Annotated in this window: 106 protein-coding genes and 1 pseudogene (1 of these 107 only partly in view); 51 read left to right on the forward strand and 56 right to left on the reverse strand. The window is 72.2% G+C overall.

Translation table 11 applies throughout. The features are described 5' to 3' along the window. From ACH01S_RS45935 to ACH01S_RS14140, 12 genes are all read right to left on the reverse strand, one after another. Window positions 1–9,297 carry the beginning of a type I polyketide synthase gene (locus tag ACH01S_RS45935; protein ID WP_067890617.1) on the reverse strand. It extends 10,590 nt beyond the left edge of the window, so 9,297 of the gene's 19,887 nt are visible here — the first part of the coding sequence; its start codon is at window positions 9,295–9,297; its stop codon lies beyond the left edge, outside the window. Between the two features lie 84 nt (window positions 9,298–9,381). Next, window positions 9,382–19,875, reverse strand: coding sequence for a type I polyketide synthase (locus tag ACH01S_RS45005; RefSeq protein ID WP_067890620.1), 10,494 nt, complete (start codon window positions 19,873–19,875; stop codon window positions 9,382–9,384). A 2-nt stretch (window positions 19,876–19,877) separates the two neighbouring features. Further along, window positions 19,878–20,783: a proline iminopeptidase-family hydrolase gene (locus ACH01S_RS14095; RefSeq protein WP_067890623.1), complete on the reverse strand. Its 906-nt coding sequence runs from the start codon at window positions 20,781–20,783 to the stop codon at window positions 19,878–19,880. A gap of 161 nt (window positions 20,784–20,944) precedes the next feature. Further along, window positions 20,945–37,219 carry a type I polyketide synthase gene (locus tag ACH01S_RS45940; RefSeq protein WP_067890626.1) on the reverse strand — a complete coding sequence of 5,425 codons (16,275 nt, stop codon included), beginning with the start codon at window positions 37,217–37,219 and terminating at the stop codon, window positions 20,945–20,947. A 6-nt stretch (window positions 37,220–37,225) separates the two neighbouring features. Further along, window positions 37,226–52,696, reverse strand: a complete 15,471-nt coding sequence (locus tag ACH01S_RS45945) for a type I polyketide synthase (protein WP_083980686.1) — start codon at window positions 52,694–52,696, stop codon at window positions 37,226–37,228. Between the two features lie 171 nt (window positions 52,697–52,867). Next, entirely contained in the window at window positions 52,868–53,497 is a 630-nt protein-coding gene (locus tag ACH01S_RS14110; protein WP_246236781.1) for a 4'-phosphopantetheinyl transferase family protein, read from the reverse strand. Next, entirely contained in the window at window positions 53,497–54,330 is an 834-nt protein-coding gene (locus ACH01S_RS14115; protein WP_067890890.1) for a metallophosphoesterase family protein, read from the reverse strand. The genes ACH01S_RS14110 and ACH01S_RS14115 overlap by 1 nt, the downstream gene beginning before the upstream one ends. A 90-nt stretch (window positions 54,331–54,420) precedes the next feature. Further along, window positions 54,421–55,065 carry an NUDIX hydrolase gene (locus ACH01S_RS14120; protein ID WP_218010252.1) on the reverse strand — a complete coding sequence of 215 codons (645 nt, stop codon included), beginning with the start codon at window positions 55,063–55,065 and terminating at the stop codon, window positions 54,421–54,423. After that, complete coding sequence (locus tag ACH01S_RS14125; protein WP_067890634.1) at window positions 55,052–56,569, reverse strand: hypothetical protein; 1,518 nt, start codon at window positions 56,567–56,569, stop codon at window positions 55,052–55,054. The genes ACH01S_RS14120 and ACH01S_RS14125 overlap by 14 nt, the downstream gene beginning before the upstream one ends. A 256-nt stretch (window positions 56,570–56,825) precedes the next feature. Further along, a complete protein-coding gene (locus ACH01S_RS14130; RefSeq protein ID WP_067890637.1) occupies window positions 56,826–57,524 on the reverse strand; it encodes a hypothetical protein in 699 nt (232 codons plus the stop codon). Continuing rightward, window positions 57,521–58,120, reverse strand: coding sequence for an ABC transporter ATP-binding protein (locus tag ACH01S_RS14135; protein WP_083980668.1), 600 nt, complete (start codon window positions 58,118–58,120; stop codon window positions 57,521–57,523). The genes ACH01S_RS14130 and ACH01S_RS14135 overlap by 4 nt, the downstream gene beginning before the upstream one ends. Continuing rightward, entirely contained in the window at window positions 58,117–58,467 is a 351-nt protein-coding gene (locus tag ACH01S_RS14140; protein ID WP_067890639.1) for a hypothetical protein, read from the reverse strand. Before ACH01S_RS14140 ends, ACH01S_RS14135 begins: the two co-directional genes overlap by 4 nt. Window positions 58,468–58,597: 130 nt before the next feature. On the opposite strand from ACH01S_RS14140, the gene ACH01S_RS14145 reads away from it, so the two are divergent. Further along, window positions 58,598–61,252, forward strand: a complete 2,655-nt coding sequence (locus ACH01S_RS14145) for an ATP-binding protein (RefSeq protein WP_067890641.1) — start codon at window positions 58,598–58,600, stop codon at window positions 61,250–61,252. On the opposite strand, the gene ACH01S_RS14150 is transcribed toward ACH01S_RS14145, so the two are convergent. Then, entirely contained in the window at window positions 61,249–62,022 is a 774-nt protein-coding gene (locus ACH01S_RS14150) for a YggS family pyridoxal phosphate-dependent enzyme (protein WP_148344454.1), read from the reverse strand. The genes ACH01S_RS14145 and ACH01S_RS14150 overlap by 4 nt on opposite strands. 22 nt (window positions 62,023–62,044) lie before the next feature. Between ACH01S_RS14150 and ACH01S_RS14155 the strand changes: the two genes are divergently transcribed. Then, the gene (locus ACH01S_RS14155; protein WP_067890647.1) at window positions 62,045–63,382 is read left to right on the forward strand and encodes an aminotransferase class I/II-fold pyridoxal phosphate-dependent enzyme; all 1,338 of its coding nucleotides are present in this window, start codon (window positions 62,045–62,047) and stop codon (window positions 63,380–63,382) included. 22 nt (window positions 63,383–63,404) lie between these two features. On the opposite strand, the gene ACH01S_RS14160 is transcribed toward ACH01S_RS14155, so the two are convergent. Next, on the reverse strand, window positions 63,405–64,067 hold the full coding sequence (locus ACH01S_RS14160) for a response regulator transcription factor (RefSeq protein ID WP_067890650.1): 663 nt from the start codon (window positions 64,065–64,067) through the stop codon (window positions 63,405–63,407). Then, complete coding sequence (locus ACH01S_RS14165) at window positions 64,064–66,049, reverse strand: sensor histidine kinase (RefSeq protein WP_083980670.1); 1,986 nt, start codon at window positions 66,047–66,049, stop codon at window positions 64,064–64,066. Before ACH01S_RS14165 ends, ACH01S_RS14160 begins: the two co-directional genes overlap by 4 nt. A gap of 468 nt (window positions 66,050–66,517) precedes the next feature. Between ACH01S_RS14165 and kdpF the strand changes: the two genes are divergently transcribed. The 4 genes from kdpF to ACH01S_RS14185 are packed head-to-tail and all read left to right on the forward strand — an operon-like array spanning window position 66,518 to window position 71,346. Further along, entirely contained in the window at window positions 66,518–66,607 is a 90-nt protein-coding gene (gene kdpF, locus ACH01S_RS45950; protein WP_067890658.1) for a K(+)-transporting ATPase subunit F, read from the forward strand. Next, a complete protein-coding gene (gene kdpA / locus ACH01S_RS14175) occupies window positions 66,607–68,271 on the forward strand; it encodes a potassium-transporting ATPase subunit KdpA (protein WP_067890663.1) in 1,665 nt (554 codons plus the stop codon). Before kdpF ends, kdpA begins: the two co-directional genes overlap by 1 nt. Further along, window positions 68,268–70,427, forward strand: a complete 2,160-nt coding sequence (kdpB, locus tag ACH01S_RS14180) for a potassium-transporting ATPase subunit KdpB (RefSeq protein WP_067890665.1) — start codon at window positions 68,268–68,270, stop codon at window positions 70,425–70,427. The genes kdpA and kdpB overlap by 4 nt, the downstream gene beginning before the upstream one ends. Window position 70,428: 1 nt before the next feature. Continuing rightward, the gene (locus ACH01S_RS14185) at window positions 70,429–71,346 is read left to right on the forward strand and encodes a potassium-transporting ATPase subunit C (RefSeq protein ID WP_067890669.1); all 918 of its coding nucleotides are present in this window, start codon (window positions 70,429–70,431) and stop codon (window positions 71,344–71,346) included. A gap of 18 nt (window positions 71,347–71,364) precedes the next feature. Here ACH01S_RS14185 and ACH01S_RS14190 read toward each other — a convergent pair whose 3' ends face one another. Beyond that, on the reverse strand, window positions 71,365–72,222 hold the full coding sequence (locus tag ACH01S_RS14190) for a universal stress protein (protein WP_067890672.1): 858 nt from the start codon (window positions 72,220–72,222) through the stop codon (window positions 71,365–71,367). Between the two features lie 160 nt (window positions 72,223–72,382). Between ACH01S_RS14190 and ACH01S_RS14195 the strand changes: the two genes are divergently transcribed. Then, on the forward strand, window positions 72,383–72,811 hold the full coding sequence (locus ACH01S_RS14195) for a pyridoxamine 5'-phosphate oxidase family protein (protein WP_067890676.1): 429 nt from the start codon (window positions 72,383–72,385) through the stop codon (window positions 72,809–72,811). Here the strand turns inward: ACH01S_RS14195 and ACH01S_RS14200 are convergent. The 4 genes from ACH01S_RS14200 to ACH01S_RS14215 form a co-directional block, all read right to left on the reverse strand. Further along, a complete protein-coding gene (locus ACH01S_RS14200; RefSeq protein WP_067890679.1) occupies window positions 72,808–73,284 on the reverse strand; it encodes a cyclic nucleotide-binding domain-containing protein in 477 nt (158 codons plus the stop codon). The two genes, ACH01S_RS14195 and ACH01S_RS14200, sit on opposite strands and share 4 nt — an antisense overlap. 76 nt (window positions 73,285–73,360) lie before the next feature. Then, window positions 73,361–73,924 carry a DoxX family membrane protein gene (locus ACH01S_RS14205; protein ID WP_067890682.1) on the reverse strand — a complete coding sequence of 188 codons (564 nt, stop codon included), beginning with the start codon at window positions 73,922–73,924 and terminating at the stop codon, window positions 73,361–73,363. A 156-nt stretch (window positions 73,925–74,080) separates the two neighbouring features. Beyond that, window positions 74,081–75,799, reverse strand: coding sequence for a GAF domain-containing sensor histidine kinase (locus ACH01S_RS14210; protein ID WP_067890685.1), 1,719 nt, complete (start codon window positions 75,797–75,799; stop codon window positions 74,081–74,083). Window positions 75,800–75,848: 49 nt separating this feature from the next. Beyond that, entirely contained in the window at window positions 75,849–76,859 is a 1,011-nt protein-coding gene (locus ACH01S_RS14215) for an Acg family FMN-binding oxidoreductase (protein ID WP_067890688.1), read from the reverse strand. 237 nt (window positions 76,860–77,096) lie between these two features. On the opposite strand from ACH01S_RS14215, the gene ACH01S_RS14220 reads away from it, so the two are divergent. Continuing rightward, on the forward strand, window positions 77,097–77,726 hold the full coding sequence (locus tag ACH01S_RS14220) for a response regulator transcription factor (RefSeq protein ID WP_370671568.1): 630 nt from the start codon (window positions 77,097–77,099) through the stop codon (window positions 77,724–77,726). A 5-nt stretch (window positions 77,727–77,731) separates the two neighbouring features. Further along, on the forward strand, window positions 77,732–80,350 hold the full coding sequence (locus ACH01S_RS14225; RefSeq protein WP_067890696.1) for a cation-translocating P-type ATPase: 2,619 nt from the start codon (window positions 77,732–77,734) through the stop codon (window positions 80,348–80,350). A gap of 27 nt (window positions 80,351–80,377) precedes the next feature. On the opposite strand, the gene ACH01S_RS14230 is transcribed toward ACH01S_RS14225, so the two are convergent. Continuing rightward, window positions 80,378–81,229 carry an SAM-dependent methyltransferase gene (locus ACH01S_RS14230; protein WP_083980672.1) on the reverse strand — a complete coding sequence of 284 codons (852 nt, stop codon included), beginning with the start codon at window positions 81,227–81,229 and terminating at the stop codon, window positions 80,378–80,380. Window positions 81,230–81,628: 399 nt separating this feature from the next. On the opposite strand from ACH01S_RS14230, the gene lanKC reads away from it, so the two are divergent. The 4 genes and pseudogenes from lanKC to ACH01S_RS45955 form a co-directional block, all read left to right on the forward strand. After that, a complete protein-coding gene (lanKC, locus tag ACH01S_RS14235; RefSeq protein WP_067890699.1) occupies window positions 81,629–84,262 on the forward strand; it encodes a class III lanthionine synthetase LanKC in 2,634 nt (877 codons plus the stop codon). 10 nt (window positions 84,263–84,272) lie between these two features. After that, the gene (locus tag ACH01S_RS46765; RefSeq protein ID WP_370671569.1) at window positions 84,273–84,377 is read left to right on the forward strand and encodes a SapB/AmfS family lanthipeptide; all 105 of its coding nucleotides are present in this window, start codon (window positions 84,273–84,275) and stop codon (window positions 84,375–84,377) included. 74 nt (window positions 84,378–84,451) lie between these two features. Then, on the forward strand, window positions 84,452–86,191 hold the full coding sequence (locus ACH01S_RS14240; RefSeq protein WP_083980673.1) for an ABC transporter ATP-binding protein: 1,740 nt from the start codon (window positions 84,452–84,454) through the stop codon (window positions 86,189–86,191). A gap of 905 nt (window positions 86,192–87,096) precedes the next feature. Further along, a pseudogene (locus ACH01S_RS45955) lies at window positions 87,097–87,687 on the forward strand (ATP-binding cassette domain-containing protein); the annotation flags it as partial. A gap of 273 nt (window positions 87,688–87,960) precedes the next feature. On the opposite strand, the gene ACH01S_RS44410 reads toward ACH01S_RS45955, so the two are convergent. After that, complete coding sequence (locus ACH01S_RS44410) at window positions 87,961–88,536, reverse strand: response regulator transcription factor (RefSeq protein WP_306303245.1); 576 nt, start codon at window positions 88,534–88,536, stop codon at window positions 87,961–87,963. A 544-nt stretch (window positions 88,537–89,080) separates the two neighbouring features. Here ACH01S_RS44410 and ACH01S_RS14250 point away from each other — a divergent pair. Together ACH01S_RS14250 and ACH01S_RS14255 are read left to right on the forward strand one after the other, a co-directional pair. Further along, entirely contained in the window at window positions 89,081–90,094 is a 1,014-nt protein-coding gene (locus tag ACH01S_RS14250; RefSeq protein WP_067890704.1) for a methyltransferase, read from the forward strand. 16 nt (window positions 90,095–90,110) lie between these two features. Then, window positions 90,111–91,037, forward strand: a complete 927-nt coding sequence (locus tag ACH01S_RS14255; RefSeq protein WP_067890707.1) for a LysR family transcriptional regulator — start codon at window positions 90,111–90,113, stop codon at window positions 91,035–91,037. 25 nt (window positions 91,038–91,062) lie between these two features. On the opposite strand, the gene ACH01S_RS45340 is transcribed toward ACH01S_RS14255, so the two are convergent. Further along, window positions 91,063–92,013 (reverse strand): LysR family transcriptional regulator, encoded by a 951-nt coding sequence (locus ACH01S_RS45340; RefSeq protein WP_083980674.1) that lies wholly within the window; start codon window positions 92,011–92,013, stop codon window positions 91,063–91,065. Between the two features lie 187 nt (window positions 92,014–92,200). Here ACH01S_RS45340 and ACH01S_RS14265 point away from each other — a divergent pair, with 187 nt between their 5' ends. The 3 genes from ACH01S_RS14265 (at window position 92,201) to ACH01S_RS14275 (ending at window position 94,800) form a co-directional block, all read left to right on the forward strand. Further along, window positions 92,201–92,779 (forward strand): snapalysin family zinc-dependent metalloprotease, encoded by a 579-nt coding sequence (locus ACH01S_RS14265; RefSeq protein ID WP_169809261.1) that lies wholly within the window; start codon window positions 92,201–92,203, stop codon window positions 92,777–92,779. Window positions 92,780–92,944: 165 nt separating this feature from the next. Next, a complete protein-coding gene (locus ACH01S_RS14270) occupies window positions 92,945–93,874 on the forward strand; it encodes an HTD2 family dehydratase (RefSeq protein WP_218010253.1) in 930 nt (309 codons plus the stop codon). Between the two features lie 131 nt (window positions 93,875–94,005). Then, window positions 94,006–94,800, forward strand: coding sequence for an MBL fold metallo-hydrolase (locus ACH01S_RS14275; RefSeq protein WP_067890716.1), 795 nt, complete (start codon window positions 94,006–94,008; stop codon window positions 94,798–94,800). 123 nt (window positions 94,801–94,923) lie between these two features. On the opposite strand, the gene ACH01S_RS14280 is transcribed toward ACH01S_RS14275, so the two are convergent. Beyond that, window positions 94,924–96,096, reverse strand: coding sequence for a S1 family peptidase (locus ACH01S_RS14280; protein ID WP_067890717.1), 1,173 nt, complete (start codon window positions 96,094–96,096; stop codon window positions 94,924–94,926). Window positions 96,097–96,200: 104 nt separating this feature from the next. On the opposite strand from ACH01S_RS14280, the gene ACH01S_RS14285 reads away from it, so the two are divergent. Next, window positions 96,201–97,052, forward strand: coding sequence for a DUF72 domain-containing protein (locus tag ACH01S_RS14285; protein ID WP_083980676.1), 852 nt, complete (start codon window positions 96,201–96,203; stop codon window positions 97,050–97,052). Between the two features lie 235 nt (window positions 97,053–97,287). Continuing rightward, complete coding sequence (locus tag ACH01S_RS14290; RefSeq protein ID WP_067890722.1) at window positions 97,288–97,884, forward strand: CBS domain-containing protein; 597 nt, start codon at window positions 97,288–97,290, stop codon at window positions 97,882–97,884. Window positions 97,885–97,899: 15 nt separating this feature from the next. Here ACH01S_RS14290 and ACH01S_RS14295 read toward each other — a convergent pair whose 3' ends face one another. Further along, window positions 97,900–98,475 (reverse strand): HU family DNA-binding protein, encoded by a 576-nt coding sequence (locus ACH01S_RS14295; protein WP_067890725.1) that lies wholly within the window; start codon window positions 98,473–98,475, stop codon window positions 97,900–97,902. A gap of 81 nt (window positions 98,476–98,556) precedes the next feature. After that, the gene (locus ACH01S_RS14300; RefSeq protein ID WP_067890728.1) at window positions 98,557–99,360 is read right to left on the reverse strand and encodes an SAM-dependent methyltransferase; all 804 of its coding nucleotides are present in this window, start codon (window positions 99,358–99,360) and stop codon (window positions 98,557–98,559) included. A gap of 1,320 nt (window positions 99,361–100,680) precedes the next feature. On the opposite strand from ACH01S_RS14300, the gene ACH01S_RS14305 reads away from it, so the two are divergent. Next, a complete protein-coding gene (locus tag ACH01S_RS14305; RefSeq protein ID WP_067890731.1) occupies window positions 100,681–101,028 on the forward strand; it encodes an MmcQ/YjbR family DNA-binding protein in 348 nt (115 codons plus the stop codon). Window positions 101,029–101,233: 205 nt separating this feature from the next. Here ACH01S_RS14305 and ACH01S_RS14310 read toward each other — a convergent pair whose 3' ends face one another. The 4 genes from ACH01S_RS14310 to ACH01S_RS42220 form a co-directional block, all read right to left on the reverse strand. Further along, window positions 101,234–102,142 carry a type IV toxin-antitoxin system AbiEi family antitoxin gene (locus tag ACH01S_RS14310; protein WP_067890734.1) on the reverse strand — a complete coding sequence of 303 codons (909 nt, stop codon included), beginning with the start codon at window positions 102,140–102,142 and terminating at the stop codon, window positions 101,234–101,236. Between the two features lie 382 nt (window positions 102,143–102,524). Continuing rightward, a complete protein-coding gene (locus ACH01S_RS14315; protein ID WP_067890738.1) occupies window positions 102,525–105,164 on the reverse strand; it encodes a M14 family zinc carboxypeptidase in 2,640 nt (879 codons plus the stop codon). Window positions 105,165–105,829: 665 nt separating this feature from the next. Beyond that, window positions 105,830–106,534 (reverse strand): HAD domain-containing protein, encoded by a 705-nt coding sequence (locus ACH01S_RS42215; protein WP_169809263.1) that lies wholly within the window; start codon window positions 106,532–106,534, stop codon window positions 105,830–105,832. Between the two features lie 199 nt (window positions 106,535–106,733). Further along, window positions 106,734–107,267, reverse strand: coding sequence for an RBBP9/YdeN family alpha/beta hydrolase (locus ACH01S_RS42220; protein ID WP_083980678.1), 534 nt, complete (start codon window positions 107,265–107,267; stop codon window positions 106,734–106,736). A 198-nt stretch (window positions 107,268–107,465) separates the two neighbouring features. On the opposite strand from ACH01S_RS42220, the gene ACH01S_RS14320 reads away from it, so the two are divergent. Continuing rightward, entirely contained in the window at window positions 107,466–107,864 is a 399-nt protein-coding gene (locus tag ACH01S_RS14320) for a hypothetical protein (RefSeq protein WP_148344452.1), read from the forward strand. 714 nt (window positions 107,865–108,578) lie between these two features. Here the strand turns inward: ACH01S_RS14320 and ACH01S_RS14325 are convergent. After that, on the reverse strand, window positions 108,579–108,956 hold the full coding sequence (locus tag ACH01S_RS14325) for a VOC family protein (protein ID WP_067890744.1): 378 nt from the start codon (window positions 108,954–108,956) through the stop codon (window positions 108,579–108,581). Then, complete coding sequence (locus ACH01S_RS14330; RefSeq protein ID WP_246236779.1) at window positions 108,953–109,591, reverse strand: TetR/AcrR family transcriptional regulator; 639 nt, start codon at window positions 109,589–109,591, stop codon at window positions 108,953–108,955. The genes ACH01S_RS14325 and ACH01S_RS14330 overlap by 4 nt, the downstream gene beginning before the upstream one ends. A 296-nt stretch (window positions 109,592–109,887) precedes the next feature. Here ACH01S_RS14330 and ACH01S_RS14335 point away from each other — a divergent pair, with 296 nt between their 5' ends. From ACH01S_RS14335 to ACH01S_RS14350, 4 genes are all read left to right on the forward strand, one after another. Beyond that, window positions 109,888–110,817, forward strand: a complete 930-nt coding sequence (locus ACH01S_RS14335; RefSeq protein ID WP_067890750.1) for an ABC transporter substrate-binding protein — start codon at window positions 109,888–109,890, stop codon at window positions 110,815–110,817. 480 nt (window positions 110,818–111,297) lie between these two features. Next, complete coding sequence (locus ACH01S_RS14340) at window positions 111,298–112,296, forward strand: FecCD family ABC transporter permease (protein ID WP_306303244.1); 999 nt, start codon at window positions 111,298–111,300, stop codon at window positions 112,294–112,296. Between the two features lie 43 nt (window positions 112,297–112,339). Further along, on the forward strand, window positions 112,340–113,110 hold the full coding sequence (locus ACH01S_RS14345) for an ABC transporter ATP-binding protein (protein ID WP_067890753.1): 771 nt from the start codon (window positions 112,340–112,342) through the stop codon (window positions 113,108–113,110). A 2-nt stretch (window positions 113,111–113,112) separates the two neighbouring features. After that, window positions 113,113–113,793 (forward strand): adenosylcobinamide amidohydrolase, encoded by a 681-nt coding sequence (locus ACH01S_RS14350; RefSeq protein ID WP_246236809.1) that lies wholly within the window; start codon window positions 113,113–113,115, stop codon window positions 113,791–113,793. 132 nt (window positions 113,794–113,925) lie between these two features. Here the strand turns inward: ACH01S_RS14350 and ACH01S_RS14355 are convergent, their stop codons facing one another. From ACH01S_RS14355 to ACH01S_RS14365, 3 genes are all read right to left on the reverse strand, one after another. Next, window positions 113,926–115,236 carry a coiled-coil domain-containing protein gene (locus ACH01S_RS14355; RefSeq protein WP_067890759.1) on the reverse strand — a complete coding sequence of 437 codons (1,311 nt, stop codon included), beginning with the start codon at window positions 115,234–115,236 and terminating at the stop codon, window positions 113,926–113,928. A gap of 101 nt (window positions 115,237–115,337) precedes the next feature. Continuing rightward, entirely contained in the window at window positions 115,338–116,888 is a 1,551-nt protein-coding gene (locus tag ACH01S_RS14360) for an AMP-binding protein (protein ID WP_067890763.1), read from the reverse strand. 164 nt (window positions 116,889–117,052) lie between these two features. Beyond that, on the reverse strand, window positions 117,053–117,703 hold the full coding sequence (locus tag ACH01S_RS14365; protein WP_083980679.1) for an SACE_7040 family transcriptional regulator: 651 nt from the start codon (window positions 117,701–117,703) through the stop codon (window positions 117,053–117,055). 79 nt (window positions 117,704–117,782) lie between these two features. On the opposite strand from ACH01S_RS14365, the gene ACH01S_RS14370 reads away from it, so the two are divergent. The 4 genes from ACH01S_RS14370 (at window position 117,783) to ACH01S_RS14385 (ending at window position 123,499) form a co-directional block, all read left to right on the forward strand. Beyond that, window positions 117,783–119,396: a carboxyl transferase domain-containing protein gene (locus ACH01S_RS14370; RefSeq protein WP_067890766.1), complete on the forward strand. Its 1,614-nt coding sequence runs from the start codon at window positions 117,783–117,785 to the stop codon at window positions 119,394–119,396. Window positions 119,397–119,404: 8 nt separating this feature from the next. Further along, a complete protein-coding gene (locus ACH01S_RS14375) occupies window positions 119,405–121,348 on the forward strand; it encodes an acetyl/propionyl/methylcrotonyl-CoA carboxylase subunit alpha (RefSeq protein WP_067890911.1) in 1,944 nt (647 codons plus the stop codon). A 76-nt stretch (window positions 121,349–121,424) separates the two neighbouring features. Beyond that, window positions 121,425–122,351, forward strand: coding sequence for a hydroxymethylglutaryl-CoA lyase (locus ACH01S_RS14380; RefSeq protein ID WP_067890913.1), 927 nt, complete (start codon window positions 121,425–121,427; stop codon window positions 122,349–122,351). Then, window positions 122,351–123,499, forward strand: coding sequence for an acyl-CoA dehydrogenase family protein (locus ACH01S_RS14385; RefSeq protein WP_067890769.1), 1,149 nt, complete (start codon window positions 122,351–122,353; stop codon window positions 123,497–123,499). The genes ACH01S_RS14380 and ACH01S_RS14385 overlap by 1 nt, the downstream gene beginning before the upstream one ends. A 182-nt stretch (window positions 123,500–123,681) precedes the next feature. On the opposite strand, the gene ACH01S_RS14390 is transcribed toward ACH01S_RS14385, so the two are convergent. Both ACH01S_RS14390 and ACH01S_RS43505 read right to left on the reverse strand, forming a co-directional pair. Next, on the reverse strand, window positions 123,682–124,047 hold the full coding sequence (locus tag ACH01S_RS14390; RefSeq protein WP_148344451.1) for a hypothetical protein: 366 nt from the start codon (window positions 124,045–124,047) through the stop codon (window positions 123,682–123,684). Between the two features lie 42 nt (window positions 124,048–124,089). Then, window positions 124,090–124,725: a hypothetical protein gene (locus ACH01S_RS43505; protein WP_148344450.1), complete on the reverse strand. Its 636-nt coding sequence runs from the start codon at window positions 124,723–124,725 to the stop codon at window positions 124,090–124,092. 913 nt (window positions 124,726–125,638) lie between these two features. Here ACH01S_RS43505 and ACH01S_RS14395 point away from each other — a divergent pair. From ACH01S_RS14395 to ACH01S_RS14405, 3 genes are all read left to right on the forward strand, one after another. Then, window positions 125,639–126,466: a DUF4394 domain-containing protein gene (locus ACH01S_RS14395; RefSeq protein ID WP_067890776.1), complete on the forward strand. Its 828-nt coding sequence runs from the start codon at window positions 125,639–125,641 to the stop codon at window positions 126,464–126,466. A 386-nt stretch (window positions 126,467–126,852) separates the two neighbouring features. After that, window positions 126,853–127,671 carry an SAM-dependent methyltransferase gene (locus ACH01S_RS14400; protein WP_067890779.1) on the forward strand — a complete coding sequence of 273 codons (819 nt, stop codon included), beginning with the start codon at window positions 126,853–126,855 and terminating at the stop codon, window positions 127,669–127,671. A 40-nt stretch (window positions 127,672–127,711) separates the two neighbouring features. Beyond that, complete coding sequence (locus ACH01S_RS14405; protein ID WP_067890782.1) at window positions 127,712–128,464, forward strand: FkbM family methyltransferase; 753 nt, start codon at window positions 127,712–127,714, stop codon at window positions 128,462–128,464. Between the two features lie 7 nt (window positions 128,465–128,471). Here the strand turns inward: ACH01S_RS14405 and ACH01S_RS14410 are convergent, their stop codons facing one another. From ACH01S_RS14410 to ACH01S_RS14425, 4 genes are all read right to left on the reverse strand, one after another. Further along, window positions 128,472–129,536, reverse strand: coding sequence for a hypothetical protein (locus tag ACH01S_RS14410; RefSeq protein WP_067890786.1), 1,065 nt, complete (start codon window positions 129,534–129,536; stop codon window positions 128,472–128,474). A 9-nt stretch (window positions 129,537–129,545) separates the two neighbouring features. Beyond that, window positions 129,546–130,475 carry an LLM class flavin-dependent oxidoreductase gene (locus ACH01S_RS14415; RefSeq protein WP_067890789.1) on the reverse strand — a complete coding sequence of 310 codons (930 nt, stop codon included), beginning with the start codon at window positions 130,473–130,475 and terminating at the stop codon, window positions 129,546–129,548. 15 nt (window positions 130,476–130,490) lie between these two features. Further along, on the reverse strand, window positions 130,491–131,582 hold the full coding sequence (locus ACH01S_RS14420) for an NAD(P)/FAD-dependent oxidoreductase (RefSeq protein ID WP_067890916.1): 1,092 nt from the start codon (window positions 131,580–131,582) through the stop codon (window positions 130,491–130,493). Between the two features lie 99 nt (window positions 131,583–131,681). Continuing rightward, window positions 131,682–132,128: a MarR family winged helix-turn-helix transcriptional regulator gene (locus ACH01S_RS14425; protein ID WP_067890792.1), complete on the reverse strand. Its 447-nt coding sequence runs from the start codon at window positions 132,126–132,128 to the stop codon at window positions 131,682–131,684. Between the two features lie 54 nt (window positions 132,129–132,182). On the opposite strand from ACH01S_RS14425, the gene ACH01S_RS14430 reads away from it, so the two are divergent. Then, the gene (locus ACH01S_RS14430; RefSeq protein ID WP_067890796.1) at window positions 132,183–132,641 is read left to right on the forward strand and encodes a GNAT family N-acetyltransferase; all 459 of its coding nucleotides are present in this window, start codon (window positions 132,183–132,185) and stop codon (window positions 132,639–132,641) included. 75 nt (window positions 132,642–132,716) lie between these two features. Then, window positions 132,717–133,655 carry an NAD-dependent epimerase/dehydratase family protein gene (locus ACH01S_RS14435; RefSeq protein WP_067890799.1) on the forward strand — a complete coding sequence of 313 codons (939 nt, stop codon included), beginning with the start codon at window positions 132,717–132,719 and terminating at the stop codon, window positions 133,653–133,655. Between the two features lie 21 nt (window positions 133,656–133,676). On the opposite strand, the gene ACH01S_RS14440 is transcribed toward ACH01S_RS14435, so the two are convergent. Beyond that, the gene (locus ACH01S_RS14440; protein WP_067890802.1) at window positions 133,677–134,501 is read right to left on the reverse strand and encodes a tetratricopeptide repeat protein; all 825 of its coding nucleotides are present in this window, start codon (window positions 134,499–134,501) and stop codon (window positions 133,677–133,679) included. Between the two features lie 313 nt (window positions 134,502–134,814). Between ACH01S_RS14440 and ACH01S_RS14445 the strand changes: the two genes are divergently transcribed. From ACH01S_RS14445 to ACH01S_RS14455, 3 genes are read left to right on the forward strand one after another with little or no spacing between them, the layout of a single operon-like run. Then, a complete protein-coding gene (locus ACH01S_RS14445) occupies window positions 134,815–136,023 on the forward strand; it encodes an MFS transporter (RefSeq protein WP_067890805.1) in 1,209 nt (402 codons plus the stop codon). Between the two features lie 35 nt (window positions 136,024–136,058). Beyond that, window positions 136,059–136,955 (forward strand): phosphotransferase, encoded by an 897-nt coding sequence (locus ACH01S_RS14450; RefSeq protein WP_067890808.1) that lies wholly within the window; start codon window positions 136,059–136,061, stop codon window positions 136,953–136,955. 55 nt (window positions 136,956–137,010) lie between these two features. Then, complete coding sequence (locus tag ACH01S_RS14455; RefSeq protein WP_067890812.1) at window positions 137,011–137,493, forward strand: hypothetical protein; 483 nt, start codon at window positions 137,011–137,013, stop codon at window positions 137,491–137,493. A gap of 53 nt (window positions 137,494–137,546) precedes the next feature. Here the strand turns inward: ACH01S_RS14455 and ACH01S_RS14460 are convergent, their stop codons facing one another. Further along, window positions 137,547–137,762, reverse strand: a complete 216-nt coding sequence (locus tag ACH01S_RS14460) for a DUF397 domain-containing protein (RefSeq protein ID WP_067890815.1) — start codon at window positions 137,760–137,762, stop codon at window positions 137,547–137,549. After that, complete coding sequence (locus ACH01S_RS14465) at window positions 137,759–138,607, reverse strand: helix-turn-helix domain-containing protein (protein WP_067890818.1); 849 nt, start codon at window positions 138,605–138,607, stop codon at window positions 137,759–137,761. Before ACH01S_RS14465 ends, ACH01S_RS14460 begins: the two co-directional genes overlap by 4 nt. A 188-nt stretch (window positions 138,608–138,795) precedes the next feature. On the opposite strand from ACH01S_RS14465, the gene ACH01S_RS14470 reads away from it, so the two are divergent. After that, window positions 138,796–139,191, forward strand: coding sequence for an ATP-binding protein (locus ACH01S_RS14470; protein ID WP_083980681.1), 396 nt, complete (start codon window positions 138,796–138,798; stop codon window positions 139,189–139,191). Between the two features lie 5 nt (window positions 139,192–139,196). Here ACH01S_RS14470 and ACH01S_RS14475 read toward each other — a convergent pair whose 3' ends face one another. Continuing rightward, the gene (locus tag ACH01S_RS14475) at window positions 139,197–139,997 is read right to left on the reverse strand and encodes an MBL fold metallo-hydrolase (protein WP_067890821.1); all 801 of its coding nucleotides are present in this window, start codon (window positions 139,995–139,997) and stop codon (window positions 139,197–139,199) included. A 186-nt stretch (window positions 139,998–140,183) separates the two neighbouring features. Here ACH01S_RS14475 and ACH01S_RS14480 point away from each other — a divergent pair, with 186 nt between their 5' ends. From ACH01S_RS14480 to ACH01S_RS14490, 3 genes are all read left to right on the forward strand, one after another. Then, window positions 140,184–140,531 carry a VOC family protein gene (locus ACH01S_RS14480; protein ID WP_067890824.1) on the forward strand — a complete coding sequence of 116 codons (348 nt, stop codon included), beginning with the start codon at window positions 140,184–140,186 and terminating at the stop codon, window positions 140,529–140,531. A 125-nt stretch (window positions 140,532–140,656) separates the two neighbouring features. Continuing rightward, on the forward strand, window positions 140,657–143,911 hold the full coding sequence (locus ACH01S_RS14485) for an NACHT domain-containing protein (protein ID WP_169809264.1): 3,255 nt from the start codon (window positions 140,657–140,659) through the stop codon (window positions 143,909–143,911). 539 nt (window positions 143,912–144,450) lie between these two features. Beyond that, window positions 144,451–145,914, forward strand: a complete 1,464-nt coding sequence (locus tag ACH01S_RS14490) for a DHA2 family efflux MFS transporter permease subunit (RefSeq protein ID WP_067890830.1) — start codon at window positions 144,451–144,453, stop codon at window positions 145,912–145,914. Window positions 145,915–146,293: 379 nt separating this feature from the next. Here the strand turns inward: ACH01S_RS14490 and ACH01S_RS14495 are convergent, their stop codons facing one another. Next, on the reverse strand, window positions 146,294–147,817 hold the full coding sequence (locus ACH01S_RS14495; protein WP_067890831.1) for an AMP-binding protein: 1,524 nt from the start codon (window positions 147,815–147,817) through the stop codon (window positions 146,294–146,296). A 69-nt stretch (window positions 147,818–147,886) separates the two neighbouring features. After that, the gene (locus tag ACH01S_RS14500) at window positions 147,887–148,117 is read right to left on the reverse strand and encodes a DUF397 domain-containing protein (protein WP_067890834.1); all 231 of its coding nucleotides are present in this window, start codon (window positions 148,115–148,117) and stop codon (window positions 147,887–147,889) included. Between the two features lie 201 nt (window positions 148,118–148,318). Between ACH01S_RS14500 and ACH01S_RS14505 the strand changes: the two genes are divergently transcribed. After that, window positions 148,319–148,999, forward strand: a complete 681-nt coding sequence (locus ACH01S_RS14505; RefSeq protein WP_083980689.1) for an ATP-binding protein — start codon at window positions 148,319–148,321, stop codon at window positions 148,997–148,999. Here ACH01S_RS14505 and ACH01S_RS14510 read toward each other — a convergent pair. Together ACH01S_RS14510 and ACH01S_RS14515 are read right to left on the reverse strand one after the other, a co-directional pair. Beyond that, window positions 148,929–150,365 (reverse strand): alpha,alpha-trehalose-phosphate synthase (UDP-forming), encoded by a 1,437-nt coding sequence (locus ACH01S_RS14510; protein WP_067890841.1) that lies wholly within the window; start codon window positions 150,363–150,365, stop codon window positions 148,929–148,931. The two genes, ACH01S_RS14505 and ACH01S_RS14510, sit on opposite strands and share 71 nt — an antisense overlap. A 373-nt stretch (window positions 150,366–150,738) precedes the next feature. Next, window positions 150,739–151,200, reverse strand: coding sequence for a DoxX family protein (locus ACH01S_RS14515; RefSeq protein ID WP_067890843.1), 462 nt, complete (start codon window positions 151,198–151,200; stop codon window positions 150,739–150,741). Window positions 151,201–151,317: 117 nt separating this feature from the next. Between ACH01S_RS14515 and ACH01S_RS14520 the strand changes: the two genes are divergently transcribed. After that, window positions 151,318–151,839, forward strand: a complete 522-nt coding sequence (locus tag ACH01S_RS14520) for a MarR family winged helix-turn-helix transcriptional regulator (protein ID WP_083980684.1) — start codon at window positions 151,318–151,320, stop codon at window positions 151,837–151,839. Between the two features lie 91 nt (window positions 151,840–151,930). Then, window positions 151,931–153,040 carry an FAD-binding protein gene (locus ACH01S_RS14525; RefSeq protein WP_067890846.1) on the forward strand — a complete coding sequence of 370 codons (1,110 nt, stop codon included), beginning with the start codon at window positions 151,931–151,933 and terminating at the stop codon, window positions 153,038–153,040. Window positions 153,041–153,073: 33 nt separating this feature from the next. Here ACH01S_RS14525 and ACH01S_RS14530 read toward each other — a convergent pair whose 3' ends face one another. Beyond that, window positions 153,074–153,592 carry a YbaK/EbsC family protein gene (locus ACH01S_RS14530; protein ID WP_067890849.1) on the reverse strand — a complete coding sequence of 173 codons (519 nt, stop codon included), beginning with the start codon at window positions 153,590–153,592 and terminating at the stop codon, window positions 153,074–153,076. Between the two features lie 96 nt (window positions 153,593–153,688). Here ACH01S_RS14530 and ACH01S_RS14535 point away from each other — a divergent pair, with 96 nt between their 5' ends. Continuing rightward, window positions 153,689–154,432 carry a FadR/GntR family transcriptional regulator gene (locus ACH01S_RS14535; RefSeq protein ID WP_067890924.1) on the forward strand — a complete coding sequence of 248 codons (744 nt, stop codon included), beginning with the start codon at window positions 153,689–153,691 and terminating at the stop codon, window positions 154,430–154,432. A 54-nt stretch (window positions 154,433–154,486) separates the two neighbouring features. Here ACH01S_RS14535 and fdhA read toward each other — a convergent pair whose 3' ends face one another. Genes fdhA through ACH01S_RS14555 form a run of 4 tightly spaced genes read right to left on the reverse strand, consistent with a single transcriptional unit; the run spans window position 154,487 to window position 158,302 of the window. Then, the gene (gene fdhA, locus ACH01S_RS14540) at window positions 154,487–155,701 is read right to left on the reverse strand and encodes a formaldehyde dehydrogenase, glutathione-independent (protein ID WP_218010255.1); all 1,215 of its coding nucleotides are present in this window, start codon (window positions 155,699–155,701) and stop codon (window positions 154,487–154,489) included. Window positions 155,702–155,756: 55 nt separating this feature from the next. Further along, window positions 155,757–156,428 (reverse strand): response regulator, encoded by a 672-nt coding sequence (locus tag ACH01S_RS14545; protein ID WP_067890852.1) that lies wholly within the window; start codon window positions 156,426–156,428, stop codon window positions 155,757–155,759. Window positions 156,429–156,435: 7 nt separating this feature from the next. Further along, window positions 156,436–157,623 (reverse strand): sensor histidine kinase, encoded by a 1,188-nt coding sequence (locus tag ACH01S_RS14550; RefSeq protein WP_246236775.1) that lies wholly within the window; start codon window positions 157,621–157,623, stop codon window positions 156,436–156,438. Next, window positions 157,607–158,302 carry a DedA family protein gene (locus ACH01S_RS14555; protein ID WP_067890856.1) on the reverse strand — a complete coding sequence of 232 codons (696 nt, stop codon included), beginning with the start codon at window positions 158,300–158,302 and terminating at the stop codon, window positions 157,607–157,609. The genes ACH01S_RS14550 and ACH01S_RS14555 overlap by 17 nt, the downstream gene beginning before the upstream one ends. 457 nt (window positions 158,303–158,759) lie before the next feature. Here ACH01S_RS14555 and ACH01S_RS44880 point away from each other — a divergent pair, with 457 nt between their 5' ends. From ACH01S_RS44880 to ACH01S_RS14570, 3 genes are all read left to right on the forward strand, one after another. Continuing rightward, window positions 158,760–159,257, forward strand: a complete 498-nt coding sequence (locus ACH01S_RS44880; RefSeq protein WP_067890859.1) for a hypothetical protein — start codon at window positions 158,760–158,762, stop codon at window positions 159,255–159,257. Between the two features lie 159 nt (window positions 159,258–159,416). Continuing rightward, on the forward strand, window positions 159,417–159,605 hold the full coding sequence (locus ACH01S_RS14565; RefSeq protein ID WP_067890934.1) for a DUF5999 family protein: 189 nt from the start codon (window positions 159,417–159,419) through the stop codon (window positions 159,603–159,605). Between the two features lie 341 nt (window positions 159,606–159,946). Continuing rightward, window positions 159,947–160,222 carry a hypothetical protein gene (locus ACH01S_RS14570; RefSeq protein WP_067890862.1) on the forward strand — a complete coding sequence of 92 codons (276 nt, stop codon included), beginning with the start codon at window positions 159,947–159,949 and terminating at the stop codon, window positions 160,220–160,222. 189 nt (window positions 160,223–160,411) lie between these two features. On the opposite strand, the gene ACH01S_RS14575 is transcribed toward ACH01S_RS14570, so the two are convergent. Next, entirely contained in the window at window positions 160,412–161,206 is a 795-nt protein-coding gene (locus ACH01S_RS14575) for an ArsR/SmtB family transcription factor (protein WP_067890864.1), read from the reverse strand. Window positions 161,207–161,292: 86 nt separating this feature from the next. Further along, window positions 161,293–161,976, reverse strand: a complete 684-nt coding sequence (locus ACH01S_RS14580; RefSeq protein WP_067890867.1) for a PepSY domain-containing protein — start codon at window positions 161,974–161,976, stop codon at window positions 161,293–161,295. A gap of 126 nt (window positions 161,977–162,102) precedes the next feature. On the opposite strand from ACH01S_RS14580, the gene ACH01S_RS14585 reads away from it, so the two are divergent. Together ACH01S_RS14585 and ACH01S_RS14590 are read left to right on the forward strand one after the other, a co-directional pair. Continuing rightward, window positions 162,103–162,783 carry a response regulator transcription factor gene (locus ACH01S_RS14585; RefSeq protein WP_067890870.1) on the forward strand — a complete coding sequence of 227 codons (681 nt, stop codon included), beginning with the start codon at window positions 162,103–162,105 and terminating at the stop codon, window positions 162,781–162,783. Between the two features lies 1 nt (window position 162,784). After that, a partial coding sequence (locus ACH01S_RS14590) for a sensor histidine kinase (RefSeq protein WP_067890874.1) occupies window positions 162,785–164,216 on the forward strand: 1,432 nt, incomplete at its 3' end.

Consider the following 164,216-nt stretch of genomic DNA (forward strand, 5'->3'; position numbering starts at 1 on the left):
GTGCACGACGGCCGCTATTTCCCGGCCTGCCATCAGCCGCGCGGCGGCGTCGCGGTCGGACACATCGCAGGCGGCGAGCTCGACCTCGGCGCCCAGGCCCGCCAGTTCGTCGCGCAGGTCGGCGGCGCCCGGCGCGTCCGCGCCCCGGCGGCTCACCAGCAGGAGGCTGCGCACGCCGTGCTCGGTCACCAGATGACGCGCCACCAGCGCGCCCAGGCCGCCGGTACCGCCGGTGATGAGCACCGTCCCGTCGCCGGGGAAGGTCTCCTCGGCGGGAGGGGGGACGGGCACGCGCGCCAAACGCATCACGAACGCCCCGCCGTCGCGGAACGCCACCTGCGGTTCCCCGCACGCGACCGCCGGAAGCGCGTCGGCCGCGCCCATGCCGGTGTCGAGGTCGGCCAGGACGATCCGCCCCGGGTTCTCCGACTGCGCCGACCGGATCAGCCCCGAGAGCGCCGCGCCGCCGAGATCGGTGACGTCCTCGCCGTCGACGGAGACCGCGCCGGACGTCACGACCAGCAGGGTGGACGACGCGAACCGCTCCTCCGCCTGCCACGCCTGCGCGACCGCGAGCGCCTGATGGACACTCGCGTGGACCCCGCCGCCCGTGTCCGGTTCGAGGACGACCACCTCGGGGACGGCCGCGCTCCCGTCGAGTTCCTCCCACCGCGCCCAGGACGGCTTCGAGCCGCTTTCGATCCCGATCGGCGTCCATTCCACGTGGTAGAGCGAGTCGCCGGAAGGGTCGCGGGCCTCGGCTCCGGAGAACCGGTCGGCGGGGACCTCCCGGAGGACCAGCGAGCCGATCGCCGCGACGGGACGCCCGGACCCGTCCGCCACCTGCAAGGACACCGCGTCGCCCGGCATCGCCTCGGACACCCGCACTCGGAGCGTCCTCGCGCCCGTGGCGAACAGTTCCACGCCCGACCACGCGAACGGCAGCAGCACGCCGTCACCGGACGCGGCATCGGTCAGCGCGATCGCGTGCAGGGCGGCGTCCAGCAGCGCCGGGTGGAGGCCGAAGCGGTCCTCGGCGACCTGGTCGGGGAGCGCGATCTCGGCGAACACCTCGTCGCCGCGCCGCCAGGCGGCCCGCAGTCCTTGGAAGGCCGGGCCGTAGTCCAGGACGTCGTACAGCCCGTCGGTGTCCGCCTCGGCCGCACCGGCCGGAGGCCACTGCTCCAAGTCGAAACCGGCGGCGGAGTCGGTGGCTGTGTCGGTGTCGGAGAGGAGGCCGACCGCGTGGCAGGTCCAGGGCGCGTCGTCGGCTTGGCGGGAGTGGATGCTCACCGTCCGCCGGGCGTCCTCGCGTGGCGCGCCGACGACGATCTGGACCGACATGCCGCCGTCCGCGGGCAGGACGAGTGGCTGTTCGAGGGTGAGTTCGTCGATCCGGCCGCAGCCGACCTGGTCTCCCGCGCGGACGGCCAATTCCACGAATCCAGTGCCCGGGAAGACCACCACGCCGCCGAACGCATGGTCGGCGAGCCAGGGTTGGGCGTGCACGGAAAGGCGACCCGACAGCACCACGCCGTCGGACTCCGGCGAGGAGACCACCGCGCTCAGGAGCGGATGGTCCGCCGATCCCAGGCCCATCGACTCGGCGTCGCCACCGGTCTGCGGAACCGTCCGCCAGAAATGCTCGCGCTGGAAGGCGTAGGTCGGCAATTCGACGCGGCGGGCCCCGCGTCCCGCCAATACCGAGCGCCAGTCAACGGACGCACCGGACGCGTGCAGCCCGCCGAGGGCGGTGAACAGGGTCTTGGTCTCGTCATGCTCCCTGCGCATCGCCGGAACGACGACCACGGCACCGTCTGAATCGCTCTGGACGATCGCGGTCAGCACACCGTCCGGGCCGACCTCCAAGAACCGGGCGACACCCTGATCGCGCAGCTCAGTGACGGTCTCGTGGAACCGGACGGCTTCGCGGACGTGCCGCACCCAGTATTCGGCGTCCGGCTGCGCACCCACGATGGGAATGGCGGGTTCGTTGAAGGTGATGGTTTCGGCGACCTGACGGAAGTCGTCCAGCATCGGATCCATCAGCGGGGAATGGAACGCGTGCGAGACCCGCAACCGGGTCGTCTTGTGCCCCAGCCCCGTGAAGTGATCCACGATCCGGGCGACTTCGTCTTCGGCTCCGGAGACCACGACCGACTCAGGCCCGTTCACCGCCGCGACGCCGACCCGCTCGTTCAGCAGGGGAAGGATCTCGTCTTCGGTCGCCTGGATCGCTGCCATCGCCCCACCAGGCGGCAGCGCCTGCATCAACCGACCCCGAGCCGCCACCAGCTTCGCGGCGTCTTCCAACGAGAACATCCCAGCCACATGCGCGGCCGCCAGTTCACCGATCGAATGACCCGCCAAGAAGTCAGGGCGGACACCCCACGACTCCAGAAGACAGAAGAGCGCCACCTCGACCGCGAACAAACCCGTCTGAGTGAAGACGGTCTGATTCAGCAACTCAGGCTCAGACCAAACGACCTCCCTCAGCGGCCGATCCAGATGCTTATCCAACTCCCCGCACACCGCATCGAACGACTCAGCGAACAGCGGGAACGCGACATACAACTCCCGCCCCATCCCCACACGCTGCGAACCCTGACCCGAGAAAAGGAGGGCCGTCCCGCCCTCCTTGCGGTCGGGGCGACGCGATTCTCCCGCTGCCAGCCGATCCAGCCCGGCCAGCAATTCGTCACGGTCCTGTCCGACCACGACGGCACGGTGATCGAACATTCCGCGTGTCGTGACCAGCGAGAAGCCCACGTCCAGTGGTGAAACCCGCTCGTCCTCGCGGACGAACTCGGCGAGCCGAGCGGCCTGTCCCCGAAGTCCGGCCTCACTCCGTGCCGACACCACCCAAGGAACCACCGGCAATTCCGCGGCAGACGGCGATTTCTCCTCAACCGCCGGAGGCTGCTCGACGATGACGTGCGCGTTCGTCCCGCTGATCCCGAAGGACGAAATCCCGGCTCGACGCGGACGACCGTTCTGCGGCCATTCCCGCTCCTCCGCCAGCAGTTCGACGCGCCCCGCCGACCAGTCCACGTGCGGGGTCGGTGCGTCCACATGGAGCGTCTTGGGCAGCACCCCGTGACGCATCGCCTGGACCATCTTGATGATCCCCGCGACACCCGCAGCCGCCTGCGTGTGACCGATGTTCGACTTGATCGACCCCAGCCACAACGGCTGATCCTCCGCACGACCCTGGCCATAGGTCGCCAGCAACGCCTGCGCCTCGATCGGGTCACCCAACGTCGTCCCGGTGCCATGCGCCTCGACCGCGTCCACATCACCGACGCCCAACCCCGCATTGGCCAACGCCTGCCGGATCACCCGACGCTGCGACGGACCATTCGGCGCCGTCAACCCATTCGACGCACCATCCTGATTCACCGCCGAACCACGCACCACCGCCAACACCGGATGCCCAAACCGCCGAGCATCAGAAAGACGCTCGACCAACAACATCCCCGCACCCTCACCCCACGACGTCCCATCCGCCGACGCGGCGAACGACTTCGCACGCCCATCCGCGGCAAGACCGCCCTGGCGGCTGAATTCCACGAACGTCCATGGGGTCGCCATGACCGCGACGCCACCGGCCAAAGCCAGCGAGCATTCCCCCGACCGCAATGCCTGCGCCGCCCAATGCAAGGCAACCAACGACGACGAACACGCCGTGTCCACCGTCACGGCCGGGCCCTCGAACCCGAACGTGTAAGAGATCCGACCGGAGACCACTGACCCGGAACTACTGCTGTCCGCGTAGTCGTGGTACATGACCCCGGCGAACACGCCAGTGGAACTCCCCCGCAGCGAAGAAGGATCGATCCCCGCCCGCTCCAGCGCCTCCCACGACACCTCCAGCAGCAACCGCTGCTGCGGGTCCATTTCGGCCGCCTCGTTCGGGCTGATACCGAAGAATCCCGGATCGAATTCCGCCGCTTCATGGAGGAAGCCGCCGGTGTTCACATAACTGGTGTCGGGCCTTTCCCCGGCCGGGTCGAAGAGGCCGGACGTGTCCCATCCCCGGTCGGACGGGAACGGCGACACCGCGTCCACGCCGCCCGCGACGAGCCGCCACAGGTCCTCCGGCGAGGCGACGCCGCCCGGATAGCGGCACGCCATTCCGACGATCGCGATCGGCTCGTCGTCCGGCCCGGCGGACGACGCCGTCACCAGGCGGGCCTCCCCCGCCCCGGACACCTCGTTCAGCAGATGCCGGGCCAGGACGTCCGGGCTCGGGTAGTCGAACACCAGCGTCGCGGGCAGCCGGAGCCCGGTCGCCTCCGCGAGCGCGTTGCGGAACTCGACCGCCGACAGCGAGTCGAAGCCCAGGTCGCGGAACGCCCGCTCAGGCTCGACGGCCTCCGGCCCCGAGTGCCCGAGGACGATCGCCGCCTGCGTGCGCACCAGCACCGACAGCGCGTCGTACCACTCCGCTTCGGGCAGGGACGCGAGCCGCCGCCGCAGCGCGCCCGTGTCCGTCTGGACGCTCGCGGCGGTCCGCCGCACCCGTGGGACGAGCCCGTGGAACAGGCGCGGGACCTCGCCCCCACCGGCGCCCAGCGCCTTCACGTCGAGCCGGATCGGGACGAGCGACGCGTCGCCGAGCGCGCAGGCGGTGTCCAGCAGGGCGAGCCCCTCGTCGCCGGACAGCCCCTCCACCCCGGTGCGGGCCATGCGCTGGACTTCGCCGTCGTCGAGATCGGCGAGCATCCCGCTCCCGGCCGTCCACGGCCCCCAGGCCAGCGATTGGACGGGCAGGCCGAGCGACGCGCGATGCGCCGCGAGCCCGTCCAGGAAGGCGTTGGCCGCCGCGTAGTTGCCCTGGCCGGGCGTCCCCAGCACACCCGCGGCCGACGAGAACAGGACGAACGCCGACAGGTCCGGCATGTCGCGGGTCAGTTCGTGCAGGTTCCACGCCGCGTCCACCTTGGGACGCATGACCGTGTCGACCCGCTCGGGCGTCAGCGACGAGATTACCCCGTCGTCCAGGACACCCGCCGCTTGGACGACGGCCGAGATGTCACGCCCCGCCAGCAGCCCGGCGAGCGCGTCGCGGTCAGCGACATCGCAGGCCGCCACCTCGACCTCGGCACCCAGGCCCGCCAACTCGTCCCGCAACTCGACGGCGCCCGGCGCACCCTCGCCCCGGCGGCTCACCAGCAGCAGGCCGCGCACACCGTGCTCAGTCACCAGGTGACGCGCCACCAGTGCGCCCAGCCCACCGGTACCACCCGTGATCAGGACCGTCCCGTCCGTGCGGAACACCGACGCCGACGGCGTGTCCGGCGCGGCGACGGACACGCGCGCCAACCTCGGCGCCCGCACGACACCGTCGCGGACGGCCACCTGCGGTTCACCGGAACCGACCAGCCGCGCCGCGTCGGCGGGCCCGCCACCGGGGAGGAGGTCGGCCAGGACGATCCGCCCGGGGTTCTCCGACTGCGCCGTCCGGACGAGCCCCCACACCGCCGCGCCCGCCAGGTCGGTGACGTCCTCGCCACCGGCCGACGACACCGCGCCCGCCGTCGCGACGACCAGCGTCGAATCGGTGAACCGCTCTTCGGCGAGCCAGGCCCGCACCGCCTCCAGTGCCCGCACCACCGCCGGACGAACCGACGCCGCGTCCGCGCCACCCGCCACCGGCAGGACCACGACCTCGGGGACGTCGTCGTCGGGGCCGAGGTCGTCCCAGCCGATCCAGGCGGGCGTGTCGGACGGCGAGTCCGGGACGGGCGCCCATCCCACGCGGTAGAGGGACTCGTGGAACACCGAGCGGGCCGCCGAGAGCTGGTCGGCGGTGATCCGCCGGAGCGCCAGCGAGCCGACCGCCGCGACCGCCCGTCCGGTGCCGTCCGCCACCTGGAGGGACACCGTGTCGCCGGCCGTCGGGGACACCCGCACCCGCAGCGCCCTGGCCCCCGACGCGTACAGTTCCACGCCCGACCACGCGAACGGCAGCGCCGTGCCGTCGCCGCCCGGCTCGTGGAGGGTGATCGCGTGGAGGCCCGCGTCGAGCAGCGCTGGGTGGAGCCCGTAGCCGTCGTCCGCGACCTGGTCGGGGAGGACGACCTCGGCGTAGAGGTCGTCGCCGTCCCGCCACACCGCCCGCAAGCCCTGGAACGTCGGCCCGTACTCCAGGCCGGACGCCGCGAGCCCCTCGTAGAAGCGGTCCAGCTCGACGGGGGCGGCGCCCGGGGGCGGCCACTGCGTCAGGTCGGCGCCGTCGTGGCGGGCGGCGGGGGTGAGCGTCCCGGCCGCGTGCTGCGTCCACACGGGGACGCCCTCGGCGCGGGAGTGGACGCTGACGCGGCGCGCGCCCGCCGCGTCCGGCACGCCCACGACGACCTGCACCTGCACCCCGCCGCCCTGAGCCGGGAGGACGAGCGGCGCCTGGAGGGTCAGTTCCTCGATCCGGGCGCAGCCCACCTCGTCCCCGGCGCGGACGGCGAGTTCGACGAAGCCGGTGCCGGGGAACAGCACGACGCCGCCGACGACGTGGTCGGCGAGCCACGGCTGCGTCCCGGCGGACAACCGGCCCGTCAGGACCACCTCGTCCGACTCGGCCAGGACCACGCTCGCGGCGAGCAGCGGATGCCCGGTCCTGCCCAGCCCGGCGGACGCGACGTCCGCGGCGCCGCTCGACGCCTCCACCCAGTAGCGGCGGTGCTGGAACGCGTGCGTCGGCAGGTCCACGCGGCCCGCGTCGCGTCCGTCGAACACGGCGTGCCAGTCGGGTGCGACGCCGTTCACGTGGAGGTGCGCGACGGCCGTGAGGAGGGACGTCCCTTCGGCGTGGCCCTTGCGCAGGACGGGCACGGCGACCGCGCCGTCCACGCCGCCCCGCACCATCGCGGTGAGGACGCCGTCGGGCCCGACCTCCAGGAACCGGACGACGCCCTGGTCGCGGAGACCCGTCACGGCGTCGTGGAACCGGACGGCTTCGCGGACGTGCCGTACCCAGTATTCGGGTTCCGCCTCCACGCCGACGATAGGGATTTCGGGGGTCGTGTAGGTGATGGATTCGGCGACCCGGCGGAAGTCGTCGAGCATCGGGTCCATCAGCGGGGAATGGAAGGCGTGCGAGACCCGGAGCCGGGTCGTCTTGCGTCCGAGGTCGGTGAAGTGGTCGAGAACGCGGGTGACGTCGGCTTCGGCGCCGGAGACGACAATGGCCTTCGGGCCGTTCACCGCGGCGATTCCGACCTGGTCGTTCAGGAGCGGGACGACCTCGTCCTCGGTCGCCTGGACGGCCGCCATCGCGCCACCCGATGGCAACGCCTGCATCAACCGACCCCGAGCCGCGACCAGTTTCGCGGCGTCCTCCAACGAGAACATCCCGGCCACATGCGCGGCCGCCAACTCACCGATCGAATGACCCGCAAGGAAATCGGGCCGGACACCCCACGACTCCAGCAACCGGTAAAGCGCGACCTCGACCGCGAACAAACCCGTCTGAGTGAAAACGGTCTGGTCGAGCAATTCGGGCTCGGACCAGATGACGTCGCGGAGAGACCGTTCGAGGTGGTTGTCCAGTTCCGCGCACACCGCGTCGAAAGCCTCGGCGAACACGGGGAACGTCTCGTGCAGTTCCCGGCCCATTCCGGGGCGCTGCGAGCCCTGGCCCGAGAACAGGAAGGCCGTTCCGCCTTCGAGGCGTGCCGAGCCGCGCACCACCCGCGGGTCGGGCTCGTCGGCGGCGAGCGCGGCGAGGCCGTCGAGGAGCGCGGCGCGGTCCGGGGCGACGACGGCGGCGCGGTGCTCCAGCGCGGCGCGCGTCGTGGCCAGCGAGAATCCGACGTCCACCGGGTCGAGGTCCGGGTGCCGCGCGAGGAGGTCGCGCAGGCGGGCGGCCTGCGCGGGCACCGCGTCCCGGTTCCGCGCAGAGAGCGTCCACGGCACCGGCCCCGGAACGGGTGAACGCTGCTCCGTCTCGGCCGGCGCGGGGGCCTGCTCGATGATGACGTGCGCGTTGGTGCCGCTGATCCCGAACGAGGAGATCCCGGCCCGGCGCGGACGCTCCTCCTCCGGCCAGTCGCGCGCCTCGGTGAGCAGCTCGACGCGTCCGGCCGTCCAGTCGACGTTCGGGGTCGGCGCGTCCACGTGCAGGGTCTTCGGCAAGACCCCGTGCCGCATCGCCTCGACCATCTTGATGATCCCGGCGACCCCGGCGGCGGCCTGCGCGTGCCCGATGTTCGACTTGATCGACCCCAGCCACAGCGGACGCCCCTCCGGACGGTCCTGGCCATAGGTCGCGAGGAGCGCCTGCGCCTCGATCGGGTCGCCGAGGGTCGTCCCGGTGCCGTGCGCCTCCACCGCGTCGACCTGCGCGGCGGACACCTGCGCGCTCGCGAGCGCCTGCGCGATCACCCGCTGCTGCGACGGCCCGTTCGGCGCGGTCAGCCCGTTGGACGCGCCGTCCTGGTTGACCGCGCTGCCCCGCACCACGGCCAGCACGGGGTGGCCGTTGCGGCGGGCGTCCGAGAGGCGCTCCACGAGGAGCATCCCGGCGCCCTCGCCCCAGCCGGTGCCGTCGGCGGACGCCGCGAACGCCTTGCACCGCCCGTCCGGCGACAGCCCGCGCTGCTGGCTGAAGTCGATGAACGTCTCCGGGGTCGCCATGACGGACACGCCCCCGGCCAGCGCCAGGGAGCATTCGCCCGACCGCAGCGCCTGCACCGCGAGGTGCAGCGCCACGAGCGACGACGAGCACGCCGTGTCGACCGTCACGGCCGGGCCTTCGAGCCCGAGCGTGTAGGAGACGCGGCCGGACGCGATGGCGCCGGTGTTGCTGTTGGCGAAATAGTCGTGGTAGACGAGGCCCGCGAAGACTCCGGTCGGGGTTCCCGCCAAGGAGGACGGGTCGATCCCGGCCCGCTCCAGCGCCTCCCAGGAGATCTCCAGAAGGAGCCGCTGCTGCGGGTCCATCAGCAGAGCCTCGTTCGGGCTGATGCCGAAGAACTCGGCGTCGAACGACGCGGCGCCGTCCAGGAACCCGCCGGTGTTCACGTAGCTGGTGTTCGGCCGCTCACCGGTCGGGTCGAACAGTTCGGCGACGTCCCAGCCGCGGTCGGACGGGAACGGCGACACCGCGTCCACGCCGTCCGCGACCAGCCGCCACAGCTCCTCCGGCGAGGACACGCCGCCGGGGAAGCGGCACGCCATCCCGACGATCGCGATGGGTTCGCGGTCGCGGGCCTCCAGGTCGCGGAGGCGCCGCCGGGTCTGCTGGAGCTCGCTCGTGGCGAGCCTGAGGTAGTCGCGGAGCTTCTCGTCGTTCGACATCGGGTGAACCAATCTCCGGCGAATCGCAGATCAGAGTCGAGGAGTGGACAGTGCGGGGAGGTCTGTGCGGGGGGGAGGGCGAGGTCAGGAGATTCCGAGTTCCTCGTCCAGGACGGCGAACAGTTCGCTGTCGCTGGCCGAGTCGAGATCGCGCGCGCGGCCCGCGTCGTCCGGCGCGGCGGCGCCGTCGTGCCGCTCGTGCCGGTCCTGCCAGGCGCGCAGCAGGGCCTCAAGGCGGGCGGTGATGCGCGCGTGTGCGCCGTCCGGCAGGTCGGCGGCGGTCAGGCCGGGCGCGGACAGCGCCGTCTCCAGCCGGTCCGCCTCGGCCAGGACGAGCCGGGACGGGTCCTCCTCGCGGGGGCCGATCGACGTCCCGATCTCCTGCGCGACGGCGCGGGCGGTCGGATGGTCGAACAGCAGCGTCGCGGGGAGCCGCAGCCCGGTCGCCGCGCTGAGCGCGTTCCGCAGTTCCAGCGCGGTGAGCGAGTCGAAGCCGAGTTCCCGGAACGCGCGGTCCGGCTCCACCTCGCCCGCCGACCCGCGCCGCAGCACCACCGCCACCCGCTCGCGGACCAGGCCGAGGAGTTCCCTCTCCCGTTCCGGGCCGGGCAGCCCGGCGAGCCGGCGGGTGAGGTCGGCGGCGGCGTCCCGGCCCGCCCGGACGGTCCGGCGCGCCGTCCCGCGGAACAGGGTGCGGAGCTTCCACGGCAGCACGGCCGGGTCGGCCTGCGCGGCGACCCGCTCGTCCAGCCGGACGGGGATCAGCACGGGTTCGTCCGCGCCCGCCGCCGCGTCGAGCAGGCCCATGGCCTCGGCCCCGGTCATGGGGATCATCCCGGCCTCGGCCATCCGCCGCCGGTCGACCTCGCCGAGCCCGGACGTCATCTCGCTGGCGTCCGCCCACAGCCCCCACGCGAGCGACTGCCCGGCGAGCCCGTTCGCCCGGCGGTGGGCCGCGAGGGCGTCCAGGAACGTGTTGGCCGCCGCGTAGTTGCCCTGGCCGCCGTTGCCGAAGACACCGGAGTTGGACGAGAACAGCACGAACGCGTCGAGGTCCAGGCCCAGGTCGCGGGTCAGCTCGTGCAGGTTCCAGGCCGCGTCGACCTTCGGGCGGAACACCGCGTCCAGCCGGTCGGGGGTCAGCGAGCCGAGCGCGCCGTCGTCGACGACGCCCGCCGCGTGCACGATCCCGGACAGCGGGTGCGCGGGGTCGATCCCGGCGAGCAGCTCGGCGGCGGAGTCGCGGTCGGCGACGTCGCAGGCGGCGACGGCGACGGACGCGCCGAGCGCGGCCAACTCGTCGCGGAACTCGGCGGCGCCCTCGGCGGCCAGCCCGCGCCGTCCGGCGAGCAGCAGGTGCCGGACACCGTGCTCGGCCACCAGGTGCCGCGCGACGAGCCGTCCCGCCATGCCCGTCCCGCCCGTGATCAGCACGGTTCCGCCGGTGGCGAGGGTCGGGGTGGCCGGGTCGCTTGGCGTGGCGCGTCGCGGGACGCGGGCCAGGCGCGTCCCGTAGGCGACGTCGCCGCGGACGACCAGTTCCGGTTCGCGCGCGGCCATGAGCGCGGAGACGGTCGCGTCGGTCGTGTCGGTCGCGGCGGCGTCCAGGTCGGCGAGGACGATCGTGCCCGGGTGTTCGAGCTGGGCCGTCCTTACCAGGCCCCATATCGCGGCGGCCGCGAGGTTCGTCACGTCCTCGCCGCGCACGGATACCGCGCCCCGGGTGAGGACCAGGAGGTCGCTTTCGAGGAAGCGCTCGTCGGCCATCCAGGTCTGGAGTGCTTCGAGCGTTCGGTGCGCGGTCGCGTGGACGGCGTCCGCGCCTTCGCCGGTCTCCGGTTCCAGGACGACGACGTCGGGGATTTCGTCGCCCAGCTCCTCCCAGCGGGCCCAGGACATCTCCCCCGGCGCCGTCGCCGGAGTGATCGGGGACCATTCGATGCGGAACAGCGAGTCCAGGTACTCGGCGCGGGCCGCGCCGAGCTGGTCGAGGCGAATGGGGCTCGACGCCACGGAGCGGGCCGACAGGACCGGGCTTCCGGTGCCATCGGTGGCCAGCAGGCTCATGCCGTCCTGCTCTTCTCCGGTTGGGGAGAGGCGGACGCGCAGGGCCTTGGCGCCGGTGGCGTGAAGGGTGAATCGCGTCCAGGCGGACGGCATCCGCGGTCCGTCGTCGTGGGTGAGCGACTGGAGCTGCGTGGCGGCGTCGAGCAGTGCCGGGTGAATGCCGAAGCGGTCGGTCTCTGTCCCCGGCTCGGACTCCGCCGGGAGGGCCACTTCGGCGAACAGGTCGTCGTCTCGGCGCCATGCGGCACGCAGTCCTTGGAAGAAGGGCCCGTAGGCGTGGCCGCGGCCGAACAGCCGCTCGTAGACGTCGTCGAGGTCGAGTTCGGTCGCCCCGGCGGGTGGCCAGGCGGCCACCGGGTCGGTCGCGGGCGTCTCGGCGTCGGACGTCAGCGTGCCCGAGGCGTTGCGGGTCCAGGGGCCGCCGTCCCAGCGGGAGTGGATCGACACCGTGCGCCTCCCGGAGTCGTCGGGCGCGCCGACCACGACCTGGACGTCGATCCCGCCGTCCGTTGGGAGTGACAGGGGCGCGTCGATCGTCAGAGTGTCGACGACGTCGCAGCCGACCTCGTCCCCGGCCCGGACGGCCAACTCCATGAAGCCGGACGCGGGGAAGACCACCGCGCCGAACATCTCGTGGTCTGCCAGCCACGGCCGGGTCGCCGGGGACAGCCGTCCCGTCAGCACCACGCCGTCAGAGTCGGGCGACGCGACCACGGCCGCGAGCAGCGGATGCTCGGCGGACGCCTGCCCGAGGCTGGAGGCGTCCCCGGCGATGGTGGGCGCGTGTGTCCAGTAGCGGGTGCGTTGGAATGCGTAAGTGGGGAGTTCGACGCGGTGTGCGCCGCGGTGGGTGAAGAGTGCGGGCCAGTCGATGGTGGTCCCGGTGACGTGCAGGTGGGCGAGTGCGGTGAGGAGGGTGGCGGTTTCGGGGCGGTCGCGGCGAAGCGCGGCGACGCTGACGCTCTCCTCGGCGGACGCCATCGCGGTGAGGACGCCGTCGGGCCCGATTTCCAGGAATCGGGTGACGCCGTTGTCGTGGAGGCGGGTGAGGGTGTCATGGAACCGGACGGCCTCGCGGACGTGCCGCACCCAGTACTCGGCGTCGGGTTGGGCACCCAGGATCGGGATCGCGGGCGGCTGGTAGGTGATGGATTGGGCGATCTGGCGGAAGTCGTCCAGCATCGGATCCATCAGCGGGGAATGGAAGGCGTGCGACACGCGGAGCCGGGTCGTCTTGCGGCCAAGTTCGGTGAAGTGGTCGATCATTTGGGTGACGGCTTCTTCGGTGCCGGATACCACGGCCGAATCCGGGCCGTTCACCGCTGCGACGCCGACCACCGCCGGATCCAGAAGTGGGACGATCTCGCCTTCGGTGGCCTGGATGGCGGCCATCGCTCCACCGGACGGGAGCGCCTGCATCAACCGTCCTCGGGCAGCGACGAGTTTCGCCGCGTCCTCCAGTGAGAACATTCCGGCGACGTGCGCGGCGGCCAGTTCACCGATCGAATGACCCGCCAAGAAGTCAGGGCGAACGCCCCACGATTCCAGGAGACGGAACAGGGCGACTTCGACGGCGAATAGGCCGGTCTGGGTGAAAGCGGTCTGGTCCAGCAGTTCAGGGTCAGACCAGATGACGTCCTTCAACGACCGGTCTAGATGCTTGTCCAGTTCAGCGCATACCGTGTCGAGAGCGTCGGCGAACACGGGGAAGGTTTCGTACAGCTCTCGTCCCATGCCCAGGCGTTGGGCGCCTTGGCCCGAGAACAGCAGCGCGGTCGAACCCGGAGCCGCGGGGACGGTGCCGACAACCACGTCCGGATGCGGTTTCCCCGCCGCCAACGCGGCCAACGCGTCCAGGGCCGATTCACCATCGCCCGCCAGGACCACTGCACGCCGCTCCAGCAACGCGCGGTCACTCGCCAGCGAGAAACCTACGTCGATGGGATTGAGTTCGGGGTGGCTCAGCAGGTGGGACCGCAATTTCTGCGCCTGATCACACAAGCCGTCCACGGACTTGCCGGAGACCGTCCACGGCACGATGCCCGGACTGGACGGCGACTCCGAGGGCGCGGCTTCGGCTTCCTCGGCCTGCTCAATGATCACGTGAACGTTGGTGCCGCTAATGCCGAAGGACGAGACTCCGGCTCGGCGGGGGTGACCGTTCTGCGGCCATTCGCGGGCTTCGGTCAGCAGTTCGACGGCTCCGGCCGACCAGTCGACGTGCGGGGACGGCTCGTCCACGTGCAACGTCTTGGGCAGCTTCCCGTGCCGCATCGCCTGGACCATCTTGATGATCCCCGCGATCCCGGCAGCGGCCTGCGCATGACCCATGTTGGATTTGATCGACCCCAACCACAGCGGCCGATCCGCAGGACGATCCTGACCATAGGTCGCGATTACGGCCTGCGCCTCGATCGGGTCACCGAGCACCGTGCCGGTACCGTGCGCCTCCACCGCATCGACGTCGGCGACGCCCAGACCCGCATTGGCGAGTGCCTGGCGAATTACGCGCTGCTGGGACGGGCCATTCGGAGCCGTCAAGCCATTGGACGCGCCGTCCTGATTGACCGCACTCCCCCGCACAATCGCCAGCACCGGGTGACCATTACGGCGGGCATCCGACAGACGCTCCACCACCAGAACGCCCACGCCCTCAGCCCAGCCCGCACCATCAGCCGACGCCGAAAACGACTTGCACCGCCCATCAGCCGCCAAACCACGCTGACGACTGAACTCCACAAACATCCCCGGCGTGGACATCACTGTCACACCACCAGCCAACGCAAGCGAACACTCACCCGAACGCAACGCCTGCGCGGCCCAATGCAAGGCGACCAAGGACGAGGAGCACGCCGTGTCCACGGTGACCGCCGGGCCCTCAAGTCCAAGCGTGTAGGCGACACGGCCGGAGACCAGGCTGCCGCCACTTGTGCTTGCGCTGTCCAGGTCACCGAGGGCGTAGTCGTGGTACATCAGACCGGCGAAAACACCGGTCGCGCTCCCCCGCAGCGACGACGGGTCAATACCCGCCCGCTCGAACGCCTCCCACGACGCCTCCAACAACAACCGCTGCTGCGGATCGGTATCCGCCGCCTCACGCGGCGACACACCAAAGAAATCAGCATCGAAATCCGCCGCGTCGTAAAGGAACCCACCCTCACGGGCCACGCTCTTGCCAGCACGGCCAGGAACCGGATCGAACAAGCCCTCCACATCCCAGCCACGATCAACCGGGAAACCCGACACCGCATCCACGCCACCCTCGACCAACCGCCACAAATCCTCAGGCGAAGCCACACCACCCGGATACCGGCACGCCATCCCAACGATCACGATCGGATCGTCGTCGACCTTCGCAGAGTTGGAGGTGACGATCGGCCCGCTCGTCGTCCCGGAAAGTTCGTCCTCCAGGTATTCGGCGACGGCCTGTGCGGTCGGGTAATCGAAGACCAGCGTCGCGGGCAGACGCAGACCCGTCTCGGCGCGCAGCGCGTTCCGCAACTCCACCGCTGAAAGGGAATCGAAGCCCAGGTCACGGAAAGCACGGCTTGGCTCCACCGCGTCCGCAGACGCGTGTCCGAGGACGGCCGCCACCTGGGCACGCACCAAATCCAAGAGGACGGCCACGCGTTCGGCCGAGTCCATGTCCGCCAGGCGGTCCTGCATAGACGAGTCGGCGCGTGCTCGGACAACCCGGGTCGGGCCGCCGCCGGACAGGTCCCGTAGCAGGGCCGGGACGTCGTCGCCCCGTGTCCGCAGCACCGCGCGGTCGAGGCGCAACGGGACGACCACCGGGTGGTCCGCTCCGAGCGAGGCGTCGAACAGCGCCAACGCCTCGTCCGTGGACAGCGGCGGCAGCCCCAGGCGGCGCATACGTTCGGCGTCCACGCCGTCCGGATCCGCGAAATCGCCGGTGTCCCAGAGCCCGAACGCCATGGACGTTGCGACAAGCCCGAGCGAACGGCGGTGCTCAGCCAACGCATCCAGGAACACATTCGCCGCCGCGTAATTGCCCTGCCCCGCCGCCAGAACCATCCCACCAGCAGACGAGAACAACACAAACGCCGACAGATCCAGGCCACGGGTCAACTCATGCAGATGCCACGCCCCGTCCACCTTGGGACCGAACACCGCATCAACGCGCTCAGGCGACAACGAACCGATCAAGCCGTTATCGACCACCCCGGCGGCGTGCACCACACCGGTCAGCGGATGCTCCACCGCGATTCCATCGAGCAGATCCGACACGGCCTGACGATCCGAGACGTCACACGCCACCACCGACACCTCAGCGCCCAGCCCCGCCAGCTCAGCGCGAAGCTCCGCAGCACCTGGGGCGTCAAGACCACGGCGACTGGTCAGCACCAAACGCCGCACACCATGAACCGACACCAGATGACGCGCCACCAACGCACCCAGACCACCCGTCCCACCGGTCACCAGGACCGTCCCGGACGTGTCCCACCGGAAGGGTTCGCTCGGACGAGTCCGTACCAGGCGGGAAACACCTACCTGGCCGCCGCGGATGGCTACCTCGGGCTCGTCACCGGACACCGCCACATGGGCAAGCGCGTTAGCCGACTCGGGCGCGTCATCCAGATCCACCAGGACGACGCGGCCCGGATTCTCCGCCTGCGCCGCCCGCACCAAACCCCGTACCGGAGCCAGAGCCAGACCGGCATCCCGAAGGACGACCACCAACCGGGACGCGGCGAACCGCTCATCGCCCAGCCATTCCTGCACCACACCCAACGCCGAAAAGGCCGCCGCACGCACATCCGCCAGAACGCCATCGCCAGCGGCAGAAGGCGACCACACCACCACATCCGGCACACCACCGGCCGCCACACCAGCCAGATCCGCGAACACCGGAACATCCACGGAAAGGCCACAACGGTCCGAACCCAGCACCGCCAGGCTCGTTTCGCCCTGGGGCTCGTCTATCGGCCTGGGCGACCATTCCACTTTGAGAAGGGAATCGCTCGTCCCGCCGGCCGCCGTGAGTTGTTCGGGCGACACCGTCCGGGAGGCCAGGGATTCCACGCTGAGCACCGCGCGGCCGTTCTCGTCCGCCACGGTCATGGCGGTGGGGCCGCCGTCCCGTCCCAGCCGGGTGTGGACGCGCAGCGCCGCCGCGCCGGACGCGTGCAGTTTCACCCCGCTCCATTCGAACGGGAGCTGGGTCGCGCCGTCCGGACGTTCGACGTCGAGCAGTTCGGCGTGCATGCTCGCGTCGAGCAGGGCCGGGTGAAGTCCGAACCGTTCCGCGTCGGCCCGGGCCTGTTCGGGGAGGGCGGCCTCGGTGTAAAGGTCGTCGCCGCGCCGCCAGGCCGCCCGCAATCCCTGGAAGGCGGGACCGTACGCGTACCCGCCGTCGTGCAGGCGTTGATAAGCGTCGTCCAGATTTACCGGGGCAGCGCCCGGCGGAGGCCATTCGGAGAGCTCGACGGGCGCGATATCGGCGCCGTTTCCCAGCACCCCGGTGGCGTGCCTTTTCCATTCCTGGTCGGACGGGTCGTTCTCGGGCCGGGAGTAGATGCTCACCGGACGGTCGCCGGACGCGTCCGCCTCGCCGACCACGATCTGGACGGCGACCCCGCCGCGCTCCGGCAGCACCAGCGGCGCACCGAGCGCCAGCTCCCGCAGCGCGTCGCATCCGACCTCGTCACCTGCGCGAATCGCCAGTTCAACGAACGCGGCGCCCGGCAACAGGACGGTCCCCAGCACCTCATGGTCGGTCAGCCACGGCTGCGATTCGGCGGACAGGCGTCCGGTCAGCACGGCGCCCCCGGAGTCCGGCGCGACGACGACGGCGCCGAGCAGCGGGTGGTCGACGGCCTCCAGACCGGCCGAAGTGACGTCCCCGTCCCGGGTGGAGGAGTCGAGCCAGTAGCGCTGGCGCTGGAACGCGTAGGTCGGCAGCTCGACCACGCGGGCCGCACGTCCGGCGAACACCGCACGCCAGTCGACGTCCAGGCCGTGCGCATGGACCTGCCCGAGAGCCGTCAGCAATTCCCTGGCCTCGGGACGCTCCCGGCGCAGGACGGGCACGACGACCTCGGCGTCCGAGTCGCCCCGCACCATCGCCGTCAGCACGCCATCGGGCCCGATCTCCAAGAACCGCGTCACACCCTGATCGCGCAGATCAGTGACCGCGTCGTGGAACCGGACGGCCTCACGAACGTGCCGCACCCAATACCCGGCCTCAGCCTGCACGCCCAGAACCGGCATGGAGGGCGCCTTGAAGGTGATGGATTCCGCGACCTGACGGAAACCGTCCAGCATCGGATCCATCAGCGGCGAATGGAACGCGTGCGAGACCCGCAACCGGGTCGTCTTGCGCCCCAGCCCAGCAAAATGCTCAACGAGTTTGGTGACCGCGTCCTCGGCCCCCGAAACCACAACTGACTCAGGCCCGTTCACCGCCGCGACACCGACCGCCGCCGAGTCCAGCAGCGGAACGACCTCATCCTCGGTCGCCTGCACGGCCGCCATCGCCCCACCAGACGGCAGCGCCTGCATCAACCGACCCCGAGCAGCCACCAACTTCGCGGCATCCTCCAACGAGAACATCCCCGCCACATACGCGGCCGCCAACTCACCGATCGAATGACCCGCCAAGAAATCGGGCCGAACACCCCACGACTCCAGAAGACGGAAAAGCGCAACCTCGACCGCGAACAAACCCGTCTGAGTGAACACCGTCTGATTCAGCAACTCAGACTCAGACCAGACCACATCCTTCAGCGGCCGATCCAGATGCTTGTCCAGTTCCCCGCACACCGCGTCGAACGACTCGGCGAACACCGGGAACGCGGCATACAACTCACGCCCCATCCCCACCCGCTGCGAACCCTGACCCGAGAAAAGAAACGCCGTCTTGCCGTCCGAGCGGACAGGGGGACGCGACTCTCCAGACGCCAATCGTCGGAGCCCGGCGAGCAGTTCCTCGTGGTTCCCGCCCACCACGACCGCGCGGTGCTCGAACCCCGTCCGTGCCGTGACCAGCGAGAACCCGACGTCCCCCGGCAGTGGCTCCGGCCGCTCTCCGAGGAAGTCGAGCAGCCGCGCGGCCTGGGCGGGCACCGCGTCCCGGTTCCGCGCCGAGATCACCCACGGGACCACACCCGCCTCGGGCGAATCCGAACGCGGCTCCTCCTCCGCCAATGGGGCCTGCTCGACGATCACATGCGCGTTCGTCCCGCTGATCCCGAACGACGAGATCCCGGCTCGCCGCGGGCGTTCCCCGTCCGGCCATTCGCGCGCCTCGGTGAGCAGTTCGACGCGTCCCGCCGACCAATCCACGTGCGGGGTCGGTTCATCCACATGCAGGGTCTTGGGCAGCACCCCATGCCGCATCGCCTGAACCATCTTGATGATTCCCGCGACACCCGCAGCCGCCTGCGTATGGCCGATGTTCGACTTGATCGACCCCAGCCACAACGGACGCCCCTCCGGACGCCCCTGGCCATAAGTCGCGAGCAATGCCTGCGCCTCGATCGGGTCGCCGAGGTTCGTTCCCGTGCCGTGCGCTTCGACCGCGTCGACCTCGCCGGTTCCGAGCCCGGCGCTCGCCAACGCCTGGCCGATCACCCGCTGCTGCGACGGCCCGTTCGGCGCCGTCAGGCCATTCGAGGCCCCATCCTGATTAACCGCCGAACCACGTACCACCGCCAAAACCGGATGCCCAAGACGCCGAGCGTCGGAAAGACGCTCGACCAACAACATCCCCGCACCCTCACCCCACGACGTCCCATCCGCCGACGCGGCGAACGACTTCGCGCGGCCGTCCTGGGCGAGGCCCCGCTCCAGGCTGAATTCGATGAACGTCCTCGGCGTGGCCATGACGGTCACGCCCCCGGCGAGCGCCAGCGAGCATTCCCCGGAGCGCAGCGCCTGCACCGCCAGGTGCAGCGCCACCAGCGACGACGAACACGCCGTGTCCACCGTGACGGCGGGGCCTTCGAGTCCCAGCGTGTAGGCGACCCGGCCGGAGACGATGCTGCCGTTGCTGGAGCTGTCCCCGTAGTCGTGGTACATCACCCCGGCGAACACGCCGGTCCGCTCGCCGTGCAGGGACGACGGGTCGATCCCCGCCCGCTCAAGCGCCTCCCACGACACCTCCAGCAGGAGCCGCTGCTGCGGGTCCATCGCCAGCGCCTCGCGTGGGCTGATCTTGAAGAAGGCCGGGTCGAACTCCGCCGCGTCGTGCAGGAACCCGCCGGTCCGGACGTAGCTCTTGCCGGGCGTGCCGGGCTCGGGGTCGTAGACGCGCGCGGTGTCCCAGCCCCGGTCGGCGGGGAACTCCGACACCGCGTCCACGCCGCCCGCGACGAGCCGCCACAGGTCCTCGGGCGAGGCGACGCCGCCCGGATACCGGCAGGCCATGCCGACGATCGCGACGGGTTCGGTGGCGGCGGCCTCAAGCGCGGCGCTGTGCCGCCGCAGCCGCTCGTTCTCCACCAGCGAGTCGCGGAGCGCTTCGATGATCTCTTCGACGGACGCGTCCACGGTCAGCCTCCGACCTCGTCCAGGAACTCCGCCAGCACGTCGGTGAAGCGCGCGGGCTCCTCCAGGTGCGGCACGTGGCTCGACTCCTCGAAGATCACCCACCGCCGGACGTCCGGGATCAGTTCCGCGTAGGGGCGCACGGTGGCGGGCGTCGCCTCGTCGTGCCGCCCCGAGAGCAGCATCGTGGGGACCGCGACGCGCGGCAGGCGGTCCTCCACCGTCCAGTCCCGCAGGGTTCCGATCACGTGGAACTCCGACGGGCCGTTCATCGTGCCGTAGACCGTGGAGTCGTTCTGGATTTCCATGAGCGACGCGACGAGATCGCGCGGCCACGGCCGCGTCCGGCACAAATGTTTCTCATAGAAGATCTGCATGGCCTGCATGTATTCCGGGCTGTCGGTCGTTCCGGCGGCCTCGTGTTCGGCGAGGGTGTCGTTTACCCCGGGCGGGAGCGCCTCCCGCAGCGCCTTCATTTCCCGCCGCCACAGCGGATAGGAAGCGGGCGAATTCGCGATGACGAGTGCGCGCAGCCCGGCGGGCCGGGTCGCGGCGTGTTCGGCCGCCAGCAATCCGCCCCACGACTGCCCGTAGAGGATGTAGTCGTCGGCGATTCCGAGCGCGTTCAGCAGGTTGTCGAGCTCGTCGAGGAACAGCCGCACGGTCCAGAATTCCGGGCCCCGGTCGGGCAGCCGCGTGGACCCGCCGTTGCCGAGCTGGTCGTAGTGCACTACGGGCCGTCCGCGCTCGCTGAGCGAGGCGAGGTTCAGCAGGTAGTCGTGGGTGCTGCCGGGCCCGCCGTGGACGACCACGAGCGGCGGGCGGCCGGCCCCGAGGTCCCCCGTGACGCGGTACCAGGTCCCGTGTTCGCCGAAGGGCGCTATTCCCTTGGCACTGGGCGCCAATGACACCTGGTCCCCCCAATTCGGCTCGTGCGGGCCGGTGAATTCCCCGCCGCGGGACGGTCCCCTGACCGGCGGCAGTCCACCTCGACACTAGTGGCGGACGGCTCGGGGAAAGCCCCCTGAGCCACCCCCTCCACCCCCCTATTCGCCGCGCGCCGGGACGGGGTTCACCGCAATCCGCGGATCCACTCGTCGACGATCGCGGCGGTGCTCCGCGCTTCGTCCTGCACCATCGAGAAGTGATTTCCGGGCGCCGTTTCGAGGACGTGCGCGGAATCCCACGGCATCGCGAGCCGGTCCTCTCCGCCGTCCCCGGGGATGAACGACTCGGCGGCCTGGACGAACAGCACCGGCGCCCGCAGCGCTTTCGGCGTGAACTGGATGAGCAGCTTCGTGTAATGGCCCATCGCGGACAGCCGGGCGCTGTCGAACCGTCCGAACGCCGGTTCCATTTCCAGCATCGCCATCGCGAGCGGCTCGCGTCCGGCCGTCATGGCCTTGTCCCGGGGCTGGAAGGTGTCGAGCAGGACGACACCGTCCGGCGCGACGTCCTTGACCGTCTCCAGGCGGTGCGCGACGGCGTGCGCGACGAGCCCGCCCGACGAGTAGCCGAGCAGGACGAACGGCTCCCCGTCCGCGGCGCGCAGCACGCTCTCCGCGACCACCTCGGTCAGGGCCGCCAGCGACTTCGCCAGGCTCTCGCCCGGCGCGAAGCCGGGCAGCGGCAGCGCCGACACGTGCCGGTTCCCGCCGAGGTGCGAGACCAGCCGGGCGTGCTGGTGGACGCCGCCCACCACCATCGGCGTGGACACGCAGATCAGGCGCGGGCGCTCGGGCCCGTCCGCGAGGACGACCGGCGCGGGAACCTCCGGCAGGTCGGCGATCCCGCCGAACCTCGGACGGATGTCCGCGACCGCGCTCAGCAGGACGAACCCCTGCATCGAGTTCCCCGACAGGACCGCCGAGCGGAACAGGTCGCTGAGCGTGTCCCCGCCGGTCTCGGCGGCGGGCGTCCCGCCGGTCTCCGCGGCGCCGTCGAGGTGTGCGGCGAGTTGGGAGTGGACGTAGCGGGCCAGTTCGCCCGGGTTCTTGGAGTCGAACACGGCCATCGCGGGGAGCCGCAGTCCGGTGGCGGTGTTGAGCCCGTTCCGCAGCTCCATCGCGGTGAGCGAGTCGAAGCCCGCTTCGAGGAAGTCGCGGTCGGGGTCGACGGCGTCCGGGCCCGCGTGGCCGAGGATCCCGGCGGCGTGGGTCAGCACCAGCGTCCGCAGTTCGCTCTCGCGCTCGTCCTCCGGGAGGGCGGCGAGGCGGCGGCGGAGCGCGTCGGCGTCGGCCCGGCCGCCCGCCGCCGCCGCGCTGCGGCGCGTCCGCGGCACCAGCCCGCGCAGGATCGGGGGCGTCTCGTCGCCGGTCGCGGCGGCGAGGGCCCGCGGGTCCAGCCGGATCGGGACGAGCGCGGCGGCGTCCAGCGCGCCCGCCGTGTCGAACAGGGCGAGGCCCTCCTCGGTGGGGAGCGCCTCGACGCCCGACCGGTTGACGCGCTGCATGCCGCCCTCGTCGAGGCGTCCGGCCATGCCGCTGTCGTTCGTCCCCCACAGGCCCCAGGCCAGGGACTGCGCGGGCAGGCCGTTCGCCCGGCGGTGCGCGGCCAGCGCGTCAAGGTAGGCGTTCGCGGCGGCGTAGTTGCCCTGGCCCGGCGTGCCGAGCACACCGGCCGCGGAGGAGAACAGGACGAACGCCGCCAGGTCCATGTCGCGGGTCAGCTCGTGGAGGTTCCACGCGGCGTCGACCTTGGGACGCAGCACCGTGTCCACGCGCTCGGGCGTGAGCGAGGTGATCACACCGTCGTCCAGGACACCGGCCACGTGGACGACACCCGACAGGGACCGTCCCTCCAGCAGGGCGGCGACGGCGTCGCGGTCGGCCATGTCGCAGGCCGCCAGCTCCACCTCCGCGCCCGCCTCGGACAGCTCGGCCTGGAGCTCCGCCGCACCCGGCGCGTCCGCGCCGCGGCGGCTGGTCAGCAGCAGGCTCCGCACGCCGCGCTCGACCACCAGATGCCGCGCCACGACCGCACCCAACGCGCCCAGCGCGCCCGTCACCAGGACCGTCCCGGAGAACTCTCCCGCTCCCGGCTCAGACGGCTCGGAGGGGTCGGCGGGGACCTTGGCGAGGCGGGCCGCGCGGACCGCGCCGTCGCGCACCGCGACCTGCGGCTCCCATCCCGCCGCCGCGAGCGCGGGCAGCACCGCCTCGACGTCGCCGGGGTCGGGGACGTCGGCGAGGACGATCCGTCCCGGGTCCTCCGACTGCGCCGACCTGACCAGTCCCCACACGGCCGCGCCCGCGAGGTCGGTCACGTCCTCGCCGTCCACGGACACCGCGCCGGACGTGGCGACCACGAGCCGCGAGCCGAGGAACCGGTCGTCGTCGAACCACGACCGGGCCGCGGCAAGGACGCCGTTCACGGCCGTCCGCACCGAGCCGGGGTCCATGCCGCCGGTCACGGGCAGGACGACCACGCCGGGGACGTCGCCTTCGGGGTCGAGCGCGTCCCAGTCCGTCCATTCCACGGCGGGGACGGGCGGCGCCGCGGGCACCGGGCTCCATTCCAACCGGAACAGCGACTCGTGGAACGGCGATCCCGCCGCCGCGGAGAGCTGCCCGGCGGTGATCTCCCGGAGGGCCAGGGACGCGACCGACGCGACCGGCTCCCCCGTCCCGTCGGCCACCGTCAGCGCGACCACGCCCGGCCCGGACGGCGTGACCCGCACGCGGAGCTTCGCGGCGCCCGAGGCGAACAGGTCGACGCCCGTCCACGAGAAGGGCAGCAGCACCCCGTCTCCGCCGGTCACGGCGTCGCTGAGGGCGACCGCGTGCAGGGCGGCGTCCAGCAGCGCGGGGTGGAGGCCGTAGTCGTCCGCCGCCGTCTCCTCGGGGAGCGCGACCTCGGCGAACACCTCGCCGTCGAGCCGCCACGCCGCCGTCAGGCCCTGGAACACGGGGCCGTACTCCAGCCCCGCCAGCGCCAGCCCCTCATACAGGTCCGTGACGTCGACCTCGGACGCGCCCGGCGGCGGCCACTGCTCCAGCCCCGGTCCCGGCGGCGTCGCGACGGCCGCCAGGGTGCCGGTCGCGTGCCGGACCCAGGGCGCGTCAGTGCCCGCGCGCGAGTAGATCTCCAAGGTCCGGGCGCCGCCCGGCTCCTCGGCCGCGCCGACCACGACCTGGACGGACGCCCCGCCGTCCGCCGGCAGGACGAGCGGCGCCTCCAGGGTCAGTTCCTCGACGTGCCCGCAGCCGACATGGTCTCCGGCGCGGACCGCCAGTTCCACGAACCCGGTGCCGGGGAAGAGCACCACCCCGGACACGGCGTGGTCGGCGAGCCACGGCTGCGCGCTCACCGACAGGCGGCCGGTGAGCGTCACGCCGTCCGATCCGGGGGCGGGGACGACCGCGCCGAGCAGCGGGTGTCCGGGCAGGTCCAGGCCGAGGGACGTGGCGTCGCCCGCCGCCGCCGTCGCGCCCGCCCAGTACCGGGCGCGCTGGAAGGCGTAGGTCGGCAGGTCGACGTGCCGTGGACGGCGCCCGGCGAAGGCGGCGGACCAGTCGACGTCCGCGCCGCCCGCGAACACCTCGGCGACGGACGCCGTGAAGCGGCCGAGGCCGCCCTCGCCGCGCCGCAGCGACCCGGCCGTCACGCCGGTCACGCCCGCCGACTGGAGCGTCTCCTCCAGCCCGACCAGCAGGCCGGGGTGGGGGCTGCACTCGACGAACGTGGTGAAGCCGTCGTCGAGCAGCGCGCGGGTCGCCTCCTCGAACCGGACGGTCCGGCGCAGGTTCGTGTACCAGTACTCGGCGTCGAGGACGGCGGTGTCGGCGAACCCGCCGGTCACCGTCGAGCAGAACGCGATCCGGGACGTCCGGGGCGACAGGCCGTCCAGTTCCGCGAGGATCCTGTCGCGGACGCCTTCGACGAACATCGAGTGGGACGCGTAGTCGACCGGGATGAGGCGGACGCGGACGCCGTCCTCCTCCAGCGTCCCCTTGAACTCGGCGAGCGCGTCGACCTCTCCGGCGACGACGACGGAGGTGGGGCCGTTGACGACGGCGAGTTCGAGGCGTCCGTCCCCTCCGGCGAGGCGTTCCGCGGCCCGCTCGGCGGAGAGCGCGACCGACAGCATCCCGCCCTGACCGGCCAGGCCCTCGCCGATGATCCGGCTGCGGACGGCGACGACGCGCGCCGCGTCGTCCAGGGACAGCGCGCCCGCCACGCAGGCCGCCGCGATCTCGCCCTGCGAGTGGCCGACCACGGCGCCCGGCTCGACGCCGAACGCGCGCCACGTCTCCGCGAGCGCCACCATCACGGCCCACAGGACGGGCTGGACGACGTCGACGCGTTCGAGGGCCGTGCCGTCACCGCGCAGCACGTCGAACAGGTCGAAGTCGACGAAGGGCTCCAGGGCGCGGGCGCATTCGCCGAGCCGGTCGGCGAACGCGGGCGAGGAGTCGAGGAGTTCGACCGCCATGCCCGTCCACTGCGAGCCCTGGCCGGGGAAGACCAGGACGGGCCGGGCGCCGCCGCCGCGTCCGCCGCCGGTGACGACGGCCGCGTCGGCGGTGCCCGCGGCGATCGCGTCGAGGCCGCGCAGCCCGGACTCCGTGCCGTCCGCCAGGACGACGGCGCGGTGCTCGAACACCGTCCGGGACGTCGCCAGCGAGTGCCCGACGTCGGCGGCGTTCAGGTTCCCGCCGGAGCGGACGGCTTCGGCGACGCGTCCGGCCTGGGCGCGCAGCGCCTCCGGGGTGCGGGCCGTCACCACCCACGGGACGACGCCCGGCTCGATGCCTTCGGGCTCGATGTCTTCGGATTCGGTGTGGTCGGGCTGTTCGAGGATGATGTGCGCGTTCGTGCCGCTGATCCCGAACGACGAGATCCCGGCGCGGCGCGGGCGGCCGTTCCGCTCCCACTCCCGCGCCTCGGTCAGGAGCTCGACGCGTCCGGCCGTCCAGTCGACGTGCGGGGTCGGCTCGTCCACGTGCAGGGTCTTCGGCATCAGGCCGTGCCGCATCGCCTGGACCATCTTGATGATCCCGGCCACTCCGGCGGCGGCCTGCGTGTGCCCGATGTTCGACTTGATCGATCCGAGCCACAGCGGCCGGTCGTCCGGACGGTTCTGCCCGTAGGTCGCGAGGAGCGCCTGCGCCTCGATCGGGTCGCCGAGCCGGGTGCCCGTGCCGTGCGCCTCGACGACGTCGACGTCCGCCGTGGTCAGGCCCGCGTTGGCGAGCGCCTGCCCGATCACGCGGCGCTGCGACGGCCCGTTCGGCGCGGTCAGCCCGTTGGACGCGCCGTCCTGGTTGGTCGCGGTGCCGCGCACCACGGCTAGCACCGGGTGGCCGTTGCGGCGGGCGTCCGACAGCCGCTCCAGCAGGATCATGCCCGCGCCCTCGCCCCAGCCGGTCCCGTCGGCGGCAGCGGCGAACGACTTGCTGCGCCCGTCCGCGGCGAGGCCCCGCTGCCTGCTGAACTCGACGAACGTGACCGGCGTGGACATCACGGTGACGCCCCCGGCGAGCGCCAGCGAGCACTCCCCCGACCGCAGCGCCTGCACCGCGAGGTGCAGCGCCACCAGCGAGGACGAGCACGCCGTGTCGACACTGACCGCCGGTCCCTCCAGGCCGAGCGTGTAGGAGACGCGGCCCGAGGCGATGCTGCCGCCGCTGCCGCCGCCCGCGTAGTCGTTGTACATCACCCCCGCGTACACGCCGGTGGCCGTGCGGCGGAGCGACACCGGGTCGATGCCCGCGCTCTCCACCGCCTCCCACGCCGTCTCCAGCAGCAGCCGGTGCTGCGGGTCGGTCTCGAGGGCCTCGCGCGGCGAGATCCCGAAGAAGTCGGCGTCGAAGTCGCCCGCGTCGTAGAGGAACCCGCCCTCGCGGGTGATGGAGCGGCCCGGCTTCCCCGGCTCCGGGTCGTACAGGCCGTCCACGTCCCAGCCGCGGTCGCGGGGGAACTCCGCGACGGCGTCGACGCCGCCCGCGACCATCCGCCACAGGTCGTCCGGGGAGGCGACGCCGCCGGGATACCGGCAGCCCATCCCGACGATCACGATCGGGTCGTCGTCGGACGGCGCCGCCGTCCGCCCGGCCGGGACGGCGGTGTCGTCGGCCGCGCCGAGCAGCTCGTCGAGGACGTGCAGCGTGACGGCCCGCGCGTTGGGGTGGTCGAACACGAGCGTGGCGGGCAGCCGGAGGCCGGTCGCGGCGGTGAGGAGGTTCCGCAGCTCCACCGCCGTCAGCGAGCTGAACCCGAGTTCGCTGAACGCCTTTTCCGGGTCGACCGAGCGGGCGTCCTCGTGGCCGAGGACGGCGGCGACGTGCGTGCGGACGAGGTCCAGGACGGCCCGCTCCCGCTCCGCCTCCGGCAGCCCGGCGAGACGGCGGCGCAGCGACGCCGCGCCCCCGGACCGCGCGGCCTGCCGCGCGGGCGCCCCGGTCAGGCCGTGCAGGATCGCCGGAACGCCGCCCGAACTCGCGAACGAGCGCAGGAGCGGGATGTCGAGGCGGACGGGCGCCAGCACCGCGTCACCGGCCGCTAGCGCCTTGTCGAGCAGCGCCAGACCTTCGTCGGCCGACAGGGGCGGCATCCCGGAGCGGCGCAGGCGCTCCGCTCCGGCGTCGTCGAGACCGTCCGCCATGCCGCCGGCCTCGGCCCACGGCCCCCACGCCAGCGACACGGCCGGGAGGCCGAGGGCGCGGCGATGCTCGGCGAGGACGTCCTGGAACGCGTTCGCCAGCGCGTAGTTGCCCTGCCCCGCGCCGCCGAGGACGCCCGCGACGGACGAGAACAGGACGAACGCGTCCAGTTCCCGGTCCAGGCCGAGGTCGCGGATCAGCTCGTGCAGGTGCCAGGAGCCGTCGGACTTCGGCGCGAGGACGGTGTCCATCCGCTCCGGGGTCAGCGCGGAGACCACGCCGTCGTCCAGGACGCCCGCCGTGTGGATCACAGCGGTCAGCGGTCGCCGCACGGTGGCGAGGAGGGCGGCGACCGCGTCCCGGTCCGCGACGTCGCAGGCCGCGACCTCGACGTCCGCGCCGAGGCCCGCCAGCTCGGCGCGCAACTCCGGCGCGCCGGGGGCGTCCAGGCCGCGGCGGCTGGTCAGCAGCAGCCGCCGGACGCCGTGCGCGGACACCAGGTGCCGCGCCACCAGCGAGCCGAGCCCGCCCACCCCGCCGGTGATCAGGACGGTTCCGTCCGGGTTCCATGTGCGCTCTGGTGCGGTCGCGCTCTGTTTCCTGGCCAGGCGCGGCACGCGGATCTCCGTGCCGCGCACCGCCAGTTCCGGTTCGCCGGAACGGGCCAGGGCCGACAGCGTTGCCGGGGTCGGCGCGCTTTCCGCGTGCTGTTCCGCGTCCAGGTCGATGAGGACGAACCGGTCGGGGTTCTCGTTCTGGGCCGTGCGGACGAGGCCGCGGAGCGCCGCCCCGGCCAGGTCGGTCGGACGCTCGCCGTCCGCGGTGACGGCCGCGTTCCGGGTCACCACCAGCAGGCGGGACGCCTCAAGGCGCTCCTCGCCGAGCCATTCCCGGACGATCCGCAGCCCCTCGTGGGCGGTCGCGCGGACGCTGCCGGGCACGTCGTCCGTCATGGCCGGGGACGCCCAGACGACGGTCTCCGGGACCGTCTCCCCGGCGGCCAGCGTCGCCACGTCCGCGAAGGCCGGGACGTCGGCGGGGAGCCCGAGCCGGTCGGTTCCGAGGACCGCCACGCGCCCGCCGGGCGGCGTCTCGCCGATCGGCTTCGCGCTCCAGGCGATGGTGAACAGCGCGTCGTTCCCGTCTTCGGGGACGTGCAGTTGCGACGGGGACACCCGCCGCGACAGCAACGACCCCACGGAGAGGACGGGCTGACCCGTTTCGTCGGTGACCAGCAGGCTTACCACGTCCGGGCCCGCCGGGGCGATCCGCACCCTGATCGCGGACGCTCCGGCGGCGTGGAGGCGCACCCCGCTCCACTCGAACGGCAGCGGCGCTCCCCCGGCGTCGTCACCGTCCCCGTCGTTGCCGGACAGGAGGAGCGCGTGCATCGCGGCGTCCAGGAGGGCGGGGTGAATGCCGTAGGACGCGGCCTCCGCCTGGTCGTGTTCGGGGAGCGCGACCTCGGCGAACAGTTCGTCGCCGCGCCGCCAGGCCGCCCTCAGCCCCTGGAACGCCCGGCCGTAGCCGAAGCCTCGATCGGCCAGGACCTCGTAGGCGTCATCGGTGTCCAGGGCGGTCGCGTTCTCCGGCGGCCAGACCGCCGTCGTGTCGGGCGCGGGCGCCGCGCCTCCGGCGCCCAGGAGGCCGCTCGCGTTCCTGGTCCACGGGACGTCGACCGGCGCGTCGTCGCGGTGGGAGTAGACGTCGACCTGGCGGGCGCCGTTCTCGTCCGCCGCGCCGACGACGACCTGGACGTCGACACCGCCCTTCTCGGGCAGGACGAGCGGCGACTCCAAGGTGAGCTGCTCGAGGACGTCGCAGCCGACCTGGTCGCCCGCGCGGATCGCCAGTTCGACGAGCGCGGTGCCGGGCAGCAGGACGGCGCCGAACACCTCGTGGTCGGCCAGCCACGCCCGGGACCCGAGTGCAAGCCGTCCCGTCAAGACCACGCCGTCCGCGTCCGGGGACATCACGGCCGCGCCCAGCAGCGGATGCTCGGTCGGAAGCTGCCCGAGCCCGGACGCCCCTCCGGACGTCACCGGGCCCTCAAGCCAATAGTCCTGGCGCTGGAAGGCGTAGGTCGGGAGTTCGACCACGCGGGCGGCACGGCCCGCGAAGACCGCGTGCCAGTCGACGTCCATGCCGTGCGCGTGGAATTGCCCGATGGCCGCCAGCATTTGCTTGGTCTCGGGACGGTCCCGACGCAGGACGGCCGCGACGGCGGCATCCTCCACACTGCTCTGCGCCATTGCGGTGAGGACGCCGTCGGGTCCGATTTCCAGGAATCGGGTGACGCCGTTGTCGTGGAGGTGGGTGAGGGTGTCGTGGAACCGGACGGCGTCACGGACGTGCCGCACCCAGTACTCGGAATCGGGTTGGGCACCGACGATCGGGATCGCGGGCGGCTGGTAGGCAATGGATTGGGCGATCTGGCGGAAGTCGTCCAGCATCGGATCCATCAGCGGGGAATGGAAGGCGTGCGACACGCGTAGGCGGGTCGTCTTGCGTCCTAGCTCGGTGAAGTGGTCGATGATTCGGACGACGTCGTTCTCCGCGCCGGAGACGACAGTGGCCTGCGGGCCGTTGACGGCAGCGATCCCGACCTCATCGCCCAGCAGCGGGGCGATTTCCTCTTCGGTGGCCTGGATCGCGGCCATCGCTCCACCGGGCGGGAGCGCCTGCATCAACCGTCCTCGGGCAGCGACCAACTTCGCCGCGTCCTCCAACGAGAACATTCCAGCGACGTGCGCGGCCGCCAGTTCACCGATCGAATGACCCGCCAAGAAGTCAGGGCGAACGCCCCACGACACCAGAAGACGGAACAAGGCGACTTCGACAGCGAACAGGCCGGTCTGAGTGAAGGCGGTCTGGTCCAGCAGTTCAGGGTCAGACCAGATGACGTCCTTCAACGACCCGTCTAGATGCTTGTCCAGTTCGGCGCAGACGGTGTCGAATGCGTCGGCGAACACTGGGAAGGTTTCGTAAAGCTCCCGGCCCATGCCTGGGCGCTGTGAGCCCTGGCCCGAGAACAGGAAAGCCGTGCCGCCCGAGGTGGTCACGCCGCGTAGTACGTCGGGATGCGGCTGGTCTGCGGCGAGCGCGGTCAGGCCGTCCAGGCCGGAGTTCCGGTCAGTGGCGATGACGACGGCGCGGTGGTCCCATCTCGCGCGCGCGGTCGCCAGTGACAGGCCGATATCGGCGTGGTCGAGTTCCGGACGGTCTTCGAGGTAGGCGTGCAGCTTTTCCGCTTGTGCCTTCAGTGCGTCGGCCGTCCTGCCGGACACGATCCACGCCGAAGGCCCGGTGGCGTCGGCTTCGGTGTCCGGAGTCTCGTCGGCCGGGGGCTGTTCGAGGATGACGTGCGCGTTGGTGCCGCTGATTCCGAACGAGGAGATTCCGGCGCGGCGCGGGTGGCCGTTCCGCGGCCATTCCCGCGCCTCGGTCAGCAGCTCCACATTTCCCGAGGCCCAGTCGACATGCGGGGTCGGCTCGTCCACGTGCAACGTCTTCGGCAGGACACCATGCCGCATCGCCTGAACCATCTTGATGATCCCGGCGACCCCGGCGGCGGCCTGCGTGTGACCGATGTTGGATTTGATCGACCCCAGCCACAAAGGACGTCCCTCCGGACGATCCTGGCCATAGGTCGCCAGCAATGCCTGCGCCTCGATCGGGTCGCCCAGCGTCGTTCCCGTGCCGTGCGCCTCGACCGCGTCCACATCGGCGGTGTCCAATCCGGCGTTGGCCAATGCCTGCCGGATCACCCTCCGCTGCGACGGGCCGTTCGGCGCCGTCAGGCCATTGGACGCGCCGTCCTGGTTGGTCGCCGTTCCACGCACGATGGCGAGCACCGGGTGTCCGTTGCGGCGGGCGTCGGAGAGGCGCTCGACGAGGAGCATCCCCGCGCCCTCACTCCAGGACGTCCCGTCCGCCGAGGCCGCGAACGACTTCGCCTTTCCGTCCGGTGCGAGGCCGCGCTGGCGGCTGAATTCGACGAACGCCTCCGGCGTCGCCATGACGGCCACGCCACCGGCAAGCGCCAGCGAGCATTCACCCGAACGCAGCGCCTGCGCCGCCCAGTGCAAGGCGACCAGCGACGACGAGCACGCCGTGTCAACCGTGACGGCCGGGCCTTCCAGTCCCAGCGTGTAGGAGATGCGGCCGGACGCGACCGAGCCCGTACTGCTGTTGTGCGCGTAATCGTGGTACATGACCCCCGCGAATACGCCGGTCGCGCTCCCCCGCAGGGACGACGGGTCGATTCCGGCGCGTTCGAGCGCCTCCCACGACACTTCCAGCAGCAGCCGCTGCTGCGGGTCCATCACCCACGCCTCGTTCGGGCTGATCCCGAAGAATTCCGCGTCGAACCCGGCCGCCGAGTAAAGGAAGCCGCCCTTGTCCACGTAGGTCTTGCCGGGACGCCCCGGCTCGGGGTCGAACAGTTCTTGGAGGTCCCAGCCACGGTCGACCGGGAGGCCGGAGATGCCGTCGCGGCCTTCGGCGACCAGGTTCCAGAGGGCGTCCGGCGTGGTGGCGTCTCCCGGATAGCGGCAGGCCATTCCGATGATGGCGATCGGCTCGTCGTCCGCCGGAGCGCGTACCGCGACCGCCCCACCGGCCGACGACGCCGCGCCCATCACCTCGTCGGCCAAGTAGTCGGCCAGCACGATCGGCGTCGGGTAGTCGAACACGAGCGTCGCGGGCAACCGCAGTCCGGTCACCTGGTTCAGGCGGTTGCGCAGTTCCACCGCCGACAGCGAGTCGAATCCCAGGTCGCGGAAAGCGCGGGTGGTGTCGATGTCGTCCGGCCGGTCGAATCCGAGGACCAGTGCCGTCCGGCCGCGCACGATGTCCAGCAGGACCCCTGGACGTTCCGCTTCGGGCAATGCGGCCAGCCGGTGGCGCAGCGCGTCCGCTTCACCGCCGCCCGGCGCGGCCGTCCGGCGGGTGCGTGGGCCGACTAGACCCCGGAGAATGTGCGGCAGTTCGTCCCCGGCGCCAGCCAGTTCCTTCGTGTCGAGCCCGATCGGGACCAGGAATGGTTCGCCCAAAGGGGTCGCCACGTCGAGGAGAGTCAAGCCCTGCTCGGTGGTCAGGGCCCGCACACCGGACTTGGCCATTCTGCGGACGTCTTCGTCGTCCAGGCGTCCGACCATTGAGTCGCCGTCCGCCGTCCACAGGCCCCAGGCCAGCGATTGCACGGGCAGGCCCAGCGACGCGCGATGCGCGGCGAGCCCGTCCAGGAAGGCGTTGGCCGCCGCGTAATTGCCCTGACCGGGCGAACCCAGAACGCCCGCGGCCGACGAGAACAGCACGAACGCCGACAGGTTCAGGTCACGGGTCAGTTCGTGCAGATTCCAGGCCGCGTTCGCCTTGGGGCGCAATACCGCGTCCATTCGGTCGGGTGTCAGCGACGAGATCACCCCGTCGTCCAGGACGCCCGCCGCGTGGACGACGGCCGAGATGTCGCGGCCCGCGAGCAGGTCGGCGAGCGCGTCGCGGTCAGCGACATCGCAGGCCGCCACCTCGACCTCGGCGCCCAGGCCCGCCAACTCGTCCCGCAACTCGACCGCGCCCGGCGCACCCTCGCCCCGGCGGCTCACCAGCAGCAGACCGCGCACGCCGTGCTCGGTCACCAGATGACGCGCCACCAGCGCGCCCAGGCCGCCGGTCCCGCCGGTGATCAGCACCGTCCCGTCGGTGCGGAACACCGGTTCCGCGTCCGGGCGGGTCGGGACCTTGCCCAGCCTCGGGACGTATGCGGCACCGCCGCGAACGGCGAGTTGCGGCTCGCCGGACCGGGCGGCCGCCACCGCTGCCGGAAGGTCCGCGGGGTCGTCGGTGTCGACCAGCACGATCCGTCCCGGGTCCTCCGACTGGGCGGACCGGATCAGGCCCCACACCGCCGCGCCGGGCAGGTCGCGGACGTCCTCGCCGTCCACGGCGACCGCGCCGCTGGTCGCCACCACCAGGCGGGACGCGGCGAACCGCTCCTCGGCGAGGAACGCCTGCGCGGCCGCGAGCACGCCGTGCAGGGTGGACGCGGTGTCCTCGGCCCGGCCACCGGCGACCGGCAGGGCCACGACCTCGGGGACCTCGGCGTCGGCGCCCAGCTCGTCCCAGCGCGCCCAAGACGACGGCTCGGCGGCGGCCGGACGCGATTCCGCCGGAGCCCACTGGAGCCGATAAAGCGAATCGTGGAACGCGGACACGGAAAGCCGATCCGCCGCGACCGGACGGGAAACCAGGGAATCGGCGGCGAGCACGGGACGCCCCGTCCCGTCCGCCAAGAGCAATTCCATTCCGCCCTGGCCGGTCGGCGCGAGACGCGCCCGGACGGACGACGCGCCCGAGGCGTAAAGGCGGACGCCGTTCCAGGCGAAAGGCAGCACCAGTTCGTCGTCGGCCTGCTCGCCCCGGGTGACGAGAGCGGTGTGCAGAACCGCGTCGAGCAGAGCGGGGTGCAGGCCGAACGCGGCGGCGTCGTGGCGGGAGTAGTCGTCCTCGTCCGGCAGGGCGACTTCGGCGAACAATTCCGCGCCGCGACGCCACACAGCGCGCAGCCCTTGGAAAAGGGGCCCGTAGTCGTAACCGGCCGCGGCGAGTTCCTCGTAGGCCCCGTCCAGCGGCACGGGCTCGGCGCCCTCCGGCGGCCACGCGGCGAGGTCGGAGCCGGGTTCGCCGCCGTCCCCGGCGAGCACGCCCGTGGCGTGCCGGACCCACACCTGGTCGGACGCGTCCGGCTGCGAGTAGACGCCGACGACGCGCCGTCCTGACTCGTCGCCCGGCTCCACCACCACCCGCACGGCGACGCCGCCCTGCTCGGGCAGGGCCAGCGGTGCCTGCAGCGTCAGCTCCTCGACCACCGGGCAGCCGACATGATCGCCCGCGTGGATCGCCAGCTCCAGCAGCGCCGTGCCCGGCACCACCACGCCGCCGAACATGCGGTGATCGGCGAGCCAGGGCTGCGCGTCGGAGGACAGGCGTCCGGTCAGTACCAGTCCGCCCGATTCGGGCAGTGCCATCACCGCGCCGAGCATCGGGTGCTCGGCGCGCCCGAGGCCGAGGGACACGGCGTCCTCGGCGCCCGCCGCGCCGTGCAGCCAGAAACGGTCGCGCTGGAACGCGTAGGTGGGCAGATCGACCCTTCGGGCGCCTCGGCCGTCGAAGAACGCGTCCCATCCGATCCGGACGCCGTTCACGTGAAGCGCGGCGAGTGCGGTGATGAGCGTGGCGGGTTCGGGACGCTTGGCGCTCAGCGCCGGTACGGCGACGATCTGGTCGGACGGGTCGAGAACGGCCTGCGTCAACGCCGCCAGGACGCCATCGGGGCCGATCTCCAAGAACTGCGTGACTCCGTTCTCCTGAAGGCCGGTGAGCGTGTCGTGGAACCGGACGGCGTCGCGGACGTGCCGCACCCAGTACCCGGCCTCAGCCTTCGCGCCCGGGACGGGAATCGCGGGGGCCGTGTAGGTGATGGATTCGGCGACTCGGCGGAAGTCGTCGAGCATCGGGTCCATCAGCGGGGAATGGAAGGCGTGGGAGACCCGCAGCCGGGTGGTCTTGCGTTCGAGCTTCTTGAAATGCTCGACGACGCGGGTGACTTCGTCCTCGGCGCCGGAGACGACAACGGCTCGGGGGCCGTTCACTGCGGCGATTCCGACCTGGTCGTTCAGGAACGGGACGACCTCGTCCTCGGTCGCCTGGACGGCCGCCATCGCTCCGCCGGACGGCAACGCCTGCATCAACCGACCCCGAGCCGCGACCAGTTTCGCGGCGTCCTCCAGCGAGAACATTCCAGCCACATGCGCGGCCGCCAGTTCGCCGATCGAGTGACCCGCCAGGAAATCGGGCCGGACGCCCCACGACTCCAGCAACCGGTAAAGCGCCACCTCGACCGCGAACAATCCGGTTTGGGTGAAGACGGTCTGGTCGAGCAATTCAGGCTCGGACCAGATCACGTCTTTCAGGGGGCGGTCCAGATGCCGGTCGAGTTCGGCGCAGGCGGCGTCGAAGGCGTCGGCGAACGCCGGGAACGCCTCGTACAACTCGCGTCCCATTCCAGGACGCTGTGAACCTTGGCCAGAGAACAGGAACGCGGTCGGCTTCGGCGCGGCGACGCCCCTGACGACGGCACGACCGGATTCGCCCCGAGCGAGTTCCTCCAGTCCTGACAGCAACTCGTCGCGGTCCTGGCCGACCACCACGGCGCGATGCTCGAACACGCCGCGCGTCGTGGCCAGGGAGAAGCCGATGTCCAGCGGCGATGGCCGTTCGTCCGCGCGGGCGAACGCGGCCAGGCGGGCGGCCTGGGCACGCAGCGCGGCCTCGCTCCGCGCCGACACGGCCCACGGGACGACCGGCGAACCCGCCTCGGGCGGCTCCGCTTCCTCCACGGCCGGGGCCTGCTCGACGATCACATGCGCGTTCGTCCCGCTGATTCCGAACGAGGAGATTCCGGCGCGGCGCGGGTGGTCATTCCGCGGCCATTCCCGTGCCTCGGTCAGCAGCTCCACATTTCCCGACGCCCAGTCGACATGCGGCGTCGGCTCGTCCACGTGCAACGTCTTAGGCAGGACACCATGCCGCATCGCCTGAACCATTTTTATGATCCCGGCGACCCCGGCGGCGGCCTGCGTGTGACCGATGTTGGATTTGATCGACCCCAGCCACAGCGGCCGATCCTCCGGACGATCCTGACCATACGTCGCAAGCAAAGCCTGCGCCTCGATCGGGTCGCCGAGCGTCGTTCCCGTGCCGTGCGCCTCGACGGTGTCGACCTGGTCGGCCGACAGTCTCGCGCTGGCGAGCGCCTGCCGGATCACCCTCCGCTGCGACGGGCCGTTCGGCGCCGTCAGGCCATTGGACGCCCCGTCCTGGTTGACCGCGGAGCCGCGCACGACGGCGAGCACCGGGTGGCCGTTGGCCCGGGCGTCCGAAAGGCGCTCGACCAAGAGCATTCCGGCGCCCTCGCCCCACGATGTGCCGTCCGCCGCCGCGGCGAACGATTTGGCTCGGCCGTCGGCCGCCAGGCCGCGCTGGCGGCTGAATTCGACGAACGCTTCCGGCGTCGCCATGACGGCCACGCCACCGGCCAATGCCAGCGAGCATTCACCCGACCGGAGTGCCTGCACCGCGAGATGCAGAGCGACCAAAGACGACGAGCAGGCCGTGTCAACCGTCACCGCCGGGCCCTCGAAGCCCAGCGTGTAGGAAATGCGTCCGGACGCGACCGAGCCCGTACTGCTGTTGTGCGCGTAATCGTGGTACATCATCCCCGCGAAAACGCCGGTGGAACTGCCCCGCAGGGACGCCGGGTCGATTCCGGCGCGTTCGAGCGCCTCCCACGACACTTCCAGCAGCAGCCGCTGCTGCGGGTCCATCACCCACGCCTCGTTCGGGCTGATCCCGAAGAACCCCGGGTCGAATTCCGCCGCGTCGTGCAGGAAGCCGCCGGTCCGGACATAGCTCTTTCCGGGCGTGCCGGGCTCGGGGTCGTAAAGGCCCGTGTCCCAGCCCCGGTCGGCGGGGAAGTCCGAGAGCCCTTCCGCGCCGTCCGCGACGAGCGTCCACAGGTCTTCGGGGGACGCGACGCCGCCCGGATACCGGCACGCCATGCCGACGATCGCGATCGGCTCATGGCGATCGGCGGTGAGCTTGCGCTGCTGGGCGCGCAACCGCTCGGTCTCCTTGAGCGATGCCCGCAGTGCGGTGAGGAGTTTTTCGTCGTTTTCGGGCATCGTCGTTCACTCTTCCCGCGTCGTGTCGTCGAGGGTCGCGCCGTCGAGCGCCATGCTGATCAGGCTTTCGGCGTCCATCGCATCGATCGAGTCCCGCTCCGCGCCGCCGTCCGCGGCCTCGCCGCGGCCGGTCGCGCCGGCGAGTTCGAGGAGGCTGTCCAGCAGGCCCGCGTCCCGCAGGCGGCTCAGCGGAACGGCCCGCAGCAGGCCGCGGACCGCCTCCTCGTCGGAATCGCCGCCGTCCTTTTCCGGAACCATTTCGGCGGCGATGTGGGCGGCGAGGACGCGGGCGTTCGGATAGTCGAACACCAGCGTCGCCGGGAGGCGCAGCCCGGTTACCGCATTCAGGCTGTTGCGGAGTTCGACGGCGCTGAGGGAGTCGAATCCGAGCTCCTTGAAGGCTCGTTCCGGTTCGATCGCGCCCTGCCCGCCGTGCCCGAGGACGGCCGCCGCGTGCCCGCGGACGACCTCCAGCAGCGCGTCCTCCCGCTCCGCCGGGGCGAACCCGGCGAGGCGCCGCGCCAGCGCCTCGGCCGCGCCCGCGTCGGCGTCGACGACCCGCCGGGCCGTCCTGCCGATCAGTCCCCTGAACAGGTGGTGCGGCTCGCCGTCCGCCGCGGCGAGCGCCTTGAGGTCGAGGTGGATCGGCACGAGGACGGGGGCGCCGAGCGCGGTCGCCGTGTCGAGCAGCGCCAGCCCTTCCTCGACGTCCATTCCGTCCACGCCGGATCGGGCCGTGCGCTGGGCGCCGGAACCGTCCGCGCCGTCCGCCATCCCGGCGCCGCCCGTGATCCAGGGGCCCCAGGCGAGCGACTGGGCGGGCAGGCCGTTCGCCCGGCGGTGGACGGCGAGTGCGTCCAGGAAGGTGTTCGCGGCGGCGTAGTTGCCCTGGCCGGGAGTGCCGAGCACACCGGCGGCGGAGGAGAAGAGCACGAACGCCGCCAGGTCCATGTCGCGGGTCAGCTCGTGCAGGTTCCAGGCGGCGTCCACCTTGGGGCGGAGGACGCCGTCGAGCCGTTCGGGCGTCAGCGAGGCGATCACGCCGTCGTCCAGGACTCCCGCCACGTGGACGACGCCCGACAGGGAGCGCCCCTCCAGCAGGGCGGCCACCGCGTCGCGGTCGGCCATGTCGCACGCCGCCAGCTCAACGCTCGCGCCCAGCTCGGACAACTCGTCGCGCAACTCCGCCGCCCCCGGCGCGTCCGCGCCACGGCGACTGGTCAGCAGCAGACTCCGCACACCGCGCTCGGCCACCAGATGCCGCGCCACCACCGCGCCCAACGCACCCAGCGCACCGGTCACCAGGACCGTCCCGTCGGCGGGGAGGGGCCTCGGCTCCGCTGGTTGGGCGGACACGCGCGCGAGCCGCATGGCGAACGCCGTGTCCCCGCGGATCGCCACCTGCGGCTCCTTGGCGCCCATCGCGGCGGTCATGTTGTGCGGGTCGTCGAGGTCGGCCAGGACGATCCGTCCCGGGTCCTCCGACTGCGCCGACCTGACCAGGCCCCACACGGCCGCGCCCGCGAGGTCGGTCACGTCCTCGCCGTCCACGGACACCGCGCCGGACGTCGCGACCATCAGGGTGGACGCGGCGAACCGGCCCTCGCCCAGCCACGCTTGGAGCGCGGCCAGCACTTCCCGCGCGGAGCGGTGGACGGCGGCGGCGTCCGTCCCACTCGGCACGGTGAGGACGACGACGTCCGGAACCGGATCGGCGTCGCCCAACTCGTCCCACCGCGCCCAGGTCGGATCGCTGGAGGAGGCGAGCGGGATCGGCGACCATTCCGGCTGGAACAGCGATTCGTGGAAGCCTGGACCGCTCGCGGCCGACAACTGCTCCGCCGAGACCTCCCGCAGCGCGAGCGATCCGACGGCCGCGACGGGACGTCCGGCCACGTCGGCGACCTGCAAGGACACGGCCCCGCCCGGTGTCTGGACGATCCGCACCCGCAAGGAGGTCGCCCCCGTCGCGAACAGTTCCACGCCCGACCACGCGAAGGGCAGGGACGGGCCGTCACCGGCCGTTCCGCCCAGCGCGATCGCGTGCAGGCCCGCGTCCAGGAGGGCCGGGTGCAGCGCGAATCCGTCCGCGGTCTCCGTTCCGGGCAGGGCGACTTCGGCGAACAGTTCGTCGCCGCGCCGCCATGCCGCGGTGAGGCCCTGGAACACCGGTCCGTATTCCAGTCCCGCCATGGCCATGTCGGCGTAGAGGCCATCGGGTTCGAGGGGGACGGCGTCCACGGGCGGCCATTGCCGCAACTCGAATTCGGGCTCGGTTTCGGCGGCGGACATCTGCCCCGCCGCGTGACGCGTCCACGGCATTTCCGTGCCGGTGCGGGAATAGACGGTGACCGTGCGCCGGTCTTCCTGGTCCGCCGCACCGACGACGACCTGCACGAGCGTGTGACCGTCTGGGGGCAGGACGAGTGGCTGTTCGAGGGTGAGTTCGTCGATCCGGCCGCAGCCGACCTGGTCGCCCGCGCGGACGGCCAATTCCACGAATCCGGTGCCGGGGAAGAGCACCACCCCGCCAACGGCATGGTCGGCCAGCCAAGGTTGCGTGTGCACCGACAGGCGACCCGACAGCACCACTCCGTCGGACTCGGGCGAGGTCACCACCGCGCTGAGCAAGGGGTGATCCGCCGATCCCAGGCCCATCGACTCGGCGTCCCCACCGGCCTGCGGAGCCACCAGCCAGAACCGCTCGCGCTGGAACGCGTAGGTGGGGAGTTCGACCAGGCGGGCGGTGTGGTCGGCGAACATCGCGGGCCAGTCGACGTCCGTGCCGTACGCGTGGATTCGGCCCAGGGCCGTCAACAACTGCTTGGCTTCTGGACGATCCCGGCGGAGGACGGGCGCGACGACCGCATCCTCCACGCCGCCGCGCACCATCGCCGTCAGAACACCGTCCGGGCCGATCTCCAAGAACTGGGTCACACCCTGGTCGTGGAGATCGATAACGGCGTCATGGAATCGGACGGCTTCGCGGACGTGCCGCACCCAGTATTCGGCGTCCGGCTGCGCACCCAGGACGGGAATGGTGGGTTCGTTGAAGGTGATGGATTCGGCGACCTGACGGAAGTCGTCCAGCATCGGATCTATCAGCGGCGAATGGAACGCATGCGAGACCCGCAGCCGGGTCGTCTTGCGTCCCAGACCGGTGAAATGGTCGAGGACCCGGGTGACTTCATCTTCGGCACCGGAGACCACGACCGACTCAGGCCCGTTCACCGCCGCGACGCCGACCCGCTCGTTCAGCAGGGGAAGGATCTCGTCCTCGGTCGCCTGGATCGCTGCCATCGCCCCACCAGGCGGCAGCGCCTGCATCAACCGACCCCGAGCCGCCACCAGCTTCGCGGCATCCTGCAACGAGAACATCCCAGCCACATGCGCAGCCGCCAACTCACCAATCGAATGACCCGCCAAGAAATCGGGCCGAACACCCCACGACTCCAGAAGACGGAAGAGCGCCACCTCGACCGCGAACAAGCCCGTCTGAGTGAAGACGGTCTGGTTCAACAATTCAGGCTCGGACCAGACGACCTCCCTCAGCGCCCGATCCAGGAGATTGTCCAGTTCCCCGCACACCGCGTCGAACGACTCGGCGAACGCAGGGAACGCGGCATACAACTCACGCCCCATCCCCACACGCTGCGAACCCTGACCCGAGAAAAGGAACGCCGTCCCGCCCAAAGCGGTCGCGCCGTACTCCACGTCAGGATGCGGTTCTCCCGCCGCGAGGGCCGCCAGCCCTTCCAGGGCGGAATCCCGGTCACCGGCCACGACAACGGCGCGGCGGTCCAAGACGGCACGCGAAGTCGCCAGGGAGAAGGCCACGTCCACTGCGCGCAGTTCCGGCCGAGCGGCCAAGTGCGTGCGCAGTTTTTCTGCCTGGGCCCGAAGGCCCGGTTCGTCGCGTGCGGAGATCACCCAGGGGACGGTCGTCGGCTCGTCCGCCGCCGGGGCATCTGCTTCAGCCTCGACGGCCGTAGGCTCTTCGAGAATGACGTGCGCGTTCGTCCCGCTGATTCCGAACGACGAAATCCCGGCTCGGCGCGGATGACCGTTCTTCGCCCATTCCCGCGTCTCGGTCAGCAGCCGCACGTCTCCCGTCGACCAATCGACGTGCGGGGTCGGCTCGTCCACATGCAGCGTCTTGGGCAGCACCCCGTGCCGCATCGCCTGGACCATCTTGATGATCCCCGCGACACCCGCAGCAGCCTGCGTGTGCCCGATGTTCGACTTGATCGCCCCCAGCCACAACGGCTGGTCCTCCGGACGGTCCTGGCCATAGGTCGCCAGCAACGCCTGCGCCTCGATCGGGTCGCCCAGCGTCGTCCCGGTGCCATGCGCCTCGACCGCGTCCACATCACCGACGCCCAACCCCGCATTGGCCAACGCCTGCCGGATCACCCTCCGCTGCGACGGACCATTCGGCGCCGTCAACCCATTCGACGCACCATCCTGATTCACCGCCGAACCACGCACCACCGCCAACACCGGATGCCCAAGACGCCGAGCATCAGAAAGACGCTCGACCAACAACATCCCCGCACCCTCACCCCACGACGTCCCATCCGCCGACGCGGCGAACGACTTCGCACGGCCGTCGGGAGCCAGTCCGCGCTGCCGACTGAATTCGACGAAGGCCTCCGGCGACGCCATGACCGCGACGCCACCGGCCAAAGCCAGCGAGCATTCCCCCGACCGCAACGCCTGCGCCGCCCAATGCAAGGCAACCAACGACGACGAACACGCCGTGTCCACCGTCACGGCCGGGCCCTCGAACCCGAACGTGTAGGAGATCCGGCCCGAGGCGACGGCTCCGGAATTGCTGTTGTGCGCGTAGTCGTGGTACATGACCCCGGCGAATACACCGGTGGAACTCCCCCGCAGTGAAGAAGGGTCGATCCCCGCCCGCTCAAGCGCCTCCCACGACACCTCCAGCAGCAACCGCTGCTGCGGGTCCATGATCCACGCCTCGTTCGGGCTGATGCCGAAGAATCCCGGATCGAATTCCGCCGCGTCGTAGAGGAAGCCCCCCGCGTTCACATAGCTCGTATGCGGACGTCCCCCTTCGGGGTCGTAAAGGCGATCGACATTCCACCCGCGATCGGACGGGAAGGCCGAGATCCCGTCACGGCCGTCCAGGACCAGCTTCCACAGGCCGTCCGGTGTGGTGACGTCGCCGGGATACCGGCACGCCATTCCGATGATGGCGATCGGTTCGTCGTCCACCGGAGCGCGCGCCGCGACGACCGCACCCGCCGACGCCGACGACGAAGCGCCCATCACCTCATCGACCAGGTACCGGGCCAGCACGACCGGCGTCGGATAGTCGAACACCAATGTCGCGGGCAGTCGCAGCCCGGTCACCTGGTTCAGCCGGTTGCGCTGCTCCACCGCCGACAGCGAGTCGAAGCCCAGGTCGCGGAACGCGCGCTCGGGCTCGACCGTGCGCGGGTCGTCGTGTCCGAGCACCGACGCCGCGTGGGCGCGCACGATCTCCAGCATCGCCTGGAGCCGCTCCGCCTCCGGCAACGCGCCGAGCCGGGCCCGCAGCGCGCCCGCCGTGCCCGTGCCGCCCGTGCCCGCCTTCGCGGCCTGGCGCGGACGCCCGGCGAGGCCGCGCAGCATCGGCGGCAGCGCGTCACCGGCCGCGGCCAGCGCCGCCGGTTCCAACCCGATCGGGACGACCAGGGCGTCGTCGGCGCCCAGTGCCGCGTCGAACAGCGCGAGCCCCCGCTCCACGCTCAGCGGGCGCACCCCGGACCGGGCCATCCGCCTGATCTCGCCCTCCTCGAGCCGTCCGGACATCCCGGTGCCGGACGCCCACAGGCCCCACGCCAGCGACCGTCCGGGCAGCCCGTGCGCCCGGCGGTGCTGGACGAGCCCGTCCACGAACGCGTTCGCGGCGGCGTAGTTGCCCTGCCCGGGCGCGCCCATCACCCCGCCCGCCGAGGAGAACACGACGAACTCCGCGAGGTCCATGTCGCGGGTCAGTTCGTGGAGGTGCCGGGCGCCGAGGGCCTTGGGCGCGAGGACGGCGCGCAGCCGCTCCGGGGTCAGGGACGAGATCACGCCGTCGTCGAGGAGCCCCGCCGCGTGGATCACCGCGCCGAGGTCGCGGCCGTCCAGCAGGGCGGCGACGGCGTCCCGGTCGGCGACGTCGCAGGCCGCGACCTCGACCTCCGCGCCCAGCTCCGCGAGCGCGGCCGACAGTTCCGCCGCGCCCGGCGCGGACGCGCCCCGCCGGCTCGTCAGCAGCAGGCTCCGGACGCCGTGCTCGGCCACCAGGTGGCGTGCCACGAGCGCGCCGAGCCCGCCCGTCCCGCCGGTGATCAGCACGGGTCCGCGCAGCTCCGGCGCCCGCTCGGGCGCACGGCCGCCGCGCAGGAGGCGCGGCGCATGCCCGGTCCCGGAGCGGATCACGAGCTGCGGCTCCCCGGCCCCGGCGGCGGACACGGCCGCCGCCACCACGCCGCCCAGGTCGGAGAGGTCGTCCGCGTCCGCGAGCAGGACGCGGTCCGGGTGCTCCGACTGTGCCGACCGGACCAGCCCCCACACCGCCGCGCCCGCCAGGTCGGTGACGTCCTCCCCGGCCACGGACATGGCGCCGGAGGTGACGACCAGCAGCCGCGACTCCGCGAACCGCTCGTCGGCCAGCCACGCCTGGACGTCGGCGAGCGCGCGGCCGACCGCGTCGACCGGGTCACCGCCCCCGGCACGAAGGACGACGAGTTCCGGCGCCTCGCCCGTTTCCGCGTCCCAGAGCGCCCATTTCGGAGCCGACTCGGAAGAAGAAACGACCGGGCGCCATTCCAGCCGATAAAGCGAATCAGGCGCGCCCGCTCCGGCGGCCGTCCCGGCGAGGCTCTCCGAAGGCACCGGCCGCGACCGCAAGGACTCGACGGACATCACCGGCCGCCCGTCCCCGTCGGCCAGGCGCAGAGCGACCGCGTCCGCCCCGGCCGGGGCCAGCCGGGCCCGGACGGACCGCGCGCCCGACGCGGCCAGCCGCACCCCGCTCCACGCGAACGGCAGCACGGTCCCGCGCGGGTCGCCCTCGGGCGCGGCGACCAGACCGGTGTGCAGGACGGCGTCCAGCAGCGCGGGGTGCAGCCCGAACCCGGTGGCCTCGCCCCAGGCGTCCTCGGGCAGCGTCGCCTCGGCGAACAGTTCGTCCCCGCGCCGCCACGCGGCGCGCAGCCCCTGGAAGACCGGGCCGTATTCGTAGCCCGCGTCGGCCAGCGACTCGTACGCGCCGTCCAGCGGGAGGGGCTCGGCGCCCTCGGGCGGCCATACGGCGAGGTCGAACGCGGGCGCCGGGTCGTCGGGGGCGAGTACACCGGTGGCGTGCCGGGTCCACGGCCGGTCGTCCGGGCCCTCGGCCGGGCGCGAGTGGACGCCGACCGCGCGGCGGCCCGTCTCGTCGGCGTCCTCCACCACGACCTGGACGGTGACGCCGCCGTGCGCGGGCAGCGGCAGCGGGGCGTGCAGGGTCAGCTCCTCCAGCGTGCCGCAGCCGAGCTGGTCCCCGGCCCGGATCGCCAGCTCCACCAGGCCCGCGCCCGGGAACAGCACGTGTCCGAGCACCCTGTGGTCGGCGAGCCACGGCCGCGTGCCGACCGACAGCCGCCCGGTCAGGACGGCGCCGCCCGAGTCCGGCAGCGTGACCACGGCGCCGAGGAGGGGGTGGTCGGCGGGCGCGAGGCCCGTCCCGGACAGGTCCGCGCCGTCGCCCTGGCCCTCCACCCAGTACCGCCGCCGCTGGAACGCGTACGTCGGCAGCTCCGCCGGGACGGCGGCGGGGCGGTCGCCGAAGAGCGCCCGCCATCCGACGTGGACGCCGTGCGCGTGCAGGCGTCCGGCCGCGGCGACGGCGGTGACGGGTTCGGGACGGTCGGCGCGCAGGACGGGCGTGACGACGGCGCCGCCGGACGCGTCGTCCAGCGCCGCTCGGACCAATCCCGCCAGCACGCCGTCCGGGCCCAGTTCCACGAACCGGTTCACGCCCGCGTCGCGCAGCGTCCGGACGCCGTCGTGGAAGCGGACGGTGTCGCGGACGTGCCGCACCCAGTACTCGGCCGTCCCGAGGTTCGCCGCCTCCGCGCCGAGGACGTTCGGGACCACCGGAATGGCGGGCGCGCCATAGCGGACGCTTTCGGCGACCTCCCGGAACTCGTCGAGCATCGGGTCCATCAGCGGAGAATGGAACGCGTGCGAGACGCGCAGCCGCGTCGTCCTGCGTCCCAGTTCCGTGAAGTGCTCGACAATTCGGGCGACGTCGCGTTCGGCTCCGGATACGACGATGGCCTGGGGGCCGTTCACCGCCGCGATTCCGACGTCCCGGCCGTCGACCAGCGGGACGACCTCGTCCTCGGCCGCCTGCACGGCCGCCATCGCGCCCCCGGCCGGAAGCGCCTGCATCAGCCTGCCGCGCGCCGCGACCAGCCGCGCCGCGTCCTCCAGGGAGAGCACGCCCGCCACGTGCGCGGCCGCCAGTTCGCCGATCGAGTGACCGGCGAGGAAGTCCGGCCGCACGCCCCACGATTCCAGCAACCGGAAAAGCGCGACCTCGACGGCGAAAAGGCCCGGCTGGGCGAACTCCGTCCGGTCGAGAAGGGCCGCGTCCGACCAGAGGACGTCGCGCAGCGGACGGTCGAGATGCCGGTCGAATTCGGCGCAGGCCGCGTCGAAGGCTTCGGCGAACACCGGGAACGCCTCATGCGACTCCCGTCCCATTCCGGCGCGCTGCGAGCCCTGCCCCGAGAAGAGGAACGCCGTCGCTCCGGACGCCGCGACACCGCGCGCGGCGTCCGGGCCCGGCTCGCCGCCGATCAGCGTGTCCAGCGCCGCGAGCAGTTCGGCGCGGTCGCGGCCGACCGCGACGGCGCGGTGCTCCAGCAGGGCCCGCGACGCGACGAGCGCGTGGCCGATCTCGGCGGGGTCGGCGTCCGGGCGCGCCAGGACGTGGTCGTGGAGCCGCTCGCACTGGGCGCGGAGGCCGCCCTCGTCGCGCCCGCTGACGACCCACGGGACGACCGGCGGCGCCTCCATCACCGGGGGCGCGTCCTCGCCGCCCGCGGGGGGCGCCTCGATGACCACGTGCGCGTTGGTGCCGCTGATCCCGAACGACGAGATCCCCGCCCGGCGCGGGTGACCGTTCCGCGGCCATTCCCGCGCCTCGGTCAGCAGTTCGACGCGCCCCGCCGACCAGTCGACGTGCGGGGTCGGCTCGTCCACGTGCAGCGTCTTCGGCAGCACGCCGTGCCGCATCGCCTCGATCATCTTGATGATCCCCGCCACTCCGGCGGCGGCCTGCGTGTGCCCGATGTTCGACTTGATCGACCCGAGCCACAGCGGCCGGTCGTCCGGACGGCCCTGCCCGTAGGTCGCGAGCAGCGCCTGCGCCTCGATGGGGTCGCCCAGCGTCGTGCCGGTGCCATGCGCCTCGACCGCGTCCACGTCGCCGACGCCCAACCCGGCATTGGCGAGCGCCTGCAGGATCACCCGTTGCTGCGACGGGCCGTTCGGCGCCGTCAGGCCGTTCGAGGCGCCGTCCTGGTTGACGGCCGAACCGCGCACGACGGCCAATACCGGATGGCCGTTGGAGCGGGCGTCGGAAAGGCGCTCCACCAGGAGCATTCCCGCGCCCTCGCCCCAGGCGGTCCCGTCCGCGGCGGCGGCGAACGACTTCGCGCGGCCGTCCCGCGCCAGCCCGCGCTGCTCGCTGAACTCGACGAACACGTCCGGCGCGGCCATCACCGCGACGCCCCCGGCCAGCGCGAGCGAGCACTCCCCCGACCGCAGCGCCTGCACCGCCAGGTGGAGGGCGACCAGCGAGGACGAGCACGCCGTGTCGACGGTCACCGCCGGGCCCTCAAGCCCGAACGTGTAGGAGATGCGCCCGGACGCCACCGAACCCGAATTGCTGTTGTGCGCGTAATCGTGGTACATCATCCCGGCGAAAACACCGGTCCGGGTTCCGCGCAGCGACGAAGGGTCGATTCCCGCGCGCTCAAGCGCCTCCCAGGAGACCTCCAGCAGCAGGCGCTGCTGCGGGTCCATGACGCGGGCCTCGTTCGGTCCGATGCCGAAGAAGCCCGGGTCGAAGCCCGCCGCGTCGTGCAGGAAACCGCCGGAGTCGACATAGCTGGTGCCGGGGCGCAGGCCCTCGGGGTCGTGGATGCGGTCGATGTTCCAGCCCCGGTCGGCGGGGAACCGCGTGATGCCGTCCGCGCCCGCCGCGACCAGCTCCCACAGCGCCTCGGGCGTGCCGACGCCGCCGGGGTAGCGGCACGCCATCCCGACGATCGCGATCGGGTCGTCGTCCACCGCCGGGCGGACGGCGGACGCCGCGACCGGCACGGCCCGCCGCGCGCCGGAGATCTCGTCCGCGAGGTGGCGGGCCAGCACGACCGGCGTCGGGTAGTCGAACACGAGCGTCGCGGGCAGCCGCAGGCCGGTCACCCGGCTCACCCTGCTCCGCAGCTCCACCGCGGACAGCGAGTCGAAGCCGAGGTCGCGGAACGCGCGCTCCGCGCCCACCGCGTCCGGGCCGTCGAACCCGAGCACGGACGCGGCCTGCGCGCGGACGATCTCCAGCACCGCCGCGCTCCGCTCGTCCTCCGGGAGGACCGCGAGGCGTTCGCGCAGCACCCCGGCCGCGCCCGCCCCGCCGCCCGAGGTCCGGCGGCGGCGGCGCGCGAGGCCGCCGAGCAGCGGCGGGAGCTCGTCGGGGTCCCCGGCGAGGACGGCCGGGTCCAGCGCGATCGGCACGAGCAGCGGCTCGCGCCGTCCGGCGGCGGCGTCGAAGAGCGCGAGGCCCTGCTCGACCGTCAGCGGGCGGACGCCGAACCGCGCGATGCGGCGGACGTCGTCCGCGTCCAGCGCGCCGCCCATCCCCGCCGCCGAGTTCCACAGCCCCCACGCCAGCGACAGGCCCGGCAGGCCGAGCGCGCGCCGATGCTGGACGAGCCCGTCCAGGAACGCGTTCGCGGTCGCGTAGTTGCCCTGCCCGGCCGAGCCGAGGATGCCCGCGGCGGAGGAGAACACGACGAACGCCGACAGGTCCATGTCGCGGGTCAGCTCGTGCAGGTGCCACGCGCCGAGGGCCTTCGGGGCGAGCACCGCGTCCAGCCGCTCCGGGGTCAGCGACGCGAGGACGCCGTCGTCCAGCACGCCCGCCGCGTGCACGACCGCCGACAGCCGGCGGCCGTCGAGCATCGCGGCGAGGGCCGCCCGGTCGCCGACGTCGCAGGCCACGGCCTCGGCCTCGGCGCCCAGTCCGGCGAGGTCGGCGAGCAGCCCGGCGGCGCCCGGCGCGTCCGCGCCGCGCCGGCTCGCGAGCAGCAGCCGCCGCACGCCGTGCACGGCGGCGAGGTGGCGGGCGACGAGCGCGCCGAGGCCGCCCGTCCCGCCGGTGACCAGCACGGTGCCCGTGCCGAACGGCTCGTCGGCGCCGGTCTCGGGGGCGGCGGACGTCCGGGTGAGGCGGGGGACGTACGCCGTCCCGCCCCGCACCGCGACCTGCGGCTCGCCGGACGCGTGCGCGACGGCGGCGGCGACGTCGTCCGGGTCGTCGGTGTCGACCAGCACGACGCGGCCCGGGTCCTCGGACTGGGCCGTGCGGACGAGGCCCCACACCGCCGCCGCGCCGAGATCGGTGACGTCCTCGCCGGCCACGGACACCGCGCCCGACGTGACGACGACCAGCGACGACGCCGCGAACCGCTCGTCCGTCAGCCACGACCGCACGGCCGTCAGCGCGCGCTGCGCCGCGTCGCGCGGCTCGGCCGCCGCGACCGACAGGACGACGGTCTCGGGAACCGCGTCGCGGGCGTCGTCCCAGAGCGCCCAGGAGTCAGCGGCGGGCGTCCCGGTCGATGGCGCGGTGATCCATTCCAGGGCGAACAGGGAGTCGGACGCCGCGTCCGCTCCGGTGGCGGCGAGACGCCCGGCCGGGACGGGGCGCGAGATCAGGGAGTCCACCGCCGCCACGGGGCGGCCGGAGTCGTCGGCGAGCCGCAGCGCGACGCCGTCGTCCCCGGCGGGCGACAGCCGCGCGCGCAGCGCCGGCACGCCCGACGCGTAGAGGCGGACGCCGGTCCACGCGAACGGCAGGACGAGGTCGCCGTCGCCGTCGCGGGACACCGCGCCCGCGTGCAGGACGGCGTCCAGCACGGCCGGGTGCAGGCCGAAGCGGGCGGCGTCGTCCCAGGCGTCCTCGGGCAGCGCGACCTCGGCGAACAGCTCGCCGCCGCGCCGCCACACGGCCCGCAGGCCCTGGAACACGGGGCCGTAGTCGTAGCCGGCTTCCGCGAGGCGCTCGTAGGCGTCGTCCACCGGGACGGGGACCGCCCCCTGTGGCGGCCACGCGGCGAGGTCGAAGTCCGGTTCCGCCGCGCCCGGCGCGAGGAGGCCGTCCGCGTGCCGCTCCCAGATCTCGTCCTCGCCCGCCCGCGAGTAGACGCCGACCCGGCGGCGGCCCGCGTCATCGGGGCCGTCCACCACCACCTGGACGGCCACGCCGCCCCGCGCGGGCAGGACGAGCGGCGCCTGGAGCGTCAGCTCCTCCACCGTGTCGCAGCCGACGTGGTCACCGGCCTGGACGGCGAGCTCCACGAACGCGGTCCCGGGCAGCAGCACCGCGCCGCCGACCACGTGGTCCGCGAGCCACGGCCGGGTCGCCGGGGACAGCCGCCCGGTCAGCACGGCCCCGCCCGTCTCCGGCAGGGTCAGCCGCGCGCCGAGCAGCGGATGGTCGGCGGGGCGGAGCCCGGCCGCCGCGACGTCGCCGGGCCCGCCCGTGCCCTCCAGCCAGTAGCGGCGGCGCTGGAACGCGTAGGTGGGCAGCTCCACGTGCGAGCCGCCGCGCAGCAGCGGCTCCCAGTCGACGGCGGCGCCGCGCGCCTGGAGGCGGCCGAGCGCGGCGACCAGCTCGGCGGCCTCCGGCCGGTCGCGGCGCAGGACGGGCACGACGAGCGCGCCGTCGCCGGGGTCGTCGAGGCAGGTCTCGGCCATGGCGGCGAGGACGCCGTCCGGCCCCACCTCCACGAACCGGGTCGCGCCGGCCTCGCGGAGCGTCCGGACGCAGTCCCGGAAGCGGACGGCCTCGCGGATGTGGCGCGTCCAGTGCCGGGCGGTCCCGATCTCGTCGGCCTGCCGACCCGTCAGGTTCGAGATGACGGGAATGGCGGGAGCGCCGTAGGAGATGCCCTCGGCCACCTCTTCGAATTCGGCGAGGATCGGGTCCATCAGCGGGGAGTGGAAGGCGTGCGAGACGCGCAGCCGGGCCGTCCGGCGGCCGAGCGCGGCGAAATGCCCGACGATTCCGGCCACGGCCTTCTCCGCGCCCGACACGACCACCGAGTCCGGGCCGTTGATCGCGGCGATGGCGGCGAGCGCCGGGTCCAGCAGCGGGACGACGTCGTCCTCGGCGGCCTGGATCGCGGCCATCGCCCCGCCCGGCGGGAGCGCCTGCATCAGCCGTCCCCGCGCCGCGACCAGCCTGGCCGCGTCCTCCAGGGAGAACACGCCCGCCACGTGCGCGGCGGCCAATTCACCGATCGAATGCCCGGCGAGCAGGTCGGGCCGGACGCCCCACGATTCCAGCAGCCGGAAAAGCGCGACCTCGACCGCGAAAAGGCCCGGCTGGGTGAACGCCGTCTGGTCGAGCGATTCGGGGTCGGACCAGACGACGTCCTTCAGCGGACGGTCGAGATGCCCGTCCAGCTCGGCGCAGACCGCGTCGAACGCCTCGGCGAACGCCGGGAAGGCGGCGTGCAGTTCCCGGCCCATTCCGGGACGCTGCGATCCCTGGCCGGAGAACAGGAACGCGGTCAGGCCCGTCCCGGCGACGCCCCGCGCGCTCCCCTCCGAGGCGCCTTCGGCGAGCGCGTCCAGTTCCGCCAGCAGTTCGTCGCGGTCGCGGCCCACCACGACCGCGCGGTGCTCCAGCAGCGCGCGGCCCTTCGCCAGCGAGTACCCCACGTCGAGCGCTTCCAGGTCGGGACGCGCCCGGACGTGCCCGCGAAGCCTGTCGATCTGGTCTTGGAGCGCGGGCTCGTCGCGCGCGGACAGCACCCACGGGATGACCGGCGGGGCCTCCGCCGGGCGCTCGGCGGGGTCGGGGGCGGGCGCCTGCTCGATGATGACGTGCGCGTTCGTCCCGCTGATCCCGAAGGACGACACGGCGGCGCGGCGCGGCCGCCCGTCCGCCGGCCACTCGCGCGCCTCGGTGAGCAGTTCGACCCGTCCCGCCGACCAGTCGACGTGCGGGGTCGGCGCGTCCACGTGCAGCGTCTTCGGCAGGACCCCGTGCCGCATCGCCTGGACGATCTTGATGATGCCCGCCACCCCGGCGGCGGCCTGCGTGTGCCCGATGTTCGACTTGACCGATCCCAGCCACAGGGGCCGGTCGTCGGGGCGGTGCCTGCCGTACGTGGCGAGGAGGGCCTGCGCCTCGATCGGGTCGCCGAGCGTCGTGCCCGTGCCGTGCGCCTCCACCGCGTCGATCTCGTCGGCGGTCAGGCGCGCGTTGTCGAGGGCCTGCCGGATCACGCGGCGCTGCGCCGGACCGTTCGGCGCGGTCAGGCCGTTGGACGCGCCGTCCTGGTTGACCGCGCTGCCGCGCACGATCGCCAGCACCGGATGCCCGTTCGCGCGGGCGTCGGACAGCCGCTCGACCAGCAGCATCCCCGCGCCCTCGCCCCAGGCCGTGCCGTCGGCGGCGGCGGCGAACGCCTTCACCCGCCCGTCGGCGGCGAGCCCGCGCTGCCTGCTGAACTCGACGAACGTGTCCGGCGTCGCCATCACCGTGACGCCGCCCGCCAGCGCCAGCGAGCACTCCCCCGACCGCAGCGACTGGACGGCCCAGTGCAGCGCCACCAGCGCGGACGAGCACGCCGTGTCCACCGTCACCGCCGGGCCCTCGAAACCGAGCGTGTAGGAGATGCGGCCAGACGCGATGGCGCCCGTGCTGCTGTTGAACGCGTAGTCGTGGTAGTTCACGCCCGCGAACACGCCGGTGGGGCTGCCGCGTAGGGACGACGGGTCGATGCCCGCCCGCTCCAGCGCCTCCCACGACACCTCCAGCAGCAGGCGCTGCTGCGGGTCCATCGTGAGCGCCTCGTTGGGGCCGACGCCGAAGAACGCCGGATCGAACTCGCCCGCGCCGTGCAGGAAACCGCCCCGGTCGACATAGCTCTTGCCGGGACGCCCCGGCGTGGCGTCGAAAAGCCCGGCGTCCCAGCCGCGGTCGCCCGGGAAACGGGACACGCCGTCCCGCCCGGCCGCGACGAGTTCCCACAGTTCCGCGGGCGAGGCCACCTCGCCCGGAAAGCGGCACGCCATTCCGACGATCGCGACCGGCTCCCGGTCGCGCGCTTCGAGTTCGGTGACGCGGCGGCGCGCCTCACGCAGATCTTTGGTCGTGCGCTTGAGATAGTCGAGAAGTCTTTCCTCATCGCTCATCTCGGCCACCTCACTCAGTATTGGAAAGGCGCGAACGTTCGCCATAAAGCCACTATTGGGCAATCAAAACGCACGTTACCGAACGGCGGTGAGGGGTCTCTACCCTTACCCACCCCTACCCCTGCTCGCGGTACCGGGGCCCGCGGATTGGGCGGGATCAGGGCGCGGCGATCACATCACGACAATGGCGGTCATCAGCAGGCCGGAGGCGGTCGTCCAGCGTCCGGCGAAGCCGTCCGGCGGGATGCCCTCGCCGGGTCGCGTCGCGGCCAGGATGCGCGCGGTAAAAGTCCCGTCGGGACGAAGCACGATGTCGGCCTCGTCGAAATCGAGCCAGCGCCGGGTCAGCGGAAACCACGCTTTGTAGACGCTCTCCTTCGCGCTGAAAAGCAGCCTGTCCGCGTGGACGCCGGGAACGGCGCGCAGTCGCTCTTCCGGCAGCGCGATCGCCTCGAATACGCCGCCGGGCAACGGCGCGTCCGGTTCGGCGTCGATGCCGATGCTCCGCACCTCGCCCGCCCGCGCCACGGCGGCCGCCCGGTAGCCGTCGCAATGGGTCATGCTGCCGACGACGCCGTCCGGCCACCGCGGCGCGCCGCGCTCGCCCGGCAGGATCGGCGCCGGCGGGACGCCGAGTTCGGCCATGGCCCGGCGGGCGCACCACCGGGCGGTTCCGAACTCCCTGCGCCGCTTGTCCACGGCCTGGCTGACCACGGCCTCCTCGGCGGGCAGCAGGCGCGCCTCGGGCGGGTCCCCGAACGCCTCCACGACCTTCACGGCCGGAGGCAGGATCTTCTCCATCAGGTCCGCGCGCCCGGGAAGACCCGCTTCAGCCCCACCGGGCCGCCGCGCGGCCGCCATTCACGCGGATAACCCACGGATACCTCCTCGAAACGCACGCCGTCCTGCCACAGGGTGCGCGGGATGTGCAGATGTCCGTACACCACGGCGGCGGCGTCGTATTTCTTGTGCCAGTCGGCCGTGCGGTCGGTTCCGCACCACAGCGCGAACTCCGGATGGCGCAGGATCCTGGTCGGCTCGCGGACGAGCGGGAAATGGTTGACCAGGACCGTGGGAAAAGCGGTGTCCCGGACGGCGAGCCGCCTTTCGGTCAGCTCGATCCGGGCCGCGCACCAGTCGTCGACGTTCCGATAGGGCTCGGGGTGCAGAAGTATTTCATCGGTGCACAGAACACCCGCGTCGTTCGCGATCGCCAGGGCCTGGGCTTTCGACGCGGCGCCGGGCGGGCGAAAGCTGTAGTCATAAAGCAGGAACAGCGGGACAATGGTCACCGGCCCGCCCGCTCCGCGCCAGACGAGATATGGGTCTTCGGGGGTCGTCACGCCCAGCCGCCGGCAGATGTCCACCAGATGCCGGTAGCGCCGCTCGCCGCGGAGTTGTACCGGGTCGTCGCGCGGAGTCCAGAGCTCGTGGTTGCCCGGCGTCCAGATCACCGTGTCGAAACGTTCGCTCAGGACCCCGAGCGCCCATTCCACGTCGGCGGCGTATTCTCCGACGTCCCCGGCCACCAGCAGCCAATCGTCCGGCGACTCCGGCCGCAGCCGCTCGACAAGATCCCGGTTCTCCTCGAACGCCACGTGGAGATCGCTGACGGCCCACAGCGATCCGCTCATGCGCAGCACGCTACGCGCCGGGAATTCTCCCGCAAACCCCAGAAAAGGGGCGGCGACCCCTACCCGGGTCTGACCCGCCCCCTAGCCCGGCTACGGGAGCAGGCCGAGCCTGCGGGCGTGCAGGACGGCCGCCATCGTGAACGAGTCGGTGAGCTCGCCGTCCGCCAGCATTGCGTCGATCTCGCCCGCCGTGAACCGGCCGCGTTCGGTGATGGCCTCGTCCCGCGTGTCGTGCGGCGCGAGGCCCGCGAGCGTCGTGGCGTACAGGGTCGTCCCCATCGCGCTGATCCCGGTGTCGACATGGATCACGCCGAGGCGCCTCAGCCCCTGCGGCTCGACGCCGAGCTCCTCGACCAGCTCGCGGTGGGCCGTCTGCTCCGGCATCTCCCCCGGGTCGGAGAACCCGCGCGGGATCTCCCAGTGCCAGTCGCGCGTGGCGTGGCGGAAGTGGCGGATCAGGACGGCCCGCTCCCCGATGAGGGGAAGGACCGCCGCGCCGCCGTTCTCCGCCCTTTCGAGCAGCCGGATGTAGCCGCCGGTCCCGCCGTTCGGGAACCGCACCGGGTCGCGGACGAGCGTGACGAACGAATCCTGGTACTGCACTCCGTACGGTCCGCGCTCGGGCGCGGCGTCCGCCGCCGGCAGGATCTCGTAGCCCGCCCCGGGCGGGTTGGCGAACAGGGCCGGCCGCTCCCGGCGGAGCCGCTCGTACGGGTCGTCGTCACTCGTCGGCACCGCTGAGGTCCCTGCCATTGCGGGGCGAACTCCATTCGGGGTGGTTCGCGAGGTTCTTGATCAGTTCCAGGGCGGCGTTGTGCGGGTTGGCGAGACGCAGTTCGAGGATCTTGACGCTGTTGTCGACCCGCTCCCGGGAGCGGGACTCGGCGAGCCGGCCGACGCCGATCCGCACCGCCACGTTGACGATACCGCGCCCGATGAGCGCGCCCAGGTCGCCGACCACGTCATAGACGATCGAGCTGTTCGGCAGGAACACGACGTTCACCGTGAGCGCGCCGATGTCGAAGGCGAGCTGCACGATTCCCTGGACGCGGTTCTGCCGCGCCTCCTTCCGGCGGGCGAGCGAGATGCGCTCCGCCTCCCGGATCATCCGCTGGTAGGCGCCGACCACGGCGGGCGCGCCGCGCTCCTCGTCGACGAACGTCTCCAGCGACGGGCGTTCCAGCAGCGCCGCCATGCTCGCCCGGTATTTGTTCCACGCGCCGGTGCGGCGGACCCTCCACACGTCGTCGAGGGAAAGCTCGTCGATGACGGGAACGGCCTGCAGCAGGTCGTTCACCGATTCGAAGGTCAGGTTCCGCACGAGCTGAATCAATTCGGCGGCGTCGACCTCCTGGACGCCCTCTCTGACCAGCCGGACGTCCTCCTGGAGCGCGGACCGGCGCAGCGAGTCGCTCGGGGTCAGCGAATAGACCTGGAGGGCGTCTCCGAGATTGGTGTTGTACTTGAGGTCAACGATCTGCTTGGTGGCGAGGGCGAGCGGGTCGTCCCACCGGTACAGCCTTTTGCTGACGTCCGTTCCCTCTTGGGCGACGGCCTGCTGGTAAAGGAACTCGCGGGTCACCCGCTCGCGCTGGTTGCCTTTTTCGAAGACCAGGTTCCCGACCTGGGTGAGCCGGTCGGAGAGGGCGCGCGCGCCGTCGTCGTCCAGGCCGAAGTCGCGTTTGAGGCCGGCGGGCTCCATCTGGTTGAGGTTCTGGAAGTACTCGTGGAATTTCCGGAACATCCGCTGCACGGCCAGCTCGTTGTTCCGCGTGTCCCAGGACAGGCGCAGGCAGCCCAGCTCGACGTCGGAGGCGACGCGCAGCCACGCCTCCCAGCCGCGCCGGTGGCGGGCGAACCCGGGCGGGACGACCGGCGAGTCCTCGAAGAGGAGGAACGGAATGATCGTCCTTTCCTCCACCATTCCCCGGAAGGCCTCGTAGTCCCGGCTGTCCGGGTCGAGGAAATCCCGGAACACCTCGGGATTGTTGTAGAAGTAGGCGCGGTTGACGATGGCCTTTTCGGCGTTGAGGAGCGTGCGCAGGTACTCGGTCCTGACCTGGCGGGCGTTCTCCGCTTCGATGGCCTTCGTGATGCGCCCGCGCTCGCTCGCCGCGGCGAGGAGCGACTGGCTGAGCCACTGGTTGTCGAGCGACTGGCTGATCGCCGTGATGTGCCTGACAACGGCGGACGGCTCCAGCCGCTCGAAAGACGCGGCGCCGTCGTGCGAAATGGTCATGGGTGCCCCCGGACACGGACTGGCCTGCGGATTCACGGCGTCCGACGGTCCTGTGGCACGGGCCGCGCGTCACCCTGCCGACATCGGACTCGCGGAGACCGAACCTACCATCCTGACCAGGCCCGAGAACCGCGCCCGCGACCTCGAATTCCCCGCTTACCCCGGCCGCGTCACGGCCCCATTCCGAGCCTTTCGTTTTGGTCCTCTCCGGCCCGCGATACCGCCCGCCGATAGGGCACCGTCCATGCGCGTCCGCTCACCGGACGGGCCGGGCGCCGGGGTGTCCGGCCGGGGGGACGAGGCGCACCCGGCGATGCCAGACCAGCAGGGCGACGGCGGCCAGGCCGCAGGCGTAGGCGACCCCGTGGACCACCAGCGGCAGCACGGCGGGCGGCGGCACGGTCACGTCGGTGAGGCGCAGCAGCGCGTGGAACGGCAGCCAGGCGCCGACCGCGCCGGGGGCGGTCGGCGAGATCCCGGCGACGCCGATCAGGACGAGGGTGGCTTCGAGCTCGTGCGGCAGCAGCGCGGCGAGCGCCCAGCCGAGCGCGACCGCGACGAGCCCGCCGAGCGCGAGCCCGAGGAACAGGCGGCCCGGCCGGTCCGGGCGCGAGCAGCCGACGATGAGCGCGCCGAACGCGGTCGCGATCGCCAGGGTCAGGCCGAGCATGACCGCGAACCGGCCCGCGACGATGTCGACCGCCCGGTATCCGGCCTGGACGAGCCGCGGGTCGACGCGGCGGCCGCCGAGGACGGCGAACAGCGCGGCGGCGCCGCTCGTCCAGCCCATGGCGAGGGCGCCCGCGCCGACCGCCCACGGCGCGCCCGCCGCCCGCTCCGCGAGGTACCAGGTGGCGGGCAGGCCGAACAGCAGGCCGAGCGTGACCCAGCGGCGCGCGAGGTCGCGGGCCTGCGTCTCGGCGATCGCGAGCCAGCGCGGGCGCCCGCGGCTCATGCGGGCAGCTCGATCGCCCGGTCGACCCGCCACAGCTCGGCGAGCAGGTGGGTGACGACGACCACGGCGCGGCGCTCGTCCCGCCACGCGTTCACCGCCTCCCAGAAGTCGACGTAGGCGCCGTGGTCGAAGCCCTGGTAGGGCTCGTCCAGGAGGAGGACGGCGGGGTCGCCGAGCAGGGCCAGCGCCAGGTTCAGCTTCTGCCGGCCCCCGCCCGACAGACGCCGCACCTGGACCCGTTCCCGCTCGGTGAGCCCGAAGTCCGCGAGGATCCGGGCGCCGTCCTCGACCGCGCGGGCGGCGTCCCAGCCCGCCGCCCGGCCGAACAGGACGAGGTGGTCGCGGACGGTGAGCCGCTCCATGAGCTGGGGCTCCTGCGGGCAGTAGCCGACCCGCCCGTGCCGCGTCACCCGCCCCGAGTCGGGGCGGAGCAGGCCCGCGCAGATGCGCAGCAGGGTGGTCTTGCCCGTCCCGTTCTCGCCGACGACCGCGACCACCTCGCCGGGACGCACGCTCAGCGCGGCCCGCTCCAGGACGACGCGGCGGCGGAACCGCTTGCCGATGCCGGCGGCGGTCAGCGCGGGCCCGCTCCTCATGCCCGCGCCGCCCGGCGCAGCGACGTCAGCGTGAGGCCGAGGCCCGCGGCGGTCAGCGTGATCCCGGCGCCGACCGCGGCGTAGACCCAGCCGGGCGCGCCGATGAAGTACGCGGGGACGCCGAACACCAGCGCCGAGGTGAGCCTGCTCGCGACGACGAGCACGACGCCGCCTCGGCGTCCGCGCCACGCCGCCACCGCGCCCACGCAGGTGAGGAGGCCGGTGGTGGCCGTCCCGATCGCGACGCCGACCGGGGGCGGGTCGCTCTGGCCGAGCGCGACGACGCCGTCGAGGTCGAGGACGGCGGACAGGACGCAGAGCAGGAGGCCGAGGTGATAGCGGTTCATGGGGTCGTCCCTTCGATGTGGAGCGGAGCCCGGCCGACTGCGGACGGTCACCCGCCTTTCCATGGCGACGACGCTAGGAATCCGGCACGCTACGCACATCTGGGAAACCACTCAGCGAGGTACTCAACCGATGTTCGTGGGGCGCGACCGGGAGCTCGCCTTCCTGCGGGAACGCCTCGCCGAGGCGCTGGCCGGGGAGGGCGGCGTCGTCCTCGTCGAGGGCGAGGCCGGGGCGGGGAAGACGGCGCTGGCGCACGCGCTCGGCCGGGAGGCGCGCGCGGACGGCGTCCGCACGGCGTGGGGCGGCTGCCTGGAGGGCGACGGCGCGTCGCCCTACCGGCCGTGGGCGCAGCTCTCCCGCGCGCTCCGGCTCCCCGACCTGGACCTGTCCGGCGCGAGCCGTCCGCGCCTGTTCGACCACGTCGTCCAGGTGCTGCGGGACGCCGCGCCGCCCGGGCTGCTGCTGGTGATCGACGACCTGCACTGGGCCGACCCGTCCTCGCTGGCGCTGCTGCGGGTGGTGGCGGCGGAGGTCGCGGACGTCCCGCTGCTGCTCGTCGGCCCGTACCGGGGGCCGGGCGCGCCGCCCGCGCTGCGTCCGGTGCTGCGGGAGCGGGCCTGCTCGCACATCGCGCTCGGCGGGCTCAGCCCCGGCGAGGTCGGCCGACTCGCGGCGGGCACCCTCGGCCACGACCTCGGCGGCGCGGAGGTCGCCGGGCTGCGCCGCAGGTCGGGCGGCAACCCGCTGTTCGTCCTCGAACTGCTGCGGCTGATGCGCGTCACCGGGTCCGCGGCGGGGCTGCCGCGCGGCGTGCGCGAGGTGATCGACCAGCGCGTCGACCGGCTGGACGGCGCGGACGCGCTGCGCGCGGCCGCCGTCCTCGGCCAGGAGTTCCCGCTCGCCGTGTTCACCGCCGTGACCGGCTCGCCGCCCGAGGCCCTGGACGAGGCCGTCGCGGCGGGCCTCGTCGAGCTCGACGGCGGGACGGCGCGGTTCTTCCACTCGCTCGTCCAGGAAACGCTCTACGCGCGGCTGGACGGCGCGGACCGGCGGCGGCTGCACGCCCGCGCCGCCGAGGCGCTCCGGCCGGGCGGCATGGTCGAGGCGGTCGCGCACCACCTCCGCCAGGCCGGCGACCTGGACCGGGCCCTCGACGCCACGCTCGCCGCGGCCCGGCAGGCCGAGGCCCGCTCCGCCTACGAGTCGGCGGCGGCGCAGTACCGGGCCGCGCTCGCGCTCCCCTCGGCGGGGCCGCGCCGGGCCGAGCTGCTCATCGCGCTCGCGCGCTGCGAGTTCCGGTCCGGGGACGTGGAGGAGGCGTGGGGGCACTGCGCCGAGGCGGCCGACCTCGGCCGCGCGTCCGGCGACGCCCGGATCATCGCCGACGCGGCGACCGCGCCGCGCGCCGACTACTTCTCGGGGCTGACCGGGCAGGTCCACGCGCTGTGCGAGGAGGCGCTCCCGCTGCTCGCGGGCACGGACCCCGTCCGCGAGACGCGGCTGCTCGCCCAGCTCGCGATCACCGCGGACCCGTGGGCGGCGGACGCGGCGGCCGGTCTCGGCGAGCGCGCGCTCGCCGCCGCCGAGGCCACCGGCGACCCGGACGCGCTGCTGCTGGCGCTGAGGGCCCGGCACACCGAGCTGGTCCACCCCCGGCACGTCGAGCGGAGGCTCGCGCTGTGCGAGCAGGCCGTCCGGCAGGGCGGAGAATGCGCGCTGTGGGGGCGTTTCTGGCGCCTGTCGGCCTACGCCGAGCTCGGACGCCGGGTGGAGTTCGACACCGAGCTGGCGGCGCTCGGCAGGCTCGTCGCCCGGTCCGGCGAGCCGCTGTGGCGCTGGCGGCACGCCCTCGCCACGGCCTCGCTGGCGTTCCTTGAGGGCCGCTTCGCCGACGGCCGCGCCCGGGTCGCGGAGGCGCGCACGATCGGCCGCCGCTGCGGCCACGAGGGCGCCGACTTCCTGGACCTGATCTTCACCGCGCACGACGCCGTCCTCACCGGTACCGGGCTCGCGGAGGTCGAGCCGCGGGTCCGGCGCTTCACCGAGCAGGGGCCGTTCTTCGCCCGCGCCTGGCACGCCCTCCTGCTCGCCTGCCTCGGGCGGGTGGACGACGCGGCACGGATCTGGCGGGGGATCGTCCCGCATCTGGGCCAGGTGCCCGAGCGGAGCCCGGAATGGCTCGTCATCGCCGTCGGCGGCGCCGACCTGCTGAGCCTGCTCGGCGAGACGGCCGGGGCCCGGGAGCTGTACGAGTCGCTGCTCCCCTACGCGGACGTCCAGTCCGGCGGCGCCGCCGCCCACACCCCGTGGGGCACGCCCGTCGCCCTCCAGCTCGGCCGGCTCGCGCTCCTGCGCGCCGACTGGACGGCCGCCGAAACCCATCTGACCAGCGCGCTCGCCCAGAGCCAGGCGATCGGCTCAGCGCCCTACCAGGCCCTCGCGCACCTGGAGCTGGCGCGGCTGTGCCTCGCCCGCGGGGCGCCCGGCGACCCGCGGTCGGCCGCCGCGCACCGCGAGCTGTGCCACCGCGAGGCGGTGCGGCTCGGCATGCGCCCGCTCGCCGACCGCGCGGCGGCGCTCCGCGGAAAGGACGGGGACACGCCGCTGTCGAAACGGGAGCGGCAGATCGCGGCGCTCGTCGCCGACGGCCTCACCAACCGGCAGATAGCCGCGCGCCTCCACCTCTCGGAACGGACGGTGGAGAACCACGTCTCGCATATCCTCACGAAACTCGGCGTGCACAACCGCGCGCATATCGCCACCTGGCACGCCACCAACGCTTAGCTTTTCTGAACGTCGGCGGCGCCGGGCCAGTAGCGGCCGTCCGGGACGGGACGCGCGCCGAAGATCGCCTGGCCGACGCGGACGACCGTGGAGCCCTCCTCGATGGCCGTCTCGTAGTCGCCGGACATGCCCATCGACAGCTCCCCCGGGCCGACCAGGTCGAGGTCGCGGGCCTGGTCGCGGAGGGTGCGGAGGAGGCGGAAGCAGGCGCGCACCCGCTCGGTGTCCGCGGTGAAGACGGCGAGGGTCATCAGGCCCCGGACGTTCAGCGCCGAATAGTTCGGCAGCTTCTTCAGGAATGCGCTGAGCTCGTCCGGCGGCAGGCCGTATTTCGATTCCTCGGCGGACGTGTTCACCTGGACGAACACGTCCAGGCTCCGGCCCTCCGCCTGGAGCCGCCGGTCCAGCGCCTCGGCGGCCCGCAGGTTGTCGAGCGCCTGGAATTCGGCGGCGAACGCGGCGACGTCCTTGGCCTTGTTGGTCTGCAAATGGCCGATCACCGACCAGGAGACGTCGAGGTCGGCCAGGTTCCGCCATTTCCGCTTGGCCTCCTGGACCTTGTTCTCGCCGAGCGTCCGGCAGCCCGCCTCGACCGCGAGCCGGATCCGCTCCTCCGGGACGGTCTTGCTGACCGGCAGCAGCCGCACCTCCGCGCCCGAACGCCCGGCCCGCTCGGCGGCGGCGTCGATGCGCGCGCGGACCTCGGCGAGGTTGCGGGCGAAGTCGGCGACGCTCTCGGCCTTCGGATACCGCTGCGAACCATCTGGCATAGGACAAAAGCTAACATGTCCCATGCCAGGTCCAGGAAGCGGCAGGGAGCTCGGCGGCATGGAGATCACCGGACGCACGGCGGGCGAGATCGCGGCGAGCGTGCGCGCCCTCGCGGACGCGGGAGAGCTCGTCCCCGGCACGCCGCTGCCGCCGGTGCGGCGGCTCGCCGACCGGCTCGGCGTGAACCGCAACACGGTCATGGCCGCCTACCAGCGGCTCGTCCAGGCGGGCGTGGCCGACACCCGGCGGCGCGCGGGAACGGTGATCGCCGACCCGTCCGCCGCCGTCGAGCAGGACGGCTTCGCCGCCGGCAGCCCGCTGCGCGACGTGGGCAGCGGCAACCCCGACCCGGCCCTGCTCCCCGACCCGCTCGGCGTGCGTCCGGCGCGCGGCGGAGCCGTGCTGTACGGGGAACGCACGACCGACCCGGCGCTGGGACGGTGGGCGCACCGGTGGCTTGAAGCCGACCAGCCCCGCGAAATGCGCGTCACGGTGACGGCCGGCGCCGTCGACGCCGTCGAGCGGCTCCTCGCCCAAGCCCTGGCGCACGGCGATTCCGTCGCGCTGGAGGACCCTTGCTTCCTGGCGAGCATCAACACCGTCCGGCTGGCGGGATACCGTCCGGTGCCCGTCCCGGTGGATGCGGACGGGATGACGGCCGACGGGCTCCGCGACGCGCTCCAGCGGGGAGTGCGCGCGGTGGTGTGCACGCCGCGTGCGCACAATCCGACCGGGGTGAGCCTTTCCGCCGCGCGCGCCGAGGAACTGCGCGCCGTCCTTTCCGGGCATCCCCACGTCCTGGTCATCGAGGACGACCATTTCTCCATGCTGTCCACCGCGCGATACCGCAGCATCATCGGCTCCGGGCACATGCGCTGGGCCCTGGTCCGGTCGGTGTCGAAATTCCTCGGGCCCGACCTACGCCTCGCCCTCGTCGCCAGCGACCCGCACACGGCCGACCGCCTCGCGACCCGCATCGGCCCCGGACGGACCTGGACGAGCCACCTCCTGCAACGCCTGGCCGCCGGGCTACTCACCGACCCGTCCGCGCTGGCTCTCATCGACCGGGCCCGCGCGCACTACGCCGACCGCAACGCCCGGTTCGCCGGACTGCTCCGGGCCCGCGGCGTCGGCGTCCGGCCCGGCGACGGCCTCAACCTCTGGGTGCCGGTCGGCGCGGACGCCGCCGGGACGGTGTCCGAGCGGCTGCTGCGCCGGGGCTGGCTCGCCCGGACCGGCGACCGCTTCGCGCTCCGCGGCCCGGCCGCCGCCGGGCACCTGCGGCTCACCGTGCACCACCTGGGCGACGAGCACGCCGCGCTGCTGGCCGACGACCTCGCCGAGGCCGTCGCCGGGTAGGCGCGCTCCCGCGCGGCGCGGGTCAGCGGCCGAGTCCCGCCTCGCGGGCCCGCAGGACGGCCTGCGTCCGGTCCGCGACCTGGAGCTTCGCGAGGACGGCGGAGACGTTGTTGCGGATCGTCTTCGGCGACAGCGAGAGCCGCTCCGCGATCTGCCGGTTCGTCAGCCCGCCCGCGATGAGCGTGAGCACCTCGCGCTCGCGGCCGGTGAGCTGCGGGAACGGGTCCGGTTCCGCGGTGGTCGCGGCGGCGAGCCGGGCGAAGTACGCGGTGATCCGCGCGGCCAGCGCCGGTCCGAAGATGATCTCGCCGTGCGCGACCGCGGTGATCGCGCGCAGGATCTCCGCCTGGTCGGCGCCCTTGATCAGGTAGCCGCGGGCGCCCGCGAGCATCGCGGCGAGGACGCTCTCGTCGTCCTCGTGCATGGTCAGCGCCAGCACCGCGACGTCCGGGTGCCGTCCCGTGATGCGCCGGGTCGCCTCGATGCCGTCGAGCCTCGGCATCTCCAGGTCCATGACGACGACGTCGGGCAGCAGGCGGCGCGCCATGTCGACGGCGTCGATCCCGTCGGCGGCGGTGCCGATCACCTCGACGGCCCCGGTGGAGGTCAGCATCAGCGACAGGCCGCCGCGGTAGACCGGGTGGTCGTCCGCCAGCAGGACGCGCGGCCGCGCCTCGGTGGTCATCGCGCTCCTCCCAGCTCGGCCGCGCGCGGCGGCGCCGCGCGGTACGGGATGACGGCGTGCACCCGCGTCCCGCCGTCCGGCGGGGACGTCACCGCGCAGTGCCCGCCCAGTTCCTCGGCCCGCTCGCGCATGCCCAGCAGGCCGACCCCGGCGACGGCGCCGGACGTGATGCCGCGGCCGTCGTCGACGACCTCCACCTCCAGCGCGCCGGCCGCCGCCGCCAGGCGGACGGCGCAGCGCTCGGCGGCGGCGTGCCGGGTGACGTTCGCCAGCGCCTCGCAGACGATGCGGTACGCGGCGACCTCCACCGCGGCGGGCAGCGCGGGCAGCGCCGCGCCGTCCCCGGCGACGTCGAGGGTGACGGCCGGGCGCGCGCCGTCCAGGCGCCCGATCCGCCGCCGGACGGCCCCCGCCAGCCCGAGGTGGTCGAGCGCGGGCGGCCGCAGCCCGCGCACCAGCCGCCGGACGTCGGCGAGCAGCGCCGACAGGTCGCACCGCGCGTCGGCGAGGGCGCGGTCGGCCCCGGCCGGGTCGCCGGCCGCCAGGTTCCGCGCGGCCTCGACCTTCAGCGCGGCGGCGGCGAGCGCGGGGCCGAGCCCGTCGTGCAGGTCGCGGCGCAGCCGGCGCCGCTCCTCGGCCACGCTCGCGACCAGGCGCGCGCGGCTGCGCCGCAGGTCCTCGGCCGGCGCGGCGGCGCGGGCGGCGGCCGCCCGCCGGACGACGTCGGCCAGCAGCCGCTGGTCGGCGTCGGGGAGGCGCGGGCCGGTGCGGGGCACGAGCGCGAGGCGTCCGATCGGCACGCCGCGGCGCGCGACCGGCGGGATCACCGTGCCCGCGCGCCCGGCGCCGAGTTCGGCGACCATCGTGCGCCCGTCGGCGCGGTCCGTCTCCACCCGCACGTAGGGCGAGCGGAACGCGGCGCGCACCGTCCGCGCGACGTCGGCGAGCAGCTCGCCGGAGCCGCCGGAGCCCGCCAGGCGGCGCGCGAGGGCGGACACGACGTCGTGCGGGTCGCCGCGTCCGGCCGCCGGCCGGTCGACCGAGCGCCGCAGGCGGGCGCGCAGCGGCGGATACAGGACGGCCACGGCGCCCGCGCCGAGGATCGCCGCCAGCGGCTCGTTCATCAGCGTGGTCGCGGTGAGGAACACGGCGAGCTCGATGCCGACCACGGCGCCGGCCAGCCCTCCGTAGAGCAGGGCGCGGCCGAGCACCACCCGGTGTCCGGCGACCGCGATGAGGACGGCGGCCGCCAGCGCCACCGGCCCGGTCCCGAACGCGGCGTCGTCCGCCCACGCCCATGGCGCGACCGGCGGGACGGCCGTCAGCGCGGCGTTCAGCGACACGGCCGCCAGCATCCAGCGGAGCTGCGCGCGCCGCTCGGGAGTGGCCCCGCCGAACCGCCGGGCGAACGCCGCGAGCGGTATCACCAGGCTCCCCGCGACGAGCGCCGCGCCGAGCGCGTCCGGACCCGACGCCCACGAAGGTGCGAACAGCACGGCCGTGCCCGTGCAGGCCAGCGAGGCGAGCGCGGGCCGTCGCCAGCGCGGCGAGGGCAGCCGACCGTCTGGAAAGAACAGCAGGAGCAGCGGCGGGAGGAGGGCGAGCGACGCGCCCGTCCGGCCACCTGCGTGGGCGGCGAGGGACGTCAGCGGCAGGCCGCCGCCGTGCTCCAGCAGCGACAGCGACGCGTACGCCCCGGCGGCGCCCCCGCCGCAGGCGAGGACGCCCGACGCGGCGAGCAGCCAGGTCAACGCGTGCCTCGGCGGCCGGACCGCGAGGACCGCGCCCGCGAGCGCCAGCGCGAGGCCCGGCACCGTGAAGCTCCAGGACGCCCCGTCCGGCGCCACCGGACGGGGCCCGCCGCCGATCAGCGCGTCGCACCGCAGCCCGGCGACGGTCGCCGCCGCCGCGCAGCCCGCCGCCACGGCCGCGAGCCACCGACCCGACCGGCGGGGACGGAGGGTCGGGGACGTTCTTCCCATCCCACCGAGGATGGCACGGCCGCCGTCCCGGGTTCCGGGACGAACGGCCCGGATCGTCCGGGACGGTATCCCGATTCCCTCGGGCGGATCCGGGACAACCGCGCCCCCGCCGCGCGCCCGCCGGTTCTGGGACCGCCGCCGGTGTCATCCCGCCACGCTGTCACGGCCCACCGACGGACCGGCCCGCCCGAAATCGCGGGACGCGGCGCGGGGCACGTCGGCGGCGCGTCAAGATCCGCGGGCTCGGCGTCAGGAACGCGTCAAGATCGCTGTTTCGCCGCAGAACAGCGAATTTACTCCCTATGAGTCCGAAATAGCCGGGCTTGTTCGGGACGGCGCGGAGCGGCCGTCCCAGCGCCGGAGTTCGACAGAGGTGGGCGATCCCGAAATGAGCGACCTGGCCTTCGTCCTGCTGACCGTGGCGGTCTTCGTCGCGCTCGGCCTGCTGGTGAAGGGCGTGGAGAGACTGTGACCGCGGAGAACGCGACCGGGCTGGTGCTGGCGGTGCTGCTGATCGGCTTCCTGGTGGCCGCGCTGCTGTTCCCGGAGCGGTTCTGATGAGCCCGACACTGGCGGGGATCCTGTTCCTCGGGTCCCTGATACTCGCCGTGGTCGTGGTGCACCGGCCGCTGGGCGACTACATGTTCCGCGTGTACACCGGACGGTCGCACAACCGGGTGGAGCGCGGCGTCTACCGACTGATAGGCACCGACCCGGACGCCGAGCAAACCTGGGGAGCCTACGCGCGCAGCGTGCTGGCGTTCTCCGTTGCCGGAATCCTGTTCCTCTATCTGCTCCAGAGGGTGCAGCAGCACCTTCTGCTGAGCCTCGGAATGGATCCGGTGAAGCCGGACCAGGCGTGGAACACGGCGGTCAGCTTCGTCACCAACACCAACTGGCAGTCGTACTCGGGCGAGTCGACGATGGGCCACCTGGTGCAGATGGCGGGACTCGCGGTGCAGAACTTCGTGTCCGCGGCCGTGGGAATGGCCGTCGCCATCGCGCTGGTGCGCGGATTCGCGCGCAGGAAGAGCCGGAACCTCGGCAATTTCTGGGTGGACCTGACGCGCGGCTCGCTGCGCGTCCTCCTGCCGATCGCGTTCGTCGGCGCGGTGGCGCTGATCGCGGGCGGGCTCGTCCAGAACTTCCACGACGGGACGCCGATCAGCACGCTGACCGGCGGCTCGCAGACCATCACCGGCGGCCCCGTCGCGAGCCAGGAGGTCATCAAGGAGCTCGGGACGAACGGCGGCGGCTTCTACAACGCCAATTCCGCCCACCCCTTCGAGAACGGCACGGCCTGGACGAACTGGCTGGAGATCTTCCTCATCCTGCTGATCCCGTTCGCGCTGCCGCGCACGTTCGGCCGGATGGTCGGGCAGAAGCGGCAGGGCTACGCGATCGCCGCGGCGATGGGCGTCATCGCGGTCGCGAGCGTCGTCCTCACGATGGTGTTCCAGGGCGTCCACCACGGAACGGTCCCGACCGCGGCGGGCGGTGCGACCGAGGGGACCGAGACCCGGTTCGGCGTCCTGAACTCGGCGGTGTTCGCCACCGCGACAACGCTGACCTCGACGGGCGCCGTGGACTCCTTCCACGACTCGTACACGAGCCTCGGCGGCATGATGACGATGTTCAACATGATGCTGGGCGAGGTCGCGCCCGGCGGGGTCGGGTCCGGCCTGTACGGGATGCTGGTCCTCGCCGTCATCACGGTCTTCGTCGCGGGGCTGATGGTCGGCCGGACCCCGGAGTACCTGGGCAAGAAGATCGGCTCCCGCGAGATCAAGTTCGCCGCGCTGTACTTCCTCATCACGCCGATCCTGGTGCTGACCGGGACGGCGGTGGCGATGGCGACGCGCGACGGCCGGGACGGCATGCTCAACACCGGCCCGCACGGGCTGTCCGAAGTGCTCTACGCCTTCACGTCGGCGTCCAACAACAACGGCTCGGCGTTCGCGGGGCTGACGGTCAACACCGTCTTCTACGACACGGCGCTCGGCCTGTGCATGGCGCTCGGCCGCTTCGCGCCCATCGTGTTCGTCCTCGCGCTGGCCGGCTCGCTCGCCGGGCAGGGCCGCGTCCCGGCGTCGAAGGGGACGCTGCCGACGCACCGCCCGCAGTTCGTCGGCATGGTCGCCGGCGTGACCGTCGTCCTCGTCGCCCTCACGTTCCTGCCCGCGCTCGCGCTCGGGCCGCTCGCCGAAGGAATCCACCGATGACCGCGCAGACCATGCGGAAGGCGGGGGCCTCCGGGTCGCCCGCGCCGAAGCCCGACCGGCGCCGCGTGCGCGGCGGGCTGCTCGACCCGAGGCTGCTGGTCGCGTCGCTGCCGGACGCGTTCCGCAAGCTCGACCCGCGCACCCTGTGGCGCACCCCCGTGATGCTGATCGTCGAGGTGGGCGCGGTGTGGACGACCGTCCTCGCCGTGCTGGACCCGACCGTGTTCGGCTGGCTGATCGTGCTGTGGCTGTGGCTGACCGTCCTGTTCGCGAACCTCGCGGAGGCGGTCGCGGAGGGCCGCGGCAAGGCGCAGGCCGAGGCGCTGCGCCGGACGAAGGCCGACGTGACGGCCCGCCGCCTCACCGGCCCCGACCGGCGGGAGGAGCGGGTCGGGGCGTCCGAGCTGCGGCCGGGCGACCTCGCGGTGGTCGAGGCGGGCGAGATCGTCCCCGGCGACGGGGACGTGGTCGAGGGCATCGCCAGCGTGGACGAGTCCGCGATCACCGGGGAGTCCGCGCCGGTGATCCGGGAGTCGGGCGGCGACCGGTCCGCGGTGACCGGCGGCACGAAGGTGCTGTCCGACCGGATCGTCGTCAAGATCACCCAGAAGCCGGGCGAGTCGTTCATCGACCGGATGATCGCGCTGGTGGAGGGCGCGAACCGGCAGCGGACGCCGAACGAGATCGCGCTGAACATCCTGCTGGCGGCGCTCACGGTGATCTTCCTGCTGGCGGTGGCGACGCTGCAGCCGCTCGCGATCTACTCCAAGTCCGGGAACCCCGGCATCGGGGACACGGCGGCGCTGGACGGCCACGGGGTAACCGGGATCGTGCTGGTGTCGCTGGTGGTCTGCCTGATCCCGACGACGATCGGCGCGCTGCTCTCGGCGATCGGCATCGCGGGGATGGACCGGCTCGTCCAGCGCAACGTCCTCGCCATGTCCGGGCGCGCCGTCGAGGCGGCGGGCGACGTCAACACCCTCCTGCTCGACAAGACCGGCACGATCACGCTGGGCAACCGGCAGGCGGCCGAGCTCGTCCCCGTGAACGGCGTGCCGGGCGCGCGGCTCGCGGACGCCGCGCAGCTCTCCAGCCTCGCCGACGAGACGCCGGAGGGCCGGTCGGTGGTCGTGTTCGCGAAGGAGCGGTACGGCCTGCGCGAGCGGACGCCGGGCGAGCTCGGCCACGCCACCTGGGTCCCGTTCAGCGCGCAGACGCGGATGTCGGGAGTGGACCTGGAGGCGTCCGGGGACGCCCCGGCGCGGATGCTCCGCAAGGGCGCCGCGGCGGCCGTCGCGGACTGGGTCGGCGGGCACGGCGGGACGGTCCCGTCCGAGCTCGGCGCGATCGTCGAGGGGATCTCGGCGTCCGGCGGGACGCCGCTGGTCGTCGCCGAGCACGCGCAGGGGAGCGCCCGCGTACTCGGGGTGATCCACCTCAAGGACATGGTGAAGGAGGGCATGCGGGAGCGGTTCGACGAGATGCGCCGGATGGGCATCCGCACCGTGATGATCACCGGCGACAACCCGCTCACCGCGCGGGCCATCGCCGACGAGGCCGGGGTCGACGACTTCCTCGCCGAGGCCAAGCCGGAGGACAAGCTCGCCCTGATCAAGCGCGAGCAGGAGGGCGGGCGGCTCGTGGCGATGACCGGCGACGGCACCAACGACGCGCCCGCCTTGGCCCAGGCCGACGTCGGCGTCGCGATGAACACCGGGACCTCCGCCGCCAAGGAGGCCGGGAACATGGTCGACCTGGACTCCGACCCGACCAAGCTCATCGAGATCGTCGAGATCGGCAAGCAGCTGCTCATCACGCGCGGCGCGCTGACGACGTTCTCCATCGCCAACGACATCGCCAAGTACTTCGCCATCATCCCGGCGATGTTCATGGCGCTGTTCCCGGGCCTGGACGCGCTGAACGTGATGCGCCTGCACAGCCCGCAGTCGGCGATCCTGTCCGCGGTCGTGTTCAACGCGCTGGTCATCGTCGCGCTGATCCCGCTCGCGCTGCGCGGCGTCCGGTACTCGCCGGGCAGCGCGTCCACGCTGCTGTCGCGCAACCTCTGCCTGTACGGGATCGGCGGGATCGTCACCCCGTTCATCGGCATCACGCTCATCGACCTGTTCGTTCGGTACCTTCCGGGGATGTCCTGACATGTTCGATCTCTCGTGGGTCCGGCGGCACCTCGCGGCCGTCCGCGCCCTCCTCGTGTTCACCGTCGTGCTCGGCGTCGCGTACCCGCTCGCCGTGTTCGCCGTCGCGCAACTGCCGGGCCTGGACGGCAAGGCGGAGGGGTCGCTCGTCACCTCCGGCGGCCGGACGGTCGGCAGCGCGCTCATCGGGCAGTCGTTCACCGACAAGGACGGCAACCCGCTCAAGCAGTACTTCCAGAGCCGTCCGTCCAACGCCGGGGACGGCTACGACCCGACCGCCACCTCCGCGAGCAACCTCGGCCCCGAGGACATCGTCGACACCCTGCCCGACCCGAAGCTCGTCGCGGCGGGCAAGGAGGACGAGAACGCCAAGCAGAGCCTTCTCACCCAGGTCTGCGAACGCAGCAAGGCCGTCGGCGAACTCGACGGCGTGAGCGGCGCGCGCCCGTTCTGCGCGCCGAGCGGCGTCGGCGCCGTCCTCGCGGTGTTCGGCGGGCGGACCGCGGACGGGGACGTCCCGCACCCGACCCGGGTCGTCAGCCTGAACGAGCAGGAGGGCGTCGTCAAAGCGCCGTTCGTCGCCGCGTACAAGGGCGTCCGCGTCGAGCTGGCCCGGTACGGCGAGGACTACGCGACCGGCCTCGTCGTGCCCGTCCGGGGGGACGCGCCCGCCGATCCGGCCGTCCCGCCGGACGCCGTGACGGCGAGCGGCAGCGGCCTCGACCCGCACATCTCCGCCGCCTACGCGCGGCTCCAGACCGCCCGCGTCGCCGAGGCGCGCGGCGTCCCGCCCGCCCGGGTCGCGGAGCTGGTCAGGCGGCACACCGGCGGGCGGGCGCTCGGCTTCATGGGCGAACCGGCGGTCAACGTCCTGCAACTCAACATCGCGCTGGACCGGCGGTTCCCGTTCCGCGGCTGACCGCTCCCGCGGCCACGGCTAGGCGTCCTGGTCCGGGCGGGGTTCGTGGACGACCGCCACCGGGCACGACGCGTGCTCGACCAGCGCCTGGCTCACCGAGCCGAGCAGCAGCCCGCGGAAGCCGCCGAGGCCCCGCGACCCGACGACGAGCAGCCGCGCGTCCGCCGAGGCGGCGAGCAGCACCTCGCGCGGCGAGCCCGTCAGGACCTCGGTCCGCACGTCCACGCCGGGGTGGCGCTCGCGCATCGGGATCATCAGCCGGGCCTGCCGCGCCTCCGCCGCCGCGCGCATGCCGTCCTCGTCCGCGAGCGGCGGGAGGCCCTTCACCGGGACCGACTCCCACGCGGTCACGGCGTGGACGGAGTGCCCGCCCGCGTCCGCCTCGGCGAAGGCCAGCTCCAGCGCGGACCGGGACGCGGCCGAGCCGTCCACGCCGACCACGACGCGTCCCGGCCCGGTGTCGAGGTCGCCCCGGACGATCACGACCGGGCACGCGGCGTGCGCGGCGACCTGCGCGCTGACCGAGCCGAGCACGAGCCCGGCGAACCCGCCGAGGCCGCGCGGCCCGAGCACGATGAGGTCGGCGCTCCGGCCCGCCTCGATCAGCTCGGCGGCGGCCGGGCCGCGCGCGAGGACGCCCCGCACCGACAGCTCGGGCGCGGCCTTGCGGACGTGCTCGACGCCCTCGTCCAGCGTCTCCTGCCCGAGCGCCTGCAGATCGACGACGGGCACGGCGACCGGGCCGCCGACGTAGACGTTCCACGCGTGCAGCACGGTCAGCGGCACGCCCCGCGTCCGGGCCTCCTCGACGGCCCAGTCGAGGGCCTGGACGCCCTTCTTCGAGCCGTCGTAACCGACCACGACACCGTTGATCATCAGCCCCGCACCTCCCGATATCCGACCTTTGCGATCACTTTCAGCCTGCCCGGGGCGCCGCCCCTCGAAGAGAGGCATCGGTCCAGATCAGCGGGGACCTTCGGCCCTTCCGGGACCTTGGTCCCTAACACGCCGCCGGGCGGGGCGGCACGCTGGACGCATGAAGCTCGACCAGAGCGGCCTGGAGATCCTCGACCGGGACGAGTGCCGCGCACTCCTCAGCCGCGCCGCGATCGGCCGGATCGTGTTCACCCACCAGGCGCTGCCCGCCGTCCAGCCGGTCAACTTCATCCTCAGCCGGGGCGACATCGTGCTCAGGACGTCGGGGACGTCGCGGCTCGCCACGGCCGCCGCCGACACGATCGTCGCCTTCGAGATCGACGACTTCGACACCGCCGCCCGGACGGGCTGGTCGGTGGTCGTCGTCGGCCGCGCCCGCCGCGCCACCGACCCCCGGGAGATCGCCGCGCTGGACGCCCTGCCGCTGGAGAGCTGGGCGCCGGGCGCCCGCGACACCTTCATCCGGATCCATCCCGAGCTGATCACCGGGCGCCGGATCGGCGACGGCGCCGCCCCGGCCGCGTCCTAGGACGTCGCCCGGGCCCCGGACGCGGACAGCTCCAGCAGCCTCGCCTGCGTCGCCTCAAGCCTTCGCACGACCAGCTCGGCGAAGCGGCGCGTCAGCTCGTACCCCATGGACGGGTCGACCGCGCAGAGCGTCCGGACGAGCCGCCCGTCGAACTCGATCGCCCGGACCGGCGTCCCGGCGACCCCGCCGAACCGCCATTCGTGCGGGCGGAACAGCCACGACCAGCCCAGCACGGATCCGGGGCCGTAGGTCTCGATGACGACGGGGCCGCGTCCCGGCGTGTCCAGGTCGACGGAGACGGTCCCGTCCTGGACGAGCCAGAACCGCTCCGCGGGGTCGGACTCGCCGAACACGCGCCGGCCCTCCGGGATCGCGACGTGCCGGGCGGCCTTCGCCAGCTTGGCGAGGTCGGTTCTCCGCATGCCGCGCAGGAACGGCTCGCGCGCGAGGTCCGTACCGGTGACGATGCTCATCGGTCCCCCTTTCAATGGCCTTGGATGGCCGGAAAGGCGCCCGCCGGACGGCGGGCGCCTTTCCCGTCGAGATCGCCTACTTCAGGATGGGGAGGCGCTGGACGAGGCGGGTGCCGCTCCACCAGCGTCCAAGGCCCAGGGTGTCGCCCGCGCTGACCAGGGCCAGGCCGACCAGCAGGAGGGCGTAGACCAGGTGGTCGTCCATGAACGGGTTGTTGGCCGGGGGCAGCACCGCCGACCACATCATGACCAGCAGCGCCGCGCCCGCCACGGCCGCGATCCGCATCCCGACCCCCAGGACCAGCGCCGCGCCGACCGCGCCCAGCCCGATCATGAACAGCCAGTCGGCCCAGGCCGCGCCCGCGATGTCGTGGTAGAACCCGGCCAGCGGCCCCGCGGGGCTGTGCTTGAGGAACCCCTCGGTCGGGCTGCCGCCGTCGATCCACGCCTTCCCGGCGGGGGTCTCGTGCCCGAGCCCGAACATCTTGTCCAGGAACGCCCAGGCGAACACCCAGCCGAGCGCCAGCCGGGCCAGCGCCCAGACGTAGCGAGCGGCGGGCGACTCGGTCAGCGGCCGCGGCCGCACGACCCGGATCAGGGTTTCCCGTCCCACATGGGTCTTGTGCTCGGAGAGCGCCATCGCCTCTCACCTTCCATCACATCGCTGTTTTCCCTCGCCTCCGACTCAACCGTGCGGCGAGGGCGCGCTGTAGGACCGTTCGGCGCACGATCGGCGGGACCAACGTCCTCGGGAACGCGATGTCGAAGGGCCGATCGGCCCTGCCGGGCCCGACCCTCAGGCGTCCTTGAGCGGGACGCGCCAGACGATCAGCGTCCCGCCGCCCGGGCCCGGCCCGGCCGCGCACGAGCCGCCGAGCCCCTCGGCCCGCTCCGCCATGTTGCGCAGTCCGCTGCGGCGTCCGCCGGCGCCGATGCCGACCCCGTTGTCCCGGACGCGGACGGTGACCTCGTCGCCGACGTCGACGCTGACCGTCGCCTCGCTCGCCCGCGCGTGCCGGGCGACGTTGGAGAGGGCCTCCTGCACCACGGCCAGCAGATGTTCCCCGGTCTCGTCGTCGACGGCCGTGTCCAGCAGGCCGTCCAGCCGGACCGAGGGGGCGAACCCGAGCTGCTCGGTCGCGGCGTCCACCAGCGCGTGCACGCGGCTGCGCAGCGACTCCTCCACTTCGGGGCCCTGCAAGGCGAAGATCGTGGAGCGGATCTGGCGGATGGTGTCGTCCAGGTCGTCCACGGCGCGCTGGACGCGTACCGCGACCTCCCTGTGCTGGACGAGCTTCATCGCCGCCATCAGCCCCATCGCGGTCGCGAACAACCGCTGGATCACGGTGTCGTGCAGGTCCTTGGCGATGCGGTCGCGGTCCTCCAGCAGGGTCAGCCGCTCGGCGTCGCGGCGCCGCTCGGCGAGTTCCAGCGCGACGGCCGCCTGCCCGGCGAACGCCTCCAGCAGCCGCTGCGTCCCCTCGGAGAACACCGCGCCGCCCGGCCGGTTGATCACCGACAGGACGCCGCGCGCCGCCGAGCCCAGCCCGAGCGGCACGACCAGCATCGGCCCGACCGGCACCTCGGACGGGACGTTCGCCTCGCGCGCGGCCGGGTCCCCGTCGGCGAGCCGCACCGCCGTGCCGTCCGCGAACACCGGGCCCGCGACCGAATGGTCCAGCGGGACCCGCAGCCCTTCGAGCCCCTCGGCGCCCTCGCCGTGCGCGGCCTCGACGACGAACCGCCCGGCGCCGTCCTCGGCCAGCGCCACCGTCGCGAGGTCGGCGTCGGCGATCTGCCGGGCGCGCTGGGCGACCAGCGCGGTCACCTCGTGCGGATCGGTCCCCGACAGCAGCGCCGTGGAGATCTCGCCCGAGGCCTCAAGCCACCGCTCCCGCCGACGCGTCTCCTCATACAGCCGCGCGTTCTCGATCGCGACCCCCGCCGCGGTCGCCAGCGCGGTCACCACGACCTCGTCCTCCTGGTCGAACTCGCCGCCGCCCGCCTTCTCGGTCAGGTAGAGGTTGCCGAACACCTCGTCCCGGACCCGGATCGGGACGCCCAGGAAGGAGCGCATCGGCGGATGGTTCGCGGGGAAGCCGTAGGAGTCGGGGTGCTCGCCGAGGTCGGCCAGGCGCAGCGGGTGCGGCTCGCGGATCAGCAGCCCGAGGATGCCGTGGCCGTGCGGCCAGTGCCCGATGGCCTCGATCTCGTCCTCACCGACACCGACCGTGACGAACTGGACGAGCCGCTCGCCCTCCTCACCGATCACGCCGAGCGCGCCGTAGCGGGCGTCCACCAGCGTGATCGCGGCCTCGGTGATCCGCCGCAGCACCGACTCCAAGTCGAGCTCGCTGCCGACCGAGACGACGGCCTCCAGCAGCGCATGGACGCGGTCGCGCGTCGACCGCGCCGCCTCCAACCGCGCCTGCAACTCGGTCAGCAGATCGTCCAGTTGCAGTTGCGGCAGGATCAGGCGCGCCCTGTCCCGGCCGTTGTCAGGTCCCTCAACCACACCGCCAGTATCGCCGAGTGATCCCGGAACGCCCCACCAGGGAGCGGGTTCACGGCTCCTCGGTCAGCACCTCCTCCACGGGACGCCGGACGGTCGCCAGCTCCTCGCCCTCCGGCACGCCGAGCCGCAGCAGCATCTGCGGGTGGGCGTCGCCGCAGAACCGCGCCCGGATGAACTCGCGCAGCTCCGGGACCTGCAGCGCCTGCGTGTGGTAGGCGGCGGACAGGCCGTGCTCGGCCGCCCGCAGCAGGACCCGCTGGAGGGCCTGGCCCGCGTCCAGCCACGCGGCGGGCGTGTCGTCCCCGGTGACGAGCAGGACGACGAGGCCGGTCCCGGCCGTCCCGCCCTCGTCGGGCGCGGACGGCCGCACGCCCCAGCCCTGCCCGCGCGCGAAGTCGCGGGCCGCGAAGTTCGGCTCGGTGCGCGCCGGCCGGCTGGGGTAGGCGGCGTGCTGGACGCCGTCCCGCCGGGCCGTGGTCGGGGCGGGCGCCCAGCGGGCGATCTCCGCCGCGTACGCGGGCGTCCGCCGCTGGACGTGCTCGGCCGCCTCGGTCAGCGCCGCCAGCGCGCCCCGCACGTTCGGGTCCACGGCCTGGACGAGCCGCGCCCCCTCGCGCTCGGCCGCGTGCCGCAGCGCCGCCAGCACGCCCGCGCTCACCTGCTCGTCCCGGAACCCGCCCCGGTGGCTGTGGCGGAGGCGGATCTGGGCGTGCTCGCGCTCGACGTCCTCGTCGGGCGGGTCCGCGCCGGGCTCGGCGTGGACGTCGGCGAGCAGGTGCGGGCGGTCCGGGTCCGGCAGCGTCCGGACGACCGGCTCGAAGCCCTGCGCGCGCAGCGACAACCGCAGGTTGTACAGGGCGGCGCCGCAGCTGATCAGCATCTCGCGGCCGGCCGGGTCGGCGACGCCGAGCCGCCGGTCGGGGTCGGCGCGCAGCGTGAGCCGCGCCCCGCGCACGCCGAACCGCCACGGCTGGGTGTTGTGCACGGACGGGGCCTGTACCGCGTCCTCGACCGCCCGCCGGACGGCCTCGCCGGTCTCCACGTTGTTCTTGGTCTGCATTTTCGCTCCTTCCCCCTGCCTCCAGACCACCAGCGGGAGGGGCGCGGCGGCAGGGGCCAAGGTCCTTCATCCGGGCCGGGGACCGGATCGGGACGTTGGTCCCGGGGCGGGAGGACGTCCGGCAGCCTGAGGAACAGGCCGAATGCGGGGTAGCGTCCATGTCGCGACCACTGAGCGAGGGAATCGAACGCCATGACGGGCCAAACGCCTAACGCAACACCGATCCGAGTGTTCTTGATGGACGACCACGAGGTCGTCCGCCGCGGCGTGGCCGCGCTGCTGTCCGCCGAGGACGACATCGACATCGTCGGCGAAGCCGGCACCGCCGCCGAGGCCATCGCCCGCATCCCCGCCGCCCGCCCCGACGTCGCCGTCCTGGACGTCCGTCTCCCCGACGGCGACGGCGTCACCGTCTGCCGCGAGGTCCGCTCCCAAATGCCCGACCTCGCCTGCCTCATGCTCACCTCCTTCGACGACGAAGACGCCCTCTTCGAAGCCGTCATGGCAGGCGCCGCCGGCTACGTCCTCAAACAGATCCACGGCTCCGACCTCGTCGGCGCCGTCCGCACCGTCGCCACCGGCCAATCCCTGCTCGACCCGCGCAGCACCGCCCGCATGCTCGAACGCATCCGCACCCGCCAAGACAAGAACGACCCCCTGAAGGGCCTCACCGAGCAGGAACGCCACATCCTCGAACTCATCGGCGAAGGACTCACCAACCGCCAGATCGGCGAACGCCTCTTCCTCGCCGAGAAGACCGTCAAGAACTACATCTCCAACATCTTCGCCAAGCTCGGCATGAGCCGCCGCACCCAGGCCGCCGCCCTCGCCGCCCAGCTCAAGGCCGACTCGAACAAGCGCGACTGACCGCGATGGCCACGGACCTCGCGCCCTACCGCAGGCCCGCCGAGGACGTCGTCCGCGACCTCGGCGGCGACGCCGGGCGCGGGCTGACCGCCGCCGAGGCGGCGGCCCGGCTCGCCGCGGACGGCCCGAACGCGCTGCCCGCCGCGCGCGGCCGCGGCCCGCTGACCCGGTTCCTGCTCCAGTTCAACAGCCCGCTGATCTACGTGCTGCTGGCGTCGGCGGCGGTGACCGCCCTGATCGGCGAGCACGTGGACGCCCTCGTGATCCTCGGCGTGGTGGTCGTGAACGCGGTGGTCGGGTTCGTCCAGGAGTCGCGGGCGGAGAAGGCGCTCACCGCCCTCGCCGCGATGGCGCGGACGACGGCGACGGTCGTCAGGGACGGCGCGTCGGCCGAGGTCCCGGCCGCCGACCTCGTCCGCGGCGACCTGGTCGAGCTGGACGCGGGCGACAAGGTCCCCGCCGACCTGCGGCTGCTGCGCACCGACGAGCTGGCCGTGGACGAGTCCGCGCTGACCGGCGAGTCCGCGCCGGTCGCCAAGGACCCGGCGGCGCTGCCCGAGGTCGCCCTCGCCGACCGCGCCGCGATGGCCTTCTCCGGGACGCTCGTCACCGCCGGGCGCGCCGCCGGGCTCGTCGTCGCGACCGGCGCGGACACCGAGCTCGGCGGCATCGACCGGCTCGTCCAGACCACCGCCGCCGTGCGGACGCCGCTCACCCGCAAGATCACCGAGTTCAGCAAGGTCGTCACGGTGGCGATCCTGGTGCTCGCCGCGCTGACCTTCGCGATCGGCGTGCTGCGCGGCCGGGGCGCGGCCGAGATGCTGACCGCCGCGGTCGCGCTCGCGGTCGGCGCGATCCCCGAGGGGCTGCCCGCCATCGTCACGATCACGCTGGCGCTCGGCGTCGCGCGGATGGTGCGGCGCGGCGCGATCGTCCGGCACCTGCCCGCCGTCGAGACGCTCGGCAGCACCACCGTGATCTGCACCGACAAGACCGGCACGCTCACCCAGAACCAGATGACCGTCACCGCCGCCACCGCGGGCGGGCGCGACTACACCCTCACCGGCACCGGCTACGCGCCCACCGGCGAGATCCAGCGGGACGGGCGGCCGGTCGGCCTCGCCGGGGAGCCCGTCCTGCGGGACGTCCTGCTCGCGGGCCTGGGCTGCAACGACGCGCGACTCGTCCGCGACGGCGACGGGTGGACGATCACCGGCGACCCGACCGAGGGCGCGCTCGTCACCAGCGCCGCCAAGGCGGGGCTCGACCGCGTCCCGGCCCGCGTCGCCGTCCTGCCGTTCAGCTCCGAGCGGCGGTTCATGGCCACGCTGCACGAGGACGGGACCGTCTACGTCAAGGGCCCGGTCGAGCGGATCCTGGAACTCTGCGCCGACGCGGCCGGACCGGACGGCGAGCCCGTCCCGCTCGACGCGGACGCCGTCCAGGCCCGCGCCGAGGACTACGGCGGCCAGGCGCTCCGCGTGCTGGCCTTCGCCCGCGGCCGGACCGGGGCCCGCGACCTGGACGAGCTGCCCCCGCTGACGTTCCTCGGCCTCCAGGCCATGCTGGACCCGCCGCGCGACGAGGCCGCCGCCGCCGTCCGGACCTGCCACGCCGCGGGCGTCGAGGTCAAGATGATCACCGGTGACCACGCGGCGACCGCCCGCGCGATCGGCGAGCGGGTCGGGCTGCGCGGCGACGTCATGACCGGCGCGGAGCTCACCGCGGACGTGCCGCCCGAGCGGGTCCGGTCCACCGCCGTGTTCGCCCGCGTGTCGCCCGAGCAGAAGCTCCGCCTCGTCCGCACGCTCCAGGAGGCCGGCCACGTCATCGCGATGACCGGCGACGGCGTCAACGACGCCCCGGCCCTCAAGCAGGCCGACATCGGCGTCGCGATGGGGCGCACCGGCACCGACGCGGCCAAGGAGTCGGCCGACATGGTCCTGACCGGGGACGACTTCGCCTCCATCGAGAAGGCCGTCGAGGAGGGGCGCGGCGTCTTCGACAACCTGGTCAAGTTCATCGTGTGGGCGCTGCCGTCCAACGTCGGGCTCGGCCTGGTGCTGGTCGCCGCGATCGTCGCCGGGACGGAGCTGCCGATCCTGCCGCTCCAGGTGCTGTGGCTGAACATGACGGCGGTGCTCGTCCTCGGGCTGCCGTTCGCGGTCGAGCCGAAGGACGAGCGCATCATGACCCGGCCGCCGCGCGACCCGGCGCTGCCGCTGATCTCGCGGGCGATGACCGTCCGGATCCTGCTCGTGTCGGCGATCCTGCTCGCGGGCGCGTTCGGGCTCCAGCACTGGGAGCGGGCGCACGGCGCGTCCCCCGAGGCGGCGCAGACGATCGTCGTGAACGTGTTCGCGCTGACGCTGCTGACGTACCTGTTCAACTGCCTGTCGCTGGACCGCCCGCTGCTCTGGACGGGCGTCCGCCGCAACCCGTGGGTGGCCGTCAGCGCGCTCGCCCTCGCCGGGCTCCAGGCCCTCTACACCTACGCGCCCGGCATGAACGACGTGTTCCACTCCGCTCCGCTGGGCGGCGCTGCGTGGGCGCGCATCGTCGTCATCGCCGCCGTCTCCTACGTGGCGGTCGAACTGCTCAAGCTGGTCCAGCGGCAGCGCTGACCCCGGCGGCCCTCCGGGCAGGCCGGGTCAGGGCTTGCGGGCGACCGCGCCGTAGCTGTGGACGTGCTCCGGCTCAAGGTCGCCGATCAGGTCGGGCCGCCAGCGCGAGATGGTGACAAGGCCGGGCTCGACCATCTCCAGGCCCTCGAAGAGGCGCCCGATCTGCTCGACGCTGCGCAGGTTGTAGGGCAGCGCGCCCGACTCGGCGTACTTCTCGGTGCTGCGCCTGGCCTCCTCGGACGTGTCGGTGCAGTCCCACACGACGAGGAAGCTGCCCGACGGGACGCCCGCCATGGTCTCGGCCACGACCCGCCGGGTGGCCTCGTAGTCCGGGGAGAACCCGAGGACGCCCATGAACATCACCGCGATGGGGCGGCTGAAGTTCAGCACGTTCGCCGCCTCGGCGAGAATCTGCGCGGGATTGTGGAAGTCCGCATCGAGATACCCGGTGACGCCCTCGGGGGTCGTCCCGCGCATCAGGGCCCGCGCGTGCGCCAGGACCATTGGGTCATTGTCGACATATACGACACGGGACTCGGGCGCGACGAGCTGCGCGACCTGGTGGGTGTTGGACTCGGTCGGCAGCCCCGCGCCGATGTCGAGGAAGTTGCGGATCTTCTCCTCGGTCGCCAGGTAGCGCACGACGCGGTTCAGGAACCGGCGGCCCTGCCGCGCCTGCCGGATCAGCTCGGGGTTCAGCGCGGCGGTCGCGTCCCCGACCTCGCGGTCGACCTCGTAGTTGTCCTTGCCGCCCAGCCAGTAGTTCCACGTCCGCGCCGGGGAGGGGATGTCGGTCCGGAACCGCGCCTGGACGTCCTCGGGCAGACCGGGAGACGGGCTCGCGGAAGGGCCACCGGGGGCGGCGCCGGACGGGGGCATCGTCGACTCCTCGTCTCGTCGGTCGGGATCCCGCGCCCCACCGCGCTCCGCCGGCGGCCGGGGAAATCCAACCCGTCGATCGTATACGACTTTTAGACACCGTCCCATTTCGCATGGAGTCGGCGGCAAAAGGCGAGGTTACAGGGCCGGAGCCGGGAATGGAGCGTTCCGGTGCCGACTCGTGGAGATCTGTGCGGGCGAACGGCCCGCCGCACCGCCGCGCCGACCGGAGCGCGGCCCCGCGCGGACGCCTCCGCCGACGTCAGGGCAGCCGTTCACGGACGTTCATTCACGGCCCGCGCGACACGTTTTAACGGCGCACAAGTGACGTCCATTACTTGTTCCGCATGCCATTCAACTGGAATCTTTTTTTCGAACGCGAACGAGAGGAAGCGGGTCATGCGGAAGCAGTACGAGCTTTACTGCCTCACCGACCGGTACTTTTACGACGCCCCGCCCGTCACCCGCGACACCGATTACGAAATCTCGCATGACGCCCTTCCCGAAGGCTGGGAGCAAGTGTTCGGCGACGAATGGACGGTCTACGTCCCGCCGAACGACCGGACACCGGCGCAAGGCTGGAAAGTCCATGTGACCGGGTGCGCCGCCAGCGCCGCCGAGGTGCTCCGGCAGACCTGGGGATTCTGCGTCCCGCGCGGCATCCAGTTCAAGCACCTGCGCGGCCCCGGCACGCTCCGGATGCGCAACGCCAAATACGCGCCGCGCGGTTCCAGCGGCAAACTCGTCACCATTTACCCGGCCGACGAAGATCAGCTCGAATGCGTTCTCGACGGCCTGGGCCCGCTCGTCGCCGGCCTTCCCGGCCCCTATATCCTCAGCGATCTGCGCATCGGGGACGGCCCGCTGCACGTCCGCTACGGCGGCTTCGCCGAGCGCCGCTGCCTGGACGAGCGCGGCGAGCTCGTCGCGGCGATGGAGGACGGCGACGGCGAGCTGGTCCCCGACCGGCGCGGGCCCGTGTTCACCGTCCCGTCCTGGACGACGCTCCCCCGCTGCCTCGAACCGCACCTCGCCGCGAGGACCGCCACCACCACCCGCGACCTCCCGTACCGGATCGAGAGGGCGCTGCACTTCTCCAACGGCGGCGGGGTGTACGAGGCGGTCGACACGCGGACGGGGGGCAAGGTCGTCCTCAAGGAGGCCCGGCCGCACGCGGGACTCGCCGCCGACGACGCCGACGCGGTCACCCGGCTGGGACGCGAGCGCGACATCCTCACGAGGCTCGCGGGCGTCGAGGGCGTGCCGGCGGTCCACGACTACTTCACGCTCGGCGACCACCACTTCCTCGTCCAGGAGTTCATCGAGGGCCGGGCGCTGAACACCTTCTTCGCCGAAAGGCACCCGCTGCTGGACCCCGACCCGCCGCACGACAAGATCCCCGAGTACACCGAGTGGGCGCTGAAGATCCACGCGGGCGTCGAGCGCGTGGTCGGCGAGCTGCACCGCCGCGGCGTCGTCTTCAACGACCTGCACATGTTCAACGTGATGGTCCGCCCGGACGACACCGTCGCGCTGATCGACTTCGAGACCGCCGCGCCGGCCGGGGACAACGGGCGGCAGACCCTCGCCAGCCCGGCGTTCCTCGCGCCGCCCGACCGGCGCGGCGCCGAGGTCGACGTCTACAGCCTCGCCTGCCTGCGGCTCGCCCTGTTCCTGCCGATGACGACGCTGTTCGTGCTGCACCGCGGCAAGGCCCGGCAGCTCGCCGACGTGATCGCGGAGTGGTTCCCGGTCTCCCCCGCCTTCCTGGACGAGGCCGTCGCCGAGATCACCCGCACGGCGCCGCGGACCGCCGCCGTGCCCCGCCCGCGCCCGCCCGGCGACGGCGCCGCGGCCGGGGGCGCGGCGCCGGTGTTCTCCCCGGACCCGGAGGGCTGGACACGGGTCCGGGGAGCGCTCGGCCGGGCCGTCCTCGCCTCGGCCACCCCGGAGCGCGCCGACCGGCTCTTCCCCGGCGACGTCGAGCAGTTCTTCGGCTCGACCCTCGGCCTCGCGCACGGCGCGGCCGGGGTGCTGTACGCGCTGGACGCGACCGGCGTCGGCCGCCGCCCGGACCACGAGGAGTGGCTCGCCCGGCGGGCCTGCGACCCGCCGCGCGGCACGGGCCTCGGCCTCTACGACGGCCTGCAGGGCGCCGCGTACGTGCTCGCCGGGTTCGGGCACGTCGAGGCCGCGCTCGACGTCGCCGACATCTGCCTCGGCGAGCGGTGGGAGAAGCTCGGCAACGACCTGTACGGCGGGCTGCCCGGATACGCCCTCGTCCTGCACCACCTCGCGGACTTCACCGGGGAGTCCACGCTGCGCGCGGCGGCCTGGCGGGCGGCGGACATCGTCGCCGACCGCCGGGCGCCGGGCGCGGGGCCGCCGCCCCGGCCCGGGCTGATGCACGGGGCCTCGGGCGCGGCGCTGATGTTCGTCCGGCTGTACGAGCGCGGCGGCGACCCCGCGCTCCTCGACCGCGCCGCCGAGGCCCTGCGCGAGGACCTCGCGGGCTGCGTCGAGGACGAGTCCGGAACGCAGGTCAAGGACGGCCACCGCGTCCTCCCCTACGTCGACCACGGCAGCGTCGGCATCGCGATGGTGCTCGACGACTACCTCGAACACCGGTCGGACGAGGAGTTCGCCGCGGCGCGCGCGGCGATCCGCCCGGCGGCGACGTCCCACTACTACGCGCAGGCAGGCCTGTTCGCGGGCCGCGCCGGAATGATCCTGCACCTCGCCCGGCACGACCGGGCGGAACCCTGGGTCGCGCGCCATGTCCGCGACCTGGCCTGGCACGCGCTCCCCTACGCCGGCGGCCTCGCGACGCCCGGCGACCACCTGTACCGGCTCTCCATGGACCTGGCGACCGGCACGGCCGGAGTGCTGCTCGCCGTCGGCTCGGCCCTGCACGACCGGCCGGTGGGGCTTCCCTTCCTCCACCGCGCGCCGTCGTACCGGCCGACCGGAGCCACCGTGGAGTCTTCCGCGGTGGCCCCTCCCCGCAACCCCGCCTGGAAAGGAGGTGAATGACATGGCGCTCATGGACCTTCAGGGACTGACGGTCGAGAACAGCGATCACCCTGGCCGCAGCAGCCTCTCCGTGCACTGCGGCAGCCGGGCCAGTGTCACGATCTGCGATAGCTGACGCCCCGCTCACGGCGGCCATGGCCCGGGACCGGGCCATGGCCGCCCCCGTTTTCCCAGCCCGTTGGAGCATCCATGGCATCGACGGCCGCCCGCCCCTCCACCGCTTCGCACCGGCGCCCCCGTCCGCGTCCGCGTCCGCGCCTGCGGGACGCGGACCGGCTGCTGCTGCGCACCGCCCGGCGCGGCGCCTGGTGGAACGTCCTGCTGGGCGCGGCGGCGCTGACCGACGCGCTCGCCGCCACGTTCCTGCCGATCGCGATGGCCGGGGCGGTGGACGCCGCGCTCGGCGGCGGGGGCGCGTCCCGCGCGATCCCGCTGTGCGGTGCGCTGATCGTCGCGTCCGCCGCCGCGGAGGTGCTCAGCGAGCTCGCGACCGGCTGCGGGCAGGCGCGCGCGACCGCCTGGCTGCGGCGCCTGCTCGTCGGGCGGGTGCTGGCCGCCGGGCCCGCGTCGCCCGTCCGTCCGGGGGACCTCACCAGCCGCGTGGTGACGGGCGCCGCCGAGGCCGGGGTCGCGCCGGTCGCGGCGACGCGGGCGGTCGTCGCGGCGGTCACGCCCGCCGGGGCGCTCGCCGTGCTCGGCGTCCTCGACTGGCGGCTCGCGCTGACCGTCGCCGTCGCGCTGCCGCTGGTCGGGCTGCTGCTGCGGGTGTTCGTCCGCGACATCACCCGGACGGTGCACCGCTACCTCGCCCTCCAGGGCACGATCGCCGCGCGCCTCGCCGAGGCGATGGGCGGCGCCCGGACGATCGCCGCCGCGCGGACGTCGGAGCGGGAGCTCGCCCGCGTCCTCGCGCCGCTGCCCGACCTGCGGGCCGAGGGCCACGCGACCTGGGACGCCCAGGGCCGCGTCGCCGCGCGCAGCCTGCTCACCCTGCTCCTGCTCCAGGTCGCGGTGCTGGCCGTGGCGGGCGCCGAGCTCACGGCGGGACGGATCAGCCCCGGCGAGCTCGTCGCCGCCGTCCAGTACACCGGGCTCGCGGCCGGGTTCGGGCCGGTGCTGTCGAACCTCGTGCGGCTGGGCCGGGCCCGCGCCGGGGCCGCCCGCGCGGCGGAGGTCCTCGCCGAGCCCGTCCGCGCTTACGGCACGCGGGAGCCGCCTCCCGGGCGCGGCCTGCTGGAGTTCCGCGGCGTGTCCAAGGGCGGCGTCCTGCACGACCTGGACCTCGTGGTCCCGAGCGGGGCGGCGGTCGCGGTCGTCGGCCGCTCCGGCGCCGGGAAGTCGCTGCTGGCCGCGCTCGCCGGACGCCTCACCGACCCCGACCGGGGCGAGGTGCGGCTCGACGGGACGGCCCTGCCCCGGCTCGGCCGCACGGCGCTGCGCCGGGCGGTCGGCTACGCGTTCGACCGCCCGTTCCTGTTCGGCGAGACCGTCCTCGACGCGCTCGCGTTCGGGCCGGACCGCCCGCCCGACCGGGACCTGCGGGCCGCCGCCGAGGCCGCGTGCGCGGACGGCTTCATCCGGCGGCTGCCGCTGGAGTACGGCACGCCGCTCGCCGCCGCGCCGCTGTCCGGCGGGGAGCGGCAGCGGCTCGGCCTGGCCCGCGCGTTCGCGCACGCCGGCCGCGTCCTCGTGCTGGACGACGCCACGTCCAGCCTGGACACCGCGACCGAGCTGCGGATCACCGACGCGCTGCTCGGCGGCCCGCTCGGCGGCCGCACCCGGCTGATCATCGCGCACCGGGCGGGCACGGCCGCCCGCGCCGACCTCGTGGTCTGGCTCGACGGCGGGCGGGTCCGCGCGCAAGGCCCCCACCACGTCCTGTGGCGGTGCCCCGACTACCGCGCCGTGTTCGGGGTGGACGGGGAATGACCGTCGCGACGGCGTCCCGGCGGAGCACCGCGCGGCTGCTGGTCCGGCTCCTCGCCGGGACGGTGCGGGCCCGGCCGCGCCCGGTGGCGCGGCTCGCCGCCTGGTCGCTCGCCGAGGCGGTGCCGACGATCGTGTTCGGGCAGGCCGTCGCGCGGGCGGTGGACGCCTTCCGCGGCGGCCGCCCGGCGGTCGCGGCGTGCTGGCTCGCCGTCCTGGCCGTGTCCGCGGCGACCGGCGCCGCGGGGGCGCGCCGGCTCTACCGGCCCCTCGCCGACGTCGTCGAGCCGTTCCGGGACGAGCTGGTCCGCGCCGTCGCGGGCGGCGCGCTGCGGCGGTCGGCGGACGGCGGGCCCGACACGGGCGCGGTGGCCCGGCTCACCCACCAGGTGGAGATCGTCCGCGACACGTTCGGCGGGATCCTGATCGTGCTGCGCGGGTTCCTGTTCGCCACGGCGGGCGCGCTCGCCGGGATGGCGACGCTGATGCCGGAGGTGGCGCTGCTCGTCGTGCCGCCGCTCGCGGCCGGGCTCGGGCTGTTCGGCGCGGTGTTCGGCGCGGCGGCCGTCCGGCAGCGGCGGCTGATCGTCGGCGAGGAGCGGATCGCGGAGCGGACCACGGCCCTCGCCGAGGGACTGCGCGACGTCGTGGCCTGCGGCGGAGAGGACGGCCTGCGCGCCGTCCTCGGCCGGGACGTCGACGCGCAGGCCGCCGCCGCGCGGTCGGTGGCGCGGATGGCGGCGGTCCGGGCGCTGGCCCTCGCGATCGGCGGCTGGGGCCCGGCGCTGCTGATCCTCGGCGCGGCGCCCTGGCTCGTCGGCCGGGGCGCGACGGCGGGGACGCTCGTCGGGGCGCTCGCCTACGTCCTGCACGGGCTGCATCCGGCGCTGGAGAGCCTGGTCGGCGGCATGGGCGGCAGCGGGCTGCGCCTCGCCGTCACGCTCGGCCGCATCCTGGAGACCAGCGCCCCTGTGAAAGAGGAGGACGACTTCGTCCCGCCCTTGGGCACGTTTCCGTCCGGCGGCACCGTCCGGGAACCGGCGGTGGAGCTGCGTGGGGTGACGTTCGCCTACGGCCCGGCGGCGGAGCCGGTCATCCGCGACCTGGACCTGGTCGTCCCGCCCGGGGAGCACCTCGCGGTCGTCGGCCCGAGCGGCATCGGCAAGTCGACGCTCGCCGCGCTCATCGCCGGGACGCTGCGCCCGCGCGCCGGACTCGTCCGGGTGGACGGCTCGCCCGCGGGCGACCCGAGCAGCCGGGTGCTCATCCCGCAGGAGGCGTACGTCTTCGACGGCACCCTGCGCGACAACCTCGTCTACCTGGCCCCGGCCGCCCCGCCCGCCGCGATCGCGCGGACCGTCATCGCGGTCGGGCTGGAGGAGCTGACCCGGCGCGTCGGCGGCCTCGACACGCCGCTCTACCCCGCCGCCCTGTCGGCCGGGGAGCGCCAGCTCATCGCGCTCGGCCGGGCCCACCTGGCGCCCGCCCCGCTGGTCGTCCTGGACGAGGCGGGCTCCCATCTGGACCCGGCCGCCGAGGCCGCGGCGGAGGAGGCGTTCGCCCGGCGTCCCGGCACGCTCATCGTCATCGCGCACCGGATGAGCTCGGCGCTGCGCGCCCGCCGCGTCCTCGTGCTGGACGGGACGCGCGCCGACCTCGGCGAGCACGCGGAGCTGCTCGCCCGCAGCCCGCTCTACCGCGACCTGCTCGGCCACTGGACGGCCGGAACGTCCCCGCGGGACGCCGCCCCGGGGGCCGACGCCGGGCCGGGGTCACAGCCACCCCTCGTCCTGGGCGATGCGGATGGCCTGCACCCGGTTGCGCGCCCCGATCTTGCGGTTGATGCGGGACAGGTGGTTGCGGACGGTTCCGATCTCCAGCACGAGAGCGGCGGCTATCTGCGCCGCGGTGGCCCCGCGGGCGGCCAGGTCGAGCACTTCGAGCTCGCGCTCGGTCAGCGGGCTGCGTCCGGTGGACAGCTCGGTGAAGACGAGGTCGGTGTCGACGACCCGCTCCCCGTCGGCGACGCGCCGGATCGCCCGGACGAGGTCGTCCAGGGTGGTGTCCTTGAGCACCAGCCCGGCCGCCCGCGCCTCGACCGCCCGCCGCACGTCCCCGGGCCGGTGGCGGTTCGCCATCAGGACGGCGACGCACCCGGGGACCTCATCGCGCAGGGCCCGCGTCACGGCGAATCCGTCGAGGCCCGGAAGATCGATGTCGATCAAAGCGACGTCGGGCGAGTATTCGCGGCAGACCTCGGGCACCCGCCTTCCGGAATCGACGGTGGCCACGACTTTCCGGTACCCCGTCCAGCAGGGCGGTGAGCCCGCCGCGGACGAGACCCACACTCTCGGCGATCAGAATCCGAATCATGGCACGGCTCCACCCGACAAAGGGTGAACCAACGCCCCGCCTCGCGTCAATTACTCTCCGCTGTGCGTCTTGAATCGTCGAGTCGGCGGCCTCTCTTCCACAGCGACCGCCCGCCACCGGCCTGATCAGCGCGACGACCGGGCACTCGGGAGCCCCTTTCTAGGTGGATAGAAGGGGTCCTTTGAAAAGGCGGTTCGTAGAATGATGTGGCCGGATCCGGCAAACCTCGCCCGGTCATCGCCGACGGCCCATTGACGGGGACCTGGAAACAGCGGTTAATTCCTGGAAGAACGCTCACCGCCGCTTCCCGGCAGGGATCAATTGCCGGATAGCGGGCCCACCCGACGACCGCCGCCCGGCTCCGCATTAGCCGGGTAAAACATTCTTCAACTTTCCCGGCCCGAAAGAATAATCGTAATTCCTATCTATAATATGGAGTTCGCTTGATCGCCGAGCGGCGCTCTCGCGCCCGGGGATAACGTTCGGGACGTTGCCCAGAACGTCGACCAGGGAGGCGCGATGGCCGAGGAGGAGTCCCGGTGGGGCGGGGAGCTGTGGGCGGCCGCCGATCTGGTCACCCCGATGGCCGTCCGGGTCGCGGCGACGCTCCGGCTCGCCGACCACATCGCCGCCGGACGCCGCACACCCGAGTCGCTGGCCGCCGTGGTCGACGCCGACGAGGACGCCCTGCGGCGGCTGCTGGCCCACCTCGTGACCGCCCGCGTCCTGTCCCGGGCGGCGGACGGCTCCTACGGCTTGACGCCCCTCGGCGAGCAGCTCCGCGACGACGCTCCGGACGGCGTGCGCCCTTGGCTCGACCTGGAGAACGCCATCGGGCGCGCCGACCTGTGCTTCGTCGAGCTGCTGCACACCGTCCGCACCGGAGAGCCCGCGTATCCGCGACACTTCGGCCGCCCGTACTGGGACGACCTCTCCGCGAACCCCGCGCTTGGAGCGTCGTTCGACGCCCTGATGGGCTCCCGGCTGGCGGCGGACGCGCCCGTCGTCGCCGACGCCTACCCCTGGGGCGACCTCGGCCACGTGGTCGACGTCGGCGGCGGGAACGGCAGCCTGCTGATCGCTATCCTGCGCGCCCACCCGTCCCTGCGCGGGACGGTGGTCGACCTTCCCGGCCCCGCGGCCCGCGCCGCCGAGGCCATCTCGGCGGCCGGGCTGAGCGACCGCGCCGACGCGCGGCCGGGCAGCTTCTTCGACGCCCTTCCGGCGGGGGCGGGCGGCTATGTTCTCTCGGGCGTCCTCCACGACTGGGACGACGAGCACGCCGCCCGCATCCTGCGGCGGTGCGCGGACGCCGTCCCGGAGTCGGGGAGGGTGCTCGTCCTGGACCACGTCGCCGACACGGCGGACGGCCCGCCCGACACCGAGGGAGACCTGCGCATGCTCTGCTACGTCCGGGGCCGGGAGCGCACGATCGGGCGGCTGCGCGAGCTGGCGGCGACGGCCGGGCTGAGGGTCGACGCGGTCGTCCCGACGGGCCCCCGCTCGATCGTCGAGATGCGTCCCGCCGGATGAGCTGAACCTCGCCGCCATGGAACTGGAATTCCGGCATCTCCGGGTCGTCCTCGCGCTGGTGGACACCGGCTCCCTCACCGGCGCGGCGGCCCAGCTCGGCATCACCCAGCCCGCCGTGTCGGAGACGCTGCGCCGGGCCGAGCGGGTCGCGGGCGGCGCCCTGTTCCGGCGGGGCGCGCACGGCGCGACGCCCACGCCGCTCGGCGAGCTGGTCGCGGCGCACGCGCGCAACGTCCTCGACTCGCTGACACGGTTGAAGGCCACCGGATCGGCGCTGCGGCTGAGCTGCACGCCGTGCACGCTGCAGCCGCACCTCGTCGTCCTCGCGGCGGAGGCGCTGGGGACGGCCGCCGACGTCCGCGCGGCGCCCGCCCGCGCCGCGCCCGTGGAACTCGTCGCGGACGGGCGCGCGCACGCCGTCCTCGCGACGGACTTCCCCGGCCACGAGCATCCCGAGCTGCCCGGCATGCGGCGCACCGCGGTCGCGGACGAGCCGCTCTTCGTCGCCGTCCCCGAGGCGACGGCCGCCCGCGGCGAGATCGCCCTCGCTGACCTGGCCGACCGCACCTGGGCGGTGACGCCCGCCGGGGACCGCCGCCGCGCCTACCTCCTCGACGTCCTCACCCGCGCCGGGATCCGCGCCCGGGTGCGGACGGTCGACTTCGGTGCGGCGTACGGGCTGGTCGAGCTGGGCCGGGTGGTGCTGCCCGTCATGCCGGGCGCCAGGCCACGGGCGGGCGTCGCGCTCCGCCCGCTCGCGGGCGCCCCGCTGGTGGTGCGGACGAGCCTGTTCTGGCGGGCGGACGGTCCGCTGCGTCCCGGCGACGTCCGCCGCCTGCGCGACCGGCTGGCGGACGCGCAGCACACCCTGGTCGAGCGGACCCCGCTCTACCGGACATGGCTCACCGACCACCCCGACTGGGAGACCACGCCCCCAGCCTGACGCCGATCTCAGCCTGACGCCGAGTTCAGCCTGACGCCGAGCCGAGCCAGCCGTCGTTGCGGTCGAACCAGCCGGGCACCCGGCTCCGCGTCCGCGCCGCCCGCCGGTACAGGCGGACCAGCTCGGCGGCGACGCGCTCCGCTTGCGGGCGGCACGGGGACGACGCCAGCAGCACGTGCCGCATCCGGAGCGGCGCGCCGCGCACCTCCGCCGCCGGGCCCGGCACGCCGCCGTGTCCGGTGAGGGCCTGCACCAGCGTCACCACGGGGTCGCCGCGCCGCACCGCCTGCGCGGCGCTGAGGAGGGCCGGGGTGCGGATCAGCGGCGTCCGCAGACCGGCGGCGGTGCAGACGTCCCGGATATGCCCCGCGCATTCGTCGCCGTCGTAGCGATCCATCAGCCACACGAATTCCACCAATTCGGCCAGCTCGACGACGCCATTGTGCTCGATCTCCGGGGGCACCGTGACGAACACCGGCTCAACGCCGATCTCGATCAGCTCGACGCCTTCGGGGACGAAGCATTCCCGGCCGGGAAAGTCGACGTGCAGGACGAGGTCGAGTTCGCCTCCGACGAGCGCGGCGACGGCCTCGGCGCGGTTCTCCACGACGACGAGGTCCACCGGCCGCTCCGGCACCGCGCTGGAGGCCGCCTCGCCGAGGAACGCCGCGGGCCCGGTCGGCAGGGCGCCGACCCGCAACTGCGGCCGGTCCCGCAGGGCGCGCATCGCGCGGGCCAGATCGTCCAGGTCGGCGAGGATCGCGCGGGCCCGCTCCAGGACGGCCTCGCCCAGCGGCGTCGGCGCCACACCCTGCGGCGTCCGGTCGAACAGGGCGCCGCCGACGGCCTCCTCGATCCGGCGGAGCTGCGCCGTCAGCGCGGGCTGGGAGGCGCCGAGCCGGGCCGCGGCCCGGGTGAGGCTGCCGTCCGCGCTGATCGCGTCGAGCATCCTCAGATGGCGGACCTCCAACTCCATGCCCGGATTATGCGCCCGTTCCCGCACCCCCGCCACGAGACGACTAAAAGCGGGCCATCAATAGATGTTATGGGAATTTGTGATGTTCGCTACCGGTCGTTATCCGGTTACCCTCCATCGAGCCGGTGCGTCGCCGACACGGGGGAACCGGCCGGTCATTACCGTCCATCGGGAAAGGAGCCGGAAGTTGTCCCCACCCAGATTCATCGTCGCGATGCTCGCCGGCGTCGCCGCGCTCGTCCTCACCGGCACGCCGAGCGCGTCCGCCGTCCCCGCCGCGCCCGCTCCGGCGGCGGTGCGGACGATCTACTACGACGCGAGCCGGGCCGCCGAACTCAGCTCCCTCGTCGACCAGGCGGCCGACATCTGGAACACGCGCGTCACGTCCGTCCGGCTGGAGAAGGGGCAGGCGGGCATCTCGGTCAGCACCGCCCAGAACGGGCCCGCTCCCGGGATGGCGAGCTGCGTCGGCTGCACGCGCGGGCAGATCACCTTCTACCGCAACCAGATCCAGCAGTCCGGCGCGGGTCCGCTGCGCGTGGTCGTGCACGAGTTCGGGCACATCCTCAGCCTCGAACACCCGCCGGACATCGGGAACTGCGACAAGGTGATGGCCGGCGGACGGTGCGACAACCCGTACCCGAACGCCGACGAGGTCGCCGCCGTCCAGCGCTTCTGGAGCGGCGTCCGGCGGCCCGTCCGGCCCGCGCCCGGGCACGCCGAGGAGCGCTCGACGCTCGGCGCCCCCGCGCTCGTGAGCCGGTAGCACGTCCGCTGTTTCGTCCCGCGGAGACGGTCAGGGACCCCGCCTCCCGCGTGACGGCTCGGTGCCCCCGTCCGTTGAGGCGGGGGCACCGAGCATGCGCGCCTACCGCCGAACCTAGGATTTGAGGTTCGCTACAGGCCGGTGGCCAGGGGAAAGGCGGACGTCATGGCGATGGAGCAGTGGGAACCGCACACCGTGACCAGCGCGGAGGTGGTGCGGCCCGGTCCGGTCGCCGCGCTGGCGGCGCTGTTCGACGACGGCCTGCCCGCGCCCGGCGCCGGGGACGCCCTGCCGCGCCTGTGGCACTGGGTCGCGCTGCCGCACTGGCCGGTGTCGTCGGAGGTGGGGCCGGACGGGCACCCGCGTCGTGGAACGTTCCTTCCGCCCATCGAGCTGCCCCGCCGCATGTTCGCCGGAGGCGAGGTCGCCTTCCACGGCGACCTGCGGGTCGGGGAGACGATCCGCCGGGAGTCGACGGTGGAATCGGTGAAGGAGAAGAGCGGGCAGTCCGGCGCGCTGGTGATCGTGGCCGTCCGGACCCGCCTCTTCGGCGACGGCGGCGAACTGCGCGTGGACGAACGCCAGGACCTGATCTACCGCGAGGCCGGTCCCACACCGTCTCCAGGTGAGCGGACTGAGGCGGAGCGGGGGGCGGTAGAGCGGGCGGAGGTGGAGCGGGCGGCGGAGCTGCGGCCGGTCGGGCGTCCGCTGCGTCGCGCGGACGCCTGGGCCTACGACTTCTCCACCGACCCGACCCTGCTCATGCGTTTCTCCGCCGCCACCGCCAACGCGCACCGCATTCACTACGACTGGCCGTACGCGACGCGGGTCGAGGGCTATCCCGGGCTCGTCGTGCACGGCCCGCTGATGACGCTCACGCTGGCCGAGGCGTTCCGGCTCGAACGTCCGGACGACGCGATCTCCCGGCTGACCCACCGCAACATGGCGCCCCTTTTCTGCGGCCAGGCCGCGTCGGTGCGAGGCCGTCCCACGGCGGACGGCGTGGCACTCGACCTCCTGGGCCCGGACGGCGCGGGCGTGCGCACCGCCGTCAACATCGTCCCTTCCAGCGAAACGGCTGTTCAGGCGAGCTGACCCTCTCGGCGGTCACGGTGGTTGCCGCCGAGCCCATCGGGTACGGGCTCACTGTACGCATCCGATCGAGTGCGAAGGGTCATCGACGCCCGCGGGCCGCGCGATGGCTCCGGCAGCGAAAGGGCCGAGCAGTGAAGCTCCAGTTCGTCGGGACAGGGTCGATCCTGACCGCCCGGATGAGCGCGTCCGCGCTCATCGACGGCAAGCTCCTCATCGACGCGCCGAACGGCTCCATGAAGGCGATGCGGCGGGCCGGGCTCGATCCGTCCGCCGTCGACATCTGCGTGATCACGCATTTCCACGCCGACCATTTCTTCGACATCGTCTTCCTGCTCCTGGAACAGGGGCTCCAGCGGACCCGGGACCGCGACCTCGTCCTGATCGGCCCGGAGGGCTTCTCCGGCCGCGTGGACCAGCTCTTCGAACTCAGCTATCCCGGCGTGTGGAAGGACATCAAGGCCAAGGTCTCGCCCCGCTACATCGAATTCGGCGAGGAAGGCGGCGAATGCTCCGAAGGCGGCTACGAGTTCCGGGCCCTCCCGATGAAGCACGCCGTTCCGACGCTCGGATACCTCATCACCGACACGGCGGGCGCGCGCCTCGGATACACCGGGGACACCGTCCACTGCCCGTCCGTCGACACGCTCGCGGCGGAGAGTTCGGTGCTCGTCCTCGACACGTCCTTCCTGAAGGGACGGGTCGGCCACATGGGTCTGGAGGACGTGGAGGCGATCGCGACTCAGCGGCCTGAACTGCACCTCATCGCCACGCACCTTGGGGACGAGGTCACGCGCTCCTCACGTCCGAACATCGTGTTCCCGGTCGACGGGCAGAGCTTCGACATCACGGCCCAGGGCCTCCAGATCGGCGCCCCACCCGCGCAGAACCAACGCCCCGACCACTCCACCCTCGGCCTCCCCCTCTAACCATCAGAAAAGGCCGTCCCCAAGCGAAGGCCGCTCCCGAGCGAAGGCCGGTCACGAGAGAGGGCAAGTCCAGAGAGAGGACCGGCCCCGGGAGAGTGGGACCGGCCTCTCTTTTCGGGGCGGCTACGAGACTTGGGCGTCGAAGGCTTGAAGCGGTTCGGTCACCGGCTGGAAGAACGTGACGCCGCCGGACTGGCAGTCGCCCGAACCGCCGGAGGTGAGGCCGAGCGCGGTGCTCCCGGCGAAGAGGGCCCCGCCGCTGTCGCCCGGCTCCGCGCAGACCGTCGTCTGGATCATGCCGGTGACCGTCCCCTCGGGGAAGTTCACGGTCGCGTTCGTGGCGGTGACGTTGCCCGTGTGGACGCCGGTGGTGCTGCCGCTGCGCGCGACCTCCTGCCCGACGACGGCCTCGCCCGCCTCGGTGATGTCCTGCGCCTGCCCGTTGTACAGGTTGACGGCGCCCTCACCGGCCGCGTCCGCCTGGACGAGCGCGAAGTCGTTCCCGGGGAAGCTGCTCTGGACGGTGGTCCCGAGCGCCTCGGCGCCCTGCTGGTCGGCCGTCCAGGCCCGGACCTCGTTTCCGCAGTGCCCGGCGGTAAGGAAGAAGTCCTCGCCGCCGCGCGTGACGTTGAAGCCGAGCGAGCAGCGGATCCCCTGCCCGAAGATCGCGTCGCCGCCGAGCGCGAGGGTGCGCAGGCGGCCCGGGATGCGGACCATGCGGACCGCCGTGCCCATCCCCGCCGTCGCCCGGCGGACGGCGGCCATCCGCGTGCCGGTGACGGAGTCGTCCGTCCAGACCGTCACCTTGGACGTGGCGGGGTCGACCGCCCACCCGGTGCCCGGGACGCCCGACGTCGACCGGCGGAGCGCCGCCGTCATCCGGTTCAGGGACGCCGGGCTGCGCTCCAGCATCTTCGGCACGGCGCCTGCCCGCCGCACCATGGCGGCGTCCGCCGCGTTGGTCACGGTGACGACGGGCCGCCCGGCGGAGTCGAGGTAGGAACCCGCCGTGCGTCCACCGAGCCGGTCGGCGATCTTCGCCGCCAGCGCCCCGGCCGCGCCGTTCCCCGTGTTTTGCGTCGCGCCTCTCACGTCCCGCCGACCGTTGTTCGCGGCCTGCCTGTCGAGCTTCGCCGCCTGCTCACCGGTCAGGGTGGCCTGCCGTCCACCGGACTGGTCCGGCGTCCGCACCGCGTACAGCGCACCGGCCACGAGCCCGGCGGATCCCGCCGCGGCCACGGTGCCGACGACCGCTGCGCGCAGGCGGCTCTTCCTCGCGTGGTTCCGGCGTCTCATGGGGGTCCTCCAAGGTCCGACGTCCCGAACTACGGGTGGAGGTACGCGGCGCGGGCGGAGGGAGTTCAAGTGCGGATCGGCGCGCAGGTCGATAGCGTCGCTCCATGCGGCTTCATGTGGGATGCGCGATGTGGGCCCATCCGCCATGGCAGGGACGGTTCGTGCCGCATCCGCTGCCACCCGCGGAGCGGCTCCGCGCCTACGCGAGCTGGTGCAACGCGGTCGAAGGCAACACGACCTTCTACGCGACGCCGTCCCGGAGCACGGTGGAGTCGTGGGCCGAGCAGACGGAGCCGGACTTCCGGTTCGTCGTCAAGCTCCCGAAGACGATCACACATGAGCGGCGGCTGGCGAACTTCGACGAGGACCTCCGGACATTTCTCCATGTCATGGAGCCCCTCGGCCCGCGCGCCCACGCACTCTGGGTGCAGTTGCCGGGTTCCTTTGGCCCGGCGGACCTCGGAACCCTCGCCGCTTTCCTGCGCCGCCTGCCCGGCGCATACCGTTACGCGGTCGAGGTGAGGCACCGGGCGTTCTTCGAGGACGCCCGCTCCGCGCACGACCTCGAACGGGTCCTGGCCGGGGTCGGCGCGGAATGGGTGCCGTTCGACACCACCATGTTCTTCCAGGGCCGTCCGACCAGCGACGCCGAACGCGACGCCTGGACGAAGAAGCCGCGCGTCCCGCGTCGATCGGCGGCCCTGACAGACCGTCCCATCGTCCGCTATCTAGGACGCGACGACACCGAGCGGACGGTCGAGGGCTGGCAATTCTGGGTCGCCAAGACCGCGGAATGGCTCCGCGAAGGCCGTTCACCGACCATCTTCATCCACACCCCCGACAACTCCGAGGCACTCCCCCTTGCCCGCCGCTTCCACGACGAGGTGAGAAAACAAGTTCCGTCTCTGGCTCCACTCCCAGAACCAGCCCCCATAGGCCCACCAACCCTGTTCTAAAGCTCTCGGTCAGCGCGCTCACCCTTGATCGCTCGAGACAGCGAGCCCGTCTCGCACGAGACAACCAGTGCCTCATGCGAGACGGTCGGTGGTGCGTGCGGGGCACGGGAATTCGCCATGCTTGCGGGGCCCACGCGAGATGATGACTCTGGACGTGGCGATCGCGGGGGTCGAGGATCAGGGATGTTCTGGACGGGTAGGTGAACGGCGTCCCCGCCGGAAGGAGACAACGCCCATGCTGGTCCGGGAGGCGATGACCTCGCCCGTCGTGACGATCCCGCGGACGGCGACCGTCCGCCAGGCGATCCGCGTCCTGCACGAGCACGACATCACCGCGCTGCCGGTCGTGGACGACTCCGGACGGCTGGCCGGGATCGTCAGCGAGATGGACCTCCTGCGCGGCGTGTTCGAGCACGACCCGAGAGCGTTCGCGCGCCCCCTCGCCACCTCGTCGTCGCCCGCCCCGCGCCTGGTGGGGGACGTGATGACCCACGACGTGGAGATCGCGCGTCCCGGCACGGACGTCGCCGAACTCGCCGAGACGATGATGAAGACACGCATCAAGAGCGTCCCGGTGCTGGCGGGCTCCGACATCGTCGGCATCGTCAGCCGCCGGGACCTCATCGCGATCCTGGCCCGCGACGACGCCCGCATCCGCGACGACGTGCTCGCCGCGATCGCCGAGTACGGTCCGGACGACGTCCGCTGGGACGTCTCCGTGCGGGACGGCATCGTCGAACTGCGCGGCCGGGCGGACGAGCCAGGGCAGCGGATCGCCGACGTCCTCGCCCGCACGGTCCCCGGCGTCACCCGCGTCTCGATCCGCGAATGACGCCGAGCCGCCACACTACTTGCCGACTTTGGCAGCCTTGGACGCCTTGCCGACCTTCGCGGGCTTTGCAGGCTTGGCGGACGCCTTGGCCTTCCCAGGCCGCTTCGTCGCCTTCCCGGCCCCCTTCTCCCCCTTGGGCTTCTCCAATCCCTTCTTGGCCTTCTTCCCGCCCTTAACGCTCTTGACGGTCTTGATGGCCTTGGAATCCTTGACTGCCTTACCGTCCTTGGATTTCTTCGATGGGGTCTTTTCGGCGACAAGCGCGACCACCGGTTCCGGAGTGGCCTCCTCCTCCGGGACGGACACACTCTGTCCGACCGGGTTGACCCGATTCCGGAACGTCTGCCCGACCCGGAACCGCGGCACCTCGGCGGCGGGCACCTCGATCGGAAGGCCGGTGCGCGGGTTGCGGGCCTTCCGCGCCGGACGCGACACGCGGTCGAACGTCCCGAATCCGGTGATGATGACGCGTTCCCCGGCGGACACCCGCTCCATCACGGTCTCGACCACGGCGTCCACGTGCCGACGCGCGGCAGGCTCCTCACTTCCGACGCGCTCCGCCACGGCCTTGACCAGTTCGCTGCGGTTCATGCGCCATGCCCTTCATGTGGCGATATGTTCAGGTCAGCGTAGACCGGCGCGCTGACCTGGGACCGGATATCCGCCGCAGAGTCAGCGTGTCTTGAGCCCGACGCCCCCGAGCATCCCGATCTCGGCGGCAGCGGGATCCCGCCCACATCGCCACCGCGTCACCGGCACGAACCCGGGATCGACCAATTCGACGCCGTCGAAAAACCCTCGGATCTCCTCCTCCGAACGCAGCAGATACGGGACGGCTCCGGTCTCCCGATAACGCGCATTGGCCTTCCGGTGCGCCGCACTGACACTGACACTGTCTGCTAGCACAAGGTGACTGCCGGGCACGAGGCCGTCCAACAACTGCTTCACGATCGACCTGGCGTCCTCATATTCCTGGACGTGCCCGAGAACGCCGATCAGCATCAGCCCAACCGGCCGAGAGAAATCCAGCACCGCAGCAGCCCCCCGCAAGATCTCACCAGGCTGGTGCATGTCAGCATCGACATAGTCGGTCGCCCCCTCCGGAGAGCTGGCGAGCAGGGCACGCGCATGAGTCAGAACCAGAGGGTCGTTGTCGACATAGACGACCCGGCATTCAGGTGCCACGCTCTGAGCGATCTCGTGCGTGTTCTGAAGCGTCGGCAGTCCCGTCCCGACGTCGAGAAACTGCCGAACCCCCGCCGCACCGGCCAGATACCGCACGGACCTGGCGAGAAAACGACGTCCAGCGCGAGCCACGTCCACGATCGCCGGATAGACCTGCCTGTACTGCTCCCCCGCCTCACGGTCGACCGGATACCCGTCCTTCCCGCCAAGCCAGTAGTTCCACACACGCGCCGAATTCGGAACGCTCGTATCGAACCCCTTCGGGGTCCGCTCGTCAGTACCGCCGCCCATGAGCCGCTCCGTCCATCCACCACGGCCACCGCCCACCGCGAAGCCGGTACCACGCCCCGTATACCTGACAAGCCCCCACCAGATCACCCAAACCCGTGATCACCCCCAACTCTCCCACCTCAACCCCACCCACCCCAGCCCCTCCCCCACCCACCCCGTTCCATCTCACCGGCCCTCCTTGTCACCCCACGCCCTGCCGAGCCCACGCCCTGCCGAGCCCACGCCCTGCCGAGCCCACGCCCTGCCGAGCCCACGCCCTGCCGAGCCCACGCCCTGCCGAGCCCACCCCGGCCACCCCACCCCGGCCAACTCGCTCCACCCCGACTCGCCCCAGCCAACCCGCCCCAAACTCGATCGCCCTAAGCCCGATCGCCCCCAAATCTCGCTCCGCCCCTGACCACCCCACTCCCGTCATCGCCCTACGCATCGCCCCTCCCACCCCCCACCCGCAATCGCCCCACGCATCGCCCCCTTCCAAGCCACCCCACGCCCCGGGCCGCCCAGGCTCCAGATCACCCCACGCCCGATCGCACCACAACAGATCGCACCACACCCGGTCGCACCACACCCGGTCGCACCACACCCGATCGCACCAAAATTCGACCCGCTCCAGGTCGCCCTAGACCCCTGGCCCCACACCCGATGGCCCGTCGCCCGATCCCCCGATCCCCCGATCCCCCGATCCCCCGATCCCCCGATCGCCAGACCGCCAGACCGCCAGACCGCCAGATCGCCAGATCGCCAGATCGCCAGATCGCCCAAGTCTCACCCCGCCCAGGTCACCTCACGTCTGAGGCCCCTCACCTGATCCCCAAGTCTCGCTACGCCCTAGGGCACCTACGCCTAACCATCTGTGCCTGGTCACCGCCCGCTTGGTCACCCCATGTTTGATCACCGGCATCTGATCATCGCCGCCTCAGCCCTCCGCACTGGCTGACTCTCCCGTTCCCCACCTTCAGCAGACAACGGAGGACATCAGTACGCGCCACCTTGGCCGCCGCCAGCGTCTGCGATGGCCGGCACGTAGCCCCACCACCGATGTCTGCCCATCGAGGGGCCGAACGGCAAGCGCCGTGCTGGGCAAGGACAGGCCTGACGAGGCAGGCCATGTTGTTGGCGCCCTCAGCCGAGAGCCTCGCGTCGCCGTGACATGCTCGGCCAGGAAGGGTTGCCTCCACCGCGCGGATCGGCGAGTTGCAGCAGAGTATGGTGCTCGCCAGCATGACGACCTGGATCGTCGTCGCCTGCGAAGCGAGGGCACGATCAACTACACATTGACCCCTCCTTCAGAACACACCTACTCATGTTTTGGGAAGACAAATGGACGCGATAGCCCGAGTACGAGAAGCTTGCCTAGCGCTGCCAGAGGTGGTCGAGAAACCGTTCGGCGGGCACACCGCACCTTCTTTCCGTGTCCGGGACAAGTTGTTCGTGATGACCAGCGAGGATGGCCTCTACATGACATTCAAAGCTAGTCCAGGCGCACAAGAGGCCCTCGTAGCGGAAAGTCCTGAGCGCTTCTTCGTCCCGAAGTACGTCGGCAGCAAGGGATGGGTAGGCGCGCGCCTCGACGTGGAGCAAGACTGGGACGAAATAGCCGAGCTCATCGAGGAGAGCTACCGACTCATTGCACCAAAACGGTTGACGAACCTCCTTGATCGCGAGTAATTGCACAATGCTCCCACCCAGCCCAATCTCCCTACTTTGGCGCATGCTCGCCACAATGCAACTCAACCATGCAGGGCGTACAACCTCATACGCCATGATGAGTCGCGTCAACCATTGGTCAACCATCGATAACTTCGATCAGCGTCAGGACAGCCGGGTGGCAGCGTCATGCTCACTGGAATCCTGACTGACTTTCCCCTTGCGCTTACCTCCAGTGTCGGCGATTCAGGGCGGCTAATCTGGCGGAAATACGGTTCATTGTCGCGTCGGTGGGCTTCCAGCCCCGCTGCTGCAGTGTGGTCAGTAGGGCCTCCAGGTAAGGGACGGGCTTGTAGCGGAAGTCCTTGGTGACGGGGATGATTTCCCATCCCATCTCCCTGGCCAGCCAGGCTCGTCGCCGCGTGTCATGCGCCCGGGCCCTGGCGCCGGTGTGATGGCGTTCGCCGTCGTATTCAAGTCCGACGCGGAACTCCGGATACCCGAGGTCGACGTATGCACACCGGCCATCGGAGCTCCTGACCGGCACCTGAGTGCGGGGACGCGGGAATCCGGAGCCCGCGACGGCGACGCGCATCCAACTCTCGCCAGGGGATGCCGCCCCGCGATCGCTGAGACGGATGACCTGCCGCAGCCTCTTGTTATCCCGATATCCCGGTAGCGTTCGGGCCATTGCCATCAGTTCGTCGGTCTCTACGTCTCGCCTAAGGAACTGGTCTAGGGCGGCGACCGCTTCGTAACGAGGAAGCCAACGAGCGCAGTCCAAAGCCGTTCGGGTCATGGACGTGAGGCGCACGCCGGACTCCTCCTCGACATGCTCGTCGGGTAGCTGGAGCTTGTCGGCGGTAATCTGTGACGGCGGATCTCCAGACGTGCTAGGCGTTATGAGCTCGACGTCCCAATCGGCCTCTTTCGCTCCCGGCGGTAAAACGTCAAGGCCCCAGATCCAGGCGGCGGTGCGTCGGCCTACGACGACCTGGTCGGGCAACAGGCTGCTGAGTGCTGCGGCTCGCGCGGCCAGCGACGCTCCTTTGACCGGGACGAAATAGACACCGTCCCCCACAGGAATGATCGAACCGGGGGCCGCTCGCCTCCAGGTGAGGCTGATTCCGTTCATGAGATCGATGATGCTCGCCCCGACCTCCGCCGCGGAAGACCGCGGGGAAATGTGGATAACTCCGAATCAACGCAGGTCAGCGAACCGCGACCAGTCGAGATGATCTCGCTTGTGGCTGGAGATCGACCACGACGTGATTTCCTCGGGACGTGGCCGACGCCGTAACGGCCCTGAGATTAGACGCCGCCGGACGTTGCCGATCAACATCCGGCCAGCGGGGCCAAGCCGAGAAAAGTCACAAACGGGGGGCATGGTGCAAGTGACAGTCAAGGGTGGCGATGGCATCGCAATGCACGCCGACGTGTGGTCTGAACGTGGTCACAGAAGGAATGGGCGATCGCGGCCGACGGGCCGGTGTGCCCCGCCGGCCGCGATCGATGGGTCAGTTCCTTTCGTCCGTGCCGGGTCGGGTCGGCTTCGATGGGCCCTGATAGATCGAGTTGATGACGATGGGCCAGGTCTGACGGGGCCAGCTCCGGAAGGTGATCTCGCTGCCCGCGATCGTGGCGTGCCCCTTGCCGACCTCGAACGTCACCACGTTGGCGAGGCCGTTCAGGGCCGCCGTTCCGTGTGCGTACCCGCTGGCCAGCAGGTCGCCGTCACCGGGATACCGCGAGGCCACCTGAGCGTCGCCCGTGACCTTGTACGCCGCGTCCTGGTTGAACCAGACCGCGCCCGACTCCGGCATGCCCCAGGCCGCCGGGACCTTCGGGTCGTACGAGGCACGCAGCAACGCGCCCGGCGCGCTGAGCTTCGCCGGATCGGACGGTGTCGCGTTCTCCACCGGCAGTTTCAGGAGCTGCCGCGCCGTCTCCGACGCACCGCCGATCGCGACGAGGTTGCCGCCACCGGAGACGTAGTCCGCCAGTTTCGCCCAGCCTTCCTCGCCAACGCCGCGCGCCCACGCGAACTCCGGCGGGTTCTTCTCAGGGTCGAGACCCTTGACGATGGTGTTCTTGGAGACCCCGTCCGCGAGCACGATCGTGTCGTACTTCCCGGCGAGGTCGCCGTAGTCGTCGGCGGAGACGACCTTGTAGTCGATGCCGTACTGGTCGAACATCCACATCATCCAGCCGCCGGGCATGTTGTTCGCGCCACGGATCAGCCCGACCCTGGTGCCGGGCTTCAGCGTGAAGCCGTCCACCTTGGGGAGTTGGTCCGTCCCGTACACCGGAAGGCCGGTTTCGGCGGACACGCCTTGCAGCACCTGGCGGGCCGCCGCCGTCGGCGGAACCACGACCGTGCCCGGTGCGAACGACCGTCCGCCCGCCTTGAACTCCTCGGCGGACCGGAACGTCGGCACCTTGGCCTTCTGGAGGCGGGAAAGGACATGGGCCACGCCGTACGACTCCGGTGCGACCAGATACGCGCCGCGTGGCGTCGCCGGCATCCACACCGGCTGCGGCAGGACCCGTCGGACTCGCTGCAAGGGCGCGTTGAACGCGTCCTTGACCGGGTCGACGTCGACGCCGAGCAGCAGGCCGAGATTGTCGGTGGTCTCGCTGTACGGCATGATCAGCGGGCATTGGCCGCACTTGCGCGCCGCCTGCTCCGGGTACTTGTCGATCTTAAGCAGTTGGTCGATCCAGCGGCCGAGCGGCTGCCGGGTGCGGAGCACGTACGATCCGGCCGGATAGGTCTTGCCGGCCGCGCTGAACGGCGCGGTGGCCTGGTCGATCTCGACCCGTCCGAACTCGAAGATCCGCATCATCTCCAGGACGGCGAACGGGTCGCGCTGGCCGGCCGGGATCACGTACGCGTTCGGCGTCCCCGGCTCGACGTCCGGCAGCGCGACCGCGTTGCGCGCCGTCTGGTACAGGTTGTTGAACAGCCAGGACTCGGGATTCTTCGCGACGTTCTCGATCCCCGCGTAGGCGGCGGTCTCGGCGTACGCGACGATCTGCTCCAGCGTCCAGGTGTTCTTGTCGTACGGCTGGAGCATCCTCATGGTCCGGTTCTGCGGGCCGAGGGGTTTGCCGTCGGACGAGGTGAACGGGTAGGCGAGATCCTTGGCTCCGGCGATCTCGGTGAGGAACAGCGACGTGCCGAGGAATGTGGAGAAGCCCATGACGTCGGCGTTCCAGAAGATGCCGTACGCGTCGTCGGTGCCGACCCCCTTCTTGCCCTCGGCTGTCAGCGCCCGCGCGGCCTGCTGGCCCTGCGAGGTGGCGGACTGGATGGTGATCGGGTCGACCCCGCTGCCGAGCGGCTCGTCGTACGGGGCCGTCCAGAGTCGTGGCCCGCCGGTTCCGGCCTGGTGCATGTAGTGCCCGACGACGGGGCGGTACGTCTGCTCCAGCCTGACCCGCGTACGAGTCTCCCGCTGGGTGAACATGAACCAGTCGCGGTTGTCGTCGTGCCCGATGTACCGGTGGTAGAGGTCCGGATACACCCGGCCATAGGCGGTGCCCGCGGTCTTGTTGAAGTGATCGACCACGAGGTGCTGGCCATCGGGGTTGCCGGACGGGATGATCATCAGGACCGCGTTGTCCAGCACGGTCTTGGTGTAGTCGGAGTCCTCGGTGGCGAAACGGTGCACGATGTCCACCAGCGCCTGCGTGTTGCCGACTTCGGTGGAGTGCAGGGTGCCCTCCATCAGATAGACCGGCTTGCTCCGCTGCGACAGCCTGCGGGCCTCCTGCTCGGAGATTCCGCGCGGGTCGGCGAGTCGCTGGTTGTCCCGGACGATCTGCCCGAGGTTGCGCAGGTTTCGCGGCGAACTCACGAACAGGACCGGGTAGTCGTTGCCCATCGTGGTCTTGTCGGCGACCTGGTAGGTCACCCGGTCCGAGCGGTCGGCGATCAGGCGGAAGTACTGCTTTATCTTGTCGAATCCGGCGAGTCTGCCGGTCGTGCCCATGGCGAAGCCGAAGTAGCTCTGGGGCGCTGGAATGTTCTTGGCCTGCGCGTTGCGTCTCGCCGAGGAGCCCGCGCCGAACGCGTCGGTGTGCAAGGGCACACCGACGAGCACGACGAGGACGACCAGGGCGGCCACCGCGCGGGACATCACCCGCGACAGCATCCGGTCTCCTGATGAGAGTGGGGGGAGGGGACACTGACCGGTCAGTTGTGCCAAGGGTTAATCGGCTTTGTCGATCAGTCAATGTCTTGATCGTCTCGTGCCGCACCCGTTACGGCCCGCACCGCCCCCTCCAAACCGAGCCGGACCCGTAAGATCAGGCCGTTCTCTGGGAGTGGCCGGACCCGTAAGGTCACGCCGCCCTCTGGGAGAGGCCGGACTCGTAAGGTCACGCCGCCCTCCAAGAGCGGCCGGACCCGTAGGATCAGGCCGCCCTCTGGGAGAGGCCGGACCCGTAAGAGCACACCGCCCTCCGGGAGCGGCCGGACTCGTCAACTCGCGCCAGCCTCTAGGGGCAGCTCAACGGTTTGGGTCACGCGGCCCCCGTCCAAAGGAAGTCGCCCCGGCCGAGCCACGGCCGTCTTCAAGGCGGCCCAGACTCGTTAGCTCGCGCCGCCCTCTAGGCGCTCGGCCCCGTTGGGACACAGCGGTGGCGGCGGGCGCGGCCCAACAACCGCGGCGTCCGACCAGGTGTGACGGCATGGCTTTCTCCGCCACTTACGAGATGGCTGTCTTGGCGGCCCGGTCGTGGTCTCCGTGGCGTGTGGGGCCGCTGCTTGCTCGATGTCGGGGAGCTCACGGTCACCGGTTGTGGACCCGTCCTCTATCTACCGGCTGTATGGCATTCCTGGCCCATGACTTCGGCCGTGGCGCAGCCAGGGTAAGAGGGCGTAGGGCTGTCGCAGGTGTCCGAGTCTGACTTCGCGGGGAGCGGAGTGTGGCCTGGTGGATCGTCTATCGGAGGCTGGTCCGCTCTGCGAGTACTGCTCAGTCACGTCCGAAGCGGCGGTGGCTATCTCTTGTAGCCATTCTGTGAGGGCTTGGTAGTCGGCAGGGGTGATGCCGCGCTTTGGGTTGACCCGATGTAGGAGGGCTTGACCGGGATGGTGTGCGGACACCCAGGTGCGGTCGTTGTCGGTGATCTCGTCATCGAGCCAGGCGAAGGGACGTCCTGCTGCCCAGGCGACGAGGGTGCGGGTCTTCCAGTGCAGACCGTTGCGTGCGTCCTGCTCTTCGATCGCGGGCGTGTCCGGCCAGGTCACTATCGGCAGTTGAGGGAGTCCGAGGCACGGCGCGATGCACTCGTTCGCCTCGTCCATCCAACTGGTGGCCCAGACCAATTCGCAATCGAGGTCCAGCAGCCGTTTTCCGTGCGCGGGATTGATCCGGGATATAAGCGGATTCTCTTCGAGGTGGGGCGAGGAGACCGCCTGGTAAGTCGGATACTCCTCGGGCGTGGCTCCGAAGGGTATGAGGGGGCCGTCGACGTCTAGGAAGAGCAGCGGACGGTGCCGCTGCTTGGTTCCGGTCACGGTCCCACAGTATCGATGGAGGCTGCGACTTGGGGTTGGTCGTCCGACTGCTGGCGTCGGTATGACAGCAGTTCGGCTCGCTTTAGGGCGTTGGCGGGGCGCTGCGGCTGCGTGATCGGACCGGCTTCGTCATGCACGATGTCTGCGTCGTTGGGGTGGCTTTTCGTCGGGTCGGCGGTTGAGGGGCGCAGCGTTGAGGTTATCGGGCGGTGTTTAGGAGGTCGGTCAAGAGTTGTTCGCCTTCGGGCCATGGGCCGTAGCCTTCGGTGACGGTCAGGTGGCCGACTTCGCCCGCGTCGACTAGGTGCGCGTCCCAGGATTCAGCGAAGGCTGCGGCGCGGTCTGGTGTCATCCAATGGTCGTTCCGGCTAGCCGCAACGACTGTGGGGAATGGGAAGGGGATTTGAGGGATGGGGGCGAAACCTGTGATCTCGGGGGTGACGTTCCGTTCCACGTCCGCCGGGGTGACCATTAGGGCGGCGCGGACTGTCGGGTGAGGATTGTGCGCTACCCAGTGGGCCACGGTTGGGCAGCCGAGGCTGTGCGCTATGAGCACAGGGGGTTCCGCGCAGGCGGTGATCGCCTCGTCGAGTCGCGCGACCCACTTGTTTCGTTCAGGTAGTTGCCAGTCGTCTTGTTCCACCCTGCGCGATCCGGGGAGTTTCCGCGTCCACAGTTCCTGCCAGTCGCCGGGGTCCGGGCCCAGCCAGCCGTCCACGAACAAGATCGTCATGGCTCCAGTGTGCGTGACGCCGCACGCCCGGCGCGCGCGGCTGCGCATGTTCTCGGGTGCTTCCCGCGAGTCGCGGTTGCGAGCACCCGAGAGGCATGGGAGGCGGTCCGGTGTGCTGAACGAAGTGAGGCTGGGTAGGTAGGTACATGTGGCTGGAGGGCTGGGTGATCGACGGGCTCGGACGTCGGGTTGGTCGGAATGGACAGCGAAGACCGTGCGATACGGGTGAAAGCGGACGCGGGCCGGACGGCCGAGGTCCGTGGGGCACGATCGCCCGATGGTCCTGCGGGTGACGAGACATCCGCCGAGAATGGGCTTGAGTCGGGGGTGTACGCGCGGCAGGCGATGGTTTCGTCGGCGCTGGCGCATGACAGGGCGGCGAGACTGTTGGAGGACATGGCGTCCGCCCATCCCGAAGAGGCGGAGCTGCATCTGCTGTCCGCGGCACGGCACCGCAGGTGGGCCGAGAACGACCGGAGGCTGGCGCAGCAGTATGCGCCCGATGGGGAGGATCAGGACGGGCGCGACAAAGGTGCCCGCCAGACGAGACCCGACGAGAAAAGGGCGGAAACGTCGACTGAGAATGCCGATGGGTGAGCGGCGTCCGGTGAATATGGGCGCCATAGCCGTGCTTGCCAGCCCTAAGGAACGTCGATAGGTGACCCGCGCCGATGGATATCGGTGCCCGAGCCTTGCCTCCAGCCCGCAGAAGACCCCGATCGGCGACCCGCGCCCGGTGGATATCGGTGCCCGAGCCGTGCCTCCCAGCCCGCCGGAAACACCGATCGGCGACCCGCGTTGCTGGAAGTCAGTGCTCCAACCGTGCCCCCAGCCTGCGGGAACACCGATCGATGACCCGCGCCCGGTGGAAATCGGCACACGAGCCGTGCCCCAAGCCGCAGAAAGCACCGATCGGCGAGTCACGTCGCTGGAAATCGGTGCCCGAGCCGCGCCTCCCAGCCCACAGAAAACGCCGATCGGCGAGCCAGCTCGCTGAAATCGGTGCCCGAGCCCTGCCTCCTAGCCCACAGGAGACACCGATCGGCGACCCGCTCCACTGGTAATCGGTGCCGGGCCGTGTCTGGTGGTCCGTAGGGAACGCCGATCGGTGGGCCGCGTCGCTGAATATTGGTGCCTGGGGCGTGCCTGGTAGTTCGCGGGGAGTGGCGATGGGTGGCTGGCGTCCGGTGAATTTAGGTGCCTGATTCGTGCATGTCGGGCTGTGGAGCGGTGAACGGGGGTGATCTGGTTGAAGGGCGTGCCCTGGTGCCGTTGGGCTGGGTGACGTTCGGTGGGGTGTGTGGGGCCGGGTCAGGGGGAGATCAGTTCGTACAGGTTGCCGCTGGAGTCGGAGAAATAGAGGCCGCGGCCGCCGAGTGGGTGGGCGGTGTCTATGCGGCCGTTGTCGGCGTGGGCGGGTTCGTCGCCGTAGGGGATTTCGCGGGCGTCCAGGCGTTCGACCACGGAGTCGAAGGTGTCGGTGTCCACGTCGAAGGCCAGGTGGTGGCCCTGCGGGTGGGCGACGGTCAGGAAGTCCAAGGTAAGGGAGTCGCTCACCTGGATCGGCACGAAATGGCGGGCGTGCGGATGCGGGCCCGTGTATTTCAGGCCCATCACCGAGGCGAAGAACCGGGCGGCCTCGTCGTTGTCGGCGGCGGTGACGATGGTGTGGTTGAGGGTGATCGTCACTTGCTGGCTCCTTCTTCGTCTTTAAGGGCGCCGTTCAGGAAGACGTCCACGTAGTCCTCCATGGACGGGTTCGGTGCGTCCGGTCCGGCGGGGGGACGGGCCCGGCTGAACGCGAGGCCCATGAACAGCGAGGCCATCTGGTCGGCGGGCAGGCGCAGACGGTCGCGTTCGGGTTCGAAGAGTTCGGCGAGGGCGTCACGGGTCCGGTTCATGGCGGTTTCGCGGCTCTGCCAGCGCTGAGCGTGCTCGCCACTGCCGGACACGGGAGGGCGGCTGCGGCGGCCCGTCGCGTGGAGGGCGCCGATCACCATGCCCATGCGGGTGAGGTACGCCTCGATGGCGGCGCCCGCCTCGACGAGGCGGGCGGCGAGCGGCTGGTCCAGGGGGATCGACGCGAGTTCGGCCAGGACGTGGTCCGTGCGCACCGCCGCGGCGATGCAGGCGTCCAGGAGTTCGTCCTTGTCGGCGAACACGCGGAAGATCGTCGCCTCCCCGATTCCGGCGGCGCGGGCGATCTGGCCGGTGGTGACCGCCGTGCCGTGCTCGGCGACCAGCGGCAACGCGGTGCGGACGATCATTTCGCGGCGCTGCTCGGGGGTCATCCCGGGAGCGCGCCGACGGCTCTTCGCCTCCATGCCCGCCAGGCTACGGAGTGAGTACTCACTCCGTCAAGAATGAAGTGAGTACTCACTCCGCCCCGGAAGGCTCGGGTGAAAGATCCGGATTCGGCGGCTGATACCGTTACGGTGCTGCGCGTCCGGAGCGAAGTCCGGTGTGATCCCGGCGCTGTCCCGCAACTGTGATGCCCTGCCCCGAGACGCCTCTCGGACGGGCCGAGCCAGGTCGCCTCCCGCGCGCCGACGATTCTCGACCTCGTGGAAGGGCGATCCGTCATGAGCGGGCGCGGCTTCCCTGCAGCCAGGAGGCTCCTGTGAGACCCGTGCGTTCCCTCGTCGCGGTGATGGCGATCGGCGCCGTCTTGGCCGCCGGTGCGTGTGGCGGCGACGACGGCGGTTCCGGCAAGGGCGCAACCGGCGGTGACGGCGGGAAGACCGTCACCGTCCAGGCCGCGAACGGCGCGGTGAAGGTCCCGGCCAACCCGAAGCGCATCGTGTCGCTGTCCCCCACGCACACCGAGACGCTCTTCGCGATCGGCGCGGGCAAGCAGGTGGTGGCCGCCGACGACTACTCAAATTATCCGCCGGAAGCGCCGCGCACCAAGCTGTCCGGGTTCAAGCCCAACGCCGAGGCGGTCATCGCTTACAAGCCCGACCTCGTCGTCGTGTCGGACGATCTGAACGGCATCGTCAAGGCGCTGGAGAAGGTGAAGGTCCCGGTGCTGTTCGAACCGGCGGCGTCCAAGCTGGACGAGGTCTACGACGAGATCACCGACCTCGGGCAGGCGACCGGCCACACCGCCGAGGCGGCGAAGGTCGTGACCGGGATGCGCGCGACCATCGAGCAGACCGTCGCGGCGTCGTCCAAGGCGAAGGGGCTCACCTACTACCACGAGCTCGACAACCAGCTGCATTCGGTCACGTCCAGCACGTTCGTCGGGCAGGTGTACGGGATGTTCGGCCTCCGCAACATCGCCGACAAGGCGGACAAGGCGAGCGGCGGCTACCCGCACCTCTCGCGCGAGTACGTCCTCAAGGAGGACCCGGACCTGATCTTCCTCGCCGACACCAAGTGCTGCGGGCAGAACGGCGCCGTGCTCGCCAAGCGTCCCGGCTGGTCGGTGCTGGACGCCGTCAAGAACAAGGGCGTGGTCGAGCTGGACGACGACATCGCCTCCCGCTGGGGCCCGCGCCTGCCCGAGTTCGTCAAGGCCATCGGCGACGCCGTCCAGCGGGTCCAGTGATCCTCCGGTGACCACTCCCCTGCCCCCGACGGACGTGCGGCCGTGAGCACCCGGGACCGGCGGCCGGAGGACGTCCCGACCGGCCGTCCGGCCTCGGAGACGTCCCCGGACACCCGTTCGGTCCCGGACGCCCGTCCGACAGCCGACGCCCGTCCCGCCCCCGACGCACATTCGGCCCCCGACACCGGCCCGGCCCAAGACGCCAGCCCGGCCCAAGACACCCGTCCGGCCCAAGACACCCGTCCGACACAGGACGTCCGTTCGACCCAAGACGTCCGTTCGACCCAAGACGTCCGTTCGACCCAAGACGTCCGTTCGACCCAAGACGTCCGTTCGACCCAAGACGTCCGTTCGGCCCAGGACGTCCGTTCGGCGCGGAACGGTCCAGAGGCGGCGGCGCGGCGATGGGGGCGGCGGCCGTTCGGCCGCCCGAGGCCGGGCCTCGACGGGCAGGCCAGGCTGCGGCCGCTCGCGCTCGTCGTGGCGACGGTGCTCTTCGCCGCCACCCTGCTGGCCGGAGTGCTGGTCGGGTCGGCGGGGCTGCCGGTGGGCGGGGTGCTCAAGGCGCTGGCCGACCGGATCCCGTTCGTGCACGTCGACTCGGGGCTCGGCGTGATCGACGAGAACGTGCTGTTCGAGCTGAGGGTGCCGCGCGCGCTGATGGCGGCGCTGGTGGGCGGGATGCTCGCCCTCGCGGGCGCGGGCTACCAGGGCGTGTTCCGCAATCCGCTCGCCGACCCGTACCTGCTCGGCGCGGCGGCCGGGGCGGGCGTCGGCGCGACGCTGGTCATCGTCCTCGTGCCGGGCGACCCGGGCTACGGGGTGCCGCTCGCCGCGTTCGTCGGCGCGATCTGCGGGGTCGCCCTCGCGTACGCGCTGGGCAACACGGCCGGACGCGGCGGCGACGGCACGGCGACCCTGGTCCTCGCCGGGGTCGCGGTGTCGTCGTTCCTGGCGGCGGTGCAGACGTTCGTCCAGCAGCTCAAGGCGGAGGAGCTGCAGCGGATCTTCACGTGGATCCTCGGCGGGGTCGGGTCGGCGGACTGGCACCAGCTCGCGCTCGTCGCCCCGTACGCGCTGGTCTCGACGGTCGTCCTGCTGGCGCACGGCCGCCTGCTGGACGTGCTGAGCGTCGGCGACGAGGAGGCGGCGTCCCTCGGCCTGTCGGCGGCGCGGGTGCGGCTGACGGTGCTCGTCGCGGCGTCGCTGGCGACGGCGTGCGCGGTCGCGATCAGCGGGCTCATCGGGTTCGTGGGGATCGTCGTGCCGCACGTCGTGCGGCGGCTGGCGGGCGGGTCGTACCGGATCGTCCTGCCGCTGTCGCTGCTCGGCGGGGCCGCGTTCCTGGAGGTGGCCGACCTCGTTGCGCGGACCGTGATCAAGCCGGGCGAGCTGCCGCTCGGCGTCGTCACGGCGTTCGTCGGCGGGCCGTTCTTCGTGATCGTGCTGCGCGCGGTCCGCAGGCGCGTGGACGCATGAGGTCGGGCGGCGCCCGCCGCCCGGCGGGCCGGGTGGAGGAGCGGTGACGGTCGAGGTGAACGGGCTGGACGTCGCGCTCGGCGGACGGCCGGTGCTGAAGGGCGTCTCGCTGACCGTCCCGGCCGGGTCGTGGACGGCGATCATCGGACCGAACGGGGCGGGCAAGTCGACCCTGCTGCGCGCCGTGCTCGGCCTGGTCCCGTCCCACGGCGAGATCACGGTGGCGGGGTCCGGGCTGGCGGGGCTCAAGCCGAGGCAGCGCGCCCGGCTGATCGCCTACGCGCCGCAGAGCCCGAGCGTCCCGGCGGGGATGACGGTCTTCGACTACACCCTCCTCGGCCGCTCCCCCTACATCCCGCACCTCGGCCGCGAGAGCGCGCGCGACCGGGCCATCACCGCCGAGGTCCTCGACCGGCTGGACCTGACGCGGTTCGCGTCCCGTCCGCTGGAGCACCTGTCGGGCGGGGAGCGGCAGCGCGCGGTCCTCGCGCGGGCGCTGGCGCAGCAGACCCGCGTCCTCCTGCTGGACGAGCCGACGACCGCGCTCGACATCGGCCACCAGCAGCAGGTCATGGAGCTGGTCGACCAGCTCCGCCTCTCCGACGGGCTGACCGTCGTGACCACCATCCACGACCTGACGCTGGCCGGGCAGTACGCCGACGACCTCGTCCTCCTGTCGTCCGGGGAGGTGGCGGCGGCGGGCTCGCCGGAGGAGGTCCTCACGCGCGAGGCGATCGAGGAGCACTTCGACGCGCGCGTGTACGTCGTCCCCGGCCCGGCCGGGCGGCCGATCCTGTCGCTGGAGCGCCCGTGAACCTGGAGACGGTGTGGCGCGAGGAGGACGGGACGCGGCTCGCCGCGACCGTGTGGCGCGCCGGGGACGGGCACCGGATGATCTCGTCCGCGCTGCTCGGCGGCGGCATCGGCCCGGCCCGCTGGGTGCTGAACGCGCAGGTCGCCGGGGTCTACTCGCGCATGGACCCGGACGTCCACCTGACCGAGCTCGCCGCCGCGTACGGCCTGGACGGGCCGGGCGTCGGGATGCTGACGGCCGCGTCGGTGTCGCGGACCGTGCGGCGCGACGACGGCGGGGTCCGGGTGTCGGCGACGGTGGGGCTCCGCGTCCCGACCTGGGCCGCCGCGCCCGAGGGGGCCGCCGATCCGGAGCTGGCGCCGATCGGGTTGGACGAGGCGCGGCCCCGGACGCCCGGCACGGTCAACATCGTCGTCGCGGTGCCCGTCCCGCTGAGCGACGCGGCGCTGGTGAACGCCGTGATCACCGTCACGGAGGCGAAGACGCAGGCGCTGCTCGAAGCGGGCTACCCCTGCACCGGCACCGCGTCGGACGCCGTCTGCGTCGCCGCGACCGCGACCGGCGGGGCGGCGGAGCCGTTCGCCGGGCCCCGTTCCGAATGGGGGGCGCGGATCGCGCGGGCGGTGCACGCCGCCGTCCACGCGGGCGCGCTCGACTACACGGCCGTCCTGGACGGACGCTGACACGGGCACCGGCCGCCGTACCACCCCGGTGCGGTACGGCGGCCGGTCTCAGGGCCAGTGCAGTGGGGAAAGGGGCCTCACCTCCTACCTGTGGGGTCGTCTCCGGTGTGACGGTGAAAGCGTGTGAACGCGTCACCCCGCGTGCGGGAGGTGATGCCCGTTGCGCGTCGGCGGCGCGGCGCCGTACGGATCGGTCGCGAACGGGTCGCCGCCGCCGAGCGACGAGCCGTTCGGCGGCGCGCCGTTCAGTGGCGCGCCGTTCAGTGGCGCGCCGTTCAGCGGGGGCAGTGCGTGCAGCCCGGTCGGCGGCTCCCGGTCGGCGGGCGGACGCGGCGCGTCCGGACGGCGTCCGTCCACCGGGGCGGTGAGCGCGTCGACCCGGCGGCGGGCGCGGTCGGCCTCGGCGCGGGCCGCGTCGCGTTCCGCGGTGAGCGCCCGCACCGCGGCGCGCAGTTCGTCGACCGTGCGGGAGAGCCGCCAGTTGTGCTGCTCGAACTCCCGCGCCCGCGCCTGGATCTGGTCGCGGTCGGCGACGGCCTGCCCCCGCTTGGCCTCGGCGTCGCGGACGGCGGCGCGCAGGTCGTCGGCGGTGCGCTCGGCCGCGTCCAGCTCGACGCGCTGCCCCTCGGTCAGGGTGTCCGCCTCCGAGAGGCGGCCGTGCAGCGAGACCAGCTCGGCGCGGGCGCTCTCCAGCGAGGCGAGCAGCTCGCCTTCGCGGGACGCGATCCGGTCCCGTTCACGTTCGGCGGCGAGCCGGGCGGCGATCGCGGCGTCGGCCCGGTCCCGCGTCTCCCGCTGCTCGCGGCGGGCGGCGTCCAGTTCGGCGGCGAGCCGGGCCGCCTCGGCGCGGGCGGACGCCGCCTCCTGCTCGGCGGCCTCGGCCCGCGCGCGGGCGGTGGCCGTCTCCCGCACGGCGGCCTCGGCGCGCCGCTCGGACGCGTCCCGCTCCCGCTGCGCGACCGCGACGTGCCCGGCGGCCTCGGCGCGGGCGTCGGCGACCCGCCGCTCCACGCCCGCGACGCTCAGCTCGGACGCCAGCGAGCCCGCGAGCCGGTCGGCGGCGCCCTCCAGGCGTTCGACCATCTCCCACGTCCAGGCGACCTGACCGGTCAGGCCCGGGGCCGTGAGGCCGCGCTCGCGGCTCTCCCGCGCGGACCTCTCGCATTCTCCGTCGCCGTCCTGGCAGTAGCGGACGGTGCGGGCGCCGCGCACCGGCTGCGGCACGGGCCGTCCGCAGCCGGCGCACGGCCAGACCGCCACCGGATCACCGAGGCGCGCGATCCCGGCGCGGTCGTCTTCGGGCGTGCCGTCACCATCCGGGGACGGGGTCGCGGACGGCGGAGTGAAGGCGGCGGGGTCGGTGATGACGGGAAGGTCGGTCTTCGTCGGGGCGGCGGCGGGGGTCGGGGCGTCGTCGAGCGGGGCGACCTTCTGGTCCTTCATGTGCCGTTGTACGCAGCCGCGCGCGGCGGCGTTCGACGCTCATGGCAAAGTCTTCGGGAAGTCGCGGCGCAGGCCGCCGGCGCATGCTGAACGGCGCGTGATCAGCCGCGCAGGTAGTCCTCCCGGAGCCGCCCCCGGCTGAGCTTGCCGGACGGCGTGCGCGGCAGCGCGGCGCGGAACTCGACCCGCCGCGGATGCTTCATCCGCGCGAGCCGCGGCGCGCAGAACGCGAGAAGCTCGGCCTCCAGCGCCCGCTCGTCGAGGCCGCCCGGACGGTCGTCCTCGGCGGGTTCGACGAGCGCGACGACGGACTGCCCCCATTCGTCGTCCGGGACGCCGATGACCGCCGCGTCCCCCACCGCCGGATGCTGCAGCAGGACGTTCTCGACCTCCGCCGGGTAGATGTTCACCCCGCCGGAGATGATCAGGTCGGTGCGGCGGTCGCTCATGTAGAGGCGGCCGTCAGCGTCGACGCGGCCGAGGTCGCCCGCCGTGTAGAAGTCGCCGCGCATCGCGGACGCGGTCTTGGCCGGGTCGCCGTGGTACTCGAACCCGGGGTGCCCGCTCGCGTAGATCAGGCCGGTCTCGCCCGCGGGCAGCTCCGCGCCCTCCGGATCGAGGATCTTGATCTGGACGCCCTCGACCGGGCTGCCGACCGTCCCCGGGTGGGCGAGCCACTCCTCCGGCGAGGCGATGGTGACGGGCCCGCTCTCGGTGGAGCCGTAGTACTCGTAGAGGACGGGCCCCCACCAGTCCATCATCCGCCGCTTGGTCTCCACCGGGACGGGCGCGGCGCTGTGGAACACCTGGCGCAGGGACGACACGTCGTACCGTTCCCGGACCTCGTCGGGAAGGGCGAGCATGCGGTGGAACATCGTCGGCACCATGAACGTGTTGGTGACGCGGTGCCGCTGGATCAGCGCGAGGGTGTGCTCGGGACGGAACCGCGACGCGACCACGACGGCGTGCCCGAGGTACAGCGCCATCATCGCGTGGACGCAGGGCGCGGAGTGGTAGAGCGGTCCGATCGCGAGGTGCACGTCGTCGCCGGGGGCGAGCCCGAGGTGGCGCATCAGCGTCTGCCGCATGACGTCGGCGAGGATCTCCGGCGTGATGTCGAGCAGCGGCCGCCGGACGCCCTTCGGCCGTCCGGTCGTCCCGGACGTGTAGAGCATGATCGAGCCCATCTGCCGCTTGGCGGGCGGGTGGGCGCTGCCGGACGCGCAGAGCCCGGCCATCAGCCGGTAGCCCCGCACGGGATCGACGCTGACCCGTCCGGCCTCGGGGACGCCCGCGTCGTCCGCCGCGCTCGCGACGGCCTCGGCGAACGCGCTCTCGGTCACGACGACCTTGGCGCCGCAGTCGCGCAGGATGTAGCCGATCTCCGGGCCGGTCAGATGACGGCTCACCGGGACGAGGTAGAGCCCCGACTGCATCGCCGCCAGCAGGACGGTGAGGAACTCGGCCCGGTTGCCGAGGACGGTCGCGAGGGTGTCGCCAGGCCGCAGCCCGAGATCGTCCAGCGCGTTCGACAGCCGGTTCACCTCGGCGTGCAGCTCGCCGTAGGACACCGGCACGCCGGGGGCGAGCACGGCGGGCCGGTCGGGGTAGTTCCGTGCGATCTCGTAGAAGCCGACACCCTCGACGCCCATGCGGCACACCTCCGTCGGATTCGGATGGCGGGTGATCCACCGTCCATCTGACCCGCGTCACGGAGGGTAAGTCAAGGTCGTGGACGTTCCACAAGCCCTGGCTGGACAGGGTGTCCACTACGGTTCGACCGGGTTTCCTGACCGCACGTCGGCGGCTCGTCCGATCAGCGGACGCTTTCGAGGGCCGAGCGGGCCATGGCGTGCAGAAGATCGCCCATCGCGGCGGGGTCCTGCCCGGGGGCGCTGCGCGGGGTGGAGTTGAGGAGGCCGAAGCAGGCGTGGACGGCGGCGCGCAGCCGGTCGGCGGGCACGCCGGGCCGCAGCCGCCGCAGCACCCCGACCCATTCCTCGACGTAGGCGCGCTGCAACCGGCGGACCCGGTGGCGCTGCGGCTCGGGCACGTTGTCGAGTTCCCGCTCGTGGACGGTGATCAGCGCCGGGTTGTCGAGCGCGAACGCGATGTGCCAGCGCAGGAGGGCGTCGAGGGCGCGTCCCGGGTCGGGGGCGGCGGCGCGGCGCGCGCCCTCGGCGAGGAGGCGCTCGCTGATGTCGAGCAGCATCTCGGCGAGGACGGCCTCCTTGCCGCTGAAGTGCCGGTAGACGGCGGGCCCGGTGAGCCCGACGGCCCGGCCCAGCTCCCCGATCGACGCCCCGTGGTAGCCGCGCAGCGCGAACAGCTCCGCCGCCGCGCCGAGGATCTCGGCCCGGCGCGGGTTCGGCGGGCCGTCCTGCGCGGGCGGCCCGTCCGGGGGCCCGTCCGGCGGACCGTCCGGGGGTTGCGGGGCGGTGGCCGGGGCGCCGGGTCTGGACGTCATGGGCCCAGTCTAGACTAGAGTTGTTAACGGCCATTAACATCGGCGTTGTTAACGACCGTTAACCGGGAAGGGAGGGGCCATGGGCGGACCGCGGATCGGCTCCCGCGCCGACGTCGGGGCGGAAGCGTACAAGACCAACGCGGCGCACAACGAGGCCCTCGCCGCCGAACTGCGCGAGCGGATCGACAGGGCCGGGCAGGGCGGTCCCGAACGGGCCCGCGAGCGGCACGTCGCGCGCGGGAAACTGCTCCCCCGCGACCGCGTCGACACGCTCCTCGACCCCGGCTCGCCGTTCCTCGAACTGTCCCCGCTGGCGGCGGACGGCATGTACGACGGCGAGGCCCCCGGCGCCGGGATCATCACCGGCGTCGGCCGGATCTCCGGACGCGAGTGCGTCGTCGTCGCCAACGACGCCACCGTCAAGGGCGGCACCTACTACCCGGTCACGGTGAAGAAGCACCTGCGGGCGCAGGAGGTGGCGCTGCACAACCGCCTCCCCTGCGTCTACCTGGTCGACTCCGGCGGCGCGTTCCTCCCCCGCCAGGACGAGGTCTTCCCCGACCGCGAGCACTTCGGCCGCATCTTCTACAACCAGGCCACGATGTCCGGGCAGGGCATTCCGCAGATCGCGGCGGTGCTCGGGTCGTGCACGGCGGGCGGCGCGTACGTCCCGGCGATGAGCGACGAGGCCGTGATCGTGCGCGGCCAGGGGACGATCTTCCTCGGCGGCCCGCCGCTGGTGAAGGCCGCCACCGGCGAGGTCGTGACGGCGGAGGAGCTCGGCGGCGGCGAGCTGCACTCCCGCACGTCGGGGGTGACCGACCACCTCGCCGAGGACGACGCGCACGCGCTGGCGATCGTCCGCGACATCGTCGGCACGCTCGGGCCGCGCGAGCCGCGGCCGTGGGACGTCGCCGCGCCCGAGGAGCCCGCCGCCGACCCGGCGGAGCTGTACGGGGTCGTCCCGCCCGACCCGCGCACCCCCTACGACGTCCGCGAGGTCATCGCCCGGATCGTCGACGGCAGCCGCTTCCAGGAATTCAAGCGGGAATACGGGGCGACGCTCGTCACCGGTTTCGCGCGCATTCACGGCCATCCGGTCGGGATCATCGCGAACAACGGGATCCTGTTCAGCGAGTCGGCGCAGAAGGGCGCGCATTTCATCGAGCTGTGCGACCGGCGCAGCGTCCCGCTCGTCTTCCTGCAGAACATCACCGGCTTCATGGTCGGACGCGAATACGAGGCGGGCGGGATCGCCAAGCACGGCGCGAAGATGGTCACGGCCGTCGCGTGCGCCCGCGTCCCGAAGTTCACGGTCGTGATCGGCGGCTCGTTCGGCGCGGGCAACTACGCGATGTGCGGGCGGGCGTATTCGCCGCGCTTCCTGTGGATGTGGCCGAACGCGCGGATCTCGGTGATGGGCGGCGAGCAGGCGGCGAGCGTCCTCGCGACCGTCCGGCGCGACCAGGTGGAGGCGCGCGGCGAGGAATGGCCCGCGGCCGCCGAAGAGGAGTTCAAGGCGCCGATCCGGGACCAGTACGAGGCGCAGGGCAATCCGTACTACTCGACGGCGCGGCTCTGGGACGACGGCGTGATCGACCCGCGCGACACCCGGCGGGTGCTCGGGCTCGGGCTGTCGGTCGCGGCGAACGCACCGCTGGAGCCGGTCGGCTACGGCGTCTTCCGGATGTGAGGGTGTTGATGTTCGACAGCGTCCTGGTCGCGAACCGGGGGGAGATCGCCGTCCGCGTGTTCCGCACGCTGCGGCGGCTCGGGATCCGCGCGGTGGCCGTGCACACCGACGCCGACGCGGGCGCGCGGCACGTGCGGGAGGCGGACGAGGCGCACCGCGTCCCGTCCTACCTCGACATCGACGCCGTGATCGCGGCGGCGCTGGCCGCCGGGGCGCGGGCCGTCCACCCGGGGTACGGGTTCCTCGCCGAGAACACCGCGTTCGCGCGGGCGTGCGCGGAGGCGGGCCTCGTGTTCGTCGGGCCTCCGGCGGAGGCGATCGACGCGATGGGCGACAAGATCCGCGCGAAGCGGACGGTCGCGGCGGCGGGCGTCCCCGTCGTCCCCGGACGCGACGAGCCCGGCCTCACCGACGACGAGCTGGCGGAGGCGGCCCGCGAGATCGGCTTCCCGGTGCTGCTGAAGCCGTCGGCGGGCGGCGGCGGGAAGGGCATGCGGCTCGTCCGCGACGCGGCCGACCTGCCGGACGCGATCGCGTCCGCCCGCCGCGAGGCGCGCGGCTCCTTCGGCGACGACACGCTGCTCGCCGAGCGGTTCGTGGAGAACCCGCGGCACATCGAGATCCAGGTGTTCGCCGACGCCCACGGGAACGCCGTCCACCTGGGCGAACGCGAGTGCAGCCTGCAGCGCAGGCACCAGAAGATCGTCGAGGAGGCGCCGTCGCCGCTGCTGGACGGCGCGGCCCGCGAGCGGATGGGCGCCGCCGCCGTCGCCGCCGCGCGGGCCGTCGGCTACGTCGGCGCGGGGACGGTCGAGTACATCGTCTCCGCCGACCGTCCGGACGAGTTCTTCTTCATGGAGATGAACACCCGGCTTCAGGTCGAGCACCCCGTCACCGAGCTGGTGACCGGCCTCGACCTGGTGGAACTCCAGCTCCGCGTGGCGTCCGGCGAGCCGCTGCCGTTCGCCCAGGCCGACGTCGTCCTGGACGGCCACGCCGTCGAGGCCCGCGTCTACGCCGAGGACCCGGAGCGCGGCTTCCTGCCGACCGGCGGGCGCGTCCTCGCCCTGACCGAGCCGGAGGACGCCCGCGTCGACTCCGGCCTCGACACCGGGACGGAGGTCGGCGGCGCGTACGACCCGATGCTCGCCAAGGTGATCGTCCACGGGGCGGACCGGGCGGAGGCGCTGCACCGGCTCGACCGCGCGCTCGCCGGGTACACGCTGCTGGGCGTCCCGACGAACGTCGCGTTCCTGCGCGCCCTGCTGCGGCACCCGGACGTCGTGTCCGGCGACCTCGACACGGGCCTGGTCGAGCGGTCGCTCGACGAGCTGACCTCGGGCCCGGCCGTCCCGGACGAGGTGCTCGCCGCCGCCGCGCTGGAACGCATGCTGGCCTTGGAGGCCGAGGGCTCCGACCCGTGGGAGATCCCGGACGGCTGGCGTCCCGGCGCGCACGCCTGGACGCCGTGGATCATCACCCCGTCCGGCGGCGACCCGGTCGAGGTCCGCGTGCGCGGGCGCGCCGCGTCCGCCGAGGTCGCGATCGGCGCGGGCGAGCCGGTCGCCGCGTCGCTGACCAGGCCGTGCACGCTCACCTACGCTGGAAGGACGACCTCGTTCGAGGCCGTCCGGGACGGCCACACGCTGTGGCTCGGCCGCGGCGGGCGCGTGTGGGCGCTGGGCGAGCACGTCCGCGCCGAGGCGGGCGGGGCGGCGGAGGCCGCCGGAGACGGCGTGCTCCGCAGCCCGATGCCGGGCACCGTCCTCGCCGTGAAGGCGGCGGAGGGCGACCTGGTCGCCGAGGGCCAGCCGCTGGTGGTCGTCGAGGCGATGAAGATGGAGCACACCGTGACCGCGCCGCTCGCGGGCGTCGTGGCGAAACTGCCGGTCCGCGCGGGGACGCAGGTCGCCCTCGACGCGGTCCTGGCCGTGATCGAGGAGACCCGATGACCGGAGCGAAGCGAGGATCCTCGGGGCTCCGCCCCGGGGGTGTGGGGATCGTTCCCCAGAGAGGCAGGGCGTGACGATGCGGGTTCCGCTTCCGGGGCTGCCGGAACGGGTGACGATCTACGAGGTCGGGCCGCGGGACGGGTTGCAGAACGAGAAGGCGGTCGTCCCGGTGGACGTCAAGTCCGAGTTCGTGACCCGGCTGGCGGGCGCGGGCCTGCGCACGATCGAGACGACGAGCTTCGTCCATCCGAAGTGGGTGCCGCAGCTCGCCGACGCCGAGGACCTGCTCGACGTCCTCCCCCGCGACCCGGAGCTGCGGTACCCGGTGCTCGTCCCGAACGAGCGGGGCCTCGACCGGGCGCTCGCCAACGGCGTCACCGAGATCGCGATCTTCGGCAGCGCGACCGAGACGTTCGCCCGCCGGAACCTGAACCGCAGCGTGGACGAGTCGCTCGCCATGTTCGCCCCGGTCGTCGAACGCGCCCGGGCCGAGGGCCTCTGGGTGCGGGCCTATGTGTCCATGGTGTGCGGCGACCCGTGGGAGGGCGACGTGCCGATCGAGCAGGTGGTGTCGGTCGCGTCCCGGATGATGGACATGGGCTGCTCGCAGCTCAGCCTCGGCGACACCATCGGCGTCGGCACGCCCGGCCAGGTCACCGCCCTCATCGAGGCGCTCGGGGCGGCGGGCATCGGGGTCGACCGGCTCGCCGTCCACTTCCACGACACCTACGGCCAGGCGCTCGCCAACACGCTCGCCGCGCTGCGCGCCGGGGTCACGGTCGTGGACGCGTCCGCGGGCGGCCTCGGCGGCTGCCCCTTCGCGAAGAGCGCGACCGGAAACCTCCCCACCGAAGACCTCGTCTGGATGCTGGACGGGCTCGGCGTCGAGACCGGCGTCGACCTCGACGGCCTCGTCGCGACCAGCCGGTGGATGGCGGAGCGGCTCGGCCGTCCGAGCCCGTCCCGCGTCGTCCAGGCCCTCTCACCCGCAACGGAGAAATGATGATCGACTTCACGCTCAGCGAGGAGCAGGAAGAGCTCCGCCGCACGGTCGAGCGGTTCGCCCGCGAGACCGTCGCCCCGGTGATCGGGGACCTGTACGAGCGGGGCGAGTTCCCGTACGAGATCGTCGCCGCGATGGGGAAGATGGGCCTGTTCGGGCTGCCGTTCCCGGAGGAGCACGGCGGCATGGGCGGCGACTACTTCACGCTCTGCCTGGCCCTGGAGGAGCTGGCCCGCGTCGACTCGTCGGTGGCGATCACGCTGGAGGCCGGGGTGTCGCTCGGCGCGATGCCGATCTACCGGTTCGGGTCGGACGCGCAGAAGGCCGAGTGGCTGCCGCGCCTCACGTCCGGGGAGCGGCTCGCCGGGTTCGGGCTGACCGAGCCGGGCGGCGGCTCCGACGTGCCCGGCGGGATGCGCACCACCGCCCGGCTCGACGGCGACTCCTGGGTGATCAACGGGTCGAAGGCGTTCATCACGAACTCCGGCACCGACATCACCGCGTTCGTGACCGTCACCGCGTTCACCGGCGACGGCGAGATCTCCACGATCCTCGTCCCGAACGGCACCCCCGGCTTCACGGTCGGACGCAAGTACTCGAAGGTCGGCTGGTCGGCGTCCGACACCCGCGAGCTGTCGTTCGACGACGTCCGGGTGCCCGCCGAGAACCTCGTCGGCGAGCGCGGCCGGGGCTACGCGCAGTTCCTCCGCATCCTGGACGAGGGCCGCATCGCGATCGCCGCCCTCTCGGTGGGCCTCGCCCAGGGCTGCGTGGACGAGTGCCTCCGCTACGTCCGCGAGCGCGAGGCGTTCGGCAAGGAGATCGGCCGCTACCAGGCCATCCAGTTCAAGGTCGCCGACATGGAGACCCGCGCCCACACCGCCCGCCTCGCCTACTACGCGGCCGCCGCGAAGATGCTCGCCGGGGAGAACTTCAAGAAGGAGGCCGCGATCGCCAAGCTGGTCGCGTCCAACGCCGCCATGGACAACGCCCGCGACGCCACGCAGATCTTCGGCGGCTACGGCTTCATGAACGAGTACGCGGTCGGCCGCTTCTACCGCGACGCGAAGATCCTGGAAGTCGGCGAGGGAACCTCCGAGGTCCAGCGCATGCTGATCGCCCGAGCCCTAGGCCTACCACCCGCCTAACAGGAGTACCCCGCCCGCAATACCCCCTCAACCTGAACGAACGCGCCCGGCAGCGTGCAAGCTAAGCACGCTGCCGCTCGCCGCCCTGAAAGTGTCGCCCAAAAAGGCCCGGCCAGGCTCCGCGCCGGCTCACTGTCCTGCCTCCGCAATCGGTATGACGCTGAGCGGGCTAGAGCTTTGAGCTATTCCTGAACGGCAAGCATGGTCTGCAGATCATCGGCTGCGACGGCCCGCCACCCCATCGACCGCGCGATCTCGAATATGTCGAGCGCCATCCGATTCTGCCGATCATAGTCTTTGTCGAGATCCCGAACCTCGAACCAGGCCGGGAAATCCGTGGCCAGCGGAATATCTCGGCCGTCATCATAGGTGAGGTCGCCGTCCTCGAAATCGTGCGGCCCCAGATTGACCGCAACCGAGGGCAGCATCATCAGGAGATCACCGTCGGGCCCACGACGAAATTCTCCGCCCATCCGACGTCCAACGACGCCCGCGACCTCGTCCAGGCTCGAAATACCCCCAACAAAGACATGCGCATGTCTGGACATTTACCACCTCTCACGTCGAACAACATTCCGAAGGTCAACACATCAGGGCCAATCAAATCCCCAACCGTCCCCGATGATACGAATTCTACTGATCTTGTCTTGAGCAAAGGGCTGGCCAAGATAAGCCCTCACCCCTCGCTCCGCTTCCTCAGGGGCCAAGCCATAGCCACGGCTGTCGAGGATGGCAGTACGATTTCCCACCGGATCGTGCTTGAGTTGCCCCTTGGCCGAATTGAGCGCCGCCTTTACGGTTCTGTACGTTGGCGCTTCATGTTCTTCTGCGCCGGGAATCTTCCTTCCCTTGATCGTCTTGAATTCGGTTGGCATCCCATCAACGAAAGCATCGGAAACGCGCCGTTCGCCCTCCCTTCTCGCGACTACGTTCTTCCCTTCCCCGGCCAGGAGTTCCGCCAACCTGGTCTCATCCTTGTCGTCAGTCCGGCCAATAGCGCGCTCACTGGTACCATCCTTGCGCTCTGATTGAGCCTCGGTGTGGCCGCCCGCCCGCTCCTCACGCACCTTGAGTTCAGCGCGGAACTCCGCCCGCGTCTGGGGCTGCGGCCTGACCGCCTCTGCCTCTTTCCCAGTGCTCCCACCGAACTGCAACCGCCGCTCGTCCGCCTCGCCGCCCTTATTCTGATCGCTGTCACTTGAGTTACTGGGTCGATCGAATCTCAACCACACCACTCCTCAAGGGACTATCCAGCCGATCACAGCAACGGCCTAAAGACACTGGGGCGGGTGCGGTGGTCGAATCCGCGGGAACGGTGTCCAGACCAGGTGACCGGGTTCACGCGCGCCCGATCGTACGAGATGGCACCAGGGGGCGGGTAGTGACCGGAGAGGTGATAGTGCCGATCTGGACGCAGTCGCCAATTACGCCCATATCCCACACCTCACCGGCGCCGGACGCCCGAGGGCCGTGCTTTTGGCCCGGCGACGGTCACAAAGCCGATGACCACCAGGACGTCGAGCGGCTCGGCCGCTCGGCATGACCGGAACACTGGACCTGAACGAGCCTCGACCACGCGCTGCCAGGCGTCGGAGGAGCTTACGCTCATATCTCCCGGGAAGGCTGGTGGCAGTCTCCCTAGACCTCTATCGGCGGTTGTCTCTCGGCTGGAGCCGTTCAGCAGTGGGTCGCTCACCCCTCACCGGTCAGTTTCGTCTGACGGGCGGGCTGCGGAAGGTGGGGTGGGTCAGTTTCGCCGGGACGCGAAGATCCTCGGAGTCGGCGAGGTGTATACGGACGGTGACGTGGGTGGGGTGTCCTGGTGCGGCCGTTCGGGGGAAGTCGCAGGTCATCTTTGGCGTGACCATCTGCGGACAGACATCGGCGATGGCTCGGCCGCGCCTCCTGGTGCACGATGAGCCGACGGAGGGCTAAAGGCGGTCCTCCGCGCTCCCGTCACGCATAGTCGCGCTTTTCTCCGAATCCGGTACCACGTACCGCTCGGCTGTTTCCGCATGCCCGAAACTGCGGATCATCGTGATCATTTAACGCTTTTCGGCGGTTAGCGCGAAGGCAGCCCTGCCGACCCGGCAACCATACCCGGAATCACTTGGCAGGGTCCAAGAAAGGAGAAAGTCGATGAAGACGCGAATCAAGTGGGGGGTGGCCGCGCTGGCCGCCTCCGCGGCGTTGGTCGCGGCCTTCCCGGGCAGCGGCTCAGCGCAGAATGCCAGGCTTCAGGCGTTCGGGATCTCCAGCGACGGCACGCTGGTGGCGGCGTTCAAGACCGACGCCCCGCAGGTCCTCGACTGGGTCAGGACGCCGACAGGGCTGGTCACCGACACCTCGCTGATCGGGATCGACTTCCGAGTCCAGGACGGCAAGCTCTACGTCGTCGGCAACTACGGCGGCATCTACACGGTCTCCCTTGACGCGGGATCCGAATCGACCCTGACGAAGGTCTCCCAGCTCACCGTGGCGCTGAAGGGCACGAACTTCGGAGTCGACTTCAACCCGGCGCTCGACCGGCTACGGGTGATCAGCGACGCCGGGCAGAACCTCCGGCACGACCTCAACACCAACACCACGGCCATCGACAGCCCGCTGTCGGCCAACAACGTCGCGGCCGCCGCCTACACCAACAACGACCTCAACAACGACACCGCGACCACCCTGTTCGACATCAACGCCGACACCGACCAGGTCGTCATCCAGTCCCCGACCAACAACGGCACCCTGGTCGCGACCGGCGCGCTGGGCGTGAACGTCGCACCCAACGCCGGTCTCGACATCCACAGCACCCTGAGCAACGGCAAGACGGTCTCGAACTCGGCCTTCGGGACCTTCCTCGCGGCGAACGGCTCCTCCACCTTCTACACCGTCGATCTGCTCACCGGCGCGGCCACGCCGGTGGGCAAGTTCCCGCTCCCCATCAGCGACGTCGCCGTCGCCCTCGACTCCCACTGAGGCTCCCGACCGATGACCACACGGTGAGCCCGTCCCGGCGGACGGGACGGGCTCACCGCCCGCGCCGCGGCTTCGACTCGGCCGGCGGGGACCGGGCGCGCGTGCATCCGGGCGGGTGTGAAGGGGCCCGGCGTCCGCTCGCGTTCGGACGATCTGGCCGAATGCGGCTGCGCGGCGCCGATCTCCAGCGCGGCCGATTTCGGCGCGTTCCAAGGCGATTTCGCCCCCTACCAGAGCAAATGATCACATTTCGGAACGAGGACGGGCGGCTGCCGGGCCGCTCCGGGCCGCCGCCGGCCCCACGACCTCCGCGAACGTGATCCGGCGGGGCGGAAAGTCCGGCTAGCCTGTGAGATGTGCCACCGCACCGACCAAGGGGGCATCCCGTGGCCGACGCCACAGACCATGAACGGACCTCGCTCGACCTCCGGACCGACGTAGCACACTCGGCCCGGGTGTACGACTACCTGCTCGGCGGAAAGGACCACTACGCCGCCGACCGCGCCGCAGCCGAAGAGGTCGTCAAGGTCGCCCCCTACATGCGGACGTCCATGCGGGCCAGCCGGAACTTCATGGTCAGGGTCGCCCGCCACCTCGCCATCGAGGGCGGCGTCCGGCAGTACCTCGACATCGGGACGGGCCTGCCGACGTCTCCCAACCTGCACGAGGTCGTCCAGGGCGTCGACCCCACCGCCCGTGTCGTGTACGTCGACAACGACCCGATCGTCCTCACGCACGCCCGCGCGCTGCTCACCAGCACCCCCGAGGGCCGGTCCCGCTACATCGAGGCCGACCTGAGCGACCCGGACGCCATCATGACCGCGCCCGAGGTGCTCGACACGCTCGACCTGTCCAAGCCCGTCGCGCTGTGCCTGATCGCCGTCATCCACTTCATCCACGACGACGACGAGGCGCTGCGGATCGTCCGGCGGCTGCTGGAGCCGCTGCCGTCCGGCAGCTACCTGGCCCTGTCCACGATCAACCTCGACAGCGCGGCGCGGCCGGTGGCCGCCGTGAAGAAGCACAACGAGCACGGGATCAAGTCCAAGGGCCGCACCACGGAGCAGATCACGCGGTTCTTCGACGGGCTCGACATGGTCGAGCCCGGGGTCGTCCCCGCCCACCACTGGCGGCCGGACGAGGAGGCCCGCCGGATCGACGACTCGCAGGTCTCGATCTACGGCGGCCTCGGCCGCAAGCCCTGACGTCCGCGGCCCGCCGGGCCCCGCGCGGTAGGGTCGGCGGATGCTGCAGCGTGCCTACGGGATCGCCCGCTCCCTGGTCATGTACTACGGAGTCCCCGGCAAGCACCGGCGGGCGCGCCGCCTGTACGGCGAGTTCATCGGCCCCGGCGACGTGGCGTTCGACATCGGCGCCCACGTCGGCGGGCGGGTGCGCGTCTGGCGGGGGCTCGGCGCGCGGGTCGTGGCGGTCGAGCCGCAGCCCGACTGCCTGCGCGTCCTGCGCCTCCTCTACGGCCGCGACGGCGGGACGGCGATCGTGCCGGAGGCGGTCGGCGCGGCGCCGGGCCGCGCGCGGCTCGCGGTGTCGTCGGCGACGCCGACCGTGTCGTCGATGTCGCCCGGCTGGATCTCCTCGGTCACGTCCGACCGGAGCTTCGCCCACGTCCGCTGGGACGAGTCCGTCGAGGTCGAGGTCACCACGCTGGACGACCTCGTCGCGCGGCACGGCGTCCCGGCCTTCTGCAAGATCGACGTGGAGGGGTTCGAGGCGGACGTCCTGCGCGGGCTGACGCGGCCCGTGCCCGCGCTGTCGTTCGAGTACGTCCCGTCCGCGCATGACGCGGGGCTGGAGGCGCTGCGCATCGTCGAGCGGCTCGGGGCGGAGGCGGGCGGTTACGTCTACAACTACTCGCCCGTGGAGACGATGCGGCTCGCCAGCGAGCGCTGGCTCGACGCGGCCACCCTGGAGAGGCGGCTCGAACTCATCCGGCCGCGCGGCCGGTCCGGCGACGTCTACGCCCGCCTCAAGCGATAGGGCGCCGTCAGTCGGACGGCTTGGTGAATTCCGCCAGCCACGCCTCGACGTCCTCGGACGGCAGTTCACGCAGGCTGACCCGCGATTCCAGCGCCTCATGCAGAACGGGGTACATGTTCCCCGGCGACCACTGGGCGTGGAACGACCTCTCGGCCAGGAAGAGCGTCGGGACTCCGGCGACGACCGGAATGGCCTCGAACGGCGCGGACCCCGGGAAGAACAGCCCCGTGACGGCTTCTCCGGCGGGCCGTTTCACCCCCGGATAGAAGAATCCGATGAGCTGGTGGTCGAGCAGGTCCGCCGCGGCCTGGTGGTCGGCCGCGGTCAGCTCCCGGTTCCGGGCATACCGGACGGCCGCCGGGTCGGCCGGCTCGGCGCCGAGGTAGCCGGGCCCGGCGTGCCGGAGCAGGGCGTCCTGCGCGAGGGCGAAGAAGTGGTACATGCGGTCCTGCACGCCGGTCAGGCCGAGGACGAAGCCCCGCCGGTTCCGCACGTCGATCAGCAGGACGTCGCGGCCGTCCACGAGCGCCAGCACCTCGCGGACGTAGTACAGCGTCTTGTAGTGCTTTTCGAGCGCGTCCACGAGCGCGGCGAGGCCGGGACGGGCGCGCAGCCGCATCCGCGCCGCCTCGTCCCGGCTGAGCATGGTCATGGCCGCGAGCAGCACGAACGGCAGCGCGTGATGCGCCCGGACGAGGTCGGGCGAGTGCTCGAACAGCTCGTCGTCCGAGGGCGCGCCGCCGTCCGAGCCGTCTGCGCCTTCGACGCGGTCCGCGCGGTCCTTCGCCAGGAGCAGGTGCCGCTCCATCAGCGCGAGGACCGCGTCGACCGGGATGGACACGGATCCGCCGCGCTCGACCAGCACCCCGCAGACGAACGCCATCATCCCGGCGCGGAAGGCGTCGCCGCCGTCCAGCACCGCGGTCAACTCGATGAGGGCGGTGTCGGGGTCGGTGACGCCCTGGAGGAACTCCTGCACCTCGGGGTGTCCGATCAGGTCGGTCCCGGCCCGGCATTCGGCGAGATCGCTCGGTTGCCCGGTGAATGCGGCGATACCCGGAGTGTGCGGCATTTGATCATGTTAGTGGCTCGCCGCGCGGCCCCGCGCCGCCTCGACCGCCTCGCGCACCGCCGGGACGATCTCCCCGGCCCAGCGCTCGACGGAGGCGGGTTCGGGCGTCCCGCCCTCCGGGGAGAAGAGCATGAAGCCCGACGCGCCGTGCTCCAGCACCGCGCCGGTCAGCTCCTCGGTCCACTGGGCGGCGGAGCCGCCGATCCAGCGTCCGGCGCGGTCGCGGGTCGCGGCCAGCGGCCGGTCGGTGATGCGGCCGGGGAGGTTGTAGACGGTGCGGATCTCGCGCGGGTCGCGTCCGGCCTCCTCCGCCGCCGCGTCGATGACGGCCCGCCCCTTCAGGTAGCGCTCGCTGAGCCAGTCCGCCGCGTGGCCGGGGATCCAACCGTCCGCGACCCGGCCGGTGGCGGCGAGGGACTTCGGGCCGACCGACCCGGTCCACACCGGCGGCGCGGGGACGGGCGCGGGCCCGATCCCGTCCACCCGGTGGTGGCGGCCGTGGTGGGTGACCGGGGACCCCCCGCCCGACAGCGCCTTGACCAGGACGATCGCCTCCTCGAACGCCTCCACGGCGGCGGCCGGGGCGAGCCGTTCGACGCCCATGTCGGCGATCCGGTCCCACAGCCCGCCCGCGCCCATACCGAGGACGACCCGTCCGCCGGACAGCGCCGACAGCGACGTCACGGCCCGCGCCAGCATCGGCGCCGGACGCGTCGGCAGGTTGGTGACGTTGGCGAACCCGGAGAGGCGCCGCGTCCGCCCGAGGACGAACCCGAGCGCCGAGTAGGCGTCCAGGCGTTCACCGAGATAGGGGTGGTCGGACAGCGAGAAGAGGTCGAGGCCGTCCCGGTCGGCCCGTTCCGCCATCCGCAGGAGTTCCGGCGCTTCGTCGACGCGGGGGTGCGTCCCGAATCCGAAGACGACGTCCGGCAGCGTCATTTGCTCTGCCTCCTTTCAGGCGGTGCCGAACAGGTCGGCGAAACGTCCGGTGAACAGGTCGGCGCCCTTGTACTCGGCGACCTGCGCGGGCTGGAGGAGGGACGGCCCGTCCGGCGTGGGCAGTTGCCCGACGCCCCCGCGCGGCCCGAGCGGCAGCAGGATCATCGGGTCGGGCGTCGGCCGGTACACGGCCTCCGGCGGCTCGCCGCGCAGTTGGGCGAGGATGTTCTCCGCGACGGTGTCGGCGTGCCGCATCGCCCATCCGGCGCGCTTCACCTCGGGCACGTCGGTGAGGTCCCCGATGGCGTAGACGTGCTGATATCCGCGGACGGCGAGCGTCTCGGTCACGGGCACCTCGCCCCGGGGCGTCCGGGCGGTGAGCCGCCCGTCGGCGAGGTATCCGCTGTTGACCTGGACGCCGTGCGCGCGGAACCAGATGTCGGCGGTGATCTCCTCGCCGCCGGTGGTGGTGACGGTGAACGTCTCGGCCACCCCGGACGCGGGCTCCGGCGGCGCCGCCAACCGGGTGCCGAGCAGCACCCGGACGCCCAGCTCGTCGAGCTGGCGGCGCAGGTCGCGGCGCAGGTCGGGGTGGTAGCCGGGCAGCAGCGGCTCGGCCGGGTCCACGACGGTCACCCGCTTGTCCGGCCACACCGTCGTGATCTCACCGGCCAGCTCCAGCCCGACCGGCCCGGCTCCGGCGATCAGCACGCGCTCGGCGGCGGCCAGCTCCTTGTGGGTCCGGCGCAGGTGGTCCAGGGCCTCGTCGGCGGAGTCGGCCTCCGGCTTGGCCGGGTAGCTGTAGCTGGAGCCCGACGCGAGGACGAGGTAGTCGGCGTCGACGCGCCGTCCGGACGCGAGGGTGACGCCATCCGGGTCGACAGAGGCCGCCCGGTCGCGGACGACGCGGCCCCGCGAGAGCAGCGCGTCATAAGGAAAGAAGACGTTTTCCGCCCAGTCGGGACGGGTCAGCGCACGCAGCGTCCCGGCCGCGTTGACGAAGGCGTCCCGCGGTTCGATCAGGACGACGTCGGCCTCTGCGTCGAGGGCCTTGGCGACCGACGCGCCGCCGTATCCGCCGCCGATGACCGCCACTGTCCGGCTCATGAGCACTCCCTACGATTAAAGTTCGTAGCACGAACCGTATTAGTTCGTGCTGCGAACTTCAACCCGTCGAGGGGGTGCTTGTTCCGCGGGGCGGAACCCTCACATGAAGATGACCGGGACGTCGTTGTCCATGACGACCCGCCCGAGCAGGGCGGCGAGCGCCTCGCGCTCGTCGTCGCCGAGGCCCGCCGCGAGCTTGTCGACCCGGCGGCACGTCTCGGGGTAGAAGTCGTCGATGAGCGCCCGGCCCTCGGCCGTCAGCGCCACCCGCACGGCCCGCATGTCGGCGGGGTCGGGCTCGCGCCTGACCAGGCCGAGGCGCTCGGTGCGGTCGACCAGGCCGGTGAGGCTCGACTTGGCCAGCCCGAGCATGCCGCCGAGCTCGCCCATTCCGCGTGGCCGCGCCATGAGCACGCAGAGCAGGATGCCCTGCTGCGACGTGATCCCGTGCTCCCGGGCCGACTCGGCGTAGACCGCGTTCACCAGGAACGCGCCGCGCACGAGCGCGTTGACGACGCCGATCTCCCCATCACCCTGCGTTCCCACGCGTCCAGCCTAGCCGCGAAGTTCGCGGGACGAACTACCGGTTAGAGTCGCGGCGTGGACATCACCGTTGACGACCTGTCCGGCCCGGAGATCGCGGAGTTCCTCCAGGAGCACGTACGGCAGATGCGATCCGTCACGCCGTTGGAGAGCAAGCACGCCCTCGACCTCGACGCCCTGCGCCGGCCCGGCGTCACGTTCTGGACGGTGCGGGACGACGGCGGCCCGATCGTCGGATGCGGCGCGATCAAGAGGCTGGACGCGTCCCACGCCGAGCTCAAGTCCATGCGCACCGCGCCGAAGCGCACGCGGAGCGGGGTCGCGTCGCTCCTGCTCGCCCACATCCTCGCCGAGGCGAAGCGCATGGGGTTCGCCCGGATGAGCCTGGAGACCGGCTCCGACGAGTTCTTCGCCCCCGCGCGCGGCCTCTACGAGAAGTTCGGGTTCGCCTACTGCGCCCCCTTCGCGGACTACCGTCCCGACCCCAACAGCGTCTTCATGACAAAGGGGCTTTAAAACACGGCCCGGCGATGTCACATCCAGGGGTGTTCCGGGGTCTTCATGGGAGAAACACCCTAGGAGGGAGACGTCATGCGAGTCTTCGTCACCGGGGCGACGGGGGCGCTGGGCAGGCACCTCGTCCCCGCCCTGATAGCGGCCGGCCACGATGTCACGGCCACCACGCGGACGCCCGGCAAGGCCGCCGGGCTGCGGGATGCGGGCGCGGAGCCGGTCGTCCTCGACGGCCTGGACCGGGACGCGGTGGTCGCGGCGGTGTCGGCCGCCGCGCCGGACGTGATCGTCCACCAGATGACAGCGCTGTCCAGCGGCGGGACGCGCGGCTTCCGCAACTTCGACCGGATGTTCGCCGCGACGAACGAGCTGCGCACCCGGGGCACCGACAACCTGCTCGCCGCCGCCGAGCGGGCGGGCACCCGCCGGGTCGTCGCGCAGAGCTACGCGGGGCCGGGGCCGGACGCGCGCCCCGGCGGCGGGCTGAAGTCCGACGACGACCCGCTCGACTGGCGTCCGCTCCGGACGGCCGTGCGGGGTCCGGCGGCGATCGCGTACGTGGACGCGACCGTCCCGGCGAAGGCACCCGAGGGGATCGTCCTGCGCTACGGCGGCTTCTACGGGCCCGGCGCCTCGGAGGCCATGCTCGGCGCGGTCAAGAAGCGGATGATCCCGCTGGTCGGCGGCGGGATGGGCGTCTGGTCGTTCGTCGAGATCACCGACGCCGCCGCGGCGACGGTCGCGGCGGTCGAGCGCGGCGCGCCCGGCGTCTACAACATCGTGGACGACGACCCGGCCCCCGTCGCGCACTGGCTGCCCTACCTGGCCCAGGTCATCGGCGCGAAGCCGCCGCTGCGCGTGCCCGCGTGGCTCGGCCGCCTGCTCGCCGGAGACCTCATCGTCGGCCAGATGACCGGTTCGCGCGGATACTCCAACGAGAAGGCGAAGAAGGAGCTCGGCTGGGAGCCGCGCTACCCGAGCTGGCGGGACGGCTTCCGCGCCTGGACCTCCGGCTGAGCCGCCACCGACGGGGGGTGGTCATTCCCTCTCATCGGGGTCGAGGCGGGTGCTGACGCCGAGCAGGGACCGGGTGGTGGGCGGCCTGACGATCCGGGGACGCGACAGGGCGATCCCCAACGCGATCAGTGCCAGGCCGCCGACCAGCCACCACGTCCCCCAGCACTTCCAGACGACGGCCACGCCCGCGGCCAGGCAGACGAGGGACATCAGGCAGCCGCCCGCGGCCTTCGACGGGGCCGCGTCGCCCGGTACTCCGGCGCGCTCCCGCCCGGCGACGGCCCGGCCCATCTCGGCAAGCCGCGTGTTCAACGTTTCGCGCTCCGCGGCCTCGGCCTCCCGGTCGCCGAGGCCGCGCCAGACGCCGACCGCGTCCCGGTGCGCCTGGACCGCGCCCGCCTGGTCGCCGTCGGCGGCGAGGAGCTGCCCGAGATGGGAGAGCGCTTGGGCCTCGCCCTCCCGGCTGCCGCCGAGACGGCAGACCTCGATGGCCTGCCGCTGGGCGGCGACCGCGGCCCGTGGACGGCCAGCTCTGAAGTGAATGGCCGCGAGGTTCGACAGCGCGGCGCCCTGCCCCTCCACGTCGCCCAACGACTGGAAGAGGGCGAGTGCCTCCTCGTGGGCGGCGAGGCCCTCCGAGACGCGGCCGGGCCAGGCGAGGGTGACCGACAGGTTGTCCAACGCGGTGGCGAGGGCCCTCGGATGGCCCGCGCTCCTGGCGATGTCGGCGGCCTCCCGGTAGACGGCGGCCGCCTCCTCGAACCGCCCCCGCTGCGCCAGGGCCAGCCCGCGATTGTTCAGTGCCGCGGCCTTGGCCCAGGTATCCCCGACTGCATCTGCTGACACGCCACGACGCTAGGCCGCCCCGTCCGGGACCGGTCCCGGGCTTTACCGGCGGTCGGACGAATCCGGCACGGAGTCAGCGGAGGCGACGAGATGCGGCCTTCGCGGCGAAAACCGGATTGCGGGAGCCGCGGCCGGACGATTACCGTCCGGCGGGAAAGTCGGCCGACCGGCGAGAGGGGATCACATGCGACTCGGGTCGACCACGGCCGCCGCCTCGCACCCGGAGCCCACCCGCCGCTGAGGCGCCACGGCTCCCGGTGACAGGGCGGACAAGGGCCAGCACGCCTGTTCCGCCTTTCCCGAGGAGCTCTTCTTGCCTGCCCTCAGTTCGACGCGCCTTGGCGCGGAATTCACCAAACTCTGGGCCGCCTCGGCGGTCTCCAACGTCGGCGACGGCGTCACGCTCGTGGCCGGTCCGCTGCTCGCCGCCACCCTGACCCGCGACCCGGCCCTGGTCGCGGGCGCCGCCTTCGTCCAGGCCCTCCCCTGGCTCCTGTTCTCCCTGGTCAGCGGCGCCCATGTGGACCGGGTCGACCGGCAACGGCTGATCTTCGCGGTCAATGTGGCGCGCGGTGCGACGCTCGCCTGCCTGACCGCGATGATCGCGACCGGAGTGGTGACCATCCCGCTGCTCTACGCGGTGTTCTTCCTGCTCGGCACCGGCGAGACGCTGGCCGACACGGCGTCGGTCGCCCGGCTGCCCACCCTCGTCCCGCCCGAACGGCTGGCGTCGGCGAACGCGCTGCTGATGGCCACCTTCACGGTCGGCAACCAGTTCCTCTCCAAACCGCTGGGCGCGGCGTTGTTCGCCATGGCCGCCGCCATTCCGTTCGGGTTCAACGCCGTCACGTTCGTCGTCGCGGCGCTTTTGGTGGCGTCGACGCGCCCAGTGCCCGTCGAACCCGTCGAGCGGACGCGGCGCGCGCTGCGCACCGAAATCGCCGAAGGGGTGCGATTTCTGTGGTCGCACCAATTGCTGCGCTCGCTGGCGGTCGCCATGGGAGTGGCGAACCTGGCGTTCTGCGGCGCGTTCTCGGTCTTCGTCCTCTACGCCGAGGAGCGCCTCGGGCTCTCCCCCGTCGGATACGGATTCCTGCTCACCACGTTCGGAATCGGGGGCCTGGTCGGAACCGCCCTCGCGGAGCGCCTGCGGCGACGCCTCGGCGCGGCCGCGCTGCTGCGGGCAGGGCTGATCCTCGAAGCGGCGACCCATCTGACCCTCGCGCTCACCACGCGGGCGTGGATCGCGGCCGCCATTCTCGTGGTCTTCGGGATTCACACGATGGTGTGGGGCGTGATCTCCGCCACCGTCCGGCAGCGGGCGACCCCCAACCACCTGCTCGGACGGGTCACCAGCGCCTATTCGCTGCTCGACGCCTCCGGCGCCGCGACCGGCATGCTGCTGGGCGGACTCGCGGCGCGGGCCGTCACCATCACCACCCCGTTCTGGCTCGCCGCCGCGCTGGCCGCCGTGGTGGTCGTGGCGTCCTGGCGGGCGTTGGGAAGCGCCTCCGCCGCCTGAACATCTGGTATCTGTCGTCCCGGAGGGGATTTGGCGTGACCTATGTAGAAATACCTTTCACCGAGTCCATTCGCACTGCGGTTCAGGACGGGTGGGGCCGGGAGGCCGAAGGCCCTGCCGAGCGACTGCATGGCGGGGAGGAGTCGGCCGCCTACCGGATCGGGGATCTGGTGGTGCGGGTCGGCCCCGAATGGCGGAGCACGGCCGTGGCGGAATGGTGCCACGCGGTCGCGGCACACGCCGCGTCCGCCGTTCCCGAAGCCGTGGCCCCATTGCGGACGCGGTCGGGTGCCACGATCGTTCGCGTCGATGGACGTCCCGTATCGCTGTGGCGGTACGTCGCGGGCGAATGGCCGGACGACAGCGATCCCCGAATGCGGGCCCAGGCCGCGCGGACGCTCGCGCGCCTGCATCGCGCGCTGGCCTCCTACCGCCCTCCCCCACGCCCGGAGATAGCGTTCGCCGAAATCGGCCTGAACGGCGACCCGTCCGAGGAAGTCCCCTACCTCGCCGACCCGGAACTGGACCGCTGGCTGGCCGACTACGCCGAACGCAATCCCACCCGCCAGGTGTTGCACGGCGACTTCTACGCGGGCAACACCCTCGCCCGCGACGGCCGCCTGGTAGCCGTCCTGGACTGGGACGAGGTCTTCATCGGACCGCCGGAGCTGGAGGTCGCGTCGGCCGCACTCGAATGGTCGGACGAATTCGGCGACGCCGAACGCGAGCGCCGCCGTTTCATCGCGGACTACCACCAGGCGGGCGGCACCGCCGGACCCATCGACGACCGGACCGCCGCCCAGCTCGTCCGCCACAAGCTGCGCCGCGAGGCCGCCTACTTCGAGCTCGCCCGCCAACGCGGAACCGAATTCGACCAGGACGACATCGACTACCACGAACGCCGGGTAGCAGCGTTCTTCCAACTGAAATGACCTCCCGCGGCTCGGTCCGAAGCCATACGCTGGGGCGATCCCTGGGAGGTCGTGGATGATGGACCGGCTGTACGAACGTTCCAGCAGGCGATGCGAGCCGGACACACTCGATCCGGCGGTGCGGAACGCGCTCGCCGAGCACGGCGAGGCACATCAACTCGGCGACGTGGCGACGGCCGCGCGGCTCTGCTGCGTGACGCGCAGCGTCCGGCTGAAGCGGCCAGGGCTGCTGGCACGGCTGACGAAGTCGGGCGACCCCGACACCGAGCACACGACGATCGCCCTCCTCCTGCCGCGCTACCTGGTGGTGGCCGTGACCGGTGCCCAGCGCGGAATCCACGTCCGCTCGATCCGCCTGGAGGACGTGAGCCTCGACCCACCACTGCCCGCAAGCCTGGACACCGGAATCTCCGCCACCGGCCCATGGTCGGGGGTGCCGGAACACTCGTCCTTCCACATCGCCCTAGGCGACGACCCAGACGGCAAAACCTTCCTCACCGAACTGCGCACCGCCATCACCCAGGCAAAGACCGCCTGACCCGGAAAAAGGGGGGACGACCGCAAGCGCGGCCGTCCCTCAGGAGTCTGTGGTCAGGGAGTTAGATCGAGCAAGCCGTCCTTGATGTTGGTGAGGAGGGCTGCCCAGGCGGACGGCGCCACGGACAGCATCGGCCCGTCCGCATCCTTGGAGTCACGCAACGCGACGCCTTGGTCTACCAGAGCGGCCACCTCAACACACTCGGTTCCACCGCTCCCACTGTGGCTACTTTTGCGCCATGAGCATCGGACATATTGCTGGCTTGTCATAGCTCCGACACTAGCCGTTCGATCAAGGAACGGGAGTCTGATGGCGACAACGCGGCAGCCCTCTGATGGTTGAAGACCACGTCGTAGCTGGCAATCTCATCGCTGTCTTCCAGGTACCAACCGGTCCTGAGGTTCTCGACCAAGACTACAGATAGGTCGTTAGTCGTCAGCATGGTAAAAGAGCCATTGATGCCAGCATGGCCGCCAACGATGAAGGGCAAAATCTGAAGGGTCAGGTTCGGCAGCATCGAGAGTTCGTTTAGCCGTATGAGCTGCTCTCTCATCACCTCGGTCCCTCCAAAACACTGACGGAGCGCCCCCTCGCTCACGACGGCCCACATACGCGGTGCTTTCTCCTCGAAGAGGACTTGCTGACGCCGCATGCGGATCTCGACAAGGCCGTCGAAGTCAGGCGTCCCCTTGTTAGTCACGTCGCATGCGATGACCGCGCGAGCGTACTGCTTCGTCTGCAGGAGCCCTGGAATCAGATGAAGTTGAGAAGACCTGATTACTGTGGCCTCGGCCTCCAGAGAGATGTAGTCGAGAGTTGAAGGGGAGAGCTTGCCCTCGTAGCGCAGCCACCATCCCTTCTTCTTTGAGTCGCGGGCGAGTTCGTACAGGGCGCTGCGCTGGTCGGCGTCGGTGAGTTGGTAGCGGTCGAGCATGTGCTCCAGGGCGGGGCGGCGGATTCCGCGTTTGCCGGTCTCCAGCTTGCTGAGCGAGGACGGGGTCCGGTTCAGCAGGCGGGCGGCCTTCTGGAGGGTGAGGTCGCGGCTCTCCCGCAGCTCGCGCAGCATCGCTCCGAGCTTGCGGCTTCGCATGGTCGGGCGCTGCGGGTCATCCATGACGTAATCATGACCTGACGATGAGTAATCAGTGAAGGTGACGGGCCGGGTTGGCCAAAGTGACTCAGTCAAAAGTGACTGAGTCACATGTGCCCGGGGACCTCGGGACGACGGAGGCGAACGCATCACTGGGCAGGGCGCGGCCAGCCCATTCTTTTCGGCGATGGTGACCCGGAAGGAGTGGACTGGTGACGGTGCCGACCCTGAAGTTCGACGCGCTTCTGCTGCCGGGGATGGATCGGGCGGCCGGGCACGCGCGGCAATGGCTCCGGGACGTCCTGGGCGACCACCCCGCGCTGGACGACGCCGCGGTCTGCATGAGCGAGTTGGTGACCAACGCGTTGCGGCACACGGACTCCGGGCCGGACGGGCAGATCCGGGTGGAGGTGGGCCACTCGGAGCGGGTGGTCCGGGTGGAGGTCGTGGACGACGGCGGCGGCGCGTCCGTCCCGCATCTGGCACTGGTGGGCGAGACGGCGGTGTGCGGGCGGGGCCTGCTGCTCGTCTCGTTCCTGACGGCGGACTGGGGCGTGGAGCGACGCGGAAAGGGTCACGCCGTGTGGTTCGAGATCCATTCACGTTGAGTGCGTCAAATGCGGGTGGGCTCCATTCCGGCGAGCATTTGGCGGAATATCAGTTCGTCCCGCCCCATATGGGACGGTGCGTCCCGCGCGTCGGCGAGCGTGTCGAAGACCGCCTCGACTCGGAAATGCGCGGGCGTCAGGTGCGAGCCCAGGACGACGGGCGGGTCGACGTCCCGCAGCCACGCCAGGCCGGACAGGTACGCGTCGCGGTCCATGTCGGCCGGTCGCGGGGTGTCGGCGGCCGTCCAGAGGCGCTCGCCCGCGACCCGGTCGTCGTCCGGGACGGCGGCGACGTCCTCGCTCTGGACGAGGTCGCCGGACGTCATCGGCGCGCCGAAGCAGTCGGAGCCGAAGCAGGCCCCGGTCAGCTCGTCGATGAGCCCGGTCGTCGCGGGGTTGTCGCGGAGGGGCGGCCGGAACGCCATGAGCCGCCGGTCTCCCACGTCCAGCCGCTCACCGGGATTCAGCACGAACACCCTCTCGCGTGGCACGCGATGCTCCAGCGACAGCAACCCGAGGCCAGGGCGAGTCGTCACGAGGAGCGCGTCCTGTGCGGTGGCCAGGATCTCGAAGACGCTGCCCGTGTGGTCGGGGTGCGTGAGGTAGACCCAACGGAGGTCGTCGGGTTCGACCAGCGACCACAGCTCGTCCAGGAAATCCGGGCTGGACGCGCGGAGTCCGGTGTCGATGAGCACCGGTTCCTGGGCGAACACGACGTAGGCGTTGACCGGCAGAAACCCCAGGCCGGGTATCGCGATGGCGTCCGTCAGCTCGGCGATGTCCGGCGCGGGACGAGAGATGTGCATGATGTCCCCAAGAGTCGCTTTAGAGACATATGCACCCCTTGGGGCCGCGTACCCTCACGCCCCGTCCAACACCCCGCAAAGAATCTCCAACCGCCGATATCCACCCCCGCGATGACGGGTCATCCCTGCGTGCAGGAGAGGATGGAGCCAGATCCACCTTCTTCCGTCGTTGAGGAGCCGACCTCTATGTCCATCCGCAGGGTCATGCCCGATATCCGTTCAGAGGCCATGGAGGAGAGCCGCGACTTCTACGGCCTCCTCGGGTTCGAGGAGGTCATGAACCTCGACTGGGTCATGACGCTCGCCTCACCCTCCAACCCCACCGCGCAGGTCACCTTCATGACCCACGACGAGACTGCTCCCGTCGTGCCCGACATGAGCGTGGAGGTCGAGGACGTTGACGCGGTCTGGGCACTGATGCAGGAGCGCGGCGCGGAGATCGTCCACCCCTTGCAGGAGGAGGAGTGGGGAGTGCGACGCTTCTTCGTCCGCGACCCCAACGGCCGCGTGGTCAACATCCTCACCCACCTCTGACCGCTCACGGGTTACGCCCATGCGTCGTCCACCATTCCGGACGATCGGAAAATACCCCTTAGTCATTGGTTGCGCACGTTCCGCCTTGCTCTCGACATAATGGCTCCCGGCGAATGGGGGGTCTGGTGTCCGTCGAGGTGGCCGCGATACGGGTGGGCGGATCGGTGGCGCAGTTGGCCGTCGGACGGTGGCTCGCCGGGCGTTCGGGGAGGGACGCCGCAGGCAAGGACCTGGTCGAATTGATCAAGACCGGGTTCCCGGACGAGATCAGGCGGCGCGACGCACAGCGTCAACTGGAGGGGATCGCCGATTCGGTCGCCAAGCGGATATTGACCTTCGTCCCGCACGAGTTCCGCGGCCTCACCGACGGCGATCGCATAGCCGTCCTGCACGAGGTGACGCGGACATTGGAGACCGCAGACCTTTCAGACGAGGCCTTCTTCGCGGCCGATGCCGACGCGGTGAAACTGGCACGCCGCCTGCGCTCGCGGCTCCCCGCGCGCCGGGCCGAATTCGAGTTGGGCGAGGCCGGGGCACGCCTTTATGAGGTCACGCTCGACGAGTGCTGCGATTGCCTGGCCCGGATCATCGTCCATCTCCCGCAGTTCGGGCCGCGCGCCTCGGTCGAGATGCTCGGCCGCCTGAGCGCGGTGTCCGAGCAGGTGGGAGCCATCCTGGCACGACTCCCCGTGCGAACTCTGGACGCTCCGGAAGGCGAATCCGAGGACGACGAGTTCACCCGTCGCTATCTGGCGTCGATCAGCGAGTCGCTCGACACACTGGAGTTGTTCGGTGTGCGGTTCGAGCGCTTCACTCGTCCGCAGACGACTTTGAGCGTCGCGTACATAAGCCTGAACGTGTCCGAGGAAGGCCGACGCGACCGCCGCCACCTGGCCCCACAGGCCGTTCCGGTCAGCGATTGGCGGGACGAAGTCAGAACGGGGACCGTCCGGGTCGAGGCGGCGCTGAGCAACCAGCGTCTGATGCTGCTGCGCGGAGAGGCGGGGAGCGGCAAGAGCACGCTCCTGCGCTGGCTCGCCATCACGGCGGCACGTGGTTCGTTCAACGGGCCGTTGAGTGAGTGGAACGGGTGCGTTCCGTTCATCATCAAGCTGCGCAGCCACGCGGGCGGGCCATTGCCCCGTCCGGAGGACTTCCTCGATGACGTCGCCGGGAACCTCGCGGGCCTGATGCCGCGCGGGTGGGTGCACCGGCGCCTGACGTCCGGACGTGCGCTCCTCCTGGTGGACGGCGTCGACGAGGTGACGAGCGCCCAGCGTCAGACGGTCCGGCAATGGCTGAAGGCGATCGTCACCGAATTCCGCGACATTCGCATCGTCGTCACGTCCCGTCCGGCGGCGGCGGGTTCCGACTGGCTGCGCGCCGAAGGATTCGGGACGGCCTTCCTCGAACAGCTCTCCCCGGCGGACTTGCGGACGCTCGTCCAGCATTGGCACAACGCCGTCCGCGATTGCCCCGACCTGCCATGCGCGCTGGAACGCATCCCCTCATACGAGGCGCGGCTACTGGCGAGGTTCGAGGCGGCCCCGCACCTGCGGACGCTTGCCTCCAGCCCATTGCTGGCCGCCATGCTGTGCGCCCTCAACCTCGACCGCGAAGCACTCCCCCGCAACCGCATGGGCCTTTATGCGGCCGCCCTGGAAATGCTCCTCGAAACGCGTGACACGAAGCGCGGCATCCCGAGCGTCCTCGAACGTGAGCAGAAGATCCGCATCCTCCAGGACATCGCCTGGCACCTCTCGGCCAGCGCCCGCGTCGAACTCCCCAAGTCGTTGGTCGAGCGGCTGGTAGACCAGCGATTGGCGTCAATGCCCCGGCTCCACGCTCGTGCGGACGCCGTCTTGGACGAACTGCTCCAGCGCAGCGGCATCCTGCGTGAACCGGTTCCGGGACGCATCGACTTCGTGCACCGGACCGTCCAGGAATACCTCACCGCCAAGCAGGCCGCCGACATCGGCGACATGGACCTGCTCGTGAAGAGCGCGCATCGCGACACCTGGCGCGAGACGGTGATCATGGCCGCCGGACACGCCAACGAGCCGCTACGACGCGAACTCCTCACCGGCATCCTGACGCGCGCCCATTCCGAGAAGCGGCGCACCCGGGTCTTGAAACTCGTCGCGATCGCCTGCCTTGAGACGCTTCCGTCCGTCCCGGAGGATCTCCGCCGGGACCTCGACCGCTGCCTCGATGACCTCATTCCGCCTCGCAGCGAAGCCTCGGCCCGCTCGCTCGCCACCGCGGGCGAACCCGTGCTCGCCCGCCTCCCGGAGAACCTGACGGGTCTCAGCGCGGCGGCAGCGGCGGCAACGGTGCAGGCGGCCTGGCTGATCAACGGGTCGGCCGCTCTGGAGGTCCTGGCGCGCTATGCGTCCGATCCTCGAGAGAGCGTGCGAGCTGAACTGGTCAAGGCGTGGAACTACTTCGACGCGGACGAGTTCGCCAAGCGCGTCCTCGCGCGGCTCCCCGCGGGCGCCGATCTGCACATATCGAAGCCGCACCAGGTGAGAGCGATCGGCGAGGTGTCGCCGCTCTCAAAACTATCCGTCTACGTGAAGCGGATCGACGACTTCGGTTTCCTCGAACGCCACGCGGCTACGTTGGTGGGGCTGGCCCTCCTGGCGCACCAGCCGCCGCAGGATCTTTCTCTTCTTCCGCCGCTCCCTGCTCTGAAGAGCATCCAACTGGACTTCCCCCGTCTCAGCGATCTCGGCTTCCTGGACGCACTGCCGCGGCTCAAGGAAATCTGGCTTTTAGAGTGCAACGCGGTCACCGATTTTGCCCCCTTGAAGCGACAGACAGAGCTGTCCAGCCTGTGGCTTCATAACTGCGTCCATCTCACACGCCTCGACGCGCTGCCTCCCCTGAGCGCCCTTCATCGGCTGGCAGTATCCCGCTCACGGCTGGTCGACGGGTTGGAGGGGATCTGCCAGGCAGCTCCGGGCCTTAAGAGTCTGAGCGCGACCCAGTGCGACTGGCTTAACGACCTGCAACCGCTCAGGAGCTTGCCGCTGACGGAGCTCCACATGGGTGGTTGCAAGAATGTCCGGGATCTCGGCCCCCTCGCCTCATTGGCCGACCTCCAGACGCTGACCCTCTCCCGGACCTCCATCGATGACCTCGAACCACTGGGTTCCCTCTCCCACCTGCAGCACCTATGGCTCGACCAATGCGGCCACATCACTGATGTGAGCCCGCTGGCATCGCTCTCAAACTTGGCGGAGGTCTCCCTGACGCACGTGGCGCCAGGGGTCGATCTGTCGCCGCTCGCCGACCACACCGGCCTCACGGTCACCATCGGAGCGGGCCAGGACGTCCGCAACGCTGATGCGCTCGGCAGCCGGTTGAAGTTCCTCTAGGTCCGCTTCCGCCGCGTCCTGCCGTATCGAGGCAACAAGCGCGCGCGTAGGCGGCCGTCCGGATCCGGCCCTGGGGCGCGTCACACATCGAGGGCTTGTGGCGTCTTGTGGGTGAAGGACGGTAGCGGGCGCGCCGGGGGCGTGGTCGGTGAGGAAGATCGGGGGGACGCGATGAGTTTCAGGTGGTCGGGCGGTCTGTCCGTGTGTGCGTGCAGGCGAAGGGAGGGCATGATGTCGCGTCTGTCACACTTCGTTGACCTCAAGCCTGGTCGAGGTCGGACGCTCGGAGCCGTGGAGCTGGGCGGTTCTGTCGTACCCCGTTGGAATACTCCCGGAGCCTGCGGAGTTTAACCGTTCGCGAAAGTGTCAGTCGCTGCAGTATTTTGCGGCGGTAACCCCCTGAACGAGCCCATGGTCCCTGCGTGCCCGCGTGCGCGGGCCTCGACGATTGGAAGTCTCTCTTGACCGCTCCCGCGTCTCAGAAGACGGCGGACGGCCCACTCAAGGAACCCGACGCAGGCGGTGGCCTAGACCGCGGCGTGCTCGTGGTGGCCGGGGTCGTCGTCCTCGGCGCGATCATGTCCATCCTGGACGTGACCGTCGTCAACGTGGCAATCAACGACCTGGCCAAGGAGTTCAACACCTCCCTGGCCACGATCCAGTGGGTGGCCACCGGCTACACGCTGGCGCTCGCCACCGTGATCCCGATCACGGGATGGGCCTCGGCGAGGTTCGGCACGAAACGCCTGTACATGGCCTCGATCGGGCTGTTCGTGATCGGCTCGACGCTGGCCGGTCTCGCGTGGTCGGCGGAGAGCCTGATCTTCTTCCGGGTCCTGCAGGGGCTCGGCGGTGGAATGATCATGCCCGCCGCGATGACCATCATGACCCAGGCGGCGGGGCCGCAGCGGGTCGGACAGGTGATGAGCATCGTCGGCGTGCCGATGCTGCTCGGCCCCATCCTCGGGCCGATCATCGGCGGCTACCTCGTCGACGACGTGTCCTGGCGCTGGATCTTCTTCATCAACCTGCCGATCGGCATCGTCGCGCTGGTGCTGGCGGGGCGGATCCTCAAGCGGGACGAGCCCAAGCCGGCCGAACGGCTCGACCTGATCGGGCTGCTCCTGCTGTCCCCGGGCCTCGCCTCGCTGATCTACGGCGTCGCGAAGGGCGCGGAGGAGCGCGACTTCCTCCAGACCCAGCCGCTGATCTTCACGGTGGTCGGCGCGGTGCTGGTCATCGGGTTCGTGTTCCGGGCCCTGTCCGCGCGCAACCCGCTGATCGACCTGCGGCTGCTGCGGCGCCGGTCGGTGGCGGCGGCGTCCGGCACCATGGTGCTGTTCATCACCGCCTTCATGGGCGCGATGCTGCTGCTGCCGCTGTACTACCAGACCGTGCGCGGCGAGGGCGCGATGGCGGCGGGCCTGCTGCTCGCCCCGCAGGGCCTCGGCGCGATGATCACGATGCCGATCGGCGGCAAGCTCACCGACCGGATCGGTCCTGGACGGGTCGTCCTGTTCGGCCTGGTCGTCGTGGTGCTGTCGGTGGCGGGCTTCGCGACCGTCCTCGGGGCCGACACGTCCTACTGGGCGCTCGGGTCCGTGCTGTTCGTCATGGGTCTCGGCATGGGCATGACGATGATGCCGACCATGGCGGCCGCCATCCAGACCCTCGTCCACGACGAGGTTCCGCGGGCCAGCACGATGCTGAACATCATCCAGCAGGTGTCGGCGTCCATCGGCACCGCGGGGATGTCGGTGCTGCTCGCCAACCGCCTCACGAGCGAGCTCGGCGGCGGTGGCGGCGGTGAGATCGGCAGCACGCAGAAGCCGCCGCCCGAGGTGATGGCGAAGATCGCCGGACCGATGGCGGACGCGTTCCAGCACACCTACTGGTACGCGGTCGGGCTGATCGCCCTCGCCTTCATCCCGGCGCTGCTGCTGCCGCGCCGGAGGCCGGACACCACCGCTACGACGGCCGACGCCCCGATGCCGATGCACTGAGCCGCCGCGGGACGGCTCGCAGGACGCTTCTGGCGCGGTCCAAGCCCCGGCCCGGCCCCACGCGGGCCCGGCCGGGGCGTTCGCCGTCCACGGCCGTCTCAGCGCCCCTCGGGCCAACCCTTCCAAAGCGTCTCCGGGACCTTTCCGGGGACGTCCCCAGGACGCCCGCCCAAGCCACCACGGGCCCGCCCAGGCGTCGCGGTCCCAACCAAAGGATCGCGCCGCCCGCTAAAGCCCCCCTGAAGCCACCCCAACGCACCCCCAAACCCCGCGCCTTCAAGCCGCCCCGCGACCAGGAGCTACGGCCCCGTCATCCCGGCGCGGCGCCAAGCCAGGCGCCCTCAAGCAACCCCGCCACGCCGCTACGAGCGACGGTCCGTCATGCCGGTGCGGTGGGCCAGTATTCGTCTCTGAGTAGGCGCTTGTAGAGCTTGCCCGTCGGGTGGCGAGGGAGTTCGGGGCGGAAGTCGACCGCGCGGGGGCATTTGTAGTGGGCCAGGCGGTCGCGGCAGTACGCGATCAGCTCGGCCTCCAGCTCCGGGCCCGCGGCTTCCATGGAGTTCGGCTGGACGACGGCATGCACCGCCTCCCCCATCTCCTCGTCCGGGACGCCGAACACGGCGACGTCCGCGACCTCGGGATGGACGGCGAGGACGTTCTCCGCCTCCTGCGGGTAGACGTTCACCCCGCCGCTGATGATCATGTAGGCGCGGCGGTCGGTGAGGTAGATGAAGCCGTCCTCGTCCACGTAGCCGATGTCGCCGAGGGTCGTCCAGCCGCGGCCCAGCGGGTCGCGGGACGCGGCGGTCTTGGCCTCGTCGCCGTGGTACTCGAAACGGGGGCCCTTGCCGAAGTAGAGCGTCCCGGGAGTGCCGGGCGGGAGTTCGCGGCCGTCCTCATCGCACACGTGGACCTCGCCCAGGATGGGACGTCCGACCGTGCCGCGGTGGGCGAGCCAGTCCTCGGGGCCCGCGTAGACGAAGCAGTTGGCCTCGGTGCCCGCGTAGTACTCGTGCAGGACCGGCCCCCACCAGTCGAACATCCGCTCCTTGACCGGGACGGGGCATGGCGCGGCCGCGTGCACGGCGGCGCGCAGCGTCGACAGGTCGTACTTGGCGCGGGTCTCTTCCGGTAGCCGGAGCATCCGGATGAACATGGTCGGCACCCACTGGCTGTGGGTCACGCCGTACTTCTCGATGGCGGCGAGGGCCTGTTCGGCGTCGAACTTCTCCATCACCACAACGGTCGCGCCGAAGCGGTGCATGGTGAGGCAGTAGCGCAGCGGTGCTGCGTGGTAGAGCGGCGCCGGGGACAGGTACACCGAGTCGGCGTCGGGCTGGAAGAGCAGCGAGAGCAGCCCGTGGAGGATGTTCTGGCTGCCCATGGGGCCCTTGGAGAGGGGCGGCTTCACTCCCTTGGGACGACCGGTCGTCCCGGACGAGTAGAGCATGTCCGCGCCTTCGCACTCGTCCTCGATGGGCGTGGACGGGTACCGGGCGACGTTCTCCTCGTAAGACGCGTAGCCGGGTGACGTGCCGCCGAGCATCAAGCGCAGCGGCACGTCCGGCGCGGGGCGCGCGTTCTCGATCGACGCGTCGGCGATGAACGCCTTGGCCCCGCAGTTGCCCACGATGTAGGCGATCTCGTCCCGCTGGAGGCGACTGCCGACCGCCGTGTAATAGAGCCCGGACCGTTGCGCGGCCCAGGCGATGGCCAGGTAAAGCGGATGGTTCTCCAGCATGAACGCGATGTGGTCCCCCGGGCACAGTCCCTCCGCGCGGAGCAACTGCGCGAGCCGGTTGGACTCCTCGTTCAGTTCCCTGTAGGTCACGACCGTCCCGGAGCCCGCCATGATGACGGCGGGCTTGTCGGGCGTCAGCCCGGCGTTCTGCCCCAGGTGCATGGCGGCACGCTACCTGTCGGGACCGCCGGATGGAACGGCATTCGGTCGACCGGGCGGACGTCCGCCGGGTCAGACGAGCATGTGGTCGAAGTCACCGTCCTTGGCTCCGCCCACGAACGCCTCCACCTCCTCGCGGGTGTAGACGAGCACCGCCCCCTCGGGGTCTCGGGAGTTGCGCACGGCGATCTCCCCGGTGGGGAGCTCCGCCATCTCGACGCAGTTGCCGGACGGATTGCTCCGCCGGCTCTTCTGCCAGACGAGTTCGCTGCGCAAGACGTCCAGCATCTGATGGCCGTCCATCGTTGGTCTGCCCCCTCTAGGCGTCTCAGCCTCCCGTACGGAAGGCCGCGATCTCGCCCCACCCCACACAAATGGTACGAGATGCACGTGCATTCGTTCTTGCATCGGTTCATGCAGACGGTCTTGCATCTGCACGACTTGAGGAGCAAGATAGCGAACGCTCGCCGGTGACCACCCCGCACGCCTCTGAGGTTAATGACCATGACCGTTGACCAGGCAGACGACGTCGCTGCTCCCGCCGCCATGGGAAGCGGACGGTCGCGGCGCCCCGCGGCCCTTCATCCCTGGCCCGACGCCCCCGCGGCCCCGCCGCCCGGCCCGAACGTCCCCGCACCCGTCCCCGCGAGCGTCCCGGTCGCCGTGCCCGGCCTGGCCGGACGCTGGCCCGCGCCGCACGCCGGAACGCCGCGCACCGCCCGCCGCGTGTTCCCCGCGGAGATCACCGCGCCCCGCGCGGCGCGCGAGTTCACTCAGCTCACACTGGACGCGTGGGGCGTGTCAGGGGAAACCGGGGACGTCATCGTCACCGTCTCCGAACTGGTGACGAACGCACTCCGTCACGGTATGGAGGGACTCCCCCAACCGCTACCGCTGTGCCCGATCCAGCTCGTCCTGATCGGCCACCCGAGGCGGCTCGTCGTCTCGGTGACCGACCCGGGCGGGCGCGCGCCCGAGCCGGCCCCGAGCGAGCCCGACCGGTTCTTCGAGGGCGGCCGCGGCCTGCTCGTCGTCGGCGCGATCAGCGACGCCTGGGGCTGGGCGCGGCTGGCGACCGGCGGCAAGGCCGTCTGGGCGGCCTTCGACCTGCGGGTCAGCCCTCCATCGCCACCGGAAGCGTCTCGCCCCGCTCCGCCGACCGCACCGGATTCTCCAGCTCACTGAGGAACTCGTGGGCCCAGCGGTCCACGTCGTGCTCGATCACGCGGCGGCGCATCGACCGCATCCGCCGCGCCTGGTCGGCGGGCTCGGCGTCCAGCGCGGCGAGCAGGGTGCCCTTGAGGCCGTCGATGTCGTAGGGGTTGACCATGAACGCGCCCCGCCGCAGCTCGGCGGCGGCGCCGGTGAACTCGCTGAGCACGAGCGCGCCGCGCAGGTCCTTGCGGCATGCCACGTACTCCTTCGCGACGAGGTTCATGCCGTCCCGCAGCGGGGTCACCACCATCAGGTCCGCGGCCAGGTAGAGCGCGGTCAGCTCGGCGCGATCGTACGAACTGTGCAGATAGTGGATGACCGGAAAACCGATTTCGCCGTGCTCGCCGTTGATACGACCGACGAGCTGCTCGATCTCCTCGCGGAGCAGTTGGTACTGCTCGACGCGCTCCCGGCTCGGCGTCGCGATCTGCACGAACACCGCCTGACCCGGCTTGATGCGGCCGTCCTCGAACAACTCGCCGAACGCCTGCAGCCGCTGCGTGATGCCCTTCGTGTAGTCGAGCCGGTCCACGCCCAGGAGGATGGTCGCGTCCCCGAGGTCGGAGCGGATCTCCTTGACGCGCTCCTGCACGTCGGAGCGTCCGACCAGGTCGTTCAGCTCGCCGACGTCCACCGAGATGGGGAACGCGCGGGCGCGGACGACGCGGTCGTCCCAGTACACGTCCTGCTTGACGTACCGGGCGTCGAGCAGGCGGCGGCAGAGCCGGACGAAGTTGGCCGCCGCCCCCGGCAGCTGGAAGCCGACCAGGTCGGCGCCGAGCAGGCCCTCCAGGATCTGCCGCCGCCACGGAAGCTGCCAGAACAGCTCCAGCGGCGGGAACGGGATGTGCAGGAAGAACCCGATGCGCAGGTCGGGACGCAGCTCCCGCAGCATCCGCGGGACGAGCTGGAGCTGGTAGTCCTGCACCCAGACGATCGCGCCCTCGGCCGCGACCTTCGCCGCCGCCTCCGCGAACCGCCGGTTGACGCCGACATAGGCGTCCCACATCGCGCGGTCGTAGACGGGCGGGGCGACGACGTCGTGGTAGAGCGGCCACAGCGTGGCGTTCGAGAAGCCCTCGTAGTACAGCTCGACCTCGCGCGCCGACTGCGCGATGGGGTGGAGCGCCATGCCGTCTTCCTCGAAGGGCTCCAACTCCTCGTCCGGGGCGCCCGTCCAGCCGATCCAGGTCCCCTTCCTGCGCCGCATCACCGGGGCGATGGCGCTGACCAGGCCCCCTGGACTCCGCCGCCAGCGCGGCACCCCGTCCGCCCCGACGCTCCGATCGACCGGAAGCCGATTGGCCACCACCACGAACTCACTACCGCGCGACACCTGCGACCTGCCTCTCCAGGAACATTCAGTGATCACCATGCCCAGAAACGGTCATCAGGAACATCTTGTCACTTCGACGTTAAGGGCTGATGTCCGGAAAAGGTCGGTGTCAGGAGGGCGGGGAGGCCCGCCACCGGGATTGGAGCGGACCAGATTCCTTTCCCGGCAGGTGACCGCTGTTGATCGTCCGGTCACGGTGGACGGGTCACGAGCCGGACAGTCGGACAAAAAGTTACATACATCACATTTCGCCCGTAGATGCGTCCAGCCCGCCCGCGCCGGCGGCGGCGGTCGCGACGGACCGGGCCGCACGGGCGCGGACGGGCTGGCTGGGGTGGGTCGGTGGGCTGGGAGGGGGCCCCAGCGGGGCCTGTCAGGCGCGGACGGACTCCCGGTCCCGTCCGGCGCCCTCGCCGTGGCGGGTCCACAGGAGGGCGTCCAGCGAGTACCGGCCGGCGCCGGTGAGCGCGAACAGCACCGAGACGGCCGCGAGGACCATCACGTACTCGTAGCCGCCCTTCTCGGAGAACAGGCCGTTGTCCATGTGGACGAACCAGAACGCTCCGGCCATGTTCAGCGCGATGAGCACCCCGGCGAGGGGGACGAGGAACCCTGCGATGAGCGCGAGGCCGCCCAACAGCTCGACCCAGGTGCAGTACAGCGCGGACAGGCTCGGCACGGGGATGCCAAGGTGGTCGAAGGACTTCGCGACCTCCGCGTGCCCTTCGTCGACGAGTTTCTGCCAGCCGTGCGCGACGAAGATCACGCCGACCGCGAGCCGTCCGAGGAGGAGTCCGGCGTCGGGCATGACGGGGTGACGGCGGGGTGGGAGCATGCCTCGTCTCCTTCGGTTGAAGTTTCAAATATGAACGTTTCCCGACGCTAGCAGGGTGATTCAAATCCAGAACATTTAGAAACTTCGAAATTCATTCAGAACAACTAGAATCCCGATATGAGCGACGGTGCGGACGCCCACGAACCAGACGCCCTGGAACCGGACGCGCTCGGACCGGGCGCGCTCGAACCGGACGCGCTGGGGCCGGACGAGATGCGCGCCTGGATGGCCTTCCTGGCCGCGAGCCACCTGCTCGACCACGAGATCGAGCGGCAGCTCAAGCGGGACGGCGGGCTCTCGCATCCCGAGTTCGAGGTGCTGGTCGGGCTGTCGCTGGCGGACGGCAACCGGCTGCGGATGTCCGACCTCGCGCGCAAGGTGATGGTGTCCAAGAGCCGCCTGACCTACCAGGTGACCCAGCTCGAACGCGCGGGGCTCGTCCGGCGGACCGGCTGCGAGGACGACCGGCGCTCGGTCTGGGCCGAGCTGACCGACGCAGGCGCCGAGCGCCTGGCCCAGGTCAGGCCGGGGCACCGGCGCGTCGTCCGGGAGGCGCTGATCGAGGTGCTGACGCCGGAGGAGATCGCGGTGCTCGGCGACGCGCTCGGCCGCGTCACCGACCGCCTCCGCGCCCGCTGAGCCCCCGCTGACCGTCCCCCCTGAGCACGTCCGCGCGGGCCGCACGGCGGGTCGGGGGTCGTGGCGGGCGGGTTCGCGAGAGGGTGGGGGCATGCGCGATTTCGGTGGGATCGTGGAGCGGACGCCCGTCCGGGTGGTGCGGCCGGGGTCGGCGGACGAGGTCGCCGCCGCCGTCCGGGACGCCGCCGCGGACGGCCTGGAGGCGCTGCCGCGCGGCCTCGGGCATTCGACGTACGGCCAGTCGCTGACGTCCGGCGTGTCGCTCGACCTGCGCGGCCTGGCCGGGGTCGACGTCGTCGAGACGGGCGCGGCCGGCGACGGCGGCACGGCGGTGGCCGGGGCCGGGGCGAGCTGGCGCGAGGTCCTCGCGGCGACGCTGCCGCACGGGCTGGCGCCGCCGGTGCTGACCGACTACCTCGACCTGACCGTGGGCGGGACGCTCTCCGCGGGCGGCGTCGGCGGGACGTCGCACCGGTACGGCACGCAGGGGGACAACGTCCGCGCGCTGGACGCCGTCGTCGGCGGGGAGGCGGTGCGCTGCTCGCCCGGCGTCCGTCCCGAGGTGTTCGACGCGGTGCTGGGCGGGGTCGGGCGGCACGGCGTGATCACGGCGGCGGAGCTGCGGCTCGTTCCGGCACCGGAGCGGGTGCTGTGCTGCACCATCCCGTGCCGGGACGCGGCGGACATGCTGCGCGTCCAGCGGGAGGTGCGGGCCGAGGAGGTGTCCGCCCGGATCAAGCCCGCCGACGACGGGTGGGCCTACGAGGTCAAGGCCGTCCTCCCAACGGACGGCGGCGAGCCGCCGCCCGGCACGGCCGAGACCGAGGAGCTCGCGTACTTCGACTTCTGCGACCGGATGCGTCCCGACGTGGCGGAATTGATCGCGCTCGGCGAGTGGGCGCGGCCGCACCCGCAGGGGATGGTGTTCCTGCCGGTGTCGCGGGCGGCCGAGGTGATCGAGTCGACGATGGCGGAGACGACCCCGGCCGACCTCGGGCTCAGCGGCATCATCCTGGTCAGGGTGGTGCGGTCCGGACGCGTTCCGGTGGCGGGCGGCGCGGCCGTCCTGTTCGGCATGCTGCGCACGGCGTCGCCCGGGTGCGCGCCGGTCGAGGCGATGCTGGCCGCGAACCGGACGCTGCTCGACCGCGCCCGCGCCGTGGGCGGCGCCCGGTACGCGGTCGACGCGGTCCCGTCCTGAGCCGTGGGCGACCTCGCCCGGCCACAGGGCCGGTCACAGGGCGAGGGCGAGGACCTCCGCGCTGGGAAGGCCGGTGAGGGCCTTGCCCGGGACGAGGAGCTTCGAGCGCCGCAGGCCGCTGCCGATCACGACGCGGGACGCGGCGGCGACGGCCTCGTCCACGAGGATCGGCCAGCCCGCGGGGAGGCCGACCGGGGTGATGCCGCCGTACTCCATGCCGGTGAGGGACGTCGCGTCCGCCATCGGGGCGAAGGACGCCTTGCGGGCGCCGAGGCGCTTGCGGACGACGCCGTTCACGTCCGCGCGCCCGGTGGCGAGGATCATGCAGGCCGCGTAGCCGACCTCGCCGCCGCGCTTGGCGGCGACGACCACGCAGTTGGCGCTGGCGTCCAGCGGGACGGCATAGCGCTCGCAGAACGCGGCCGTGTCGGCCAGGTCGGGGTCGATCTCGGCGGTCTCGGCGTCCGGCACCGCGGCGAGCGCCGCCGCGACCGGGGCGGCGAGCAGGTCGGGGCGGTCGCCCGCCGGTCGCCAGTCGAGCTCGCCGAGCATGCGCGTCCCCCTCTTGATCTCGGCCGGTGGCACCCCGAGCCTGTGGTCAGGGTCCCACCCTGCCACGGATCACCGGGAGGCGATATGGTCCAGTGGATGAGCCAGTGGACCTCTGGAGGCGCTGTGCCGCCCTCGCCCATTCCCCGCGACACGGTCGTGGACGCCCTCGTCGACCGGCTCCGCGACGACGTGCTGAGCGGCCGCTACCCGCCCGGCTCGTACCTGCCGCCGGAGCGGGAGCTCGCCGCCGGGTACGCGGTGACGCGGACGTCGCTGAAGCACGCGATCGTCCGGCTGGCGCAGGCGGGGCTGCTGGAGACGCGGCACGGGGTCGGGACGCGGGTCCGCGACTACGAGCGGCTCGGCGGCCCCGAGCTGCTGCCGATGCTGGTCAGCACGGTCGGCCCGGCCTGGATGCGGGAGGTCTTCGAGGTCCGCAGGGAGATCGGCGCGCATGTCGCGGGCAAGGCCGCCGCGCACGCCACGGCCGAGCACCGCGACCGCCTGCGGCGGCTCGCGGCGGTGCTGCGGGACGCCGAGGACGCCTCCACCGCGCAGCTCGCCGAGTGCGAGATCCACCGGGTGATCGCCGCCGCGACCGGGAACCGGGTCTACGGGTTCATGGTCAACGCCCTGCTGAACGCCTACCTGGCCGTCCGGGACGGGTTCGCGCACGCGTTCGCCGACCCCGCCGCCGCGGCCGCGCGGATCGCGCCGCTGGTCGACGCGCTGTGCGCCGGGGACCCCGGCCGCGCCCGCGAGGCGGCGGCGGCCTACTTCACCGAGACCGAGGCGATCATGATCGCGGGACCGCGCCGTCCCGGCGGCGGGCGCGGCTAGCTCGCGCTCCGTCCCGTCGGACGGGACGAAGCGGAGCCGCCCCCCTGGCTCCCTCTACGCGGCGTCGGCGAGCACGCCGTGCGGGTCGAGGATGTACTTGCGCGCCGCGCCCTTGTCGAACTCGGCGTACCCCTCGGGCGCCTGGTCGAGCGGGATGACCGCCGCGTTGACGTTCCGCGCGATCTGCACCTTGTCGTACAGGATCGACATCATGAGCTGCCGGTTGTAGCTCATCACCGGGCACTGCCCCGTGACGAAGTACAGCGACTTGGCCCAGCCGAGCCCGATCCGCAGGCCGAGCTGACCGATCTTCGCGTTCTCGTCCTCCGCGCCCGGGTCGCCCGTGACGTAGAGGCCGGGGATGCCGAGCCCGCCCGCGGCGCGGGTGATGTCCATCAGCGTGTTGAGGACGGTCGCGGGCTGCTCCCCCGTCGACCCCTTCGGCCCGTGGCCGCGCGCCTCGAACCCGACGCAGTCGACCGCCGCGTCCACCTCGCCGACGCCGAGGATCTGCTCGATCTGCTCGGACACGTCGTCGTGCTGGGACAGGTCGATCGTCTCGCAGCCGAACTCGCGCGCCTGCCCGAGGCGCCCCTCGTTCATGTCGCCGACGATCACGACGGCGGCGCCGAGGACGTGGCACGCGGTGGCGCAGGCGAGCCCGACCGGGCCCGCGCCCGCCACGTACACGGTGGAGCCCGTGGTCACGCCCGCCGTGTAGGCGCCGTGGTAGCCGGTCGGGAAGATGTCCGACAGCATGGCCAGGTCTTCGAGCTTCGCCATGACCGTGTCGCGGTCGGCGGGGAACTTGAGCAGGTTGAAGTCGGCGTACGGGACGACCGCGTACCGCGCCTGCCCGCCGTGCCAGCCGCCCATGTCGACGTACCCGTAGGCGGCGCCCGGACGGTCCCGGTTGACGTTCTCGCACACGCCGGTGTGGCGCTCCTTGCAGTTGCGGCAGCGTCCGCAGGCGATGTTGAACGGGACGCTGACGAGGTCGCCCTCCTTGATGAACTCGACGTCCCTGCCGGTCTCGATCACCTCGCCGGTGATCTCGTGGCCGAGCGTGAGCCCGGCGGGGGCGGTGGTCCGGCCGCGCACCATGTGCTGGTCGGACCCGCAGATGTTGGTGGCCAGTACCTTGAGGATGACGCCGTGCTGCAGCTTGCGGCCGTTCTGCTCGGCCAGTTCGAGCTTCGGGAAGTCCAGGTCCTCGACCGTGACCTCGCCGGGCCGCTGGTACACGACGCCTCGGTTGGTGTCCGCCACGACCCCTCCCTCCGCGTTTGAGGATCGTCCGGAACCCCTACCCGATTTATTGCTGTTAGTCCGATTCTCTGGCGGACGGTTCCGAGCCCAGATACCGCAGGACGGCGAGGACGCGGCGGCTGTACCCGGTCGCGTGCGACAGGTCGAGCTTGTCGAAGATCGCGTTGACGTGCTTCTCCACGGCGCTCTGCGAGACGTGCAGGTTCGCGGCGATCGACGCGTTGGTGTGGCCCTGCGCCATGGCGCCGAGGACGTCCCGCTCGCGCGGGGTCAGCCGGGAGAGCGGGTCGTCCCGCGCGCCGTGCGCGGCGAGCAGCCGCCGCACCACCTCCGGGTCGAACGCCGCGCCGCCCGCGCCGACCCGGTCGAGCGCGTCGAGGAACTCGTCGACCTGGGCTACCCGGTCCTTCAGCAGGTAGCCGACCCCGGCGGTGTCCGCGGTGATCAGCTCGGCGGCGTAGCGCTTCTCCACGTACTGGGACAGGACGAGCACGCCGACGTCCGGCCAGCGCCGCCTGATCTCCAGCGCGGCGCGCAGGCCCTCGTCGGTGTGCGTCGGCGGCATCCGGACGTCCACGACGACGACGTCCGGCGGACCGGCGGCCACCGCGGCGAGCAGCGCGTCGCCGTCCCCGACCGCCGCCGCGACCGCGTGCCCCTCCTCTGCCAGCAGCCGGACGAGGCCCTCGCGGAGGAGCGTCGAGTCCTCGGCCAGCATCACCCGCACGGCAGCATCACCCGCACGGCAGTTCCGCGGTGATCACGGTCGGGCCGCCGGGCGGGCTGTGCACGGCGAACTCGCCGTCCAGCGCGGCGACCCTGCGGGCGAGGCCCGCGAGCCCGCCGCCCGCCGGGTCGGCCCCGCCGGAGCCGTCGTCCTCGATGCGCACGCCGATCATTGTGGCCGACCCGGTGACGTCCACCGTCACCCGGCTCGCGCCGGAGTGCTTGGCGGCGTTCGTGACCGCCTCGCAGACGACGAAGTACGCGGCGGTCTCGACCGCGCGCGGCGGGCGGCCCGGCACGGCGTAGCCGATCCCCACCGGCAGCGGGGACCGCTCGGCGACCGTCTCCAGCGCGGCGCGCAGGCCCTCGCCGTCCAGCGCGGCCGGGTAGACGCGCCAGGCGACCTCCCGCAGGTCCTCCAGGGCGCGGCCCGACTCCTCGTGGGCCTGCCGGAGCAGGTCGGCGGCGCGGTCGGCGTCCCCGGCGCGGCGGGCGCGGCCGATCAGCATGCCGAGCGCCACGAGCCGCTGCTGGACGCCGTCGTGCAGGTCGCGCTCGATGCGGCGGCGCTCGTCGTCGACCGCGTCCACGACCTGGGCCCGGGTGACCGAGAGCCGCGCGATGCGGCGCTCGTACTCCTCCAGCGGGCTCGGGCCGAGGCAGCGGCGGGCGACCGTCCGCTCCAGCGCCGCGACCCCGACCAGGCCCTGGACGGCCAGGAACAGCAGGACCAGCCCGAACACGGCCGTGTAGGCGACGATCCACGGGGTCGGCGGGATGCCGTCCATGTAGTCGCCGGTGATCCACCAGCTCGCGGCCAGCTCCGCCGCCAGCGCGGCGCCGTAGCCGATGAGGAACAGGATCACGCCGCCGAGCAGCCCGACCGGCACCCGCAGGACGAGGTACGCCAGCGCCCGCAGCGGCCCGTAGTCGGCCGGACCGCGCTCGCCGAGGAACGCCCCGAGGCGCCGGCGCTCCAGTTCGGCGGCGGCGCGGGCGGCGTCGGCGACGATCCCCGGGACGGTCCGGCGGCCGCGCGAGAACGCCAGCGAGTAGGCCGTCAGCAGCGCCGCCGCGGCCAGCAGGACCAGTTCCGCGCCCGCCGTCGCCGCGCCCAGCAGCAGGCCGACCGCGACCCGCGCGGCCGTGCGCGCGGGTCGGCGGCGGGCGCCGCGGGCGTCAGAAGATGCGATCACGTTCGAACTCTCGTGTCCCCGCCCGATGCCCTCCGGTCCGCCGTCCCTTCACGATACGCACGGCGGCGAACGCCGCGACCGCGGCGGCGGCGAGGGCCAGCACCGCCTTGGAGTACACGCCGACGTACTCCTCGACCGTCCGCCAGTTGTCGCCGAGCCCGTACCCGGCCAGCACGAACGCCGTGTTCCACAGCAGGCTGCCGAGGCCGGTGTAGAGCAGGAACGTCGCCATCCGCATCCGCTCCACCCCCGCCGGGACGGACACCAGGCTGCGGAAGATCGGGATCATGCGGCCGAGGAACACCGCCTTGGCGCCGTGCCGCGCGAACCACGCCTCCGTCCGGTCGAGGTCGGAGAGCTTCACGAGCGGCAGCCACGCCACCAGCGCGCGGACGCGGTCGCGCCCGATCAGCGCGCCGACGCCGTAGAGGGCGAGCGCTCCGGCGAGGCTGCCGAGGGTCGTCCAGAGCAGGGCCGCCGCGAGGCTCATCCGGCCCTGCGCGGCGGTGAACCCGGCCAGCGGGAGGATCACCTCGCTCGGCAGCGGCGGGAACAGGTTCTCCAGCGCGATCGCGAGCCCCGCGCCGGGCGCGCCGAGCCTGTCCATGAGGTCGGTCGCCCAGCCCGCGATGCCGCCCGCGGGCTCGGCCCCGGACGCCGCGTACACCGTTTCGATCATGCTTCGACGCTAGGAACCGGGCGGGGCCGCCACCATGGAGCGCGCCGCCGGACCGTCCGGCCGCGCGCCGCACCCCCGGCCTGCGGAAAACCACACCCCGCGCCCCGCCGGGCGGGCCGTCCGGCGGGGCGCGGGCCGGGCGCCGCGCCCGCGCCCGGACGGCCGGAGGCGGCCCGGACGGTGGCCGCTCCCGGCCGTGCGGACCGAGCCGGATTCAGCGGAGAGTGAAACCCGGTCCGCCCGGGACGGGGGTCCCTGGACGCCCGGAACCCCGGTTCTCGCAGGCAGCGGGCCCTGCGGACGCCCGTTTCGGACATCGTCCGCGGTCAGCCGACCTGTAAAGAATCTTTATAGATCGACTTTTCCGTTAAGACCCTTTCTTGTAGCGTTCGCAGCGTTTTGTGAAGCGAATTCGTGAACAGACATTCCCGCCACAAGATCGTATAAGGACGCCGCGATGCCCCTGGCGACCAGCCTGGCCGCGGCCGCGCTCCTCGGCCTGCTGACCTTCCTGGCCACCACGCGGCGCGGCCTGCGCGAAGAACGCCCCCGCGAGGGGCACCCCGAGTCCCTGACGGCCGTCCTCGGACCGGGCGACGAGGAGTACCTCGCATGGCTGGCCGACCACCATTGGCCCGGCGACGAGTACCTCGACCTGGAGCACGAATGGGCGGAGGAACTGGAGCACGCCGAGACGCCCGGGTGCTACGTCTCGCCGCTGTGCCCCCAGTGCAACCTCCGGCGCGAGGACGTCTGGCCGTGCCCGAACTGCGGGCGGCTGCTGCACCCGTCCTGCGGGCACGGGATGCGGCGGCGGCAGGTCGAGCGCCCCTACCGCACCCATGCCACCAGCTCGGACGCGGTCATCGCCGAGTGGATCTGCACCGGCTGCACGTCGGTCGTCGGCCTGGACGTGGACCACGGCGACGAGCCTGACGGGGGTCTCTTGCGGTGAAAACCGGCTAGTTGCCCCATCTTGTCCGGCTTCACACGTTAAGTACGGTAAAGAATCCCTCATCCACTTGCATATTTCGGACGAGCAGCGGCAGGCTGCATCTATGTCCTTAATCACTGGGGACACGTGGAGGACCCTGTGACCGCTCAACCCGACTCGATCTGCCGCCACGAGCCGCACTGCCCGGCTCCCGACGCCCTCGACCGCGAGGCCGCGCGCACCGTCGCCAGCCACCCGGAACAGGGCTGGAGCCTGCTCTGCAACGGCATCGTCGTCTTCGAGGACACGGGCGAGCTGCTGCCGGACGGCCGGGTCATCGCCCCGCACCGTCCGAGCACCGCCGCCTAGCCTCCACGACGACCACCTGATCATTTCGCCGGGCTCGGCCCGGCCCGCTCCGGCGTGCCCGGAAACATCCGGTCCGGACGCCGGAGCTCACCCCTGCCCGCGTGTCGCGGCGCCCCCGCGGGACGATCACGTCCAGCCTGGGAGAGGGGCCTTACCGGAAGTCCTGGCCGAACCTGGCCGGGCCCGTGCCGTACGCGCGTCCACATGAGGCTTCGGGGGTCTGGTATGCCCGGCGATCCGCATGTCGGGCTCCCATCCGGCGGGGTCCCCCGGTAGCGTTCACTTGTTTCGCTACTTACGCAAGAATCATGTGGAACTCGACCGCGAAAGGACGGTGTGGCGTGATCACAGTCCTGGTCCTCGTGTCCCTGGTCGCCCTGTTCGGTCTGTGCATGCCGAACCTGCTCCGCCCCATGCCCGTAGGACCGTCGCACGATCCACCGTCGGACGGCGCGCCCGCCGTCCATCCCGAGTCGATGACCGCCGAACTCGACCCCGTCGACGAGGAGTACCTCGCCTTCCTCGCCGACGAGCTCTGGCCCGAGGACGAGTACCTCGAACCCGAGCCCAGCACCGACGGCGAGGAGGAATCCGGCGGCAGCGGCATGCTCCTGTGACGCTCCGGGCCCCGCCCGCTCCGCCCGGAGCACGTCCGCCCGCGCCGCGTCCGACCGGCGCGTCGACCAGGTCGATCCGCGGCGGGCACTCTTCCACGCGACGCCCGCCGAAGTGCGCGGCGCGCCTCGAACACACCGAGACGCCGGAGGCACGGGGGGCCGGGCGAGCCGCGAGTAAGCGCGGCGTGTTCAGGCGGCGGGGGGCGCGGGCAGCGGCTCGCCGGTCTCCAGGAGCGTCTTCAGGCCGGACAGGAGCTGCGGCCAGCCGTGCCGCGACATGCCGAGCAGCGTCTCCCCGCCCGCGTGGACGACCGTGAGCTTGACCGTCTCCCCGGCGGGCTCGATGTCGAAGGTGACCTTCGAGCGGGGCTCGGCGAGGAGGGCGGCGCGGGTCTCCTCGTCCACGCCGACGGCCTTCGCCCACTCCGGCGTGAACGTGTGCCACGTGTAGGACAGGCGGCGTCCCGGGTCCGCTTCGAGGACGACCTGCTCCGGGTCGGCCGTGGTCGCGCCGTCCTCGACCCAGGTGATCGTGGAGCCGGGCTTCCAGTCCGTCTCGAAGGCGACGCCCCAGTAGCGGCGGGTGAAGGCCGGTTCGGTCAGCGCCTGCCAGAGCCGTTCCGGCGTGGTCTTGATGTAGGTGGTGTAGACGAACTCGCTGTCGGTCATGGGGTCGTGCTCCTCTTCGAGTGCGGTCTTCAGGTCGGCGAGCGCGCTCGCCCGCTGCCGGTCGTAGCGGCTCATCCAGCGGTCGGCGATCGCGTTGATCGGGGCGGCGTCGAGGTAGTGCAGCTTCTCCCGGCCCCGCCTGGACGTCGTGACGAGGCCCGCTGCCTCCAGCACCGCGAGGTGCTTGCTGACCGACTGCCGGGTCATGTCCAGCCCGGCGCACAGCTCGCGGAGCGTCTGCCCGTTGCGGGCGTTCAGGCCGTCCAGCAGGCGGCGGCGGCTGGGATCGGCCAGCGCCTTGAAGACATCGTCCATGCGTCGCCCCTCGAAATGCAACCGTCCGGCTGCCTGTACCATAGGCAGCCGGACGGTTGCATGTCAACGCGGTGCGCGCACGTCGGTCAGTCGCCGGTCTCGTTCTTGAGGATCTTGGCGGACGCGGCGTCCACGTGCAGCTCGTGCTCGGCTCCGCCGTTCGCGGTGACGTCCACCTCCCAGTAGGCCTTGCCGTGCTCCTGCTCGAACTCGACGGACGTCACGCGGCCCGGGACGGCCTTGAGCGCGGCGTCGGCGGCGCCCGACGCGGAGACAGCCGCCTTGCCCAGCGCGGCGGCCTCGGCCTGGTCGTCACCCTCGTCGTCACCGTGGCCGTCACCCCGGTCGTCGCCGCGGTCGTCGTCGCGGTCGTCGCCGTGGTCGTCGTCGCGGCCGCCGGTGTCCGGGCGGTCCGCGGTGTTCGTCAGCACCTTGCCGCTGCCAGAGTCGACCGTCACGTCGCGCCACCCGCCGCCGTCCGCCAGGACGTCGACCTCCCAGACGGGCTTGCCGTGCTCGTCGTCCAGCTCGATCTCGCCGACCTTGCCGGGGACGGCCTTCAGCGCCGCGTCCGCCGCCTGGGCCGCCGAGACCGCCGTCGCGGGCGGCGGGGCGTCCGCGCTCCCGGTCGGGGACGCGGACGGGGACGGTGACCCCTCGTGGGACGCGGCGAAGGCGGTGGCCGCTCCCCCGCCCGCGAGGACGCCCGCGGCGACCACCGTCACCAGCAGCCCGCGTCCCGTGACCAGACGCCGTGCGTCGATCTTCATCGAACCTCCCTGTGTCGCGCCGGCGGACCGCCCGCCGTCGCCACCTCCGAAGGCTGGCGCGGCTTCCTGTGGCCCGGCTGAAGCAACCTGAAGCCTCCTTCAGGGAGGATTTGGCACGCTGAGAGCATGCGCCTGCTGATCGTCGAGGACGAGAAACGCCTGGCCACGTCCCTCGCCCGCGGGCTCACGGCCGAGGGGTTCGTGGTCGAGACCGTCCACGACGGCGCGCGGGGGCTGGACCGGGCGCTCGGCGGGGACTTCGACCTGATCGTCCTCGACATCATGCTGCCCGGCATGAACGGCTACCGGGTGTGCGCGGCGCTGCGCGCGGCGGGCGACGAGACGCCGATCCTGATGCTGACCGCGAAGGACGGCGAGTACGACGAGGCGGAGGGCCTCGACACGGGCGCCGACGACTACCTGACCAAGCCGTTCTCCTACGTGGTGCTCGTCGCCCGGATCCGCGCGCTGCTGCGCCGCCGGACGCGGGGCGCGGCCCCGTCCATCGTGCTCGGCGACCTGACCGTCGACCCGGCGGCGCGGCGCGTCTTCCGCGGGGACGCCGAGGTGGAGCTGACCGCCAAGGAGTTCGCCGTGCTGGAGCACCTGGCGGCGAACGCGGGCCAGGTCGTGTCCAAGGCGCAGATCATGGAGGCGGTCTGGGACTTCGCCTACGGCGGCGACCCGAACATCGTCGAGGTGTACGTGAGCGCGCTGCGCCGCAAGCTGGACGTCCCGTTCGGGCGCAGGTCGATCATGACGGTGCGCGGGGCCGGGTACCGGCTGGCCAGGAACGGGGGCGCCTGACATGGCGCGGGTGCCGGCGTCGGTCCGGGCGCGGACGACGCTCGGCGCGACCGCCGTCGTCGCGGGCGCGCTGATCGCGGCCGGGCTCGCGGTCGTGCTGCTGCTGCGCGCGAACCTCGGCGGGCAGACCGACCTGCAGGCGGAGGTGACCGCGCGGGAGATCGCCTCGCAGCTCGCCACCGGCGCGCCGTTCGGGAGCCTCGACCTGCCGGACGGCGAGGAGCACCCGGTCCAGGTCGTGGACGAGCGCGGCCGGGTGCTGGCGGCCAGCGACGAGCTGGAGAAGATCACGGGCACGGGGTCGCCGAACGTCCGGCCCGGCCCGACCGGCGAGCCGGGGGACGACGGCGGACGGCGCGGTGGGCACGGGGGCGACGACGATCCGCGACGCGGCGAGGTGTCCGACGACGACCCGCGCCTCACCACCGGCAGCGCGACCGTCGACGGCCGGACCGCCGACTACCGGTTCGCGGCGGTCCAGGTGACGACGCCGCGGGACGAGACCGTCACCGTCTACGCGGGCGCCGACCTCGCCGCCGCGCGGGACGCGGTCGGCACCGTCACCCGGGCGATGCTCGCGGGCCTGCCGCTGCTGCTCGCCGTCGTCGCGGGCGTGACGTGGCTGGTCACGCGGCGGGCGCTGCGTCCGGTGGAGGCGGTGCGGGCGGAGCTGGCGGAGATCACGGCGGCGGGCGACCTGGCGCGGCGGGTGCCCGTCCCGGACGCGCGGGACGAGATCGCCGGGCTCGCCGCCACCACGAACGCGACCCTGGCCGCGCTGGAGGACTCGGTGGCGCGGCAGCGCGGGTTCGTCGCGGACGCCTCGCACGAGCTGCGCAGCCCGATCGCGTCGCTGCGCACGCAACTGGAGGTCGCGGCGGCGCATCCGGAGCTGCTGGACGTGCCGGGCCTGATCGCGGACGTCGTCCGGCTCCAGCACCTCGCCGCCGACCTGCTGCTGCTCGCCCGCATCGACGCGGGCGACCGGCCGCCGGAGCGGCCCGTCGCGCTCGGCCGCCTCGTCCGGGACGAGCTGGACCGGCGCGCCCCCGGCGACCGGATCCCCGTCCGGGCGTCCATCGAGGGCGACCCGCGGGTCATGGGCGTGCCGGGACGGCTGGCCCGGGTCGTCGGCAACCTGCTGGACAACGCCGAGCGGCACGCGGACGCGGCCGTCCGGCTGTCGCTGCGCGCGGAGGGCGGGACGGCGGTCCTGAGCGTCGCCGACGACGGGCCCGGCGTGCCGCCCGCCGACCGGGCGCGGATCTTCGAGCGGTTCGTCCGGCTGGACGACGCGCGCAGCCGGGACGAGGGCGGCGCGGGGCTCGGCCTCGCCATCGCCCGGGACCTGGTCGTCGCGCACGGCGGGGACCTCGGCGTCGGCGAGGCCCCGGAGGGCGGCGCGCTGTTCGAGGTGCGGCTTCCGGCTATTT

Origin of the sequence: Actinomadura chibensis NBRC 106107, from assembly GCF_001552135.1 — a bacterium.
GTDB lineage: Bacteria > Actinomycetota > Actinomycetes > Streptosporangiales > Streptosporangiaceae > Spirillospora > Spirillospora chibensis.

Excerpts from the sequence above, each read along its gene's own strand:
- ACH01S_RS14410 (WP_067890786.1), bottom strand. The coding sequence starts at position 129,536 with ATGCCGCACACTCCGGGTATCGCCGCATTCACCGGGCAACCGAGCGAT.
- ACH01S_RS14530 (WP_067890849.1), bottom strand. The coding sequence starts at position 153,592 with ATGCTCGGCGAGCTCGACTGGCGACCGGCGGGCGACCGCCCCGACCTG.
- ACH01S_RS14480 (WP_067890824.1), top strand. The coding sequence starts at position 140,184 with ATGTCCATCCGCAGGGTCATGCCCGATATCCGTTCAGAGGCCATGGAG.
- ACH01S_RS14500 (WP_067890834.1), bottom strand. The coding sequence starts at position 148,117 with ATGGACGGCCATCAGATGCTGGACGTCTTGCGCAGCGAACTCGTCTGG.
- ACH01S_RS14460 (WP_067890815.1), bottom strand. The coding sequence starts at position 137,762 with ATGACAAGCCAGCAATATGTCCGATGCTCATGGCGCAAAAGTAGCCAC.
- ACH01S_RS14305 (WP_067890731.1), top strand. The coding sequence starts at position 100,681 with ATGGACGCGATAGCCCGAGTACGAGAAGCTTGCCTAGCGCTGCCAGAG.
- ACH01S_RS14195 (WP_067890676.1), top strand. The coding sequence starts at position 72,383 with ATGAAGCTCGACCAGAGCGGCCTGGAGATCCTCGACCGGGACGAGTGC.
- ACH01S_RS14505 (WP_083980689.1), top strand. The coding sequence starts at position 148,319 with ATGACCGTTGACCAGGCAGACGACGTCGCTGCTCCCGCCGCCATGGGA.
- ACH01S_RS45940 (WP_067890626.1), bottom strand. The coding sequence starts at position 37,219 with ATGCCCGAAAACGACGAAAAACTCCTCACCGCACTGCGGGCATCGCTC.
- ACH01S_RS14145 (WP_067890641.1), top strand. The coding sequence starts at position 58,598 with ATGTTCGTGGGGCGCGACCGGGAGCTCGCCTTCCTGCGGGAACGCCTC.
- ACH01S_RS45340 (WP_083980674.1), bottom strand. The coding sequence starts at position 92,013 with ATGGAGTTGGAGGTCCGCCATCTGAGGATGCTCGACGCGATCAGCGCG.
- ACH01S_RS14300 (WP_067890728.1), bottom strand. The coding sequence starts at position 99,360 with ATGGGCGGCGGTACTGACGAGCGGACCCCGAAGGGGTTCGATACGAGC.
- ACH01S_RS14360 (WP_067890763.1), bottom strand. The coding sequence starts at position 116,888 with ATGGGCGTCGAGGGTGTCGGCTTCTACGAGATCGCACGGAACTACCCC.
- ACH01S_RS14125 (WP_067890634.1), bottom strand. The coding sequence starts at position 56,569 with ATGACCATTTCGCACGACGGCGCCGCGTCTTTCGAGCGGCTGGAGCCG.
- ACH01S_RS14285 (WP_083980676.1), top strand. The coding sequence starts at position 96,201 with ATGCGGCTTCATGTGGGATGCGCGATGTGGGCCCATCCGCCATGGCAG.
- ACH01S_RS14375 (WP_067890911.1), top strand. The coding sequence starts at position 119,405 with ATGTTCGACAGCGTCCTGGTCGCGAACCGGGGGGAGATCGCCGTCCGC.
- ACH01S_RS14140 (WP_067890639.1), bottom strand. The coding sequence starts at position 58,467 with ATGAACCGCTATCACCTCGGCCTCCTGCTCTGCGTCCTGTCCGCCGTC.
- ACH01S_RS14185 (WP_067890669.1), top strand. The coding sequence starts at position 70,429 with ATGTTCGATCTCTCGTGGGTCCGGCGGCACCTCGCGGCCGTCCGCGCC.
- ACH01S_RS14580 (WP_067890867.1), bottom strand. The coding sequence starts at position 161,976 with ATGAAGATCGACGCACGGCGTCTGGTCACGGGACGCGGGCTGCTGGTG.
- ACH01S_RS14250 (WP_067890704.1), top strand. The coding sequence starts at position 89,081 with ATGGCCGAGGAGGAGTCCCGGTGGGGCGGGGAGCTGTGGGCGGCCGCC.
- ACH01S_RS14520 (WP_083980684.1), top strand. The coding sequence starts at position 151,318 with ATGAGCGACGGTGCGGACGCCCACGAACCAGACGCCCTGGAACCGGAC.
- ACH01S_RS14160 (WP_067890650.1), bottom strand. The coding sequence starts at position 64,067 with ATGACCACCGAGGCGCGGCCGCGCGTCCTGCTGGCGGACGACCACCCG.
- ACH01S_RS14280 (WP_067890717.1), bottom strand. The coding sequence starts at position 96,096 with ATGAGACGCCGGAACCACGCGAGGAAGAGCCGCCTGCGCGCAGCGGTC.
- ACH01S_RS14215 (WP_067890688.1), bottom strand. The coding sequence starts at position 76,859 with ATGCAGACCAAGAACAACGTGGAGACCGGCGAGGCCGTCCGGCGGGCG.
- ACH01S_RS14365 (WP_083980679.1), bottom strand. The coding sequence starts at position 117,703 with ATGACGTCCAGACCCGGCGCCCCGGCCACCGCCCCGCAACCCCCGGAC.
- ACH01S_RS14270 (WP_218010253.1), top strand. The coding sequence starts at position 92,945 with ATGGCGATGGAGCAGTGGGAACCGCACACCGTGACCAGCGCGGAGGTG.
- ACH01S_RS14405 (WP_067890782.1), top strand. The coding sequence starts at position 127,712 with ATGCTGCAGCGTGCCTACGGGATCGCCCGCTCCCTGGTCATGTACTAC.
- ACH01S_RS14150 (WP_148344454.1), bottom strand. The coding sequence starts at position 62,022 with ATGCCAGATGGTTCGCAGCGGTATCCGAAGGCCGAGAGCGTCGCCGAC.
- ACH01S_RS14395 (WP_067890776.1), top strand. The coding sequence starts at position 125,639 with ATGAAGACGCGAATCAAGTGGGGGGTGGCCGCGCTGGCCGCCTCCGCG.
- ACH01S_RS14415 (WP_067890789.1), bottom strand. The coding sequence starts at position 130,475 with ATGACGCTGCCGGACGTCGTCTTCGGATTCGGGACGCACCCCCGCGTC.
- ACH01S_RS14515 (WP_067890843.1), bottom strand. The coding sequence starts at position 151,200 with ATGCTCCCACCCCGCCGTCACCCCGTCATGCCCGACGCCGGACTCCTC.
- ACH01S_RS14130 (WP_067890637.1), bottom strand. The coding sequence starts at position 57,524 with ATGAGCCGCGGGCGCCCGCGCTGGCTCGCGATCGCCGAGACGCAGGCC.
- ACH01S_RS14330 (WP_246236779.1), bottom strand. The coding sequence starts at position 109,591 with ATGGAGGCGAAGAGCCGTCGGCGCGCTCCCGGGATGACCCCCGAGCAG.
- ACH01S_RS14495 (WP_067890831.1), bottom strand. The coding sequence starts at position 147,817 with ATGCACCTGGGGCAGAACGCCGGGCTGACGCCCGACAAGCCCGCCGTC.
- ACH01S_RS14115 (WP_067890890.1), bottom strand. The coding sequence starts at position 54,330 with ATGAGCGGATCGCTGTGGGCCGTCAGCGATCTCCACGTGGCGTTCGAG.
- ACH01S_RS14320 (WP_148344452.1), top strand. The coding sequence starts at position 107,466 with ATGGACAGCGAAGACCGTGCGATACGGGTGAAAGCGGACGCGGGCCGG.
- ACH01S_RS14200 (WP_067890679.1), bottom strand. The coding sequence starts at position 73,284 with ATGAGCATCGTCACCGGTACGGACCTCGCGCGCGAGCCGTTCCTGCGC.
- ACH01S_RS14190 (WP_067890672.1), bottom strand. The coding sequence starts at position 72,222 with ATGATCAACGGTGTCGTGGTCGGTTACGACGGCTCGAAGAAGGGCGTC.
- ACH01S_RS14155 (WP_067890647.1), top strand. The coding sequence starts at position 62,045 with ATGCCAGGTCCAGGAAGCGGCAGGGAGCTCGGCGGCATGGAGATCACC.
- ACH01S_RS14455 (WP_067890812.1), top strand. The coding sequence starts at position 137,011 with ATGATGGACCGGCTGTACGAACGTTCCAGCAGGCGATGCGAGCCGGAC.
- kdpA (WP_067890663.1), top strand. The coding sequence starts at position 66,607 with ATGAGCCCGACACTGGCGGGGATCCTGTTCCTCGGGTCCCTGATACTC.
- ACH01S_RS14310 (WP_067890734.1), bottom strand. The coding sequence starts at position 102,142 with ATGAACGGAATCAGCCTCACCTGGAGGCGAGCGGCCCCCGGTTCGATC.
- ACH01S_RS14165 (WP_083980670.1), bottom strand. The coding sequence starts at position 66,049 with ATGGGAAGAACGTCCCCGACCCTCCGTCCCCGCCGGTCGGGTCGGTGG.
- ACH01S_RS14575 (WP_067890864.1), bottom strand. The coding sequence starts at position 161,206 with ATGGACGATGTCTTCAAGGCGCTGGCCGATCCCAGCCGCCGCCGCCTG.
- ACH01S_RS42220 (WP_083980678.1), bottom strand. The coding sequence starts at position 107,267 with ATGACGATCTTGTTCGTGGACGGCTGGCTGGGCCCGGACCCCGGCGAC.
- ACH01S_RS14370 (WP_067890766.1), top strand. The coding sequence starts at position 117,783 with ATGGGCGGACCGCGGATCGGCTCCCGCGCCGACGTCGGGGCGGAAGCG.
- ACH01S_RS14535 (WP_067890924.1), top strand. The coding sequence starts at position 153,689 with ATGAGCCAGTGGACCTCTGGAGGCGCTGTGCCGCCCTCGCCCATTCCC.
- ACH01S_RS14555 (WP_067890856.1), bottom strand. The coding sequence starts at position 158,302 with ATGATCGAAACGGTGTACGCGGCGTCCGGGGCCGAGCCCGCGGGCGGC.
- ACH01S_RS14420 (WP_067890916.1), bottom strand. The coding sequence starts at position 131,582 with ATGAGCCGGACAGTGGCGGTCATCGGCGGCGGATACGGCGGCGCGTCG.
- ACH01S_RS14380 (WP_067890913.1), top strand. The coding sequence starts at position 121,425 with ATGCGGGTTCCGCTTCCGGGGCTGCCGGAACGGGTGACGATCTACGAG.
- ACH01S_RS14110 (WP_246236781.1), bottom strand. The coding sequence starts at position 53,497 with ATGGAGAAGATCCTGCCTCCGGCCGTGAAGGTCGTGGAGGCGTTCGGG.
- ACH01S_RS14525 (WP_067890846.1), top strand. The coding sequence starts at position 151,931 with ATGCGCGATTTCGGTGGGATCGTGGAGCGGACGCCCGTCCGGGTGGTG.
- ACH01S_RS14225 (WP_067890696.1), top strand. The coding sequence starts at position 77,732 with ATGGCCACGGACCTCGCGCCCTACCGCAGGCCCGCCGAGGACGTCGTC.
- ACH01S_RS14475 (WP_067890821.1), bottom strand. The coding sequence starts at position 139,997 with ATGCACATCTCTCGTCCCGCGCCGGACATCGCCGAGCTGACGGACGCC.
- kdpB (WP_067890665.1), top strand. The coding sequence starts at position 68,268 with ATGACCGCGCAGACCATGCGGAAGGCGGGGGCCTCCGGGTCGCCCGCG.
- ACH01S_RS14585 (WP_067890870.1), top strand. The coding sequence starts at position 162,103 with ATGCGCCTGCTGATCGTCGAGGACGAGAAACGCCTGGCCACGTCCCTC.
- ACH01S_RS14390 (WP_148344451.1), bottom strand. The coding sequence starts at position 124,047 with ATGTCCAGACATGCGCATGTCTTTGTTGGGGGTATTTCGAGCCTGGAC.
- ACH01S_RS44880 (WP_067890859.1), top strand. The coding sequence starts at position 158,760 with ATGCCCCTGGCGACCAGCCTGGCCGCGGCCGCGCTCCTCGGCCTGCTG.
- ACH01S_RS14220 (WP_370671568.1), top strand. The coding sequence starts at position 77,097 with ATGGACGACCACGAGGTCGTCCGCCGCGGCGTGGCCGCGCTGCTGTCC.
- ACH01S_RS14135 (WP_083980668.1), bottom strand. The coding sequence starts at position 58,120 with ATGAGGAGCGGGCCCGCGCTGACCGCCGCCGGCATCGGCAAGCGGTTC.
- ACH01S_RS14205 (WP_067890682.1), bottom strand. The coding sequence starts at position 73,924 with ATGGCGCTCTCCGAGCACAAGACCCATGTGGGACGGGAAACCCTGATC.
- ACH01S_RS14240 (WP_083980673.1), top strand. The coding sequence starts at position 84,452 with ATGGCATCGACGGCCGCCCGCCCCTCCACCGCTTCGCACCGGCGCCCC.
- ACH01S_RS14385 (WP_067890769.1), top strand. The coding sequence starts at position 122,351 with ATGATCGACTTCACGCTCAGCGAGGAGCAGGAAGAGCTCCGCCGCACG.
- ACH01S_RS14465 (WP_067890818.1), bottom strand. The coding sequence starts at position 138,607 with ATGGATGACCCGCAGCGCCCGACCATGCGAAGCCGCAAGCTCGGAGCG.
- ACH01S_RS14295 (WP_067890725.1), bottom strand. The coding sequence starts at position 98,475 with ATGAACCGCAGCGAACTGGTCAAGGCCGTGGCGGAGCGCGTCGGAAGT.
- ACH01S_RS45945 (WP_083980686.1), bottom strand. The coding sequence starts at position 52,696 with ATGAGCGATGAGGAAAGACTTCTCGACTATCTCAAGCGCACGACCAAA.
- ACH01S_RS46765 (WP_370671569.1), top strand. The coding sequence starts at position 84,273 with ATGGACCTTCAGGGACTGACGGTCGAGAACAGCGATCACCCTGGCCGC.
- ACH01S_RS14355 (WP_067890759.1), bottom strand. The coding sequence starts at position 115,236 with ATGAAGGACCAGAAGGTCGCCCCGCTCGACGACGCCCCGACCCCCGCC.
- ACH01S_RS14230 (WP_083980672.1), bottom strand. The coding sequence starts at position 81,229 with ATGCCCCCGTCCGGCGCCGCCCCCGGTGGCCCTTCCGCGAGCCCGTCT.
- lanKC (WP_067890699.1), top strand. The coding sequence starts at position 81,629 with ATGCGGAAGCAGTACGAGCTTTACTGCCTCACCGACCGGTACTTTTAC.
- ACH01S_RS14315 (WP_067890738.1), bottom strand. The coding sequence starts at position 105,164 with ATGCTGTCGCGGGTGATGTCCCGCGCGGTGGCCGCCCTGGTCGTCCTC.
- ACH01S_RS14290 (WP_067890722.1), top strand. The coding sequence starts at position 97,288 with ATGCTGGTCCGGGAGGCGATGACCTCGCCCGTCGTGACGATCCCGCGG.
- ACH01S_RS14255 (WP_067890707.1), top strand. The coding sequence starts at position 90,111 with ATGGAACTGGAATTCCGGCATCTCCGGGTCGTCCTCGCGCTGGTGGAC.
- ACH01S_RS14435 (WP_067890799.1), top strand. The coding sequence starts at position 132,717 with ATGCGAGTCTTCGTCACCGGGGCGACGGGGGCGCTGGGCAGGCACCTC.